Source organism: Bacillus sp. 3103sda1 (assembly GCF_024159135.1).
Lineage (GTDB): Bacteria > Bacillota > Bacilli > Bacillales > Bacillaceae_G > Bacillus_A > Bacillus_A rhizoplanae.
Genome location: NZ_JAMYWS010000001.1, coordinates 1,665,415 through 1,896,100, shown reverse-complemented (window position 1 = coordinate 1,896,100; position 230,686 = coordinate 1,665,415). Strand labels below are relative to the sequence as shown.

Annotated in this window: 213 protein-coding genes and 16 pseudogenes (2 of these 229 running past the window's edge); 80 read left to right on the top strand and 149 right to left on the bottom strand. The window is 35.6% G+C overall.

The genetic code is table 11. The features are described 5' to 3' along the window. On the bottom strand, nucleotides 1-476 hold the 5' portion of the coding sequence (locus NKR74_RS09535) for a glutathione peroxidase (protein ID WP_098310824.1). It extends 1 nt beyond the left edge of the window; only the first 476 of its 477 coding nucleotides appear in the window; its start codon is at nucleotides 474-476; the stop codon is cut by the window's left edge — 2 of its three bases fall inside, at nucleotides 1-2. A 208-nt stretch (nucleotides 477-684) separates the two neighbouring features. On the opposite strand from NKR74_RS09535, the gene NKR74_RS09530 reads away from it, so the two are divergent. The 4 genes from NKR74_RS09530 to NKR74_RS09515 all read left to right on the top strand — a co-directional run bounded on the left by NKR74_RS09530 (nucleotide 685) and on the right by NKR74_RS09515 (nucleotide 4,052). Further along, nucleotides 685-906: a DUF3925 family protein gene (locus NKR74_RS09530; protein ID WP_253629363.1), complete on the top strand. Its 222-nt coding sequence runs from the start codon at nucleotides 685-687 to the stop codon at nucleotides 904-906. An 88-nt stretch (nucleotides 907-994) separates the two neighbouring features. After that, nucleotides 995-1,966, top strand: a complete 972-nt coding sequence (locus NKR74_RS09525; protein WP_098310826.1) for an MBL fold metallo-hydrolase — start codon at nucleotides 995-997, stop codon at nucleotides 1,964-1,966. Nucleotides 1,967-2,406: 440 nt separating this feature from the next. Continuing rightward, a complete protein-coding gene (locus tag NKR74_RS09520) occupies nucleotides 2,407-3,393 on the top strand; it encodes a quinone oxidoreductase family protein (RefSeq protein ID WP_253629362.1) in 987 nt (328 codons plus the stop codon). Between the two features lie 23 nt (nucleotides 3,394-3,416). Then, complete coding sequence (locus NKR74_RS09515; RefSeq protein ID WP_253629361.1) at nucleotides 3,417-4,052, top strand: hydrolase; 636 nt, start codon at nucleotides 3,417-3,419, stop codon at nucleotides 4,050-4,052. 49 nt (nucleotides 4,053-4,101) lie between these two features. Here the strand turns inward: NKR74_RS09515 and NKR74_RS09510 are convergent, their stop codons facing one another. The 4 genes from NKR74_RS09510 to NKR74_RS09495 all read right to left on the bottom strand — a co-directional run bounded on the left by NKR74_RS09510 (nucleotide 4,102) and on the right by NKR74_RS09495 (nucleotide 8,359). Further along, nucleotides 4,102-5,271: a DEAD/DEAH box helicase gene (locus NKR74_RS09510; protein WP_098310829.1), complete on the bottom strand. Its 1,170-nt coding sequence runs from the start codon at nucleotides 5,269-5,271 to the stop codon at nucleotides 4,102-4,104. A gap of 13 nt (nucleotides 5,272-5,284) precedes the next feature. Further along, nucleotides 5,285-5,818: a hypothetical protein gene (locus NKR74_RS09505; protein ID WP_253629360.1), complete on the bottom strand. Its 534-nt coding sequence runs from the start codon at nucleotides 5,816-5,818 to the stop codon at nucleotides 5,285-5,287. Nucleotides 5,819-5,908: 90 nt separating this feature from the next. Continuing rightward, nucleotides 5,909-7,597 (bottom strand): formate--tetrahydrofolate ligase, encoded by a 1,689-nt coding sequence (locus tag NKR74_RS09500; RefSeq protein WP_301287791.1) that lies wholly within the window; start codon nucleotides 7,595-7,597, stop codon nucleotides 5,909-5,911. Between the two features lie 81 nt (nucleotides 7,598-7,678). Continuing rightward, the gene (locus NKR74_RS09495; protein ID WP_253629358.1) at nucleotides 7,679-8,359 is read right to left on the bottom strand and encodes a class I SAM-dependent methyltransferase; all 681 of its coding nucleotides are present in this window, start codon (nucleotides 8,357-8,359) and stop codon (nucleotides 7,679-7,681) included. A gap of 209 nt (nucleotides 8,360-8,568) precedes the next feature. Between NKR74_RS09495 and NKR74_RS09490 the strand changes: the two genes are divergently transcribed. Next, complete coding sequence (locus tag NKR74_RS09490; protein WP_098310832.1) at nucleotides 8,569-8,907, top strand: permease; 339 nt, start codon at nucleotides 8,569-8,571, stop codon at nucleotides 8,905-8,907. 218 nt (nucleotides 8,908-9,125) lie between these two features. Here the strand turns inward: NKR74_RS09490 and NKR74_RS09485 are convergent, their stop codons facing one another. From NKR74_RS09485 to ytfJ, 4 genes are all read right to left on the bottom strand, one after another. Further along, nucleotides 9,126-9,335: a hypothetical protein gene (locus tag NKR74_RS09485; protein WP_141525095.1), complete on the bottom strand. Its 210-nt coding sequence runs from the start codon at nucleotides 9,333-9,335 to the stop codon at nucleotides 9,126-9,128. 72 nt (nucleotides 9,336-9,407) lie between these two features. Further along, nucleotides 9,408-9,728, bottom strand: a complete 321-nt coding sequence (locus NKR74_RS09480) for a hypothetical protein (protein ID WP_253629357.1) — start codon at nucleotides 9,726-9,728, stop codon at nucleotides 9,408-9,410. A 52-nt stretch (nucleotides 9,729-9,780) separates the two neighbouring features. Then, nucleotides 9,781-10,557 carry an oxalate:formate antiporter gene (locus NKR74_RS09475; protein WP_253629356.1) on the bottom strand — a complete coding sequence of 259 codons (777 nt, stop codon included), beginning with the start codon at nucleotides 10,555-10,557 and terminating at the stop codon, nucleotides 9,781-9,783. Between the two features lie 161 nt (nucleotides 10,558-10,718). After that, entirely contained in the window at nucleotides 10,719-11,144 is a 426-nt protein-coding gene (gene ytfJ / locus NKR74_RS09470) for a GerW family sporulation protein (protein WP_098310836.1), read from the bottom strand. 135 nt (nucleotides 11,145-11,279) lie between these two features. Here ytfJ and NKR74_RS09465 point away from each other — a divergent pair, with 135 nt between their 5' ends. Beyond that, entirely contained in the window at nucleotides 11,280-12,065 is a 786-nt protein-coding gene (locus NKR74_RS09465; protein ID WP_098310837.1) for a GNAT family N-acetyltransferase, read from the top strand. 77 nt (nucleotides 12,066-12,142) lie between these two features. Here the strand turns inward: NKR74_RS09465 and NKR74_RS09460 are convergent, their stop codons facing one another. The 6 genes from NKR74_RS09460 to NKR74_RS09435 form a co-directional block, all read right to left on the bottom strand. Continuing rightward, nucleotides 12,143-12,433, bottom strand: coding sequence for an antibiotic biosynthesis monooxygenase family protein (locus NKR74_RS09460; RefSeq protein WP_253629355.1), 291 nt, complete (start codon nucleotides 12,431-12,433; stop codon nucleotides 12,143-12,145). Between the two features lie 43 nt (nucleotides 12,434-12,476). Next, nucleotides 12,477-12,920, bottom strand: a complete 444-nt coding sequence (locus tag NKR74_RS09455; protein ID WP_253629354.1) for a GNAT family N-acetyltransferase — start codon at nucleotides 12,918-12,920, stop codon at nucleotides 12,477-12,479. A 22-nt stretch (nucleotides 12,921-12,942) separates the two neighbouring features. Continuing rightward, the gene (locus NKR74_RS09450; RefSeq protein WP_253629353.1) at nucleotides 12,943-13,428 is read right to left on the bottom strand and encodes a GNAT family N-acetyltransferase; all 486 of its coding nucleotides are present in this window, start codon (nucleotides 13,426-13,428) and stop codon (nucleotides 12,943-12,945) included. Next, on the bottom strand, nucleotides 13,425-14,012 hold the full coding sequence (locus tag NKR74_RS09445; RefSeq protein ID WP_253629352.1) for a 2'-5' RNA ligase family protein: 588 nt from the start codon (nucleotides 14,010-14,012) through the stop codon (nucleotides 13,425-13,427). Before NKR74_RS09445 ends, NKR74_RS09450 begins: the two co-directional genes overlap by 4 nt. Next, nucleotides 13,982-14,548, bottom strand: a complete 567-nt coding sequence (locus NKR74_RS09440) for a GNAT family N-acetyltransferase (protein ID WP_253629351.1) — start codon at nucleotides 14,546-14,548, stop codon at nucleotides 13,982-13,984. Before NKR74_RS09440 ends, NKR74_RS09445 begins: the two co-directional genes overlap by 31 nt. A gap of 292 nt (nucleotides 14,549-14,840) precedes the next feature. Then, nucleotides 14,841-15,272 carry a GNAT family N-acetyltransferase gene (locus tag NKR74_RS09435; RefSeq protein WP_253629350.1) on the bottom strand — a complete coding sequence of 144 codons (432 nt, stop codon included), beginning with the start codon at nucleotides 15,270-15,272 and terminating at the stop codon, nucleotides 14,841-14,843. A 129-nt stretch (nucleotides 15,273-15,401) separates the two neighbouring features. On the opposite strand from NKR74_RS09435, the gene pdxR reads away from it, so the two are divergent. Further along, nucleotides 15,402-16,796, top strand: a complete 1,395-nt coding sequence (pdxR, locus tag NKR74_RS09430) for a MocR-like pyridoxine biosynthesis transcription factor PdxR (protein ID WP_253629349.1) — start codon at nucleotides 15,402-15,404, stop codon at nucleotides 16,794-16,796. A gap of 146 nt (nucleotides 16,797-16,942) precedes the next feature. Here the strand turns inward: pdxR and NKR74_RS09425 are convergent, their stop codons facing one another. From NKR74_RS09425 to NKR74_RS09415, 3 genes are all read right to left on the bottom strand, one after another. Continuing rightward, nucleotides 16,943-18,685, bottom strand: coding sequence for a SulP family inorganic anion transporter (locus NKR74_RS09425; protein WP_253629348.1), 1,743 nt, complete (start codon nucleotides 18,683-18,685; stop codon nucleotides 16,943-16,945). 107 nt (nucleotides 18,686-18,792) lie between these two features. After that, complete coding sequence (locus tag NKR74_RS09420) at nucleotides 18,793-19,233, bottom strand: DNA mismatch repair protein (protein WP_098310848.1); 441 nt, start codon at nucleotides 19,231-19,233, stop codon at nucleotides 18,793-18,795. Beyond that, the gene (locus NKR74_RS09415) at nucleotides 19,223-19,588 is read right to left on the bottom strand and encodes an ArsR/SmtB family transcription factor (RefSeq protein ID WP_253629347.1); all 366 of its coding nucleotides are present in this window, start codon (nucleotides 19,586-19,588) and stop codon (nucleotides 19,223-19,225) included. The genes NKR74_RS09420 and NKR74_RS09415 overlap by 11 nt, the downstream gene beginning before the upstream one ends. A gap of 293 nt (nucleotides 19,589-19,881) precedes the next feature. Here NKR74_RS09415 and NKR74_RS09410 point away from each other — a divergent pair, with 293 nt between their 5' ends. Genes NKR74_RS09410 through NKR74_RS09400 form a run of 3 tightly spaced genes read left to right on the top strand, consistent with a single transcriptional unit; the run spans nucleotide 19,882 to nucleotide 22,105 of the window. Beyond that, on the top strand, nucleotides 19,882-20,757 hold the full coding sequence (locus NKR74_RS09410) for a phosphotransferase (RefSeq protein WP_253631119.1): 876 nt from the start codon (nucleotides 19,882-19,884) through the stop codon (nucleotides 20,755-20,757). Between the two features lie 36 nt (nucleotides 20,758-20,793). After that, a complete protein-coding gene (locus NKR74_RS09405) occupies nucleotides 20,794-21,228 on the top strand; it encodes a GNAT family N-acetyltransferase (protein ID WP_098310851.1) in 435 nt (144 codons plus the stop codon). A gap of 4 nt (nucleotides 21,229-21,232) precedes the next feature. Beyond that, complete coding sequence (locus NKR74_RS09400) at nucleotides 21,233-22,105, top strand: GNAT family N-acetyltransferase (RefSeq protein WP_253629346.1); 873 nt, start codon at nucleotides 21,233-21,235, stop codon at nucleotides 22,103-22,105. 58 nt (nucleotides 22,106-22,163) lie between these two features. On the opposite strand, the gene alr is transcribed toward NKR74_RS09400, so the two are convergent. Further along, nucleotides 22,164-23,339 (bottom strand): alanine racemase, encoded by a 1,176-nt coding sequence (gene alr / locus NKR74_RS09395; protein WP_253629345.1) that lies wholly within the window; start codon nucleotides 23,337-23,339, stop codon nucleotides 22,164-22,166. Between the two features lie 166 nt (nucleotides 23,340-23,505). On the opposite strand from alr, the gene NKR74_RS09390 reads away from it, so the two are divergent. Then, a complete protein-coding gene (locus NKR74_RS09390) occupies nucleotides 23,506-23,967 on the top strand; it encodes a DinB family protein (RefSeq protein ID WP_098310854.1) in 462 nt (153 codons plus the stop codon). A gap of 232 nt (nucleotides 23,968-24,199) precedes the next feature. Here the strand turns inward: NKR74_RS09390 and spoIIP (NKR74_RS09385) are convergent, their stop codons facing one another. From spoIIP (NKR74_RS09385) to spoIIP (NKR74_RS09365), 5 genes are all read right to left on the bottom strand, one after another. Further along, nucleotides 24,200-25,345, bottom strand: coding sequence for a stage II sporulation protein P (gene spoIIP, locus NKR74_RS09385; protein WP_253629344.1), 1,146 nt, complete (start codon nucleotides 25,343-25,345; stop codon nucleotides 24,200-24,202). 220 nt (nucleotides 25,346-25,565) lie between these two features. After that, on the bottom strand, nucleotides 25,566-26,525 hold the full coding sequence (locus tag NKR74_RS09380) for an SPFH domain-containing protein (RefSeq protein WP_253629343.1): 960 nt from the start codon (nucleotides 26,523-26,525) through the stop codon (nucleotides 25,566-25,568). Beyond that, nucleotides 26,525-26,956 carry an NfeD family protein gene (locus tag NKR74_RS09375; protein WP_253629342.1) on the bottom strand — a complete coding sequence of 144 codons (432 nt, stop codon included), beginning with the start codon at nucleotides 26,954-26,956 and terminating at the stop codon, nucleotides 26,525-26,527. Before NKR74_RS09375 ends, NKR74_RS09380 begins: the two co-directional genes overlap by 1 nt. 804 nt (nucleotides 26,957-27,760) lie before the next feature. Further along, nucleotides 27,761-28,495, bottom strand: a complete 735-nt coding sequence (locus tag NKR74_RS09370) for a M15 family metallopeptidase (protein WP_098310858.1) — start codon at nucleotides 28,493-28,495, stop codon at nucleotides 27,761-27,763. 450 nt (nucleotides 28,496-28,945) lie between these two features. Beyond that, complete coding sequence (spoIIP, locus tag NKR74_RS09365) at nucleotides 28,946-30,100, bottom strand: stage II sporulation protein P (protein WP_253629341.1); 1,155 nt, start codon at nucleotides 30,098-30,100, stop codon at nucleotides 28,946-28,948. Nucleotides 30,101-30,189: 89 nt separating this feature from the next. Here spoIIP (NKR74_RS09365) and NKR74_RS09360 point away from each other — a divergent pair, with 89 nt between their 5' ends. After that, entirely contained in the window at nucleotides 30,190-30,480 is a 291-nt protein-coding gene (locus NKR74_RS09360) for a hypothetical protein (protein ID WP_098310860.1), read from the top strand. A gap of 392 nt (nucleotides 30,481-30,872) precedes the next feature. On the opposite strand, the gene csaA is transcribed toward NKR74_RS09360, so the two are convergent. From csaA to NKR74_RS09345, 3 genes are all read right to left on the bottom strand, one after another. Then, nucleotides 30,873-31,202, bottom strand: coding sequence for a chaperone CsaA (gene csaA, locus NKR74_RS09355; protein WP_253629340.1), 330 nt, complete (start codon nucleotides 31,200-31,202; stop codon nucleotides 30,873-30,875). Between the two features lie 312 nt (nucleotides 31,203-31,514). After that, entirely contained in the window at nucleotides 31,515-32,162 is a 648-nt protein-coding gene (gene cbpA, locus NKR74_RS09350) for a cyclic di-AMP binding protein CbpA (RefSeq protein WP_253629339.1), read from the bottom strand. 471 nt (nucleotides 32,163-32,633) lie between these two features. Continuing rightward, nucleotides 32,634-33,101 (bottom strand): hypothetical protein, encoded by a 468-nt coding sequence (locus tag NKR74_RS09345; RefSeq protein ID WP_253629338.1) that lies wholly within the window; start codon nucleotides 33,099-33,101, stop codon nucleotides 32,634-32,636. Between the two features lie 511 nt (nucleotides 33,102-33,612). Here NKR74_RS09345 and NKR74_RS09340 point away from each other — a divergent pair. Further along, nucleotides 33,613-34,926 (top strand): hemolysin family protein, encoded by a 1,314-nt coding sequence (locus NKR74_RS09340; RefSeq protein ID WP_098310488.1) that lies wholly within the window; start codon nucleotides 33,613-33,615, stop codon nucleotides 34,924-34,926. Next, the gene (locus NKR74_RS09335) at nucleotides 34,923-35,405 is read left to right on the top strand and encodes a DUF456 domain-containing protein (protein WP_098310487.1); all 483 of its coding nucleotides are present in this window, start codon (nucleotides 34,923-34,925) and stop codon (nucleotides 35,403-35,405) included. The genes NKR74_RS09340 and NKR74_RS09335 overlap by 4 nt, the downstream gene beginning before the upstream one ends. 26 nt (nucleotides 35,406-35,431) lie before the next feature. Here NKR74_RS09335 and NKR74_RS09330 read toward each other — a convergent pair whose 3' ends face one another. Together NKR74_RS09330 and NKR74_RS09325 are read right to left on the bottom strand one after the other, a co-directional pair. After that, complete coding sequence (locus tag NKR74_RS09330) at nucleotides 35,432-36,052, bottom strand: NAD(P)-dependent oxidoreductase (protein ID WP_098310486.1); 621 nt, start codon at nucleotides 36,050-36,052, stop codon at nucleotides 35,432-35,434. A 106-nt stretch (nucleotides 36,053-36,158) separates the two neighbouring features. After that, nucleotides 36,159-36,365: a hypothetical protein gene (locus tag NKR74_RS09325; RefSeq protein ID WP_098310485.1), complete on the bottom strand. Its 207-nt coding sequence runs from the start codon at nucleotides 36,363-36,365 to the stop codon at nucleotides 36,159-36,161. Between the two features lie 187 nt (nucleotides 36,366-36,552). Between NKR74_RS09325 and NKR74_RS09320 the strand changes: the two genes are divergently transcribed. Continuing rightward, nucleotides 36,553-37,338, top strand: a complete 786-nt coding sequence (locus NKR74_RS09320) for an SDR family oxidoreductase (protein WP_253629337.1) — start codon at nucleotides 36,553-36,555, stop codon at nucleotides 37,336-37,338. Between the two features lie 80 nt (nucleotides 37,339-37,418). On the opposite strand, the gene NKR74_RS09315 is transcribed toward NKR74_RS09320, so the two are convergent. Then, nucleotides 37,419-37,877 (bottom strand): spore coat protein, encoded by a 459-nt coding sequence (locus NKR74_RS09315; protein ID WP_098310483.1) that lies wholly within the window; start codon nucleotides 37,875-37,877, stop codon nucleotides 37,419-37,421. 32 nt (nucleotides 37,878-37,909) lie between these two features. Then, nucleotides 37,910-39,094 carry a cardiolipin synthase gene (gene cls / locus NKR74_RS09310; RefSeq protein ID WP_253629336.1) on the bottom strand — a complete coding sequence of 395 codons (1,185 nt, stop codon included), beginning with the start codon at nucleotides 39,092-39,094 and terminating at the stop codon, nucleotides 37,910-37,912. A 158-nt stretch (nucleotides 39,095-39,252) separates the two neighbouring features. On the opposite strand from cls, the gene NKR74_RS09305 reads away from it, so the two are divergent. Continuing rightward, on the top strand, nucleotides 39,253-39,342 hold the full coding sequence (locus NKR74_RS09305) for a YjcZ family sporulation protein (protein WP_098310481.1): 90 nt from the start codon (nucleotides 39,253-39,255) through the stop codon (nucleotides 39,340-39,342). 234 nt (nucleotides 39,343-39,576) lie between these two features. Here NKR74_RS09305 and NKR74_RS09300 read toward each other — a convergent pair whose 3' ends face one another. The 8 genes from NKR74_RS09300 to NKR74_RS09265 form a co-directional block, all read right to left on the bottom strand. Continuing rightward, complete coding sequence (locus NKR74_RS09300) at nucleotides 39,577-40,467, bottom strand: TIGR03943 family putative permease subunit (RefSeq protein WP_253629335.1); 891 nt, start codon at nucleotides 40,465-40,467, stop codon at nucleotides 39,577-39,579. Between the two features lie 3 nt (nucleotides 40,468-40,470). After that, nucleotides 40,471-41,367, bottom strand: coding sequence for a permease (locus tag NKR74_RS09295; protein ID WP_098310479.1), 897 nt, complete (start codon nucleotides 41,365-41,367; stop codon nucleotides 40,471-40,473). A gap of 211 nt (nucleotides 41,368-41,578) precedes the next feature. Beyond that, complete coding sequence (locus NKR74_RS09290; RefSeq protein ID WP_098310478.1) at nucleotides 41,579-42,520, bottom strand: magnesium transporter CorA family protein; 942 nt, start codon at nucleotides 42,518-42,520, stop codon at nucleotides 41,579-41,581. Nucleotides 42,521-42,707: 187 nt separating this feature from the next. Further along, nucleotides 42,708-44,087: a putative polysaccharide biosynthesis protein gene (locus tag NKR74_RS09285; RefSeq protein ID WP_253629334.1), complete on the bottom strand. Its 1,380-nt coding sequence runs from the start codon at nucleotides 44,085-44,087 to the stop codon at nucleotides 42,708-42,710. 141 nt (nucleotides 44,088-44,228) lie between these two features. Continuing rightward, nucleotides 44,229-45,680 carry an RNA-guided endonuclease InsQ/TnpB family protein gene (locus NKR74_RS09280; protein WP_253629333.1) on the bottom strand — a complete coding sequence of 484 codons (1,452 nt, stop codon included), beginning with the start codon at nucleotides 45,678-45,680 and terminating at the stop codon, nucleotides 44,229-44,231. 237 nt (nucleotides 45,681-45,917) lie between these two features. After that, on the bottom strand, nucleotides 45,918-46,520 hold the full coding sequence (uptA, locus tag NKR74_RS09275; RefSeq protein ID WP_253629332.1) for an undecaprenyl phosphate transporter UptA: 603 nt from the start codon (nucleotides 46,518-46,520) through the stop codon (nucleotides 45,918-45,920). A 252-nt stretch (nucleotides 46,521-46,772) separates the two neighbouring features. Then, the gene (locus NKR74_RS09270; RefSeq protein WP_253629331.1) at nucleotides 46,773-47,390 is read right to left on the bottom strand and encodes an NUDIX hydrolase; all 618 of its coding nucleotides are present in this window, start codon (nucleotides 47,388-47,390) and stop codon (nucleotides 46,773-46,775) included. 82 nt (nucleotides 47,391-47,472) lie between these two features. Then, a complete protein-coding gene (locus NKR74_RS09265; protein WP_253629330.1) occupies nucleotides 47,473-48,546 on the bottom strand; it encodes a CotH kinase family protein in 1,074 nt (357 codons plus the stop codon). Between the two features lie 570 nt (nucleotides 48,547-49,116). Here NKR74_RS09265 and NKR74_RS24100 point away from each other — a divergent pair. Next, nucleotides 49,117-49,884, top strand: coding sequence for a CotG/ExsB N-terminal domain-containing protein (locus NKR74_RS24100; protein WP_375337661.1), 768 nt, complete (start codon nucleotides 49,117-49,119; stop codon nucleotides 49,882-49,884). A 137-nt stretch (nucleotides 49,885-50,021) separates the two neighbouring features. Here NKR74_RS24100 and NKR74_RS24095 read toward each other — a convergent pair whose 3' ends face one another. The 5 genes and pseudogenes from NKR74_RS24095 to NKR74_RS09235 form a co-directional block, all read right to left on the bottom strand. Then, nucleotides 50,022-50,231: a histidine phosphatase family protein gene (locus NKR74_RS24095; protein ID WP_375337695.1), complete on the bottom strand. Its 210-nt coding sequence runs from the start codon at nucleotides 50,229-50,231 to the stop codon at nucleotides 50,022-50,024. Between the two features lie 177 nt (nucleotides 50,232-50,408). Continuing rightward, nucleotides 50,409-50,949: pseudogene (locus NKR74_RS09250) on the bottom strand (short-chain dehydrogenase). 22 nt (nucleotides 50,950-50,971) lie between these two features. Beyond that, entirely contained in the window at nucleotides 50,972-51,388 is a 417-nt protein-coding gene (gene fosB, locus NKR74_RS09245) for a FosB/FosD family fosfomycin resistance bacillithiol transferase (protein WP_253629328.1), read from the bottom strand. A 57-nt stretch (nucleotides 51,389-51,445) separates the two neighbouring features. Next, nucleotides 51,446-53,098, bottom strand: a complete 1,653-nt coding sequence (locus NKR74_RS09240) for a peptide ABC transporter substrate-binding protein (RefSeq protein ID WP_253629327.1) — start codon at nucleotides 53,096-53,098, stop codon at nucleotides 51,446-51,448. Nucleotides 53,099-53,349: 251 nt separating this feature from the next. Beyond that, on the bottom strand, nucleotides 53,350-53,802 hold the full coding sequence (locus tag NKR74_RS09235; RefSeq protein ID WP_253629326.1) for a methylated-DNA--[protein]-cysteine S-methyltransferase: 453 nt from the start codon (nucleotides 53,800-53,802) through the stop codon (nucleotides 53,350-53,352). A 351-nt stretch (nucleotides 53,803-54,153) separates the two neighbouring features. Between NKR74_RS09235 and namA the strand changes: the two genes are divergently transcribed. Continuing rightward, entirely contained in the window at nucleotides 54,154-55,182 is a 1,029-nt protein-coding gene (gene namA, locus NKR74_RS09230; protein ID WP_098310468.1) for an NADPH dehydrogenase NamA, read from the top strand. A gap of 169 nt (nucleotides 55,183-55,351) precedes the next feature. On the opposite strand, the gene NKR74_RS09225 is transcribed toward namA, so the two are convergent. Both NKR74_RS09225 and NKR74_RS09220 read right to left on the bottom strand, forming a co-directional pair. Next, the gene (locus tag NKR74_RS09225; RefSeq protein ID WP_253629325.1) at nucleotides 55,352-56,011 is read right to left on the bottom strand and encodes an oxidoreductase; all 660 of its coding nucleotides are present in this window, start codon (nucleotides 56,009-56,011) and stop codon (nucleotides 55,352-55,354) included. 77 nt (nucleotides 56,012-56,088) lie between these two features. After that, a complete protein-coding gene (locus NKR74_RS09220; RefSeq protein WP_253629324.1) occupies nucleotides 56,089-56,232 on the bottom strand; it encodes a hypothetical protein in 144 nt (47 codons plus the stop codon). A gap of 269 nt (nucleotides 56,233-56,501) precedes the next feature. Between NKR74_RS09220 and NKR74_RS09215 the strand changes: the two genes are divergently transcribed. Beyond that, nucleotides 56,502-57,440, top strand: coding sequence for a metal ABC transporter substrate-binding protein (locus NKR74_RS09215; protein WP_253629323.1), 939 nt, complete (start codon nucleotides 56,502-56,504; stop codon nucleotides 57,438-57,440). Between the two features lie 135 nt (nucleotides 57,441-57,575). Then, nucleotides 57,576-58,046 (top strand): annotated as a pseudogene (locus tag NKR74_RS09210) (GNAT family N-acetyltransferase). A gap of 32 nt (nucleotides 58,047-58,078) precedes the next feature. On the opposite strand, the gene NKR74_RS09205 reads toward NKR74_RS09210, so the two are convergent. After that, entirely contained in the window at nucleotides 58,079-59,029 is a 951-nt protein-coding gene (locus NKR74_RS09205; RefSeq protein WP_098310462.1) for a CobW family GTP-binding protein, read from the bottom strand. A 180-nt stretch (nucleotides 59,030-59,209) separates the two neighbouring features. On the opposite strand from NKR74_RS09205, the gene NKR74_RS09200 reads away from it, so the two are divergent. Continuing rightward, entirely contained in the window at nucleotides 59,210-60,112 is a 903-nt protein-coding gene (locus NKR74_RS09200; protein ID WP_253629322.1) for an aldo/keto reductase, read from the top strand. 39 nt (nucleotides 60,113-60,151) lie between these two features. Here the strand turns inward: NKR74_RS09200 and NKR74_RS09195 are convergent, their stop codons facing one another. Then, entirely contained in the window at nucleotides 60,152-61,624 is a 1,473-nt protein-coding gene (locus NKR74_RS09195) for a flavin monoamine oxidase family protein (protein ID WP_253631118.1), read from the bottom strand. Nucleotides 61,625-61,805: 181 nt separating this feature from the next. Between NKR74_RS09195 and NKR74_RS09190 the strand changes: the two genes are divergently transcribed. Then, nucleotides 61,806-61,997, top strand: coding sequence for a DUF3896 family protein (locus tag NKR74_RS09190; protein WP_098310459.1), 192 nt, complete (start codon nucleotides 61,806-61,808; stop codon nucleotides 61,995-61,997). A 145-nt stretch (nucleotides 61,998-62,142) separates the two neighbouring features. Here NKR74_RS09190 and NKR74_RS09185 read toward each other — a convergent pair whose 3' ends face one another. Beyond that, complete coding sequence (locus tag NKR74_RS09185) at nucleotides 62,143-63,183, bottom strand: FUSC family protein (protein WP_098310458.1); 1,041 nt, start codon at nucleotides 63,181-63,183, stop codon at nucleotides 62,143-62,145. A gap of 680 nt (nucleotides 63,184-63,863) precedes the next feature. Between NKR74_RS09185 and NKR74_RS09180 the strand changes: the two genes are divergently transcribed. From NKR74_RS09180 to NKR74_RS09170, 3 genes are all read left to right on the top strand, one after another. Further along, on the top strand, nucleotides 63,864-64,280 hold the full coding sequence (locus tag NKR74_RS09180; RefSeq protein ID WP_098310457.1) for a DUF1259 domain-containing protein: 417 nt from the start codon (nucleotides 63,864-63,866) through the stop codon (nucleotides 64,278-64,280). A gap of 267 nt (nucleotides 64,281-64,547) precedes the next feature. Next, nucleotides 64,548-65,549 (top strand): LLM class flavin-dependent oxidoreductase, encoded by a 1,002-nt coding sequence (locus NKR74_RS09175; protein WP_253629321.1) that lies wholly within the window; start codon nucleotides 64,548-64,550, stop codon nucleotides 65,547-65,549. 378 nt (nucleotides 65,550-65,927) lie between these two features. Continuing rightward, entirely contained in the window at nucleotides 65,928-66,551 is a 624-nt protein-coding gene (locus NKR74_RS09170; RefSeq protein ID WP_253629320.1) for a LysE family translocator, read from the top strand. A gap of 50 nt (nucleotides 66,552-66,601) precedes the next feature. On the opposite strand, the gene NKR74_RS09165 is transcribed toward NKR74_RS09170, so the two are convergent. Further along, a complete protein-coding gene (locus NKR74_RS09165) occupies nucleotides 66,602-66,853 on the bottom strand; it encodes an MFS transporter (RefSeq protein WP_309247650.1) in 252 nt (83 codons plus the stop codon). A 95-nt stretch (nucleotides 66,854-66,948) separates the two neighbouring features. Beyond that, nucleotides 66,949-67,407 (bottom strand): DUF3939 domain-containing protein, encoded by a 459-nt coding sequence (locus NKR74_RS09160; protein ID WP_253629319.1) that lies wholly within the window; start codon nucleotides 67,405-67,407, stop codon nucleotides 66,949-66,951. Nucleotides 67,408-67,761: 354 nt separating this feature from the next. Here NKR74_RS09160 and NKR74_RS09155 point away from each other — a divergent pair, with 354 nt between their 5' ends. Further along, nucleotides 67,762-68,802 (top strand): YkvI family membrane protein, encoded by a 1,041-nt coding sequence (locus NKR74_RS09155; RefSeq protein ID WP_253629318.1) that lies wholly within the window; start codon nucleotides 67,762-67,764, stop codon nucleotides 68,800-68,802. Nucleotides 68,803-68,829: 27 nt separating this feature from the next. On the opposite strand, the gene NKR74_RS09150 is transcribed toward NKR74_RS09155, so the two are convergent. Both NKR74_RS09150 and rsgA read right to left on the bottom strand, forming a co-directional pair. Next, entirely contained in the window at nucleotides 68,830-69,198 is a 369-nt protein-coding gene (locus NKR74_RS09150) for a DUF3979 family protein (protein ID WP_253629317.1), read from the bottom strand. A 321-nt stretch (nucleotides 69,199-69,519) separates the two neighbouring features. Further along, the gene (rsgA, locus tag NKR74_RS09145) at nucleotides 69,520-70,572 is read right to left on the bottom strand and encodes a ribosome small subunit-dependent GTPase A (protein ID WP_098310450.1); all 1,053 of its coding nucleotides are present in this window, start codon (nucleotides 70,570-70,572) and stop codon (nucleotides 69,520-69,522) included. A 312-nt stretch (nucleotides 70,573-70,884) separates the two neighbouring features. Here rsgA and NKR74_RS09140 point away from each other — a divergent pair, with 312 nt between their 5' ends. The 3 genes and pseudogenes from NKR74_RS09140 to NKR74_RS09130 all read left to right on the top strand — a co-directional run. Further along, nucleotides 70,885-71,232: a DUF4257 domain-containing protein gene (locus NKR74_RS09140; RefSeq protein WP_098310449.1), complete on the top strand. Its 348-nt coding sequence runs from the start codon at nucleotides 70,885-70,887 to the stop codon at nucleotides 71,230-71,232. An 84-nt stretch (nucleotides 71,233-71,316) separates the two neighbouring features. Further along, entirely contained in the window at nucleotides 71,317-71,541 is a 225-nt protein-coding gene (locus NKR74_RS09135) for a hypothetical protein (protein ID WP_253629316.1), read from the top strand. Nucleotides 71,542-71,702: 161 nt separating this feature from the next. Further along, nucleotides 71,703-71,885, top strand: a pseudogene (locus NKR74_RS09130) (ArsR/SmtB family transcription factor); the annotation flags it as partial. A 135-nt stretch (nucleotides 71,886-72,020) separates the two neighbouring features. Here the strand turns inward: NKR74_RS09130 and NKR74_RS09125 are convergent. Continuing rightward, the gene (locus tag NKR74_RS09125) at nucleotides 72,021-73,187 is read right to left on the bottom strand and encodes a transglutaminase domain-containing protein (protein ID WP_253629315.1); all 1,167 of its coding nucleotides are present in this window, start codon (nucleotides 73,185-73,187) and stop codon (nucleotides 72,021-72,023) included. 257 nt (nucleotides 73,188-73,444) lie between these two features. Next, a complete protein-coding gene (locus NKR74_RS09120; RefSeq protein WP_253629314.1) occupies nucleotides 73,445-74,218 on the bottom strand; it encodes a YwqG family protein in 774 nt (257 codons plus the stop codon). Between the two features lie 249 nt (nucleotides 74,219-74,467). On the opposite strand from NKR74_RS09120, the gene NKR74_RS09115 reads away from it, so the two are divergent. Beyond that, nucleotides 74,468-74,626 (top strand): YjcZ family sporulation protein, encoded by a 159-nt coding sequence (locus tag NKR74_RS09115; protein ID WP_253629313.1) that lies wholly within the window; start codon nucleotides 74,468-74,470, stop codon nucleotides 74,624-74,626. A gap of 254 nt (nucleotides 74,627-74,880) precedes the next feature. Then, the gene (locus NKR74_RS09110; RefSeq protein WP_253629312.1) at nucleotides 74,881-75,849 is read left to right on the top strand and encodes a patatin-like phospholipase family protein; all 969 of its coding nucleotides are present in this window, start codon (nucleotides 74,881-74,883) and stop codon (nucleotides 75,847-75,849) included. 14 nt (nucleotides 75,850-75,863) lie between these two features. Here NKR74_RS09110 and NKR74_RS09105 read toward each other — a convergent pair whose 3' ends face one another. The 3 genes from NKR74_RS09105 to NKR74_RS09095 all read right to left on the bottom strand — a co-directional run bounded on the left by NKR74_RS09105 (nucleotide 75,864) and on the right by NKR74_RS09095 (nucleotide 78,516). Next, nucleotides 75,864-76,589: a class I SAM-dependent methyltransferase gene (locus NKR74_RS09105; RefSeq protein WP_253629311.1), complete on the bottom strand. Its 726-nt coding sequence runs from the start codon at nucleotides 76,587-76,589 to the stop codon at nucleotides 75,864-75,866. A 272-nt stretch (nucleotides 76,590-76,861) separates the two neighbouring features. After that, nucleotides 76,862-77,029, bottom strand: coding sequence for a DUF3933 family protein (locus tag NKR74_RS09100; RefSeq protein ID WP_098310441.1), 168 nt, complete (start codon nucleotides 77,027-77,029; stop codon nucleotides 76,862-76,864). Nucleotides 77,030-77,064: 35 nt separating this feature from the next. Beyond that, complete coding sequence (locus NKR74_RS09095) at nucleotides 77,065-78,516, bottom strand: aminotransferase-like domain-containing protein (protein WP_253629310.1); 1,452 nt, start codon at nucleotides 78,514-78,516, stop codon at nucleotides 77,065-77,067. A gap of 297 nt (nucleotides 78,517-78,813) precedes the next feature. Between NKR74_RS09095 and NKR74_RS09090 the strand changes: the two genes are divergently transcribed. Both NKR74_RS09090 and NKR74_RS09085 read left to right on the top strand, forming a co-directional pair. Continuing rightward, nucleotides 78,814-79,428 (top strand): LysE/ArgO family amino acid transporter, encoded by a 615-nt coding sequence (locus tag NKR74_RS09090; protein WP_253629309.1) that lies wholly within the window; start codon nucleotides 78,814-78,816, stop codon nucleotides 79,426-79,428. An 80-nt stretch (nucleotides 79,429-79,508) separates the two neighbouring features. Continuing rightward, the gene (locus NKR74_RS09085; protein ID WP_253629308.1) at nucleotides 79,509-80,477 is read left to right on the top strand and encodes a DMT family transporter; all 969 of its coding nucleotides are present in this window, start codon (nucleotides 79,509-79,511) and stop codon (nucleotides 80,475-80,477) included. Between the two features lie 161 nt (nucleotides 80,478-80,638). Here the strand turns inward: NKR74_RS09085 and NKR74_RS09080 are convergent, their stop codons facing one another. Together NKR74_RS09080 and NKR74_RS24090 are read right to left on the bottom strand one after the other, a co-directional pair. After that, on the bottom strand, nucleotides 80,639-81,316 hold the full coding sequence (locus tag NKR74_RS09080; protein ID WP_253629307.1) for an MgtC/SapB family protein: 678 nt from the start codon (nucleotides 81,314-81,316) through the stop codon (nucleotides 80,639-80,641). 163 nt (nucleotides 81,317-81,479) lie between these two features. Beyond that, on the bottom strand, nucleotides 81,480-81,641 hold the full coding sequence (locus NKR74_RS24090) for a DUF1254 domain-containing protein (RefSeq protein WP_375337660.1): 162 nt from the start codon (nucleotides 81,639-81,641) through the stop codon (nucleotides 81,480-81,482). Nucleotides 81,642-81,740: 99 nt separating this feature from the next. Between NKR74_RS24090 and NKR74_RS09075 the strand changes: the two genes are divergently transcribed. The 3 genes from NKR74_RS09075 (at nucleotide 81,741) to NKR74_RS09065 (ending at nucleotide 85,130) form a co-directional block, all read left to right on the top strand. Continuing rightward, nucleotides 81,741-83,234 (top strand): NAD(P)/FAD-dependent oxidoreductase, encoded by a 1,494-nt coding sequence (locus NKR74_RS09075; protein ID WP_253631117.1) that lies wholly within the window; start codon nucleotides 81,741-81,743, stop codon nucleotides 83,232-83,234. Nucleotides 83,235-83,637: 403 nt separating this feature from the next. After that, on the top strand, nucleotides 83,638-84,231 hold the full coding sequence (locus NKR74_RS09070) for a TetR/AcrR family transcriptional regulator (RefSeq protein ID WP_253629306.1): 594 nt from the start codon (nucleotides 83,638-83,640) through the stop codon (nucleotides 84,229-84,231). A 56-nt stretch (nucleotides 84,232-84,287) separates the two neighbouring features. Further along, nucleotides 84,288-85,130 (top strand): oxidoreductase, encoded by an 843-nt coding sequence (locus NKR74_RS09065; protein WP_253629305.1) that lies wholly within the window; start codon nucleotides 84,288-84,290, stop codon nucleotides 85,128-85,130. 298 nt (nucleotides 85,131-85,428) lie between these two features. Here NKR74_RS09065 and NKR74_RS09060 read toward each other — a convergent pair whose 3' ends face one another. The 3 genes from NKR74_RS09060 to NKR74_RS09050 all read right to left on the bottom strand — a co-directional run bounded on the left by NKR74_RS09060 (nucleotide 85,429) and on the right by NKR74_RS09050 (nucleotide 88,649). Continuing rightward, nucleotides 85,429-86,436, bottom strand: a complete 1,008-nt coding sequence (locus tag NKR74_RS09060) for an LCP family protein (protein WP_253629304.1) — start codon at nucleotides 86,434-86,436, stop codon at nucleotides 85,429-85,431. Nucleotides 86,437-86,860: 424 nt separating this feature from the next. Further along, nucleotides 86,861-87,694, bottom strand: a complete 834-nt coding sequence (locus tag NKR74_RS09055; RefSeq protein WP_098310436.1) for a YitT family protein — start codon at nucleotides 87,692-87,694, stop codon at nucleotides 86,861-86,863. 58 nt (nucleotides 87,695-87,752) lie between these two features. Continuing rightward, the gene (locus NKR74_RS09050; protein WP_098310435.1) at nucleotides 87,753-88,649 is read right to left on the bottom strand and encodes a LysR family transcriptional regulator; all 897 of its coding nucleotides are present in this window, start codon (nucleotides 88,647-88,649) and stop codon (nucleotides 87,753-87,755) included. A 1,048-nt stretch (nucleotides 88,650-89,697) separates the two neighbouring features. On the opposite strand from NKR74_RS09050, the gene NKR74_RS09045 reads away from it, so the two are divergent. After that, a complete protein-coding gene (locus NKR74_RS09045) occupies nucleotides 89,698-90,462 on the top strand; it encodes an alpha/beta fold hydrolase (RefSeq protein ID WP_098310434.1) in 765 nt (254 codons plus the stop codon). Between the two features lie 210 nt (nucleotides 90,463-90,672). Here NKR74_RS09045 and NKR74_RS09040 read toward each other — a convergent pair whose 3' ends face one another. Further along, entirely contained in the window at nucleotides 90,673-92,127 is a 1,455-nt protein-coding gene (locus tag NKR74_RS09040; RefSeq protein ID WP_253629303.1) for a flavin monoamine oxidase family protein, read from the bottom strand. A gap of 392 nt (nucleotides 92,128-92,519) precedes the next feature. Between NKR74_RS09040 and NKR74_RS09035 the strand changes: the two genes are divergently transcribed. From NKR74_RS09035 to NKR74_RS09025, 3 genes are all read left to right on the top strand, one after another. Beyond that, on the top strand, nucleotides 92,520-93,368 hold the full coding sequence (locus tag NKR74_RS09035) for a VOC family protein (protein ID WP_253629302.1): 849 nt from the start codon (nucleotides 92,520-92,522) through the stop codon (nucleotides 93,366-93,368). A gap of 41 nt (nucleotides 93,369-93,409) precedes the next feature. Beyond that, nucleotides 93,410-94,075, top strand: a complete 666-nt coding sequence (locus tag NKR74_RS09030) for a nitroreductase family protein (protein WP_253629301.1) — start codon at nucleotides 93,410-93,412, stop codon at nucleotides 94,073-94,075. A 147-nt stretch (nucleotides 94,076-94,222) separates the two neighbouring features. Continuing rightward, the gene (locus NKR74_RS09025) at nucleotides 94,223-94,813 is read left to right on the top strand and encodes a LysR family transcriptional regulator substrate-binding protein (protein ID WP_253629300.1); all 591 of its coding nucleotides are present in this window, start codon (nucleotides 94,223-94,225) and stop codon (nucleotides 94,811-94,813) included. 47 nt (nucleotides 94,814-94,860) lie between these two features. Here NKR74_RS09025 and NKR74_RS23915 read toward each other — a convergent pair whose 3' ends face one another. The 20 genes and pseudogenes from NKR74_RS23915 to NKR74_RS08930 all read right to left on the bottom strand — a co-directional run bounded on the left by NKR74_RS23915 (nucleotide 94,861) and on the right by NKR74_RS08930 (nucleotide 117,669). Next, nucleotides 94,861-94,989: a hypothetical protein gene (locus NKR74_RS23915; RefSeq protein WP_301287678.1), complete on the bottom strand. Its 129-nt coding sequence runs from the start codon at nucleotides 94,987-94,989 to the stop codon at nucleotides 94,861-94,863. 193 nt (nucleotides 94,990-95,182) lie between these two features. Beyond that, a pseudogene (locus NKR74_RS09020) lies at nucleotides 95,183-96,808 on the bottom strand (type IA DNA topoisomerase); the annotation flags it as partial. 154 nt (nucleotides 96,809-96,962) lie between these two features. Continuing rightward, nucleotides 96,963-98,841: pseudogene (gene ltrA / locus NKR74_RS09015) on the bottom strand (group II intron reverse transcriptase/maturase). A 700-nt stretch (nucleotides 98,842-99,541) separates the two neighbouring features. Beyond that, nucleotides 99,542-100,081: pseudogene (gene topB, locus NKR74_RS09010) on the bottom strand (DNA topoisomerase III); the annotation flags it as partial. A gap of 299 nt (nucleotides 100,082-100,380) precedes the next feature. After that, nucleotides 100,381-101,856, bottom strand: coding sequence for a protein adenylyltransferase SelO (locus NKR74_RS09005; protein ID WP_253631116.1), 1,476 nt, complete (start codon nucleotides 101,854-101,856; stop codon nucleotides 100,381-100,383). 554 nt (nucleotides 101,857-102,410) lie between these two features. Further along, nucleotides 102,411-102,806, bottom strand: a complete 396-nt coding sequence (locus NKR74_RS09000) for a cytidine deaminase (RefSeq protein WP_253629299.1) — start codon at nucleotides 102,804-102,806, stop codon at nucleotides 102,411-102,413. Nucleotides 102,807-102,845: 39 nt separating this feature from the next. Further along, nucleotides 102,846-104,147, bottom strand: a complete 1,302-nt coding sequence (locus NKR74_RS08995; RefSeq protein WP_253629298.1) for a pyrimidine-nucleoside phosphorylase — start codon at nucleotides 104,145-104,147, stop codon at nucleotides 102,846-102,848. 54 nt (nucleotides 104,148-104,201) lie between these two features. Next, entirely contained in the window at nucleotides 104,202-105,383 is a 1,182-nt protein-coding gene (locus NKR74_RS08990; RefSeq protein ID WP_253629297.1) for a NupC/NupG family nucleoside CNT transporter, read from the bottom strand. Nucleotides 105,384-105,494: 111 nt separating this feature from the next. Further along, nucleotides 105,495-106,166 carry a deoxyribose-phosphate aldolase gene (gene deoC, locus NKR74_RS08985; RefSeq protein WP_253629296.1) on the bottom strand — a complete coding sequence of 224 codons (672 nt, stop codon included), beginning with the start codon at nucleotides 106,164-106,166 and terminating at the stop codon, nucleotides 105,495-105,497. A 140-nt stretch (nucleotides 106,167-106,306) separates the two neighbouring features. After that, nucleotides 106,307-107,254, bottom strand: a complete 948-nt coding sequence (locus tag NKR74_RS08980) for a DNA-binding transcriptional repressor DeoR (RefSeq protein WP_098309942.1) — start codon at nucleotides 107,252-107,254, stop codon at nucleotides 106,307-106,309. A 293-nt stretch (nucleotides 107,255-107,547) separates the two neighbouring features. Beyond that, nucleotides 107,548-108,267 carry a 3-ketoacyl-ACP reductase gene (locus tag NKR74_RS08975; RefSeq protein ID WP_253629295.1) on the bottom strand — a complete coding sequence of 240 codons (720 nt, stop codon included), beginning with the start codon at nucleotides 108,265-108,267 and terminating at the stop codon, nucleotides 107,548-107,550. Nucleotides 108,268-108,424: 157 nt separating this feature from the next. Continuing rightward, the gene (locus tag NKR74_RS08970) at nucleotides 108,425-109,426 is read right to left on the bottom strand and encodes a branched-chain amino acid ABC transporter permease (protein ID WP_301287677.1); all 1,002 of its coding nucleotides are present in this window, start codon (nucleotides 109,424-109,426) and stop codon (nucleotides 108,425-108,427) included. 7 nt (nucleotides 109,427-109,433) lie between these two features. After that, complete coding sequence (locus NKR74_RS08965) at nucleotides 109,434-110,294, bottom strand: branched-chain amino acid ABC transporter permease (protein WP_098309945.1); 861 nt, start codon at nucleotides 110,292-110,294, stop codon at nucleotides 109,434-109,436. A 25-nt stretch (nucleotides 110,295-110,319) separates the two neighbouring features. After that, nucleotides 110,320-111,024, bottom strand: coding sequence for a branched-chain amino acid ABC transporter ATP-binding protein (locus NKR74_RS08960; protein ID WP_098309946.1), 705 nt, complete (start codon nucleotides 111,022-111,024; stop codon nucleotides 110,320-110,322). Then, the gene (locus tag NKR74_RS08955) at nucleotides 111,002-111,775 is read right to left on the bottom strand and encodes an ABC transporter ATP-binding protein (protein ID WP_253629294.1); all 774 of its coding nucleotides are present in this window, start codon (nucleotides 111,773-111,775) and stop codon (nucleotides 111,002-111,004) included. Before NKR74_RS08955 ends, NKR74_RS08960 begins: the two co-directional genes overlap by 23 nt. 264 nt (nucleotides 111,776-112,039) lie before the next feature. Then, nucleotides 112,040-113,257 carry a substrate-binding domain-containing protein gene (locus NKR74_RS08950; protein WP_253629293.1) on the bottom strand — a complete coding sequence of 406 codons (1,218 nt, stop codon included), beginning with the start codon at nucleotides 113,255-113,257 and terminating at the stop codon, nucleotides 112,040-112,042. A gap of 280 nt (nucleotides 113,258-113,537) precedes the next feature. Then, entirely contained in the window at nucleotides 113,538-114,461 is a 924-nt protein-coding gene (locus tag NKR74_RS08945) for a CobW family GTP-binding protein (protein ID WP_253629292.1), read from the bottom strand. Between the two features lie 259 nt (nucleotides 114,462-114,720). Further along, complete coding sequence (copZ, locus tag NKR74_RS08940; protein WP_098309950.1) at nucleotides 114,721-114,924, bottom strand: copper chaperone CopZ; 204 nt, start codon at nucleotides 114,922-114,924, stop codon at nucleotides 114,721-114,723. A gap of 24 nt (nucleotides 114,925-114,948) precedes the next feature. Further along, complete coding sequence (locus tag NKR74_RS08935; RefSeq protein ID WP_253629291.1) at nucleotides 114,949-117,345, bottom strand: heavy metal translocating P-type ATPase; 2,397 nt, start codon at nucleotides 117,343-117,345, stop codon at nucleotides 114,949-114,951. 12 nt (nucleotides 117,346-117,357) lie between these two features. After that, entirely contained in the window at nucleotides 117,358-117,669 is a 312-nt protein-coding gene (locus NKR74_RS08930; RefSeq protein ID WP_253629290.1) for a metal-sensing transcriptional repressor, read from the bottom strand. A 262-nt stretch (nucleotides 117,670-117,931) separates the two neighbouring features. On the opposite strand from NKR74_RS08930, the gene NKR74_RS08925 reads away from it, so the two are divergent. Continuing rightward, nucleotides 117,932-118,474: a hypothetical protein gene (locus NKR74_RS08925; RefSeq protein ID WP_253629289.1), complete on the top strand. Its 543-nt coding sequence runs from the start codon at nucleotides 117,932-117,934 to the stop codon at nucleotides 118,472-118,474. A 168-nt stretch (nucleotides 118,475-118,642) separates the two neighbouring features. Here NKR74_RS08925 and NKR74_RS08920 read toward each other — a convergent pair whose 3' ends face one another. Next, the gene (locus NKR74_RS08920) at nucleotides 118,643-120,298 is read right to left on the bottom strand and encodes a multicopper oxidase family protein (protein ID WP_253629288.1); all 1,656 of its coding nucleotides are present in this window, start codon (nucleotides 120,296-120,298) and stop codon (nucleotides 118,643-118,645) included. A 163-nt stretch (nucleotides 120,299-120,461) separates the two neighbouring features. Here NKR74_RS08920 and NKR74_RS08915 point away from each other — a divergent pair, with 163 nt between their 5' ends. The 3 genes from NKR74_RS08915 to NKR74_RS08905 all read left to right on the top strand — a co-directional run bounded on the left by NKR74_RS08915 (nucleotide 120,462) and on the right by NKR74_RS08905 (nucleotide 123,122). Next, entirely contained in the window at nucleotides 120,462-121,145 is a 684-nt protein-coding gene (locus tag NKR74_RS08915; protein ID WP_253629287.1) for a response regulator transcription factor, read from the top strand. 31 nt (nucleotides 121,146-121,176) lie between these two features. Beyond that, on the top strand, nucleotides 121,177-122,544 hold the full coding sequence (locus NKR74_RS08910) for a sensor histidine kinase (protein ID WP_253629286.1): 1,368 nt from the start codon (nucleotides 121,177-121,179) through the stop codon (nucleotides 122,542-122,544). A gap of 323 nt (nucleotides 122,545-122,867) precedes the next feature. Then, nucleotides 122,868-123,122, top strand: a complete 255-nt coding sequence (locus tag NKR74_RS08905) for a DUF2933 domain-containing protein (RefSeq protein ID WP_301287675.1) — start codon at nucleotides 122,868-122,870, stop codon at nucleotides 123,120-123,122. Nucleotides 123,123-123,250: 128 nt separating this feature from the next. On the opposite strand, the gene phaZ is transcribed toward NKR74_RS08905, so the two are convergent. Then, entirely contained in the window at nucleotides 123,251-124,111 is an 861-nt protein-coding gene (gene phaZ, locus NKR74_RS08900) for an intracellular short-chain-length polyhydroxyalkanoate depolymerase (protein ID WP_253629284.1), read from the bottom strand. 281 nt (nucleotides 124,112-124,392) lie between these two features. Next, nucleotides 124,393-124,995: an undecaprenyl phosphate transporter UptA gene (gene uptA, locus NKR74_RS08895; protein WP_253631114.1), complete on the bottom strand. Its 603-nt coding sequence runs from the start codon at nucleotides 124,993-124,995 to the stop codon at nucleotides 124,393-124,395. Nucleotides 124,996-125,358: 363 nt separating this feature from the next. On the opposite strand from uptA (NKR74_RS08895), the gene NKR74_RS08890 reads away from it, so the two are divergent. After that, nucleotides 125,359-126,654: an Nramp family divalent metal transporter gene (locus NKR74_RS08890; RefSeq protein ID WP_098309964.1), complete on the top strand. Its 1,296-nt coding sequence runs from the start codon at nucleotides 125,359-125,361 to the stop codon at nucleotides 126,652-126,654. Nucleotides 126,655-126,863: 209 nt separating this feature from the next. Next, nucleotides 126,864-127,676 (top strand): undecaprenyl-diphosphate phosphatase, encoded by an 813-nt coding sequence (bacA, locus tag NKR74_RS08885; protein ID WP_253629283.1) that lies wholly within the window; start codon nucleotides 126,864-126,866, stop codon nucleotides 127,674-127,676. A gap of 77 nt (nucleotides 127,677-127,753) precedes the next feature. Here bacA and NKR74_RS08880 read toward each other — a convergent pair whose 3' ends face one another. The 7 genes from NKR74_RS08880 to NKR74_RS08850 form a co-directional block, all read right to left on the bottom strand. After that, the gene (locus NKR74_RS08880; RefSeq protein WP_253629282.1) at nucleotides 127,754-129,061 is read right to left on the bottom strand and encodes a bifunctional S-methyl-5'-thioadenosine deaminase/S-adenosylhomocysteine deaminase; all 1,308 of its coding nucleotides are present in this window, start codon (nucleotides 129,059-129,061) and stop codon (nucleotides 127,754-127,756) included. 100 nt (nucleotides 129,062-129,161) lie between these two features. Beyond that, entirely contained in the window at nucleotides 129,162-129,518 is a 357-nt protein-coding gene (locus NKR74_RS08875; RefSeq protein ID WP_098309967.1) for a YunG family protein, read from the bottom strand. 50 nt (nucleotides 129,519-129,568) lie between these two features. Further along, nucleotides 129,569-130,015, bottom strand: a complete 447-nt coding sequence (locus NKR74_RS08870) for a GNAT family N-acetyltransferase (RefSeq protein ID WP_253629281.1) — start codon at nucleotides 130,013-130,015, stop codon at nucleotides 129,569-129,571. Between the two features lie 279 nt (nucleotides 130,016-130,294). Next, the gene (locus NKR74_RS08865; protein WP_253629280.1) at nucleotides 130,295-131,437 is read right to left on the bottom strand and encodes an alpha/beta fold hydrolase; all 1,143 of its coding nucleotides are present in this window, start codon (nucleotides 131,435-131,437) and stop codon (nucleotides 130,295-130,297) included. 3 nt (nucleotides 131,438-131,440) lie between these two features. After that, entirely contained in the window at nucleotides 131,441-132,688 is a 1,248-nt protein-coding gene (gene iscB / locus NKR74_RS08860; protein WP_253629279.1) for an RNA-guided endonuclease IscB, read from the bottom strand. Between the two features lie 595 nt (nucleotides 132,689-133,283). Next, nucleotides 133,284-133,661, bottom strand: a complete 378-nt coding sequence (locus NKR74_RS08855) for a VOC family protein (RefSeq protein ID WP_098310580.1) — start codon at nucleotides 133,659-133,661, stop codon at nucleotides 133,284-133,286. Nucleotides 133,662-134,009: 348 nt separating this feature from the next. Next, nucleotides 134,010-134,933, bottom strand: a complete 924-nt coding sequence (locus NKR74_RS08850; RefSeq protein WP_253629278.1) for an alpha/beta fold hydrolase — start codon at nucleotides 134,931-134,933, stop codon at nucleotides 134,010-134,012. Nucleotides 134,934-135,156: 223 nt separating this feature from the next. Here NKR74_RS08850 and NKR74_RS08845 point away from each other — a divergent pair, with 223 nt between their 5' ends. After that, a complete protein-coding gene (locus tag NKR74_RS08845; protein ID WP_253629277.1) occupies nucleotides 135,157-135,918 on the top strand; it encodes a DODA-type extradiol aromatic ring-opening family dioxygenase in 762 nt (253 codons plus the stop codon). A 121-nt stretch (nucleotides 135,919-136,039) separates the two neighbouring features. Here NKR74_RS08845 and NKR74_RS08840 read toward each other — a convergent pair whose 3' ends face one another. Then, entirely contained in the window at nucleotides 136,040-136,945 is a 906-nt protein-coding gene (locus tag NKR74_RS08840) for a GNAT family N-acetyltransferase (RefSeq protein WP_253629276.1), read from the bottom strand. Nucleotides 136,946-137,006: 61 nt separating this feature from the next. Beyond that, the gene (locus NKR74_RS08835) at nucleotides 137,007-137,720 is read right to left on the bottom strand and encodes a DUF554 domain-containing protein (protein ID WP_098310576.1); all 714 of its coding nucleotides are present in this window, start codon (nucleotides 137,718-137,720) and stop codon (nucleotides 137,007-137,009) included. A 208-nt stretch (nucleotides 137,721-137,928) separates the two neighbouring features. Here NKR74_RS08835 and NKR74_RS08830 point away from each other — a divergent pair, with 208 nt between their 5' ends. Then, nucleotides 137,929-139,062: a CapA family protein gene (locus NKR74_RS08830; RefSeq protein ID WP_253629275.1), complete on the top strand. Its 1,134-nt coding sequence runs from the start codon at nucleotides 137,929-137,931 to the stop codon at nucleotides 139,060-139,062. A 111-nt stretch (nucleotides 139,063-139,173) separates the two neighbouring features. Then, nucleotides 139,174-139,710, top strand: a complete 537-nt coding sequence (gene msrA / locus NKR74_RS08825; RefSeq protein ID WP_253629274.1) for a peptide-methionine (S)-S-oxide reductase MsrA — start codon at nucleotides 139,174-139,176, stop codon at nucleotides 139,708-139,710. 75 nt (nucleotides 139,711-139,785) lie between these two features. On the opposite strand, the gene speB is transcribed toward msrA, so the two are convergent. The 3 genes from speB to NKR74_RS08810 all read right to left on the bottom strand — a co-directional run bounded on the left by speB (nucleotide 139,786) and on the right by NKR74_RS08810 (nucleotide 142,118). After that, entirely contained in the window at nucleotides 139,786-140,730 is a 945-nt protein-coding gene (gene speB / locus NKR74_RS08820) for an agmatinase (protein ID WP_253629273.1), read from the bottom strand. Nucleotides 140,731-141,072: 342 nt separating this feature from the next. Further along, the gene (locus NKR74_RS08815) at nucleotides 141,073-141,711 is read right to left on the bottom strand and encodes a FusB/FusC family EF-G-binding protein (RefSeq protein WP_098310572.1); all 639 of its coding nucleotides are present in this window, start codon (nucleotides 141,709-141,711) and stop codon (nucleotides 141,073-141,075) included. A gap of 140 nt (nucleotides 141,712-141,851) precedes the next feature. Continuing rightward, a complete protein-coding gene (locus tag NKR74_RS08810) occupies nucleotides 141,852-142,118 on the bottom strand; it encodes a CD3324 family protein (RefSeq protein ID WP_098310571.1) in 267 nt (88 codons plus the stop codon). A 496-nt stretch (nucleotides 142,119-142,614) separates the two neighbouring features. Between NKR74_RS08810 and NKR74_RS08805 the strand changes: the two genes are divergently transcribed. Then, entirely contained in the window at nucleotides 142,615-144,249 is a 1,635-nt protein-coding gene (locus tag NKR74_RS08805) for a putative polysaccharide biosynthesis protein (RefSeq protein ID WP_253629272.1), read from the top strand. Between the two features lie 370 nt (nucleotides 144,250-144,619). After that, the gene (locus NKR74_RS08800; RefSeq protein ID WP_253631113.1) at nucleotides 144,620-145,468 is read left to right on the top strand and encodes a pentapeptide repeat-containing protein; all 849 of its coding nucleotides are present in this window, start codon (nucleotides 144,620-144,622) and stop codon (nucleotides 145,466-145,468) included. An 83-nt stretch (nucleotides 145,469-145,551) separates the two neighbouring features. Here NKR74_RS08800 and NKR74_RS08795 read toward each other — a convergent pair whose 3' ends face one another. From NKR74_RS08795 to NKR74_RS08785, 3 genes are all read right to left on the bottom strand, one after another. Beyond that, nucleotides 145,552-147,027 (bottom strand): RNA-guided endonuclease InsQ/TnpB family protein, encoded by a 1,476-nt coding sequence (locus NKR74_RS08795; RefSeq protein ID WP_253629271.1) that lies wholly within the window; start codon nucleotides 147,025-147,027, stop codon nucleotides 145,552-145,554. Nucleotides 147,028-147,210: 183 nt separating this feature from the next. Beyond that, nucleotides 147,211-148,128: a cysteine synthase A gene (gene cysK, locus NKR74_RS08790; RefSeq protein WP_253629270.1), complete on the bottom strand. Its 918-nt coding sequence runs from the start codon at nucleotides 148,126-148,128 to the stop codon at nucleotides 147,211-147,213. 26 nt (nucleotides 148,129-148,154) lie between these two features. Beyond that, nucleotides 148,155-149,363 carry an MFS transporter gene (locus NKR74_RS08785; protein ID WP_253629269.1) on the bottom strand — a complete coding sequence of 403 codons (1,209 nt, stop codon included), beginning with the start codon at nucleotides 149,361-149,363 and terminating at the stop codon, nucleotides 148,155-148,157. Between the two features lie 269 nt (nucleotides 149,364-149,632). Here NKR74_RS08785 and NKR74_RS08780 point away from each other — a divergent pair, with 269 nt between their 5' ends. Further along, nucleotides 149,633-150,193, top strand: a complete 561-nt coding sequence (locus NKR74_RS08780) for a GNAT family N-acetyltransferase (RefSeq protein WP_253629268.1) — start codon at nucleotides 149,633-149,635, stop codon at nucleotides 150,191-150,193. Nucleotides 150,194-150,248: 55 nt separating this feature from the next. Here NKR74_RS08780 and hflX read toward each other — a convergent pair whose 3' ends face one another. Together hflX and NKR74_RS08770 are read right to left on the bottom strand one after the other, a co-directional pair. Next, the gene (gene hflX / locus NKR74_RS08775) at nucleotides 150,249-151,511 is read right to left on the bottom strand and encodes a GTPase HflX (protein ID WP_253629267.1); all 1,263 of its coding nucleotides are present in this window, start codon (nucleotides 151,509-151,511) and stop codon (nucleotides 150,249-150,251) included. Nucleotides 151,512-152,158: 647 nt separating this feature from the next. After that, complete coding sequence (locus NKR74_RS08770; protein ID WP_253629266.1) at nucleotides 152,159-152,953, bottom strand: polyphosphate kinase 2 family protein; 795 nt, start codon at nucleotides 152,951-152,953, stop codon at nucleotides 152,159-152,161. A 518-nt stretch (nucleotides 152,954-153,471) separates the two neighbouring features. Between NKR74_RS08770 and NKR74_RS08765 the strand changes: the two genes are divergently transcribed. After that, the gene (locus NKR74_RS08765; RefSeq protein WP_253629265.1) at nucleotides 153,472-155,295 is read left to right on the top strand and encodes an APC family permease; all 1,824 of its coding nucleotides are present in this window, start codon (nucleotides 153,472-153,474) and stop codon (nucleotides 155,293-155,295) included. Between the two features lie 719 nt (nucleotides 155,296-156,014). On the opposite strand, the gene NKR74_RS08760 is transcribed toward NKR74_RS08765, so the two are convergent. The 4 genes from NKR74_RS08760 to NKR74_RS08745 all read right to left on the bottom strand — a co-directional run bounded on the left by NKR74_RS08760 (nucleotide 156,015) and on the right by NKR74_RS08745 (nucleotide 159,667). After that, the gene (locus NKR74_RS08760) at nucleotides 156,015-156,701 is read right to left on the bottom strand and encodes an IS6 family transposase (protein ID WP_253629264.1); all 687 of its coding nucleotides are present in this window, start codon (nucleotides 156,699-156,701) and stop codon (nucleotides 156,015-156,017) included. Nucleotides 156,702-156,774: 73 nt separating this feature from the next. After that, nucleotides 156,775-157,497, bottom strand: coding sequence for a twin-arginine translocase subunit TatC (gene tatC, locus NKR74_RS08755; protein ID WP_253629263.1), 723 nt, complete (start codon nucleotides 157,495-157,497; stop codon nucleotides 156,775-156,777). Nucleotides 157,498-157,558: 61 nt separating this feature from the next. Then, nucleotides 157,559-157,795, bottom strand: coding sequence for a twin-arginine translocase TatA/TatE family subunit (gene tatA / locus NKR74_RS08750; RefSeq protein ID WP_098311325.1), 237 nt, complete (start codon nucleotides 157,793-157,795; stop codon nucleotides 157,559-157,561). 39 nt (nucleotides 157,796-157,834) lie between these two features. Then, nucleotides 157,835-159,667, bottom strand: coding sequence for a DUF4073 domain-containing protein (locus NKR74_RS08745; RefSeq protein WP_253629262.1), 1,833 nt, complete (start codon nucleotides 159,665-159,667; stop codon nucleotides 157,835-157,837). A gap of 856 nt (nucleotides 159,668-160,523) precedes the next feature. Between NKR74_RS08745 and NKR74_RS08740 the strand changes: the two genes are divergently transcribed. Together NKR74_RS08740 and NKR74_RS08735 are read left to right on the top strand one after the other, a co-directional pair. Next, the gene (locus NKR74_RS08740) at nucleotides 160,524-162,125 is read left to right on the top strand and encodes an alkaline phosphatase D family protein (RefSeq protein WP_253629261.1); all 1,602 of its coding nucleotides are present in this window, start codon (nucleotides 160,524-160,526) and stop codon (nucleotides 162,123-162,125) included. 178 nt (nucleotides 162,126-162,303) lie between these two features. Then, entirely contained in the window at nucleotides 162,304-162,504 is a 201-nt protein-coding gene (locus NKR74_RS08735) for a twin-arginine translocase TatA/TatE family subunit (protein ID WP_253629260.1), read from the top strand. Between the two features lie 137 nt (nucleotides 162,505-162,641). Here NKR74_RS08735 and NKR74_RS08730 read toward each other — a convergent pair. Further along, nucleotides 162,642-163,016, bottom strand: a pseudogene (locus NKR74_RS08730) (DDE-type integrase/transposase/recombinase); the annotation flags it as partial. A gap of 285 nt (nucleotides 163,017-163,301) precedes the next feature. After that, a complete protein-coding gene (locus NKR74_RS08725) occupies nucleotides 163,302-164,096 on the bottom strand; it encodes a DeoR/GlpR family DNA-binding transcription regulator (RefSeq protein ID WP_253629259.1) in 795 nt (264 codons plus the stop codon). A gap of 436 nt (nucleotides 164,097-164,532) precedes the next feature. On the opposite strand from NKR74_RS08725, the gene NKR74_RS08720 reads away from it, so the two are divergent. The 4 genes from NKR74_RS08720 (at nucleotide 164,533) to NKR74_RS08705 (ending at nucleotide 169,038) form a co-directional block, all read left to right on the top strand. Beyond that, nucleotides 164,533-165,747, top strand: a complete 1,215-nt coding sequence (locus NKR74_RS08720; protein ID WP_230576991.1) for a metallophosphoesterase family protein — start codon at nucleotides 164,533-164,535, stop codon at nucleotides 165,745-165,747. Between the two features lie 58 nt (nucleotides 165,748-165,805). After that, nucleotides 165,806-165,985, top strand: a complete 180-nt coding sequence (gene tatA, locus NKR74_RS08715; protein WP_230576992.1) for a twin-arginine translocase TatA/TatE family subunit — start codon at nucleotides 165,806-165,808, stop codon at nucleotides 165,983-165,985. Between the two features lie 65 nt (nucleotides 165,986-166,050). Continuing rightward, entirely contained in the window at nucleotides 166,051-166,779 is a 729-nt protein-coding gene (gene tatC, locus NKR74_RS08710; protein WP_253629258.1) for a twin-arginine translocase subunit TatC, read from the top strand. 51 nt (nucleotides 166,780-166,830) lie between these two features. After that, a complete protein-coding gene (locus NKR74_RS08705) occupies nucleotides 166,831-169,038 on the top strand; it encodes an outer membrane protein assembly factor BamB family protein (RefSeq protein ID WP_253629257.1) in 2,208 nt (735 codons plus the stop codon). 192 nt (nucleotides 169,039-169,230) lie between these two features. Here NKR74_RS08705 and NKR74_RS08700 read toward each other — a convergent pair whose 3' ends face one another. Then, nucleotides 169,231-169,584 (bottom strand): hypothetical protein, encoded by a 354-nt coding sequence (locus NKR74_RS08700; RefSeq protein WP_253629256.1) that lies wholly within the window; start codon nucleotides 169,582-169,584, stop codon nucleotides 169,231-169,233. Between the two features lie 94 nt (nucleotides 169,585-169,678). Between NKR74_RS08700 and NKR74_RS08695 the strand changes: the two are divergent. After that, nucleotides 169,679-169,789 (top strand): annotated as a pseudogene (locus NKR74_RS08695) (IS6 family transposase); the annotation flags it as partial. A gap of 101 nt (nucleotides 169,790-169,890) precedes the next feature. Here the strand turns inward: NKR74_RS08695 and NKR74_RS08690 are convergent. From NKR74_RS08690 to NKR74_RS08650, 9 genes are all read right to left on the bottom strand, one after another. Beyond that, nucleotides 169,891-171,153, bottom strand: coding sequence for an MFS transporter (locus NKR74_RS08690; RefSeq protein WP_253629255.1), 1,263 nt, complete (start codon nucleotides 171,151-171,153; stop codon nucleotides 169,891-169,893). Nucleotides 171,154-171,537: 384 nt separating this feature from the next. Then, the gene (locus tag NKR74_RS08685; protein ID WP_253631112.1) at nucleotides 171,538-172,065 is read right to left on the bottom strand and encodes a chromate transporter; all 528 of its coding nucleotides are present in this window, start codon (nucleotides 172,063-172,065) and stop codon (nucleotides 171,538-171,540) included. Next, complete coding sequence (locus NKR74_RS08680; RefSeq protein WP_253629254.1) at nucleotides 172,065-172,637, bottom strand: chromate transporter; 573 nt, start codon at nucleotides 172,635-172,637, stop codon at nucleotides 172,065-172,067. Before NKR74_RS08680 ends, NKR74_RS08685 begins: the two co-directional genes overlap by 1 nt. Before the next feature lie 22 nt (nucleotides 172,638-172,659). Beyond that, entirely contained in the window at nucleotides 172,660-174,276 is a 1,617-nt protein-coding gene (ggt, locus tag NKR74_RS08675) for a gamma-glutamyltransferase (RefSeq protein ID WP_253629253.1), read from the bottom strand. A 243-nt stretch (nucleotides 174,277-174,519) separates the two neighbouring features. Continuing rightward, nucleotides 174,520-174,969, bottom strand: coding sequence for an Lrp/AsnC family transcriptional regulator (locus NKR74_RS08670; RefSeq protein ID WP_098311363.1), 450 nt, complete (start codon nucleotides 174,967-174,969; stop codon nucleotides 174,520-174,522). Between the two features lie 379 nt (nucleotides 174,970-175,348). Further along, nucleotides 175,349-176,698, bottom strand: a complete 1,350-nt coding sequence (locus NKR74_RS08665; protein WP_253629252.1) for an MFS transporter — start codon at nucleotides 176,696-176,698, stop codon at nucleotides 175,349-175,351. A 40-nt stretch (nucleotides 176,699-176,738) separates the two neighbouring features. Beyond that, entirely contained in the window at nucleotides 176,739-177,431 is a 693-nt protein-coding gene (locus tag NKR74_RS08660; RefSeq protein WP_253629251.1) for a LutC/YkgG family protein, read from the bottom strand. Between the two features lies 1 nt (nucleotide 177,432). Beyond that, nucleotides 177,433-178,845, bottom strand: coding sequence for a LutB/LldF family L-lactate oxidation iron-sulfur protein (locus NKR74_RS08655; protein WP_253629250.1), 1,413 nt, complete (start codon nucleotides 178,843-178,845; stop codon nucleotides 177,433-177,435). Beyond that, nucleotides 178,842-179,570, bottom strand: coding sequence for a (Fe-S)-binding protein (locus tag NKR74_RS08650; protein ID WP_253629249.1), 729 nt, complete (start codon nucleotides 179,568-179,570; stop codon nucleotides 178,842-178,844). Before NKR74_RS08650 ends, NKR74_RS08655 begins: the two co-directional genes overlap by 4 nt. 184 nt (nucleotides 179,571-179,754) lie before the next feature. On the opposite strand from NKR74_RS08650, the gene NKR74_RS08645 reads away from it, so the two are divergent. Continuing rightward, nucleotides 179,755-180,627, top strand: a complete 873-nt coding sequence (locus NKR74_RS08645; protein ID WP_253629248.1) for a LysR family transcriptional regulator — start codon at nucleotides 179,755-179,757, stop codon at nucleotides 180,625-180,627. 201 nt (nucleotides 180,628-180,828) lie between these two features. Here the strand turns inward: NKR74_RS08645 and NKR74_RS08640 are convergent, their stop codons facing one another. Both NKR74_RS08640 and NKR74_RS08635 read right to left on the bottom strand, forming a co-directional pair. Continuing rightward, nucleotides 180,829-181,704: an IS3 family transposase gene (locus NKR74_RS08640; protein WP_253631111.1), complete on the bottom strand. Its 876-nt coding sequence runs from the start codon at nucleotides 181,702-181,704 to the stop codon at nucleotides 180,829-180,831. Then, complete coding sequence (locus tag NKR74_RS08635; RefSeq protein WP_253629247.1) at nucleotides 181,701-182,024, bottom strand: transposase; 324 nt, start codon at nucleotides 182,022-182,024, stop codon at nucleotides 181,701-181,703. Before NKR74_RS08635 ends, NKR74_RS08640 begins: the two co-directional genes overlap by 4 nt. A gap of 192 nt (nucleotides 182,025-182,216) precedes the next feature. Between NKR74_RS08635 and NKR74_RS08630 the strand changes: the two genes are divergently transcribed. After that, nucleotides 182,217-183,647, top strand: coding sequence for an IS4 family transposase (locus tag NKR74_RS08630; protein ID WP_253629246.1), 1,431 nt, complete (start codon nucleotides 182,217-182,219; stop codon nucleotides 183,645-183,647). Between the two features lie 566 nt (nucleotides 183,648-184,213). Here the strand turns inward: NKR74_RS08630 and NKR74_RS08625 are convergent. From NKR74_RS08625 to NKR74_RS08610, 4 genes and pseudogenes are all read right to left on the bottom strand, one after another. Then, nucleotides 184,214-185,167 (bottom strand): TRM11 family SAM-dependent methyltransferase, encoded by a 954-nt coding sequence (locus NKR74_RS08625; RefSeq protein WP_253629245.1) that lies wholly within the window; start codon nucleotides 185,165-185,167, stop codon nucleotides 184,214-184,216. A gap of 149 nt (nucleotides 185,168-185,316) precedes the next feature. Next, nucleotides 185,317-185,595, bottom strand: a pseudogene (locus NKR74_RS08620) (nucleotide excision repair endonuclease); the annotation flags it as partial. Between the two features lie 252 nt (nucleotides 185,596-185,847). Continuing rightward, a pseudogene (locus NKR74_RS08615) lies at nucleotides 185,848-186,183 on the bottom strand (MepB family protein); the annotation flags it as partial. A gap of 182 nt (nucleotides 186,184-186,365) precedes the next feature. Further along, nucleotides 186,366-186,998: a type 1 glutamine amidotransferase family protein gene (locus NKR74_RS08610; protein WP_253629244.1), complete on the bottom strand. Its 633-nt coding sequence runs from the start codon at nucleotides 186,996-186,998 to the stop codon at nucleotides 186,366-186,368. Between the two features lie 249 nt (nucleotides 186,999-187,247). Between NKR74_RS08610 and NKR74_RS08605 the strand changes: the two are divergent. The 3 genes and pseudogenes from NKR74_RS08605 to NKR74_RS08595 all read left to right on the top strand — a co-directional run. Further along, nucleotides 187,248-187,704, top strand: a pseudogene (locus tag NKR74_RS08605) (tyrosine-type recombinase/integrase); the annotation flags it as partial. A 167-nt stretch (nucleotides 187,705-187,871) separates the two neighbouring features. After that, nucleotides 187,872-188,165 carry a stage V sporulation protein S gene (locus tag NKR74_RS08600; protein ID WP_098311296.1) on the top strand — a complete coding sequence of 98 codons (294 nt, stop codon included), beginning with the start codon at nucleotides 187,872-187,874 and terminating at the stop codon, nucleotides 188,163-188,165. A gap of 152 nt (nucleotides 188,166-188,317) precedes the next feature. Beyond that, nucleotides 188,318-188,500 (top strand): annotated as a pseudogene (locus NKR74_RS08595) (IS6 family transposase); the annotation flags it as partial. 472 nt (nucleotides 188,501-188,972) lie between these two features. Here NKR74_RS08595 and NKR74_RS08590 read toward each other — a convergent pair. Further along, complete coding sequence (locus tag NKR74_RS08590; RefSeq protein WP_253629243.1) at nucleotides 188,973-189,431, bottom strand: hypothetical protein; 459 nt, start codon at nucleotides 189,429-189,431, stop codon at nucleotides 188,973-188,975. 569 nt (nucleotides 189,432-190,000) lie between these two features. Between NKR74_RS08590 and NKR74_RS08585 the strand changes: the two genes are divergently transcribed. After that, entirely contained in the window at nucleotides 190,001-190,474 is a 474-nt protein-coding gene (locus NKR74_RS08585; protein WP_253629242.1) for a hypothetical protein, read from the top strand. A gap of 509 nt (nucleotides 190,475-190,983) precedes the next feature. Here NKR74_RS08585 and NKR74_RS08580 read toward each other — a convergent pair. Genes NKR74_RS08580 through NKR74_RS08570 form a run of 3 tightly spaced genes read right to left on the bottom strand, consistent with a single transcriptional unit; the run spans nucleotide 190,984 to nucleotide 193,581 of the window. Next, entirely contained in the window at nucleotides 190,984-191,784 is an 801-nt protein-coding gene (locus NKR74_RS08580; RefSeq protein WP_309247629.1) for an ABC transporter permease, read from the bottom strand. 5 nt (nucleotides 191,785-191,789) lie between these two features. Next, nucleotides 191,790-192,578, bottom strand: a complete 789-nt coding sequence (locus NKR74_RS08575) for an ABC transporter permease (RefSeq protein ID WP_253629240.1) — start codon at nucleotides 192,576-192,578, stop codon at nucleotides 191,790-191,792. Then, nucleotides 192,553-193,581, bottom strand: coding sequence for an ABC transporter ATP-binding protein (locus tag NKR74_RS08570; RefSeq protein WP_253629239.1), 1,029 nt, complete (start codon nucleotides 193,579-193,581; stop codon nucleotides 192,553-192,555). The genes NKR74_RS08575 and NKR74_RS08570 overlap by 26 nt, the downstream gene beginning before the upstream one ends. A gap of 912 nt (nucleotides 193,582-194,493) precedes the next feature. On the opposite strand from NKR74_RS08570, the gene NKR74_RS08565 reads away from it, so the two are divergent. The 5 genes and pseudogenes from NKR74_RS08565 to NKR74_RS08545 all read left to right on the top strand — a co-directional run bounded on the left by NKR74_RS08565 (nucleotide 194,494) and on the right by NKR74_RS08545 (nucleotide 198,380). Then, entirely contained in the window at nucleotides 194,494-194,967 is a 474-nt protein-coding gene (locus tag NKR74_RS08565; RefSeq protein WP_253629238.1) for a hypothetical protein, read from the top strand. A gap of 84 nt (nucleotides 194,968-195,051) precedes the next feature. Next, nucleotides 195,052-195,339, top strand: coding sequence for a hypothetical protein (locus tag NKR74_RS08560; RefSeq protein WP_253629237.1), 288 nt, complete (start codon nucleotides 195,052-195,054; stop codon nucleotides 195,337-195,339). A gap of 92 nt (nucleotides 195,340-195,431) precedes the next feature. Continuing rightward, nucleotides 195,432-196,418, top strand: a pseudogene (locus NKR74_RS08555) (LLM class flavin-dependent oxidoreductase). 428 nt (nucleotides 196,419-196,846) lie between these two features. Beyond that, nucleotides 196,847-197,710, top strand: a complete 864-nt coding sequence (locus NKR74_RS08550) for a leucine-rich repeat domain-containing protein (protein ID WP_253629236.1) — start codon at nucleotides 196,847-196,849, stop codon at nucleotides 197,708-197,710. A 217-nt stretch (nucleotides 197,711-197,927) separates the two neighbouring features. Continuing rightward, nucleotides 197,928-198,380 carry an AraC family transcriptional regulator gene (locus tag NKR74_RS08545; protein ID WP_098310553.1) on the top strand — a complete coding sequence of 151 codons (453 nt, stop codon included), beginning with the start codon at nucleotides 197,928-197,930 and terminating at the stop codon, nucleotides 198,378-198,380. Nucleotides 198,381-198,694: 314 nt separating this feature from the next. Here NKR74_RS08545 and NKR74_RS08540 read toward each other — a convergent pair whose 3' ends face one another. From NKR74_RS08540 to NKR74_RS08520, 5 genes are all read right to left on the bottom strand, one after another. Then, the gene (locus tag NKR74_RS08540) at nucleotides 198,695-199,222 is read right to left on the bottom strand and encodes a permease (RefSeq protein WP_253629235.1); all 528 of its coding nucleotides are present in this window, start codon (nucleotides 199,220-199,222) and stop codon (nucleotides 198,695-198,697) included. After that, nucleotides 199,219-199,701: a hypothetical protein gene (locus tag NKR74_RS08535; protein ID WP_253629234.1), complete on the bottom strand. Its 483-nt coding sequence runs from the start codon at nucleotides 199,699-199,701 to the stop codon at nucleotides 199,219-199,221. The genes NKR74_RS08540 and NKR74_RS08535 overlap by 4 nt, the downstream gene beginning before the upstream one ends. After that, nucleotides 199,694-200,035, bottom strand: coding sequence for a PadR family transcriptional regulator (locus NKR74_RS08530; protein WP_253629233.1), 342 nt, complete (start codon nucleotides 200,033-200,035; stop codon nucleotides 199,694-199,696). The genes NKR74_RS08535 and NKR74_RS08530 overlap by 8 nt, the downstream gene beginning before the upstream one ends. A gap of 394 nt (nucleotides 200,036-200,429) precedes the next feature. After that, on the bottom strand, nucleotides 200,430-200,753 hold the full coding sequence (locus NKR74_RS08525; protein ID WP_253629232.1) for a hypothetical protein: 324 nt from the start codon (nucleotides 200,751-200,753) through the stop codon (nucleotides 200,430-200,432). 272 nt (nucleotides 200,754-201,025) lie between these two features. Next, on the bottom strand, nucleotides 201,026-204,388 hold the full coding sequence (locus NKR74_RS08520) for a carbohydrate-binding protein (protein WP_253629231.1): 3,363 nt from the start codon (nucleotides 204,386-204,388) through the stop codon (nucleotides 201,026-201,028). Nucleotides 204,389-205,067: 679 nt separating this feature from the next. Between NKR74_RS08520 and NKR74_RS08515 the strand changes: the two genes are divergently transcribed. Together NKR74_RS08515 and NKR74_RS08510 are read left to right on the top strand one after the other, a co-directional pair. Then, the gene (locus tag NKR74_RS08515) at nucleotides 205,068-206,162 is read left to right on the top strand and encodes a Rap family tetratricopeptide repeat protein (protein ID WP_253629230.1); all 1,095 of its coding nucleotides are present in this window, start codon (nucleotides 205,068-205,070) and stop codon (nucleotides 206,160-206,162) included. Continuing rightward, nucleotides 206,162-206,416 (top strand): Phr family secreted Rap phosphatase inhibitor, encoded by a 255-nt coding sequence (locus tag NKR74_RS08510; protein ID WP_253629229.1) that lies wholly within the window; start codon nucleotides 206,162-206,164, stop codon nucleotides 206,414-206,416. Before NKR74_RS08515 ends, NKR74_RS08510 begins: the two co-directional genes overlap by 1 nt. Before the next feature lie 335 nt (nucleotides 206,417-206,751). On the opposite strand, the pseudogene NKR74_RS24085 reads toward NKR74_RS08510, so the two are convergent. Together NKR74_RS24085 and NKR74_RS08500 are read right to left on the bottom strand one after the other, a co-directional pair. Next, nucleotides 206,752-207,966: pseudogene (locus NKR74_RS24085) on the bottom strand (GH25 family lysozyme); the annotation flags it as partial. Between the two features lie 132 nt (nucleotides 207,967-208,098). Continuing rightward, nucleotides 208,099-209,556: pseudogene (locus NKR74_RS08500) on the bottom strand (GW domain-containing glycosaminoglycan-binding protein); the annotation flags it as partial. A 1,097-nt stretch (nucleotides 209,557-210,653) separates the two neighbouring features. Between NKR74_RS08500 and NKR74_RS08495 the strand changes: the two are divergent. The 3 genes from NKR74_RS08495 (at nucleotide 210,654) to NKR74_RS08485 (ending at nucleotide 213,601) form a co-directional block, all read left to right on the top strand. After that, nucleotides 210,654-211,232 carry a DUF2087 domain-containing protein gene (locus NKR74_RS08495; RefSeq protein WP_230576131.1) on the top strand — a complete coding sequence of 193 codons (579 nt, stop codon included), beginning with the start codon at nucleotides 210,654-210,656 and terminating at the stop codon, nucleotides 211,230-211,232. Between the two features lie 85 nt (nucleotides 211,233-211,317). Continuing rightward, nucleotides 211,318-212,523, top strand: coding sequence for an MFS transporter (locus NKR74_RS08490; RefSeq protein WP_253629228.1), 1,206 nt, complete (start codon nucleotides 211,318-211,320; stop codon nucleotides 212,521-212,523). Between the two features lie 358 nt (nucleotides 212,524-212,881). After that, nucleotides 212,882-213,601, top strand: a complete 720-nt coding sequence (locus NKR74_RS08485) for an MIP/aquaporin family protein (RefSeq protein ID WP_253629227.1) — start codon at nucleotides 212,882-212,884, stop codon at nucleotides 213,599-213,601. Between the two features lie 69 nt (nucleotides 213,602-213,670). On the opposite strand, the gene NKR74_RS24080 is transcribed toward NKR74_RS08485, so the two are convergent. Both NKR74_RS24080 and NKR74_RS08480 read right to left on the bottom strand, forming a co-directional pair. Continuing rightward, nucleotides 213,671-213,742, bottom strand: coding sequence for an arsenic metallochaperone ArsD family protein (locus NKR74_RS24080; RefSeq protein WP_375337694.1), 72 nt, complete (start codon nucleotides 213,740-213,742; stop codon nucleotides 213,671-213,673). A gap of 74 nt (nucleotides 213,743-213,816) precedes the next feature. Further along, nucleotides 213,817-213,936 (bottom strand): annotated as a pseudogene (locus NKR74_RS08480) (arsenate reductase); the annotation flags it as partial. A gap of 327 nt (nucleotides 213,937-214,263) precedes the next feature. Here NKR74_RS08480 and NKR74_RS08475 point away from each other — a divergent pair. The 3 genes from NKR74_RS08475 to NKR74_RS08465 all read left to right on the top strand — a co-directional run bounded on the left by NKR74_RS08475 (nucleotide 214,264) and on the right by NKR74_RS08465 (nucleotide 217,706). After that, complete coding sequence (locus NKR74_RS08475) at nucleotides 214,264-214,623, top strand: ArsR/SmtB family transcription factor (RefSeq protein ID WP_253629226.1); 360 nt, start codon at nucleotides 214,264-214,266, stop codon at nucleotides 214,621-214,623. After that, nucleotides 214,613-217,060: a heavy metal translocating P-type ATPase gene (locus NKR74_RS08470; RefSeq protein ID WP_253629225.1), complete on the top strand. Its 2,448-nt coding sequence runs from the start codon at nucleotides 214,613-214,615 to the stop codon at nucleotides 217,058-217,060. The genes NKR74_RS08475 and NKR74_RS08470 overlap by 11 nt, the downstream gene beginning before the upstream one ends. 61 nt (nucleotides 217,061-217,121) lie before the next feature. After that, nucleotides 217,122-217,706 carry an SCO family protein gene (locus NKR74_RS08465; RefSeq protein WP_253629224.1) on the top strand — a complete coding sequence of 195 codons (585 nt, stop codon included), beginning with the start codon at nucleotides 217,122-217,124 and terminating at the stop codon, nucleotides 217,704-217,706. A 210-nt stretch (nucleotides 217,707-217,916) separates the two neighbouring features. On the opposite strand, the gene NKR74_RS08460 is transcribed toward NKR74_RS08465, so the two are convergent. From NKR74_RS08460 to NKR74_RS08440, 5 genes are all read right to left on the bottom strand, one after another. Next, a complete protein-coding gene (locus NKR74_RS08460) occupies nucleotides 217,917-220,187 on the bottom strand; it encodes a transglycosylase domain-containing protein (protein ID WP_253629223.1) in 2,271 nt (756 codons plus the stop codon). A gap of 94 nt (nucleotides 220,188-220,281) precedes the next feature. After that, entirely contained in the window at nucleotides 220,282-220,506 is a 225-nt protein-coding gene (locus NKR74_RS08455) for a hypothetical protein (protein ID WP_098310539.1), read from the bottom strand. A gap of 771 nt (nucleotides 220,507-221,277) precedes the next feature. Further along, the gene (locus tag NKR74_RS08450; RefSeq protein ID WP_253629222.1) at nucleotides 221,278-222,591 is read right to left on the bottom strand and encodes an ammonium transporter; all 1,314 of its coding nucleotides are present in this window, start codon (nucleotides 222,589-222,591) and stop codon (nucleotides 221,278-221,280) included. Between the two features lies 1 nt (nucleotide 222,592). Next, the gene (locus NKR74_RS08445; RefSeq protein ID WP_253629221.1) at nucleotides 222,593-222,955 is read right to left on the bottom strand and encodes a P-II family nitrogen regulator; all 363 of its coding nucleotides are present in this window, start codon (nucleotides 222,953-222,955) and stop codon (nucleotides 222,593-222,595) included. A 482-nt stretch (nucleotides 222,956-223,437) separates the two neighbouring features. Beyond that, complete coding sequence (locus NKR74_RS08440) at nucleotides 223,438-224,427, bottom strand: ketoacyl-ACP synthase III (protein WP_253629220.1); 990 nt, start codon at nucleotides 224,425-224,427, stop codon at nucleotides 223,438-223,440. A gap of 146 nt (nucleotides 224,428-224,573) precedes the next feature. On the opposite strand from NKR74_RS08440, the gene fabZ reads away from it, so the two are divergent. Next, a complete protein-coding gene (fabZ, locus tag NKR74_RS08435; RefSeq protein WP_253629219.1) occupies nucleotides 224,574-225,005 on the top strand; it encodes a 3-hydroxyacyl-ACP dehydratase FabZ in 432 nt (143 codons plus the stop codon). A gap of 228 nt (nucleotides 225,006-225,233) precedes the next feature. Here fabZ and NKR74_RS08430 read toward each other — a convergent pair whose 3' ends face one another. From NKR74_RS08430 to NKR74_RS08410, 5 genes are all read right to left on the bottom strand, one after another. After that, entirely contained in the window at nucleotides 225,234-226,628 is a 1,395-nt protein-coding gene (locus NKR74_RS08430; RefSeq protein WP_253629218.1) for a PepSY-associated TM helix domain-containing protein, read from the bottom strand. A 467-nt stretch (nucleotides 226,629-227,095) separates the two neighbouring features. Beyond that, nucleotides 227,096-227,386, bottom strand: a complete 291-nt coding sequence (locus NKR74_RS08425; RefSeq protein WP_098310535.1) for a GYD domain-containing protein — start codon at nucleotides 227,384-227,386, stop codon at nucleotides 227,096-227,098. Nucleotides 227,387-227,613: 227 nt separating this feature from the next. Beyond that, nucleotides 227,614-228,882, bottom strand: coding sequence for an MFS transporter (locus NKR74_RS08420; protein ID WP_253629217.1), 1,269 nt, complete (start codon nucleotides 228,880-228,882; stop codon nucleotides 227,614-227,616). A gap of 134 nt (nucleotides 228,883-229,016) precedes the next feature. Next, a complete protein-coding gene (locus NKR74_RS08415) occupies nucleotides 229,017-230,645 on the bottom strand; it encodes a YndJ family protein (protein ID WP_253629216.1) in 1,629 nt (542 codons plus the stop codon). Next, nucleotides 230,633-230,686, bottom strand: partial view of a DUF4166 domain-containing protein gene (locus NKR74_RS08410; RefSeq protein ID WP_253629215.1) — the 3' end only. 576 nt of this gene lie beyond the right edge of the window; the window shows 54 of its 630 coding nt (coding positions 577-630); the start codon falls outside the window, past its right edge; it ends in the stop codon at nucleotides 230,633-230,635. Before NKR74_RS08410 ends, NKR74_RS08415 begins: the two co-directional genes overlap by 13 nt.

Sequence of the window (230,686 nt, the reverse complement as noted above, 5' to 3'; positions counted from 1 at the left end):
TATATTTCCTTTTCGATCTCCATTTCTAGCTGTTCTGGTTTCGTCTTAGGTGCAAAACGCTTCACTACCTCGCCGTCACGCCCCACTAAAAATTTCGTAAAATTCCACTTTACCGCTTTCATCCCTAATAGCCCTGGCGCTTGCTCTGTTAAATAGTGAAATAACGGATGCGTGTTATTCCCTTTTACATCTATTTTTGCGAACATCGGAAACGTCACACCATAATTTAGTTCACAAAAACTCGTAATTTCATCTTCTGTTCCTGGCTCTTGACCTCCAAATTGATTGCATGGAAATCCGAGTATTTCAAAACCTTGTTCCTTATATTTTTCATACAAAGCTTGCAAGCCTTTATATTGTGGTGTAAAACCACATTTACTGGCAACATTCACAATTAATACTACTTTTCCTTCATAATCACGTAATGACTTTTCTTCTCCTGTTATTGTTTTTGCAGAAAAATCATAAATTGTCATGTCCTTTTCACTCCTATCATGTAACTCTTGCTTTCATCATAAGACGCTTTTTCTTTATTGTCTAATGTGAACGCTTTATTTTTGTTCAAAAATTTGTCACAACTAACTAGACATTTCGCTTGGAAAGTTTTACAATAAAAATGTGAACAAAATGTGACATTTTATCTTCTAAATTGTGACATTTTCAATTCCATTATTACAAGTAAGGATGGTGTTGATAATGAAAACTGCACAAGGTGAAAAGCTTTCTAATCGCGAATTTTATTTCGTACTATACATGATGATGTTATTTATCTTAGGATGGTTTATGGATGTTAACGGTATTTTCTTAAGCAAATACTTTACACTAGCAGGAATGATTACTGTTCCAGCAATTGGTGGTCTTGTCGGATACTTTATTATGTCTCTCAGTAAACAACAAAATAACTAAACATATTACATAAAGGCAGAAAACGATGTTTCGTTTTCTGCCTATTCTTTTATAATAAAAGAATAGTAGATTACAAGGAGTGATAAGTTTGAAAAAAGTAGAGAAAATATCTTCACAGTTATATATCATCGACGATCACGACTTACAACATGAACAACGTACAGGTACATATGTCTTACTTGGTGATGAAATTACTATAATTGAAACGTGCGCCGCACCTTCTCTTCCTTATCTTTTAGATGGATTAAAACAATTAAATATACAGCTTGTTGATATTAAAAATATTATTGTCACACATGTTCATCTTGACCATGCTGGTGCTGCTGGCTTAATGATGGAGAAATGCCCCAACGCAACGTTATTCGTTCATTCTCGAGGCGCTCGTCACATGGTTGATCCGACTAAACTCATTCAAGGTGCAAAAGCTGTTTACGGAGATTCATTTGATAAACTTTTTCACCCCATTTTGCCTATTCCAGAAGAACGAGTTCATATCGTACAAGATGGTGAAACACTGCAAATCGCAGAAAATCGAACGCTTACATTCTATGATACACCTGGCCATGCAAAGCATCATATTAGCATTCATGATTCCTTAACAAATGGTATATTTACAGGTGATACGATTGGTATTTATTACCGTCAATTGGCTGAACCTGGTGTTGAACTTTATTTACCAACAACATCTCCTACGCAGTTTCAACCTGAAGCTATGTTAGCTTCAAAAGATCTCATTCGAAATATGAATGTTGATTACATTTATTTCGGTCATTATGGCGCCTCTTCCCATGTTTCTGAAATCTGCACTCAGCTAGAACATTGGCTCCATATATTTGTTGAAGCCGGCAAGCAAATATTTGAAAAAGAACAAGACTTTGAAAAAGCAAGCCATCAACTGTCCAATCTCTTGCTGGAAAAAGTGTCATCGCACCTTACAAAAAAAGGCGTCCCAGCAACACATTCTATTTATGATTTGTTGAAACTTGATATGGAAATTAGTGCGATGGGAATTATTGATTATTTTACAAAGTTGGAACAAACAAAGAAAACTATAAAGTGAAACTTCCATCAGTGGGGGTTTTCTTTATCCCCCACTGATGGTTAGTTGAACCAATTGGGCTTTTACGGGCAGTTATTCCCCACCTACCTTCTTCGCTTTTCTCTCAATCTTGAGATGGGAGTCTTACTGCCCGTGAATAGCGGGATAAAGTAAACATCTCATCAATGTTTTTTATTCCCACTGACCTGATCGTTACAACCTGTTTGACTCTTTCAAATTTTACTACCTTGAAGGAACAGTCTTACTGCTCACAAGAAAATATTTGTCGCTATAACACAAAAGAGTCCGTTTCTTAACATGGACTCTTTTTCTATAGGAAATTTATTAATAGCACCTGTTTCATAATGCTTCCTTATAATTCTTGATAATTATTATATAATTTTCCAATTTATAATGGCCGTTTAAAATAAACTATAGAATCTATTGTAGGAGGACATATCATGAAAGCCATTGTTGTAACTGCATTTGGGAGTCCTGAAGTAATGGAGTATACAGACATACCTATACCGTCTATCAACGCCAAGCAAGTTTTAATTCGCGTTGTTGCAGCGAGTGTTAATTTTGCTGACATTAAATCTCGATATGGAAAAAAAGAGACAGGAAATCTTCCTTTTGTACCTGGTATAGATGCTGCTGGAATTGTGGAACAAGTTGGTTTTAACGTAACAAATATTAAAGTGGGACAGCGCGTTATTGCTTTTCCACTTAACGGGTCTTATGCTGAATATGTTGCAGCAGATGAAGAGCTTACTTTTGTATTACCAGATGAAATTGATTTTGAAACTGCTGCTGCCTATCCAATTGTTTCTTTTACAAGCTATAAACTTCTAGCAGATGTTGCAAGATTACAACAAGGCGAAACTGTTCTTATTCATGCAGCTGCAGGAGGAATTGGCACGACTGCCATTCAACTTGCTAAAATTTTTGGTGCTGGAAAAGTCATTGGAACAGTTGGAAATGAAGCGAAAAAGAAAATTGCCTTAGAAGCCGGGGCAGATCATGTTATTTGTTATAAGGAAAAAGATTTTGCACATAAAGTAAACGAACTCACAAATGGAGAAGGTACAGACGTTATATTGGATTCTATTTCTGGTACTGTATCAGAGAGAAGCTTACAATGTCTTGCGTTCTATGGGCGCCTTGTCCATTTTGGAAATGCAAGCGATGATATCGGAGCATTTCAAACAAAAGATTTACATACAAGCTGCCGATCTATTCTCGGATTTAGCTTTGGAACAACTCGAAAAAAACGTCCCCATTTACTTCAGCATACTGCCAAGCAAGTATTTCGCTATTTAAGTAACGGTAACTTACAAATAAAAGTAGGAAAACATTTTTCTCTTCAAGATGCAGGAAAAGCACATGAATGGGTTGAAAGTAGACAAAGTACAGGAAAGATTATATTAGATGTTCGGCTAACACCATAAAATCTTCGTTAGAGGTGTTTTATATGGGCTCAAGAATTATGCATGTAATTCTTGAGAATTGTATTGCAGAACAATTGGCTATTCAGGACAAAACTTCCTTCCTCCTCGGAGGAGTTGCTGCAGATGCAGTTCATTCAAAAAACGAAAAAGAAATATCACACTTTTATACAGGTACAGTAAAGAACTACACAAGAAGGATTGATTATGAAGCACTTCTTCATAAATATAAAGCTTATAAAAATTCCCCTTTCATATTAGGGTACTATACACATCTCATTGCTGATGAAATGTGGCTACAAGGATTTTATCTTCCATGGCTCAAAAATCGAATAGATTACGATCCAAATCTCCTTTCTCTGTATCATCGCGACTTTAAGCTTTTAAACGGAAAATTGCTACATTATTATGATAGAGATCAGAACTTATTTCATATTTTGAATAAGAAATCGAATTTGGTGGATATAGAAGAAGTACTAGAGGAAAACATCTATTCTTTTAAAGCATTAGTTTTTGACGATATGCTATATTCACAGCAAGACTTATATACAAACCTACAAGTATTTACACTGAATCAAATCATTGGATATATAGAAACTTCTATTCAGAAAGGTGTGTTCTCCTTAGAAAAGCTAACCACTAATCAGTCTACGCCTAAATGATAATAAAAAAGACGCGACTACGTAATATTCGTAGCCACGTCTTTTTTATTTATCTAGGCTTCTTCTTCCCATTAAATGCAGGTTTCTTTTTCTTTGGAGCTTTCGGTTTCGATTCAACAAACGATCCTTTAAACATTTCTTGTTTATTGAACTGAATACCTAACTTCTTCGCAAATTGAAGTAACTTCTTCTCTTCTTGCGGTGTTACAAGGGAAACGACTGTTCCTTCTTTACCCATACGTCCTGTACGTCCTGAACGATGAATATATTGATCAAGCGTATCTGGTAATTCTAAATGAATAACATGTGTTAAATCATCAATATCTAATCCTCGTGCTGCAATATCTGTCGCTAATAAAATTTCCACTTTTCCTTGACGGAATGCGCGCATCGTTGCTTCACGTTCTTGTTTATTTGCTTCTGCATGAAGAGCTGCTGCTTTCATCTTACGGAATTTCAATTTTTCAGCAATTTCATCTAACCGAAATGGATCATTTAAGAAGGCAACTGCTTTTACATCACCAGTATGCATAATTTTACGGATAAAATCATTTTTTTCACGACGTTCACAAACGATATACGTATGCTCAACAAGACTCTTCGTTTCCGTACGTTTTACGCGAATCAATTGCGGTTCAACTGCAAAATCACGTGCTACTTCTTCTGCATCTTTTGTCATTGTTGCAGAGAAGAATACGACTTGACGATCACGCATTGTCGATTTAATTACATCGGACACAGCATCTATCATCTTTTGTTTTACGATTTGATCAAACTCATCAAATACAATTGTTTTCACTTCATGCATTTTCAATTTCTTCATGCGGATTAGTTCTAAAATACGTCCAGGTGATCCAACGATCACTCGCGGATGTTTCTTTAATTTCTCTACTTGACGCTTAATATCCGCACCACCTATTAAAGAAGCACCTGAAATTTCAGTACCTGCGGTAAACTTTTGCACTTCTTCATGAATTTGCATTACAAGTTCACGCGTCGGTGCTAAAATTACTACTTGAGGTTGTTTCACTTCAGGATTAATTTTATGTAAAAGTGGCAATAAATACGCTAATGTTTTACCTGTCCCAGTTGGAGATTCAGCAATAACATCTTGTCCTTCTAGAATAGTTGGAACAGCTTGCTTTTGGATTTCAGTAAACTCTTTAAAACCAGCCTTCTCCCAAGCTTGTTGCAAAAATGGTTGCATATCTTTTATCATTTCTTTTTCTCCTTTATCTCTTTTTTTGAAGAAATTGTTGTATTATTCGCATCGTTTCTATCATATGAGAAATAACAGCTATTAAATCATCAACATGGTCTTCTGTAATCGCTTTTTGAAATAAAATTTCTACCTTATTATGATATGAAATCGCTTGCTTATTATATTCGTATGAAATTTTCTGCGTAATCATTCGTTCTTTTCCCCATATGGATTGTAGCAACGCTTCAATTTCTTGACAATCTTTTTCTGGATGCTTCAAAGAAAATGCAAAGAAAAGCTTCATTTCACAGCCAGGCACAAAATACGGTACCTCTAATATCTCACCTGATAAATTTTTTGCATCAACTGATAATAAAAATGTTGCTTCTACTAGTGACTCTATATATTCTTTCAGTTGAAACGAAATGGTATATGTACGACTAAACGATGCTAGATCCATTATATCTTTTCGGTCAGTTACAATGATGTCACCATGTAAATCAAAATCATATACAGCTCCTTCAACAATAACCTTTAAATTTTCAAAAGCAGTTGGATCAAACATATATTCCTCCAAAAAACAAGCGCCTTTCCATCGAAAGGCGCCACGTGATGTACGTATAGTTTACCGATAAAAGAGAAGAAATACAACCTTTTAGAATAAACCTACTGCTTTTCCATCTTCATTTACGTCCATTTGAAGAGCAGCTGGTTTCTTTGGAAGTCCTGGCATTGTTAGCATTGTTCCTGTTAACGCTACGATAAATCCAGCACCAATAGATGGTTTTAACTCACGAATTGTTACAACAAAGTCAGTTGGGCGCCCTAGTTTTGTCGCATCGTCAGAAAGAGAGTACTGTGTTTTTGCCATACAAATTGGCAAGTTTCCCCATCCTTCTCCCGCAAATTGCGTTAATTGCTTGCGAGCTTTTGGTGCAAATTCAATATCTTTTGCACCGTATACTTTTTGAGCGATTGTACGAATTTTTTCTTCTAATGGAAGTTCTAAATCATATAAAGGTGCGTATTTGTTTTCACCTTTTTCAATTACTTTTAATACCTTCTCTGCTAGGTCAACACCGCCTTGGCCACCTTTTTCCCATACTTCTGTTAATGATACTTCGTAACCGCGCTCACCGCACCAATTTTGTAAGTACTCTACTTCAGCAACTGTATCTGTAATAAATTTGTTGATTGCAATAACAAACGGAACACCAAATTCTTGAATGGTTTCAACGTGTTTTTGTAAGTTTTCCATACCTTTTGCTAACGCATCAACATTTTCTTCTTTTAACTCGTCTTTCGCTACGCCGCCATGCATTTTAAGGGCACGAATTGTCGCAACAATGACAACTGCTTCTGGTTTAATACCTGCTGCACGCGCTTTAATGTCTAAAAATTTTTCAGCACCTAAATCTGCACCAAAACCAGATTCCGTAATCACATAATCACCAAGTTTAGCTGCCATTGTCGTTGCGATTACACTGTTACAACCGTGTGCGATGTTGGCAAATGGTCCACCATGAATAATTGCTGGTGTATTTTCTAACGTTTGTACTAAGTTTGGCTTTAATGCATCTTTTAATAAAAGTGTTAATGCACCTTCTACACCTAAATCTTTTACTGTTACAGGCTCATTATCCATATTGTAGGCTACAACAATACGAGCTAAACGTACTTTTAAGTCTTGTACATCTGTCGCTAGACAGAATACAGCCATAATTTCAGATGCAACTGTAATATCAAAACCATCTTCACGCGGTACACCTTGTACTGGTCCACCTAGACCAATTACAACATTGCGAAGCGCACGGTCATTTAAATCTACACAGCGCTTCCATACAATTTTACGTGTATCGATGCGAAGGTCATTTCCTTGTTGAATATGATTATCGATAAATGCTGCAAGTGCATTATTTGCAGTTGTAATCGCATGAATATCCCCTGTAAAGTGAAGGTTAATGTCTTCCATTGGTACGACTTGCGAGTAACCACCGCCCGCTGCACCACCTTTTAATCCCATAGTTGGTCCAAGAGATGGTTCACGAAGCGCAATAACTGCTTTTTTACCAATTTTATTGAAAGCTTGCCCTAAACCAACTGTTACAGTTGATTTCCCTTCCCCTGCTGGAGTAGGGTTAATCGCTGTAACTAAAACAATTTTTCCATCTTCTTTTCCTTGTAAGCGCTTAAAAATATCAAGAGATAACTTCCCTTTATAATGACCGTACGGCTCTAATTCTTCTTCTAAAATGTTTAATTCTGATGCAATCTCTTGGATTCTCTTCATGCTTGCTTCTTGTGCAATTTCAATATCAGATTTTACTGTAGTAGTTGCTGTCATATTCCCTAGTCCCCCTTTAATTGTTTCTGAAAATATTGTATCAGTTTTTTGTATTTTCTGCACTTATAATCCTCCTATAAGTTACTTCTTTTGAAGCATAAATACCCACATAAATGTTAAAGCTTGCTGCAATTCAAGCGGAAGTTGTCCAATCATCTTTTCGTTTACACCACGCTTATATACGCCCATTCCATCTATCAAATTGAATCCTTGTTCCTGTGCAAGCTTTTGAAATTCCCACGGCATCATCGTATTACAAATGACATCTTTTCCATATAGACGTGGATAGCTATTTTCACGTGGTTTTGCTGTTGGTCCTAAAATGGCAATACATGCAAAACCTTCTGGCGCTAATACTCGCTTTATTTCTTGCAGGGCTTGAAGTGGCGCTTCCGTCCATTCTAATGAATTTACTGCTAAAACTGATGCAAACTCCTCATCTTGAAACGGTAATGAAGTAAGATCTCCTACTATAAACGATAAATTAGGACTCTCACCGCGCTCTTTTCCTTTTTCAATCATTTGCTCTGATAAATCAATACCACATGCTTTGTAACCTGCTTTATTTAATTTGTATGTTCCATATCCATCTCCGCACCCTACATCAAGAACAGTTGCCCCGTTTCGTATGTATTTTTGGAAAAATGGAATAATTGCACTACGGCTGCCACTATCCCACATTTCTTGACTATTTTGATTCCAAAAATCAGCATTATTATCCCATTTCTGCTGCGCTGCTTCATGCCAATTAAATTTTGTCATTATTGTCCCACCTTTACATTTTTCATCTATCTAAAAGTCATTCTACATCATTTTACATTATTCCTGTTTATTCTTAAGGAGAGATGGATAACATAGCAACGGGCAATCACTTTCTCCATTTTTATTTGTTTGGATATAAATAACAGACATGTTTTTTTTCTTTATAAAAAATACTAAACATACCCTAAATCGAAAGAGAGGGCTATTCATTGCCAAAAAAACGAACGCATCATTTAAAAAGCGGAGAAAAACAAGAAGAATATGCGGTAGAAATTACCCCTCAGCGTCTTCCAATTAGGCGTCGTCGTAAAGAAATCCATAAAGAAGAAGACAGAACAGACATTGGTACAATTGTTGGGTACATCGCATTATTTATCTCTTTATTTTCAATTGCTTTCTATCCTATTACATTTGGATCTCTTTCCATCTTAATTGGGCTTCTCGCTGTTCGTTATGAAGCAAAAACACTTGGATATACAGCTATTGGCTTTGGAGGATTTTCTCTGCTTTTCAGTTTATTATATCCTCTCTTCTTATCAGCCTTTTAAAAGGCGCTTTCTTATAAAGTGAAAATTCCATCAGTGGAAGACTTCATCCCCCACTGATGGTTAGTTAAACCAATCAGGCGCATACCAACAGTTATTGCCGACCTATCTTCTTCGTTTTGGGGTGAGGGGTCTTACTGCCCAAAAGTAGCGGAATAAAGAACTAAAATGCAAAATGCATCCATTCAACAATGGATGCATTTGTTGTATCCCTTTGCTTATTAACGAAATAACATCACATAACCGCAACCACTGCAATGATAAGCAGTAATTTCTTGAAACACAGGATAGTTCTCCTCATCTCGCTGTTCAATAAATACTTTTTCAAAGCGATACATATTCGGCGCATACGCCCAGTCTTGTTTTGTACGTGCATATAAGGTGGAAGAAAAAAATTCTTCTCCTCCGCAAACCATACAAGTCTTTTTCAAAATAATCTCCTCCCCAAGCCTGTCTTACCATAACTATATGAGAGAGAATATAAAAAAAAGACCTTCTAAACATTAGAAAGTCTTTTCAGAGGAAAAGAGGAACATCCCCAATATTCCAATGGCACTATACGTCTTCTTTTTTCCTGTTTCTGTTTGAAAGGTTTGTTCTATTTTCATAAAGAATACGCCGTTTCGAACATTACTACCAACAAACTCCAGTTTCTCTTCTTTATTATCTTTTTGCTGTGTACAACTAAAACTCACTTCATTACACACAATTGAATATTCATCTGCTAAATGTTTTTGAAAGTCCGCTTCCTTCGGACAAGTTAATAATAAAATTGCTACAAATATAATACTACTAATGCTTATTATTGTGAAAGTCTTCCCCATTTTATCTCCTTTCCAAAAAGAAAGAAAACTTGACTTCTATCGTCAAGTTCCCTTAGTCCATTATCCACTGCCACTCTTGTTCTTTCTTATCAAAGATAAGCCATCCTGTTTCAGAAGCTTCGCTTTTCAAATCTTCTAAACTGTCTAAAACTTCATTTGTACTTTCATACGAACCGATAACATAAACAGGAATCTCTAAGCCACGTCTTGATTCTAATTTTCCTGCTAAGTCCAAATATAAGCCATCTTCCATAAATGGCAGAAGTTTGAGAATGACCTCTTTTGAAATCGCTGGATAAATTTTTGATTTTTGAAAGAATGCGAATCGTTTTTTTCCAAATGAGCCAAGCTTATAAGGAATCACCTTACTAAGCATTCCGACAAAGTCCGGCATTCTTCGGTAATATACCTTATTGTACCAGCCATCATCATGAGAAAGATAAACGAATCTATTTTTCAAAAGTGGGAAAAAAGCCTTCCCGAGCGGTTCCTTTTTGTGTGCCAAATAGAGTAATTCTGCAATTTCTTTTGGCTCCAATTCATCCAAGTCATTCACATCATCAAAATCAACCCAGCAAAATTCTTCAAACTCATCCACATCTGCCGCAATTAATTTATGTATGTTCTCTTCTTCTGCATATTCAAATAAAGTATGATAATGAAGATCAGTCCATTCAAAACTATGCTTTAAAAGCAGGACTTGATGAAGCGGCGAAGGAATATTGCTTGCAAATTCCTCAAACGTAATTCCAGATGTGATAAAACAATGATTGCGACGATTACCATTAATATAAATCATATTCTTGATTTGGTCAGATCCTCCAGACAAAGCACCTAGCCACCTTCGTTTTATATGTTTCAATACTATAGGATATTTTATCACGAAAATTTTTAGAAACATAGAAAAAACTATAAAAACTATTTACATTTTTATGAGTTTTATTACATCACTATTACAAGAAAAAATGCCTGCTTATAAACAGGCATTTTTCATGCAATTTCATCTGGATTTTGTGGATAATGAGAGCTATCCTGTTTTTTATTATTTTGAAAGATCGACTGAATCTTATCAATTGTTTGCGGCGCAAGTTCGATTACCTTCTCTGCCAAGTGCGTTGCATTTTGCAAATGAAGAATATTTACACCATCCTTATTCACAACAAGAAAGGCCACCGGTGTAATAGAAACTCCCCCCGCACTACCACCACCAAATGCGGGATGACTTTGTGACTTTTGCACGTCATTTGTGGAAAAATCTGATCCACCTGCACCAAAACCAAATGCTACTTTTGAAACAGTTAAAACAACACCGCCATCTGCTGTTTGAACAGGTTCACCAACAATCGTATTCACGTCAACCATTTCTTTTAAATTTTCCATAGCTGCTTTCATCAGCCCTTGAATTGGATGATCCACCGTTCATAACCTCCTTTTTCATATCCTTCCTAGTTTTTCCTAAACATTGTGAACTAAACATAAAATTTTTTATTGATTTCCAAAATTATAAGTACTAATATTTAGAAAATACAAATAAAAGGAGTTTCAGCAAAAATGATTCGAAAACTAACCGAACAAGACCATGAACAAGTACTTTCTTTTTTAAAGAAAGAAGCTGCATTCAACCTATTCTTAATTGGTGATATTGAGGCATTTGGATATGATCAAGATTTTCAAGAACTATGGGGACAGTTTACGATAGAAAATGAATTACAAGCTGTTCTATTGAGATTCCATGATTCCTTTATTGCCTATGCTGAGGCTTCATTCCAGCCAGAAGCATTTATTGATCAATTTACTAACCATGACTACATTAAACTCTCTGGAAAATCAGAGGTCGTAGAACAGTTTGAAAATCTCGATAACCTAAACCTTGGTAAAAAACTGCAGACATACTTTTGTGAATGTACAACCGAGAAACAGTTAGTAAAAGATATAAACAAAGAAAATATAAAAATGGCAACGGTTAAAGATGTGGATCGTATTATACATTTACGAAAACAAATTACAGAATTTAAGATAGCAGACAGCGCAGGTAAACTCCTTCGCCAAGCAATTGAAACAAACACCGGACGGACATATTATATAGAAGAAAACGGAAAAATTATCGCGTGCGCGTCCACATCTGCAGAAAATTCATTATCTGCTATGGTTGTAGGTGTATGTACACACTCAAATCACCGCGGAAAAGGGTATGCTTCTCAAATCATAAGTAAAATGATTCAAGATTTTATCGCCGAAGGAAGAACACTTTGTTTATTTTACAGTAACCCTGCTGCTGGACGGATTTATAAACGATTAGGCTTTAAGGATATTGGAACTTGGACAATGTATCGCTAAAAAGAAGTTGCCATCAGCATAGGATATCTTCATTCCCTATTGATGGCAACTTCTTTTTATTGAGGTTAAACCCTATCTCATTCTATATACTGAAAATGCTCTACAATCGGAAAGGGTTCATAAAAATGATGCAATCTCTTTTTCCATTCTTCATACTCACTCGATTTTCGAAATCCTTCCGTATGATCTTCTAACGTCTCCCAGTTAACTAACAGAAGATATTTCCCTTCAGTTTCTATACATTTATGAAGCGTATGACCTTGATAGCCTTTCATTGAGGAAATAATGGTAGAAGCCTCTTGAAATGCATTTTCAAATTCATTTTCCAACCCGCACTTCACTTGGAGCATCGCTGCTTCTAATATCATTGTCTCATCTCCTAACTTTTTATTACACACTAGAATTCACAAATTACATACTCTCACGCTTCAAGCTCATAACAATTTGCCGCTCAACGAATCCCATCTCTTTATACAACTCTTTTGCAAAATTCCCTGCAAACACGTTCAAACGAATTTCCAAATAGCCTAGCTTATTTAGTTCATCAATTGCTGCTCTCATAAGTTGGCGTGAAAGACCTTTTCCACGATAAGAAGGCAACACATACAATTCATAAATGAAGCCTAGTTCTTCTCCAGAAAAATAGTCTTTATTACTCCCAATTAATATCCATCCATTCAAAATATCACCCTGTTTTACAACAAGATAGAATGCTCCTTTTTCTAAAAGGGGCGCTGTAATTTCTAGTACTTTCTCTTGGCTCAGCTTACTCGTTTTCATAGTCCCTTCATATAAAGACTCGGCAGCATGAGCTAAAATTTTTCCTGTATCGCTTTCAGTTGCTCTTTGTATCATAAGAACCTCTTTCTCCCCCCTACTAAACATGTAATACCATCCTTAATGTTTTGAGCATATAACCATCAAAATCTTCTTCGAACGCATCTACCACTGCAAACCCTTTTGCATTATAAAATGCTTTTCCCTTTTTATTCTCTGATTCTACGTTAATATATATCTTCTTGACACCTTCTAATATTGTAATTCCTTTACGTAATAACGCTGTTCCTATACCATTACCTTGGTATTCAGGCAATAGGTAAATTGCCCCTAACTCTGTTTCATTTTGATACTTTATCGGTGAGAAATTTGCAAATCCAACAATTTCCCCATCTACCTCTCCCACAAACAAGTGTGAATGTTGTAAACGATGCTTCATCATGTCATAAGAATAAGCATGCTGTAAAAACCTCTCTTGCACTGATATCGGAATAATACCTGTATATGTATCGTTCCAAGAAGTCTTGGCCACATGTTGTACAGATGGAATATCTTCTTCTTTCATTTCACGAATAACAAAGTTCATAGAGACTCCTCCAATCTATAATCTGCTAATGTGTTACACTTCACACACATTCCATCTCCATATACAACTTGGATTAACTTGATACGATTTATTACCGCTCGCATCACTTCAAAGCTCTCACATACATGTTGAAAAACTTGTCCTAACTGTATTTTCGTTAGTCTACTTGCTACTGTACAATGTGGAACCCATTTATCTGGTACATAATAGGAATCTGTATTATCTTGGAAACGACTAAAATATTTATGATAGTTTGTATGAAACTGTTTCAGATTTTCTGTTATCGTCGGAGCATAAAAGACTGTTCCATTTACCGGAAAACTCCCTATATGAGAAAATTCGATTTCAATAGTACTCATACACTTTGCAAACTGATGCAGCTCTCGCTTGAATATTTTGACATCTAAATATTTATAGTCTGCTAATGTAATATGTGGTTCCAGTCCCTCAATGTTGTTTATATAAGATGACAAATCACTTAATTCATCCCATTTCTTTTTTATATGTGCTGCAAATATTTCATCAAACGTTACAATAACTGCGTACAAACGGCTCATCCCCTCGCTGCTTTCATTTCTTCCCATTCCTCACGGATCATCCCCATCCGAATCGAATCATAATATTCTCCATTATAATAACGGCATTTTCTCATTCTTCCCTCTAATTGCATGCCAAGCTTCTCAGCAACCTTCATCATGCGCCTATTTCCCGACCATGTTGTCAAGCCTACACGCGCAATACGCAAATGTTGGAATAAGACGTCTACATATAAACGTAATGCGTCTGTTCCATATCCACCGCTCCAATACGCCGGATTATAAATTGTAATGCCTATTTCTAACCAGCGTGATGGCTCGTGTTCCCAATAATACGTTACAATCCCAATGATTTCGCCTTCTTTTTCGATGATAAGCTGTGAATATGGATCTTTCTCGAGCTTAGAGCGAATTCTTTCCTGAAATATTGGAAACTCTTGTCTTACAAAAGGAAAATACGGCGCGTCCCACTTTTTCCATTCTGGTTTTTCTTCTTTATATATTTCTTGCCAAAGTGGATATAGATCCTCGCCTTCTATCATTCTAATAGCTATTTTTTCCCCTTTTACATAAAGTTGTTTCATAAATTCCTCCTATATATGTCTCCTTATCTTCCAATTACCATGTAGCAATATACCGTGTAATCTGCACAGCAGAGATTGTATGAACCTTTCTTGTCTACTGCTAAACGAACTAGAAAGACACTATATTTTTTTATTAGTTTTATTTATTATAATGTTTTTTCTGAAAAATCAAAACAAACATAAGGAGCACACAATAAAAATAGCCTTTATCTTTGATTACTAAGTAATCGTAGACACAGGCTTTATTTTTCGGTAATTAACTGCCCTTATATATATTTTAAGACTATCTGCTTTATTTTATTTCTTTCCAAAACGAATAACTCACCTTTTCATACCCTTCGCGTTCATAAAAACGGTGCGCATCTATTCTTGGAAAGGCCGAAGTTAATACGACACAAGTACAATCATTTTCTTTGCCCCACCCCTCAATATACGACAGCAGTGTCTCTCCATATCCTTTTGAACGATGTGCCTCTGCTGTAACAAGATCATATACAAAGACATGTTTCTTATTATAAAAATTTGTACAAATTGCCGTTCCTGCTAAACTCACTACTTCTCCCTCACTATTATATAAAGCAAATAAACGATAATTTTCTTCTCTCATTCTTCCTAAAAGAGAAAATGCTTCTTCTTGAGAAAGTGTGAGCCTCAACTGCTGTAATACCGGTAACACCTTACAAAATTCTTGCTCTGTTTTTACCTCTTGCACACATGTATTCATATTCTTTCCCTCCAATTATTTATAAAAAATTCAAAATGTTTTATGATTGTTATTATAAAAAGCACATGCCCCTTTTGTAAGTGGCAGTTTTATTCTTTTTTATAGGGACAGTTTGAAAGGAAGATGACAATGGAACTTATCATCCCATTAAATTCAGAAAGTAAGATACCGCTTTACATACAAATTTATAACTATATAAAACAAGAAATCTTACAAGGAAGTATTGAGGTTGGTAGTCGTCTGCCATCTCACCGCAATTTATCTTTGCAGCTTGGTGTAAGCCGTAATACAGTTGAATATGCATATCAGCAATTAATAGCTGAAGGGTATGTAGAAAGTAAACAAAAAAGAGGTTTATTTGTTGCTGATGCAGATTACGATATGATCCAGACAACAAGCAATAAAAATATTGCATATAAAGAGAAACCTGTTCAGGAAAATTTACGTTATGATTTCAGTCATGGGAGCATTGATATAGACTCCTTCCCGTTGTCTACTTGGAAAAAAATAACGAGTAATTGTCTCCTAGAATATGAGAATGACTTATTTACAAAAGAAGACTCACAAGGTGAATGGCAGCTTCGCTCTGAAATCTCTCGCTATCTCTATCAAGCGCGTGGTGTTCACTCTACTCCAGAACAAATTATCATCGGAGCAGGTACACAGCCTCTTCTTTGGTTACTTTTGCAATTGCTTGGGAATGAGTATAGATATGCAATGGAAAATCCAGGGTTTCATCGCGTAAGAGCTGTCATGCAAAGTTGCGGCTTACATATACAGCCGGTATTTTTAGATGAAAAAGGGATTCATATTTCCTCTTTATATAAAAGTGATGCTAATGTCGTATATGTAACACCTTCTCATCAATTTCCATACGGGATGATTATGCCTCTTTCTCGCCGAATGGAGCTGCTAAAATGGGCAAGTGAAAATGATAGCTATATTATAGAAGATGATTATGACGGTGAATTTCGTTACACAGGAAAACCTATCCCTTCCTTACAAGGATTAGATACAAATGGACGTGTCATTTATATGGGAACATTTTCTAAGTCATTTTTGCCTTCACTCCGAATGAGTTATATGGTTCTTCCACAAACTTTGCTAAAAACTTATCAACATGATGGTATCATCTTCAAGCAAACCGTCTCAAAAATACAACAGCTCACATTTGCAACATTTATGAGAGAAGGTTATTGGAATCGACACTTGAATCGAATTCGCACTATATACAAAAAGAAACATCACTTACTAGTACATACAATTCAACAAGAAATGGGCCCGCTCGTCGATATCATAGGTTCCCAGTCTGGACTTCATATTGTATTACATGTTCATAACGGAATGAATGAACATGAGCTTATCGATAAGGCAGCTGAAAATGGTGTCAAAGTATATCCTCTTTCTCTATATGATGCAGAAGATGCCTTACAGAAGGAATCTTACGTATTGATGGGGTTCGGAGGGTTATCAGCAAACGACATTCTCTGTGCTATACAATTATTAAAGAAAGCTTGGTTTTAGGTAACATAAGCAACAAAAAAAGTGCTGTAAACGATATATTTTATCTGTTTACAGCACTTTTTCATTTCTTATTATCTTAAAATAAGGGCTTTATTGTCCTACAGGATAAAAGGGCCTTGTTTTCTTACATATCCTGACAGTTTTTTTTAATAATCTAATGCACTCACTGGTTGAGATTGATGAGAAAGTTGGGTACATTCATGAAAAGCAAAATGTTTACAACCTATACATTTTTGTGTATCCAAATGTTCTAAAGCATAAGTAATAGCTTCCCCTGTATGTTCAAAAAAGTTCTTTTCTCCAATTTCAGCATACAATCCGTTTTTATCTAAAGTTGCTTTTAACTCAGCTTGGATTCCTGAAACAAGAAGTACTCCACCTTGTTTTTTAAAGTGATGAACAATATTCCTAAAATAGGATTCTCCTGTTGTATCAATAAAAGGAACTTTTCCCATACGTAAAATTAAAACTTTTGGTTTATAATGAATAGTTGCTAAAATGTTTTGTTCAAACGTTTGAGCAGCTCCAAAGAATAACGGACCTTCTATTGTATAAATACTAATTTGCGGACAGTCATGCGTTTTATTCACCACATGTGGCAGCAATTTTTCGTTCTTTCTTGTATGATCAGGAAGCACTTTAGATATAACAAGCATGTTACTCATACGTTTTGTAAATAAAATAATAGCTAGAATAAGGCCGATTTCTACAGCTGTTGTCAAACTAGTAAATACAGTAAACAAAAATGTTACAAGTAATACAAGAGAATCTCCTGTTTTCATTTTAAGGATGTGAGCAAAATGTTTTTGTTCACTCATATTCCAAGCTACTACCATTAAAACGGGGGCCATACTAGCAAGGGGAATATGTGAAGCAGATGGAGCTAACAGTAGAAGCGTTAATAAGACAAGCACCCCATGAATAATACCTGACATCGGAGAAGTAGCTCCACTCCTAATATTAGTTGCTGTTCGGGCAATCGCTCCAGTTGCCGGAATTCCTCCGAATAAGGGTGTAACAATATTAGCAATTCCTTGACCGATAAGCTCTTTGTTACTGTTGTGCTTACTATTTGTCATACCATCTGCCACGACAGCCGATAAAAGAGATTCAATACTACCCAACATGGCAATAACAAATGCAGGACCAATTAACTGTTTTATACGCTCCAATGTGATTTCTGGAATATGGAACTGAGGAAGTGTATTCGGAATCGTACCATATGCTGTACCGATAGTAGGTACATGACCCGAGAAAAATACCGTTGCAATTACAGTTGAAATAACAATACCTACTAATGAACCAGGAACTTTTGGTAAAATTTTTGGTGTTATCAATATAACAAAAAGGCAAATCAAAGCAGTTATAATACTATAAAAATTGATGGTATCAATATGGATAAAGATTTCCTTCAAATTTGCTATAAATTCCTCATGCTTTTTTATACCTGTCAGCCCCAAAAAGCCAGCAATTTGTCCCGTAAAAATAGTAACAGCAATACCTGATGTAAAACCAACTGTTACAGGACGTGGAATAAACTTAATTAAAGATCCCAGTTTAAAAATCCCCATAAGGCATAAGAGAATTCCAGCTAATAAACCAGCCAGTAGTAAATTTTCATATCCATAAGTAATTACAATGCCTAAAAGAATCGGAACAAAAGCACCTGTCGGTCCTCCAATTTGATACTTCGAACCACCAAATAGCGAAGTGAGGATCCCAGCAATACACGTTGTATAAATCCCATACTCTGGTTTAACCCCAGAAGCGATAGCAAAAGACATGGCAAGTGGAATCGCAACAACTGCGACAATTGTTCCTGAAAGAAGATCCTTTTGAAACTGTCTCAATGAGTATCCTTCAAATCTTCCTGTAAATAATCCTTTCATATAAACCCTTCTTTTCTATTCTTAATAAATCTTGCTTTTTCTGAAAGAATAACTTTTTTAATAAATTCAAATTGCAAATTTTATCTTTTTCTAAAGAGAACGTGAACCTAATATTTACTATACGTTTTGTTCAAATGACGTTCTAATTTACCTATATCTCCACCTTCTTGTACGTAGGTTTTCAACCTTTCTGCTAGAAGTTCTCCACTGCGACTATCTAGCTTCTGCGTATCTATAAGTGATGTAATCGATACCTTCTTTGGCGTACTATCTCTACGAAACATCTGACCCGGAATTTCGCTCCAAAAACGATTCCATTCATCCCGTAATCCTATTTGATCAAATAAAAAACTTTGAATCCCACATAACCAAGCTGTACAGGCTGTATTCCTTTCTTGACATCCAACTCCATCTTGTAAATGTTGGCATGAAAAACAACAGGAATTCCCACTTTTAATACAAACATTGCATACGTGATGAGCTCCTATTGAGCGAAGTATTTCAATTCCATGTTGGATAATAGCTTCTTTCTTAATTTCAATACTCAATCTGTGCCTCCTTGGCTGCCGTTTCACCGTCTGTTTCGTCTAGTTCTTCTAACATTGAAATCGTATCAATCAAATGGTTATTAAAAATTTTCCGTGCAACTTCCAATAAATTCATAATCATAGGATCTCGAAGAGAATATAAAACTCGTTTTCCATCTTTGGTACCAACAACAATATTTTTTGCACGTAACACACTTAACTGTTGAGAAACCGCGGAGCCTTCCTTATTAAGAGTGCTTTGAATTTCATTTACACTTTTTTCCCCCTCTGACAGCAATTCGAGAATACGAATTCGCAAGGGATGTGATAAAGCTTTAAAGAAATCAGCCTTAAATTGTTGCATTTCCCCTCCCATTAAAACACCTCCATTACTTATTGTTGATTTTAAATAACCTAGAAGTATCATATACATCTTCAAATGTTTGAATATGTATATGATACTTCTAGAACTTTCAATTATCAATACAAATTTCAAAACGTTAACAAAAAATCAAAAAAGTGCTGTAAACGATGTATTGCATCTGTTTACAGCACTTTTTTTGATTCTGTTGCCGTCACTTATCCACCTAAAATGTCCCTATTTTACCTATAAATATTATATAATAATTTTGAGTGAATCTTCCGAAAAAGGAGTCCGTATACGATATGATGCTACAAACGATGTTTTCTTCCCCTATTTTACACATAGAAGAATTACATCCTGGCTACGAAGACCATGCAAGTAATGTATGGTTAGTAAAAACAAAAGATGAAGAAGTCATTGTTCGCTCTTCTAAATTAGAGGAAGAACCAAATAATGATTTTTGGTGGGGATGTAACCAACTATTAGGAATTGATCCACGATCTGTTCATAATCTAGAAATGGTCAATCATACACTCAGGCATTATACAACTCTCCCTATTCCTAAAGTGTTACGCAAGTATGTTCTAGATCGAGAGTACATTGTCGTTGAAAAACTAGAAGGAAAAATGCTGCAATCCTTCTTCAATCAGCCTGACTCTTTACTACATAACTTTGGAAAAGGATTAGCTGAAATTCATCAATACAAAACAAACTATGTCGGTAATCCATCTAGAACACATCAAATTCCATTACATAGCTTTCATCAACATGTGATACAAACTAGCACAGAACTTATAGAGCGATTTCACTCACATAATCAAAAAATTCGTAACAGGTTTAAAAAATTTATTTCTCAAACTGCATCTCTTCCTTCCCCAGAAGAAGCATCATTCGTTCTTATCGACATGGACCCAACACAATTTTTAACAGATGGTCAAAAAATTACCGGACTTGTAGATACAGAAGCTTACGCTATTGCACCGCGAGAATTCGATTTCATTGGATTAGAATATTTATTTACAGAAACTGAAGCTACAGCATTTCGAAAAGGCTATGAGACTATCTCCCCTCTTCCAAGCTTGACACAATGCAGAGAACCATATCGATATTTATATCGTTTACTGTCTGTTCAAGGAAGTGTGGACCTAGACGAGTGGATGAAACACCCATCTTTCTTTTAATTATCAAATAACACAATATAAGGGGGAGAATACACTATGCAAATTCAAAACGAATGGAGTCAAGAGGACAGCGATTATATTAGAAAACAATTAATCGCATTCAATCATTCGCAAGTTTCAGGTAGTGAGAAATCACTTGTTAAAGATATCTGTTTAACACTAAAAAATGATAATGAAGAAATAGTAGCTGGCTTAACAGGGGTCATATTTTGGCAATGCTTACACGTCAATATTTTATGGGTCAGTGATAGTCTGCACCATAAAGGCTATGGCAGTAAACTCCTATTAGAAGCCGAACGAATAGCGAAAGAAAACGATTGTAATCTTATTAAACTTGATACATTTAGCTTTCAGGCACCGGAATTTTATAAAAAACATGGCTATGAAGTATATGGTGTTATAGAAGATTTTCCGAAAGGACATACACACTATTACTTACAGAAAAGATTAATAGTATCAAATGGAGAGTGATTCTTTGACGATTAAAAAAAAGAATATATTAACCTCAGAAGACATACAACAAATCATCGATTTTACAACATACTGTGAACGTAATGATGGACTGGAGTATAAACCTTCTTTATATGTAGATGTACTCCAAACAAGAAATGAAGCTCAGGTGAATGATTTTCTTTATTACCAAGACGACAAATTAGTTGGTTTTGTAAGTATGTACGAATTTGAAAGACCTACTAAACTTGAATTAATAGGAATGGTTCATCCTTCATTTCGAAGGCAAAAAATATGTAGTAACCTTCTAGATGCAGCTTTTGACGAAATAAAAAATCGTAACATCAATGACCTATTATTCATCGTAAATGCTACTTCTACAAGTGGAAACGCCTTTGCTAAATCTTTTGGATTACAAATTTTGTTTAGTGAATACTCTATGCGATTTAAACGAGATTCAACATCTTTTATAAATATAAAAAATACAATTCACCTTGTACCAGCTACTACTGAGGAATTGCCGAATATCGCTAAAATTGCAAGTAAAGCATTTAACGATTCCTTACAAGATAATATAACATGGTTACATAAGACAATATCAGCACCTAACCGTCAGCTTTATATGGCTCTTTTCAATCAGGAAGTAGTAGGAACGATAACCGTTTCTCATGAAGAAGAGGTCACATCTATCTCTGGCTTTGCTGTAGATCCTTCTTATCAAGGAAGAGGAATTGGAACAAACATGTTACAAACTACTGTACAGCGATTATTAAAAGAAGGAAAAAGAAACATTACACTAGAGGTAGAGACAAAAAATGAGAATGCTTTGCAACTTTATAAGCACTGTGGTTTTGAAATTACTGCGAGCTATCATTACTATGATTTAATTAACAAATAGTCCGCAAGTAACCGTTTTCATTTACATAAAAAAGAAGAATGCATAACATTCTTCTTTTTTACTTTCTTCTTAATGGATTTACAATACCAACGATTTTACCATCTTCTTTATATACACGTGGAATTCTTCGATCTAACATGCACGTTACTTCATAGTTAATTGTCCCTAACGTATCAGCAATCTCTTCTACTGTAATCTCTTCATTACCTTGCTTACCATAGAAGACAACCTCATCTCCAACATGTACAGGCATCGCTTTTGTTACATCAAGCATAAGTTGATCCATACAAACACGACCGATAATAGGTACTCTCACGCCATTGATTAACGCATATCCTTTACTTGATAATTGACGGCTAAATCCATCTGCATACCCGATTGGAATCGTAGCAATCCACTCATCACCTGTTGCAACATACGTATTTCCGTAACTTACGCCTCTTCCTTTTTTCGCGTGTTTCACATGAGCTACTTTTGACTTTAACGTTAAAATTGATTGAAGTGAAACTGCTTTATGGTCCACTTCTTTTGAAGGATACATTCCATATACCCCTATCCCGACACGAACCATGTTTTGAAATTCGTTATCTAACTCCATTGTTCCTGCGCTATTGGAACTATGAATAAGAGGCAAATGAATCCCCATACTTTTTGCAGTATTTACAGCCTTCCCAAATAAATCTTTTTGCATCAACGTATATGTTTTATCTACTTCATCAGCAGTCGAGTAATGTGTAAACATTCCTTCTACTTTCACATGTTTCATTTCTTTCAATTTCTGTAGAAATGGTACCACTTCTTCTTCTTGTAAGCCAATTCTACTCATACCTGTATCAATTTTAATTTGAATACGTGCCTTCTTTTGAACACATTCCGCTATGCGGTCAATATTTATTAAATCTTCAGTCCGATATACCGTAATCATAATATCGTATTCAATTGCATCTGCTACAGCTTCTTCCGGCGTATAACCTAAAATTAAAATTGGTGCAGTAATTCCTGCTTCACGAAGCTCAATTCCTTCATCTATAAAAGCAACTGCAAAATGACTTACTCCAGCTTCAATCGCTGCTTTTGCAATTTCAATCGCACCATGACCGTATCCATTTGCCTTTACTGCTGCCATCATTGCAATATTTTCATCGTTTACACGTTTTTTAAATTCTCTTACATTATGTTTTACAGCATCTAAATTAATTTCAACAATTGTATTTCTTCCATATCTTGAAATCATTATTCTAACTCCTAACTCAATAATTCCATTCTATTTATCGTTCAGTAGGACCTTTAACAATATAATACTTTTCATTTTTTTCGTCAAACTACAAGAATCTTCAGAATTTTGAATATGATAAAATACTCTTAAGACACTATTATAAACGGATGTGAGGAGAAATACAATGTTTGTTCAAGCCACGCTACACCAATTAAAATTTGGGATTGATTCTACAATACAGATGTTAGAACAATTTACTTACGATGAATTACAACATCGCCCTATCAAAAACAAGCGATCCCTCTTTGAAATTTATACACATTTATCTCTTATTTGTTATGCCGATCTTCTTATTTTAAATGAAGCATCAAAAGAAGAACTAAATAAATTTTACTCACAACATACACCTCATACACTTGCAGAAGTTCAACAGACAATGAAAGAAGGTTTTCAACTTCTTGCTAAAACATTTCAAGCATACTCCATAGCAGAGCTTGAAGAAATCACACATTCCTACTGGGGCGTTTCTTATTCTCGTTTTGAATGGTTACTTGAAATTGTTGCTCATTTTTATCATCATCGCGGACAGCTACATACTTTATTGACAGAACATGTGAAAGACCCATTAATTCCTTTATTCGAATGAAAACAAACTGCATTTGCATTTCAACAAAAAACAGCAGCCAATCAGGTTCATACAAGTAGCTGCTGTTGATAAAGTGAAACTTCCATCAGTGTTTTTTTCATCCCCCACCTATCTTCTTCGCTTCTCTCTCAATCTTGAGCTCGTTAATGCGGGATAAAGTACAACTATCATTTGTCTTCAGGAAATAGAAAAGGAACGGTTTTCCGTCCCTTTCTATTGCTCTTATTTCTCATTAATAATTCACTTTCTCCGCATCCCAATAATACCTGCTAAACGCTTCTGCTAGTACATCAATAGAGTTATACAATTCTTCTAGCGTATTATCAACACCACCAACTTCTACAAGTAGAGCATTGGAAGATAAATCTTGATTATATGTACCATCTCCTTTACTTTTGTCCTTTTTGAAAATTCCTCGGCTGAGTCCATAATAATGTCTATCCAAATATGAATTAATTTCGTTTGCGATTTTCATATTTTCTTCTCGTCCTTCATTTTCCATCCCGATAATGAAATAAAGTCTTGCGTATGACTTTCCATTAATCACTTTTGTTGTAACATTCTTACGCTGATCATCTCGGTGAATATCAATCGGAAATACAATTTGCTTATTTTGAGCTAACGCTTCTTTTACATATCCATGTGATGCTTTATAAGCCTGATACCACTTCATCTTTTTCTGCGCTAATAAGTCTCCCATATTTGTCTTGTCATGTACAGCCGGAATTCCTTGTCCTTCTAATTGCTGTTTTAATCTCGTACCAAGGAGTGAAACATTTACATCTGGACTTGATGCTTCATCTGGAATTTTTGCTCCAGGTAATAACGGTAAAAACGATTCCCAACTATGCGTATGATAAATAAATACGGCATTTTTTCCCTCTATAGCATTTCCTTTCTTTTGAACAGGATTATTCTTTTCTGCTTCCTGAACTTTTTCTTTAGCCACTTCGCGCTCTTTCGTAATTTCTTCTATCGGTACACTTGATTCATTTGGTATATTTGTATAATCGGTTCCTTCTCCAGCTACAAGAATGTCAGAATAATAATTTGCCATTCCTGGGATTTCTTTTCCCATAAATGTTCGAATATCTTGCAAACGCATATCTGTTGTTAATGAAAATAATAACGCTCCTACTGATTCTCGTTTCTTTGTTTGAAAATATTCAAAAGAAAAGTAATGATTTTCCATTTCAACCATTTGCATAAATCCTTGTATGGAAATTTTTCCAAACCATTGACTCACATAATATGATTTCATTGTATGTAACATCGTTGTGACCAAAGATGCAGCAACTAAAATAAAAAATGCATAAGAACACAGCAAAATAATAATCTTCTTCCCATGCGACTGAGAATGTATAAAATACTTTTTCATGGTACCACCCTTTCTATACATGGGTATGTACAAGCTTTATACAATATACATTCTGATTACACTACTATGTCCTGCACGTTTTGAAGCTTGAATATATACACCTACTATTTAATTCGTATATATATTTTCAGCTTCATTTTATATATCTACTCCTCACATCTTCAACTTCAAATATATCTTCAAAAAAAAGAGAAATGGCAACCATTTCTCCTCCTCGTTTCTATTGTTCTTTTTTCGTATCTATAGAAGGCAGCTGTTTCTCTTTAAACAGCTCTCCAATTGCTCCTAAACTTCCTAATGTTTCAACGGCATTTGATGGAAGGAACACTTTGTTTGCTGGTCCTTTTGCAATCTCAGTTAATGATTCAAATGACTGGTATGCAAGAATACGCTCATCAAGTCCTGCTTGACGCAGCATTTGAATACGTTTTTGTTCTGCTTTCGCAATTTCTTCAATTGCTTTTGCTTCCCCTTGCGCTTCTAGTTCTTTCGCTTGTCGTAAACCTTCCGCCTCTCGAATACGCGCTTCTTTATCACCTTCAGCCATTAGGATTTTACTTTGTTTCTCCCCTTCCGCGCGAAGTACTTTATCCTGTTTTGCTGCTTCTGCTTCGAGAATAATTGCACGTTTATTTCGTTCTGCCTTCATTTGTTTTTCCATCGCTACTTGTATGTCTTTAGGTGGAATAATATCTACAACTTCAACACGTTCAATACGAACGCCCCATTTTTCTGTCGCCTCATCAAGTGCTAAACGAATTTCTGTTGAAATTTTTTCACGACCAGATAACGTTTCATCAAGCTCCATTTTCCCGATGATTTGCCGCATTGTTGCAGATGTAACATTACGAACCCCAAATTCATAATTTGAAATACCATATGTCGCCAGCTCTGGGTCAACAATTTGATAGAAAATAATCGTATCAATCTCAACTTGTACGTTATCTTTTGTAATTACTGTTTGTGGTGGTACATTTGTTTGTTGGATACGTAAATCATGATAAAGACGTACACGATCAATAACCGGGATAAGCATATTTAAACCCGGGTGCATCACACGCTGGAATTTACCTAAGCGCTCTATAACACCTACTTTTTGCTGCGGAATAATTTTAATTGTTAATACGATAAATACAATAACAATCAATGCTAAAATAATTGATAATATTAAACCAACCATTATAGTTCACACTCCCTTTTCACATGCACAACTGTGCTGCTCCTCTTTACAACAATAACGCTTTCTCCATCTAAAATTGGTTCATCTGAAACAGCAGTCCACATATCTCCATCTATTTTCACAATGCCATTCGCTTCATTTGTAATCGTTTGCACTATTATACCTTTTTTACCAACAAGTTGATCAACTGCATCTGTATACCCTTTTGCCTCCCGAAAATTCTTGGAAATACGTTTTGTAAAGATTGTCAAAACAAGACTGACAATAGATGCTATTACAACTTGAAGTAGCAAAGAATTTGATACAAATAGCGCAATTAGACCTCCGACCACTGCACCTATTCCAAGCCATAATAAGTAAAATGTAACAGTCAGCATCTCTGCAATAAATAAAAGTCCGGCAATGACAAACCAAATCACCCATCCTGCCATGTGCAACCCTCGCTTCCATTCTATTTTTTATATGTATATGAGAGAAAGAAAACTTTATCCCGCTATTCGCGGGCAGTAAGACCCCCACCTCAAGATTGAGGGAAGTGAAGAAGATAGGTGGGGGATAACCGCTCGTAAAAGCCCGATTGGTGAGAGCTTTCCATCAGTGGGGGGATGAAGCCCCTCCGCTGATGGAAGTTTCACTTTATCACGTTGTATCGAATAACCACTAAAAAGCTGAGGCGCCCATTCACAAATAATAGAATCTTACTATTACTAGAAAGTATGTAGTATCACATCTATTAGATGAAGAATATACTAAAACGATATATTAATATATTCTTTACTACACATGACAAATCCTCTCAAAAAATGACAAAAAATATTTTTTCACAAATGAGATCATGAATTGAACTACCCCCACCTACCGCTTCGCGCTTGAGGTGGGGGTCTTCTCGCCAGATATGATAAATAACTTAGATAAGAAACCATTACATTATCTAAGCAAACATTTCCTACGTATTTAGCTAATTTAGTCATATATACATCTCACTGTTGTTTACACTATGATGTTTACCACTTACGTATACGTAACAGTGAGAAAGCGATGTTTCTTAAATAGAAACATCGCTTTCTTGTTTACGCATATACTTTTTTCTTATATAACATCGTCATTCCACCATTCTCTCCTCCATCATCATTACTTTATTTTGCTACTTGTGAGCAGTAAAACTCCCACCTCAAGATTTTGAGAAAACAAAGAAGATAAGTGCACGATGGAGAAAAACCCCACTGATAGAAAGTTCACTTTATAACTTCTTCTAAAGTGAACTGATTTTCATATAAATACGTCGCGTATGGATTTCCAACATAACGCACATGCCACGGTTCATACGTATATCCTGTTATCGCTTCTTTTTCTTTTTCATAACGGATAATAAAACCAAATTTATGGGCATTTTCAGCAAGCCATTTTCCTTCCTTCGTGTCTCCAAATAAAGGTTCTAATTGAAAATTTGCAGATTGTGATGTAATGTCGATCGCTAACCCTGTTTGATGTTCACTTGTACCAGGTACTGCACTAGACATCGCTGTTTTTGCTTCCCCATCTTGTTTTTTATACATCGTATTCAATGCTTTTTGCCGTTCAAATGAACGAAATGCAGAAACAGCAAATAAAGAGATTTTTTCACTATTCGCTTGTTGAAACATGCGTTCTAATGCTGTAGCAGCTTCTTTACGCATTTTCTTTTTTTCATTATCGCCTTCATATAGAAAACGAACTTTTGGTATTACCAAATCTTGCGGTTCATACAAATCTGGCAAACGCCTTTTCTTATTCACAAGGACAAGAGTTGAATCTGGATTGTTAACAACCGCAAGCCCGCCTTCAATTTTTGCAATTGTTTCTTGTACCTTTGGAAAAACAACGTTTCCTTGCGCTTCTATCGATTGTTTTTCCTTATGCTCTATATATTGCAGCATTGCAATCACTCCAATGACAATCGCTACACTAAACAACATCCATTTTCTCTTCATATAACATCCTTTTATTCTAATAATTTTTCTATACAATACTCATCAACTTCCGTTACACTCAATAACAGTTAATTCTAAACATCACATACCATATATTTTTCCCCATTCTCTCATCCGTTTAAACCGTTCGCTCCAACTTATTTCAAAATTTCAGAGATACGTTTGCTTCTTATACTGCAATTTACCTACTCATTACGGTTACATTGTTTACATAATAAAATTATTTACAAGAGCCATTTTATAAAGTGAAACTTCCATCAGTGGGGGTTTTTTCATCCCCCACCTATCTTCTTTGCTTTTCTCTCAATCTTAAGGTGGGGGGCTTACTGCCCGTTAATGCGGGATAAATGAACATTCGCTACTATTTTTCTAAATCCCTTTTCCTTTTTCATAAGATAAAGAGACAAATTTCGATACAAAACAAAGAGCGTAAGCAACGTTTGCTTACGCTTAACCATTCACTTTCTCCGCTTTCCAATAGTACTCACTAAACGCTTCTGCAAGCGCATCAATACTACGATTGAGTTCTTCTTCCGAATTATCAACACCGCCTACTTCAATTAGAATCGCTTGACCGGATAAGTCTTGATTATATACCCCATTTCCTGAACTAAAACCTTTTTGAACTACTCCTCGGCTCAATCCAGGATACTTTTCGTTTAATGATTCATGCAGCGCTGTTGCCAATTGTAAGTTTTTTGCATAATTTTTATTTCCTTTCCCAATAACAAATGCCAACTTTGCATATGATTTATCACCAATCTGTTTCGTCGTTACACCTTTCCTTGCACTATCTCTATGCAAATCAAAAAAATATTGAAGCTGTCTATCGCTGGCCATAGCTTCTTGAACAATCTCACGAGACATTTTATAAGAGCTATTACTGTTTAACCCTTTACTAATTAGTTTTTTTCCCACGTCCGTTGTATCATTTACTGCTCCAATCCCATGACTTTCAAATTGCTCACGAAGTCTGTTTCCAAACAAAGAAATATTTGTTGTTGCACTGGTGGCTTTATTTGGATCCGGGTCATTCGTTAAATTTAATAATGGCAAATATGACTCCCAACTATGTGTATGATAAATAAATACTACTTGCCGATTTCCCGTCGTTTGTGCTGGCTTCGGTTTCTCTTTATTTGAATCTGTTTTTTGAAGATTTCCTTGTTCTCCTGTCCTCTCTTTTACAAGCTCTTCTAGAGGTACGCTCGATTCAATAGGCAAATTTGTATAGTTTGTTCCTTCTCCAGCAATCACAATTTCCGTGTCATATTTTGAAAAACCTGGAAGTTCTGTTCCAATTAAACTACGAACGTCATCAAAGCGAATATTTGTCATTGCAGATAAAAGAAAAGAAGAGATAGAAAAATCTGCATTTAAATGACGATATTCTTGTGTAAAGTAACGATTTTCTGAACCAAGCACATACATATATCCATTCATAGAAAGGTCATTTAACCATTTATATAAATACGTTGATTTTGTTTCTTTTAATGATGTTACGATCATACTAACAAACAAAAAAGCAGCCATTATTCCTATTAAAAATAGAAAAATAAATTTTGTAAGACTTGTCCGTTTCACATAAAAATAGCTTCGACTCATTAGATCACCCTCTCCCTATAAACATATGTACAAGCTATAGAGAATAGACCAAATGCAATTTGGCAATATTGGCATTGAGGTGAAAAGAATTGAAACTGATGATTGGATTATTTCCTATTATATTATCTTGTTTATTTGTTTTACTTGCGGTACATCCACGTATTCGCATTTGGTTAGATATATTTGCGTATGTTTGTTTATATGGATTTGGAACCATTATTGCATTTACTGTATACGATGTATTACTTCAGCAGACTGTTTTTATGACAACCATTCATCGTATATTATTAAACCCTTTATTTCTTCTTACTGGTGCGTATATCGGTATATATTTTTTATATCTAATACTGTATAAACTCATTTCAAGCATAAGAAATTAAAGGAAGGTGCTATGATGAAAAATTATATACGTTGCTATAAATGTAAAAAGTGCATTTATCGTAAGCGTGATCTCGTTACAGTTGCTTTGTTTTTTCAAATCCTCACTTATCATGGTTGCTGTTTTGAGCAAGAATTACACGAACTACGCTTTCCTTTGTCCAAATTCCTTCCCTTAAACACACTGTTTGGCAAATTTCTTTCTTCTTACACACTTTGTATTGGTTTCATTTTACTTCTGACAGACCCTTCTGTATTTTGGCTTAGTATGCTTTGCTTTCTTCCAATCTTTTACCGTTTCTTTTCTTATTGGTACATTGAACGTTACTTCTAAAGAAAATGATTGGACTGTCCTTTTGAGATACTTAAACATAGCCATTTTTTTCTCATGCTTTTAGCTAATCGCTGTTCCATTAGGAACCTCCATATCTGGTTCCAATAAAATAACATCGCCCTTTTCAGGAACGCCGCCAAGTACAAGTACTTCAGATTTAAATCCAGCCACTCGTTTTGGAGGAAAATTAACAACTGCAACAACTTGTTTTCCAATAAGTTCTTCCGGCGTATATCGTTTCGTGATTTGCGCGCTTGACTGTTTCATTCCAAGTTCCCCAAAATCAATCTCTAGCTTAATAGCGGGTACTCGAGCTTCAGGAAATACTTCTGCTCGATAAATCGTCCCAATACGAATATCTAATTTCATAAAATCTTCAAAAGTAGCCATTTTTATATTCCTCCTTGCCATTTATCCCGCATTAACGGGCAGTAAAACCCCCACCTCAAGATTCAGAGAGAAGCAAAGAAGATGGGTGGGGGATAACTGCCCGTAAAAGCCCGATTGGTGAGAGCTTTCCGTCAGTGGTGGATGAAGAACCCCCCACTGACGGAAGTTTCACTTTATATTCATATTAGACAGTTACTTTTATTTCCCTTCAAAAAAGAAAGGTGCCTATGCACCTTTCTTTTTTACTTCCTGCACTTCTTTCGAACTAGATAAGAAAAATCCATCTCCTATTTTCAGAGATGGATTTTCCTCTTACTCTACAATTTCCACTTCACGTGAATTTTTCATTTCTTCTACATGTATAACGCGGAATCCATGATCTTCTAAATCTTTTAAAAGCGGCTGTAGTTCTTCTACCGCAAATCCTTCTCCTAATGTAAACATAATTCTACGTACATATAGTGCGTTGTTATCAAATGTCATTAGACTTTGAATTCCACTATATTTTTTCAGTACAGTTGATAGTTTTTGAATAGCACCATTATAATCTTGTGTTCCAACCATAACTGAATACATACTAGAATGAAGTCCCCATGCATCTTCTAGTAACTCAAATACTTTTTTATGTGTTAAAATACCAAGAAAAAATCCATTGTCATTCACAACAGCAATATATGGTAACTCTTTAATTGTAAAGAACACTTTAAAGAATGAAGAATCTTCTTTTACATACCCATCTTTATTGCGCAATAACTCTTTCACATTATCATCTAAAGAACCTTTATATTCTAAAATATCTACTTTATAAATATTCCCTAAAAATGTTTCTTCTTTTTTATCTAGAACTGGAACACAGCGATATCCGGTTCTATTTAAATGATCTAGCGCTTCTTGCAACGTATATGTATCCTTACAAAACAACACTTCTTTTTTTGAAACATAGTTTCCTTTTACCCTCATAAAAATCCCCCTTGTGTTAAAATATTTTCTGTGTCATAAATATATAATATTTTCAGAAAAAAATAAATATTATATTTATTTTTTCTGATTTCATTCATCATCTGTCATCATTTCTTCATAAATCTTTCATTTTTTCAACAAATATGGAAGAAGATATCATATGAAAATTTCCTTTCCTATCGAAAACAGATTGTATCTTTCAAAAAGAAACGTTAAAATAATAGTAATAATTTTCAGAATTTTATAAAAGTAGGTGAAATATATAGTGTCTTCTATTATCACTTATGTGTATCGTTGTCTTTTGGGCTTTATAACTATTATTCTTATTAGTCCAATTCCTGCTGCTCTTCTAAACGACAAACAATCCTATTTTGAAGTACTATATACAATGATTAATCATTTTGTGCATTTTCGTTCTATCTCTATTCCGATGACAGATTGGATTCATGAATCATTCTTTTTTTCTTCTTATCAACCACACGACATATCAAAATCATTTAATTCACATGAAAATTCAATCCCATTGTTCCCATACATATGGAAATTATATTTTTTATCTATGATGCGATTCTTACTTTCACTTACTGTCGGTTTTCTCCTTAGTCTTAGAATTGGTCGATTTTTTATTAAGTTATCTCCTAAAAATAGAAAACGTTTTTCATTTTTACGCTGGATTCCATTTTCATTTGGCACTGTCCTACTACAATGTATCATCATCACTCTTTTTCTCTTCACAGCATCGTACATATCTTTTCCATACTTTTCTTCTCTTTTAATCATTTGTAGTACATCCATGATTCTTATCATCCAAGCCATCAAAACATGGATTCCTTTCTTATATACAGTACAAGAAACAACACATGCGCATGATTCAGCTTTTTTTAGTAATACACTATTCGCTTCGCTGCTTGCAAGCCATAAATCTATCGTTAGTTCCATATTAATTTCCTTTATATATATGGAGTGCATTTTTCATGTAAATGGGTTATTTCAATTTATTGTACAGTATTGTGTTAGTTCACCAACACTTGTTGCAATAGGCCTTTTATTACTGTACATCCCATACATGCTGATTTCTCTCTTACAAATATTATGGAAAAGAAATCGCCATATTGCGCGTATCCATACACTATCACGCACAACAATAAAGTGAAACTTCTATCAGTGGGGGTCCCCTACTGATGGAAAGCTCTCACCAATCGGGCGCATGCCAGAAGTTATCCACCACCTATCTTCTTTACTTTCTCTAAATCTTGAGGTGGGAATCTTACTGCCCAAAAGTAGCGGGATAAAAATTTCTACTAATCATATTCTTACGACCATTTTTTCATAAAATTTCACATTCCCCGCCTCCTTTCTTTGACTATCCCTTCCTTTTCCATATATTATTAAAGTAAAACTTTTATCAGGAGGTGACATCTTTATTCTAAATTTAGAATAAAGAATATCCTTGGACATACTTAAACTTTTTTTCATCGCTTTACTCATTCTTATTTCCGGCTTTTTCGTAGCATCAGAGTTTGCTGTTGTTAAAGTACGCAAAAGTCGAATTGACCAACTTGCCAATGAAGGAAATAGACAAGCAATCCTAGCAAGAAAAGTTGTTTCCAATTTAGATGTATACCTATCTGCTTGTCAGCTAGGTATTACCATTACTTCATTAGGACTCGGTTGGCTTGGTGAACCTACTGTGGAGCGCTTATTGGAGCCGCTTTTTGAAAAAATGAATATAACAGGTTCAATGGAACATACATTATCAGTTATTATAGCTTTTAGCGTCATTACATTCTTTCACGTGGTACTAGGTGAACTGGTTCCAAAATCCTTTGCCATTCAAAAAGCTGAACAAATTACTTTAATGTTTGCAAGACCTTTAATTATATTCGATAAAATAATGTATCCTTTTATCTGGTTATTAAATAGCACAGCTCTATTTTTCACGAAACTATTTGGATTACAACCGATAAAAGAGAATGAACTTTCTCACTCCGAAGAAGAGCTGCGCCTTATTTTAAGCGAGAGCTATAAGAGCGGGGAAATTAATCAATCTGAATATAAATATGTAAACAATATTTTTGAATTTGATGATCGAGTTGCAAAAGAGATTATGGTTCCACGTACTGAAATGATCTGTTTATCAACTGAAAATTCATTAGCGGAAAATATGGAAATTATCTCTAACGAAAAATATACGCGTTATCCTATTATCGGAAAAGATAAAGATGATGTTGTCGGTATGATTAATACAAAAGAAATCTTTCATGATCAAACAAAAGGGATCTGTAAGCCGCTAGAGTCATACATACATCCTGTTTTAACAGTATTCGAAACTGTACCAATTAAAAAGGCACTCATTCATCTACAAAAAAATCGTGTCCAGTTAGCAATTATTATGGATGAATATGGTGGAACTGCAGGTCTTCTTACAATGGAAGATATTATTGAAGAAATTATTGGGGAAATTCAAGATGAATTCGATATAGATGAAACACCAATGATTGAGAAACGCAATCCAACATTAACGTTACTTGACGGAAAAGTGCTTATTTCTGATGTAAATGATATGTTTGGCCTTCATATCGATGATAGTGATTTAGATACAATCGGAGGCTGGTTCTTGTCACAAACAATTGACGTAAATATTGAGCCAGGCCATACTATTCAATATGAAAATTATCAGTTCAAAGCATTAGAATTAGATGGCCATCAAATAAAAAAAATCGCCGTTAGTAAAATAGATACACAAAAAGGAGTTACGCTGTGAATACCTTTTTAACTATATGTATTATTGCTTGTTTCATTATATCGTTCATTGCGTTTATTTATCCGATTATTCCAGGTATACTCGCTTTATGGGCTGGGTTTTGTATTTATCAATTTGGCATTAACGACTTAGAATTAACAAAATCATTTTGGCTTATTCAAATTGTATTTACAATTATATTTTTCATTGCTGATTTTGTTACGAATAGCTATTTCTTAAAAAAGTACGGAAGTACAAAATGGAGCGAACGTATCGGTATGGTTTCTATTATTGTTGGATCGTTCTTTTTCCCGCCATTTGGGCTAATTATTATCCCGTTTCTTTCCGTTTTCGTAACAGAATTAATGCATAAAAAAGCACCACAAGAAGCCTTTATGGTTGGAGTTGCAACAGTTATCGGATTTTTAAGCAGCACAATAGCTAAAGCGATTTTACAAATCATTATGATTATTATATTTGTATGCTATATTATTTTTTAGCCATCCTTATGATAAGGATGGCTTTTTTAATAGGCAATGCCCACTCGTTTTTTATAATGAATATCATGATAAAGTAATTGATAAGCAAAATGGGCTGTATCTCCAACTGTGATCTTCATACCATCTAGCGGTAACACATCTTCTTCAGTTCGATAAATAGCTGTTTCTTCTCCATCTATTAAGTGTGTTGGACAGACAATCGTCCATTGTAATTTGCTATTCTCTAAAGCCAAATAAGCCGCTACATGGTCTTCCGCTGCTGCCGTTGTCTTTCGACGTGATTCACTGGATTGGAAGCGATATAATTGCGGATTCAAACGTGCCTGTAAAATCCCAGCCGTTCCAATTGTTATAATTCTCATAATCCCTTCCTCGTTCATAGCATGTATAATATTTGGTAGGCTTTTTGATAACGTTCTATTTCCATCGGTACCTAGTGCACTAATTACAACATCTGCTCCCTTTACACACGCTCTCACATCTTCTTCATTCCATACATTTCCTTCTATTATACGAAAATTTTCATGTTGTACTTGTAGCTTTTCTTTATTTCTCACAAGCGCTGTCACTATATGATTATCCTGTAATGCAAATTTTAAAATTTTGAGTCCAACTCGACCCGTTGCTCCAAATAAACATATATTCATACTAACTCACACCCTTTCACTCCTCTCTATTGTTTCTGAAAAAGCAAAAATATACAACAAAAAAGCCTTCTCATTGATCGAGAAAGCTTCTATCATCATATAACACTTATTTCTTTTCGCTAGAGCTAGAGGAACTATCTTTTGAATCTTTCGAATCGTTATCTTTTACTTCTCCACTCGTTTCTTTATCCTTGCTCGTATCTCCTTGTTGCGTCGTCTCTTCCTCTTTCTTTTCCTCATCTTTACTACAACCTACCACAAATAAAGAGCTAGCAAGTGCAACAGCAGTTAACGATTTAACCCATTTATTCATTTGCTTATCCCCCTTTTGATAGAATATGTACATTTTCATATTACTTTTCTTTTTTGAAGGAAATATTAGGAATTAGTAAAGAGATGGTAAATGATTGTAAATTTTTCGAATACTATGATTAATCTATTTTAATTTCTTTCTCATTTCGTTTATACTAAAAAAAATTCAGGAAGAAAGGCTGATTGAAATGGAACTTGGATTACAAGGAAAAACAGCGCTTGTTGTTGCATCGAGTCAAGGACTAGGAAAAGCAATTGCTACTCAACTTGTCACAGAAGGCACAAATGTAATGTTATTGAGCCGTAACGAAGAAAAACTACAAAAAATTCAAAAGGAACTCACTCAATTGAATAACGGAAACGTTGCTTATACTGTTTGTGACATAACAAATACTGAACATATTAAGCAAGCCGTGGAACGAACCACTCAAACATTCGGAACAATCGATATTTTAATAAACAATGCCGGAGGCCCAACGCCAGGTACATTTGAACAATTATCAGACGAATATTGGTATCATTCTTTTGAATTAAATTTATTAAGCTACGTTCGAATGATTCGAGAAGTACTTCCACACATGAAAAAGAACGGTGGAAAAATTATTAATATCGCTTCTTCTTCTATAAAAGAGCCGATTCCAGGTCTACTTCTATCTAACACATTCCGTGTAGGTATTACAGGCTTAACAAAAACACTCGCTTCTGAATTTGCACCGTATAACATTTTAATTAATACGATTGCACCAGGACGAATTGCTACTGAACGCGTTGCTTCTCTTGATACTTTGGCTGCTCAGAAACATGGTATTTCAGTAGAGGAAGTGCAAAAAGAATCCAAAGCAACCATTCCACTCGGAAGATACGGGCAACCTTCAGAGTTTGCGACATTTGCCACATTCCTTGTATCCGATGCAAACACCTATATGACGGGTCAATCCTTTTTAGTAGATGGTGGCATGGTAAAAGGATTATAAAGAATTTAAATATCAAAGATTTACTTCCTGTTACATATTGGATGGAAAATAACAAAAAGACAGCGGTATCGCTGTCTTTTTCATCCATATTTTTCTTCATCCATCATTGCTTGTATGCTATACTCTTTTTTCATAACATATTGCCACACGCTGTATGCGTTTCGATTCATTTTCAAAAAACAACTTTCTAAAAAAGAACGAAATTCTGGATTTGCCACTTGGATTGCCACCTGTGCATACCCAAGTGCCAACCGCTTCAAATGTGAAATATACGAAAAGGCAATTTCTATATCATCTTTTTGTCCACTATAGTTAGTATGCACTGTTTCAATTGATGATGAAACTGGATACTTGCCAATAACATGCTGTACATTTTCACCTTCTTGAAAATTAATCTGTTCATTATACGCTTGTAATAAGTAAGGTAAATGTTGCTGTAACAATTCTTTTAATTCATTATCACGTACTTCTCTCATATATTCACCAATTACACATATCACTTCATAGCTATAACTCATGAGCTCTTCAATATAATTCATCCAATATTTCCTCCTCTCTACTGATATGTATGCTATAAATAGAATGACAGAACCTTCGACACTCTTGCCAAAAACTTATCCCACATACTCATTTTTTCAAAGTCTTTCTCCGAAAATTGCTTTGCTTGCTGGAAATCCGTTTGCAAACGACGTTGTATTTCACCAATAATTTTTCCTTCATAAATAAAACAATTTGATTCTGCATTTATATAAAAACTGCGGTTATCAAAATTCGCGGTTCCGACGTCTGCAAACTTATCATCAATAAGAGTCACTTTCCCATGAAAGAAACCGTCTCGATATTGATATATTTCTGCTCCAGAACGCAGTAACTTTTCCAAATAAGGATAAGCTGCCTGCTTTAATAGCAAAGCATCACTTTTAAAAGGGACAAGAATTTGTAATCGTACTCCCCTCTGCAATGCATTTTGTAACCCCGTCATCATTTCTTTACTGGGCACAAAGTAAGGAGTGGCAATCACAATTGATGTTTTCGCACTTTGTATCATCTCTTTATAGTGTGCCCATAAACCTTTTCCATCTGTAAATACATATCGATACTTGTTATTCCCTTGTATAGGCGTTATCTCATGTGAGGATAACTCTTTCCCAGTATCCAATTCCCAGTCTTTTGCAAACTGTCTTTTCATATCCTGTGCACCTGAACCAGTAATACGAACATGGTAATCACGCCATTTTCCAAAACGAGGATCCTCCCCAAGGTATTCATGCCCTATATTAAATCCCCCTACATATGATATACTCCCATCTACTACCACAATGCGGCGATGATTGCGATTATGAAGTGTGTAAAAGAAATTTTTAAAACGAGGCTTTTTACTAAACGTAAACTGTACACCACTATTTTCTAATTCTTGTATCGTTTTCTTCTTTATTTTATATCCCCCAATGCGATCCACAGATAATTTCACTTCAACGCCTGAAGCTGCTTTTTGCTTTAATAATTGTAAAAATTTATTGCTTATCTTATCTTTACCTACAATATAAAAATGAAGATAAATATACTGTTTCGCCTGATTAATATCAGCAAAAAGATCTCGATAAAAATCATTTCCATCTACATAAAGCTTAAAATCACCATAACGAATCTGTGATATTGGATTTTCTTTTACTCTGTTTCTGCCTACTTTTACATCTACATGCATCCATATCACCATAATTCCTATACAAAAAAGGAGGAACAGAAGTTTTCTCATCGAGAATCCTTTCCTTTCAAATTATCATTTTTATATGTTTCCCCCTCACTATTTCCCTATACAATAAAAAACATCATTTACATGACATATATCCCTGTCAAATCATTCCGAAAGTGCATATTGTATTCTGTAACCTAAAACAAAAGGAGGAAAAAACAATGGGCTTTGGAGTTCACGGCGGTGGGTTTGCGTTAGTTGTTGTATTATTTATCCTCTTAATTATTGTTGGTGCTGCTTGTTTTTGCTAACTAGCTATCCACTTCATACAACTTTTATGTAGACAAAAAAACTATGAAAAAGAACATCTAATGATTAGATGTTCTTTTTCTGTTTATAATGATAATGTGACACTTTAATCAGTGGAGATTTTCTGTATCCTCCACCTAATCTTTGCTTCTAGCATAACTTTGAGGTGAGCTATTACTGCTCGTTAATGCGGGATTAATTTTATAAAGCTTTCATCTATAAAAAAGAAGCCGATTTTATGAATCGGCTCCTCGGTATACATATTGGTCTTTTGGAGGTTCTACTGTGTGCCAATTTGTAACTTCTAATACAGGTATATTTGCGTGAAACGGTTGATAAAACTCTGTTGAAATTTTCCCTTCAACTTCAACCCAATCATCATTCTTCCACTGAGCATCTTCTGGTTTCTTGACCAGCATCCCATACACACCTGAATCAGCAACACAGTGAATAATTCCAAAGCGGAATACAAAATACTGTTCTTTTTTAGAAGAATCATCACGGAATACAAACCCCTTAAAAGAAAGGGTCTTACCCGTGAATTCGCCAGGGTAGTTATATATTATTTCCATCCCTTTCAAAAAGTTTGTATCGTTTAAAACAATTTTATCTTTTGTTACGAAGTCCTTCTTTTCTTTTTCCATGAGTTCCCGATAACCTTCTTGTGCATAGTAAATGCTCGTATCAGGTTTTAAAAACTGTCGATTCATAAACGGGTCTGTATTTCCTGGCTCCGCAACGGGGAAATGAAACCCTTTTGCTTTTACGATATCAGAATCTAATGTTGCAATCGGAAGAAAGAGCCCCGTAATAATCGGAAAACAAAATACTGTATACGTAAGAAGACGTTTCCACCATGTATTTTCATCTTTTGAATGATCATGACCACAATGACTTTCATTGCAACCACATTCATGATCATGGTCATGTTCATGATTATGGTCATGTTTACCATGCTCTTTTTGAAATACGATAATCATTTGAATTACAGTTAAAAAACCTAAAATAATCGCTGCTGTTGTTGATAAATATGAATATTTCATATTTATATATTTCGTGATATTACCAGAAATATGAAGTTGTGCCAATAAAATTGTAAATCCAAGTAAAATATAAGCTCGAAACATTGATTATCCCCCCATCGCATAAATGAGTAGTGAGCTTGCGTAAACAACAACTGTAATTAAAGCAATCAAAACAATAACAAAACGTGTTTTAAAAGTTGCAAACATCATAATCATATTTTTAATATCCACCATTGGTCCGTATACAAGAAAGGCGACTAGAGCTGGTGTTGCAAATGTACTTTGGAATGAAGATGCAATAAACGCATCCGCTTCTGAACATAAGGATAAAATAAAAGCAAGCCCCATCATAACAGCAGATGAAGAAAACGGTCCTTGTCCAATCTCAAGCAGTGTAGAAGTCTTTACAAAAGTTTGTACGCTTGCCGCAATAAGTGCGCCGATAATTAAAAATTTCCCCATTGAGAAAAACTCTTCAACAGCATGTGTACATACGTCCCAAAATTTTTGACGAAATGGTCGATTATGATCTACCACTGGAAAATTAGTATTCCGTAGTTGATGACCTTTAAACGTAAACGATAATATAAGACTGACAATAACAGCTACAACAATAGCTACAATAGCACGATACCACACCATATGCATACTACTACCGAATGCTACATATGTCGCAAATAAAACGATAGGATTAATAATCGGTCCAGTCAGCATGAAGGCAATACCAGCATAAGGTGGTACTCCCTTTCCGATAAGGCGTCGAACGATTGGAACAATTCCACATTCACAACCCGGAAACAACATCCCTAGAAAAACAGCTAATAATATTGATAGAAAACGATTCTTCGGCATCCATTTTGCTATCATATCTTCTGTCACAAACATTTGAATGAATCCTGAAATGAATACACCAATTAATACAAATGGCAGTGCTTCAATTAAAATTGAAATAAAAATCGTATTCATTTGCAGGAACGCTTTTGGTAAATGAAACATTTCCATGATGCACATCCTCCATCTTTTCAGTAACAATAAGTAATTGTAACTGGAATCCGTAAATTGAACAAGTAATTATAAACATTAATCCAAATGGTATATTATACAATTTCCATTTCTTGGAGTAATGAATAACAGTGTTCAAAAGTGTTAGTTTCTCAATACCTTACAGCAAAAAAGCTGTTTTGGAGATGCTCCAAAACAGCTGAATTTCATGTTAAAAATAACGTTTCTTCCAAAAAACAAATGCCATTACGCAAGATAATATTGCAGATATAATCATAGCCATTAAAAAGCCATGAGGATTTCCACTTAAAGGAACCGGAACGTTCATTCCAAAAAAACTGGAAACCATTGTTGGCACTGATAATATGATTGTCATAGAAGTTAAAAACTTCATAACACTGTTTAAATTATTGGAAATGACAGAACTAAATGTATTCATCATACCACTTAAAATATGGCTATATATTTCGGCCATCTCAATTGCCTGCTTATTTTCAATTAATACATCTTCAAGTAAATCTTGATCATCTTCATACATTTTCAAAAATGTATTATTTCGCATCAATTTTTGAATCACAATCTTATTTGCCTTTAAAGATGTCGTAAAGTACACTAAGCTTTTTTCAAGTCCTAATAAAGTAAAAATCTCTTTATTTTTCATCGATTTATTGAGCTCATGCTCTAAATCCGTTGTTTTTCGATTAATCTGTTTTAAATAACGTAAATAATAAGTAGAAATCGTATATAAGAGCTGCAGTGCAAAACGCGTCTTTTTAAAAGTATAAAATTCTTTAATACGCTGATTAATAAAACGTTCAAAAATCGGATTTTCTTCCAAACAAATTGTAACAAAACATTCCGGCATGACAATCATACCAATCGGAATCGTATCATACATTGAATTTCCTTCTTCGTCATGTCTAACTGTTGGAATATCGACGATAATTAAAGCATTATCATCTTCTTTTTCAATACGTGAACGTTCTTCATCATCCAAAGGGTCTTTAATGAAGTCCAATTCTACGTTTAATGTTTGAACTAAAAATTGAATTTCTTCCTCTGTTGGATGAAGCACATTAATCCAACAGCCTTTTTGAATTTCCTCGATTTCTTGTAGTTTTCCGTTTCGGTCTGTTAAATAAATATTTAACATACTATCACCCCGATTCTTTTTACCTGTAGGAACCAACCTCACTTTGAAATAACAGTCTATTTTAAACCGCCATTTTCAGCATATGAAACAAACGAGAAGATTTCAATAGAAAATTCTTTTGAAAACGCTTTTCTTCATAAATTATTAAAATAGAAAAAGACAGAGCGCTCTCTGTCTTTTATAGACATTATGTTGCCTTTATAACATATTTGGAAAGTATCCACAAGTTAAATAAAACAGAAAAAGTATAACCAGCATACGTCGCAATAATAAAGCTAATATAGTCAAATTGCTGAAGCAATACAACATTTAACACAATTTTTATACCTACTCCTATAAGCAAACCAAACACCGTTTTTCGCTGTTGATTAATTCCTTGTAGCATGGCCGCTGTTACAGAAAAAAGTGAAAATAGTATACAGGCCGGGGCGTAATAGCGTAAAATCACACTTCCTATTGCGGGATCATTCCCCATTCCAAATAGTAATGTATATACTGGCTCAGCTAAAAACATCATTCCTAACGATGCTGGAATCGTAATGAATACCACAAGCAAATTTGTCCTTGTAAAATGTTTATATAATAACTGTTCATTTTTTGCTACATACGCCTTTGTCATTTCAGGGACGAGCGACATGCTAAAAGCTGTAGCAACAGAAACTGGAATTAACACAACCATTTGTACAAGCCCAATAATAGCATTCATTTTTTCTGCTTCCCGTTGTAAGTATCCCATCTGCATTAATAACTTATTAATTGTAAATGTATCAATTGTTTGGTACAAAGGAATTGCAAGACCTACAACAACAAATGGAATGGAGTATGTAAATAATTCTTTATAGAGTGTAAAAAATGATTTTTTTGTTTGCGGAACACTTACGCTTTCTTTTTTCTTTAAATACCGTCTTCTCTTTATGTAATATGCAATTAAGATTCCAAGCCCTGCTACTGCTCCTACAAAAGCACCAAGCGTAGCAACTCCAACTGCTAATGAAGTTGATCCTTTATATATATGAAGCACCGTAAAACTCCCGATTAAAATCGTTAACACTCGAAAAAATTGCTCCACAACAACACTTGAAGCAGATGGTCCCATCGATTGAAACCCTTGAAAAAAGCCGCGTAATAAGCTCATCGAAGGTACAATTAACAAAGCAAAGCTTACAATTTGAATATTATATGTAACGGTTGTCACACTATTGCCCGTTTGATCTCCGCTATCAACAACAATCTTTGCCAGCTGAGGAGCTAAACAATATAACAATAAAAACGATATAACTCCCATAAAAGCCATAAAAATAAGCCCGCTTTTTAATACTCGTTTTACCGTGTAATAATCGTCTAATTCATTATATTTAGACACCATTTTTGACACAGCTAAAGGAAGTCCCATTGTGGCGATACTAAGCATGATTGTATAAGGACGATAAGCATATGTATACAATACATATCCACCTGTTCCAACCATCGCTGTAAAAGGAATAACGTATATAAACCCAAGCATTTTCGAAATCATCGTTGCCATTGTTAAAAAGAATGTTCCGCGTAAAAACGGTGATCCTTTCATGAAATTCCTCCGCTATACTGTTTTACTACACCATATGGACAACTTTCTACTTTTAGAACTTATACGAAGTGAAACTTTGATGAAAACTCCCGCCACTTATCTCCTTCGGATCTTAAAGTGGGGGTTTCTCGTGTATCACCTTCAAGAGATGCTTAACACGAGTGGAGTTGACACAGCTGCCTGATGGCACAACCCCTCTATTCCATCGGCAAACGCCTTTGGAACTGCTTTTTTTAAGATGTTATAGGAACCATTCACATCGGCGTTCAGTAGTTTATTCTGTTTTGTATGGTACAAGCCACGTTTGATGCGTTTTCCACTGAATACAGGAATGTCCTCTTCACCATAAGTGGGGATTTCATCATTGTCTAGAAAGGAAGCCTTGCTTGTATACGATTCTTCCACTACTTGTACAGCAATACCTTGTCGATTCGCCTTATAGGTGATCATTTCAATGAGTTGATTGTGTGGGATATGACAGAAGGATTGATTCTGTTGTTTCCCCATATCACTCTTTTGTTTCCATAATGTATTTTTTCCGATTACAATCATAGAGATCTCATGTTGAACTGCGAAATGAATAATACGATAACTGATTTTGTGAAAGAAATCTTTTATTTTGAGAAATCGTTTCTCATGAAGTCTCTCTAAACGGTTTGATGTGTGTGGTCCTTCTTTAGGTTCTTTTCCATGACGAAGAATCCCCAGTAAATGAGCCTTTTGTTTGTTGTAGTATTGATTGATACTTTTGATCACATTGCCCTTTACCAACACAGGTTTGGTCCCTATATTCGTTATGATAGTTGCAATGTTATTGATTCCTAAATCAATACTCATATAGCGATTATTGTCGACATGCTCAGCTGCTGGCTCAGATTGTTCTGTCACAATTTCCACCCTAAACTTCCCGTAAGCAGGGGAAATGCGTACTTCTTTGAGATTTTCGATATACCCAAACAATTTACCAATATTTAATTTTATGCTTGTTTTAGGAAAACGAATATATTTCTCTTGGAGTTTACACACTTGATTCGTGAATACAATTTCTTTCATAGATGATTTAATATACTTTGGAATGCGAGGTCTGCCAGTAAAAGTAGGAGGATGTTTCTGATATGCTTTCATAGAAGCGAAGAATGATTTCCAGTTTTGATAGAGCTTTTTCATGACCGCTTGATTCGTTTGCGCTGGCAAGTTCATATAATCTTGTTGTTTCATTGTTTTAAACAAGCAATCTAAGAAATGATACGAAAGGAACGATTTCTCTTTTGTCGGTAATGTGAACAGATTACACTTCATTTCTTTCTGTTCTTTAACAGGTTTTTCTTTCTGTTTTTGTACACGTTTTTGATACGCATTAAGTTGATTTTCATTCATGGTTTCAATATGTGTTTGTAATGTATCAAGAACTTCTTGTTGAAGTGGCTGTAATGGTTGATTAGTACGTAAGGCCGTATATACTTGGCGAATATAGAAGTTTGTTGTATTGTAGAGGTTTTTGGCGTTTTGACACATTTCTAGGAAGTAAGAGTATAACTTATGACCTTTCTTGATCCAAATTTGATAGGTTGCATATTCTCTTTCTTTCGTCATCATTTTCACCTCCTTCTTTCCTTTATGATACTATAAAACACCAAAAAAGAACATATATTCGCATTGGTATGAAAATATTTTTACAAATGCGACGGCAATTCATCTCCACCTTAAACTGGACTATACCCTACACGTTTTGAAGATGGAGTTTTCTTGCCAATTTTTCGATAAAAAACATGCAACCAATCAGACTTTTATTGTTTAAATAAAGAAAAAGCCAATGAAAATTCATTGACTTTAACGACCTGTTTTTCTTTTTTTCAACATTTTCAAGCCTATGTATATAATAATAAAAAGAATGCCTGCTATTGCGAAATAATGCGTATAGTCAGCAGCATATTCTTTAATATGACGCCAATTTCCACCAAGTTTTTCACCAAAATAAATAAACAACATAGACCATGGAAGAACTGCTAAAACCGTATATAATGTAAATCGTTTTAATGACATTTTAGCTAACCCTGCTGGAATCGATATCGCATGACGTACAACCGGAATAAAGCGTGCAGAGAAAATAACGCCTACACCATATCGATTAAACCAATCTTCTGCCACATCTAAATGTTTCTTATTAATCAATAAATATTTACCATATTTTTCAACAACTGGACGCCCACCATAATACCCAAGCCAATAAAGGAAAATTTGTGCTAAGGTTCCACCAATCGTTCCGGCAATGACTGCCCCAGCGAAATTAAGTTCTCCCTTTGCAACTAAAAAACCCGCATAAGATAGGACAATTTCACTTGGAATGATTTCAATCATGAGTCCTAGCGCAATCCCAGAATACCCTAGGCTTATAAAAAATTGTAGTATCTGCTCAATAAAATTCGCTATCATTCTTCATTATCTCCTTTTATAATTCACATACTTTCCTATTATTTCACAAAACTATATTTTTGCCAATACACCGTTACCAATTCATATAAAATTATACAGTAATAAAGAGAACATCCTTAAGCGTTTCTATCTCGAAAGGAGAAATAACTCGATGGAATATAAATGACTAGAAACTATCCCAAAAGACAGGAAAATAATGAACGATTTATTAACTGTATAGAAAAATTTTTCCAATACTAACCTTACTATTTTTTAATCAATTAATATTTCCTTATTAGGATTTTTCATATAAGCAAACATTTGCTGGATTTGCCATTCTGTGTTTCTTCCTATCGATAGTTCTGGCAATTCTTCTTCGCCAAAAAAGCGAACATCTTCTGTTTCAATACCAATTTGTCTTTCACCGCCTACTATTTCACAGCTAATAAATATTTTGTATACATCAATTGCAGAAGGTGATGGCTGATGTTTCTGTTTATCAAAGATAGATAGTAACCGAAAATTTTCTACTTTGTAACCTGTTTCTTCTAACACTTCTTTTTGCGCAACTTCCGTCGGTGTATAACCAACATCAGCCCACCCACCTGGAAGTGCCCATTTCCCATCACTTTTTTCTTTTACGAAAAGCATCTTTCCTTCTTGAAATACGATCGCTCGTATATCCACTTTAGGAGTTTGATAGCCCGTTTCATTTGCAAATAAATGCTCAACCACTTCCCAATCCATTTTTGTATAATGCGACATCATTTCAATTGATAATTTCCGAAGCTCTTGAAAACGTTCTATATCATATACATCTTTTGAATATGCTAATCCTGCTTGCGCAATTGCCTGTACTTGTTTTACCCATTCGATCCATTTTATTTCCATTATTTCACCTTCCTCAATTTAAGTTACATTTATTGTATAATAAAAAAAGAGATTAATCTTTCAATCTCTTTTTTGTTCACCTTCATAATTCATCTAAATGTTCTATTATAAATCCACGACGTTTTTCAACATATTGAAAAATCAAATTTGGTTCATTATCAAATACATCTATTTTCTTTTTCATGTACGGATCTTGCAAAACATATGGCCGAATTTCTCCATGCATTCCTTCTACTTTCGATTTTATATAATCTACTGTAAATTGGTTTGAGAGAATATCCTCCAAAATTTTTCGATACTGCTTCCTAAATACATCAACATCAAGTAATCTAGCACTTAATGTATTAAATCCTTGAATGCGAGAGTAATCATGACTCATCTCTCGACCTCGCACATCTCGCCCCCACGTTGCATCATAATCCCATGGAATCATTTCAAACAACTTTGTTTCTTCATTACGATAGAGTGCATAATTGTGAACAAATCCATCGTAGTTTTGTGTGAATACAACACCCGCTAACCATCGTAAATATTTGTCAACATCTACATATTTTACAATCTCTTTCTCATACGCCGCTCGTGAAATTGTATTTAACTGATAGACAAATTCATTTATATATTCTTCGCTATGTGTATCTCTACATTTGAACTCATACCCGGCTGATAATTTCGTTTTTATACAATTATCTAGTTCACTCATTAAAGAGAAATTGGCATCATCATCGACTGCATAATAAATTGAGCCGCTTGGCAAATTACGACTGCGTAAAAAGTTTTCATCTACAGATTCTAACAGTAAATAAACGCCCTCAAATCGATTATTAATCTTTACAAGAACATGTTGCGACTTTGGAGATAACGTACCAATGTCAGAAAAAAAGTCCAGTGATAACTTATTTCTGATTAAAGACGGATCATTAAATTCGGAATTCAAATGCATTTCATGTACACCTTGGAAAAATTTCGGCTTGTAAAACATCACATGATATGATTTTTTCTCAAATTTCCGAATGTGAGAACCGCGATATACGATATCAATATCATACTTTCTTTTTTTATACGTTAACTTAGCTGAAACAGGATCATCAGACCAAACGTCTTTTCTCAGCCCTACAATATTCATTGGGTGAATATAAAATTCATAAGAAGGTAACATATTCTCCCTTCCCTTCTCTTTCATCTACAATCAATGTATGCTTTTCCCTTTCCTCTTGCCACATCTGCTATATGTTTTTTATTACATTTTAATGCTTTTTCAGACAAATAAAGAAATCCCTTCATATTGTATACGAACAAGAATTAATTTTTCGGTCTATAAAGATACAAAGAGGGAATTATGAACTGTGATATTCAAAAAGCTATAGAGAAAATAAGACTTATTGGAATAGAATAGCTTTCATATCTGGATCCTTGTTCCCACAATCATAAATCTGACAATGTTCCTCCTGCACAAAGGCTAAAAAATACATTTACGTTACGAAATGTGTCTGCTATTCAAAAAACACTACCGAACAAACCATTCCTGTAAATCAAAAAATTTAACTATTAATATTAGTTTTCACTAAACAGAGCAGGCTACCTACCGCAGTCCCCCCCTTTAGGATAAAACACTATTTTCCAAAAAAAAATAAACACAATCCATCCGCTTAACATACTTTATTAATAGAAAACACATTATACAAAAACAGATGGAAATCTTGTTTCTTTCTAAGGGGGATTTTGATAGATGTATACAAAAGATGATATCCAAAAAGCAGTAGAAGAAGTGAAGAGTGCTGGAATGGAAGATTTCTTGAACCAAGAGCCTGAGTCCTACTCTAAACGTTCTCGTTCCAAACGTTCTCGCTCTTGCTGTTCTCGTTCCAAACGTTCTCGCTCTTGCTGTTCTCGTTCCAAACGTTCTCGCTCTTGCTGTTCTCGTTCTGAACGTTCTCGCTCTTGCCGTTCCCGTTCTAAACGCTCTCGCTCCTGTCGTTCTCGTTCTCGCTCTTGCCGTTCCCGTTCTAAACGCTCTCGCTCCTGTCGTTCTCGTTCTCGCTCTTGTCGTTCTCGTTCTCGTTCTCGTTCCCGTTCTCGCTCTCGTTCTCGCTCTCGTTCTCGCTCTCGCTCTCGTTCTAAACGTTCTCGTTCTAAACGTTCTCGTTCTCGTTCTAAACGTTCTCGTTCTCGTTCTCGTTCCCGTTCTCGTTCCCGTTCTCGCTCTTGCCGTTCTCGTTCTCGTTCCCGTTCTCGTTCTCGTTCCCGTTCTCGTTCTCGTTCCCGTTCTCGTTCCCGTTCTCGTTCTCGTTCTAAACGTTCTCGCTCTTGTCGTTCCCGTTCCCGTTCTCGCTCTTGCCGTTCCCGTTCCCGTTCTCGCTCTTGTCGTTCCCGTTCTCGCTCTTGCCGTTCCCGTTCCCGTTCTCGCTCTTGTCGTTCCCGTTCCCGTTCTTGTCGTTCCCGTTCCCGTTCTCGCTCTTGTCGTTCCCGTTCTCGCTCTTGCCGCTCTCGCAGCTAATATCATTTATGCTCAAAACATGTACGACTTCATTCACTACTCTAACAAATTCAAAGTGGCCTTCACTTTTTTTAAAACACAAATAGACCGCTTTAAGCGGTCTATTTATCTATTAACCTTATAGAACTATAATCTCTTTATATCTCTTCAAAATGTGCAATATCAGCAAACATGTGAATTGTATCTTTTCCTTCTTTAACTTCAATCATACTTAAACTTGCACTATGCCTAAACGGACCATCCCACGGTTTTTCGAGGGAGCGTTGTTCAAATTGTCCTATTATAAGCAATAATGTAACAGCATGAGAAACAATTAAAACATTCTCTCCCTCATGCTTTTTAAGTATGTATTCAAGCCCCTTTAACGCACGTGCTTTCGCGGCATATTTTCCATACGCTTTCCTAATTGTCTCGCTAGCATTACTCCTGTTTCGATTAAATTAGCATTCTTTTTTCTACATTCCTCTCTGTTTCCCCGTGTCGCGTAACATATAATATTATTTTCATACTCATTTTCTCCTTTACTAATTCGGTCTAGCATCCCACGGTTCTAATGTTCCCACAATCCATTCCTGTTGTTTATTTTGTATTCCTGCTATAACACCACTTGCAATTTCACCATGTGTTAGCCATCTAGAACGTTTTTTTCTACCACAAAACCTAATATAATTCGATAATAACTACATAAAGAAGAGTATCTTACTTTTTTATCAGATTTATAAGCATTGCTTCCAAGTATATGAAATAACTCCCATTTTTCCGAAAACACTTCAATCTCCTCACTAATGATTTGCATGGCATCTACAGCCGTTGAATGAATCCAAGCAACAACAAGAGTAACTGGACCATTTTTTTTCATTGTATTTTTGACTTTAGCACGCAACTCATCACTATTATGATAATCAACTGCTAAACATGTAACTTTTTCAGGAGCATTACATGAGTTTTTTACCCTCTCTAGGCGATTTACATTTCGGCTGATTACAGAAGTATGGATTCCTTTTGCAACGAACCACTTTGAAACTTCTTGTAACATTCCAGTTCCCCAACAACAAGTACATGCATACTCTCTCTCCTCCCCCAATATTCAGTAAAATAACATATGCGGTTTTGCTTCTTTGTAATATCGTAATCTCTCTTGAAGTGTCCCTGTATGAAATTCAAATTTATGACCATCTGGGTCTGTAAAATAAATAGAATGGCAATCTCGCACATCACGCTCTCGCCCTTGTAAAATATGTACCTTATTAGATTCAAGACGATGTAACAAGGCTGTAAAATCTTCTTTTTCTATCGAAAACGCAATATGTGTATACGACTGACAAATTTCGTTTCTTGGAATATCCTTTTCTTCATTTAACGCAAACCACATTCCGCATACGTCAAAATAGGCAAGTTTTCTCCCTTTTACAAGCAGCTTTCCTTCTAACACATGCTTATAGAACTGTATTGATTTCTCTAAGTTCGAAACAGAGAAGCAAAGATGGTTCATTCCTTTTATCACTGTCGTTATCTCCTCTCAATAAAAAAAGATGCGCAATATTCGCGCACCTTTATCGTACTATTCTTTTGTAATATACGTCCATTTATAGCTAAAATCTCCGCCAAATGTATGCTTAGCAGTTCCTTTTACCTTAGATTTTTCAAGGAAAGCAATGCTTTGCTGGTAAACTGGAGAAATTGCTGCATCTTCAAACAGAATTTTCTCCGCTTCAGAAAGTGCCTTCCATCTCGCTTTCTCATCTGTTAACAACTCACCTTTTGATTTTGCAACTAGTTCATCATATTTCGAATTAGAATATGCCATTTCATTGAACGCACTATCTGAAGTAAACATGTCAATAAATGTCATTGGATCTGGATAATCCGGGCTCCATGCTGATAAAGAGAAATCATATTGTAACTTCTTCTCTAAATCTAACTTTTGTTTAAACGGCTGCTGTTTAATATTAACTTTTAAACCAGGTAAGTTTTTCTCCAGCTCTGATTTAATGTATTCTCCTACTTTTTTCAAATTATCTTTATCGTAGTTTAACATTTCAACTGTAATTGTATCTTGACCTAACTCTTTTTTCGCTTCTTCCCATAGTTTTTTCGCTTTCGCTGCATTATCTTTACCATCACGGAAGTTTTTATTTGTTTCGCGGAAGTCTTTTCCATCTGGTCCTGTTGTGAATTTTTGTGGTACTAAGTAATATGCAGGTAACGAGCCATCGTTTAAGATAACATTTGCAATTCCCTTTTTATCATATGCTAAGTCAATAGCCTCACGCACTTTTTTATTCGAAAAAATCGGATTCTTCTCATTAAAACGAATAAAGTACATACGTGGGTCTAATTCTGATTTAAACTCTTTGCTGTTTCTATACTTATCAACAAATTCCGAACTTAAAATTACTCGATCCACTTCGTTGCTATCATATAAATTTACAGCTGTTGATGTTTCCTTTACAACACTTACATTAATTTCCTCTAGTTTCACAGTATCTTTATCCCAATAGTTTGGATTTTTCTTTAATTTATAACTTTGTTCATGCTTCCATTCACTCATCACAAATGGTCCATTATACAATAATTTATCTGCTTCTAATGCGTATTTGTCCCCTTGTTCTTTCACATATTTTTCATTTAACGGGAAAAATGTTGGGAATGTCGTAAGCTCTAAGAAATATGGTGTAGGTTTCTCCAATTCAACAACTAATGTCTTATCATCTTTTGCTGTGACACCAAGCTGTTCAAGCGGTAATTCTCCTTTATTAATTTTCTCGGCATTTTTCACATCAAACAAAATAAAAGCGTATTCTGATGCAGTTGCTTTATCAACAGCACGACGCCATGCAAACACAAAATCTTCTGCTTTTACAGGCTCTCCGTTTGACCATTTTGCATCGCGCAAATGAAATGTATACGTTTTCTTATCTTCGCTAATTTTTACATCTTTAGCCATACCAGGCGTTGGCTTATTGTCTTTATCTAACCGATATAACCCTTCCATTGCATTAACAAATACACGAAACGATACAGTATCAGTTGATTTCGATGTATCCATAGAAGGAATTTCTGCTGTTTCTAGTAAATTTAGCACTTGTTTATCAGCAAGCGCTTCATTACCGCTCTTTTCTGTTGTTGATGTTTTTTCTCCATTTCCACACCCAGCAACTAACACACTCGTAGAGAGTGCAATTGCTGTAATAAGTGACACTTTCTTCTTCATAGACCCTTTCCCCTCTTTCTGTATATAACGATTAAAAATAAGACCAAGTACTCTTGAATAGTATTATACATAATCTTCTGATAATTTAAAATACTATCTATAAAAAAAAGAAAAAGTGACACATGTCACTTTTATCTCATAATTAACAGGAAGGACACTCCTATTAATGCCCGCTTTACTTTGTAAAATACCTTTATCATTAGCTTATCGGCCAATTTACACAAATAATTGCATTTTAAAGATTTGTTCTATTATCTTAAAAACCCTTCGTGCTTTAGTAACCATTCTTTCCGCCAAAGTCCACCTTCATAACCTACTAATTTCCCGTTCTTCCCAATAATTCGGTGACAAGGCACAATAATAGAAATCGGATTTCTACTGTTCGCTCCGCCAATAGCACGTACAGCTTTTGGGTTTTCAATTTTCTCTGCGATATCAAGATAAGAAGCACTTTTTCCATACGAAACACTGCAAAGCGCATTCCATACTTGTTTTTGAAACGAAGTTCCCGTTGCTTGTAACGGTACAGTAAATACTGTTCGTTTATTATGAAAATATTCATCTAGCTCCATTACACATTGCTCAACAATTGGATGAAGGACATCTTCTTGTTTTTGTTCTACAAATAATACTGAAGAAATGCCGTTTTCATCCCCTTTTACTTCAATCCATCCAATTTCACTTTCATAATATGCTTGATACATAAAACACCTCCTAGTTCCTCATATATTTGCTATTGTATCATGATGTAAACCTTTCATTCTAAAACATTAAAATTATAATGATTTACTAAACGCAGACTAATCATGACATAATATAGCTTTAAGCATTTCGTTATGGAAAAAAAGAACGAGATGCTACAATACCATCAAGACGATTCATTTAACCACTCTGGCTTTATAAAGTAAAACTTCCAGCAGTAAGGCCCCCCACCTCAAGCTTCAAAGAGAAGCGAGGAAGATAGATGGGGGATCTCTTACTGCCCGCGAATAGCAGGATAAGCAAATTACGATTAAATAATTCCCATTTAGACGAAATAAAGGAGGATCATTATTGTGAACAGCCAATTATTTTCACCGTATACAATAAAAGATGTTACACTAAAGAACCGAATTGTTATGTCACCTATGTGTATGTACTCCTCTGAAAACGAAGACGGAAAAGTAACAAATTTCCATCTTATTCACTACACATCGCGTGCAGCTGGTCAAGTAGGGCTTGTTATGCTAGAAGCTACAGCAGTAACACCAGAAGGGCGCATCTCCCACAAAGATTTAGGAATTTGGAATGATGAACACATAGATGGTCTACGTCAAGTTGTCGATATGATTCATGAATATGGAGCAAAAGCAGCTATTCAAATTGCACATGCAGGTAGAAAAGCGGTTCTCAATACAGATCCTATTGCTCCATCAGCTATTCCTTTTGATTCTTCAATGAAAATTCCTGTACAAATGAGTAAAGAACAAATACAAGAAACTATCACAGCCTTTCGAAATGGAGCAGAACGTGCAAAAGAAGCTGGATTTGATATCATTGAATTACACGGAGCACACGGTTATTTAATTAATGAATTCTTATCTCCGTTAACAAACCATCGTACAGATGAATATGGTGGATCCTGTGAAAATCGCTATCGTTTTTTACGAGAAATTATTGATGAAGTGAAAAAAATATGGAATGGTCCATTATTCATTCGTATTTCCGCTCATGATTATCATCCAGAAGGTTTAACTATAAAAGACTATGTAACATTTGCGAAGTGGATGAAAGAGCAAGGCGTTGACCTTATTGATTGTAGTTCTGGAGCTGTTGTACCAGCACATATTGATGTATATCCTGGTTATCAAGTATCCTATGCAAAACATATAAAAGAACATGTCTCTATCGCTACAGGTGCTGTTGGACTTATTACAAGTGGCATGCAAGCAGAAGAAATTTTACAACAAGATTCTGCTGACTTAATCTTTATCGGCCGAGAACTATTGCGAAACCCATATTTCCCAAGAACAGCAGCGAATGAACTTGGTTTTGAATTAGCTGAGCCGTTTCAGTATAGCCGGGCTCCAGGAAAAATAAAGTGAAACTTCCCTCAGCGGGGGTTTTCTTTATCCTCCGCTGAGGGTTAGTTGAACCAATCCCTCACTAACGGGCAGTAACCCCCACCTATTTCGTTTTCTCTTAATCTTGAGGTGGGGGCTTACTGCCCAAATACTACAAAATAAAAGAGAGAGAAGACATCTTCTCTCTCTTTTATTTCATCTTAGCAATCTCCGAAGATTCATGTACATGGACCCCAGACTCTTCACGCAGCGCTGTTACATACATTCCTCTTGCCACTTGCTCTGCTGAAATCGGTCTATATTTTGTAAAAGGCCCTTTAAATAAAAACGGCATAATGCCTGAAATTTTTTCTCCCATTCTTTCCCCAAAACGAAACTCTTCTCGTTCTCCAAGTAAAAGGGATGGTCTGAAAATATGAATGCCTTCTATGACTAGCTTTTTAATATCTTCCTCCATCTGTCCTTTTACTTGTGAATAAAAGAATAGTGACTTTGGATTTGCACCCATCGAAGAAATAACAAGAAAATTTTGTACGCCTTGTTCTTCTGCTAAACGAGCAGCACGTATTGTATAATCATAATCAACTTTTTTAAAGTTTTCTTTCGTCTTTGCCTTTTTAATTGTCGTACCAAGGCAATTAAACACATCGTCTACAGCAAAAAATTCTTTATATTGTTCTAAAATTGAAAAATCGATCTGCCTTTGCTGCAGTTTTTCATGTTCCCATTCCAGCGGCTTTCGTACGAAAATCGTAACTGAATCGTAATAGTCCGAATCAATCAGTAACTGTGTCACTTCTTGTCCAACTAAGCCACTAGCTCCAAGTACTAAGGCTGTTCTTGTTTTCATACGTTTCTATACCTCTTTATCTTCTAATATCTTTCTCTATCATAAGCACAGCGTAATACAATATGCAAGCGCTTTGTTTATTCTTTTTCTCTTTTTGGCATCTCAGTAATTGTACTTGGATCTCCTAAATTCCGAATAAGTACTTTTAAAAAAAGAAGTACACATGATAACGGACACACAACAGCCAATATCAATAAAATCGCTTCGATTCCATATTCCATTCGCTCATCCCCTTTTCTGCACCCTCTATCACACTATATGAAAGAAATGGAAAGATATATGCAAAAACATAAAAAATAAACCATAGCATTGTGACAAATTTAGAACAAATTATAAATCGTAATCATTATTATTTATTGCAACATTTTCAAAGATGTATTATACTAAATCGGTAAATCAAAACGAAATTATTCCGTTTTATTAAAAAGAAAGATATTCTTTTTTTTTGGAGAAAATGAATGCTAGAAAGTAAAGAAATGAGGAGCATAAAATGAAGAAAAAATCACTCATATTTTCATTCATACTAATATTTACCCTTATATTTGCTGGATGTTCGAAACAAAATAACACAGCAAATAAAAAAGATGGCAAACTTTCCGTCTATACAACTATTTTCCCTTTAGCTGACTTTGCTAAAAAAATCGGTGGTGATTATGTAGACGTAACAGCCATTTATCCACCAGGTGCAGACTCTCATACATATGAGCCAACTCAAAAACAAACTGTACAAGTTGCCAAAGCAGATTTATTTGTATATAACGGAGCTGGATTAGAACCATTTGCTGAAAAAATGGAAAAAACATTAAAAAATGAAAATGTCAAAATTGTGAATGCATCAAATGGTATAGAACTGCGATCTTCAACTGAAGAGGAACATGAAGAAGGTCATAAAGAAGAGCATCATCATGATAAAGACCCTCATGTTTGGTTAGACCCAACACTTGCCATGAAGCAAGCTGAAACAATTAAAAATGCTCTTGTAGAACTACAACCAGAACATAAAGAAGAATTCGAGAAAAATTTTGCAGCATTGCAAAAAAAATTCACAGATTTAGATAGTCAATTTAAAGAAGTTGCTGATCATGCAAAGACAAAAGAAATTTTAGTTTCTCATGCTGCATACGGATATTGGGAACAACGCTATGGTTTCAAACAAATTCCAATTGCAGGTATTTCTGCTTCTGATGAACCGTCTCAAAAAGAACTGGCCTCTATCGCATCAACCGCAAAAGAGCATGGATTAAAATATATTTTATTTGAAACATTCTCTACACCAAAAGTAGCAGAAGTCATTCAAAAAGAAACAGGAACAAAAATCTTACGCTTAAATCATCTTGCAACAATTTCCGATGACGATGCGAAAAAAAATAAGGATTACTTTACATTGATGGAAGAAAACATTAACACTTTAAAAGAAGCAACAAACTAAATGTGTTTTCCCTTTCAGACAGCTGAAATTTTTTCAGCTGTCTTTTTCATGGGCTACAGCTTGACTTAAATGAAACAACAAGTAAAATTATCCACATTAGCTTTAAAGATATGATTCAGAAAGTGAGTTGGAACTATGAATCTTCACATTTGTGAAGTAACAGCACATAATTGGCGTTCAGTCGCTGCACTAAACGTGGCAAAGGAGCAGCAACAATTTATTGAAAGCAATGTGTTTTCTTTAGCCTAATCACTATACGAAAAAAATGGAACGTCAGTATCTTTATATGATGGCGAAACCCTTGTGGGATACGCAATGTATGGATGGTATTCCAAAAAAGATAGAAGTGTATGGTTAGACCGTTTTATGATTGATTATAACTTCCAAGGAAACGGATATGCGAAACAATTTCTCCGCTTATTAATTACGTATTTACAACAAGAATACCAATGCAAAAAAATTTATTTAAGTCTTCATCCTGATAACAACCTAGCAATGAAACTATATGAATCATTTGGCTTTCACTTAACTGGTGATATTGACGTTGAAGGTCCTGTTGTTGGTGTTGTGATGGAGTTACTTATAGACAAAGTGAAACTTCCATAAAACAATAAAAATAAACCTGCTTTTATGCAGGCTTATTTTATACATTCTTTAAAATGCTCTTGAAACCACTCTTTATTTAAATCTTTACCAATGAAAACAATCTCACTTACACGTTCTTCTCCTTCTTGCCACTCCCTGTCATATGAAGCAGCGAATAACGTGTGTACACCTTGGAAAACAATGCGGCGATTTACTCCTTCAACAGATAATATTCCTTTATAACGATATAAATACTCTCCTAATTCTTGTACAACAGCTGACATCCATTCATTTATCTTTTGTAAATCAAGAGGACGCTCTTCCTTTAACACAAATGACTTTACACCTTCTAAATGATGCTGCTCTTTATGCGGATAAATTTCTAACTTATCACGCGTTTTAAATGTTTGTATATCTAGTAACGAAGGAATATCTACTTCACAGTTTGTTGTTGGGATTAATTTTGCAGTTGGATTGATCCCTTGTAATTCAATAAGCAAATTTTCTTTTTCTGCCTTCTCTATTAAATCCAATTTATTTACTAAAACCATATCAGCAAAAGCAATCTGCTCTTTTGCTTCTAAACCTTTTTCAAAGTGTTTATGTATATGATAGCTATCTACTACAGTTATTACACCATTAATTTGGTATGCGGACTGAATAATAGGGTCTAAAAAGAATGTTTGAATAATCGGGCCCGGATTTGCAAGTCCCGTTGTTTCAATCACTAAACCTTCAAAATCCATTTTACCTTCCGCTTTTACTTCTAATAAATGCTTTAGTGCGACAAGTAAATCTTCACGCACTGTACAACATAGACAGCCATTTGTCATTTCCATAATTTCTTCTTCTACATTCATAATCAATTGATTATCAATACCAATTTGTCCAATTTCATTTACAATAACAGCAAGCTTCTTTCCATGCTCTTCAGACAAAATACGGTTTAATAAAGTTGTTTTCCCTGAACCAAGAAACCCGGTTAATATCGTTACTGGAATCACTGTTCTACATCTCCTTGTTACATATATGATTACGTATTATATCATAGGTTGTCTTCTTATTTTCTGAATACGAAACATATTAGTTGTAAGCATGTCTACACAAATATATAATAATGGTAAATAAGAAGACCTTTTCATATTGATTAGGTTCATACATATCAGCAAGGAGGACCTTCATAAATGGAACGAATTCAAATGGCTCAAAACCTAGAATTTTCTCAAATCATTCAAGGGTTTTGGCGCTTAGCAGAATGGAATATGACCGATCAAGAATTACTTTCTTTTATTGAATCTTGTATGGAGATGGGGATTACAACGTTTGACCATGCTGATATTTACGGCGACTATACATGTGAAGCTTTATTCGGGAAAGCGCTGCAATTAAAACCAAGTTTACGTGACAATATGCAAATTGTTACAAAATGCGGAATCGCTCTCACATCACCTAAATTTCCAGAACGCTACGTCGTTCACTATAATACAAGTGCTGAGCATATTATAAAAAGTGCTGAACAATCACTACAAAACCTAAATACAGATTATATCGATGTATTACTCATTCATCGCCCAGATCCATTCATGGATCCCGCAGAAGTTGCAGAAGCTTTTTCTCGCTTAAAACAAGATGGAAAAGTACGACACTTTGGTGTATCAAACTTTCTGCCTTCCCAATTCAATATGTTAAGTTCATATTTAGATTTCCCGCTTATTACAAATCAAATCGAAGTATCTGTTCTGCAGCTTGAGCATTTTGAAAAAGGTACGATTGAACAGTGTCAAGAAAACCGAATTTCTCCTATGGTTTGGTCTCCTCTTGCTGGCGGTGAAATTTTTAAAGGAAACAATGAACGTACACTTCGCTTATGCCATACATTGGAGCAAATCGCCGCTGATGTTAACATTGCTAAAATTGATTCTATTATGTATGCATGGCTACTTGCTCATCCAGCTAATATGCTACCAATTGTTGGTTCTGGTAAACTAGAACGTGTCAAAACAGCTGTTGAAGCAACAAAATTAACATTAGACCGTCAGCAATGGTTTACAATCTTTGAAAGTTCAAATGGTCATCCCGTTCCATAAGTACACAAAAAGAACATGAGATTCATTCTCATGTTCTTTTTACATTTGTAATTGATTTATTTCTGCTGCACTCCGAATTCCTGATTCAATTGCCCCTTGTATCCAGCCATGATACAACGTAGTATGATCTCCTGCAAAATATATTCTTCCTTCTGGTTTCACAATATCATTCTGTAATTCTGATTGTTGATTTGCCTGAAAGATTGCAAATCCTCCTAATGCATATGGGTCTAATGTCCAACTTTTCGATATCCCAGAAATAAATTCGTCATACACTTGATTTCCAAGTATTCTCCCTAAATTTTGCAAAGTGTAATAAATACGATCACTTTCAGATAAGCCATCCCACAACAATGCATCATACGACCATGTGTAACTTCCAAGTACCATTCCAGGACCTTTTGTACCAATACCATGACTTGGATAATATGCATAACGAATAGGCAAATCGGTAATAATACGGCCACCAAGTTGACCTTGTTCTTCCCAAAATCGACTTTTAAACTGAATCCCTATTTTCGTAGCGGCCATGTAATGTAGTTCCCGAATGGCTCTCCATTTTCCATGAGAAACAGAATCATACGGATCGATTTCAACAAATCTCATTGTTGTAAACGGAATGGTAACAATAATAACATCTCCTGTAATACTGCTGTATTCAAACGTTTTTTCATTACGGCAATATGCTGTAATTCCTTTTTCGTGCTGTTCTAGTTTCATTAATTTTTGTTGAAAGACAATATCATCTTGTAATTGCGGTAAAAAAGCTCTGGGCAATGCGTCGTTGCCCCCTTCAATCTCATAAAATCCTGTAGATTGCTGTAAAATGAAAATAAAGCGCAATGTTTCTACAAAAGACCTTTCTAAAAATCCTTCTAAATCAAGAAGTACCCCTATCATTTCTACAGCAGCTGGTGAAAAAGATACTTTATATTGGTGAGGATAATCTTTTAAAAACTCTGCTGTAGAATACCTACCAAAATCTTTCTCTACAATACTCCAATTTTTTTCTGGGTCTCTTTTAATAAAGTCAAGAATTGGTTGTATTGCTAACATCAACAACTCTTCCGATGATTTTCCTTCTTCATTCGCTGCAACTGGATAACGTAAAATACTCGGATTTTTCTCATATTGTTTCAATGTTGTCTTGCGACCATTTGCATATATAATATCCGTATCATTTCGATTAATAAATGGATTTAACTTCAATCCAAACTTCTTATTATATGCAAGTGTTAGTTCATGTGTATAAGGAATCCGCATTGCTCCAACATCTAGATATAAGCCTGTTTCCGGCATTCTAACCGTATAAATACGCCCGCCAATTCGATCATTTGCCTCTAATATTTTCACACGATGACCAGCAGCCTTCAATAATGATCCAGCCACTAACCCCGCCATACCTGCTCCAATAATAATAATATTTTTCGGTACTGTCGTTTTCGGTAAACCATTTTCAATAATAGACAACATCTCGTTGGTTGTAAGACGGGATTGCATATTTATTTGCATCATCCCACACTCCTACTTATCAGTACAAAATCATATTTCAATGCATTGTATTCATGGAAGGAATGGCCTATTCTTTGTTTTCTGAATATTCACTAAAAGTTCGAAAGGATATGCACTTATTTCTTTTATTTAACCGTATACTAAAAATGTAGATAGGAAATGTAAGGAAGGGGATGGAAATATGAAACGCTCTTACAACTATCATGAAACTAAGAAACAATTAGAAAGTCAAAAATCTCAGCTATGTAAACGATTAACAGATGTAAAATTAACAGAAAGTGAGCGCAATGAAATCAAGAGAACGATTGATAATTACGAATATATTCTTAATTTAGTTGAAATGAATCATTTTGAAAGAGGAATTTCTCACTAAAAACAGGTATAAAAATCATCCAGATCTAAAGGTTAAAAATCTAATAAATAAAGGTAAGTATATATTAGTCGGGTTTAATATATACTTACCTCTTATTTTTGTTCAACGCACACGACACCATTGATTAGGGAGAGGCTAGTAGTTACTATTGTCCTTTTCTTAACTCCTGAATTAGTTTGAGCGTGTCATTATACAAACTTAATTGATATCTATAGGGCTCTAATTCCGGTGAGATATTGATTTGTACAGAAATCGAAGATAGGTCCAGTAAGTCTAAACTCTTAGAGTTTTGATGCTTCTCTGAACTTCCGTTGAGTTGCTTTTCTATGTATCTCCCCAACATTTGTAATTGAATAGCCCATTGTTGTTGATCAACTTTTGAAATAACATCTGTTTGGGACCAGTCACTGAATGTGTTTAGTATATTGGAAATATACATATATCCTGTCTTTAACTGCGAAATGAATTGTTCGTTTTGTTTTAATATTTGTTTTTTATTCTTAATAAATGGATTTAATTTCAAGCTTTTTTCTGCCAGCTTAAAATCTTCTTGTACCTGATGCAGTTCCTGAAGTAGATTTGTTATATTTTTTCTTAGATCTTGTCCTTTAACAGGGTCGCAGTTAGTATTTACCCAATGGGCTGTCTTTTCAAACAGCTGTACAAGATGGCATCCAAATTGATTTAACGTCCAACGAGCTTCTTTCACATAATTGGGTGGAAAAATCAGCATATGAATAATAATGGCGATAAGTGCTCCTACGATAGTATCTCTGATTCGATCTGAGACATAATAGCTCGTTTTATGCACAAAAACAAAGACTAATAAAATCGTTAAAGCCACTTGATGTATGATGGTTTTATGTACCCTTAGTATAACTGGAAGCAACATTCCTCCAAATAGTAATAATCCTATAGTCCATCCGTTCACTTCTAAATGGCTGATAATAAAAACGGTAATAGAAATTCCAAAAATAGTGCCGATAATTCTGTAAAAAGCATACATGGCAGAATGCTGGACAGTTTCTTGCATAGAAAGAATAACAGTTAATGGTGCCAAATAAGGGTGTTTTGACCCTAACATTTTTGCTAATTCCCATGATACACCAGAAGCTAAAGCTATTTTTGTTATGAGTATTAATCCTTTTAGTAGTCCTGTTTTTTGTTTACCCGTTTTTTTTTGCATAAAAACTCCCTTGTTCAAAGAATAATCTTACATACATTTTTGATGTGTTACAGTTCTTTCACTCCTATACTTACCATGAATTAGAGTGAATTAAGTTATTACAAATGAAACTGATTTATTTCATCGATGCAAGAATGAATTAATATTTCATAGAAAAGCTTGTTTTTAAAATAAAAATGGTTACAAAAACGGATATATCATGGATATAATTATTCCCCTGCCCTGTTCTATACTTTTTATACCCTCAATCCATATAGCTATATCTTTTCCAATAGTCGAACTTCCAATAACACTGATTATGTAAAAATGAATCCCCTTCAAATTTTCTGAAGTGGATCCTATATTGTTAGATTAAATACAAATATACCTAATAATTATCTTTTTCTTCGTTATTAATTCCAATTGATTTAAAATTCTTATTTTTTATTCTAAAATGGGCAATTTATCCATATAGTTATATAAATGTTATCTTTTTGGAATCTTGGTTAGGAGAGAAAGTGAAGGGATGAAACAGTAGCTGGTGTCTATAAAAATATCTGTATTTTTATGGAAGCCTTTAGATTATTTTCAGGTTACCTAAAGATTCTCGCAGCTCTATTTATAAATAGAATGTGGGATAAATCCTTTTTATATTAAAGCTCTAAATGCATCATTTTGTATAATAAAGGGGGATTAAATTTATGAATAACTTTAATTTTCTTTGTGAACAATTTGCTGCGATCCTCAAAGGGAAAAGTAAAATAGATCAAGGTGCTTGTTCAGTATCTTTCCACCGCAATTTTAAGGTACTTGTTCAAGGAAAACCAAGTATGTCTGTAATACCTGCTGGAGTAGGCTTTGAATCTTTGGATCAAAATGGTAATGCGTTGAATTTAGGGGAAATTGCTGTTTTGCAAGAAGAAATTCCTGCATTTATGCAATCCATTGTACAACAAGGAATTATTGTTAGTGCTCTACATAATCATTGGTTATATACGAATCCATTAATTATGTATATTCATGTCCAATCGGTAGAGCCACCATTAAATTTTGCAAAAAAAATGGCAAATTCTTTTTCGGTCTTAAGTAGCTATCCCGTTGCTGATAACATGAGTTAATGATAGGTGTATCGTATGTATTTTTTATATGAAGTTTAACCGATAGCTCCCCCCTACTCAGGCGAGGAACCTCTGGACGGGAAACTCATAAATCTATTGCTCTATCAATACAAAATATTTTTCTTAAAAAAAATTATCTCAATTGCATTCATAAAACGATTCTTCAATAGGAATTTGGCATCCAAATGGTGAAGTAAGCATTTTATTATACATTTTTAGTAAGTGAATATATAATACTTCGTAGATAACAAAAGAGAGGTATTATATATGATAAAATTAAGCGTTCTAGACCAATCTCCTATCGCAGAAGGAAGTACAGCAATAGAAGCGTTTTCAAATACAGTTCGACTTGCGCAAGAAGTTGAGCAACTTGGCTATACTCGTTTTTGGGTATCAGAACATCATGACTCTACTAGCTTAGCGGGTTCAAGTCCAGAAATCTTAATTTCTCACATAGCTGCTAAAACAAATCGTATTCGAGTAGGTTCTGGCGGTGTTATGCTCCCTCATTATAGTCCTTATAAAGTAGCTGAAAATTTCCGCGTGCTAGAAGCACTATACCCAAACCGTATTGACCTAGGAGTTGGACGAGCTCCAGGCGGAATGCCTATTGCAACACGGGCACTCCAAGAAGGGAAAATGATTTCACTCGATCAATACCCTGAACAAATTCAAGACTTATCCCTGTATTTACACGACCGCTTACCAGATAATCATCGCTTTGCACATTTACATGCTGCTCCAACTATTCCAACTGCACCAAATCTTTGGTTACTCGGTTCTAGCGGAGAAAGTGCGATGATTGCTGCTAAACAAGGTACAGCTTTCACATTTGCACAATTTATTAATAGTTATGGCGGTCCAGAAATCATAAAAAATTACCAAAATCAATTCCAGCCTTCTTTCTTAGGAGAAAAGCCGCAATCTATCGTAGCTATTTTTGTCATTTGTGCAGAAACAGAAGAAAAAGCACAAAAAATTGTATCTAGCTTAGATCTAGCCCTTTTATTAATTGAACAAGGCGTACGTTCAACCGGCACGCCATCTATCGAAAGAGCTCTCAATTATCCATATAGTGCATTTGATTTTTTACGTATAAAAGAAAATCGAAAACGAATGATTGTCGGTAATCCACATCAAGTAAAAGAACAAATCTCCGCTTTAAGCAAAGTTTATAACACAGAAGAATTTATGATCGTAACAATCACACATAATTTTGAAGATAAATTAAACTCCTACCGCTTACTAGCAGAAGCATTTCAATTGTGAAAAATCCCCTTGAATTAAGGCCATATGCAAACTAAATTTGCATATGGTTTTTCTATATATAACATGATATTTCCTATTCCAACTCAGTTTTCACTATATAACACTTTGTAAATAGGCATAAATTTTTTTATTATAGACTTCACTACTTCTATGAATATATTATAGAAATACATACTGAATAATGCGAAATCTTATAAAAAAAATGAACAACTCATTATCATATAAAGTGAAACTTCCATCAGTGGGAGGGTTCTTCATCCCCTACCTATCTTCTTTGCTTCTCTCTAAATCTTGATATGGGGTCTTACTGCACGCTAATAGCAGGATAAAATACCACCCTCTTCTGTTTATACTATTTTTAGAAAGGCAGGACACAAAATGCAACACTATTATCTTTTCGTTACGATGTCTATTTTTCTTATTCTTTTACCTGGTCCAGATACTGCCATAGCTACTCAAAATACTCTTACACTCGGAAGGTCCGGCGGTTTTAAAACGATGTTTGGAACTTGTTGTGCTCTTTTCATTCATACCGCTGCAGCAATATTAGGTCTTTCAACAATTATTGTTCAATCTGCGTTTTTATTTTCTATCATTAAATATGTTGGTGCCATTTATTTAGTATATTTAGGGATTAAAGCGCTATGGGCTCTAAAGACAAATACAGCAACTGTAGAAAGTAATATAAACACAGCATATAAAACAACATCTTGTTTCTTTCAAGGCTTCCTTACAAACCTTCTAAACCCTAAAGTTGCTATTTTCTTTTTAACATTTTTGCCACAATTCATAGATGCTAAGAGTAATATATTTATACAATTTCTTACGATGGGAATGACTTATACTGTACTAACTGCTATATGGTTTTTATTGTACATTTATTTCATTCATCGTGTTCGTACATTTATGAAAAAACCTGCCACACAGCGCATTATGCAAAGTATCACAGGCACTGCTCTTATAGGATTCGGCATTAAACTAGCGCTAGAACGAAAAATATAATCTATATATAAAATAACACGCTCTTACAAAAAGAGAGCGTGTTATTTTACTTATTCATTTATCGTCTTTTTCACCTGAATTTTTCGTCCTTGTAACAACTGGAACATCATGGAATATAAAAATGCACTCAAAAATGCAAGTACTGCAATGATATAGAATGTGTATTGATAACCTATCCATGCTGTTAAGGGAATCGCAATCGGTGCAATTGTTCGGCCGATAGACCATCGAAGTGTTGCTGCCGCAAAGTATTGTCCTCGCATATGTTGAGGCGCCAATTTAGAAACAAAACTATTTTGAATCCCATTTCCTCAGAATCATGAAGTCCCCTCTTCTCTATCTCTTCCCACATAATATTTACAAAAAAAAAAGACAACAATTCTCCATTGTTGTTTCTTTATTGTACAATACTTTTATTCATTTTATCAGGCTTGCTTGTCACTAAATAATGTTTCTCTGATACATATAAATCACGTCCTAGCGTCCTTTTTAAGTATGGCCCTAACTTTATCGAACATATAAGCCGATTCTCATTTCCTTCGACGATTGGAAAGGCTTCTTTCTCTGTCACATATTGATCAACAGCACGCTGTACATCATCAATTTCTTTGACAAGAGCAAGATTTTCTTGTGTATTCTCAAATACTTCAAGGGTTTCCTTCGTAATAATGAACACATTTGTAGGAAAAGCCGGTAAATACGGTTTTAATAAATCATAATTAACCGTGTAATCATCATTTACTAATACCGTATATACCACATTCGCATTCGTTTCAAGAAATTTTGCCATAGCAAGTTCTAGCTCATCTTGCGTAATTTCTCTTTCTTCCTTCCCTTTTTTAAAAAAGCGAAACATCTTCTCTGCCCCCTTTTTTGCTTCATTATACCACAAACTGTAAGACAAATATGAATAATACAAAAAATCCAACTTCATCGTATGTTTGTCCAAACTCATTCATATGTATGTAGTAAAGTGAAAGTTTCAGCGGTAAATAAGGGCTTTATCTCTCATTGCTCGTTAGTTGAACCAATTCTTGTAGACGGTAGTAAGACCCTTACCTCAAAATTCAGAAAAAAACAAAGAAGATGGGTAGAGAATAACTGCCCTAAAGAACCCAATTAGTCGAGTTTTCCATCAGTGGAGATATAGCAAAAGTTAGGGTGAGGCTGCAAAATAAATGAAGCTCATCATACAAGAAAGAGGGATTAAATGGATAATCAACAATGGAAAGTAGCAAAGAAAATTGCTGCTACTTATATAGGCACTGTTGTTGGAGCTGGATTTGCAACAGGAAGAGAAATCGTTGAATTCTTTACAATTCATGGTACATACGGAACAATTGGTATTTTAGTAAGCGGTATTTTCTTTATTTGGTTAGGTACAAAAATGATGCTTCTTTCTTCACAAATTGAAGCATTTTCTGCTCAAGAATTTAACAAATATTTATTTGGAGATATCTTTGGTAACGTTGTAAATATTTTATTACTTCTCGTATTATTTGGTGTAACAAGCGTCATGCTTTCCGGAGCTGGAGCGGTATTTGAAGAACAACTTCGCCTACCAAGACAGCTTGGTATCTTTATAACGATACTTGCTTGTATTGTAATTGGGAGCAGAGGATTACAAGGAGTCTTTGAAGTCAACTCGCTCGTCGTACCAATTATGATGATTTTTATTGTAGGGCTATCTATTACAACATTCTTTCATGATGCAACTTCTCTTTTCAACATAACACCTTCTGAAAATTGGAATGTCAAATGGATTACAAGTCCAGTCACATATGTTGCACTCAACCTTTCTCTCGCCCAAAGTGTACTTGTACCATTAGCAAGTGAAGTAAAAGATCAAAAAGCCATTAAATGGGGAGGGATATTGGGGGGAGCAGGTCTTTGTTTAATTTTGTTATGTAGTCACCTCGCTATTTTATCTGTTGAACAATTTTATCAATACAATATTCCAATGGCAGAAGTTGTACGCCGCTTCAATGCTACTTTTCATTTCTTTTTTGTGTTAATTATTTTTGGGGAAGTATTTACAACACTCGTTGGTAATGTATTTGGTATGACAAAACAGATGCAATCTATCACTGGGTGGAAGAGTAACATCATTATTTATTTTATCTTACTCATTAGTTATTGCTTTAGTTATATCGGTTATAGTGAATTACTTCATATGCTATATCCTGTAATTGGATGGATTAGCTTAATTCTGCTTCCAATTATTGCTTTCAAACAACAGCAAAAAACATAAAAAACATCCGTTAGTAACGGATGTTTTTTACTCACAATCTTCACATACTTCCCAGTACAATCCCATTTCAACTGCAAGAAATGGTTTTAACTGTAATCGAATCATACGGCTTGGCATACGATCTAATACAAATTGAAAGCTTTCCTCATCTTTAATAATATCCATCTTTTGGACAGCAATACGTTGAATCGTTGTAATCGGCTGACCATCTTTATATAAAACGAGACGAATCTCATCGTCTTCATTAAAAAATAGCTCTATACTTGTACCTGTTGATAATATTGTTTCTGTTATAGAATACGCGCCGTTTTCCTCTTGAATGTAATATTTCCATCCTTGACTTCCAACTTCTTGCGGAGGAACTTGAAAAAATGATGTAATCTCCTCATGTAGCATAAAATAACCCCTCTCTTGCCTCTTGCTCATTATACCCTACTTCTATATAGTAACATTTATTGTACCACAAATGACTATAACAGCTGTATTTTCCCGTCCGAAACTCTATAGCATCAATTTAAAAACCAAATTTCATCGTAACTAAAACGAAAAGTGCGTGGGTTACTTTTCCCACGCACTTTTTTATTACACTTTAAATCGGCTCAATTAACACTTGTAATTTTCAGCTATTTGTGATATTGTTCCAGCTGCTAAACCAAATTCCTCCATAGAGGCTAATTGTTCTTCAACCGATGCATCTACGCCTTTGGAGTTTTATTTTTATTTTTTCTGCCTCATTTGCTTCGTTGTCTTTTTCCATTTTTCGCGCTCTGTACGAGCCAAAAGAGCATCTTGTTTTCTCATCGCATAAGCAATTTCTTTTTGCAACTTTTTATAATTGAAAAGTCGCGCTTCTTCTAATGTTCCCTCATTAATAGCAATGCGAATTGCACAACCTGGTTCATTCTCATGTTGGCAATCACGAAAACGACATTTTTTCGCAGCTTCTTCAATGTCAGAAAAGGTTGCGTGCATCGCCCCGCTTCCTTCCCAAAGCTGCAATTCCCTCATTCCTGGTGTATCAATAACAAGTGCACCAGTTGGTAATTGGAACAATTCTCGGTGCGTTGTCGTATGTTTTCCTTTACTATCGCTCTCACGAATTCCACCTGTTTTCGCCACTTCATTTCCCATTAAAGCATTTAATAATGTGGACTTTCCTGCTCCGGAAGAACCAACAAGCGCAATTGTTTTTCCTGGTTGTAAAAACTGTTGTAACGTCTCTATTCCGGTTTGTTGCAGACTATCAACTGCAAAAATAGGTGCACCAATTGCAACGGCCTCTGTTTCCATCACCTTTTGCTGTATATCTGTACATAAATCACTCTTTGTCAAAATAACAACAGGTGTTGCTCCGCTCTCATACGCTAACAATAAATAACGTTCAATTCGTCTCGCATTAAAATCAGCATTTAAAGCATTAACTAAAAACAGATAATCCACATTCGCTGCTACAATTTGTTCCTCCGTTTTCTCTCCAGCTACCTTTCTAGAAAAAGAACTTTTTCTTGTAAGCACAGTATGAATAATCGCTTTCTTTTCTTCTGGCAATTTTGTTACACTTACCCAATCACCAACTGCAGGATAATCGCCTTTCTCACTTGCTTCATAGCGAAATTTCCCTGCTAACTCAGCTACGTATTCACCATCTTCACATATAATCCGATACATATGTTTATGCTCTAACAAAACACGTCCTACTTCACATTCTTCCAATAGTTGGTCTTCAAAATATAAGTCCCATCCAAATGTTACTAAATGATTACGATTCAAATTCGTATCCTCCCTAAAATGTATAATGCGGAAGGATATAGCGATTCTTTACAAAGCGCCGCCCATTCCTTCCTTATTTCCATTAGCTGTATAAAGCTTATAAACAATCGCCATAATACATCACTCCGTTCTCGTTAGATTTAATTTTATTATATGAAATTTCAATTTAAATATCTACCATTTATGACAGAATTTTCGGTATAATAAAAGTACCCACCCTAAACCAATTTTCTCAATATATGGTATATAAAGTCCTAAAAGGAGTTTCTGTAATATAAACAGAATTGTATTTAACTAAAAGGAGTGGATCTGATGGATATGTATTCGTGGCTAACAGCTCTTCTCGTTGGTGGAATTACCGGTTTTGTTGCCCATCTTATCAATCATCAAGGCAAATTGTTGCTTCCACGCCGATTAAAAACATTTTTCCATCTTGGTTTTTTTGCCGACATCATTACTGGTAGTCTTGCTGCACTATTGGGCCTTGTTTTATTTGATGCGACAACAACTAAAGAAATTATTAAAGTTGCAATCGTTACTGCAATTTCTGGTCAAACATTTTTACTCCACCAAGCACTTGGAGGAGAACAAGCAAAGAATATGCAAATAAATAAAGCAAATGAAAAAATACAAGAAATTGACAAATTATTAAACCGTTAATATGTACTATAGCTAAGGAATTGTTGATATAATGAAAAATAAAATTCTGAATTGAAGTGTCTGTCAGAAGAGAGGGTGTTTCGTATGACAAACAAAAAGATAGAAGATTTCTTAACAGACCCTGAAAAAGAGGAGCTGATAGAAAACTACAAATGTTTACGAGAAGCCCGCACAAAACAAGAAGCAAACTATTTTGGTGAAGCAGTAAACAATTTGTTAGATAAAGCAAAACAACGTATTATTAAAGAAGCTGGCATTAAAGATGAAAATGCTGCAACGATTCACTCAAAGCGAAAAGCACTGTTTTAGTTTATACATGAAAACAGTGCTTTAGTATTTCAGTTTACATAATATAATTATTTTTTATTTAACATATATACTATAAAGCTATTTTTTGCTTTGTTTCATAGTATATATTTCTTCTAATGCCACTTCGTTTAAATGTAAATAGAGAAAAGAAATACAGGCTGGCTGTAAAAATTCCGATTGCCAAATCCACACTATCGCGTCACTTTAAATTATTACAAGAATCTGGTGTTATGTATACAAGAATTGAAGGGACACAACGTTTCATCTCTATTAGGACAGACGATCTAAACAAAAGGTTCCCAGGATTATTAGACACTATTTTACAAGCGACAGAACCTTATTAATAACACCGTTGTCCCAGTTCTAACAGGCTCTGAATTCATATAATAATATAACTGCAGTAATCAATAACACTCAAATATGCAAAATACACTTGCACAAAAAAAGAGCATCTTCATTTAGATGCCCTTTCACACAATTTAATACGTAAATGTAATTGTTAACAATGAGGATCCAGCTTGCGCTTGATAAGGAGCTACCTGATACGATACTTGCTTTGCTCCTTTTGGCCAAGAAATCTCATTCAATACCTTTTTAACATCTTGCATCGTTTTATCTACTGTTTGATGGTAACAAAGTTCTATCTTTTCTTGTTTAGATGTGAATTTTTGTTGTAATTTTTGCTTTAACTGTTTGTAATCTTCAGCCCCAAATTCTGGTGCTAAATAAACAAGATTTGTATCTTTTAATATTTGTTGATAACTAGAGGATTTCTTATTGCCTGCTTTAATTTTAGTCGTTAACTCATTATAATAGTTTGTATTTGCAACTGGATATTTACTACGATCCCATTGATGATCTTTACTCATTTGCTCATCAGACATATTAAAATAAGAATACATAACACGTCCCTGTTTATCTGGAACTGGATCATCAAATGTCGTATCTAGGTGATACCATTTACCATCAATATTTACAAGATTCCATGCGTGAGACTGACCATTTCCAGTTCCCGTTACAATATGAGATTGAATTCCAGCCTCTTTTAATAGCTGATACGTTAATAGTGCATATCCTTGACAAACCGCCGAATGATTTGCTAACGCATCATATGCGGTATAAGACTGAAGCGATGTGTCATATGAAACATGTTTCACTACATAGTCATGAATGGCTTTTACTTTTTCATTCTCATCCATTCCAGTTGTAATTATTGAATTTACAATTGATTTCGCTTGTTTCATTACGTACTGTGATTGCTCTTTCGTTTCACGATATGAAATATTTAGTGTAAATGAGTAATTTCCTGGTAAACCCCGAATCGAAAACTTTGTGCTGCTTACATTGTATTTTAAGTATTCATCTTTTTCTAACGTTTGATTATAAGCCTGCACCAATGTATCCAAAACTTCTTGTACATTAGCATGTTTCGTCTTATATTTAATTGTAATATTTGTTTCACGATTATTTAGATGTTGTTGTAATTCTTGCTGAAATTCTGTAATTAATTTTGCATCATTTACAGAATTAGCCGTATCTCCTACTTGTTTTGTAGCAGCGTATGAGACTGAAGGCATATGAAGCGCTCCGGTTATAATAGATGAGCAAAGTACCATAGTAGATACATATTTTATAGACTTCTTCATTTCATCACATCCTCGTAGCATAAGATAATCTTAAAATAGCTTTCTTCCATACATCAACTATATACGAATTTTCACAAAAAAGAAAATCCGATTTTTTACATTTATAAATCGCATTAAAGTTGAAAAAATGACTTACACATGACGTAATTCAAACGACGATGAACTACCTTCTTATACAAATGAATAATGGCTGAACAACTCGATCCAATTATAAAAGCAGCTTCCGTTATATACACGTGAAACTGCCTTTTTTTACTTTATAAACTTTGCAAAATACAGCAAGCTTTATCAAAACGTCGCTGCTTTATATCTTCATTCGCAATACAGAAATATAACATTCCCATATCACCCCACATCATGTTCAAATGTTCCTCGTCAGAATCTACTTGAAATAATAATGTTATCTCGTTATGATGCAAACCTATATATTCCTGTGCTTCTTCCAACACTTCTGTTTGAACTGAAAACGGTGTACCGAAAACTTGATGATTGTCATAGCAATCAGGTATTAATTCCTCTAACAATTGTAAGAAACGATCTGAATCCTCTTCGTCCTCAATAAACAAATCTGGAAGTTTCTGTGCTATTTCAAATGTAACTCTACATTGAGAATATTGCCCCTTCACTTGATTCGTTTTTTGTACATCATCTATTTCTCCTTCATAATATAAAACACGCCAGCCTTCTTTTACGTTTGAATTTCCATATACCTCGCCAAAGGCTTCCTGCTCATCATCAGCAAAATAGAAAAAATACAACATACCACTTTGAGGCAAATCATTCTTCATACCTACAGCTTGAAGTTCAGCTAAATTAAACTGTGCAACAAAATGAAGAGGATGCCCTTTATATGTAGGATAGGCTAACGTTGCTGGTAGGTCGGGATATCCTCCCATTTTTGAACAACCTACTGGTAATACCGCTTCTTGTTTTGGTACTACTTTTATACATTCAAATACTGTAGCCAACAACTCATCTTTTATATGAGTCAATTGATATTTTTCGATTAATTCTTCAATATGTTTTGTCATAAAAACTCCTTATTCAACATGATTTCCTACATCATATCACAAAATTTGCTAGTGCTTCTTTCACATTTTTCTTTATTCATATCTATACCCATTATGAAAAAAAGGCTTGTTCGTCATAATCGAAACGCTTCCCTATTACATAATATACAGTGTTCCTACAAACATGCAATTTCATCATCCCTTGTAGTACATCCTCATAAATTTCACTTTGTTCACCCCTAAATTTTTCATATTAAGGAGGAAATGAATATGGGTTACGGATACGGATATGGCCCCGGCTGTGGAGGATTCGGATACGGCGGCGGTTTTGGAGGATGCGGATACGGCGGCGGTTTTGCTTTATTAATCGTTTTATTTATCCTTCTCATCATCATTGGAGCTAGCTGCTTTGGCGGTTTTATCTGCTAAGTAAACTTTAACAACTATTGTAAAAAAGCACGCACTTGCCGTGCTTTTTTGCTGTTTATTTCATATAAAAAAATAAAGTGAAACTTCCATCAGTGGGGGTTTTCTTCATCCCACACTGATGGTTAGTTGAACCAATCGGGCTTTTACGGGCAGTTATCCCCCACCTATCTTCTTCGCTCTTCTTTTAATCTTAAGGTGGGGGGCTTACTGCCCGTTAATGCGGGATAAATAATGAATCGAAAGGAATTGTTTTCATGAAAATAGATGGTGTCTTTGAAGGAGGCGGAGTTCGAGGAATTGCACATGTCGGAGCAATCTGTGCGTTAGAAAAGCACAATTATGAATGGGAGCGAGTCGCCGGTACATCAGCAGGTGCTATTATCGCAGCGCTTCTCGCCTGTGGCTATACAGGAAAAGAATTAAAAACAATTATTAATGGTGCTGACTATACAAATTTCATTACAAAAACATGCATAGATAAAATTCCTATTATCGGAAAAGGAATAAATGTATGGGTTAAAATGGGGATATATAAAAATGATTTTATAGAACAATGGTTAGAAGATTTATTATCTAAAAAAGGGGTGCATTGTTTTAGTGACTTACCTAACCCTGAAGGCTTAAAAATCATCGCTTCCGATATTAGTAATGGTAAAATGGTCGTTTTCCCTGATGACTTACTGCACTATGGATTCCCTACCCAAAAATTTTCTATTGCAAAAGCAGTGAGAATGAGTGCTACAATCCCTTTCTTTTTTCAGCCTGTTAAATGGAAAACTCCTAAATGGAAGCAACCTTGCTATATAGTCGACGGAGGTATTCTCAGCAATTATCCGATATGGATTTTTGACTCACCAAACATTCCCCGCTGGCCTACCTTTGGATTTCATTTTGTAAAAGACGAGATTCAAGCTGAACCCGTTCATTATGAAGAACCTATTTCGATGTTTAAAGGGCTATTTAAAACAATGATGCAAGCCCACGATTTACGCTATCTCAATACAGAAGCAAGAGCACGTACTATTAAAATACCTACCGGAAATATTACTAGTACCAACTTCAATTTAAGTGTTGAAGAGAAAGAATGGCTCTATCACTCTGGTTATCAAGCTGCTGAAAAATTTCTACACTCCTGGAACTTTACCCAATATATAAACCAATATCGAACTGGATCTCCATCTAGTACTACAAGTAGCCGAACCACTAATTTCGACAAACAATAAAGTGAAATTGCCAGTTAGTGTGGCAGAGCTTCATACATTTTCAATTTTTTTCTTACACAAAAAGTAATTGCATTTGTCCTTAATAACACGTGCTTCCCCTCCCTTGCAATCCTATACTCTAGAGGCTTTACTACTACGCATAATTCTTCCCATCCTGTATATATCTTACGCAACGTATAAAGCATTTCTTCTGTTGCCAGATTTACTTCAAATAAAGGATCCAACTTTACATTCGTGTTCATATCGATTTCTTCCACACTGGAATTCATCACAATATAATTAATCCCCTTATCTTTCGTTCCTGTTTTCATATTGTGTAATACATTCTGAAGTTCACTCTTGGAAGGAACATGTTCTAAACTAGATACTGCCACAATATAGTCATATTCATTTGCAGTAATTTGATAATGTTCAATATTACTCTCTACAGTTTGAATACGATCTGCAACACCAAAATCATAACTATACTGCTTCAATCGATGCAATGCCGACGACAGTAGATCTACACATACTACTTTCCCTGTTTTTATTCTTTGGGCAATTGGCATACTGTTTCTACCAACCCCACATCCTAAATCCAACACAGCAACATATTGTTGTTCTTGAAACAAACTCATCATTTCAATAACACCCCAAACTGGACTACGTAACCATGATCCTTCTTCAAATAACTTATGATTGGAATAAAAATGTTCGTGATACCTTTTTTCTTTCTGTCTTATATACTGTATTCGATTCATTTGTCGTTTCATCTCCTCTACCATGCAATACACATATACATTCTCACATTGGTATATAATTCCCTCTCTAAATCAAAATTCACTACAAGAAAAGAAACACCTGTATCTCAAATGAATCTTTCATCTCAATGGAAATTTTACGAGCAGTTATTGTCCACCTATCTTCTTTATTCTCTCCAAATTTTGAAGTAGTGGTCTTGCTGCCTGAGAAATAACTAGATAAGTCATTTCTCAAGTGTGAAAAGACGGTAGCCATTATGACTACCGTCTTTTTATGGATATTGTAATCCCTCTGCTTCTTCCACTGTAATAACGATATAGCGTTCTCCAGTCCTTAATCCTAACAGTTCTGCTTTTTCAATTGCTTCTTTCTTTGTTTCTGCATAAGCAGCTAAATATTTTGTTTCATTTATAATTTGGCAAATTACATATCGATTCATTTTAGTTCTCCTTCAACATAGAATTTCACATTTCTTTATTGTTTTATTTCTTGTATAATCATCGCTAATTTCTCAATTCCTCTTTCAATATCGTATAATGATGCATATGAGTATGAAATTCGTAAATATTGATCAGAATTTCGATCATACAAATTCCCTGGATTGAGCAGAATTCCTGCTTTTAAAGCTTTATGAAACAACTCCTGCATAGAAAATGCGGGGATTATATGCAGCCATATGTAAAAACCACCTTTTGGTACATCCCACATCGCAATATGTGAAAAATGCTTTTCCAACGCTTGTAATGCAACATCTCTACGTGTTTGCAATTCTCTTCGAATATAACTTAAATGTTCTTCATACAATCCACTTAAAAACCAATGGGCAGCAACTTGTTGTGACAAAGAACTAGATCCATAATCTGTCTGCATCTTTATATCTGCTAATCGTCCAATCACCGGCTCTGGTCCTACAATCCAGCCAATTCTCAGTCCAGGACTAACTGTTTTAGACATACTTCCTACATAAAGAACATTCCCATGTCGATCATATGCTTTTAATGGTTTCGAAGGTAAAGAGTCAATCCACAAATCTTGATACACACCATCTTCTATTATAGGCAACCCAATCTCATTACAAGTTTCCATAAGAACTTGTCTTCGCACTTGATCCATTAAAATACCAGTTGGATTATGAAAAGAAGGAATCGTATAAAGCAGTGAGCCATGGAATTGTTTTTTATACTTTGAAACAAACGTTGGTTGTACACCATTTTGATCCATCGGAACCCCAATTAACCGCATCCCTGCAGACTGAAAAATATTAAGCGAAAATAAATAAGAAGGCTTTTCAACTAGAATTGTTGCCCCTTTCTGTAATAGTCCCATAGAAATTAACTGCAAGGCCTGTATTCCACCTGATACAACTAAAATAGATGAAGAGGATGCCTGTATTCCTAACGTTTTTAAATACTTTGCTAGCTGTTCACGCAGTAAAATATCTCCTTTCGGTTCTTCATAGCCTAAAGGGATGCTCTGTTGCGAAAGCATACTCATAATACGTTGCATCTTCTCTTGCGGTAAAAGTTCTGGCGAGAGTTCACCTGTTCCTAATCGAATCATGTTAGAATCAAATTCTGCTCGGTTAATCTCTTGAATCGTTGGTAAATTAGGATAATGAAGCCCTGTCTCAACATACGCATTCCAATCAGGTAGCGCTGAAGAAACTAGCAAGTCCCATGTATTGCTGATAACTCTTGTTCCTCGTCTCCCGTTTCCTTCGATTAACCCTTGAGCAGCTAGCTCATCCAATGCTGTTACAATTGTACTTCGATTCACTCTAAATGCATCGGCCAACGCTCGTTGAGACGGTAATTTTGTTCCTATTGTCCACTCCCCATTGACAATTTTCGCTTTTAAATATTCTTCAATTTGTTTATACAAAGGAATAGGAGAAGATATATTTGGATTCCATTCAAACCATTCCATTAAATCACTCCAACTAGATTTTTATACTTGTAGTATATACTTTGGTTGGCTCATCATCCAACCATATGGATGGATACAATTGATATTTTCATTTATATAATAAAGTGAAACTTCCACCGGTTAGGAGTTTCTTCATTTCTACCGATAAAGTGAAACTTCCATCAGTGGGGGTTTTCTTCATCCCCACTGATGGTTAGTTGAACCAATCGGGCTTTTACGGGCAATGTTCTCTGCTTCCTTTAAATTTTCACATAGGAATGCGGGATACAATTATAATTCTATATAGGAGGAGATGAAATGAGTGAAGCAATACTTCACGGAATTGTTCTTGCATTTGGACTTATTATACCTTTAGGTGTACAAAATGTGTTTGTTTTTAATCAAGGGGCCAGTCAATCTACCTTATTGAAGGCTGCGCCAGTTGTTATAACGGCGGCAATCTGTGATACTATTTTAATCTTATTTGCTGTGCAGGGTGTATCTCTTATGCTATTAACATTTTCATGGTTAACAACTATACTCTATATAATAGGATTTTTCTTTCTTCTTTACATGGGCTGGGCGATATGGAAAAGTGAACCTACTGTTTCCAAAAATGAAGTACAAACGATGACAATCAAAAAGCAAATTATATTCGCAGCTTCTGTCTCTTTATTAAATCCACATGCTATTTTAGATACGATTGGAGTAATTGGAACAAATTCTATTCAATACATAGGTACTGAAAAATGGGCATTTACCTTTGCAACAATTTTTGTTTCTTGGATATGGTTTATAGGATTGGCCATCGCTGGACGAATGCTAGGAAAAGTGGACTCATCTGGATCAAAAATTAAGCTATTAAATAAAGTTTCTGGTGTCATTATTTGGGGAGTTGCGTTTTATATGTTAGCAAAGCTCTTTATAAAGTGAAACAGCCGTTTGTATTGTTGGAAAAAAATCTGTTAAATCTAGAAGAGTTACTGAATCAACGATGAATTGAGGTGAACGGATTGCGTCCCATTTTTTTAGGTATTTGTGCGGCATTCTTTTTTGCTTTTACGTTCGTTCTGAACAGAGCTATGGAATTATCTGGCGGAAGTTGGATTTGGAGTGCGTCACTTCGATATTTCTTTATGGTTCCGTTGCTTTTGCTTATTGTTATGAGTAGAAAAAATTTACGTCCTCTTCTCAAAGTCATGAAAGAACGGCCAAAAACATGGATTTTATGGAGCTTTGTAGGATTTGGATTATTTTATGCGCCTCTTTGCTTCGCCGCAGCATATGCACCAGGGTGGCTAATTGCTGGGACATGGCAAATTACGATTATTTCAGGTTCATTACTTGCACCATTATTTTCAGAAACGATCGAAACAGCAAATGGTCCAATAAAAGTTAGGGGTACTATACCATTTAAAGGTCTTGCGATGTCACTCATTATTCTTTTTGGTATCACTCTTATGCTAGTAGAACAAGCAAATCACCTTTCTTTAAAAAATGTATTATTAGGTGTCCTCCCTGTAATCATTGCTTCGTTTGCTTATCCACTTGGCAATCGTAAAATGATGGATGTATGTAAAGGGCGTTTAGATGCCTATCAACGTGTATTAGGTATGACATTAGCTAGTTTACCATTTTGGATTTTGCTATCAATCTATGGATTCATTACTGTTGGTATGCCCAGCAAAGAACAGACAATTCAATCTAGTTTGGTTGCCATTTGCTCTGGAGTAATCGCAACTGTACTCTTCTTCCATGCAACTGATATGGTAAGAGGCAATATGCAAAAATTAGCTGCTGTTGAAGCAACTCAGTCTATGGAAGTACTATTTACAGTAGCTGAAGAATTAGTTTTATTAGCATCTCCATTCCCTTCTGCTTTATCTTGGTGCAGCATGTTTCTTATCATGCTTGGTATGATTTTACACAGCTATATTTCACAAAAAAGAAAACCTGTTCATAATCGAGAAATTAGCGCTTAAAATTTACAATCTCTATGTAAAAAGCCATGGTAACATTACCTCATAGGATGTTGTCATGGCTTTATTTTTTCATTTTAAAAATGTTCCAAATTACCTATATACATCTGTTGTTTATACAGAATTTGATATCCAAATTCTTGAGATTTCATATTACTACTAACTTACCTACTTTCGACTTCCACTGAAACGCTTTGTTTCATCTCTTTTAGAGAGCTATATAAATCAGTTGTATATAGCTTTTCAGGAGCTGATATCATCATTTCTAATTGTTGATAACCGTTATCTATATCTTTAATTTTTACACGTTTCACTTGCAAATTTAGATGCTTAATTTGTTTAAAAATTTGATTTAGCTCTTGATGTTTATTAACGACTATTTTTATTGATAAATCCCTTTGCCTTAAAGAGTAAGGTCCTGCCAATTTAACAAGATATGGAAATACATTAATTGCCAAAATAATTAAGACCATTGCCACAACTGCTTCTAAATAAAAACCGGCGCCAATCGCAATTCCTAAACCTGATGCTGCCCAAACCATAGAAGCAGTTGTTAATCCAGAAATCACATCATTATTTCTCCGTAAAATAACACCTGCACCGAGGAAACCAACTCCACTAACAATTTGCGCTGCAAGACGCATAGGATCCATATTTGTATGCCCTGGTGATGAATATACATTTACTGATTCAATAGAAACGATCGTAATTAAACAACTTGCTACTGAAATTACCATACTCGTTTTCACACCAAGCGGTTTATTCTTCAGCTGTCTATCAATTCCAATTAATAGTCCAAGAAAGAGTGCCAGACCTAGTTTGAGTAAAAATTCAAATGTCATGTTCATTTCTCCTTATTCATTTAGTATTATATTTTACTGTTTTAAACTCTTTTTTATGGTGAAATAGTAAACTATAACTGTTTTATACTTTCAATACTAGTCCTTGATCTTCCTTTTTAAATTATTTTCTCAATTTTATTCGTAAACCTTGTTTCTTCTTACATTATTTGGAAATACCGTTTTTCTTTCCCAGCTTTCCTCTTCCTATATTCGCAAATGTGTTAGTCCAAGCATCTAATAACTGCACTGTATAATATCTATCCTGTGTATCAGGAACATGTATGGAATAAACCTTTTGATTTACTACTGATAATCCGCATAACATTTGGGAATTTTTTTATTTTTCTGTTCACATTTTACAAAACCGAACATATTTTAATGATGAATGAGTGATTCAATCATTCATCAACGGAGGGTGAAGATTATGACAGATACAAATTTCGTACTTACACAAGGAAAGACAGAACGAGCTCTTATCATTGGAGGAGGTATTGGCGGATTACTGACTGCAAGAGTGCTTTCTGATTATTATGGAGAGGTTCTCATCGTGGATAAAGATGATTTTCCTGAAAAACCTGAGAATCGTCCTGGCACTCCACAAGCTTTTCATCCACACCGTTCCACACTACGCGGTAAGTCGATTATGGAGCGCCTTTTTCCAGGTTATGAAGAGGATTTATTGGCACAGGGATCTCCCTCGTCACTGAATAAGACCATTCATCAAATGAATCAATATGGAACTATGGTATTTCAATACCCACGAAACGATATTAAGTTTAGTAGAGCAGTGCTTGAGTGGGTGCTTCGTCAACGTATGAAAGAGATTCCGAATGTTCGTTTTCTTCCAAAACATGATGTGATCCGGTTGTTAACGACTCCAGACCAGACAACCGTAACAGGGGTCCAAGTCCGAGAACGTGGACAAATCGGGCAGGAGAAAACACTGACAGCCGATATGGTATTTGATACAAGCGGGCGTTCTTCCAAACTGGCAAAATGGCTCGAGGATTTGGGGTATGATGTGCCAAATCCAGACCTTCTAAAAGTCACTCTTGGATATAGTACACGTCGTTATAAGATTCCTTCTCATCTAACACATCTAACAGAGAAATGGGATGCAATTAACATCACAGGTCAGTCTGCTAATGGGACTTTTACAGGAGTTTTTTCCTTTATTGAAAATCAAATAGCAGAAGTGTTGCTTTATCGTCCGGGTGGACACTATCCTCCTACGAATGCCAAAGAGTATGAACAGACGATCGCTCAGCTCCCAAGCCCGATAATCGCAGAAATATTACAAGAGCTTGAACCAATCACAGCACCCCGAGGTTATCGTGTGCCAGAATTGTTTCGTCATCACTATGAACAAATGCAGCGATGGCCATCTGGATTGTTAGTCTTAGGAGATGCCTACTGCATCTATGATCCAATTTTTGGTCAAGGAATGACCGTCGCTGCGATCGAAGTAGAAATGCTGGAATCCTGTTTGCATGAACAACGGAATGACCCCAAACCCTATTTTGAACAGAGAGTACTCCAAAAAATCCAAGATGTGATTGAACCTGCTTGGTGGTTGAATTGCGCTACTGATTTACAATGGGAAGGAGTCGAATATATAGGTTCTCAACCGTTAAAAGGGATTTCTTTTGGTCAGAAATACATGGATTTATTTCTCAAACATGCAACAATTCAACGTAATTTTGAGCTATATGGACTATATTGGGCAGTTAATACATTGTCACTCTCACCGCGTAATATTATTAATTCACAAATGGTAACGGCCGTTCTCACTGCATCTGATGAAGGCAAACAATTACTCTCTAAGCTTTCACAAAAATATGGTAAACCATTGGAGGAAATACTGGATGAGATTGTACCTTCCTTCTCTGGGGCACCCTTTGAGTCAATGAATCAATAACCATCCTTATAAGATTTGACTAGAAGTCTGTTCCCGAGAATCACTTATCTCTTAAAATACGAATCATCAACCATTCCAACAATTAAAAACGTAACAAACTTGAACAGTTTTGAATTTTTCAGAATAGCTACCTGAGAATTAAAATTGGTATTCTCACATACAATACTCGGAATATTACAGACTAGCAGTGAGATTTTCATAAGGTGAACAGGAAAAAAAGGACATCAGTATATTCTTGGATGTTTTATTGCGTATAGACTAATACCATCTTCGAAGATGATGATGCGCTCGCAATACTTAAAAGGTTTTTGAAGGAAACAAGCGGATCCGTAAATCTCTCAAACCAACTCAGGAGTGTCTCTTCTATCAGCAGAAAATAGAAATACAAAGGAGTGAAAGCACATTGTCACCTTTAAACGAAGAACAGTTACAGCAGATTCGTAATGAACGCAGAGAACAGATTATGAAAGCAGCCCTTAAGGTCTTCGCTCGGCGGGGCATCATCGGAACGAAAATGAGTATGATCGCTGCGGAAGCTGGCATCAGTCCAGGCCTTCTTTACCGCTACTTCAGGTCAAAGGACGACCTTTTCACTACACTTGTTCAGTGGGCAATGAAAGAATCAATTGATGGTATAAACTTCAATCATCTACCTGGATCACCAATCGAAAAAATAAGAGCTTTAACTCAACACATACTCGATGAAGAAAATCAACTTGGTTTCATGTTGATTCATCAAGCACGCACATCGGAAGAAGTACCAGAGAAGGCTAAACAGCTTATCAAACAGTATTCTATGAAGACCTATGTCGATCAATTAGAGCCCTTATTCATAGAGGGCCAGAAAGCAGGCGAGTTTGCGGCAGGCGATCCTCGGGAACTGATTTCTTGCTATTTTACGGTACTTTCTGGTCTTATGACGCTGAATATTCAAGGAGATGAAGGTTATCAGATGCCCGAAATCGACCTATTATTACGAATTGTATCGGGTTCTTAGCGGGATGAAAGTAAGTTGATAAATAATTTATAGCAAGAAAGGAATGAATATTTATTATGAGCAAAAATAAAATATGGTTTGTAACTGGAGCCTCAAAAGGTTTGGGACTTGCGTTAGTAAAACAATTATTAAAGAATGGTAATCAAGTTGCTGCGACTTCAAGGACAGTGGATAATTTAACAAGAGCAGTTACTGATGATACAAAACGATTCTTGCCATTAGCGGTTGACCTGACCAATGAAGCCAGCGTACAAAAAGCAATCGAACAAACTATTGGAGCTTTCGGCAAGATTGATGTGATTGTGAATAATGCTGGTTATGGCTTGGGAGGAAGCATTGAAGAACTAACAGACCACGAAATTCGTCAAAATTTCGATGTGAATGTATTTGGTACATTGAATGTAATTAGGAATGTGATGCCGTATTTAAGGAAACAAAAGTCAGGGCATATTTTTAATATAGCTTCTATTTCAGGATACATGGGCAATAGTGGGTTTGGTAGCTACTCTGCTACAAAATCTGCAGTGATCGGTTTATCTGAGGCTCTGGCAGATGAAGTAAAGCCATTTGGGATAAAAGTTACAATGGTAGCGCCTGGATTTTTTAGAACCAACTTCTTAAGTAGTAGTTCTGCTATGTATGGCAAAAACCAAATTGAGGATTATAAAGCTATACACGAAATGAAGGGTTTTCTTGAAAATGAGATAGATGGAAAGCAAGCAGGTAACCCTGAAAAAGCAGCTTTAGCAATGATAGGTATAGCCTCAGAAGCTAATCCTCCCGTTCATTTATTGTTGGGTCCGGATGCTTATCAATTAGTTTCGGAAAAACTAGTTACCTTACAAAGAGAGTTTGATGAATGGAAGGAAATTACCTACTCAACAAATTTTGAGAACTAATGATTAAAATATAATTGCGCTAATGGGAATAGATAGTAGAAAATATAATAAAAAGAAGAGTAGCCAACGAAAAATTTGGTTACCCTTTTTTTATCCCAATTGATCTTGTACAAATAGTGCTTATTGAAGATTGTTAGTATAGAAAAATTCATATCCTTAACGTTGTAAAACGCAAAACCTTAACAATGCTTTATTTTATAGTCTAAAATATTTTTTAAATGAAACAGTTTTACAAAACCATCTTCATAATAATGAATAGAAAAAGAAAAAAAGGTTGACAAAACACCAACCTTTTTCTCTATTTATTAGAAGCTGCTTTCTCTGTAATACCAAGATGTTCATTCAATTTCTTTGATATTTCCGTTACATTTTGTTCATTTGGTTGATAATAATAAATACCGTTAATCCGTTTATCTGCACCTTGTACTTGTAATTTTTCAATGTTCAAGTCTGTTCCTGCCATGTTTTTCGCGATTGCGAGCATGTCATCAAATGTTAAGTTTGTTTTTAAATTTTTATCAACTGCATCTAATAATGAGCTCAGCTTTGTGATCGATTTAACTGATAATGCTTTTTTTGCAATTGCTTCGATTACAAGTTGCTGTCTTTGACCACGCATTGCATCGCTATCGATTTTACGTGTTCTCGCTAACGCAAGCGCTTGTTCTCCATTTAAATGTTGATAACCTTTTTCAAGGTGAATTGCACCAGCCTGGTCTTTGCTGTCTTGTTCTGTAAAGGTAACTGGCACATCAATATCAATACCGCCAAGTGAATCTACTATTTTAATAAAAGATTCAAAATTAAATTTCACATAATAATCAACAGGTACATTTAAAAAGCGTTCAACCGTATCACGTGTACTTTCCACTCCACCAAATACGTGCGCATGTGTAATTTTATCTAATTTTTTTCGTGATGGAATATATACACGCGAATCGCGTGGGATGCTTACTAACTTTACTGATTTATCATCTTTGTTAATCGTTGCCAATAACAAAGCATCAGTGCGAACAGCTTCACCGTATTGGCTTTTTCTTTGTTCGCTTTCATCTACTCCCATAATTAAAATAGAAATATTATCTTTTAAAGGTGACACCTCTTTATCACGTTTACTAGACTTATTTATTTCTGCATAAGAATTACTTGCAACCGCTTTTGCTTTACTATATATAAATGAACTGTAACTTATCCCGCCAATAATAAGAAGTAAAAAGGGAATTGTCAGAAACCATAAAAAGCCTTTTTTTTTGGAGCGCATTTTTTTCTTTTCACTTCTACTCATTACTTCTATATCTTCTGTCATTTCGCCTCTCCTTTCGAAACATTTCCTCTTACTAGTTTAATTGAAATACAGCATTCTTTGTATCGAATTACATTTCATTCACCTTACATTTTTGTAAGGATTTTTAAGTATTAATAATAGCTACTACATAAAAAGTAACATCAATTTGTTACAACCTACTAAGAACTTAATCTAAAAATGAATATTTTTGGGGATTTTCAAATAATTTTTTCTTATTTGGCATTAGTTCCAACAATCTTTATAGAATTATTTTATTCTTAGAACTACGGTAATTTCTTAATACACAAACAGAAAAAACTGCACCATTTACATAACTATAAGCCTTCAAACTATCTCCACTTCCATATTGTCAAATTTAAATAAGAATCTCATTTAAATATTGAAATAAAAAAACTGGCCCTCAAACATTTGAAGGTCAGTTTTTTCAACTCGCTTTAAAGCCACCACCCAATACATCACGTACATCATGAATAACAACAAATGCATTTTCATCTTTTCTACTCACGACTTGTTTTAATTGAACGAGTTCTTGTTTATTGATAACAATATATAATACTTCCTTATTATTTCCTGTGTAACCGCCTCGTCCTTCTAATACTGTTACACCACGCGTCATGTGCTGCATAATGGACTCTCGAATAACATCTGGATAGTTTGAAATAATTGTCACAGCTGTTCTTGTATCCATTCCTTCTACAATAAAATCAATGACCTTCGCACCAATAAAGACCGCTACAAGTGTATACATCGCTTTCTCCTGTCCGATAATAAACACTGAGCCGGCAATAACAACGATATCAATAATTAATACACCTTTCCCGACGCTCCAGCCTAAATATTGATTTGCTAACCTAGCTATGATAGCCGAACCACCCGATGTGCCACCTGCTCGAAACATAAATCCTAAGCCAACCCCAACAAAACTCCCTGCAAAAAGAGCTGCTAATAATGTATCATTATTTACTGGAGTTGCAACGCCTTCTGTGATATATAAAAAGAAAGATGTAGATATAATACCAAGAATTGTATACACCATCGTTTTCTTATCAAAAAATTTATAACCGATTGCAAGTAAAATGACATTCATTATAAGGTTTACAAGACCAGGAGACCAGTCAAACAAATAGTAGGTAATAACAGTAAGACCAATAATCCCCCCTTCTGATAATCGATTTGGAATAGCAAAAAAGTTAATCCCAATCGCAAATAATAATGATCCAACTATAACCAGTAAAATCTCTTTCGTACGTTCATTCATTACATTTTCCTCCCATCTATGCCTTTACATGTATGTTATAATTCAACATCTTAGGAAACTAAGTTGTCGCTCTCCATTTCTCTGCATGTTTCTCTATCATTTCAATTAATTTTTTCATCGCCGGAGTCAACCATTTATTTTTATGGTATGCCAGTTCCGTTGTAACAAAATCCTCACTGTATACCCATGGAAGAGCGATTAACTTGCCACGCTCAATTTCCTCCTTAACCGTAATAAGCGGTAAATACGATAATCCTAATCCGCACATGACAGTTTGTTTAATTGCCTCAATACTCCAAAAGTGAATACGTGAGCAATTAACCCCTTCCTCTTTTATCCATTTTTCTAATAAGTCTCGATAACTTCCCGGCTCTGTAAGCAGTAGCATTTCTCCTTCTAAATCAGCAGGGGTAACGATTTTTTGTTTCGTTAGCTGATGCCCTGGTGGAGCAACAAGCACAACTGTTTCTCGAACAAGGGAATGAGTGACAATATCTACACCAAGCTTTTCCGGATTTGTAAATAAAGCAAAATCAAATTTACCTGACTTTAACTCATTATGTAACTCCTGGCTCTCTGATGGCTGTAAAATGATATGAACTTGCGGATATTTCTTTTTAAATTCATATAAAATCACAGGTAATCGATATATCATTAAAGACTCGTTTGCCCCAATACGTATCGTTCCTGATGGTTTACCGTTCATTTGAGATGACTCCAGCGCCTCATTAGATAATTCTAATATTTTTTGCGCATAAGAAAGCATATGCTCTCCTACTTCAGTTAAAATCACCTTTTTACCAAGACGATCAAACAAAGGGCTTCCAACTTCTTCTTCTAAAGATTGAATATGATTGGTGATTGTTGATTGTGTATATCCGAGCCATTCTCCAGCCCTTGTAAATCCACCGCTTTCCGCTACAATAATAAAAGTTTTCAAATGACGTAACTCCATAGTGCCACCTCCTGTTGTACAATCGTTATTTCATCTTCAATAGCATAAATTACGGTTTATATTATAAAGGTTACATATACTTTTCTAACATCAATTTATTGTTATACCTATATTGCCATAATAACGAAAATTGATGTTACAAGATATATAATGCCAAAGGTAAACATGTGTTATATTCATGTAATTTTTATAAATGACTTCTCTCGGTTATATATAAGATGCATACAGTAAAATTTGTCCTGAAACACCCATGAAGCTAACTATTTTCATAGAAATAGTTAGCTTCATGGACAACCTTATATACTTTTAACCATGTATACTCGAATCGAAAACGATTGATTTCAAACTTAAGCTGCCAGTTTATATAAATGTCCATTCTCAAATGATGTATACGGCATATAAAGAAACTATACAACATTTCCCTCTTCACACTCACCTAATCACTATTATATATTTAGAATAAGAATAAATAAAATGAATTATTTTAATAGAAATCATTTAAAAAAATGATGACTAGATCTAATAAAAAAACATTCTATTAAATCGGCATACTTCTCTTCATTATATATTTTTATACGATTTTCTAAAAAACACTGTCCAAATTATAAATTACACATCCCTTACAACTGCTGAGACCCTATCGGAGAGTTATCTTTACAAACCCTATAATTATCTAGTATTATTACCTAGTACTTAAAAATGATTAATAAAAGTAATAATACTCAATCTATTAAACATTCAAAATGAAAACAAATTAACTCACCAAAACTTAATTTAAATTCATATATAAATAGATTTTATTTTTCGTTATATTAAAAATCGTTCTCACATGTATCCTCAGCACAGAGGAGTAGTTCTTATATCGTATTTTCTATCATTATGAATAGCAAAGTAGTGCCTGTATACTGTTATATACACTATATTGCTATACTCGATATTATAAGAATGATAATTAACACCACATCAATTACCTCAGTTCATTGATAATGACAACATTCTATTAGAACGTATTTTCTTTTTCTAACACAGACTTGAAAGGGGCATACTTTTGCAAACACAACAGGAGCTTAGTAAAAAAACTATCATATTTATCCATGGGTTAGTTGGGAATCGTCGTGCATTTAAAAAAGAGTGTAAGCTATTTTCCTCATCTTACAACATCATAACGTATGATTTACTCGGTCACGGTGACGATAAAGGACAAGCAATTGATTTTTCTTTAGATCAATTAGTACAGCAGTTAACAGATCTTTATGAAAAAGAGGGAATCCAGCAAGCACATATTTGTGCTCTAAGCTATGGATGTTATATTGCCACTATATTTGCTCATATGTATCCTGAAAAAGTATTGAGCCTTTGTCATATCGGAGGTCATTATAATAACCCCTCTGTTTTGTTTAATGTCTTCCAAAAGTTTTGGGAGACAAGAAATAATGAATATTCCACTTGGCTTTACCAGTATGCAAATACCATCTTCCCAAGTGGTATACTGAAAGCAAATCCATTTGCAATTGTTTCCAAAAATATTTACTATCGATTTGGATTACAATTGCACTCATCTATTATTAGAGAGTCACTGCGACATCGTTTAGAATTCGATTTAAAATCTCGGTTACGAGAACTTACGCAACCGATTCTATGGGTAATGGGAGAATATGATCATCTTTATAAATCTTGTTTATTTGATTTAAAAACTATTCTTCCAAATGTTTCATATAAAGAAATCCCATTGGCTGGTCATGCTGCAAATATATTTCGACCAAATTATTTTTACGATCTGTATTCTCAGTTTTTACTAGACGCATCATCGTAAAACCAATTATTTTTATTAGATAAAGAGAATCGTGTACCATCTTTTTTAATTAAATTGTAAACATAAGATTTAAAATGAATTTATCAACTTAAACTATGTATCAAAAAGGATCTAATTCAATAGAATTAGATCCTTTTCAATATACTTTCCAAAGCCCCTCCTAATCCAATTCATTATAAATTTCCCCCTATCTATTCGAATTTCATATTTTTATTTTGGTAAATCATTGACCTCATATGCAACTCGAATTCCAGATTCAATTGCTCCCTGCATCCAACCATGTGTAACTGTCGTATGCTCCCCAGCAAAATGCACCCTTCCCTCAGGTATTTTTATATAAGGGTATAGTTCCAATTCTTGTCCTGGCTCAAAAGCTGTGAAAGCTCCGCAAGAATAAGGGCTTTGACTCCAGCTAAAGGATGCTCCTGAAACGAATTCGGAATAAACTTGATTACCGTATAACTCTGCCAAATTCTTTAAAGCATATTGAATACGCTCTTCATTAGATAGGCTGTCCCACGTTAACGCTTCATCCGCCCATGTATAACTGGCTAAAACCACCGCTGCTCCTGTTGTTTGTATACCATAGCTCGGATAGTACGTAAATCGAATTGGCAAATCAGTGATAGATTTACCACCATATTGACCAATTCTTTCCCAAAAACGGCTTTTAAATTCAATCGCGATTTTAGTTGCAGCTATATAGTTAAGCTCACGAATAGCTCTTCTTTTGTAATAAGAAAAAGAATCAAACGGTTCAATTTTCACAAAGCGTAATGCAGAAAAAGGAATAGTTATAATAGCACGATCACCTGTTACCATAAATTGTTCTGAGGTTTTCTCATAAATAGAACGAATCGTAACACTCTCATTTTGCTGAATAATATCTGTCACTTTTTGATGAAATAGTATATTTTCTTTTAGCTGTGGTAAAAAGGATTGTGGTAATACATCCATGCCACCCGTAATCTCATAAAATTCATTTGTTGATGTAAAAAATATCATCTCTCGCAATACTTCAACCACGGACATCCCCATATACGCTTCCATGTCAAGAAGAATGCCAATCATGTCAATTGCACCGTCTGAAAGATAAGAATTTAAAACGAAACCTAATGAATATTTTCTATATTGTTTTTCTATAACAAACCAGTTTTTCACTGGATCTTGTTTTATAAAATTTATAATCGGTTGTAAAACTGAAAGCATTAGCTCTTCAGCTGTTTTTCCTCTTTCGTTTGGCATAACTGGGTATTTTAGAACACTTGGATTTTGTTCAAATATATTGAGACGCGTTTTTATGCCATTTGCATAAATGATATCCAAAGGAGTTCGGTTAATAAAACGATTCGTAGACAATCCAAACTTTTGAATATATGCCGAGGTTAAAGTGTGTACATCTGGAATGCGCATAGACCCTGCATTAAAATATAATCCATTGTTAAACGGAGATCGTACAGTGTACACTCTCCCTCCTATTCTATTATCTGCCTCCAAAATCGTAACTTTATGCCCAGCTTCCTTTAATAAAGATGCTCCAACTAATCCTGCTAATCCTGCACCAACAATAATGACATGTTTAGGAACTTGTGATTTATGAAGGCCATTTCTAATGATATGAATCATTTGCTCCGTTAATAATTGATTATTTATATTTTGAGGCATCCTTATTTACTCCTCTTCAAAAGGATTTCATTGCATTATATTCAATGAAAAGGACACCTATGTGTAGTTCTTTTCGTTTAAGATTTCGAAAAAAGGATTAATTCCATTGATAATTTGCTAAATATAAGGTCCCTTTACTACAAATGCTAATACCAGAGCCAAATAACATATTTCCCCACAAATTCCCCACCCTATTTCGTAACAAATAAGCATTTAATACATTTCATAAATACGATTTTTTAGTAATATACTTGACATAACTTAAACACAATTCTATACTTACTTACATAAAGTAATTAGATAATATTTAATGTTTTTTTAATACCTTTCGATTGTTCATTCAAACTAATTTACATCACTAAAACTTTATTACGAACAAAGGAGGAACAAAGATGAAATTTCAACATCATCCTTATACTTTTGTAAGTCATGTTCACATATTAATTGGAAATTTAGGACGCTCCCTTTCTTTTTATCGAGAAAAATTAGGATTCCAAATACTCGAACAATCAGAAACGAAAGCTGTACTAACAGCAGATGGAAAGACTCCACTTTTAACAATCGAACAACTAGAAAATATATTACCAAAACAACCACGCACAACTGGTTTATATCATTTTGCAATTTTATTACCTCATCGCTCTGATTTAGCAAAGGCATTATATCATCTCATCCAAACGGATTATCCTTTACAAGGAGCCTCTGATCATCTTGTGAGTGAAGCCGTTTATTTAGCAGATCCTGATGGAAATGGAATTGAAATTTATGTAGACCGTCCTTTTGAAACATGGGAGTGGAATGACGGGCAAGTAACAATGACAACTGAGCCTATAGCAAGTGACATTTTATCGGCCGCTAAAGACGAAACCTGGACTGGTCTTCCGAGTGACACAGTAATGGGACATATTCATTTACATGTTGCTGATTTAGGAAAAGCAGAGGAGTTTTATTGTACTGGTCTTGGGTTTGATGCTGTAAGTAGATACGGTCATCAAGCATTGTTTATCTCATCGGGAAAATATCATCATCATATCGGTTTAAATACATGGAATGGTATTGGGGCACCTTCTCCGGCAGCAAACAGCGTGGGATTAAAGCATTTTTCACTTTTATTCCCAGATGAAGAAACACGAACTCAAGCTGTGAAACGTCTCCAAGACATTGGGGCATCAGTAACAGTAACAGATGGGGTTATTGTTACAAAAGATCCTTCAGGTAACCATATTCAATTATGTATTTGAAGAAAGTAATAACTAAAAAATAAAATTTGGTGGTGTATAAAATGAGTTTTTTAAATAAATTATTTGGAAATTCAACTAGGCAAGAAGAAGTAAATCATGCAGAACATACAACAAAAGATTTTTATTCTGCTGTAGCAGATAGACGTTCTATTTATGCAATTAGTAAAGAGGCTGTCATTTCAGACGAACGTATTCAAGAAATTGTAAATCACGCTGTGAAACATACACCTTCTTCTTTCAATTCACAAAGTGCACGAGTAGTCGTATTGTTAGGAGAACAACATGATAAATTGTGGAATATTACAAGAAACACATTAAAAGAAATTGTTCCTGCTGATCAATTTAGTTCAACAGAAGAAAAAATGACCGTATTTGGAAACGGTTATGGTACAGTATTATTCTTTGAGGACAATAGCGTAATTGAATACTTACAAGAGAATTTTGCCCTATATAAAGATAATTTCCCTGTATGGTCACAACAATCATCTGGTATGCTTCAATTTGTTATCTGGACATCTTTAGAACTTGAAGGATTTGGTGCGACACTGCAACACTACAATCCTCTTATTGACGATGAAGTGAAAAAAGAATGGAATATTCCAAGTAGCTGGAAGTTAATTGCCCAAATGCCATTTGGTAAACCTGTTGCTCCGGCGAATAACAAAGAATTTAAACCAACAGAAGAACGTATTAAATTCTTTAAATAATACCTAACAAATAAAAATAGTCTAAGTCACATTACATATTTTGACTTAGACTATTTTTATATTTTTCATAAACTACAATTTAAACCTGTACCATTTATTTCGCTCTACTGATTTCTTATTATTAGAATAAACTGTAACCCAATTGCAATGACTAATATACCACCTGTAAAATATGGAAAAGTTACAAGTGCTGCAGCCCAAGTATTACCGACAATGCTATCAAATCTTAAAAAAAGCTACCCAGAAGTCAAAGTAATATTGTTCGAAGGTACGTATGTAGAAATTGTGGAGTGGGTTAATAATGGCACCGTAGATATAGGATTCGTTATAGAAGAAACGACAAAAAAACACTTTCAATCGGTATCTATTGCAAAAGATGAAATTGTCTTAGGTTTACCGAAAAATCATCCGCTAGTTAATGAAAAAACAATTGATATAAAAGCAATTACTAATATGGACTTTATTATGCCAAAAGCTCCTTATCAATCATTAGTCTTAGAAAATTTATCTGCTCATGATGTATTCCCAAACATTATATTAGAAGTACTGAATTGCGAAACGATTGTTAATATGGTTTCACAAAATCTCGGGATTAGCATGGGCCCTGAACTATTTTTTAAGTCTCATACAAACATTGAAATAAAAAAACTAAAGCAAAAAAAATATCGTCAAATTAGCCTTGCATTTACAGAAAAAACTCCTATCATAAATGCTTTTTTAGTATGTAATCAGTTATAACAGTATACATGAAGCCACAAACGTATTGTTTGTGGCTTCATGTATACTCACTTTTGTTTCATTTGTTTCACTAATAATTGTTTTACTTCGTTATATGTTAAACCAGACTTCTTATTAAGCTTCTTCACTTCTTCAATATCAGTGCCAACAACTGTATATTTTTTCTCTTTGTTCATTCTGCACGTCCTTTTTTAAATATTAAATATACAATACGTTTTTATAAAGTACTATTGATTTTTTTAACTAGTTTTAACTCAAGCATTTTGTTTTTGTATTTATTCCCTAAAATTAAATTCATTACTCATTTACTCCCTTTCCAACTTCGTTCTTAATTGAAAAAGGTGTTACGACATAGCGTAACACCTTCCATCACTTCTCAAACACAAAATTAATCTTCCCATCTTTCCACTCTAACTTCGCATCAAACATTTTATCGTTCTTCTTGAAACCTTTCATTAGTTCCGTCTGTTCACCTTTTAATAGCTTTTTCATATTCTTTTGCGAAATCGTTTTTCCTAATATCTTTTTAGAGATTGTGAAATCACATTTCGTTGTATTATAGTTCGAACATCCATAAAAAGTAGATTTATCGATCACATCTCCATCACACTTTTTACATTGTCCGACTTTTTTACCAACTGTAAATTTAGAATTAGATCGTTCAATAGATTCTACATGTAACCCCGTGAAATCCCATTTCTCAGACATTTCAATTGCATCTTCAATAATTTTTGCTGAGAGCTTTTTCGTTTGTTCCATAAATGTTGCTGGTGAAGCTGTACCTTCTCCAATTTCGGCAAGGCGCTGCTCCCACTTTGCTGTCATTTCTGGTGAAGCTAAAATTTTATCACCAATTGCAGTTATGAGTACTTTTCCTTTATCAGTCGCGTAAACCTGATTTTTCTTTACTTCAATATACTTTCGATCCTTCAGCATAGTAATAATACCAGCTCGCGTTGCTTCCGTCCCTAAACCTTCTGTCTTTTTTAATACTTTTTCCAGTTCTTCGTTCTCTAAATACTTCCCGGCTGTTTTCATTAGCGTAATGAGCTGACCTTCTGTATATCGTTTTGGTGGTTGCGTTTTTCCTTCTTTCACTTTCACCTTTGCAACTTTTCCTTGTTCTCCTTCTTGTACAATTGGAAGAATTGTTTCTTCATCTTTATCATCTTGGAAAATGACTTTACGCCAACCTTCTTGAATTTGCTGTTTTCCTTTTGAAATGAATTCAGCACGTCCATCAACGAGCGTTGTAATTGTAGTATAGTCAAAAATCGCAGCTTCATAGTGTGCCGCAATTAATCTTCTCACAATCATATCGTAAATTTTTCTTTCATCACCCGATAATTTACTTGGATTTGTTACTTGTTCTGTTGGAATAATTGCGTAGTGATCTGTTACCTTCTTTTCATTCACATATCGCTTATTATTCATAATAGAAGGAATTGGCGCTGGCAATACACCTTTATATTCTTCAAACTGACTTAATTTCTGCAAAATATCAGGAAACGTTGCAGCTTCCCCTTCTGTTACATAGTTAGAATCTGAACGCGGATAAGAAACAATCCCTTTTTGATATAACGCTTGTGTTATATCAAGTGTTTTCTTCGGTGAAAATTTAAATGCTTTATTCGCCGTTGCTTGTAACGATGATAAGTTAAATAAAAATGGTGGCTGAAACTCTTTCCGCTCTGTTTTCATTTCTTTCACTTCAGCCGGCTTATTTTGACAAAATGCAGCGATTTTATTTGCCATATTCGGATCTTTTAAGCGAGATTCATTGTCCTGTTCCCACTTACCTTCATATTTCTTTTCTTCTATATTAAAGGTTGCCAACACTTCCCAAAATGGCTCTGATTTAAAGTTTTCTATTTCTTTCTCACGTTTCACAATTAATGCAAGTGTCGGTGTTTGCACACGTCCCGCTGAAAAAACATCATTCATTCCTTTTTTCTTTAGTAAAATACTAAAAACACGGGAAGCATATAGCGATAGGTAAGTTTTTGATGCTATCTCCAACTTTTCCCCCGCTCCACACCGTACGTGCGATTTTCACCGCATACGGCGTTCCATCAATTTAGACATATCTTTGTTTTCCCTAATCTGATAATATTAGTTCTTTTTAATGCGATTATATTATTCAATATTGCTATATAGCTTTGTTTCCAACTTTCTTTCTAAATTTGTTAAGTTTTTCAAGTTGGATCTCGTTGAGATCAAATAAGGTTAAGAGCTTGCTTATATTTTTAGGGTCATTTGTATGGATAAGTAAATGTATATCATGATGGATAACCACTAAATTTACATATCTATCATCTTTTGATTCATGATGAGGAATAATGTGATGACAGTGGATTTCATTGAAAGCCAGTTCCCTGCCTGTGATAGCACATTTTCCATGTTGAGCGACAAGCTTTGATATACGATTATCATTGTACTCAACTGTAGCACGTTCATTTATAATAGGATTCTCTCTTAACCATTGAAGCATATATTCAGACACTAGACTCTGGTTTTTATGAATTTCTACACGCCCTTGCGGGGTGTACTTATTAGTCGAACTTTTCTTGCCTAATGGTTTTCGTTGCTTAACATAGCCAATAGGGATAATCGGCATGTCAAGCAAATACCTCATATTTTTCGACTTCATGTATTTCATAATACCTTTGTCTTTTGTCTTATAATTGCTTGTTTTACTCAATCCACGTAGCCGATTTTTAAGGCTTATCATTACAGAGTAATGGATGCCATTAAAATCAGTCGCTACATGCGAAGCTATATTATAGTAATTATGAATACCTAATACCAAAGCGTTATATCTACTAATTTCAGCTACTGTTTCTTTTGAGTTTGGGCTTTTCTGGATGGCTCGTATTTGAGTTTTAAGCTGATACCTTATACTTTTTATTGCTTTTTGCGATACATAAGTGTGCATAACATATCTATCAGCTTTTCTTTCAGCTTTCAACTCAAATCCCAAAAATGTACTTCTTTCATTCCACAAATCAGTTATTTGGGATTTTTCTTCTGAAATTGGTAGACGTAACCTATCTTCAAGCCACTGTTTACTTGCATGGTAAATGCGTTCAGCAGTTTTCTTGTCCTTGCAAAATATTTTAAAGTCATCAGCATACCGGACATAGTAGAACTCCTTGAGTGTTGTACTTGACCTTAATTTGCGATAATGATTTGATTTAACTTCACCTTTACCTTTGGCGTACTGGTTTATAATTTCTTTACAGCGACGTCCTTGCCATTGCTTTGATATCCACCAGTCAAACTCATTTAGATTAATGTTTGCTAGCAGAGGGGAAAGAACTGCACCTTGCGGTGTTCCTTTTGTTGGAATTATCACTATGCCGTTAGGCATGACAATAGGTGATTTCAGCATTTTCCCAATGATTGCTAATAGTTGTTTGTCTCTGATACCAATAGTCCAAAGTTGTTTCATGAGTTTGCTGTGGCATACTTCATCGAAGAAGCCTTTGATATCCACATCAACCACATAACGACATTGATTAAAGTTAATTCTATGACCGCAATCAACGATTGCTTGTTCCACTGACCTATTAGGTCTAAATCCGTAGCTATGAGTATTGAATTTTTGCTTCGCAGATAGGTTCTATCACTTGAAGAATGCTTTGCTGTGTCAGCCTATCCCAAATAGATGCAATTCCTAGTGGTCTTGTCTTTCCGTTTGGTTTAGGAATATCTACCCTTTTGACACGCCTCGGTTGATACCAAGAAAATCTTTTCTTCATTATGGATAGGTATTCATTTGTACTAAGTTTTTCAATATCTTTGATTGTCAATTTATCAATACCTGCTGTGTAACTTCCTTTATTACGTTTAATATTTCTGTACGCTAGTAGCAAGTTATCATCAGATACGATATATTGCATTAGGTTTTTGAATATCGCATTCTCGGAACTTTCCTTGAACAGCAAATCAAACGTTGGTGTCATACCGTAGTACTCAGCATGTCGCAACTTGCTATCTTTTAGTTCCTTTTGAACTACATCACTCATAGTTAATCACTTCCTATCGGACGTGTTGCTAGTTGTCTTACACGAACCTATGAAAATGATTAGGGTTTCCGATTTGTTTCTAAAATTGACTTGTGGCTATTCCTCTGTTCTCATTACAAGAACTTCAACGGTCATGCCACTACTCTCACTGGGATAAAACAAGGTTATTCGCTATTTACGCATTTCCTTATAACGCTTCATTGAGTGTGTCCTCTCTACGTTCCCAGCTTTCCACGTTGCCTTATTTCTATCAAAATTACATTAGGTTAGGTGCTGACTATACCCCACCATTCTATCCAACGCCTGTAACGTTGCATGGTTTTTCATAGAATGAATTCTTACTCAACCACAGAATGATAAACTCAGATTTCTCTAAGCCAGATCGTAGGAGCGTACATTCGCCAGTTCGTCAGTGTTTTACCACATTCTCACCATACTAAGTTTTTAACGACTTCCGAGCTATCATATACGGACAGTACCGCTACTGCCTTTTCGGTTGTTCACTGAACACTACGGTATATTTCACTCGACTTCACCGAGCTTCACACCATTTCCATATACACATAGGAAATCGCATGTCGGAGTATTAAAGGGAGCGTTTCAGAACGTTACTTCATCATTCCACTCCTCGAAATAAGACTTTATCCCTTATTTGTTTTATTTCATAACACGTAGGGATAAGATAGCTTTTCACTATCTAACGTGTCGCACTCATTCCAACAACCCAGTCCGCACATGATCGTGTATATGCTTCATAGTATGTATTAATCGTATCTGCTTCATCAAGTAAGTTTTTAAATCCTTGATAGATTGCTTGCTTCGTTAAAGAAGAAATCCACAGACGCTTCATCGGTTTTTGGACATTACAAAGATTAACGATATTCCGTACAATTAATTCCCCTTCACGCCCAGCATCTCCCGCATGAATAATTTCTGTTACTTGCGGATTATGTAACAACTGTTTCACAACATTAAATTGCTTATACTTTGACTTTGTTACTTCAAATTGAAAACGCTCTGGAATCATTGGCAACGTATCTAATGACCATTTTTTCCACTCAGTATGATAATGTTCTGGATTACATAATTGCGTCAAATGACCAATGGCCCACGTACAATAAGCACCATTCGGAAACAATTCATTTGCTTCCACTTCCAAATAACCGTCTTTTCGTCGATATTTAAATTGAGAAACAAGCGCTAAACCTTGATCTGGTTTCTCGGCAATAATTAATTTCATTTCATAACTCCCTATCTAAATGCCAGTGTTACTATCATTGTATCTATTTTTTTAAGTGATGAAAAATATCTATCGCTCACAATTCGCTTTATATGTTTTAGACCTATCATATTATACGCTTAATCCTAGCAACTTCACAATAGAGCAGATTGGTATGTTAATACTAAAAAGAAAAAAATGACAAACTAAAATAATGCTACTTCAAATAAAGAAGTAGCATTATCTTATACAAACCTTAAATTATAATAACGTGTCAACATGATTGCAGAAAAACGAAAAGAACCATCCCTTTTTCTATATCATGTGCCACAGAAAGTTCGGTAAGGACAGGATGATGGCGCAGGTAGCGTCGCATATTCATCTTGTTCTGGGGAGTGCGCGTAAGGATTTGAAAGGACATTAAGAAGACGTTCCATCACGCTGTAATCTCCATGTTTCACAGCAGCTTCCAAAGCTTCTTCTACTCTGTGATTCCGTGGGATTACCGCAGGATTGTTTTTCCGCATCAATAAATGTGAAGAATCTTTTGATTCTTCCTGCCTACCTAGTCTTTCCTGCCACTGCTCATGCCACTGATTGAATTCTGGAGTTTCAAACAAGGCCATATCCTCCAGCTTATCAAAAGTTAACGCACGGAAAGTATTCGTATAGTCCGCACGATACTTCTCCATGATAGTAAGGAGGTCTTCAATAAGTGCTTTATCCTGTACTTCTTCGTTAAATATCCCTAATTTAGCTCTCATTCCAGCGAGCCAGTTCGAATGATATAACTCATTATAATTTAAAATTGCATCTTGAGCCATTTCCATCGATTTTGCATAATCACTATGCAATAGTGGTAATAAAGTTTCAGCAAGCCTTGCAAGATTCCATCCACCAATATACGGCTGATTGCCATAAGCATAGCGACCTTGAAGATCAATGGAACTGAATACCGTTTCCGGATCATAAGTATCCATGAAGGCACAAGGACCATAATCAATGGTTTCCCCACTAATGGTCATATTGTCGGTGTTCATCACCCCATGAATAAAACCAACAAGTTGCCATTTTGCAATCAACTGAGCTTGACGCTTAATCACTTCCTCAAGCAGGGAAAGATAGCGATTTTCAGCAGCGTCAACGTCTAGATAATGTCGCTGTATTGTATAATCAGCTAGGGCTTGAAGATCTTCAACAGTGCCCCATTTGGAAACGTACTGAAAGGTGCCAACGCGCAAATGACTTGCAGCCACACGGGTAAGAATTGCACCAGGCTGCTCGGTTTCGCGAAAGATTGATTCACCGGTTGTTACCACCGCTAAACTACGGGTAGTAGCAATACCAAGCGCATGCATTGCTTCGCTGATGATATATTCGCGTAGCATCGGTCCAAGTGCCGCTCGACCATCCCCCCGGCGAGAGTATGGTGTTCTACCAGAACCTTTCAGGTGAATATCCACCCTCTCACCTAAGGGAGTGATTTGCTCGCTAAGCAGCAGAGCTCGGCCGTCTCCGAGCCGGTTAAAATGTCCGAATTGATGCCCCGCGTAAGCTTGAGCAAGAGGAAACGCACCTTCGGGAATCCGATTTCCTGCAAGCACCGCTACTCCATCGTCACTTTCTAGTTCCTCGATGTTCAATCCTAGGGATGTTGCCAACGAATCATTGAGAATAACCAACTTCGGTGAGCGAACAGGTGTTGGATTGAGGCTGGTGAAAAATAATTCCGGTAGACGGGCATAGCTATTATCTAAGTTCCATCCTGTTTCTATTCTTTCTTTTTTATTTGTCATTGTATCACCGTTTCTTCTTTTATCTTTTTTACATAAAGTGAAACTTCCATCCGTGGGGGTTTTCTTCATCCCCCACGGATGGTTAGTTGAACCAATCGGGCTTTTACGGGCAGTTATCTCCCACCTTTCTTCTTCGCTTTTCTCTAAATCTTGAGGTGGGGGACTTACTGCCCGTTAATGCGGGATAAAACAAAAACTCTAATAATTAAATGGTATTTTAGTTATGTATTTCTACATCAATACAAAGCAACCTTTTTTAGTGTCTACTTCGGTTAATTTATTATACTATTTCCGACAAATTATGAATTTTGTACTGCATCGATTCGAAAACTATTGAATTAAATATTAAGTAATAGTAAACACCCTTCTAATTATAATACATTAATATAAAAAAATTGGCAGAATATGTGGTATATCTATTTGCTAGCAGATATGTGTTATCTATATTATTGCAATTTGAACGAATTATTTATAAAAAAGAAGCTATCCCTTTATTTAATATTGGGAATAGCCTCTTTATTTTATCATTTACAAATTACATAATATATCTTTCATTACATTAAATCATTAATTGAAAATCCACCTGGCAGTAAACTTTCAACTGTTACTTCTTTTTCATCGCCTTTTTGATTTGTCAATAATACTGGCATTTGCGGATCACAAAATTCTGCGATTACTTGTCGGCACGCTCCGCATGGTGAAATAGGACCATCCGTATTACCGGTTATTACTAAATAACTGAAATCGCGCTCTCCTTCTGACACTGCTTTAAATATTGCTGTTCTTTCGGCACAATTACATAAACCATAAGACGCATTTTCTATGTTACAGCCTGTATAAATTTTACCATCTTTCGTAACGAGTGCCGCTCCAACAGGGAACTTTGAATATGGAATATAAGCTTTTGACAACATCTTTGTAGCTTCTTCAATATATTTTTGTTTATCCATATCATTTCCTCCTCAAAGTAAATGTAATTCTGTTAAGCATTAATCAGTTATCACAGTGTAAATTAATTTAGGAGTTTCAGCCTTTTCTGATACAGAAATGTTTTCATAAATTTTAGCTTTTACATCTTCAACATCTTCGCGATTTGCATAAATCGTAACTAATGGCTCTCCTTCTTTTACAACTTCGCCAACTTTTTTGCGTAGCATTAAGCCAACCGCTAAATCAATTTCATCCTCTTTCGTTGCACGACCTGCTCCTAGAAGCATCGCAGCAATACCGATTTCATCTGCAACAATGTTAGACACAACACCTGAAGTTTTAGCTGGTACATCAATTACATATTTCGCTTGTGGTAATTTTTCTGGATGATCTACAATTGAGCTATCTCCGCCCTGATTACGTAAGAACTCTTTGAATTTCTCAATCGCTTTTCCATTTTTCATAACTTCTTTCAACATTTCACGTGCTTCTTCTAATGTATTTGCTTTTTTACCAAGTACAACCATTTGGCTTCCTAATACAAGCACTAATTCTGTTAAGTCTTCTGGACCTTCTCCTTTTAGCGTATCAATTGCTTCCTTCACCTCAAGAGCATTACCAATCGCAAAGCCAAGTGGTTGTGACATATCTGAAATAACAGCCATTGTTTGACGGCCAACATTATTTCCGATTCGAACCATTGCATGTGCTAATTTTTTCGCATCCTCTTCTGTTTTCATAAATGCTCCTGCTCCTGTCTTAACATCAAGAACAATTGCATCAGCTCCAGCTGCAATTTTTTTACTCATAATTGAACTTGCGATTAATGGAATCGAATTCACAGTTCCGGTAACATCACGTAGTGCATATATCTTTTTATCGGCAGGTGTTAAATTACCTGTTTGTCCAATAACTGCAACCTTATCACGATTCACTAAATCAATAAATTGCTCTTTCGTAATCTCAACATGGAATCCTTCAACTGCTTCTAATTTATCAATCGTACCACCTGTATGCCCTAGACCACGTCCAGACATTTTTGCAACTGGTACATCTAAAGCAGCTACTAATGGTCCTAAAACCAATGTTGTTGTATCACCAACACCGCCAGTTGAATGTTTATCTACTTTAACCCCTTCAATCTCTGATAAATCAATTGTCTCTCCAGAATTCACCATAGCCATTGTTAAATCAGCACGTTCACGATCAGACATATCTTGGAAAAAGATAGCCATTGCTAGTGCACTTACTTGATAATCAGGGATTGATCCATCTGTATATCCTTTAATAAAAAATTGAATTTCCTCTGTTGTTAGTTCTTTACCATCACGTTTTTTTGCAATAATATCTACCATTCTCATCCTAATCACCAATCCTTCTTATTTTATTTTGTAAAGGGTAAACTTATTAAACTCTTAATATATTAATCCAACTATTGTTGCGGATAAAAAGCTTACTAAAGTTGCTCCGAAAAGCAGTTTCAAACCAAATCTTGCTACCACATTTCCTTGTTTTTCATGTAAACTTTTAACAGCTCCAGCGATAATTCCGATTGAAGAGAAGTTTGCGAATGAAACTAGGAACACCGATATGATAGCAGTCGTTCTTCCTGAAAAATTAAAGTTTCCTTGTGCTAAATTTGTCATAGCTACAAACTCATTTGATACAAGTTTCGTCGCCATAATATTACCGGCATTAACAGCTTCATTCCAAGGAACCCCCATAATAAATGCAAATGGTGCAAATACATAACCAAGAATCTCTTGGAATGAGATACCAATTACTCCTTTAAAAATGGCATTAATAAAAGCAATTAAAGCAACAAATCCAATTAGCATAGCAGCTACTGTAATAGCAACTTTAAAGCCATCTACTATATATTCCCCTAATACTTCAAAAAAGGTCTTTTTCTCTTCCTCTTGTACTTCTAAAATATCTTCTTCTTCCGTAACCTCATAAGGATTAATAATAGAAGCAATGATAAACCCACCAAACAAGTTCAGCACTAAAGCGGTTACAACATACTGTGGTTTTAATAACACCATATAGGATCCCACTATAGACATGGACACCGTTGACATTGCAGAAGCACACAGTGTATATAATCTTTTTTCACTTAATAAACCTAATTGTTTCTTAACAGAGATGAATACCTCTGACTGCCCTAAAATTGCTGAAGCTACAGCATTATATGATTCAAGTTTTCCCATTCCATTCACTTTACTTAAAGCTAAACCAATATATTTCACAATGAACGGCAATACCTTAAAGTGCTGCAAAATACCAATTAAAGCTGATATAAACACAATTGGCATTAATACTCCTAAAAAGAATGAAAATTCTTTTTGATTTAACAAACCACCAAATACAAAGTTAACACCATCAGCAGCATACTTTAACAATTGTCCAAAACCATCTGCAATTCCAGCAATTAGTACGTTCCCGATACTTGTATTTAATAGTAAGAAACCTAAAATAAACTGAAGTATAATCATCGTTATAATAGGGCGATATTTCACTTTTCTTCTATTATTACTTGCAAGCCATGCGATACCTAACACAATTATCAAGCCTATGATACCGATTACATATTTCATAAAAATCCCCTCCTTTTTCGTATCCGCTTACATATTTTTTGATTGTTAAAGCAATAGATACACTATGCTTCTCAGCAATTCGTGTATCTATTGCTTACAACTTTTTATGAATTAATAGTTATCTGAAACGCCGTTTGTATCATTTAATACAATTGCAACACTAGCACTTGCTCCGATTCTAGAAGCGCCAGCTTCAATCATTTTCTCTGCATCTTCTCGCGTACGAACGCCACCAGATGCTTTTACACCAACGTTTTCTCCAACAGTTTTGCGCATTAATGTGATATCTTCCGCAGTTGCACCGCCAGTTGAGAATCCAGTTGAAGTTTTTACAAAATCAGCACCAGCTTTTACAGATAATTCACAAGCACGTACTTTTTCTTCATCTGTTAATAAACAAGTTTCAATGATAACTTTTACAAGTGCTTTTCCTTTTGCAGCTTGTACAACTTCACGAATATCGTTTTCTACGAATTCATTATCTCCATCTTTTAAAGCACCAACATTGATTACCATGTCTACTTCTGTTGCACCTTTTGCAATTACATCTTTTGTTTCAAATACTTTTGTCTCAGTTGTATTTGCACCTAAAGGGAATCCGATTACTGTACAAACATCCACATTATGCCCTGCTAATTCTTCAGCAGCTAATTTTACCCATGTAGGATTAATACAAACAGAAGCGAAATTATATTTCTTTGCTTCTTCTAAGACTTTCATAACATCTTCTTTCGTAGTATTCGGTTTCAAAACTGTATGATCAATTAACTTTGCAATGTTCATTTTTTTCACTCCTCATATCTTTTAACAACTTCATTCTAACTCCCATTTGAACAAATGTAAACACGCTTTTGAAATTTTGTTCAAATGTTTTTGTAAAAAAGGTTCTCTCAAAATCATACTTTTGGGAGAACCTTCTATTTCTAGCCCTTTTGATAATGTAGCAACTCTTTTGCTGTATGCTGATCGATAATCAACACATTCGCATATCCGCCTCTTAATGCACCATCAATTGCCTTTACTTTTCTAGAGCCTCCTGCAACAAGAACAGAGCGCTTCTTTAAGCGCAACTCTTCTAAATCAATACCAATTGTGCGCTGGTTAATTTCCTCACTGCAAATATTACCATTTCCATCGAAGAAACGTGAGCAAATGTCCCCAACAGCTTGTTCTTTCAATAAGTTCATTTCTTGTTCATTCAAATAACCTAGTCGAAATAATAATGCCTCATCTCTAACAGTTCCCACTGTGAAAATAGCAATATTAGCTTGTTTTCCCATCTCAACAATATGGTGAATATGCCGATCCTGCTCTACTAATTCTTTTGTAACTGCATTATCAAATATAACTGGAAGCGGTAGGTTTCGCGGTGTTGTTTGAAAGGCGTCCGCAAACAAGGCAATTGTTTCATTCGCATATGTATTTACACTTGAATGACTAATACCTCCTTTTAATTGGACAACTTCTACCCCTTTCACATGCTGCGGGACAATTTTTCTAGCGACTTCATACATCGTCGTTCCCCAACTTACACCAACAACATCACCATTTGTAACAGTCTTTTCCATATACTCTGCAGCATACTTACTAATATACTCTGTAATGGCCGTATATTCTGGTACTGGAGAAAATACGACATGCGCCTCTAATAAGTTATATTTTTCTTTAAGTAGGTTTCCTACATTATCTAAATCAGCAAATGGATCAGTTATTTTAATTTGAACAAATCCTTTTTCTTTTGCATATTTTAACAATCTCGAGATAGTCGGCCTTGAGATATTTAATTTATTTGCAATCTCTTGTTGACTATAATCAGATTGGTAGTATAACCTTGCAACTTCAACGCTTAATTGTTGTTTTTCTTTGTCCATATTCGTTATTTCTATACCCCTTCCAAACTTATTCTACCTTAATGGCATCATAACATTTCATGTTAGAAAATTCGACTATACGAATTGGAAATAAACGTATTTCACAAAAACATTTTTTCTTAGTTACCTCATTATGTTTGTCTGTTGATGAAGTGACATATTGAAATGAGATTCAATAAGATGAATATTCTATCGTCAAATGATTAAGAAACTATGTGCTAAGGTTACGCTAAAAAAAGATAGCTGTTCTAGAAAAGAACAGCTATCTTTTTTTAATTCAATCATTCATTCTCTTACGGATTTGTAGACCATAATCCGGCAGATTTAATAAATGTACGTTTATTTAATTTTAGCTGCACTACAATAAATTCGGCAATATCTTCAGCCTGCATAACTCTATCTGGGTTACCATCTGTCAAACCTAATTCTACTGCCATATCTGTTGCAACTGTACTTGGTGTTAATGCTGTCACGCGAATATTATGTTTACGTACTTCCATCGCTAACGATTCTGTTAAACCAAGAACACCAAATTTAGAAGCACTGTACGCGCTTGTTACTGGCGCTCCTTTTTGTCCAGCTGTTGATGAAATATTAATAATGTCACCAGACTGCTGCTCAATCATTCCTGGTAACGCAGCACGAGTCACATAATATACGCCCATTAAGTTCACTTGAATGATTTTTTCCCATTCCGCAACATCTAGTTCTAAAAATTTACCAAATTTAGAAATTCCAGCGTTATTAATTAAAATATCAATAGAACCTAAGCCATTTTTTAATGTTTCAATTGCTTCACTTACTTCTTCATATGAAGATACATCTGCAGTAGCAGTTACAGCTTTCACGCCTTCTGCCTCAACTTCTTTTGCAACAGCCTTTAAATTTTCTTCTGAACGTGCTAAAAGTCCTACATTCACGCCTTCTTTTGCTAAAGCGATTGCTACAGCACGGCCAATCCCTCTGCCAGCCCCTGTAATTAATGCATTTTTTCCTTGTATTAATTCTGCCAAATATAACACTCCCTAATCTTTCTAAAATACTATTTTTTCCATAGAATGAATTTTATCTATATATCGTTAAAAATACAATCATGCACTTTAATGTGCGTAGGTTACCTATAAGTAACCTTTAAATTCGTTTTCAGTTAAGAGGCCATTCTCTAATGTATTAAGCACTATGCTCAATTTGCTCCTTCTTCCCTTTTTTCTTATGTCGTTTCCAGCTCACCAACTTCCTAGCTGTTCCTAACATACCTGTTGGAAGACCTAATAAAACGATGATATACAATAAACCAAGAAAAATTGTCCATCGTTCAAAAATTGGGTACTGCGCAGCAAGCTCTGACAAATAGTATTTCAAAGATTCAATCATTCCTGCCCCTATTATCGCTCCTACTAATGTCCCAATGCCACCGATTGTCGTCATTAATAAAGCATTTAGCGTCATGTCAATTGAAAAAACGGTCGTATTTACAAAACGAAGTGTGATAACAAATAAACCGCCGCTCACAGATGCTACAACTCCAGCTACAACACTCGCAATTACTTTATAGTGAAGAATTTTATAACCAAGTGCTTCCACACGTTGTTCATTTTGCGAAATCGCTTTTAATACGTTACCAATTGAAGATTTCGTAAACAGTTGTAGTAATAAAAAAATGATTACTAGACTTATTAATGTAATATAGTAAAATGTAAAACGATCTCGAAATATATCAGGTACACGGAACGTAAAACCATCCCCCCCATGCGTGACGGTTCGCCATTTTTCAGCTAGCACAAAGAATAATTGAGAAATGGCTAGTGTTAGCATCGCATAAAAATGACTTTTTAACCGTAAGGAAAGCATACCAACTATATAACTAATGACCGCTGATAAAGTGACTGCTAATATAATCCCAATAAAAAAACTCGATATTGTTGCCTCTTGTCGATCTAATAGGAGTGCGACACAATAAGCACCAATTCCAAAGAACATACAATGTCCAAACGACACAATTCCCGTATAGCCTAATAGAATATCAAAACTCATTGCGAATATTGCGAAAATGAAAATTTGTGTAAACAAGATTAACATGCTCCTTGAATCGTTTATAAAAGGAAATATCATGAAACAGAAAAGAATTGCACACCAAAAATATAAGCTAGCCCGATTAGATGATGTGGTCATAACAATCTCACCCCTTTTCACCAACAAGTCCTGTTGGCTTAACTAATAAGACGAATAACAGCATCAACATGTTTATCGCAAGCGATAAATCTGGAAGATAATAAGCTGTAAAAGCTCCTGCCAAGCCAACAATTAAGGATGCAATTACAGAACCTTGTACACTACCTAATCCACCAATGATCACAACGATAAAAGCTAAAATAGCATACTGCATCCCCATTTCGGCAAAAATAATACCCGAATAAGGCGCGAGAAGAAAGCCACCTAACGCCGCCATTCCAGCTCCTAATAAAAATACGAAAGAAAAAATAGCTTTCACATTAATTCCAAGCGCTTGAACCATCTCTTTATCTATTACACCAGCACGAATCATAAGCCCGATTTTCGTTTTTCGAAGTAACAATACAAATCCAATGTAAACGAATAAACCGATTAAAATAACAAATAAGCGATACTTAATTAATATGATTCCGTCAAATGTAAAACTTCCTTGTAACCACTTCGGTAACTTAGCTCCTATCGGATTCGGCCCCCAAAATACTTTTATACATTCACTAAGCACGAGCATACCACCAAGTGTAACCAGAAGTTGACGAACATGATTTCCATAAACAGGACGTATAAGGAATCTTTCTAATATCAAGCCAAGAAACATGCCCATCACAATAGCACCAAATAATGCAAACATATAACTACCTGTTACATTAAACAACCACACCCCAGTAAAAGCGCCCCATGCAAATAGCCCGCCATGAGCAAAATTAAGAACACTCATTAAACCGAAAATAAGTGTTAAGCCAGATGCTAATAAGAAAATAAGCACGCCTGTCGAAACACCATTTACAAATAAATTAACAAACACATCCACGTTTTTCACCTCACCCATATCAAGGTTAAGAAATCCCTAAATATATATGACATGTTTCCTTATCTTCTTTCAGTTCACTCATCGGACCATTATGTACAATTTTCCCATTGTCCATAATGTAAAAATAATCGCCAATTTGACTGGCCATCATAAAGTTTTGTTCGACAAGTAAAACAGTTGTTTTTTCCTTCATTTTTAAAATTGAGATCATCAACTTCTCAATCATGATTGGTGACAAGCCTTTACTAGGCTCATCAATAAGAAGTAGGCCTTCACTATTAATGTAAGCCCTTGCGATAGCGAGCATTTGTTTTTGGCCTCCACTTAACAATCCACTCTTTTTATGCCAAAATTGTTTTAAATCTGGAAAGAGATTCAACATCCATTCCACTTTTTCATCTGTTTCTTCATTTTTTTTCGTTTGAGCGAGAGCAAACGTTTCTTCAACCGTTAAGTCGTAAAATATTCCTTGATTTTCTGGCACATACCCTATACCTTTTCGAGAAATCATATGTGTTGATAGCCCATTTACTTTCTCGTCGCCAAAATAAACCGCTCCGTTAGAAATGGTATGAAACCCCATAATAGAACGTAGCGTTGTCGTTTTCCCTGCTCCGTTTCTTCCAAATAAGACTGTAATGGTTCCTTCCTCCACTCCAAAAGAAACACCTTGCAAAATATGAAACTGATCTAAATACGTTTCTATATTATCCACTTTTAATAGTGTCACTGTATAATCCTCCTAAATATGCAGTTTGCACACGCTCATCCTTCATAATCTCTTCTGGTAATCCTTCAGCTAATAACTCCCCTTGAAATAACACAATAAGATGATCAGATAAATGAAGAACCATATCCATTTTGTGCTCTATTAACACAATCGTATTTTCACGATTATTTTTTATATTTTCAATGACTTGGAGAATAGCAGGAACTTCTTCAATGGAAATACCCGCTGTCGGTTCATCTAACAACAACATATCTGTTTTAAGTGCTAAAAGCATTGCAAGTTCCAATTTTCGCTTTTCTCCATGAGCTAAATCTTTTGCAAGTACTTCTTCCTTTTCATTCAGCAACACAACTTCGAGTAAATGGCGTGCTTCTTCTTGTTGCTGCTTATACCGAGACGGGCGCGGGAAGAAACTATAATAATCTTTCGCATAAGACTGTACACCAAGCCGAACATTTTCAAGAACCGTTAATTCTGGAAAAATGTTTGTAAGCTGAAAGGAACGTCCCATACCAAGACGTGTTCGATCTGGAATCGATAACTTTGTAATGTCACGTTCCTTAAAATAAATCTCCCCTTTGGTCGGAGAAAGTTGACCGCTTAACAAATTAAAAAGGGTGGTTTTCCCTGCTCCATTTGGCCCGATAATGGAAATAAACTTTCCTTTTGGTATTATCAAATTTACATCTTTAATAACATGATGTTCCCCAAACGAGACACAAAGATCGTGAGTCTTTAACAAATTCTCCACATTATGTCCTCCTCACAAAGGATTCCTTTATAAAGTGAAACTTTTAGCAACGAGAGCTTTCTTCATTACCACCTATCTTCTTCGTTTTCTCTGAATCTTAATGCGGAAATCTTATCGCCCGTTCATACGAGATAAAAAGTTTTCCATCCCTTTATGATAGGAACGGAAAACTTTCACCCAATAGTCTTTAAAGACAGTTTAATAATCTAAAGGATACCTTCACTGTCCGTCACAATAAGAAGTTTAATTTTTACATTATTCAGACTATTTATTGCGAATTGGCGGTTCTGTTTCTGTCATTTTTAATTCCCGCTCTAAAACCGGAACAGGATAATCAATTCCATCTTGTTTTTTCAATGTAATCGAATAAAGCGTTTGTAAAGCTTGATGATCTTTCGCACGGAATTTCATTGTTCCTTTTGGTGTTTCAAATTCCATTCCTTCCATCTTTTTAATGAGTGTATCAGCATCAGTATCACCTTTCGTTTTCTTTAAAGCTTCAACGATTGAAATAGCAGCTGACATCCCACCAGCTGTAAACAAGTCTGGAACAGCACCGTTAAATCGTTTTTTATGTTCTTCTACTAACCAATCATTCACTTTATTTTTCGGAAGCGTATGATAATACACTGAAAAGCCTTGCATGCCAACTAACGCATCCATCGTTTTTAACGCTGGAATATCAGGTGCACCCGTTGAAATTTTAATACCTTGCTGCTCCACATTCATATCTTTTAATTGCTTCCACGGTGAATTTGCACCTGCCCAGACAATAAATAAATAATCTGGTTTTGAGCTTATAATATTTTGTATATTTGCCGTAAAATCAGTAGAATTCGCATCAGCATATTGCTCATTTACAATGTTTGCGCCTAACTTCTTTGCTGCATCTTTAAATGCCGCAATCCCTTCTCTTCCGAATGCATTGTCTGGAGCTAGTGTAGCAATCTTCACATCTTTCTTAGCAATTGATGCTGCACCGGCAATTGCATCTTGAGATGAATTTCGTCCTGTTCTAAAAATATATTTATTCCAGTTCTTCCCTGTTATACTATCTGCTACAGCTGGCTCAACAACCATTATTTTTTCATATTCTTCAGCCAATGGTAAAACTGCTAACGTATCACTTGAACTAGATGAACCAACTAAAAAGTCTACTTTATCTTCTTCTAATAGTCTCGTAGCCTTCTTAACAGCTACATCTGCTTTTGTTTCCGTATCTTCTACAACAAACTTAATCTTTTTCCCTTCTACTTTTCCTGTTCCACCTGTTGCATAATCAAGACCGAGCTCAAATCCATTTACTGTTTGTTTTCCATACGATTCAAGTGGTCCAGTTAACGAAGCAAGAACACCTACCTTAACTGTTTCCTCATTACTTGTACTCGCTTTTTTTCCAGAGCATCCAGCTGATACAAACAGTGAACCAAGTATACAACCTGTAAACACCATCTTTAGCCACTTACGTTTTTTCACTGACATCATAATTCCTCCCCTATCATTTACCTTCTTAGAGAATTGAATATACTGAGGTGAACTACCCGTAATAATGACATTTCTCAATATCAACCGCTACTATAAAATAAAATTTCTTGAAGTACCTCTAATTTCTCTAATTTTTCCCAAATCCCTTCCAGTTCATTTATAAATATTTACTAAGAACATGTTCGTTTCTTAACTAAAAAAGGGAATGACTAAAAAACTAGTCCTTCCCTCTCCATTAAAATTAATATATTCATCTGAAAACAACCGCACAAAAAACTTACAACTCAACTTGTTCCAAACTCTCTAGCTCCTTCTTCAGTTTCGCTTTATCTAAATTCTCTCCAATAATTACAAGGTTTGTAGGGAAACCAAAATCCTGCTCCATTAAAGATGGCACACCAAATGAGTATTGCAGCAACGTTGGGTATTTTTCACCATGAAATTTCACAAATCCTTTTACACGATAAATTCCCTCAGGTAAATTAGAAAGCCACTCGTACAATTCGCCTTGATCAATTGATTTTTCAAATGAATAGGTCATAGTTTGAATATGTAAATGCTGTTTCACATGTAATTTTTCATGATTTTGATTACTTGCTAGCTTTACCTCTTCGAAATCCTCTAAAGATATATTACAATACTGTGTTTTGTATAGTTTTGCATGTCTATTTATTAACGCTACTTCCTCAACAACCTGTTTCTTTTCTTCGTCTCTAAGCAAATCTGATTTATTGATAAGAATATGACTTCCATACTTCATTTGTTCGTTTAAAAGTTGTTGCACGCTTTTACTTAATGTTTCTCGATTTAACCACCTGATTGCATCTAATACAACAATAATGGACTTCACTTCAATATAAGGAGCTAAAATAGGTGAGAGACAAGCGTCTAATACTTCAATCGGATGCGCAACTCCCGTTGTTTCTATATAAACTACATCAGGTCTCTCCTCCTGATATAAGGAATGTAGCTGAATTTCTAATTCATCTTTCATCGTACAGCAAATACAGCCTTTTAAAAGTTCTCTTAAAATATTTTCTCGTCCTACAATATCTGTATCTACGGAGTATTCGCCTATTTCATTCATTAGTACTGCAACTTTTCGATTTTTCTTCTTTTCCGCTAATAATAATTTTTGAAGTAGCGTTGATTTTCCGCTCCCTAAAAAACCACCTAAAATATGAATTTCTACTTTGTTCATATTATCAACCATCCATTTCTTTGTTTCTGACTACACTTGTAGCTACTTTTACAACGCCGCCACAAAACGTAATTATTACGATTCATATTCATTATTCTAGTAAATTCAATTTTATTTGTAAACAAAACACGATTATTTGGGTAACAGATTGTGCCTATTCGAAGCCTATCATATGTAACGATACAACTTATTTATCATTAAATAAAAGGCCGCTTTTAACAAAACGGCCTTTTTACTAAAATTTATTGAATTTCCCTATTTATTGCACGTCATATCCTTGATCTTCAATAGCTTCTTTCATTTTTTCTACATCTACTTTTGCTTCATCATATTTTACATTTACAGTTCCCTCTTGCAGGTTAACTTCTACATTTTGTACTCCCGCTAACTCTGTAAGCGCATTTGTTACTGCCATTTTGCAATGATTACATGTCATTCCTTGTACGTTTAATGTGATAGTCATCATATATTCCTCCATTTAATTCATTTATATTTTAACGCGTTTCAAACGAAGCGCGTTCGTCACAACAGATACAGAACTAAATGCCATCGCCGCTCCGGCTACCCAAGGCTCCAATAATCCAAATGCCGCCACAGGAATACCGATTGCGTTATAGAATAAAGCCCAAAACAAGTTTTGACGAATATTTTTCATCGTCTTACGACTTAACTCAATCGCTTTTGGTATATGTGATAAGTCACCGCCAACTAACGTAACATCTGCAGTTTCAATTGCTACATCTGCACCTGTTCCAATTGCCATACCAATATCAGATTTTGCAAGAGCCGGTGCATCATTAATACCATCACCTACCATTGCTACTCTCTTTCCTTGTTTTTGTAAACCCTCTACAATCTTAGCCTTATCCTCTGGCAATACTTCTGCAAATACATGGTCAATATGAACTTGTTTTGCAATCGCTTCAGCTGTACGTTTATTATCACCTGTTACCATGTATATTTCAATTCCCATTTGCTTCAGTGTTTGAATTGCATCCTTCGAACTTTCCTTTACAGTATCAGCAACAGCGATTATTCCAGCAAGCTTCTCATCAATTGCGACAAGCATCGCTGTTTTACCTTGATACTCTAGTTCTTTCATGACCCCTTCATGCTGTGAAGTTTCTACAGATTGTTCATTCATCAATTTACGTGTTCCAACAAGAACCTTTTTGTTTTCAATATCCGCTTCAAGCCCCTGGCCTGGAATTGCTACAAAGTGCTGTAACTCTTTCAAATTTATCTCATGTTGTTTTCCATATTCAACAATCGCATGGGCTAACGGATGCTCAGAAGCACTTTCAGCTGAAATAGCATAATCAATCATGCCTTCTTGAAATTCTAATACATCGGTAACTTCTGGTTTTCCTTTTGTTACTGTTCCTGTTTTATCCAGCAACACTGCATTGATTTTATGCGTCCCTTCTAGATATTCACCTCCTTTAAAGAGAATACCCTTTTCTGCTCCTTTTCCTGTTCCAACCATAATCGAAGTTGGTGTAGCCAAACCTAGTGCACACGGACATGCAATGACAAGAATCGCAATTCCTACTTCCAATGCTTTTGGTAAATCTCCTGGTGTTATAAAGAAATGCCATACAATAAAGGCAACTAAAGCAATCGCTACAACAATAGGAACAAAAATACCCGAAATGATATCTGCTAATCTCTGAATAGGTGCTTTAGATCCTTGCGCTTCTTCAACAATTTTAATAATGCCCGCTAACGCTGTGTCTTTTCCAACTTTTTCAGCTTGAATGGTCAGCATCCCATTTGCATTAATCGTCGCTCCAATAACAGAATCTCCTTCTTTTTTATCCACCGGAATAGATTCTCCAGTAATCATAGATTCATCAACAGAAGACGCCCCTGAAATCACGATACCATCCACCGGTATTTTTTCACCGGGTTTTACAATCATGATATCTCCAATCACAACTTCTTCTAACGGCACTCGCACCTCTTGACCATTACGAACAACAAGCGCATCTTTCGCCTGTAAACTTAACAATTTTGAAATTGCTTCTGTTGTACGCCCTTTTGCCATTATTTCAAAGTACTTTCCGACCAAAATTAACGTAATTAAAACCGCGCTTGTTTCAAAATATAAATCAGGAGTGTATGCAGGATTTCCTAACGTTTTCAAAGTTTCATATAAACTATAAAAATAAGCTGCTGATGTTCCTAATACAACTAAAACGTCCATATTCGCACTTTTATTTCGAAGAGCCCGATAAGCACCTACATAGAAGTGTCCTCCAATATAAAACTGAACTGGTGTTGCTAATAAAAGTTGAAGCCAAGGATTCATAAGAATATGCGGTATTGGTACTCCTGTATCAAATGGCATATGTCCAAGCATTGTATAGAGTAAAGGTAAGGACAAAATAATAGAAATCATAAGTTGACGCTTTTTCTCCTTAATAACTTCCTCTTTTCTTTCTGAACGATCTACCTCTTCGTTACGGATTTGTCCCTTATATCCTAGTTTCTTTATCTTTTCAAGAATGTTTTCTGTAGATACTAACCCTTCGTTATACTCTACAACAGCACTATTTGTAGCTAAATTAACCGTTGCATTCGAAATACCTTCCATTTTATTTAGCACTTTTTCAATTCGATTCGCACAGGCTGCGCATGTCATCCCTTCGATATCTAAAGTAACTTTTTCTGCTGATACGCCATATCCTAACTTCTCAATTTTCTCTTTTATATTCGAAATTTCTTGCTGAGAAGAATCATATTTGATACTTGCTTTTTCCATTGCTAAGTTTACGTTAGCTTCTACCCCATCCATTTTATTTAACACTTTTTCAATCCGATTGGCACAAGCTGCACATGTCATTCCTGTTACTCCAAGCGTAACATGTTTTTGTTTATCCATCCTATACCCCTCCTATTTTGAAAACTGCTTAATAACGCTCATTAATTCTTGAATCGATTCATCCCCGTTTCCCTCATGAACCGCCTTTGCTACACAATGTTTTGTATGGCGCTCCAATAAAGAAAAACCTACTTTATTTAATGCCGCATTAATCGCTGAAATTTGAATTAAAATATCAACACAGTACCGGTTATCTTCCACCATTTTTTGAACACCGCGTACTTGACCTTCAATACGCTTTAAACGTTTTATAACACTTTGAATTTCCTCTTCTGTTCGAGGAACCATTTTTTGATTCATTTCATTATCTTTACAATGATCCATCAATATCACCTCGGTTATTGTAATTGTTAATCTTTATATACATTATACGGGTATGGGGTATATATTGCAACTGTTTAAATACCTATTTTTTGAAATTTTTTCAAAGAAAATACATACAAGCACACTTATATGTATTTTTATCAGAACAACTATTTTCATTCTCTCCCTTAAATTATGCAGATATTTTGCAGACATATATAGGCATAAGTACTCTACATTTGCACATATGATGAAATGAACAAAAGGACAGGGAGGTATCACTATGTCCAACTATACGTTAACTGCCCTAACGCTTTGTTTTATCTCAGTTATTGTTACATCATTTATCACTAAATCTAAAGGTACCCTAATGGAGTATATGGTATTTATTATGTCTTTTAGTATGAGCACCGGATTAAGCATAGGATTCTATCTTGGCATTATTTTGAAAGGAGACTTGTTGTATTCTACTTTACTTTCTATGTTGATTAGTGGCATAGTTGGACTTTTAGTTGGGCTATCCTTTCATCTGTACTCTGCTTTAGAAGGTATGTTTTCTGGATTGATGGCAGGTATGATGGGAGCTATGGTGACGGAAATGTTGAATGCTCAGCAAGCACACAGTATACTTCTTATTAGTATTTTGCTCACAATTGCCATTACTACGTCATGTATCATTCAATTCTTGTCAAAAATTTTCTCTTCTTACATTCACCGCTGGTTTCTATTTTTGCTTTCAGTTAGCATTATAATTCTTCTCACCGTTTTTATAACATTTCCAGATCATAATTCACCTTCCTCTCAACACAATCAACACATACATTAACTGAATCAAGATTTCAAAAAATAGTATAAAGTGAAACTTCCATCAGTGGAGGGCTTACTGCCCGTTAATGCGGGATCGATTAAACGCTTCATACAACATATCAATAAAGCAGCTCTCCAATTGGATAGCTGCTTTATATTATCCATAATAAATTACACAAATTTAACATCACTCTGGCATATTAGGAATATTAGGGTTTGGAACATAATCAGATTTATAATCTTTATATTTCACTTCTGTTACCATCCCTGCAGATGCATGATGCAAATCATGACAATGGAACATCCATTCACCTGGATTATTTGCTACAAATGCTACCTCATATTCTTCTCCTGGTTTCAAGTTTAATGTATCCTTTACAATCGGAGAACCTTCTATTGGTTTTCCATTCTTGCTTAATACTTGGAAGAAATGACCATGTAAATGCATCGGGTGATCATCCATTTTAGAATGATTTACTAATTTTACTTTTACTAAATCGCCTTTTTTCACTTGAATTGGATCAATATTAGGGAATGTTTTTCCGTTAATTGTATATATCATCCCATTGCCATTCATTTCTGTGTTCAAATCCATTGTATATGTGGCATTATATTGCTGATCTAATGTGAAGCTTCCTAATTTCTTAGAACCATATTTCGTCATATCTAATTTTGGAAGTTTTTCTTTTTCATTCGCTTTATCTTTCATATCTTTGCTGCCATCATACTCAATAACAGCTTTCATTCCTTTTACACCTTTTCCTTCCCCATGGTCCTCAACATACCATTTTCCAGGATTATTCGCTGTAAACTCAACATCATAACGTTCACCTGGTGCAATCGAAATCACTTCATCTTTTACAACCTTTGGATCATTGATTGGCTGGCCATCAGTTGCGATTACTTTTATATCATGACCATGAACATGGATGTTGTGTGATAAGTAACCAGCATTGATAAATCGAAGTCGAACTTTATCTCCTTTTTTTACTTTCAACGGCTCTACTAAATCCCCGCTTTTACCATTGATTGTGAATAGATCATACATACTCATATTATGACCTTCCATATTCATATTTCCATGATCCATGCCTTTCATATTACCGGAGTCTTTTTTATCGCCTCCCATGTCCATACCAGAATGATCCATACCGTTCATATCATCATGCTTTTCCATATTTCCATGATCCATACTAGACTTATTACCATCTGCTTTTTCTGTTTTCCCTTTTGTCATTTCCTTAATTTGTTTATCAATTTCTTTTTTATCAGTTACCCATTCATCTAACATTAATGTGTAATCTTTATCATACTTTTCATTTGTATCTTCTACAACAAGAGCACCATACAGTCCTCGATCTAGTTGATTAACGGAGTCTTGATGTGAATGATACCAATACGTTCCTGGTACGTTTGCTTCAAATTCATACGTAAAACTTTTCCCTGGCTCAATCGCGTCTTGCGTAACTCCTGGAATTCCATCCATATTGTTTGGAACAGGATATCCGTGCCAGTGGATTGATACCGGTGCAGATAGTTCATTTTTTAAAGTGACCTTAACCTTTTCACCTTTTTTTACACGAATTTCTGGTCCAGGAGAAGAACCATTAAATGTCCATACTGGAACAACAACACCGTTACTTAGCTTTTGCTTCTCTTCTTTCGCCACTAGCGTAACTTCAGGTCCTTTTATCACTTGTAACGGTTTTGTTGCTGTTTCAGTCTGTGTGGTCTTTTTTTCATTCATATTTTTATGATCACTTGCTGTATTTGTAGTTGCAGAACATGCAGCAATTAAAGAAATTGCTACGACTGAAATCCCCGTTAATACCGTTCTCTTCATAAAAAATCCCTCCCCAATTTGTTCGTAATTATTATATAGAACAATTATCAAGAAATTATGCAGAGACAAAAACAAGAAAACACATAGCGCCCTGCACAATTTCTTCAATATCTTTTAGTAAAATATCTTATATTTAGGTATCATTTAATTAAGGAGGGCCTATATGATTAACATTCTATTAGTAGATGATGAACCGCGTATGCTAGATTTACTTTCATTATATTTAGCCCCTAGGGGGTATCACTGTACAAAAGCAACTTCTGGCAAAGAAGCTATTTCTTTATTAGAAGAAAAAGAATTTCGATTAATTTTACTAGACATTATGATGCCCGAAATGGATGGTTGGGAAACTTGCTCGAGAATTCGTGAGTTCAATAACTTACCTATCATCATGCTAACTGCTCGTGATGATACACAAGATGTTGTACAAGGATTAAAAAAAGGAGCTGACGATTATATCACGAAACCGTTTCATGAAGAAGAATTATTAGCTCGTATAGAAGCCGTGCTACGCAGAACAAAGCAGCATCATAAAATAGAATATAAAGGATTGGTGTGGGATGAGGCAAAACATACTGCTTCTGTGCATGGAAATGAACTGTTATTAACCCCAATTGAATTTTCGCTACTCGGTTTATTTTTAAATAATGTAAATTACGTATTTAGTCGTGAACAACTTATTGAACGTATTTGGGGACATACATCAGAAACGGAGGATCGAACTGTAGATTCTCATATTCGTAACTTACGTGAAAAATTACGAAAAGCTTCTTTTCCAATTCATGATCACCTTAAGACTATATATGGAATTGGATATCGCTGGGCAAATGAAGAGAAAGATATATGATATTACTAAACAACAAGGATCGTGAAGGTTTATGAAACGTATCTCAGTAAAATTTGGATTTTATTTTTTTATTTGTACTTTTCTAATTGAAAGTATATTGTTTCTTCTACTGTATTACAGCTTGGTCAATACGAGAGTTCAGGAAGAAGTAAAATCTCTCCTTACTAGAGGAAATAATCATCGTGATGTACTGGAGAAATACTTCGATGATCAAACTATATCTCACGTGGCTCTCATGGAATCGGAAGCAGAAACTAAGGTTGTCATTACTTCGAAAAATGGAGAAATTCTTGCAAAATCAAGTAATGTAGATCATTCCATGGAAAAACATTTACATACAAAAATGCCTCCTGTTAATAAAAATGGCACAGTTGTGGAAGATCATTGGAAAACATCTAACTATATTTGTACAATTAGTCCCATTCAAGTTGGTAGCGATACGAAAGGATATGTATACATGTTTTTAGGTACTGACTCTATTAAGCAAATGATTCAGCGCTTAACATACCAATTTATAGTTGTCGGTGCCATTACCTTTATCCTTACTATTATAACCATGTTCTTATTATCAAAACTTCTCACTAACCCTTTAATTAAAATGAAAAAAGCAACAGAAAAAATGAGTAAAGGGGATTTATCCGTATCTTTAAATATTAATAGAAATGATGAAGTAGGAGAACTAGCGCAGTCTATCCAAAAACTTGCAGATGATTTAAATTATTTGAAAAAAGAACGAGGTGAATTTCTAGCTAGTGTTGCACACGAACTTCGAACACCGTTAACATATGTTAGAGGATACGCTGATATCCTTATTAAAAATCAGATTCCTGCACAAGATCAAAATCATTATTTATCTATTATTAAAGAAGAAGCTGATCATGTAACACGGCTTGTTCAAGATTTATTTGAATTAGCTAAAATGGAAAAACACAATTTTGTTATTCATACAAAGCAGACTAATCTATATGATTTATTAAAAAACATCTTAACAAAAATCCAACCAGCTTATACCGATAAAAATATTCGTATTATTTCCTCGTGCCCAGAAGACGTTGTTCTTCTACTCGACGAACAACGTTTTGAACAAGTTATTCTCAATCTGTTAAACAATGCATATTCTCACTCTGACATAAATTCTAAAGTATTTGTTACAGTTACAGAGAACAAGGAAATCGTTAAGATTAGAGTAAAAGATGAAGGAGAAGGTATCCCTGAACAAGATCTATCTCATATTTTCGAGCGGTTTTATAGAGTCGATAAATCCCGAACTCGCGCAACAGGCGGAAGCGGTTTAGGTCTTGCGATTGTAAAAGAAATTGTTGAATTACATGGAGGAAAGATTTCTGTAGAGAGTGAATTAGGTCGTGGGACTACCTTTACTATTCTTTTACAAAAATAAGATATATCCTTAATCAAGGACTCGTTAATTGTGGCGAGTCTTTGATTATAGAGTTCAATAATCATTTATTATGGATGAACTGAGGTGAATAAAGTGCAATGGTTAAGTCTTTTCATCCTTATTTTATTCCCCATTTTTATATTTATCATTATAAGAATAACAAATAAAAATGGGTGCTGCACTACTAAAAAAATATGCAAAAACAAAATTAAGAAATGGAATACCAATAAAGACGAATCATAATTCATTATTTTCCATGCTTTTTCTGCATAAGTTCTTTAAACTTCCTTTTTATACTATAACCACAGGGAACTTATCCTGTAATGAACTCAGCATACACACTTTTTATTAAATGGAGGTTGAACAATATGCAATGGTTAAATTTTCTTCTTGTCTTACTCTGTCCTCTCATGATGCTCTTTTGTATGAAAGGTATGCATAAAAAAAATCATTGTTCAAAAGATGGAAAGCACACTTCTCACACAGATTCAGATCAAAAATTAATACATGAAAATAAAAAGCTTCGCGATGAAATACAACAGCTAAAGCAATCGATAAATCATAATGACATCGCGTAAATTATTTCCTGATACTCTACACAAATCATAAAAAACCACACATCAAAAAAGATGTGTGGTTTTTCTCTAGAAATTTCTATTACAATTAATCCTTTTGTTTCTCTTTCATAGTCTTATATAGAAGTGTATTAATTTAGTAAAAAGTCATCTATATCTAACACTACCCTCTGTATGTCATCTACTAAGGGAGAATGGCCAGTATTCAGTAATTTATAAGTCAAATCAATATCATGTTCCTTCATGTCATTAATAATTTCTAATGTCATCGATTCTGATGTCATTAGATCATTTTTCCCCCATAATACAAGTACTGGGGCAATAATATGATTTAATTCTCCCGTGCCTTCAATAATCCCATTTGAAACCGAACTAATATTAAATCTATTGGCTGCATCAGCTACATCAATTATATTTTGCTGACGTAGTGCCCCCTCAAGATATTTCTCAAATCTTGCTTTTTCTGGTTTATTAACAGGATATACTAATTGATTCATAGCTCCTTTAAAGAATGCTTTTTCCCCATTAATTTGTGCATTTAGTATTCTATTAATAATAGGATCAGAAGCAATTTCTGCTCTAGAATGAAGTCTTTCACCATTAGAATTATAAGCCGGATACCCACGTGTTGACATAGAAGCCAGTAAAATTAATTTTTTTACTCGGGAAGGGAAATTAGCTGCAAATTGCATTGCCACTCCACCGCCATTTGACCAACCTATTAAATGAAAGGTTTTTAAATTTAATTTGTCACAGAACAACTTTATATCCATGGCAAAATCATTAAAAGTTTTTATAGGTTTATTGTAAGTAGATTTTCCGTAACCACGTAAATCAGGTGCATATATTGTATAATTAAGAGGTAAGTGCTCCATTAGTAAATCCCACTGATCTGAAGATGCTAAATTTCCATGAAGTAAAAGAAGAATATTTTCTCCGCCATCTCTTTTTCTATAAAAAAGTGTCTCTCCATTACTCAATGTAATCTCCATATTATTCACTCCCCTATTTTCCCTTTAATATATTCTACTTTTTCTACAACTAACCTGCTTCGATGGTTCAATAAGAGAACTGAATATTAGATAATTCCTGTTTATCTTTTTTATAACGGTTAGACTTTTTCAAACTGTTCATCTATGTTTTAAATCAATAGTTTGTGTGGTTACTTACAACTATAGTGAGTGAGCGATTTTTTGGTATACCTATAAAAAGGGCTGCCCATAAGTCAGTTACACTGACTTATGGGCAGCCCTTTTATATCATAAAAGTACAATTATGCTTTTGACACGTTCTTCTTTGTAACCTTTCTAATTATATAGACGGCTAGTATGACAAGCGCGCCGATCATAATATACTTCACATACGGACCAGACACTTGATTAGCTTGTTCCCATCTGCTTCCTAATACATTGCCTAAGTAAATAAAAAGCATACTCCAAGGAACAATTGCAACCACTGTGTAAATCGTAAACTTTGTTGCAGACATTTTTGCGATTCCCGCTGGAATAGAAATAGCATGTCTTACTACTGGAACAAATCTTGCAGAAAAAATCACACCTGGACCATATTTGTGGAACCATCGTTCAGCCATTTCTAAATGCTTAGGACGAATTAACAAATATTTTCCGTATTTTAATAAAAAAGGTCGGCCAGCATAATATCCTAACCAGTATAGGAATAATTGAGCAATTGTGCCTCCAATCGTTCCCGCAAGAACAGCCCCCCAAAATGTCATCTGTCCTTGTGATACAAGAAATCCGGCGTACGATAAAACAACTTCACTCGGAATCACCTCAATCATAAGTCCTAGCATGACACCAGCATAACCGAGCTTAGCTAAAAACAAAGAAATTGCATGAATTACTGCGTGCATTATTAAAACCTCCAAAAAATTACTGCCTTTGGACATTCTAACAATGAAAACTGAATACAAGATGAAAACAAGATTAAAATCACATTAGAAATGGGAAATGTTTTACATTTTCAAAATATACACTTGATTTATTATCTAACTCTTCTTGTTAGAATTGTCATTTTAAACATCCTATTTATTCAATGCTCCATGAATACTTAACTTACAAATGCATTAATACACTAGCACAATTTTTTGCTAATGTAATATAATTTGCACAAAGGAAAAATTTATGTTCAAATAAAAGAAATATGATTTAACGAAAGAAATAACTAACTTAAATAAAACAAATTGCATCAAGATAACAAACAAAAGGGGAAACAAAACATGACAGAAAACACTAAAGAACGAGAACACCTTCCACCAAATAATAGGACGATGCAATCAGCGCAGTTAGCTTTAAGCGGTGAAACAAAAGGACTGAAACGATTATTACCATTTTTGGGACCTGCTTTTATTGCATCTGTAGCTTATATTGATCCAGGTAATTTCGCCACGAATATTGCAGCCGGATCTCAGTACGGTTATTTACTACTTTGGGTCATCCTTGTTTCAAATTTAATGGCTGTGTTAATCCAATCCTTGTCAGCTAAATTAGGAATTGCAACCGGAAAAAACCTTCCGGAAGTTGCTCGGGAGCATTTTCCAAAACCTGTTTCTATCGGTTTATGGATACAAGGTGAATTAGTAATTATGGCGACTGATCTCGCTGAATTTATCGGCGCTGCCTTAGGGTTATATTTACTATTTGGTATTCCACTGTTGCCGGCTGCATTAATTACAGCTGTTGGCTCATTTATTATTCTAGAGTTTCAACGCAGGGGGTTCCGCCCATTAGAAGCGGTTATAACTGGTATGGTCTTTATAGTCGTTATTGCTTTTGGTGTACAAGTATTTTATGCAAAGCCAGAACTAAGTCCTCTTCTCTCAGGACTTTTCGTTCCTAAATTTCAAGGTGTAAACAGTATTTTACTTGCCGCAGGAATTTTAGGGGCAACAGTTATGCCACACGCGATTTATTTACATTCTGCTTTAACACAGCGCCGCGTAGTAGGAACGACAGATGAACAACGAAAAAAGATTTTCCGCTTTGAATTTATTGATATTGTAATTGCAATGGTCATTGCCGGAGCAATTAATGCAAGTATGTTAATTGTAGCAGCTGCTCTATTCTTCAAAAACGGACTACCTGTCGAAGATTTAGATGTCGCTTTTCACGGATTTGAACACTTAGTCGGACCTGCATCAGCAACTCTTTTCGGGATTGGTTTACTAACCGCCGGCTTATCTAGTTCTTCCGTGGGTACGATGTCCGGGGATATTATTATGCAAGGATTCATCCGTAGGCATATTCCTTTATACTTGCGACGATTTATTACAATGATTCCGCCGCTTGTTATTATTGCATTAGGTGTGAATCCAACTCACGCCCTCGTAATGAGTCAAGTCGTTTTATCATTTGGAATTGCATTTGCATTAATTCCGCTCATTGTTTTCACAAGTAAAAAGAGCATTATGGGTGGTTTAGTGAATCACCGGCTTACAACAGCTATTGCATGGTTGATTGCCGTATTAATTATCGCCTTAAATATATTCTTGTTATATCAAACATTTATTGGTTAATAAGAGAGAGAATGTCTTTTACAAATCTGAATGCATTGGATTTGTAAGACATTCTCTTTTTATTTTGTTCCAGCATGTACAAGACAAACACATTTATTAAATCCATTTTGTATATCAGATTTAATCTAAAAATAAAGTTACATAATATTCAGATACCAACTATACTGGGATAGTATGGAAATTTCTTATTCTCAGGGGGATATGAATATATGAATGATATTACTATAGCCATTATATTAGGTATTGTAGAAGGTCTAACTGAATTTGCTCCCGTTTCGTCCACAGGACATTTAATTTTAGTAGGGCATTTACTTGGATTTGAAGGTACGACTCGTGCTACGACATTTGAAGTTGTGATTCAGCTCGGATCTATTCTTGCAGTAGTCGTTGTCTTTTGGAAACGTCTGCTCAATATCGTAGGAATAGGTAATTCTATTAAATCGACAGGTGCTGCAAAATCGCATCTCAATATGCTACATGTGTTGATTGGGATTCTTCCTTTTATAATTGGCGGACTTCTATTTCATGACTTTATCAAAAATGTTTTATTTTCACCCAAAACTGTCGTAATCGGCCTAGTAGCTGGCGGGATTTTAATGATCATTGCTGATTCACTACATAAAAATCGTTCTGCAGCTTCAAATCTTGATTCAGTTACTTATAAACAAGCTTTATACATGGGATTATTTCAATGTTTTGCTCTTATCCCAGGCTTCTCTAGAATGGGAGCAACTTTATCGGGCGGTTTGTTAGTTGGGATGAATCATAAAACGGCCTCTGAACTTAGCTTCATTATGGCTGTACCCATCATGTTTGCAGCATCAGGCAAAGACTTATTCGATAGTTGGAGTTATCTTACTGTCAGTGATTTCCCTTTGTTTATTACGGGATTTTTAACAGCTTTTATCGTGGCATTAATTGCAATTAAATTTTTCCTGTCACTTATTTCTAAAATAAAATTAATCCCTTTTGCAATTTATCGTTTCTTGTTAGCGATAATGTTTTGGGTTTTTATTTTGTAAAATAGATAAAACAAAGAACCTTTGCTTTAGCGCAAAGGTTCTTCGACATTTAATCAATTTAGAGATGATACTTCTTATTACATAACTAGTCCTCGTTTATAACGGCTCGCTTCAAAAATAATACGCTCTTCATCTAACGTTTTACATTCACCGTTCCAGACAATATGTTTCCCATTAATCACAACATCTGAAACATCTTTCCCACTCGCTGCATATACAAGATGTGACAACACTTCTTCTGCTGGCTGTAAATGCGGTTTATTAGATGGATCAATTGTAATAAAGTCAGCACATTTGCCTACTTCTAGTGAACCTGTTTGTTTCATCCCAATTACGGCTGCTGCACCTTTTGTTACTAATGAGAGAACTGTTTCCACTGGTAATGTTGTTGCATCTTTATGAATACCCTTTTGCAATAAAGCTGCAATGCGCATTTCTTCAAACATGTCTAAATTGTTATTAGAAGCAACACTATCCGTTGCAATTCCAACTTTTATTCCGCTCTCTAACATCGCTCGAACATCTGCTATACCCGATCCTAATTTTAAATTACTAATCGGATTATGAGCAACGCGAACATCGTTTTCCGCTAAGAAAGTGCGCTCATTTTCATTCAGTACAACACCATGTGCAATTACTGTTGGTCTCTGGAACAAACCGCAATCTGCTACATACTCTACTGGACGTTTTCCGTATTGTGCTTCAATATCCTGAACTTCACGCTCTGTTTCGGAAAGATGAATATGCACCATCGTCTTATTTTCCACTGCAATTCGTGCACACTCTTCTAGCATTTCTGTAGAACATGCATATGGACTATGAGGAGCGACCATCGTCGTTAACATACTATCTTTATTGTAATAACGTTTTACATACTTCTCCGCTTCATGAATTGCCTTCTTTTCATCTTCTTTCGTTCCGAAGCTAAATAATGTTCGAGAAACAGCAGCGCGCATTCCACTTTTACGAACAGCTTCCATAATAGAATCTTGATCTACTCCAATTGGATTAAACATATCAGAAAACGCTGTTGTTCCGCTTTTCACCATCTCTAACAAACCAAGCTCTGTGCTAGCAACAGCAAGCTCTGGTGTAAATTGACTTTCAAGTGGCCAAATTCTCGTTTCAAGCCATGGCTTTAGGAGCATATCGTCACCTATTCCACGTAAAATACTCATCAAGACATGCGTATGCGTATTCACCAGACCAGGTAAGACCCATTTTCCATGAAGATCAATAACTTGATCCACTTGTTTCTCACTAGATAATTCTCCTGATTGCACTTCTATAATTTGACCATCTTCTACAATGATATATCCATTTTTCAATACTTCATTCTTTTCATTTAAAGTCACGATTGTAGTGCTTACATAAGCTGTTTTCAAAAATATTTCCCCTCTCGACTCTATTTGATATAAACATCCCCACTAACAAGTTACTACCATCATAGTAACTTATTAAACACCAAGAGTCAAAAGATAATTATCACGAAATAAATCCCTTTATATGGATACGAACTTTTTGTTTTAAAGCATCATATTGTATTTCATTTGTATCTGCAAATGCTTCTTTTCTATTAGAAGGAATGTCCATATATGTTATCTCTTCTAAAAATTGCGATGCTGTAAAATCATATTTTTTACCGTTGATCCTGTTATAAAAATGCCAGCCTTCCGGAACTTTCGTCTTCATGATCTCTCCTCCAAAGAAATCATTGATTACTAATGCAGTTACACCACATTGTCCTCTAGCTGGATGATCTGGTGTCCATTTTGAACTCGTTTCTATTGACCAAGATTGCAATAAAACATCACTCATCTTCTCTATTTCGCTATACTTCATATTAAGCATCTCCTAATTAAATTTAAAATATCCGATTAGAATGAATAAGTTTACATATCATACTGCAAAAGCGGAAGTAGACGATCTTTAAACACAGTAGAAGGTGTTTCTCCTATTAGTTTCGCCCCCATTTTTATGTAATACCCTTTCGCATTCGGATCGCTATCAATCGTAAAACTCTTAATGTTTAATTGGACTGCTTTTTGAATAACACTTTCCCAAAGAATTCTTCCATAACCTTTCCCTTTATACTTAGGATCTAAATATAGAAAATCAAGACTGTCTGCTTCTTTTCTTTGGAATGAAAAAAATCCGATTATTTCTTGTTTTTCTTCTAAAATATAAACATAATTATTCTTAATATATTGTTCCGTAATTGTTAAGTCTTCCTTACATGCCAATATAAATTCTTCACTATAATTCCAAGTTGCTTTTGAGGATAATGCGAGGTTACTTAGCTCATTTGCTTCTTTTAATAACACTTCTCTAACAATCATTCCTTTCTCTCCCTTTCCCCTTTATATTGTGGTTTTGAAAAAAAGTTTAATTAAAAATAGCTCACAAACATGTATTTATGGTAAATAAAGAAGAATCCATTTTGAAAAAAAATTAATCAAAATAGATTCTTATCTAGCAGTTTTAAGCTTTGGTTTTATAAAAAAGTTTAATCATTTTCGACTTGTGATGCTCCTCGATTGCGCCCTTTAATGGAACAAAGCACAATAATATCTGTAAAATTTAATTAAGCACGATGTTTAATATATTTCATAATCAATTTATATTTCATCAGCCATTTTCAAAATAGCTTTTATTATTACATCAGGTTGGTCATACATTACTGAGTGACTACTATTAGGAACTAAAATGAATTCACTATTAGTGGATAAATTGGTCAATTTTTTTTGAGAATCCATCCATATCTTTTCAAAGCTATCCGCTTCTTGTTCTGAGAATCCTAATTCTGTTGCCTGCAATTCTACGTCACTCGGTGTGATAATTGTTAAAGGCTTATCTCCTAAAGAGCGAGTACCTTCCAGTAATTTCTCATTGCTTTTTATTTGCTTGATTTCTTCATTTAATACTTTGAAAAATGAAGTGTCCCAATGAACATTTACATACTTTTTTGCAGAAAGGTAATTTGGCATTGAATCTGAAAACATATTTTCCCCAAATAGCCGTACTATTCCAATTTGAGATAATATACGATTCATCGATTGGTCTTGTGTCTCGAAAAACTTGTCATTAAATGATTTTGCTTGTTCTGAAAAATATTCATTTCTAGAATCAACAAGCACTAATCCCGAAACCTTTTCTGGGTACTTTTCTGTAAAGAGACGAGAATAGATCCCTCCAACAGAATGACCCACTAATATTACAGGGGTGTCAATTTTAGAAGATTCGAGAATCTTACTTAAATCATTAATCGTCGTATCGATAGAAAATCCATTAGGAGGTGGATCACTCCATCCATACCCTGCTCGGTCATAAGTGATTACTTGGGTATGTTTTGATAGTTCTTTCTGAATGTTCGACCAATCATAAGACCAATTACCAGTCCCTGTTTCAATAACAACAGGTGGCAAACTCGTTTTGGTTCCTTTAATATTCATATGTATTTCTCTGTCTCCGACATCAATCATTTGTCCATCTGGAGGGTAGTTACTTTTAACATTTTTGTAACTGGTATATTCATAAAGGAACCCTGAGACCAATGTTAGTAAAATGATTGTAATCAAGGTCATTCCAAGTAATTTCAACCTTTTAAATGGTTTAATAACATTCGAATATTTAACCTCCAAATCACCATATCCCTTCACTAACTCTTTTATTTTAAAGTATTTCCGAAAGAAGTCCCCATCTTCAAGCGCGTGACGGGCAAAAGCCCAGCGGTAAGGTGGGGATGAATTTCGGTTAGGCATAGCCTAACTGATTTGTAAGAAATGCCAGTTGTTCGTATGGTGTATACGTTCCATATCTGACATCTTCACTTGCTTATAGGATTTAGAAGGGTTTTGTATATATTGTCCATGTATATCTTGTACGTATACCATTTTTCCTGTAAATCCTGTCACAAACCCTACTTGTCCAAATACCTTTACTTTATCACCTAAATAGATTCCATCTATATGTGGTGTATTTTTCTTGTTCCGTTTTGCACTTGTATTCTTTGTTTTCCTTCCTTTTCTTGCGGTTGCTTCATGCAGGGAGCGTTTTTTCTTTCTAAATTGCTTAATTCGAAACTCACCGCTTTGATCATATTCTTGTAGTTGTGTTGAATGGGTAATCGCAATCGCGTCATTTACATGTGTTTTTGATAAACCTAATTCTTTTCGCTTCGGTGTGGTGTAACTGCCGTACGTAATGTCACAATCTAAACGATTCATGATTTGTAAACGTAATATATTCATAAAGGCAGTCTCTTTATATTGTTTTGGTTTTTTGAAACTGTGTTTGATTTTCCCTTGATGGAATTTTTGATGACATTCTTCATGTACAGTTACAAGGTTATCTGCCATATCAGAGCCGCCGTTGCATCGTTCGATGATATGATGTGTATGCAAAATACCACCTTTCTTCTTACAAATTTGGCAGGTGTAATTGTCTCTTGCAAATACATAATATCTCGTATTCCAAAAGCCAAAGGTATCCCCTTGTTTGTATTCTGTTCCTTGTATATCGGGATTTTTTAGCTTTTGTACATCAAATTTCCCTACTTCGACAATCACTTTTGGAGATGGTAATAACGAGCGAAATATTTCAATCCAATGAATTTGGTTATCCACTCTGCTTTGAATCGATGGTGGCAACCATCCTTCTTTCTTTTTCCGATTGAGAAAACGTGCTTTTCGATATCTTGTTTTTCGTTGTCTTCTACCTCTGCGTAATGTAGCTCTCAGTGTAAGGTTTTCTTTGACGTCCTGACGTAACTCAATGGTTCCTTTTGCGAGCACTTTGTCTTCAGTGGTAATCGCAATGCCGATATGCTTTGCCCCACTGTCAACACCGATTGTGACGGGTTGCATTGTTTCACCTGTGGCATATAGAAGTTGAATGGTAAACGGAGTATATCCAATAATCGTTGCTTTTCCTTGTTTGAGAAGAAGCCGTGCCTTACGAGGACTGCAAGGCATGAGCGGTTCTCCTCGTAAATTCTTGACAAATACACGCATGTTTTGTCCCTCCTAAGAGTTTGTTTCCCTTCGCCAATGTTTGTAGGTGTTGGCAACTTCTCGTGCAAGAAGGCATGTGGTTGACCGTTCCTCCCCAATCAGAACTGTTACAGAGCCACCATAGAGCCAAGAACTAGGGAATCATTCTTGGGTATGCAACCTACGAACGGAGTCCACGAAAGACCGAGGCTAGACAACCAGGGCTTTTTTCAAGCCCCCACTTCAAAACGTGTTAGCGTTTAAGTGGTGGGTAGTTGACCAACCAATCACTATCCTTTCAAATTTCGAACTTTTTCTGAACCGCTATTCCGTTAAATGGCCCCTTTAGTTTAAAGCATTTCTTCACACTCATACCCGATTTTAACATAAATATCCATTTTTGTTCAGAAGTCTTATTTGTTGCTTTAGAATAATGTTTGATCAAATTGATACTAATAACCTTGATAAACGAAAAAACAGAAAAAGCGTGTTTTGAGAAAAAGATCAACCAAAACACACTCTTAATATATTCTATTGAATCATTCTTTTATGCAAAAGTTTGATTATTTCTGTGCCCCTTATTCCATTAAAGCTCTCATAAGTGACATATGTGAATTTATTGACAAGCACCTAAAGGATTTCCATCAGGATCAAAAAACGTAAAGAATCTGGTAGCCCCTTCTCCACTAATAGGATTTACTTTGACACCACGTTCAATTAACAGTCGATAAATCTCATTAATATCTTTAGAGATAAAATTATAGTATTTTCCTACCCCAAAGTTATTCTCAGGAAACTTCATTGGTTGTTGATTAACAGTTCTTACAAGGCATATTACTGTTTGTGACTCTTCTGCAATCTTCATAACAGCAGCTTCTCTCTCAATATAAATAAGTTTAAATCCTAATTTTTCTTCATACCATTCAGCTGATATTTTCGGGTCTTTGACTGGTATAAATACACCTTCCATACCATTCAATAATGGTTGTGACATTCTATATCCCCCTTAGAAATTTTTCTTTTTTCTCTTCGCTACTATTCAGCCATAACCCTTCCTTCTCTTACCCAAGAATCTGAACTGATTGTGGAACAAGAAAAAATCCTACATTATCATAATAGGATTTTCGATAAAAATTTTATTAATGATCATTCTTTATCCAAAATCTACATATAAACAGTTCATCTTTTTTTATAAACAGTGCAACTTTATTCCAAATCAATATATACAACGAAGAAACGTACATGTAATTTATCACAACGAAAATTCTTTCATTTCTGAATATTAATTGTACAATATTCTAAAAAATAAACCCCACCTATAGAAAAAGGTGAGGTTTTCCTCTTACACAATATGCTCGTTTAACCAAAAAATCACATCTTGAAATACTTCCTGTCTGTTCACTTCGTGGAACATTTCATGCCTTCCATCTTCATATAAACGAAGCGTTACATCTTTGACACCACATTTTTTATACATATCATATACTTCTTGTACACCTTTTCCCATGTTTCCAACCGGATCACGGTCTCCCGAAAAAATATAAATAGGAAGCTCTTTTGGTGTTTTCTTATATTCTTCAAGTTTATTGACCATCAGCACACCGTTAAATAATTCACGGTAAAAGCTCGTTGTACAAATAAATCCACATTGTGAATCTTCTATGTATCTATCAACTTGATTCGTATCCGAAGACAGCCAATCAAACTTCGTACGGTTTGGCTTAAAGTGTGAGTTAAAATTACCAAATGATAAGAAGTTCAGCATTGGACTTTTCGTTTTTGCTCCGCGAAGCTTCATTTCAATCGTTGCCATTTTATGACCAATAACTCCTAAAAGCCCCGGATTCCCTCCTGTTCCAGAAATAAGGAATCCATTATATAACTCACCGCGAAGCTGCACAGCACGTCTTGCTAAGAAAGATCCCATACTATGTCCTAATAAGAAAAGTGGACAGATGTGTTCCTTACGAATAAGCTCTGAAACGAAGATTACGTCAGAAACAGCTTGATTCCAGCCTATATTCGGCTCGAAATGACCATAATCTTCTTCCTGCTTTACTGTTTTTCCATGCCCGCGATGATCATGAGCATATACCCCGTATCCAGCTTCCAATAACGCTTCAATACATTCTATATAGGAACCAGCATGTTCCGCCATACCATGCGCAATTTGAACAATCCCACGAGGCTCACTTTCTGGTAACCATTGACGTAAATAAATTTCCGATCCATCCAATGTCATAACGAAGCTTTCCTGTATGTTCATTTTGACAGCCCCCAATTCTATAATCTACTTCACAACAATACGAATCTATATCTTTATAAGATGAACCACTATTCATTTTTTTCTTACTATAAATTATATGTAAAAGCTTTCCTTATTACAAATTATGATATTTTAATTTCTACCACTTCATTCTTGACGAAACGAAACTAAAGATGTATAGTTACTTACATAAAGTAATTAAATTATTGGAGGTAAACTAATTATGATGCCATCATTATTTTTAGCACATGGTTCTCCTATGCTAGCCATTCAAGATACCGGCTATACAAAATTTTTACAAACACTTGGTAAAACATATAAACCAAAAGCAATTGTCATTTTTACAGCTCATTGGGAAAGTGAAATTTTAACTATTTCTTCTTCAGACAATGCCTATGAAACGATTTATGATTTTGGCGGCTTTCCTCCTGAATTATATGAAATAAAATACGCTGCAAAAGGTTCGTCCGTCCTTGCAGCAATGCTAGAAGAAAAATTTAAAAACCGAGGGATTGCGGTTCAAAAAGATACAACGCGCGGATTAGATCATGGCTCTTGGACACTTCTACACCGTATGTACCCAAAAGCTGATATACCTGTCGTTCAAATTTCAGTAAATCCCTTCCTTCCTGCAAAAGAACAATACGAAATTGGAAAAGCCATTCAAGAACTTGGAAAAGAAGATATTTTAGTCATCGGCAGCGGTGTTACGGTGCACAATTTACGAATGTTAAAATGGGAACAAACTACGCCTGAACCATGGGCTGTTGAATTTGACGAATGGCTCATTGATCAAATTCAAAACAACAATACAGACGCCCTATTCAACTGGGAAGTTGAAGCTCCTCATGCACGTTTAGCTGTTCCAAGAGCAGAACACTTTGTTCCTCTTTTCATTGCAATGGGAAGCGGCAAGGCAGAACCAAAAGTAATTCATCGTAGCTATGAATTTGGAACATTAAGCTATCTTTGTTTACAATTTTAATTCTCGATATTATAGAGATATTAATATGGAGAAAGTCCAGTAATTCAATACTGGACTTTTCTTTATTCCTCTTTATCAAAACAAACTTACTCTATACTTTCATTGAAGCTATTTTAACATCTTATCGCTCGTTAAGACGTGATAAATGTTGAACCATAAACACTTGCTCATTTCCAACTATGAATCCCGCTTCTTTTAAAATACGAACAATTACTTCATTAGAAGAAGGCAAATTCATTGTCATTCTTTTTATTTGATCTTGTAAAGGAGAAAATATTTCACTTAATCCAAAGCGAACAATATCTTCCTGATCTAGACGTTTTGTATCTACATAACATTGATACAATACAGTTGCTTGTTGTTTTCCTGTCTGATCAAGTACTTTTTTATAAAGAAAATACGCTAATTCCTCATTTGTATCATCATACACAGTTAATAATTCTCCATCTTTTCTTACACTCATCCATTCCGTCTGCCAAGGTTTTATTTCTTCATTTGATATTTGAATAGTGTGTATATCCTGCGCTGTACCTCTTTTTACATGGTATGTATTACTTTGTAGCAACTGAAAAGCATCTTCTTCTAATATTCCTGTATGCTGTAGCATCAAAAGTTGATCAACTACTTCATACCCCATCTTTTTATAAAGATGAATAGCCGCATCATTTTTACTAATTGCCTCCAGCGTCGCGATATCTACTCCTTCTTTTTTATACAGCTCTAGGGACGCTCTTACTAATTCTCCCCCTACCCCTCGATAACGAAATTGAGAAACAACACCTGTTCCACCATTCCATGCAATTTTTTTACCATGCATCATTCTAATTCCATTTAAGATAATACCAACTGGCTGACCGTTATAAAACGCTACAAGTGAAAAAGATGGTGACAATTCCTCCAGTGTCATTCTTGCTAAAAAAGCATCCATTGTCATTTTAATTTCGATAAAATACCCTTCGAATCCAGCATTCCACAAATTTGTAGCTTCTTCGAATGATAATGTGCCTAACGATTTTATTTCATACATCTCATCCCAACTCCCTTCCCTAAATAACTATTATCACACTAAAGCATCTTCCTGCTGTTTATTAAAAATAATGTGTATACCCATACATAATAGAAACAAGAACTGCAGTTACAAGTATACCAGGCAATAAATTTGCTACCTTAATTTTGATAATTTCAAGTAAGTTTAATCCAATGGCAAAAATCATAATCCCGCCAGTCGCTGTCATTTCCACAATAAAATTATTCATTAATGTTTCCGGTACAAAACGATCAATTTGCGTTGCAAAAATTGCAATCAGCCCTTCATATAAAGTAACAGGAACAGCCGAAAATAATACGCCCATTCCTAATGTTGTCGTTAAAATAAGTGAAATAAAACCGTCTATAATCGCTTTCGTATATAAAACATTATGATTTCCACGAATACCACTATCTAAAGCACCAATAATCCCCATTGCTCCCATTACAAATATTAATGTTGCAGTTACAAATCCGAGTGATATGCTCCCTTTTCCACCTGAACCTATCTTTTTCTCTAGCCAATCTCCTAAATTTTTTAATTTTTCTTCTAACATAAGCAATTCCCCGATTACTGCTCCAATGACAAGACTTAAAATGACGATTAAAAAATTTTCACTTTTCAACCCCATTTGCAAACCAAGTACCGTTACTGCTAAACCAATTGCATGCATAACAGTCGATTTCACATTTTCTGAAATGCCACTAAAAATTCTACCTAATAATGTCCCTGCAATAATACATAGTCCATTTACTAAAGCCCCAAGTAAAACCATTCTCTCCCACCTATTCTTTCTATATATAAAATTATAAGTAGAATTATAGACTATTTTTCAAAAATTTAATATTTTCAATTTACACGTTGTCCTAATCAAGCTACTCATGTTACCCTATTATTAAAAATCATTATAAATATATATCAGAATATAATTCCAAATTAACATTTAATCTATTTATTTTATTAACTCATAAGGAAGGGTTTTTATGAAAATTCGAAAAAGAACATTACTAAAACGCACCATACTGTTAGCCATACTTTTTACCCCTATAATCTTATTGATCAACTATGCGCTAAATTCAGAAACGAAAAATGAACAAAACACAAAAGTAAAAAATAAGCAAACAGAAAAGGCAAAAGGAAAAGAACCAACAGAAAAGCCGAAAGAAGATCCTGAAATTACCCTTACATTCTCGGGTGATACAATGTTCGATTGGCAATTACGCCCTGTTATTCAAAGTAAAGGTGCTGATTATCCATTTCAGCATGTAAAGCCGGAAATAGAAAAAGCGGACTACTCATTTGTAAATCTAGAATCTGCGTTTACAACTCGCGAGAAAAAATATCCTGGCCAACTATTTTGGATTAAAAGTGATCCCTCCACATTACAAGCTATTAAAAATACAGGCTATGATATTGTTAATATCGGAAATAACCATACACTCGATTATTACCAAGACGGCTTATTAGATACAATTTCCCATGTAGAAAAAATAGGCCTTCCCTATATCGGCGCAGGCAAAAATGCATCAGATGCGTATACAGCGAGAGAAGTTACAATTAAAGGTAAAAAATTTAAGTTTATCTCGTTTGTCCGTTTTATGCCTGATTCTGCATGGGTAGCTACAAATGATAAACCCGGCGTTGCAAATGGCTACGATTTAAACTTAGTTACGAAAACGATTAAAGAACAAAAGAAAGATGCCGATTATATGATCGTATATATGCATTGGGGTGTCGAAAAAACAAATCGTCCAGCTGACTATCAAAAAGAATATGTACAAAAAATGGTAGAAGCAGGAGCAAATGCAATTGTCGGAAGCCATCCGCACTGGTTACAAGGCTTTGAATATTACAACAAAGTTCCCGTTGCATACTCACTTGGAAACTTCCTCTTCCCTGATTATGTAACAGGACATAGTGCAGAAACTGGTGTATTAACACTTAAGTTTAAAGGAAAAGACGTACAAATGTCATTTAATCCTTATATGATTCGTAATAACCAAGTTACACCGCTTCAAGATACAGAAAAACAAAACATGCTGCAATACTTACAGTCTATTTCCAATGATGTACAAATTGATAAAAATGGAAACATTATTAATAAACGGACACAATAGATTTATACAAATCAATTAATTTTTCATTTTTCTTCCAGACTTTTCTCTTGCTATGATAAACAACATATACGATACTATATAAAACATATCAATTTAGGGGGATTACACACGATGGAAGAAAAACAATATGAACTTGCAACTTTTGCTGGTGGTTGCTTCTGGTGTATGGTAAAGCCATTCGACGAACTGCCTGGTATACATAAAGTCATTTCAGGTTATTCAGGAGGGCATGTTGAAAATCCAACATATGAGAATGTAAAATCTGGAGAATCCGGACATTTAGAAGTTGTTCAAATTACATTTGATTCTACTATATTTCCTTATCAAAAGTTACTAGATTTATATTGGCCGCAAATCGATCCAACAGATGACGGCGGACAATTTTTCGACCGTGGTCCATCTTATCGTACAGCAATTTTTTATCACAACGAAACACAAAAAGAGCTTGCTGAAAAATCAAAACAAGCATTAGCAGAAAGCCGTATGTTTAAAGACCCAATCGTAACAGAAATTCGCCCAGCTGCTCCATTTTACGAAGCAGAAGAATATCATCAACATTTTTATAAAAAGAATCCAGAGAAATATGCACAAGAACGGAAAGAGTCCGGTCGTGAAGACTTCATAAAGGAAAATTGGCAGAAAAAATAATAAATGGACGTTTTTTAAGACTGATGAAAAGTTGTTTCATCAGTCTTTTTATATTTCAATGTAATAATTGTTTTCTTACTTATGCACTTCATTTTTCATCTGTAAAGCAATTAAGCTAGCAAAATCATGCACTAGTGTTGCTGCTAAAAGAGCAGTAATTTGAGCTTGATCATATGGCGGCAATACTTCTACTAAGTCGAAACCGATATAATTAAACCCACTTAATGAACGCACCATGTTTAGTGTCTCGCGACTATTAAATCCACCCACTTCTAACGTACCTGTACCAGGTGCACAAGATGGATCTACAAAATCAATATCAAACGTTAAGAAACATGGTGTATCGCCAATCGTTGCTCGCATTTGCTTAAGAACGCTTTCAAAACCACGATCACATAATTCAGCTGTTGTAATGACGTTATACCCTAAATCATTACTAGCTTCTATATCACCAGGATGATTTAATGTTCCCCGGATACCAATTTGGAATACTTTTTCAGGTTGTAGTAACCCTTCTTCATGTGCACGAATAAATGGGGAACCGTGCCAATATTTCTCTTCATAATATGTATCCCATGTGTCTGTGTGGGAGTCGAAGTGAATCATTGCGACAGGTCCATGTACTTTCGCTGCTGCACGAAGGCTTGCTAATGTAACTGAATGATCCCCTCCAAGACCTATCGGAATAATTCCTTGTTGCATTAATCCCAAAACAGTTTCTTCAATTACATCATAGCTACGATGAATATTGTGCGGGATCACAGACACATCACCAATATCAATTGCATTTGTATCATCAAACGGATAAACATGGTGAATCGGATGATATGGGAACAAAGTCATAGATGCTTGACGAATTGCTTGCGGAGCAAAACGCGCACCAACGCGAAAAGAAGCAGCCGTATCAAACGGCATCCCTAGAATTGCAATCTTTGCTTGCTCATTACTTGACGGTAATCTCATAAATGAACCTGTCGTACAAAACTCTGGTTTTACATCTGGCGTTAGTGGATATTTCATACGTCATTTCCCCTTCATCAACATAATTTTCACATTCAAAAAACTTTCTTGAATCTTTTTTATTAAAATGCAAAAATCATGCCATGCAAAAAATGAGCCTTTCCCAACTGTTCATCTTTTTTCATCTATGCAAAATTGAATAATCCATGCCTTACAGCATAAAGTGAAACTTTAATCAGTGGGTATTAGTTGAACCAATCGGGCTTTTACGGACAGTTTATCTCCCACCTTACTTCTTTGCTTTCGCCGAATTTTGAGGTGGGAGTATTACTGTCCGCGAATAGCGGGATAAAAAGGATGATAAAAGATCACCCTTTTCTATACTTATTTTTTTACTAAAAGTTATTTTCTCAATCTCTCAATAAAATCATATAACTTATCCAGTGAAGTCATATTCTGATTACACGCTATACTATCTTGGCAAATATAGTTTCCTTTTTTAACAAAAGTACCTGGTACATCCCCTTTTATTTCAACTAGAAACATACCTACTTCTTCATGACCATGACACAATGCACAAATGCCCTTTTTGTTTATACTTTGGAATGTGCCTTGTAAACCAACAAACTTATTTTTATTCTTTGCTATAATAAACTTTCTACTTGTGCCTTTATCAATCCAACCTAGATAAGACATCTCTTTCATATTTATTCCTTCCATTTCAGGAAGCTTCAATTTTTTAGCTTTAGGAAATAATTTTTTTAACGTTTGCGGCGTAACTTCCTGAAACGGAATGACATACGGATTTAACTTGAATAAAAACGCTTCTGCGTCTTCTCTATTTTCAACCGTCAAAATCGTATCTATTAATTCTTTTTGTTCATCAGTAAGATTTTCAAAAACATCTAATACCTTTTCTATCGCAAGAGACTTTAGAGCAGCAATAACACCTCTATCGTTTGCTGTTGCATGTCCATTTACTAGAATATGAGCTTGTGATTTTATAAAATTGTATTGATCGCTTCTAATAAAAGCTTCCATTCTTATCACTCCATACCAAATTGTTGATCTCTTCTCATTGTATACAATATATTTATTTTATAAAATGTCGAAAACAATTACTAAACAAAATATACACAAAAAGCACTGATTATTTCTTATCGAATAATCAGTGCTTTGCATTATGATTTTGAATACACGATTTTTTTTATCGTTTCTGTAGAAAGAAAGTATTCCTCTGCTAATTGATAAATCGAAGTTCCATTTTTAAAAGCATGTTTAATATCTCTATTCCGCGCGTCAAGTTGCTTTCTTCCTCCAGATTGTGTACCCCATTTATAATGTGTATTTTCCTGTTTTGGAATATAAATTGTTTCTCCTTGCACATACTTTTGAATTTCTATAATTAAATTTTCCGGTAAAACGGCCGCTGCTTTTACGTATTTCATTTTTGCTCGCCCCTTATTTTTTATGGTTCATCTAAATAAGGTGCAAAGCCAACTATAGGAAAAATAATACAATTCCATTTAGGCGATTGTATGTTAGATTATTTGTCTACCTCATGCAAAGTATCGCCTTTTCCATACTTGGCTTTGCATGAGACGCTGCAGTATCTGGCAATTTCATTGTAATCGCCATATCAACACCTCCCAATATCTCTTTGGAATCAACCTTATTATATGATAAATTTTTCCTAATTGCATCTTCATGCCTTTTTAAAAATTGTATTATTAAGAAGTGTTAAAGCTACACTTGAAAAGGCTGACCCCCAAAAAATCCATCCTACTTTTTACAAATTTGAAACTTACTACTAAAATTTCGCAAACAAACTCACTTTGTAAAAATACTGTAATAATAAATTTAGTATTTTACTTTATAAAATACGAAGACAAGTTTATAGTAGAAAAAGATGATTCTTAAGCAACATGAGTAGGAGGAAGTATTTTGTCTACTTCAAAAGTATTAAAAGGCACTGCCTTACTAAGCGGAGCCACAATAATTTCACGTATTTTAGGTTTTATTTATTTCTTCCCATTTCAAGCGTTAGTTGGGAGTGATGGAGTTGCTTTATATTCTTATGCATACTCCTGGTATGGGATTTTATTAAGCTTTTCAACAGCAGGTATCCCTATCGCCGTTTCAAAATTTGTTGCCAAATATAATGCTTTAGGAGATTACGGCACAAGTAAAAGATTATATAATTCAAGCTTAAAAGTAATGATGTTTATGGGATTCCTTGGTTTCTTAATTTTATTTTTCGGGGCACCTTATGTATCCGAATTAATAGTTCGCTCTAAAACACCAGATCCTGGATTCGTTGCGGATGTAACACTAACAATGCGTGCACTAAGTTTTGCACTTATTATCGTGCCAGCGATGAGTGTTACACGCGGTTATTTCCAAGGTTTTCAACATATGAAACCAAGTGCGGTTTCACAAGTTGTGGAACAAATTGCTCGCGTTATCTTTATTTTAGTTGGAAGCTTTATTGTTTCTAAAATATTAGGCGGATCGGTTGCATCTTCTGTAGCAGTCGCAACATTTGGCGCTGTTATTGGAGCAATTGCCAGTGTTTCCATGCTCGTTATGTATTGGAAGAAGTACAATGGACTACGCCCACCAGAAGGTGAACGAAAAGTGCGCTCTTCTTCCGTTCCCTTAACAAAAATGTATATGGAACTGCTTCGCTATGCGATTCCAATTGTTTTTGTCGGCATTGCCATTCCACTTTATACGTTAGTGGATCAATATACGGTTGCCGATGCACTGCAAGCAGTGGGCACACCTCTTGATAAAGCAAATGCTGTTTTTGCTTACATTACGAACTATGCTCAAAAACTTATTATGATACCGGCATCACTTGCAACAGGATTTTCTCTCACAATCATCCCGGCAATTACACAGTCATTTACGGGTGGTAAATTAGATCAGTTGCAAAATCAAATTGAAAAGATCTTTACAGTATTATTATTTTTCACAATCCCAGCATCATTTGGGCTTGCTAGCATCGCTTACGATGCATTTCGCATGGTATATTTCGATCACAATACTGCATTAGAAGGGTCACAATATTTAATCTCATTTGCACCATCTGCTGTAATGAGCGCGATTTTCACCGTATCAGCAGCTATCTTACAAGGTATTGATTATCAGCGTAAAACGATGATTGCTTTTACTGCAGGTATCATTGTAAAAGTTCTTGTCAATACACCGCTTCTATATGCGCTAGGTGGACATGGTGCTGTATTAGGAACGATACTTGGTTACCTCGTTTCTGATGTAATCATGTTATATTGCATTGTAAAATATACGAAGTTTAACATCGCAAAGACTGGTAAAACCGTATTACTTATTACAATTTACTCTGCAGCAATGTCTGCTGTAGTAATTGGGGCAAAAACGTTATTAAAATGGTTAATTCCAGGACAAACGTATATGGAGTCTTTATTAATTGTAGTCGTATGCGGTGCCCTTGGTGCACTTGTTTACTTCGCTTTTGTATTTACAAGCGGGCTTGCTTCTGACATTCTTGGTGATCGTATCAATCGTTTGCCATTGTTGAAAAAATTAAAACGATAAGCATGGAAAAGGTGTAACTTACATTTCAGGTTACACCTTTTTTTATTCAAATAAAGTAACTACCATTTTAGAAGGTGATATAATATGTATGGTATTTATAAAAAAGATGAACCCCAATATATTATCTTAATAAATACAGGATTTGTCTTTTTTCATATTGTATTAACGTGGTTGGTTAGTTGTAGTAAATACTTATCTAAAAGACAGCTTTCCTAAGACTTCCTGCAATAGTATTTAAATTGGAAGGCGCTTTTTAGCATAAATGAAATAACAACCAAACTATTATTCTTGTATATTAAATTATAAAAGTACCACGGAAATAAAGGAGGTCCACATATTGTTCGAGAACCATGATGATCCAAACCGCGACATGAGTCGTAATAATCTTCGTGCCGACTGTGAAAACTGTTTCGGCTTGTGTTGCGTTGCACTACCCTTCGCAGCTTCGACAGATTTTGCAATCAATAAAGATACTGGCAAGCCCTGCCCTAATCTGCAATCGGACTTTCGTTGCAGTATTCATAAAGACCTTAGACAGAAGGGGTTTAAAGGATGTACCGTTTTTGAATGCTTCGGCGCAGGACAAAAGGTTTCCCAAGTCACTTTCGAAGGAGTAGACTGGCTTGAAGGTCCAGAAAGGGCGCAGAAAATGTACAATGTGTTTCCAATTATGCAACAACTCCATGAAATGCTCTGGTATTTAACTGAAGCTTTAACGTTGAAAGCAACTCGTCCGATTCATAGTGAGCTTAACCACATGCTTGATGAGACAGAACGACTTTCTCAACTTAGTCCCGATTCACTCTTGGAATTAGACGTTCCATTACACCGAGCAAATGTAAATGCTCTGCTTTTAAAGACAAGCGAACTAGTATGGACGGAGGCACGTCGTCAACATAAGAATTCAAAAAAAGGCAAGAGAATAAACCATCGAGGAGCAAATCTTATGGGTGCAAAACTTAAAGGAGCAGATCTCAGAGGAGCAAATTTGAGAGGAGCATACCTTATTGCTGCCGACCTCCGAGGCGCAGATTTGAGAGCGGCCGATCTTATCGGTGCTGATTTACGAGACGCCGACCTTAGCGGAGCAGATTTCACAGAAAGTATCTTTCTCACCCAAGTTCAGATTAACTCAGCGAAAGGTGATGCACGCACAAAATTACCTCACTTGCTTTCTCGTCCAACACACTGGACTACTTTGAGCAAAAAAACAAATTAAAAGAATCCAAGATGCTACATATGTAACAAATGAATACTCCCCCACTTAGCGGAGCTGGAAGTGGGGGTTTCTAACGTTTCGCCCTAACGGAGGATTAACGTTAGTGGAGTTAACACACTGGCGAGCTGTTTCACACCTAACCCCTCTATCCCGTTTGTCCATGCATTCGGGAATGCTTTTCGTAAAATATTAGCCGCAGCGTTTACGTCTGCATTAATGAAGATTTCCTTCGCAGAACGATACATACCACGCTTGATTCGTTTTCCTGAAAAGGTTGCATGCTTGTCATTTGTTCCATAGGTTGGAATGAAGTCATGATCCAAAAAACTTGCTTTGGATGTATACGATTCTTCGATTACAATCACTTCGATACCTACTTTTTTTGCTTTATATGTAATCATTTGAATCAATACACTGTGTGGGATATGACAAAACGTTTGGTTCTGTTTCTTTCCCATATCCGTTTCCTGTTTCCAATTTTTGTTCTGACCAACTACGATTTTGCAAATTCTCTCTTCCTGCGCTCGTTTTACAATCTCATGACTTGCCTTATGAAAAAGATCTTTGATTTTCAGATAACGTTTTTGATAAAGTTTTTCTAATCTTTTTGAAGTATAAGGTCCTTCGTTTGTTTGTTTCCCTTGTCGAAGAATACTTGTAAAATCACTCTTTAATTTATTGTAGAATTGATTGATGCTTTTGATCTGCTTGCCCTTCACAAGAACAGGTTTCATACCTGTGTTTGTGACAATAGTTGCAAGGTTATCAATACCTAAATCAATTCCCATATAACGTTCATTCTCTTCAACGGATGGTATTTTGGAAGAAGCATCTACCACCAATTCCACTACATATGCATGATATTTAGGAATCACACGAACTTGTTTCAGTTTGCCTTTGGCACAACCTAATTTCCCAATATTTAATTGGCATTTTGTCTTTGGAAATTTTAAAAAGGTATGATGTTTAATGACACAGTCTTGGTTTGTATACAGCACCTCTTTTTCCACAGAACGAATATATTTGGGAATTCTCGGTTTTCCTGTATATTTGTTTGGATTTTGTTGATAATCTCGTAAGCTTGCAAAAAAGGAATGCCAGTTTTGAAATACAGTTTTCATGATGGATTGGCTGGATTGTGCAGGTAAAGAACGATAATCTTTTTGAAGCATAGCTTTAAACAAAGCATCTAGAAAATAATAATCTACATGAGGATTTTCTTTCGTAGGTTTGGAAAACAAATTGCATTTGATTTCTTTCTGTTTTTCTTTCGGTTTCATCTTCTCTTTTGTTAATTTCTTTCGATGGACAAGAAGCTGCGTATCATTCATCTTTTCGATATATTGATCTATAATATCCAACACTTCTTTTTGTAGGGGCTGTAACTCTTTTTCTTGTGTCAACCCTGTATACACCTGACGTATATAAAAGTTGGTCGTATTGTACATATTCTTGGCATTCTGACAAGATTCTTGAAAGTAAGCATACATACGATGTCCTTTTTTAATCCAAATTTGAAATGTTTGATAGTTGGATTGTTGTTCCTGATTCTTTTGCATCTTTTCACCTCCTTCTTAAGAAGATTATACCAAGAAGGAACATACGTTTCTATAATTTTCTGAAAATAAGATACACTTTTTCGATTCACCTCGCCACCTTCACGTACGTTTAGAGGTGGGAGTCCTCTCGAAAGGTATGATAGAAAAAGAGGATGTATATCTCATATACATCCTCCATAGCAATTATTCAAATAACCCCATGCTCAAATACCGTTCCCCTGTATCCGGTGCAATACATAACACTTTTTTCCCAACACCTAGTCTTTTCGCTAGCGTAATCGCAGCAAACACAGAAGCTCCTGATGATGGTCCGACTAAAATCCCCTCTTCTTTCGCAAGCTTCCTCATTGTCTCAATTGCATCTTCATCAGCAATTTGAATGATTTCATTATAAATCTCTGTATTCAAGTTTTTTGGGATAAACCCTGGACTTGTTCCCACTAATTTATGCGGACCCGGAGCACCACCTGATAAAACAGGAGATCCTTTCGGTTCCACGACTGCAATATATAAACCAGGAAGTTTTTCTCGTAATGTTTCTCCTGTCCCTGTAATAGTTCCACCTGTTCCAGCGGTTGCGACAAATGCATCTAATTCACCGTTCATTTGTTCATAAATTTCAACAGCTGTTGTAGTGCGATGAATTTCAGGATTTGCTTTATTCTCAAACTGCTGTGGAATAAAGCTACCTGGAATTTGCTGCTGCAATTCCAGTGCTTTTGCAATTGCCCCCGGCATCCGTTCAGCAGCTGGTGTCAGTACTACTTCGGCTCCGTATGCCTTCAGCAAGTTAATACGCTCTTTGGACATGTTATCAGGCATAATAAGAATTGCTTTATACCCTTTCGCAGCTGCATTCATCGCCAATCCTATTCCAGTATTACCACTTGTCGGTTCAATAATTGTGTCACCAGGTCGTATGAATCCATTTTCTTCTGCCATATGAATTAAATTATAAGCTGCACGATCCTTTACGCTACGTGACGGGTTAAACATCTCTAACTTTACATATATATCAGCCGCATCTTCCGGAACAATGCGAGATAAACGCACAACAGGTGTATTTCCAATTAATTCTGTAACGTTATGATATATTTTCATATTCAGGGCTCCTATTCCATCCATTTCTACATCGTTTTACGATCATTTGGCAGTAACCATGATGATAAACCAATTAACGGCAACATACTGCATAGCAGCATAATGAAGTTAAGACTATATATATCTGCCAATTTCCCAAGTACAACCGCTCCTAATGCTCCCAGTCCAAATGCGAGTCCGACAATTAAGCCAGATACCATACCGACTTTTCCAGGAACAAGCTCCTGTGCATACACAACAATAACACTAAAACTACTAGAACTAATAAATCCAATACAGAGAAATAACGGGACAACCCAAATAAGCGAAACGTGCGGCAATAACAGTGCTAGAGGTGCTGAACCGAGCATGGAAAAGACAATAATATTTCGCTTTCCAAACCGATCTGCTAACGGTCCTCCAAAAAACGTTCCAAGCACGCCGGCAATCATGAAAGCAAACACATAAAACTGTGCATTTTTAATAGATAGTCCATAATGTTCAATTAAATAAAATTGATAAAAGTTCCCAATCCCTGCTCCGTACCATGAACGAACAAACGTCAAAAATACAAGTAAAACAATAACAAACTTAACCCGGCTGCTTATTACTAGACTTTCCGCTTCTAGTGCAGCTCGTTTCTTCCTTCTTACAGCCCCGCTTTCTAACTCCCCTTTATACCATGTAGAAACAAAGTATAATAAGACAATTCCGACCACCGCAAAGCCTGTAAACCAAATAGTACCGATTTGACCAAGCGGAACAAATACGAGTGCCGTAAAAATTGGCGCAAGCGAATTCCCGGTATTTCCTCCTACTTGATAAATTGATTGCGCTAAACCTCTCTTTGCTCCTGCTGCCATATAAGCAACACGTGCTCCTTCTGGATGAAAGACAGCGGATCCAAGTCCAATAAATAGAACAGATAAAATAACAATAAAAAAGTTCGGTGCAAACGCAAGTCCAATCATCCCAAGCATGCTTGAGAACATTCCAAGTGGCAGTAAATACGGGGAAGGCTTCTTATCTGAATACATCCCAAACATCGGCTGCATAATGGATGATGTCATATTCAAAGCAAAGGCAATCCACCCCACCTGCATATAAGATAAATTCATCGACTTTTCCAAAATTGGAAATAGCGCTGGCACAACTGCCTGCATCGAGTCATTAAGAAAATGACCGAAGCTAATCGCAAATAAAATACGGTAAATCGTTGGTGTAGTCATCGCATTCGGCTTTTGTGCTACCTGCATGTTACACGCTCCTCTCCTCCTGTGCTGAAAATAGCCTGTGTATATATTTCATACACCTGCTTATTTTTCTGACTTTTTAAACATTTACTATTCTATACCTCTTTTTCACCTTTTTCCACTTCTCTGCTTACTGTCTAGCAAAAAGCAGGTAACGGCTAAATTCTAGTAAAATATACTCTTTTATTAGTTGTTAAAATTCAGAAAAATCTTTACCATATAAAACCATTCAAGTACCATAATATAAAAAGAATAAGTAAGGAGCGTTTCACATGAATCCATTATTATTAAATTTCCCTTCTGAATTTTATACTGAAAGGCTTCTCATACGGATGCCTAGACCTGGAGACGGAAAAGAAGTATATGAAGCGATCAATGAGTCTATTGAAGAATTAAAACCTTGGATGCCTTTTGCTCAAAAAGAACAAACAGAACAAGAAGTAGAAGCAAACATTAGAGATTCTCACGTAAAATTCTTGGCACGCGAAGATTTACGTTTACTCGTTTTCCTGAAAGAAACAGGTGAATTTGTTGCCTCTTCAGGATTACATCGTATTAACTGGGATATTCCGAAATTTGAGATTGGTTATTGGATTCATTCCCGTTTTAGCGGGCAAGGATACATGACAGAAGCCGTTACAGGAATTGTAGATTTTGCCTTTAACGAATTAAGTGCTAATCGAGTAGAAATTCGGTGTGACTCAAAAAATGTAAAAAGCCGTGCTATACCCGAAAAACTAGGCTTTAAATTAGAGGGCATTTTAGAGAATAACAGTGTATCTGTAGATGGTGCTGAATTACGAGATACATGTGTATATGCAAAGAAAAAATAACGAAAAAAAGAGTTGCTATACAGCAGCTCTTCTCTTCATATTTCAATCGAACTCTTTAGCATATTACATACTTTTTATATTTTTCAAAATCACTCGTTTTACATTCCACGGTAATCTTCGTACCTTCATTTTCGTAGTCCGTCGATAAGACATTAGCATGTTCGTTAAAATAAGAAATTAATTGTCCTTGATCATAAGGAATTAACATTTCACATTTTGTATAATCTTGATAAATTTGCGTACGAATCATTTGTACAAGTTCATCCATACCTACTTTTTGTTTAGCCGACAAATACACACGATTATCTTGTACCTTTGGAATTTCAATATCCATAACATCCGCTTTATTATATGCATAAATCGTTGGGATATTTTCAACACCGATTTGTTTTAACGTTTGATTTGTAATGTCAATGAGATGCTCATAATTTGGATTTGCATAATCAACAACATGAATAAGTAAATCTGCCTCCGCTACTTCTTCTAACGTCGAACGGAACGCTTTCACAAGATGATGCGGCAATTTACTAACGAACCCAACTGTATCTGTTAATAAAAATGATTTGTTATCTGGTAATTGAATATTTCGCACAGCTGTTTCGAGCGTCGCAAATAACATATCTTTCTCAAATACTTGTTTCTCTGCAGATCCGTTAAACATTTCAAGCATCGCATTCATCGTTGTTGATTTACCTGCGTTCGTATATCCTACTAACGACACAACAGGTACTTCATTTTTCTTACGCTGTTTACGCTGCGTTTGACGATGCAAAGTAAGTGCTTCTAATTCTTTATTTAACGCTGCAATTTGCTCTTCAATCTTACGGCGATCAAGCTCTAATTTCTTTTCCCCGACACCTTTGTTTCTCGTACCAACACCGCCGCTTTGTCTTCCAAGAGATTCACGAAGTCCAATTAAACGAGGCATCATATATTGCAAATGCGCGACTTCAACCTGTAATTGTGCTTCTTTTGTCTTTGCACGCTGCGCAAAAATATCTAAAATTAAAATTGTACGATCAATCACTTTACAATCTATATCCGCTTCCAAGTTTCGGATTTGTGAAGGAGATAACTCATCGTTGAAAATCACCATATTTGCATCGGCTTCTTTCACGAACGCTGACACTTCTTCAATTTTCCCTGTTCCAATATAATGAGATGGGTTCACACGATGTAAATTTTGTGTAACTTGCCCTATCACTTCTACATCGCACGCTTCCGCTAAATTCGCTAACTCCTCCATCGAATATTCAAAATCACTTTGATTATTTAAATTCACTCCAACTAATATTGCTTTTTGTACTAATTCTTCCATATATTTATTCCTCCATTTCGATTACGCGCAAAATAAAAAACACAAGCTACTGCCTGTGTTTTTCATAAACGGATGAGAGCACGACAAATAAACATAAAAAGCATCGCTGCCGGCTTGTTCAATGGTCGTCAAATCCAGCATGATACACCAATTCTAAGAAATGTTTGTATACATGCATCATATCATTCTGTTTTTAAAGGCAAAACAAAAAGAGGGCGTATTCGTCCCTCCCTCTTTTCACATATAAGTTTAATAGGGTTCCTTTAAAGAGACAGACCAATCCCGTTCACTCTGTACACAGACAGAGCCTTTGAGCGCTATTCAATTATCGGCACAAAGTATTGAGACGTAATCTGATTAAGATCAAAGGAGACCCCTCCGTTCATTAAAAGTTACATAAATTTTAGCACAGTTATATAGCTGACACAAGAATAAACTCCATTTATTAGCATAAAGAAAATCGTTATTTTTCTATTTTATTCATCATTTTTTGCGCATACGTCTTATTATAAATACTCCTATAACAAACGAAAGAGAACGACTTGGGTGCGATGAGCACTTGGTCCCACTTATATATATCAATACATAAAAGTAATACCATAATAAATTAACAGGATTCATCCTATACAAATTTAACGACTTATATCTTACACTTGTTCGGTTTCCTCTTGCTTTGCTTCTTTCATTTCATGATAGTATGATGGCAGTTCTATGCCATGTTCTAAGAAATAGTCCTCAATTAATGAAATTATCACTTTCAAGGTTTTTACACGCGCATACATTTTATCATTTCCAGGTATAATATTCCATCTTGCATTTGGTTTATCTGTTTTTTCAAACATATCTTCCATTGCCTCGACATATTCATCCCACTTTTCGCGATTGCGCCAATCTTCATCTGTAATTTTCCATTTCTTAAGAGGATTTTGCTCTCGCTCTTTAAATCGTGCTAACTGTTCATCTTTACTAATATGATAGAAAAATTTCGCTACTATGTAATGATCATCTGTTAATAGTTTTTCAAAATCATTGATTTCATCGTATGCTCTAGTCCACTCTTCTTTTGTAGCGAAACCCTCTACACGTTCAACCAATACACGACCGTACCAAGAGCGATCGAAAATCGTGATTTGACCATATTGCGGGATTTTCCGCCAAAATCGTTGCAGATAATGATAACGTTTTTCATGAGGGGCAGGCGCACCAATTGGATTTACTTGCAGTCCACGCGGATCAATGTGCTCGGTAATTCGTTTAATTGCTCCACCCTTTCCAGCAGCATCCCATCCTTCCATAGCCAAAATAACGGCTATTTTTTCTTCTCGTAAAATCTGCTGCAATGCTAGTAAACGCATTTGATATTTTTCCAGCTTCTTATTATATTTTTGTTTCGATTCAATTTTTTTGGTTAAATCTACTTTTGCAAGACGATCTTTTTTCATAATAGAATCCCCCTTTTCAAACAATTAACATTATTTTAACATAATTTTCAGTATTTTGTGCATACATATCTCATTAAAGAATACCAACACGTATCACAAGCTATACCATTTACTTTAGATAATATATCTTGGATACTTTGCTTATTTATAGCTCCTAACGAGTAATCATAAAGAACTTCATTGGAGTTATCTGTGTTAAGAGAATTTTGCTTCTTAAAAATACAATGCAAACATTAAGTTGCATTACCGAATAAATGATAGAAAAAGAGTTTTTTTGAACTTTATTTTTAATTACTAAACAATCATTCATCAGCTTCCCAATACAAAGAAAAATGACTTAACCCCTTCCCTTCTCTCTTGTCTATATCCATTCTTTTTATGTAGTAAAAAAGTGATTCTGTCACTGTTTTGTCAATTTATTATTAAAGGATAAAGAATTCATAATAAAAATATCTATTCACTCGCTATCAATTGTGATATTCTGTTCATTGGAAAATTTATATATTGGTGGTGCATCCATGTTTTCATCGTTCAAAAGGTTTTTAATTGGTAGACCCCTTAAATCAAACGCCTTAGGCGAACAAAAATTAAATAAGCTAAAGGCATTGGCTATTCTTTCATCTGATGCTCTTTCTTCTGTTGCGTATGGAACGGAACAGATTTTAATTGTTCTTGCAGCACTTGGATCGATTGCCTTTTGGTACTCTATTCCAATTGCAATCGGGGTTCTTATTTTATTAACCGCACTTATTTTATCGTACAGACAGATTATTTTTGCCTATCCGCATGGAGGAGGAGCTTACGTTGTTTCTAAGACAAATTTAGGTATAAATGCCGGACTCGTTGCTGGCGGCTCCTTATTGGTAGATTATATCCTTACCGTAGCTGTAAGTGTATCAGCGGGAACAGATGCGATTACATCTGCGTTTCCGGCTTTACATCAGTATACCGTTCCAATCGCGGTCATACTTGTTATTTTCATTACAATCCTGAATCTTAGAGGAGTAACAGAATCCGCTTCTATTCTAGCTTATCCTGTCTATCTCTTCGTATTAGCACTCATTTTATTAATTACTGTTGGAGTGTTTAAAATCGTAACTGGACAAGCGCCAGCAACCCTACATACACCTATTGGTACTGCTGTACCGGGAGTTACATTATTCTTTTTATTAAAAGCATTCTCATCTGGATGTTCTGCATTAACAGGTGTAGAGGCTATTTCAAATGCTATTCCTAATTTTAAAGAACCCGCTGCTAAAAATGCGGCCAAAACATTAGTTATGATGGGAACAATTCTAGCAGTCTTATTTACCGGAATCACTATTTTGGCATTTTGGTACGGTATTGCTCCGAAGCCTACTGAAACTGTTGTATCTCAAATTGCATCAGATGTATTCGGAAGAAATTATGTTTACTACTTTATACAAGGAACAACAGCACTTATTTTAGTATTAGCTGCTAATACAGGATTCTCAGCATTCCCATTATTAGCTTTCAACCTAGCATCAGATAAATACATGCCTCGCATGTTTTTAATGCGCGGTGATCGCTTAGGATATTCAAATGGAATTTTGACACTAGGAATCGCTTCTATTATTTTAATAATTGCGTTTCAAGGAAAAACAGAGCAACTAATCCCGCTATATGCAGTTGGTGTATTCCTTCCTTTCACCTTGTCGCAAACAGGAATGATTGTAAAATGGTTACGCGAAAAGCAAAAAGGATGGTTACCTAAATTACTAACAAATCTAGTAGGGGCGCTTATTTCACTATCTGTATTACTGATTTTCTTTATCACAAAGTTTACACAAGTATGGTCTGTCGTTATATTCCTGCCAATTATTGTGTACACCTGTCATCGTATTTATAAACATTACGATTCCGTTGGAGAACAACTACGTATCGATCCAAATGCAGTTTCTCACAAATTTGAAGGAAACATTGTCATCGTACCCGTTGCAGGAATCACAAAAGTAGTCGAACAATCGATTAATTATGCCGAGGCTATTGGTGATACTGTCATCGCCGTATATGTAGCCTTCGACAAAGAAAGTGAAATAAAAATGCAACAAAAATGGAAAGAATGGAAACCAGATGTTCGTCTTATTACAGTGGTTTCTTCTTACAGAAGCTTAATGAGACCTCTTACAAAATTAGTAGCTATGATTCAAGATAAAGCACAGGAAAATCATCAGTCAGTTACTGTGCTCATTCCGCAATTTATAACCAAAAAAAGTTGGCATAACATCTTACACAACCAATCAAGTGTTTTATTAAGGGTATACCTTTTATATAAAAAGAATGTTATTGTTTCAACTGTTCCGTTTCGATTTAAGAAATAGCTAGTAAAATATTAAATTTTTTATATCCTTTTATAAAAACGAGAGCCCTAACTACAAATAAGTTAGGGCTCTCGCTTTTATAATTAGCTTTTAATACTTCTTCCGCTAGCGTCAAATGAATCAAGCACAAATACTTTCACTTTGTAACGACTGCCACTAAAGTTGAAAATTTGGGAAGTACTATAGCTATCTCCTTTAATTTTCACTGAGTTGATCATGATCGGTGTATCGCCGTCAAGCTTTTCGCTTCAACCATTCCGGAAACTTCGTCGCCTTCTACTAATGAACTTGCATTACGCATCCCCTCATAGGAATGGCTCAATTTGTAGGGTAACCACGAAGACAAAATAAAAAGATTTCACTTCTCGAGCCTTTCCGGCCATATGGTTGGCAATCTTTTCATGTTTTGGGTTATGACTTATTGCAAACGTTGAATAAACCAATAAAATGCTAAAACAAAAATAAGGCAAGACGTTGAGATCATCATTTTACGATACCATGGGAACCTTCGCAGCCATAGCAAGAAGGGAAGTAATAGGCATAGGAACATGAGCTGGCCCGCTTCCACCGGATACCTGGAATTTGACCCATGTCACCGTCTTGTCAGGGAAAGTTACAGAATAAGCGCTCCCGTCATTCGGGATTCCTGAAACCGTCAAAGTGGGTTCTGCTGCAAAGTTTTTTAACAGATAGAAAGTTAGGGTGAGTACAGCTGAATCTTATGCAATTGCGAGTAATTGCTGTAATTCATTGTACGTTGAAAAAACGAAGTTTGGCTGCAAACTTCGTTTTCGTTTATATATGGCATGAATCGTTTCGATTCCTTTCAAGGTGCGCGAAGCATGGCGAAGACTTTGAAATCCTGCAGATTTGGCAAAGCGGCGTTTTACATGTCTATGGTCCTGTTCTATGAGATTATTTAAATGCTTGATTATACAATAAGTTGTATGTTTATAAAATTCTTGTTCCTTTAATTTTTTGAATGCACAAAGTAATGCCGGCGCTTTGTCTGTTGTTAGAACCGTTGGTTCTCCAAACGTTTTCACTAACCTTTTCATAAAGGCATATGCAGACTGATGATCCCGTTTTTTACGAAGTTGAATATCTAATGTGTACCCTTCTTTATCAATTGCACGATACAGATAACGCCATTCCCCTTTGACTTTTATATAGGTCTCATCCAATTTCCAGGATAGTTGTACTCTTTTATTTTTCTTCTTCCAAATTTGATAGATCAGGTGGCCATATTCATGAACCCAACGCATGATAGTTGTTGGATGAACTGAAACACCACGTTCTTTCAAAATTTCAGAGACATCACGATAGCTTAAAGAAAAACGACAATAGTAGCCAACGGCTACCAAAATAATATCTTGTTTAAATTGCTTTCCTTTAAAATATCTCATTTATGATTCTCCTCACTCTGTTTTGCAAAAGTTTAGCTTAGTTTTAAAAACTTTGCAACAGAACCTTTATTTATCACATTGACATTTCACTTATAAGCTTTTTCTTATAAACAATCTTAGAAATGGTGACACTCACTTCATAAAGAAGAAGCAAAGGAACAATAACCAAGATATCCGATATAGGATCAGGTGGCGTAATTAAGATCGATACGACAGCAAGAGAAAAATAGGACAGTTTCCTTGCCTTAGCCAATCTCATTGGATTAAGAATTCCTAATCTCGTTAAAAACATCACGACCAAGGGCATCTCAAATAGAAAGCCAAATGGCAGACTCAAGCTAATCATGAACCGGAAATATTTATCTGCCGTAAACACGGTTTCAAACTGCCCTGCAGACAACTTCATTAAGAACCCTAACACGTTCGGAAACAGGACAAAATAACCAAAAGAGATTCCCATCATAAACAAAAGAAATAACCCCGGAATAAAACTTAAAGTCACCTTACGCTCTTCCTTGGTCAGCGCCGGCGTCACAAATCGCCATGTCTGATAGGCGGCTACAGGAATCGTAGCCGCTATGGCAAATACACCTGATAAGATCATATACACCCATAAAATATCACTTGGGCCCAAGATGGCCAACTTTCCGTCAAGATCCCTAACTAACCAATCATAAATATCCTTTACAAAAATAAAAGTGGCAATGAGAAAAACAATGAATGCAAGTAAGGTTTTAATGATTCGTTGACGAAGTTCCTCTAAATGTTCAACAAGATGTAAATCTTTTTTTTCCATAATGCATACCTCCTGCTTTTATATATAAAAGAAATAGACGAGTTACCTCGTCTACATATGATTATGAAACTTCTGGTTTCTCCTGCTTCTTTTCAACAGCCGTTAATTCAGGCTTTTTTTCTTCCTTTTTCTCTTCCTCTTTATCTTCATCAGATACTAACCCCTTGGCTGCACTCTTGAATTCAGTTAACGTGCGTCCAAAAGCCCGGCCTACTTCCGGCAGCTTGGAAGGTCCAAAAATAATCAACGCAATCACAAGTATTAAAATCAAACCAGGAATCCCTATGTTTTGTAACATTCTAATTGACCTCCTATTTATATAACATTTTTCAAACTGTTATTTATCGATTTGCACAATGTACTCCTGCATCCAACTATTGGTTCTAAAATTCCGGCCTTTGATGACAACTTCATCCTCAAATACATGTACTTGCAAGCCTTGATTAAAAGCGCCGCCTTCTGGGTGTATCATTTCTCCGGGTTCCGGATTCGTCGGCATCCATCCGGTTTGAATGGCACCGGCGTTAACGACTGTAATGCCTTTCTTATGACCGCCCGGTACTTTAACATTTACCGCCCAATCTGGCAATTCCAAAGACCAGTGTGAATGGCCCGTAAACACGAATACATTCGGGTAATACCCGATAATATCCATAAACTCTGCTTGCCGCAGATAGTCTCCCAAATACGTTTTGTACGAGCCCGAGACGGTGTCGCGAAGGACATGGTGGGTCGCGATAAAAACCGGTTTGACCTCTTTCGAATACTTTTCCAATCGATCGCGCAACCAATTCAATTGATCATCGCTAAAATATACTTGGTCTGTGCTGAAATTTGCATGGTTTTCGTTACCCAACACTAAAAATGGAATACCTCGAACTTTGCGCTCATAGTATGGCTTGTCCACTCCAGCAAAATCATAAAAACGCTGAAACCTGACCTCTACGCTATCCTGTCTTCTGTACAAATCATGATTTCCCATGGCAGGAATGATATTGAAAGGAACTGCATTGTTATGTATTATATTGCGTACCGCGTCAAATTCTTTGGGATCGCCGTAGTTTGTAATATCACCGTTAATAACCAGCGCTTTGGAATAAGGGTTGATGATATTCATTTGCTTCAATGCGGTATCAAAATCCACGGTATCCCCTTGAGTATCGCTAATGACGTTGAAAGTCATGATGGATTTTCTCGTGATGGAAATGTCCACTTTCAATTCCGAAATAACAGTTTCCCGACCATTAGCATCCGCTACAACAAGGTCTTTAATCGTGATGCTGCCAGTTTTACCTACTTTACCTTTCGCTTGTACGTTTAGTTTCGCAAGATTGACCGTCTTTCGTTGTTTTAAAGGATTTCCAGTTGTGAAGTTGACTACGATTTTATTTTTGGAGACTTCCGTCATCTGTGCTTGCAATCCCTCTTGCATTCCTGTCACATCGGTAACCTTGAGAATGGATGTATCAAAATGAATGTTCATGCTTTTCGGTACAAAATCGCTGTATACTTCATTCAATCGAATCATGACAGGAGTATGGGTACCCTCCTCAATAAATCCAGCATGCTGAACATCGGCTTGGACTAAGTCGATGAAAGAAATATCCGCAGGAATGTTCACTTCAATTTGACTTAAGCTGACAAACGCATTGCTTGCCGCTGCGTTCTTCTCCCCGGTAACAGTTACTTTTACTTTATGTTCCCCCGCTTCAAGTTCAGGGCTTTCATAATAAACACCTGTTTGTCTACTAGGTGCATACAAGTCTGCTTTTTGTTCCGGTCCCCCGTCAATAGAGATAGCAGCAATCCCGTCTCCGGCATCTAATTCTCCCAGTAGACGGAATTGATCTCCTATAAATTCAAATTCAAAGTAGACGCCTGTCTTATTGTTAACAGAGTGCGAGGACCAATGTTCCCATCCTGTACCTTGGAAGTTAACTTTGAACAAGCCTGTCCCTTGTTCAAGATTCGTTATCGTGATGACATTACTATTGGCTGCAGCAAGGGCTGTTTGCCCTCCATTCAATTGAAGACCACTAAACGGAACAAGCGAGATGCCGAGCGCAAGTCCAGCTGTTTTCGTTGTCCCCTGTAAAAAATCTCGTCGACTCATTTCTTTTTCAAAAACAACACTATTTTTAATTTTTTTCTGTGATTGGTCGTTTTTCATAATGTTGATCCTCTTTTCACCATAAATTATTAACCATTTCAACTGCAGGAAGATACATCAGATTCATTTCGACGATGTTCAGAAAATACTTTTAAGTTAAAACTTGATAGTTATAACAATTATTTATCCTCCTAATTTAATGAGACTTTATTAGTACATACCTAATTGTAAATGGGAAATGTTACTAAAATATAAATCATAAGTAAATTCCACATTAAAAAAAAGTAAATAAAACAAAAAAATATTACTTAAAATAGGTGCAAAATAACTCCTAAAGTGACAGGCACAGTAATAAAATATGGGTATCATCAAGTGTCATAACCTAGATTCAAAAGTAAAGCCGGAATATGTATTTGATATTATTTTCAATCTACATAGAAAGTTAGAATCCATTTTTTGAACTATTGAGAATCAATGGGCATCATTATATTGCACAATTCACATGTTATAATATATTTATATAATCGTTTAAAACGGCCGGCTTGATTCCCGTAAAGCTGAAGCCGGTACTTAAGATAATCGCAAATAAGGTGGAAGCAATCGCCAGCATCAATACCGGTGCCTAGTATAGTAATAGATTCAAGACATTAAAAAACGGCCTAAAAAGTTAATGTGGTTTCACCTCAGGTTGAGATGTAAGTCAATAAATGTTCAGGAAAAGATTTTTGTTCCTTCTGCTATTTAATAGATTGGGATCAATACACTGTAAATAAGTCTGTATTTATCGGAACCAAAGAAGTAATTGGGAATCAGGACTAATTAACCATTTTTTTTATATTTACAAATAATTTACGAAAAGTGTAAATTTTCTAAACAATACCTATATACACTTAATAGCGACAAAGGAGGTTAAAATATGAAAAAATTTGACAAAAATCGCAGAAGTTTTTTAAAAACCACGGGAAAGGGAGTAGGCATTGCTCTTGGAGCTGCCATCGTGAATACTTTGCCCGTAAATCTTGCATCCGCAGCAGAAACAGACAAGTCGAACAAGCTACAGTATCCTTTTACGTTAGGGATTGCCTCAGGCGATCCGCTTTCAGATGGAGTCGTTTTATGGACAAGACTTGCTCCGGATCCATTAAACGGCGGCGGCATGGACAACCATCCATTCCCTGTCCAATGGGAGGTTGCACTAGATTCTAATTTTCATAATGTCGTTAAAAGAGGTACAGAGCTTTCCAAACCCCAGCTTGGCCATTCTGTCCACGTAGAAGTAGATAGACTGGAACCTTCCACATGGTATTATTACCGCTTTAAGGCAGGTTCTGAAATCAGTCCAACAGGCAGAACCAAGACTGCACCTGCCTTTAATAGTCAGGTAGAACATTTAAACTTCGCTTTCGTTTCCTGCCAAAACTGGCCTGTCGGCTATTATACAGCTTATCAGCACTTGGCCAAGGATGACTTAGATTTAGTGATCCATCTTGGAGATTATATTTATGAAGGAAAAGTGGAGTCAAAGATTCGTCCATTGAATTATACTGCTCCAGAAATATACACAATTGATGATTATCGCAACCGTTATGCCCTGTATAAAATGGATAGTGATTTACAGGCTGCCCATGCAAATTTCCCATGGATTGTCACGTTTGATGACCATGAAGTGGACAATAACTATGCAGGAGATGTTCCTCAAGATCCTGATAAGCAACCTACTGAAGAATTTTTAAAACGAAGAGCGATCGCCTACCAAGCTTATTATGAACATATGCCGCTTCGCCGAACTTCTTTGCCAAATGGAAGTAACATCCAAATATTCCGTCGCATTTCTTTTGGAAATCTTGTCGAATTCAACGTACTCGACACGCGCCAATACCGGGATGATCAAGCAAATGGTGACAAAATAAGTAATCCAAGCCCGGGATCAGAGGATCCAAATCGGAGCATTTTAGGAGAAGAACAGGAGCGTTGGTTATTAGATGGATTAGCTGCCTCACAGGCAAAATGGAAAGTGTTGGCCCAGCAGGTCTTTTTTGCCCAACGTGATTTTGGATTTAATCCAGATGAAGAATTATACAGTATGGATGCCTGGGACGGATATCCTGCCACACGCCAGCATATTGTGGACTTTTTAGCGGAAAAGAATATTAAGAATACCGTTATCATTACCGGGGACGTTCACAGCAGCTGGGCAAATGAAGTGAAAACTAGTGTGAAAGATCCGAACGGAAAGAATGTTGCTGTTGAGTTTGTTGGAACGTCTATCTCTTCCGGCGGCGATGGTTCTGATGTTAATAAAGACACAGCACAAATTTTACACGAAAACCCACATATTAAATTTTTCAATAATCGACGTGGCTATGTACGTTGTAAGATCACTCAACAAACATGGCAAGCTGATTATCAGATCGTCCCATATGTGACTAGACCTGGTGCCCCAGTTAGCACAGCTGCTTCGTTTATGGTGGAAGACGAGAAATCTAGTTTGAAGCAATTGACGGCTACTCCGTTATAAAGTAGTAATCTCGATTTGTATCTATTTATCTTAATATCTTACATTCAAAAGTGAGTAATCGAATTAAATGACTTTGACTCCATTTTTTATGATTCTACCAATCCTTTGTTATATAGCATTATTCCCAACGGATGGTAAAATCTATGGTGTCCTTCATCAATTTGGGAGGTTATTGTTTATGCTGCAAAATATAGGAATTCCCGGCTTAATCCTCATCCTTGTGATTGCATTAATTATTTTCGGACCTTCAAAATTGCCGGAATTAGGTCGTGCGGTTGGTTCAACACTGAAGGAATTTAAAAAATCCACCCGGGATTTAGTTTCTGATGACGAGCCGGCCAAAGGTCAGGCGGAGAACAAAAAGGAAAAAGCCATTTAATCCAAAACATACAGGGGATGTAAGCAGGGAGTGCTTGCATCTTCTTTTCATAAGGGGAGGCTGCAATGAATAATCAGGTTCTGGTGCAAAAATGTTAGTTAGAAACATAGAGTAGCAATTTTCGCTTCATATCTATCTTATGAAGCTAAGCCAAACAATTTATGAATAAATTCTTTCTGGTTTTGGACAGACTTGTCCAGTAAAACAAGTTGCCCCTTTTTCATCATATGCATGGCTTCAACACCACTCAATATAAAGATTGCTGTTTTAAATGACTTGAATCCCAACATAGAACGCACACGTTTCTTAATAAAACGATGATCTTGTTCCACTATATTATTGAGATATCTACCTTGTCTTAGTTGTATGCCTTCAGACATATGTTTCTCTCCCTTCAACTCTTGAATCGCTACAGGATAGGCAGGGTTCTTATCTACTGTTATCACGCGAGGTTTAGAAACATACGAAAAAGCCAAGGCTTTCTTGAAAAAGCGCTTGGCTGCTTGTTTATCATTTTTTTAGAGTCATACTATCAGTATGTCCAAGATTAGGAGATTACTCGCAAGAGTCTTAGAATTTCGCACCAGAACCGAATTTTTTATAGAAGAGTTTCAATATAAAACCAATTTTGGATTGATATCGTTACTCCACAATCTGGCCCCGATACATAAAAAGAGCGCAATCCTGCTCTGGAAATGCGCCCTTTAATTGTTCACTTTTGAAACTGCACATAATAGGTTTTTTCTAACTATCTAAATGAATAAGGAGCCTCTTTAAGATAACATGATAATCAATGTTTAATTCATGTCACCTGCTTTAATCCATTTTAGGTTTCTAACGATAGCATCTTTAGACCAATCAACGGGCATTTCTTGATCTGAAATAACACAATCAATTGATGAGAATGACCCTATATGAAAAAGAGCCTTCTGATTAATCTTGGAAGAATCAGTTACAACATAAACACTTCTTGATCTTTTCATCATAATAGTAGATGCAGTTGCTACATCTATATTGAAATCACATATTCCATCTTTGCTAATTCCTCCACATGAAATAAACGCTTTATCAAAATAAAAGTGTTCTAATAACAGATTGGTTAATGGTCCACTGATTGAACGTTGCAGTGGATTAGTTATCCCTCCAAGTACGATTACTTTGCCATCAAATAGTTGGCTTTCTAATCGATTATTTAAGATTTCGGCTGCTGCTAATGAGTTGGTCACAATCGTGATATTTTTTACATTTTCAATGGAACTCGCAATATGTAAGGTTGTTGATCCTACATCTAGAGCAACTGTTTCTCCATCCATAATAAAAGTTGCCGCAACTTCCCCTATCATTTTTTTTTGATTATGAGAGATGCCGATTTTTTTATTAAAATGAGGTTCTTTAATCAAACAAAAATATCGAATAGCCCCACCGTGAATTCTACGTAATTTCTTTTTCTCTTCAAGCGCGCTTAAATCTTTTCGAATCGTTTCTGGTGTTACGTTTAATTTTATTGCTAAATCCACTACATTAACTTTATTTTTTATCTCAAGTTCTTTAATTATTACTCTATACCTTTCTGTCATTAAATGTTTATTCATACAATACTTCCAATGCCTCCATCCTCTAGATTTGTTTTGTTTTAATCAATTATAAGAACTGAATATAAAAAAAAGCCTAAGAGAATGTTAAGTTTTGTAAATTTATCAAAAATGGAGAAGAAAACAAAACCTAAAAGCATCTTTTTCATCTATCTTTTCTACCATAAATAATCTGAATATTTTTCTTGTTAAGGCTATTTTGTCGTTTTCTTTGGCTATTTTGTTTTGTTTTGTTTTTTTTACTTATATTTCTAGCATAATTAATATTCTATCAATATTTTTATTCTACGATGGAAATGTAGATTACGGGGATAATGGCGGCAGTTCTTAAATAATGATTGCTTGTACTTGAAACTGTATAAACCTTTTTCCCTTATTTTCTCTCTTTTCGATTGCTAGGCTCTAAAAATTTTTAAAAAATTTGGAGGTAATTTTCATGAGTAATCAGGATCAAAGCAAAGGGTTAGACAGAAGGAGTTTTATAAAAATAGGAGGAGTGAGTACGCTTGCGTTAACAGTTGCTTCTACTGGTTTGCCGGTTGATTTGTTGACTAATAAAGCACATGCTGAACAATCAGAAAATGCTAAGCTTCAATTTAACTCAGATGGCAAGTTTAAAGTTGTACAATTTAACGATACTCAAGATGATGAACGAATTGATCGCAGAACAATTGAACTTATGGAAAAAGTTCTTGACTCAGAGAAACCGGATTTTGTTGTTCTTAACGGTGACAATATTGAATCAGGCATTGATACGGAATTAGAGATGAAACAAGCCCTAAATAATGTAACTCAGCCAATGGAAAAAAGAGGAATTAAATGGGCGGTTACATTTGGAAATCATGATGAAGATTGTTCAGCCAAGACCGGAATGTATGAAAATGACATGCTGAAATTCTATAGTAATTACAAATATAATATGAATGAACCTGGAGAAAAGGGCCTTTCTGGAACAGGAAACATGAACCTCTTAATAAGAAATTCAAAAGGCGATAAAGCCGTATTCAACCTCTGGCTTCTTGATAGCGGAAGATATGCACCAGCACAAATAGCCGGACAAGATTTTAAAGGATACCCAACTTGGGACTGGCTCCGTTTCAATCAGGTGAATTGGTACTATGAGCAATCTAAAAAACTTGAGAAGCAATACGGTTATAAAGTTCCTTCACTCGTATTCATTCATATCCCTTTATGGGAGCATCGTTTTATGTGGCATGGAGGCGTAGACGTAAGAACACAAGCAAGCCATGAGCTTGCAATGGCAAGACATAAAATAGTAGGAGAAAGAAATGAAGATGAATGTCCAGGACCGGTTAACAGCGGCTTGTTTTCAGCCATGTTAGATAGAGGAGACGTTAAAGGAGTTTTCTGCGGACATGATCATATAAACACCTATTGTGGCAACTATTATGGAATTTTGCTTGGGTATGCTGGTAACACAGGTTTTGGAACGTACGGTCTTGGTGGTGCTGATAACAACAGACTACGTGGAGCAAGAGTATTCAATTTAGATGAAAATAAAGAAGGTGTTCTTGTTGAAACCCATATGGTTTTCGCTAAGGACTATGGAATTGATTTAACAAACAACGATCAAAGTATGGATCCTTTACCATTAAATGACAGAGTGAAGGAAAAAGCGGTGAAAGGATAAATGTAGTTCATCTTATTCGTCTCAATCGTTTAAAAATATTTTTAATGGAGGCAACAGCATGTTACAAAACATAGGAGTACCAGGTCTAATATTAATTTTAATTATTGCACTCATCATATTTGGGCCATCTAAGTTACCTGAAATTGGGCGTGCATTTGGTAATACGTTAAAAGAATTTAAAAATTCGACGAAGGATTTAGTATCTTCGGACTCTAAAAAGGAAGATGAAAAAATTTAAATTTTGGATTGAGAAAAGGGATATATTTCTTATCTCTCTTCTTTTTTATTATTGAGGTGAAAAACATGAAGGATAAGGAAGTTGAATTAACGGTACATCTAGAAGAATTGAGAAAAAGGCTTATCTATATCCTTGGAAGCTTTTTAGTTTTTTTTGCTTTATCGTTTGCTTTTGTAGAACAAATTTATAAATGGCTAGTTAAAGACTTAGAAAGTATGCTCGCCTTACTCGGACCAGGCGATATTTTATGGATTTATTTCAAAATATCGGCCGTCTGTTCACTTGCTCTTACTATACCATTAGCTGCATATCATGTTTGGCGTTTTGTTTTGCCTGCCCTTCAAGAGCATGAAAGAAAAGCAACCTTTATGCTAATTCCCGCACTATTTTTGCTATTTATTCTGGGAATTTCCTTTGGCTATTTTCTTGTTTTTCCTATTGTTCTATCCTTCCTGGAAAAATTAGCAGGAGAAGGATTTCAGCAATTTTATACTTCGGAAAAGTACTTTAGTTTTCTAATTAGTTTGACCGTTCCTTTTGGAATATTGTTTGAACTGCCTGTTGTCATTCTATTTTTAACAGCTATAGGAATAATAAATCCTCAGATGTTAAAGAAATCCAGAAAAATTGCTTATTTTGTGATTCTCATAACGTCTGTGCTAATTACTCCTCCAGATTTTATATCAGACATACTCGTATTAGTTCCGCTGATATTAATCTATGAAATTAGCATTACTTTATCCGCCTTTATCTATCGTAAGAAATTGCAGAAGACGGAAATTTTTTCTTCATGAACAGAGAAAATCTATTTATAAACCATATTTGATAAGAAGGATGAGATAAAAATGAACGTATCACCAATGAATCGAAAGAAATTTTTAAAAATGTCAGGTGGCATAGCTGGCTTATTCTTCCTAAGTCAATTTCCGATAAAAGTCGACGCGTCTTCTTGGGAAAATGAAGATTTCTCATTTGCAGTGATTGCGGATACTCATATTGAACCTTACTCACCACACAGAAGTGAGTATATTAAAAAGATTTTTTCTAGCTTTCAATCCAAAGATATTCCTTCCTTCGTTCTTCATTTAGGCGATTTAATAGAGGCTGGTCTCCCAGAAGAATATCAAGAATTTCATCGTTTAATTCCTGAGAATTATCGAAATCGATTATATGCTATTAAGGGAAATCATGAAGTAAGATGGGACGAATGGGCTGGAGAACTTTTTCATGACGTGGTCGGTAAATCACAATATTCCTTTGATTTCGGTGAAATTCATTTTATTGCTTTAGACCCTACCCAGCTTCTTCAGGAACCAGGATTTTTTACGAAAGACCAGCTAAATTGGCTTGAGAAAGACCTAAAGTCTATCGGACGAAAAACCCCAGTCGTACTGTACTTGCATTATCCAATTGGAGATAACAATTATTTTATATCCAATGAAGAAGCTCTTTTTGAAATGATTGAGTCCTATAACGTTCGGTTGATTTTAAGCGGCCATGTTCACAAAGAACAAATGTGGATGCAAAATGGCTGTCATATTTTCAGTCTTCCTGCTGCAAAGGATGCACCTGTGTTTTTCTGGATAGAAAAAAAGACCATTGATAAACAGCCTTTATTATCAGTTCACCATGCAGGTATTAATGAAGAGGGTATTCAAAGTCGAACGGTTCTGACCGAGATTCCTCTTACAGGAGCAAGACCTGCAGAACATGAAAAGCCAAAGGCTATATTATTTCAACAAAAGTATAAATCTTCAGAAGGTGAATTAAAGGTTATATTGGATCCTCGTACAAAAGCAAAAGAGGTTCTTTATCAATTCTGGCCTGACCATAAATATGCCGGAAAGGATGATGGTAACTGGGAAATCCTAAATCAAGTAAGCAATTCCTCACTTCGCTTTGAAAAAATCATAGACTTGCATTCAATGCCGATAGGAATATACCGATTACAGATCAGAGTTAAAAATGAACGGGCCGAATGGTGGGATTCTTCGAAGACTATACAAATAGAAGACCCTCACGGTACATCGAGATTAGAATGGCAAGAAGATCTGCTAGCACCCATCCAAGCTGATTTAACAAGTATATCTTCTTCAAATCTAGTTATTGCAACAACAACAGCCGGAAGCGTTACAGCTATCTATCAGAATAATGGGAAAGAAAAATGGTCGAGAAAACTAAAGGAACCGATTTATTCACAGCCAGCATTAAATAATGAGGAAACCGATATCTACGTTGGTACATCAGATCACATGGTTTATTGTATTCGTACCAGTAATGGTGAAACAGTATGGAAAAGTAAAACGCCAAGTCCCGTTCTAGGCAACATTTATTATGATAATGGGGAACTAATTATTCCATCGGGGCATCATATCGTTTTAATGGATGCACAAACTGGAAAAATAAAATGGTCAACAGAAGTTAGCGGTTTTACTGCTGGGATGCCAACCGCTGATGATAAAGCCATTTATTTGGGAGCAGGAGACGGCAAGGCCTATGCATTGGATAGAATCAATGGACAAGTAATATGGGAATCTACTATTCTGATAAGAGAAACACCATATAAAACGTTAATATATAGTCCATGGGCAACAAAAGCAACAATCGTTCCATCCAAGGAAGGGACAAAAGATCTTGTTTATGTTTCGAATGTTTCGAACACATATGCTCTTAATTGTCATACTGGAAATATCGAGTGGAAATTTAAGGGTGGTTTTCTCTATTCCGCGCCACTCATCTTAATAGAAAACACTATGGCTGTTTTAGCAGATGAATGGGGAAAAGTTAGTGCTATTGATCCTTATTCGGGTAAACTGCTTTGGCAAACAACAACAAAACAACGCGTATTTAATGCTTCACCAGTTAAAGCTGAAGGAGAAAAAGTCTATATTTCTGGTGTAAATGGCTTACTTACGGGGCTAGATTTGAAGAATGGAAGTATCATTGATGAGTATCATTTTTCTACGGACTATGTTTACTCTACACCAATTGTTCAAAACGGACAAATCATCCAAGCTGGACAAGATGGGATTGTGCAAGCAATAAGGATATAAGTTACGTAATTTCCTTAATTGGTAAAGATGGATAAAAGAAGCAGTAGGCTGTTCTGTTATTTATGTAAATTGATAAAAAATCTCACAATCTTTTGAAATTATCTGAAACAATATGTGGATATCTTATTTGGTTTTGGTGCAAAAAAAGAATAAAAGAGAATAAAGCGCATATATTCCTAACGGAATCGTATCTTATGCCGCAAGTCCAAACAATTGATGGATGAATTCTTTCTGATTTTGGACAGACTGGTCCCGTAAATCAATCTGTTCTTTTTTTATCATATGCATGGCTTCTACTCCAGAAAGAATGGATGTAGCTGTGTCAAAACATTTGAACCCTAGCATAGAACGGATTCGTTTGTCCAATTCAGGACCATACTGATGAACCCAACGCATAATCGTTGTATGAGAAATGGATAAACCCCGTTCTTCTAGTATTTCCACCAAATCACGAAAACTGAGGTTGTACCGTAGGTACCATCTTACCGTTAACAAAATAATATCTGGCTGATAATGCTTCCATTTGAATACATTTTCCTTTTCCATACCAATCACGTACCCTTTCTAAAGTAATAGTAACAGTATGTCCAAGATTTATAGATTCATTGCAATTGTCCTTAAGTTTTTGCAACAGAACCCTATTAAAGGTATAGAAACTGTTCATGCTATATACAAACAAAAACGAAGTCCTCAATCAAACTTCGTTTTTTCGACGTATAACACATTACATGAATTATTAATAGTTTCATAAAACTGGTCCACAATATTTCCCATCTCTTTATGTCTTCGGAAACTTTGCAACAGAACCATATTGGAAGAGGTCGTTGGTTAGTTGCCCTATTTATTAAATCCCTATAAATTTACAACTTTTGATGGTAATTTTTTGTCTTTAGCTTGGTTATCAGGTTTTGTAAAAATACAGAAAATAAGACTAGCAAGTAATAATAGCGTAGCACTCAATAAAACAGAGTAATTAAATCCGATCCTAATGTTATCGCCTGCAGATTGGACAACAAAACCAATTACAGCTGGTCCAATAATCCCTGACAAGTTTGCAAGCCCTAGCAATACACCTGACATTAATCCTCTTCGTTCAGGAAGTAAGTGATTCACAATCTGGGGTGCAAGTGGAAACATGCCATTTACAAACGCCATTCCCAAAAATAAGGCAATAATGGCTCCATATACACTTTGGACAACTGTTGTTGAATAAAAACATACAGCAGCTAATATTAGAGATGGTCCAGCAACAAGCACACGGGATTTTCGAAGATTGTTTGTTTTTTTAAGTACTCGATCTGAGATAAATGAGATAAGTACACCACCAAGAGCAGAACCAAGGCCGATGAACATAACAGCATAGCCCATCTGTGCTTGTGTTAACTGCACAATTTTAACAAGATAGGTCGGCATCCATACAAACGACCATGTAAGAATCCAGTAAGCCATGAATAGAGCAAGAAGAGTAAAGATAAAAGTTGGAGATAGAAAAAGTGGATAGATCTCTGACCAGTTTACTTTATTGGAAACTAGGGTAGATTCACTTTTCACTATATTCCCCTCAGTTTTTCCTTTAAAAGTCACCAGCCACAGAACTGCCCAAACCAGGCTTAATACGCCTAAAATAGCCAATGTCATTCGCCAACCATAAATTCCAATCAGGGAAATAAGAACAGGAACCATCAATTTAGCAATCATGCTACCTGTATTCATAATGGAAATCGCAAGGCCGCGCTGTTCAGGAACGAAATGTTTGCTTATATGGCTAATCGCAGTTGCATGAAATGGTCCTTCAATAGCACCCAAAAGGACACGGCACAAAATTAGCATTGGCAAGCCATAAATTGCTAATGCTCCAAACTGTACTATTGTCAAACCAATAGCCATAAAAGCGAGCATTCTGCCTGTTCCAATTCGATCTGACAATGCGGCTCCAACTATAGACATAATTGAAAACAACCAAAAGAAGCTGCTTCCAACTATACCCCATTGGCTATAGTTAAGTTTCAAATCTTCCATAATAGGAATAGCTGCGTATCCTATAATCGCCTTATCTGTAAAGTTAATCAGGTAAAGAACGGCCAAAAAAGCTATAACAATCCATTTCATTTTCATAATCGAAAACACATCCTTTTTTTATAATAAGATGATGTACGTACACTACATGAATCAGCTTAGAAAAGGAAGCAGACATGGACTTTACTAATTTTAGTTAAGATCAATATGGCTGGAATTTTTATTGTAAATCCAATAAAGAAAGCGCTTTAAATTTTAAAAATCCAAAAATATACGCCGTGATATTCAGCTATGAATTGCACATCATGCGTTCAAATAGCACAGGCGCAAAATGCGAATCAGCGACGTACCTTCTTTTCCCTCCTTTCATTTTTACCATCCGTTGAAAGCGTTTCTGGAGATGGTATGAGCTACTGCTAGTTTATGAGCACCGATTGCGGAATCTGTAGAGTCTCTAAATAGAGACTCTACCTAGTGTTTACACTACAAATTGATTGCACCGTATATGAGTGAAGCGAGTACTACTAATCCAGGATGTACTTTCATTTTTTCCATTAATAAATAACTGCCGATTCCTAAGAATAGAATGTGTCCTATTCCTATCTGAAAGTAAGACTCATAGAATGATTGAACAGCCATCACACCAAGAAGGACCGCAATCGTCGGTTTGACGTAAAGCGTCATGCGTTTGACTTGCGAGGACTTTCTGAATTTATACAGAAGACCCATTAAAGCAAGCATGAGTATAAGAGATGGCGCAACTGTGGCAAGTACCGCTAAAAATGATCCGAGGTATCCACCCTCTTGAAAACCGATGTAGCCTGCCATCTTTGTTGCAATCGGACCAGGCAGCGCGTTCCCCATCGCTAAAGCTTCATTAAATTCTTGCGTCGTCATCCATTCATAGCGCTCTACTACTTCCTTTTGAATGAGAGGGATGGTGGCTGGTCCTCCGCCGTATCCTAAAATATTGGTGATAAAAAAGACCCAAAAGATATGCAAATACATCATCATGCTGATATTCCCTTCTCTTTTTTCTTTTGACGAGAGATATCGGTAGGCATTACGACAGCAATTACTAAAAGAGTCCCTATAATAAGGCTGGGATGAATACCAAAGTATTCGATAAGCACTAATGCGACAATGATGTGCAATGTGGTAAAAAACCACTTGAGCCCTTTAATGGAACTCTGGACAAATTCCCAAGTCAAGACTCCAAGCATTACCGCTACTACCGGTACAACTGCCTTTGTCATGCCTTGAACCCACTTCAAATCTTTGAACACAACTAATGTACTGAGCAATATAATCATTAAAATGATAGTAGGTAAAATAGTGGCAAAGATGGCGTTGATCATTCCCAGTACGCCGCCGGTACGAAAGCCGATGTAGCCTGCCATCTTTGTTGCGATCGGGCCGGGCAATGTGTTTGCAATCGCTAATACATCACCAAATTCTTCATTGTTCATCCATTTAAATCGTTCTACTACCTCTTTTTGAACAAGAGGTATCGTCGTAGGTCCCCCGCCATATCCAAGCATGCTGCTGCGAAAAAATGCGATAAAAATGTCTAGTTGTTTCATAGAATCAATCCTTTACTGTGGATTACCAACTGGAAATTGCCCCATCTGTCCTTGATTCTGTGCCGCCCATCAGTACACCCGTTTCAGGATTTCGCCATATGATTTGACCGCGGCCGAACGAACCTGAGTCTACCGCCACTTTGATATCATGCCCTTTTCGTACTAATTCTTCTGCAATATGAGATGGGAATGTTTTTTCTACTTCTACAGTTTTTTCGCTCTTCCACTGCCATCTTGGCGCATCTAAAGCTGCTTGCGGATGCAAGTGAAAATCTATTGTATTCATAATGACTTGGACATGCCCTTGCGGCTGCATATATCCTCCCATGACACCAAATGGTCCAACAGGTTGATTATCCTTCGTTAAAAATCCCGGAATAATCGTATGATACGTTTTCTTACCGCCCTTCAGGCAGTTGTAATGAGTAGGGTCGAGGCTGAAATCATGTCCGCGGTTTTGTAAGGCAATTCCTGTTCCCGGCACTACAACCGCAGAACCAAAGCCCATGTAATTACTTTGGATAAACGAGACCATGTTACCCTCTCCGTCCGCTGTCGCAAGGTACACTGTTCCTCCGCGCGGCGGTACACCTGGAGCCGGCGTGCATGCTTCCCTTCCGATCAGCGCTTGCCGCTGCTGGCCATACGAAGTGCTTAACAGCTCTTCTGTGGTCATGCCCATATGCTCAGGGTCTGTAATGTAGTGCTTGCCGCAAGTATAAGCAAGCTTCATGGCTTCGATTTGTTTGTGGTATGTGTCTGTCGTTTCTTTTGCTGTAAAATCAAATCCTTTTAAGATATTTAGAGCCATAAGAGCTACGATACCTTGCCCGTTTGGCGGGATTTCCCAAACATCATAACCGCGATAGTTTACTTTAATAGGATCAACCCACTCCGGTTTAAAGGCCGCTAAATCATCTTTTGTTAAATAGCCCCCGTAAGTCGCAGAAGCTGCGGCAATTTTGTCTGCAAGTGCCCCTTTGTAAAAGCTTTCTCCGTTTGTTCTGGAGATTTCTTCCAGCGTATCAGCGTGGTCTAGAGACGACCAGATTTCTCCGACTTCAGGTGCTCGTTCCTTCGGAGCAAAGGTCTCAAACCAAGCTTCAAATTCTGCTCCTGTACATTCTTGTTTGTATTGTTCATGTGCCTTTTTCCAAAAGCGGCCTAGCGTAGGCGAAACAGGAAAGCCGTTTGTGGCATATTCAATTGCCGGCTTCATAACCTCCAGCAACGGCAGGCGGCCAAAGCGTTTCGATAATTCCACCCAAGCTGCCGGAGCGCCCGGTACCGTGACAGGCAACCATCCATGCTTTGGCATCCGTTCATATCCAGCTTCTTTTACCTTTTCAATCGAAATATTCATCGGTGCCGGACCGCTTGCATTGAGTCCGTGTAACTTTCCTTTCGTCCAAACAAGCGCAAATGCGTCTCCGCCAATACCGTTTGAGGTAGGTTCTACTACCGTTAGACAAGCAGCAGTTGCAATGGCCGCATCAATCGCGTTTCCACCTTTTTTCAAAATATCCAATCCTGCTTGTGCAGCTAAAGGCTGAGACGTAGCGACCATTCCATTCTTGGCATACACTACATTTCGTTGTGATGTATAAGGTGAATAGTGTGGGTCTAATTGTAAAGCCATGATAAAACCTCTCCCTTCACATGTAATATGTACTCATTCCTAAGCAGTATAATAACCAAACGAATGAAAAATTACCTATTTTCTAACGATTGTTATTTAAAACTGGTTTATTAAATAACAATCGCACGATTTAAAAATGATTATATACCATTTTTTTTAAAAGTACAGTATATTTTTAAAAAAATTAAAAATTTTCAAAAAATATAACCAAAAAAAATAAACTCCCTAGTTAAAAGGAGTTTATTATAACTTTAGTCCTGATCTGCTTTTGAAACGGCGTAGTAAAATATGGCTTTCCACTCGCGAAATACCTTCTATCCCGTATAATTCATTATTGATGAACGATTCCAAGGATGCAAAGTCCTCAACTAGCACGTGCATATGCAATGTACTAGGCCCTGTCATTTGATAACAACTGGCAACGCTTGGATTATTAGCTAATTTTTCTGCTACTTTCACTAAGTATGCAGGTTCACAATCCACTTCAAAAAAGGCTGAGACGTTTTTGCCTACAGCTTCAGAGTTGATTACAACGCTGAACTTTTCAATCACACCTTTTTCCATGAGCTGCTGCACACGATCACGTACCACATTACGTGATAGGTTTAGTTCTTTTCCTATATCTGCATACGAAGTTCGACCATTTTGCATTAATATCTCTAATATTTTTTTGTCTGTATCGTTAATTTTCATCTGTTTCACACCTTGCCTTATGATCAGGATTCCTATGAGAAAAACTATAACTGTAAGAGTTAAGCTTTTACTAGGTGTTATCTTAATAATAAACCTTCTATCCGATGCTGAAAAGTTTAATATGCATAGGAATCCATTGCCATCACTCTAACAGGTAAGCGGATTGAAAAAACTTTATTTCCTCAAAATATAGCTTATTTCTGAAGTTCAGACAAAATGTCAGCTACCCGTTCTTTCTTGAAAACAAATTTAAAAGTCTGACTATCCCTAAGAGTGATTTGAATCGCTCCGTTTTTTTACTTATAGAAAACATCCGGTTTAAGTAAATAAAAAACGAGTTCGCATACAACTCGTTTTTCGCAACACTTATTCTAATTATTTAAATGTTAGCACGAGACTCCTCCAATCTCTCCTTACTCTTCCAATTAAACAAACTTTCAGCCCTAGTTTGCTGCCCTGGTTTCACAAAAACCATCGCTCCCATTGCAATAGCAGCCAATACGGCAGCTACGATAAACATAGAAGGGTACCCATAGCTTACAACTAAGTATCCAGTTAAGGTCGGGGCTAAGATTGTCGCAATATTAGCGATGAAATGCATAATTCCACTATAGGTCCCTGATTGAGCAGGCACCGTATCTACAATAATTGCCCAAAATAATGAACTTGGTAAGAAAGCAAATGCATTTCCAAGTGACATGAGTGCTAATACAGCTACATAATTATCCACCGCTGGAATGAAACTAAAGCAAACCGCTGTAAGGAATAAAGCAATAATCGGCAATCCTGTTCGAGCTAAACGAAGGTTTCCTGTTTTACGTAAAATACGATCAGATAACTTCGCCCCTAACGGTAATGTAATACAAGCTCCAAGCCAAGGAATCATACCAAGATACCAAAGAGAAGATAATTGAAAATGGAATACATCTTGCAGATACTTTGGTGTCCAAGTTAATATTAAGAAATTGATATATTGAAAGCAAAAATACGCCAGTGTAACCATAACGAATGTTGGAACTTTAAAAAATGAATACCACGGCTCTTTTTTGATTCCTTTCTCTACTTTTAACGATTGAAGTACACCTTCATTACTTCGTATTTCAACTAATTCTTCTTTCGTTACTCGCGGATGATCTTCAGGCATACTCGTAAAAGTAAAATACCAAATAATCCCCCATATAATACCAATTGCACCAAGGATAAAAAACATCATTTTCCAGCTTGTAAAGGATAGTAGCATAACCGCTACAGGTGCAGTTAATACCGCACCTAACGGAACACCTACAAAACCAAGGGATGTTAGAAAAGCCCTTTCTTTTGGTGCAGCCCAGTTCGCTGCCGTCTTATTCGAAACGGCGAAAGATGGCCCCTCTGTTAACCCAAACAAAACTCGAAACAGAGCAAATCCCGCTAAAGCAGAGCCACCAAAAACAGCCATTCCAATTTCCCCCGCAAAAGCAGTCGCAATTTCAAAAATAGACCAGGTAGTTGCTGCTACGATCCATACAAATTTTGGCCCTTTTTTATCTGAAAAAATGCCTCCTAATAAAGAACCAATCATGTAACCGTAACCAAAATAACCTAATATAGCTCCCCATTCTTTCGGGTCAAATCCATATTCTTTAATAATGAAAGACTGTGCATAGGCGATGGCTCCGCGATCAATATAATTCACCATCGTAATCAACGTGAGCATCGCAAAAATATAATAGCGAAATTTATTCCTCATCAAAATTCCCATTCCCCCTCATATACTTTTGTTTTTCTCTCTAATCCTTTAATAGAATGACATGAACCTTGCCAGGGCCATGAACTCCAAAAGCTAATTCCATTTCAATATCACCTGTTCGGCTTGGGCCAGTAATAAAATTAATACAAGCAGGTAACCCATTAGGAACATGTTCATGGACTCTCGTTACCCCTTCTGTTAAACGTCTATAAATTGTATGTTCAGAGAGAATCGCTACATAAACTGGCGGCAAAACACTAACTAAACGCCCACGTCCACCACCATTCCATAAAACAATTGTTCCAGTCTCAGCCAGCCCCATTTCGGCATATGTAATTCCCATATCCACTTGAGCCACATAATCTCGTAGTTTTCTTTCCTCTTCTTTACTCTGCCACATTCGATGAGAAACGAAATTTCTTGTTAAATGCTTTTCTATTTCAAGCTGTTGTAATCTGTCATCGTCCCAATACACCGCCGATTGAACATTAAATTTTTGCACAACGTACTGAAGTGCATTCTCTATTTCTGAGCGATATATATGACTTACTTCTGTATGTAGTGCATTCAAGTTTGTAATAAATTGCTCCACTAAATATTCGCGATCCATCTCTTTAGGAATGTGTCTTAATGGATCTTTATTCCACTTGGGAGGGGTTACCCCGGAGCGACGGTATCGCCCTAGTTTACATGCGATATTGTTTAAAAAAGATTCTTGTATATCCGTATTCATGTTATGAATCCCTCTTTTCTTTTTTCCACCACTCCCGGAATGATTGTTTCGTAGGTTTTGGAAAATCTCTATTTTCTGTCCACCCTTTTAATGGACCAGGACCGTTCGAAATATAACCATCTTTTGCAAATATCGATAAACCGGTGCGAGCCATTTTAACGGCTTTCTCGTAAACAAAAGGATGACTCGCCATAAACGCGAAACCTTTAAAAGCCAGTTGCTCAGATTTTGTTATAAATCCTTGTTCCACCTCATCTTTACGATGCTCAATGAGAAGATCATGTAATGGAATTTTCACCGGGCAAACATCTGTACATGCGCCGCACAAACTTGATGCAAAAGGCAATTCTTTTAATTCCTCATACCCTTCTAATAAAGGAGCTAGTACTGCCCCAATTGGTCCGCTATAAACACTTCCATAAGCATGTCCACCAATATTACGATATACAGGACAAACATTCACACACGCCCCGCACCTTATACACTTCAGTACTTCTTGGTAAGCGGTTCCTAAAATATCAGAACGACCATTATCTAAAATAATTAAATGGAATTCTTCGGGTCCATCCACATCTTCAGGTAAGCGAGGCCCATTAATTCCAGTTACATAGGATGTAATTTTTTGACCCGTAGCACTTCTTGTTAACATGGAAACGACTATATCAAGGTCTTCCCATGTTGGGACAAGACGTTCCATCCCCATAATAGCGATATGAACTTTTGGCAATGTAGTCGTAAGACGAGCATTTCCTTCATTACTTACGAGAACGACAGATCCAGATTCTGCAACAGCAAAGTTACAACCGGAAATACCAATATCAGCTTCTAAAAATTCTTTACGCAATTGCTTCCTAGCGAATTGTAGTAGTTGTTCTGTATCAACTGGTATCTTTCTACCAGCTTCCTTAGAAAAAAGATCCGCTACTTGTTCTTTCGTCTTATGAATGGCTGGAGCAATTAAATGTGATGGAGCTTCTCCAGCCAATTGAATGATATATTCTCCAAGGTCGGACTCTACCACTTTTAATCCCATCGCTTCTAAATTTTTATTGAGATGTATTTCTTCCGAAACCATAGATTTCGATTTAATAACCGATTTTGCCCCTCTTTTTCTTGCAATTTCAGAAACATACGATACGGCATCTTCTGCCTTGAAAGCAAAATGAACATGTCCCCCATTTTTCCGAACATTTGTCGCTAACTGGTCTAAATAACTATCTAAATTTTCAATTGTATGCACCCGAATTTCAGATGCCGCCTCACGCCATTCCTCAATATTTCCTAATTCAGATGTAGCTTGCTCTCGTCCTATCCGCAGCCTATCTTGTGTAAATGGAATGGCACTTCTCATCTGCGAATCGTGCAACGCTTGATCTACCCTTTCCAAAAATTCGCGTTCTCCCACTACACTCATTTGTTCAACTCCTTCGCCAATACTTCTGCTATATGTAACACTTGAATGTCTTTATTTTTTCTGCGTAGCCGCCCTCCAATATTCATAAGACATCCCATATCCGCTCCAATTAAGAGATTGGCTTCTACCGCCTCAATATGTTTTACTTTCTCATTAACCATCGTTTCAGAAATCGAACTCATTTTCACTGCAAAAGTACCACCAAACCCGCAGCAATCTTGGCAATATGGTAATTCTTTTACGTCTAGGCCTTCTACTTGTAATAATAACTTAAGTGGTTCATCTTTTATCCCCAGTCCGCGACTCATATGACACGATTGATGAAAAACGGCTGTCTCAGCTAGCTTAGATTTTAAATTACTTATTCCGAGTACATTCATTAAAAAATCCGTCAGCTCATACGTCCTATCCGCTAAACGAACTGCTTTTTCATACCATTCACAATCATCTCTAAACATTTCTTTATAATAATGATGAATCATGCTAGCACAAGATCCTGAAGGGGTCACAATATATTCACTATGCTCAAATGCTTTTATCATTTGTTTCGCTGCCGCTTTAGCTTCTTTTTGATATCCACTATTGTAGGCAGGTTGCCCGCAGCAAGTTTGTCCTTCAGGAAAATCCACTTCTACTCCACATTGCTCCATAATTTCCACAACACTCTTACCTACTTGAGGAAAAAACACATCGGATAAACACGTAATGAATAACGAAACTTTCATAAACATTTCCTCCTTAGGACGATACAATCTACTTTCAGGTTATTAATCTACCTAAAAACATTTTTAATTTTTAGAATTTTCTATATTTAAATTGTTTTATTTATGATATCATGTGACGTATTATATAAAAACTATTTATAAGGTTGTTTTTGTATATAAAAAAGGTATAGAAAGAGGATTGGAAATGGATATAAGACAACTTCGTTACTTTATTGTAATCGCCGAAGAAAGACAGCTTACCCGTGCTGCTCATCGACTTCATATGGCACAGCCACCTCTAAGTAGACAACTATCGTTACTAGAACAAGAATTATCAGTAAGCCTCTTTGAAAGAAACGGTCGAAATATGCATTTAACTGAAGAAGGTAAAATATTATATAGGAAAGCAAAAAGTATTATCCAACAATTAGAGGAAACAATTATAGAGATTAAAGATACCGGTGAAGGATTACGAGGAAATCTATCTATTGGCGCATTTCATTCGTGCATTCCTTTTCTATCTGAAAAAATCCGCTATTTTCAAGAGAACTATCCAAATGTAAACTTAAAAATATGGGAAGGTGGTCCTTTATACTTAATAGAGCAATTAGAAAATCGGAATATCGAACTCACTGTCTTACGTACCCCTTTTAATAAGAATGCTTTTTCTAGTATTTGTTTATCAAAGGAGCCATTCGTATTAGTCATGCCTGCAAAATGGGAGCTTCATCATTCAAATCTTCCAATCTCCATAACTGAACTAGATCATATCCCCCTCTTACTTTTACATAAAGATAAAGAAGACAGTTACCATCAGCTCGTCATTGATGAATGCAATCGCCATGGTATAAAATTAAATATAGCATGTGAATGCCCTGACTCTGCATTTGTACTTATGCTCATCATGGCTGGGATCGGAGCATCTATTCTACCTAAAAGTGCTGTATCTTATATCCCGCAAGAATTTATCAGAATAGTAGATTTAATAGATTTTCCATTCCAATCTGAATCATCGATAATATGGTTGAAAGATCGGAAACTCTCTAACAGTGCTAGACGATTTATAGAATGCACATAAGAATGATTTCGGAGGTGTAATCATGGCCCTCTTCGCTTCTCGGTTCTGGTGCAAATATTTGAAGAAGGACACGAATAATAGTAGATTCCTAACGGAATCGTATTTTATGCTATAAGTCCAAACACTTGGTGAATGAACTCTTTTTGATTTTGGACAGACCGATTGGACTTATCCCCGTCAAGTAGACAACTGTAAAAAAGACTATGCAGCCATCGAAATTCGATATTCGATCGGAGCTCGATGATTGAGTCGTTTTTGGAATCGTTTGTAGTTATAATGATAGATGTATGTTTCAATTGCTTGAATTAGTTCTCCCTTTGTTTGATAGTCATTAAGATAAAACATTTCAGATTTAAAATGAGAGAAGAATGATTCAATGCAAGCATTGTCATAGCAGTTTCCTTTGCGAGAATGGCTGCCGATGGCGCCTAGCTGTTGAAGCATACGATAATAAGCAGGAGATGTATATTGGAATCCTTGATCTGAGTGGATGATGGTTCCATACACATCTCTTTTTTGTGTTGCTAAATCTAATGTTTTTAGAACAAGTTGTAAATCATTGTGATGTGAGAGTTTCCAAGCAACGATTTCATTATTGTAAAGTTCTTGAACGACCGATAAATAGAGAAATTTATCTTTGAATGGCAAATAAGTGATATCTGTGACAAGTACCTCATTTTGTTTGCGGTTTTGGAATTGCCGTTCTACTACATTGGGGAAAATCTTTGAGGATTTCCCTTTGAAAAAGCGTCGCTTTTTACGGATGATCGATTGAATGTGAAGCTCTCGCATAAGTCTATATACTTTTTTGTGGTTCACGAAAAATCCGGCCTCTCGTAAGGCGATTGTCATGCGAGGATAACCGTATTCCTTGTGTTTTATGTGAATTGCTTGAATCTGTTCACGCAATGTATTATCCTTTGAAAGGCATAATTGCCTTTGATTACATGTTGAATGCCACTTATAGTAGCTAGAGCGATTTAACTGCGCAATGACGACAAGCCAGGTTACTTTGTACCGAGAACGTAGTTCTTCAATAATCTCGTACTTAGCCGTTTGAGCAAGAACACCTCCTATAGATTTGGATACTGCTTTTTTAAGTAAGCCACTTGTGCCTTGTAGTATTCCAATTCTTCTTCTATACTATCGAACTTCGTACGAGAACGACCTTTCAAGAGGTTTTTTAAGCCGTTATGACCACCATTTTTCCCCCGCAAGTCTGAAATATCGCCTGTTTCTTGATATTTCCGGACCCAATTCATTAACTGTGTTCTACTTCTAAGCTTATATTTCTTCGCTATAGCTGATTGGCTACCTTCACCATTTAAATAACTTTTTACAACTTGTATCTTTAATTCATCTGAATAAGTTTGAAATTTATCCCCTTTTTTAACCATAATAAAATCCCCTCCAAGTAAAAGTGTAATATCCATGTGTATTCATGGTCTTTTTACACTGTCTACCTTAAGGGGATAATATCAATATGGGGTAGCACCACACATCCATCAACTTAAGGATTTAGACTATTTTTGAAGCTAAAAGCACGTTACTATTCTCTTATGTTAATGAGAAAGGGTGACGTGCTTTTTATGAATATGCACCAAAAACAAGAGTTATCTTTATTTGCCGAAGAGTTATATCGATATATGTCTCCCGCTACACTTAATCAATTAGCTATAGAAGCAGGCGGAATGAAACGAAAACGTAAGTGCCACGGGCACCATTTCTTATCTTTGTGTGTATGGTTAAATCAACAAATCGCTACTACCTCTCTTACTCAACTTTGTAGTCAATTAGAAACTTCAACAGGAATCTTATTAAGTCCGGAGGGACTTAATCGACGATTTAACTCGGCTTCTGTAGCCTTTTTTCGAACTGTATTTACTACACTTCTACAAGCTAAAATTGGAGGAGTATCTAAGATTTCTCATTCTCTTTCTTCTTATTTTGAGCGGATTCTCGTCCTTGATTCTACAACCTTCCAAGTTCCAGATCGATTCGCAACTACTTATCCTGGTGCCGGAGGATGTAGTCATACAGCTGGTGTGAAAATTCAACTAGAGTATGACTTGTTGAGTGGAAAATTTTCTGATGTGGAAATTGAACCAGGAAAACGAAGTGATCAGGCATATAGTACGACTCGAACAGGCATGGCACAAAAGAATGAATTATATATTCGTGACTTAGGATATTTTCGTCTACAAGACTTTAAGTCTATTCAAGATAAGCAGGGATATTATTTATCACGTCTTAAGTTACCAACTAAAATATATAGAAAAGAATTTGAAACAGTGGTATTTAAAACAAAACCTGCTCAATTGAAACCGGTATATACACAAATTCATTTGGAAGACATCATGAAACAATTGCAGCCTGGCCAAGTGTATGAATTACATGATGTATATGTAGGGAGTAAAGACAAACTGCCTACTCGTATTGTAGTTTATAGATGTACCGAGGAGCAAAAAAAGAAACGCCTACGTGATCGAGCTATTCGCGAAAAGAAAAAAGGAATTACATATACAGAGCGTACGAAACTTTTACAAGGTATTACGGTATATATGACAAACATTCCTACGGAATGGGTACCAAAAGAGAAAATTTATGATTTATATTCACTACGTTGGCAAATTGAGCTGTTATTTAAAATATGGAAATCTTGGTTTCAAATTCATCGTTGTAAATCTATTAAACAAGAACGATTAGAATGTCACCTTTATGGGCAACTCATTAGTATTCTATTATGTTCTTCTACTATGTTTAAAGTGCGAGAACTCCTGTTACGTAAGAAACAGAAAGAGCTAAGTGAATATAAAGCGATGTACATAATTAAGGATTATTTTTTACTTTTTTACCAAGCATTACACAAAAACACCCAAGAATTATCAAAGGTTCTCCTTCGTCTGTTTAACCTCCTACAGCACAACGGACGAAAATCTCATCGATATGAGAAAAAGACAGTCTTTGATATTTTGGGTGTTGTTTATGAGTATACCACTTCTACTCATCAGGTAGCATAGTAAAAAAATTGAAACCCGTCAGGGTTTATTTGATATGCCCACTTTTATAAAATCTATAAAAGATAATAAAAAACTATATGGAAAGACCGCATTTTGTATAAAAATATACCTTAAGTTGATGGATGTGGGGTAGCACCACATGCCCATCAAGCTAAGGATTTAGGACTACCCCAAAACGATAATTCTGTACAAATTGACACTGTATCTAAACTGATCGTTTTTGTTACTGTAAAATCATTGTTTTTTCCTAAGAATTAAGTCGGGCTAACCACTAAAACACTGTGTTCTCAATAGATACTTTGCCCCTGGTTACAGAAACGCTGGAACTAGGCCTAATTCAACGGTGAGGGCGTTTCTAATTTTCAAATATACAACGTAACAAAAATGAACGTTTATGTTACAAATATCACCGAAAAACAACGTTTGGTAAAAAATGTATTACTATGACCTAATTTTACACGTATCTCGGCTGTATCCCTACCTTACCCTCAAAGTGAAATTGTACCATTAAAAATGAAAAGTAAACAAAAAAAGACCAATGCACCCATTGGTCTTCCCTTACTTCCCTATTCACAAACAAGAATTTGCCGAGAAAAGTTTCCTTTTCTTGTTACGCAGCGGTCTGTAATTTCAAATCCAATTTCTTCGATCATGTGATCCATTGTTTCGCTTGTTACAACTACTACTTTTTTTGCAATACGGCGCGCATGTTTTAAAATCGAGAATTGATCTTCTGGTGTTGCGCACGTAAATAGATTGTACGGCATATCGATAATTGCTACATCGTAGTTTGTCTGAATGTCTTCGATAGGTCCTACCGTTACGTCTCCTTCAAAACCAAAATGCGCGATGTTTTCTCTTGATCCGATTACGACAAGCGGGTTAATATCACGGCCAACGATGTTAATGCCCATAGAGAGTGCTTCTACCACTACCGTTCCAATACCACAGCATGGATCGATCGCTTTGACTCCATCAGGATTTGGCACAGCGATATTCGCAACAGCTCTCGCTACACGTGTGCTTAGTGACGTAGAATAGCTGCGTGGTTTTTTCACGTGATGGAACCAAACAGCCTCGCTTTCCATATATGTTCCGAAGTACCAACGTCCGCCAATGATTACAATGCCAAATACACGCTCTGGATGATGCACATCGGCTTCACCTTCAATATGCATGCCGATATCTCGCTCAATAAGGCGGCGTTCTCCGTATTCTATTTTTTTCGATTTATCAAGATCATTAATTTTAACGAAGATGACTTTGAACGTGGATCCAGACAAATCAATCTGTTCGACCTGCTTCAAAATATCTGGCAGTTCATCTCCTTCATACATTACGTCAATCCGTTCTTTAATAAACGGGCTTCGGCTCGGATCAATTTTGATTGTGCTTTTCAATATATTAGAGTGCGATTCCGTTCCAAAAAGTGAGCGCATCTCCATATAACATAAAGAACGTTCCTCTTCGCGAAATGCATACGTATATATATACGCCGGTGTTTGGCTATGATTATCCAATCTATTCCCATCCTTTATCGTATCAAATTGTTCTTTCTCTCAAGTGATATCCGTATCATTGTGCAACGTAACGTTGCAAGCGGTAAAAAAGGACTAATAAGCCGAGGCAAAGTTGTCTCATTTTATTAGTCCTTTTTATGAGCTTTTACTTATTTAAAGAACACTTTGTCTACATTATATTTTGACTTTTGTTTATTAGCGATATATGTTTCATAAATTTCTCTTTCCATCGCGTTTTCTACAAGACAAACATCAATTTTGATTACTTCATCTCTATGGTCTTTGATTACTGATACAGTATCTTCAAAATGTTTTTTTATTCTTGGTCTTAACTTTCTTGCCTTACCAACAAACATTAGTTCATTCTTGTTGTTATAAAACATAAAGATTCCACCTTTATCTCTAGGAATTAGGTGAAAATCAGTAAACTGTAGCTTTGCAATAAAGTTTGATTAAAAAATGTGTTTTAATCCTTATTTAAAAGCAAATATAAAAACTTCATTTTGAAAAAAGATTGATCAAAATGGAGTTTCTCTTTTTAACTAAGTATGAAATTTTTATAAAAAAGTTTGATTATTTTAATACTCCTTATTCCACTAACGCACCTGTTTACGGAAATGGAATATTTTGTTTTAAATTATCGAACTTTATTTTAAAACCACATTTAGGGCTATCCAATTTTAGTTAGAGTATAGCTTTAATAGTTCTTGTATTGGTAAACTATTTGTATTGTTCATCCCAACAAAATATTCTAATTGCCACTTCTGTGTTTCGATAGCTTGTTTGCTAGTGGGATTTTCCCAACTAGGGTAAACTCTAATTGCCATTTTTCCTTTTGTAGTGGCTGTTTTAAGGATATTTTGTTTTACAAGTACTTCTTTTGGAAAAACGAATTATCCAAAATTATTATTTCTAGTAAAAGTATTGATAACCAATAAATCAGTAGCTTTTTCATATGAAAAGGCTTGGTTTTTATTATCCCCATCTTTTTCCCAAAAAGCAACAAACTGTCCTATTGTTAAGTGATAATAAAGTTATTTAATTTTCTTATAAAAATATAAGAGCCTTGCTACATTTTATTGTAGTAATGCTCTTTAAAGTTGTTTAATTTTTATCCATTTAAATATGTTTGCACTCAAAACTTAATAATAAAATTGTTTAATTCTTGTTAAACTAACTGCAAAGTTGTTTTTCTAGCTCATTTATTTATTGAATTCATTAACTGGAAGAAGTATTCAGGTTTGTTAGTCTTATTTAGGTTATACCACGAATGTAATGTATCTGGTAAAAATACATCTATTTTTTTCAATACTTCCATCGCAAATTCTAGAGGAGCTACTCCTGATGCAGTAACCAAATTCTTACTAGCTACCACAGGTCCCATCTCATAAAATTTTTCTCCTTTATAATTAGGGCAGACCATTTTAATATACTCTAAGTTATTGCTTGTATGCTTTCTAGAATCTAAGTATCCATTATTCGCTAGCCCGACGGTTGCACCACAAATTGCAGCAACTATAGTACCAAGCTTTAAAGCTTCATCAATTTTTTTTAAGATAGGTTGATGAATATCTTCTCCCCAAGTATTCCCTCCAGGTAACACTACAAGATCTTTACCCTCAAAGGTACATTCATCAAGAGAAATATCTGGTTTTATACTCAGTCCACCCATCGTAGTGATAATTTCTTTATTCGCTCCTACTGTAATCACTTTTAAAGGTGCTAAATCCTTTTTGAAATATCTTCCTGAGTTTAGTTCAGCAATTAAATATCCATATTCCCAGTCTGACATTGTATTAAATACATAAAGATAAACTCTTTTTATTTTCATCCACTAACACTCCAATCACAATTTTCATAGTTTATTCTTTTTCGCATCAAAAGCTACTACATTAAAACAAAGAACATACGTTCCTGTAAATGAAATTATATACCACAATTAACCAATAGTCTATTTCTTATTGAGCTATCTGTCTGTTAGTCCAATAAGTATTAAACAACTTTATTATTTATTAAAGGGCTTTATTATAAATTAAATAACTTTATTATCACTTAACAAAACCGTCCATTAGGACGTGAACGTAATTATATCCTGTTTGTAATAGGAATTAACACAGGGTTACGTATTAGTGATATCTTGAAACTGAAAGTTGGTGACTTGAAAGGTAGTCACATCTTAATGCATGAAATGAAAACAGGTAAGCAGAAACGTATTCAAATTACTGCAAGAGTTGAAGTGGTTCATTGAAGAGAGAGAAGATCATGAGTACTTAATTAAAAGCAGACAAGGTAGTAACAAACCGATTGGTCGTAGTATGGCATACAAAATACTTAGAAGTACAGCAGCAGAGTTTGGTTTAGATGAGATAGGAACACATACATTACGTAAGACGTTTGGATATCACATGTACATGCAGACAAAGAACAGAGCGTTGCTTATGGAGATATTTAATCATTCATCAGAAAGAGTAATACTTAGATATATAGGGGTAAACCAAGATGCAATGGATAGAGCGATGACTAAGTTTAAGATTTAGTAATTCGCTTTTTATTTATGTAGATGGGCAGGTACAACATAAAAAGTATCGAATAAATACATTCAATAGTATTGTTTGCTTTGGATATGAATATTAGTTAAAGGTACGTTAATTATATTCCAGTCAGTAACCAAAAAGGCGATTAAATAACAGAGGGAGCAACTTACATGGAAAATATATTAAAAGTATCATCAAAATCAAATCCCAATTCAGTTGCAGGCGCAATTGCAGGCGTATTAAGAGAAAGCGGTAATGCAGAAATTCAAGTGATTGGAGCTGGCGCTATAAATCAAGCAATTAAAGCCATTGCTATTGCAAGAGGATTCGTAGCTCCTAGTGGTATTGACTTGGTTCTTATTCCAGCGTTTCAAGAGATTTCAATCAATAATCAAGAAAGAACAGCAATCAAATTAATTGTAGGTCCTAGAAAATCTAGGTCTAAGAAGAGACCAACAATATAAGAATATTTGAAAAGACCGATAGAAGCCGGTCTTTTTCTTTTTTACTTATAGTTAACCATTTTTATTGTGTTGTGTAACTCAAAAAACGGTTCTGTTGCAAAGATTTTCAAACGTCGTTAAACTTTAGAAAAAAGTAATGAGGAGAATACAGCATGGGACATTTTAAAGGAAAACAATTCAAACAAGAGATTATTTTGATAGCCGTTGGCTATTACTGTCGTTTTTCTTTAAGTTATCGTGATGTATCTGAAATAATGAAAGAACGTGGAATTTCGGTTCACCCTACAACAATCATGCGTTGGGTCCATGAATATGGCAATTTGATTTATCAAATCTGAGAGCTCATTTTCTTTGAAAGTCAATTTTTTCAGATTTAAATGTTCGTTTTGTTACGTTTTATATTTGCCCAGATGCTAATGTTGTTTCTTTTTTTTCATATATTTTTATTAAAAAAGTACAGTATGTGAAATTTTAATAATTTATTTGAAATAGCAAAAAAAGGAGCGAACACTATTCATTTTCATTCCCTCCAATTTCTTTATGGGGTACTGACGCATTCCCATCAAGCTAAGAAAAGCAAATACCCCAAAACGAAAAAATGAGCTTTTTTGCTACAAGTTAGTACAAAATTCCGTTCTGGGGGTACTATAAAATTTTAGCTTGATGGGCATGGGGTACTGACGGCAAAACGTAAATTTTAATACGCTAAGACAGTTTCTAAAAGTGAAATCTCATCTTTGTTACTGTAAAAAACAACTAGCCCCCGCAAGAGGAGCTAGTTGACGTAAAATTCGAAAGCGGAAGTTCTTACTCATTGAGTAAACGTTCCAGTGTTTCTATAATTTCTTTTTCTAATTGTTCAATAGTTCCGTTATAAAATGTTCCTACACCACTATTTTTGAAATATCCTTGACAATAGTACCAAAGATGGATAGTACAGACCTCCCATGTTTTTGGTCCATCATAATCAAATCCAATTTCTGATCTATATTCATAATCTAAACATTCATTAGAAGTAATGGATTCTAAGCAATCACCATCTATATCTCTTGTAATCCACAACCTTAAGTTTTCTTTTCCGTTTTTTTTAAAGGCTTCTTTGTACATTTCTTGATATTTATTACAAAACTCTTCACTAATCCTTTCCAATTCCATAATCCTTTGTTTTAGGTCTTCGTTTATTTCACTCTTTGGTATTTCTATGTATTGATTAAACTCGTTTGCAGTCTCACCATTTCTTTTTTTCTTCCAAAACCATTTAAACAAAATATTCTCCTCCTCTCATATCATCTTATTTCATCGTAGCTTTTATAAGACCCTATCTAAAAGTGGTGAATATCATATTCATTTAAGGTTAACATAACGCATCATTATCAGCAGTAACTAAATCCCAGAAAGCCATTCAAACCAAGAGTTTGCCAGCCTTCCATTCCCTCCGCTGTATGCAAGATTTCATACATCCCTGTCACAATAGCATTTGGCAGTTCAAACCGTTCTCGTAGCCTGCATGAAATCCTGCATATCCTTAGCGTATAAAATCCACGTTTTGTTGGCGAGACCTCAAAAAGAAGCGCGAAACGCACTTCTTTTCTTTGTAATCACTACACATTACATTGCTAATATGATTACGGACAAGCCTTCTTGTTATTAAATAATTCAGCTCCTCCCTACTAAATAAAAGAAAACATTACGGATTACTCACCTTTCAAATAATCGTTGTTATCGAAAGCTGTTATCAATTCCCACATATTTTGTTACTAATTCCTCAGTACATATTACCTTGTATTTAAGAAAATGATAAATACGATGAAATCTTGTACTTTGGAGGTTATAGTATGCGAAAAATAACAGTTGTTCTTTTTTGTATGATGTGTTTTATATTTAATAACAATATATTAGCGAAAGCTTCTTCGTTTAGTAAACTTCCTATATCAAAGTCCTCTGAACGTTGGTATTTAAAAATTAATAAATCTGACGATGAGCCCAGGCTTTCAAAACCAAAACTGGGCCTAGTTAATACATATAGTCTAGATGTGAAAAATATGGGGGAAAATGCTTATAATTTAGATGTAGATATATACAGTAACTTTAACGATTCCAAAACTTTGCGGGCAAACATGGACGCACCGGAAACTGAAAGAACAGTTCCAAATAATGAATGCCATTTTTCTAATTTTCCTGTGTCAGTAAAAGCAAAGAGTATTACTGTTATCATTACATGGGAGGAAGAGCTACCTAAGATATTCTCTGATAGTAAAACGATAAAAGCGAGAAAATATAAAGAAATATTTGTGTTCAATCAAAAGTAAATGATAAAAAGCTCTCCTTAAAACTAGAGAGCTTTTTATCATCTATTTAGGTATGAATATCATATATACAAAGTTGATATAACGCATGTTATTGAAAGTAAAAAGCGAATCATTTCTTATCCATCCAATGACAAAAAGAGGTGCAATTTGTACTGAACTCCAAAAGTTAGACTTTTTCAAAGTGATTCCTTACTCCAATTTTTCTTTTAGTTATCATCCAGTTTCGATACAATTTCAAGTATGATTTTTGAAAATCTGCTAAATCATAGTTCTATCCAGTAACGCTGAATAATTTCGCCAGTATCAGAGGAAATTACTTCATTTTCTAAATTTGATAAAACACATCGCACTTCAAAAAGATGATTTTATTTACTTTCATTTTTTGGAGGTTTTAAGATTTTGAAGAGTTTCAGAATGGACAAAAAAATAAACACTCAAAATTTCCTGTTAGTCATCCATGCTGCGAGGCGCGACACGAATGACTAACAGGAATCAATAGCTCATTAAAATCAACTTCCTGTACTAGTAAATACACTTAATCCATATTTCCAGAAACGATAAGCAATGAAACATAGTGTTATGGCAACGAATGGTGTGCACAAAGAAATCCATTTATACCCCTTATCAAAGAAAAATGCAGCTGGGTAAAATGATGTAAAACTGTATGGAATAATAAATGTTAGGATAAATGCTATAATTTTATTATAGATAGTAATCGGGTAACGCGAAAAATCACTTAAATTGAATACGGCTGATACAACTGGAAGACTATCTGTCATCCAAAAAGAAAAAGTAATAAAAAATAGATTTAATGCAACAAAGATGAGACCACTTGATATAATCATTATGATCAGTATCATTACATTTCCAAATGTAATAGCAATATTTAGATTACTAATGGAATAATAGAGAACAATTCCCCCTATTATAAGTTGCCCAAACCCATCCTGTTGAACGCGCTCCGCTACAATTTGAAACAGTGGGTTAATAGGACGGATAAGCAAACGGTCTAAATTTCCTGTCCGAATGTATTGCCATCCGATTGTCCATAAATTATCAAAGAAAATATGATGGATTGCCCTTCCTGCAAAAGCAATACCGTAGATTAAGAGAATTTGATAAAAGTTCCATCCCTTCAAAGTTTCAATATGATCAAATACCACTTTTATAAAAAAGATAGAGGCAAATTGTTGAATGAAGACCGAAGAAATCCCTATTATAAAATCTACCTTATACTCCATCATAACTTTTAAGTGCCGCTTAAAGTAGACGAGGTATAAGAATGAGTATCGTTTAAGAGTATGCAACAATTCACTCACCCTCCAAATATCGTGATTTTTCGAATCGCTAACGTCCATAGGAATCGGACAAGAATTGTAATGAGAATTAACCATATAAATTGTGTGGCGATCGCCATATAAGCCTGGGAACCTGATATAGAACCCGTATAAATAGAAACAGGTACATAGACCATAGACTGAAAGGGTAGAAACATACTAATTTCTTGAAACCATTGTGGATAAAGTGATAATGGGACAAGCGCACCAGAACAAAATTGAATAACGGACTCTCGCAGCAGTCGAAGTCCCCATATATTAACAGTCCAAAAGGCTAATATACCAATAATAAGATCTAATTGAGTTCCAATTAAAATACCCAAAACTACACTTATCATAAATAATACAAAGGAATCTAATGATTGTGGTAGTTGAATCCCTACAAACCAAACGGCAAACAGGAGCATAGGAAACGTTGTACGTAAAGAATTAGAAATTTTTTGTCCTATGTCCATAGCTATAAGTTTATCTAACACATGGTATGGCTTCATAAGTTCTATTGCTATATCGCCTTGTTTAATCATTCTCGCTAAATTGTTTCCTACTCCTGATACGTATTGTTCCAATAATAAAGCAATAACCATATAAGTTAACATATTAGATAATGAAAGGACTCCGACAGTCTCCTTATTCTCGTAAACAGCAGTCCAAAAATAATACAACGTACATAATTTAACAATAATCGCAAATGTACCTGCCCAATACCATGCTGCATAAGAAGTATCTAGCTTTATCTGCACTTTAAGCATTTCCCAATATTTCCTCAAAGGATTCCTCACCTCCATGCTGATAAAGATCTTTAATAATCGTCTCTAATTTAGGATTTGAAATAGTCAAGTCTGATATTTTATTGTGCCTTGCGAGTTCTGAAAGCACAAATTCAGATGAAACAGTCTTTGTGTGAAAACTTAGCTCTACGTGAGATAAATTTTCTGCTTCACTCTTATGTATCACAATGTCATTTTGTAATGATACAGGAATTTCAAATATTGTGTGCTCTTCTAATTCTAAAGATAGGATGCGGTTATAAGAAAAACGATTTTTAAGATCCTGTAAGTCCCCATCATAAATAATAGACCCTTTATCAATAATAATAATCCGCTGGCACAGCTCTTCTATATCCTGCATATCATGTGTAGTTAATATAACTGTTGCGTCCAGTTTCTTATTCATTTCCTTAATAAAACTACGTATTTTCACCTTTACATCAATATCTAAACCAATTGTAGGTTCATCTAGGAACACAACAGAAGGTTGATGAAGAAAGGCAGCAGCCAACTCACAACGCATTTTTTGTCCAAGTGATAGTTGACGAACAGGTAATAACATTAAAGCCCCGAGATCCAGTACATCTTCAAATAAATGCAACATTTCCTGATATTTTGTTTCTGGTATCTCATAAACATGTTTTAATAGTTCAAAAGATTCCCGTACCGGTATATCCCAAGCAAGTTGTGTACGTTGGCCAAAAACAGCTCCGATATTTTTAGCATTTTCCTGTCGGTTTTTGTATGGAATAATTCCATTCACCTTAATTTCGCCAGTATCTGGAGTTAAGATTCCACACAACATCTTAATAGTGGTTGACTTTCCAGCACCATTGAATCCGATATATCCGACCATTTCCCCTTTTTCAACAGAAAAAGAAATTGGTTTTACCGCTTGCTTATCATAATATTTACGTTTTATTAAAGCTTTTATTGCACCCATTACCCCTGGCTTTCGCTCTAAAATCTTATAACTCTTGGTAACACTCTTTACTTCAATCATTTACAATTCCCCTACTTCCCCTTTTACAAATATTAGCCGATATACAGTTAGAGTATTGTAGCAATCAGATAAATTTCTTCATCCCATTACACCTGCCTCCTATAAAATAAGGATTGATTGTAGATTATAAGCTAACATCCTCTTCCGCGAAAACGTTTGCATAAATATAAACTAGTATAATTTTACAGGAGCATTTAAATATTATCAACCAATTTAAGCAAGGCATTCATTACCCAACGAGCTAATGATGATGAAGTTAGCAGGGCAACTTGGGAATGTGCTAGGGATAAAATAGAATTTGAAGAAGATCTAGAAACAGTACTTGTGTGAGAAATTAAAGAGGATTTGGGGTTAAAATTTTCAATTGAAAAGATTTTATATGCAACCATTTGCAAAACTAGCCCAACGAGACAAGTAATTATTCTTACATACTTATGTAGAAACAAAATGAAAAGTATAGTTCTCTAAAAGGAACATACCGATTACCAATAGTCAACAAAAGATCAATTACGATTACTACTGACTCCAGAAATCATCAATGATTTTGAGAGAAATAATGTAGCATATAGTTTTGATCCACACCTAAAAAGCCCTCCAAGTTAGTCAGGAGGCTATTAGTCTTGCAATCTTATAAAATACACTTCTAAAGTTTGTAGGAATACTTCTTCAATTTTTAGTGTTCCATTTGTTTCATTTCCAAGTTTAAATGGAGAGGCTTTCTCAGTCATGGTTTATCACCTCATCTCTACTATATACAAAAAACATTACGGACTACTCTCCTTTCACATAATCAGTGTTATCGGAAGTAGATATCAATTCTCCCATATTTTGTCGCCAATCATTTAGTACATATCACCTTTTATTTCAGGAAATAGTAAATGAGAGAAAATTCTGTACTTTGGAGGTTGAAGTATGCGAAAGATAACAGTTATTCTTTTTTGTATGGTGTGTTTTATATTCAGTAGCAATATATTAGCGAAAGCTTCCTCGTTTAGTAATCTTCCTATATCAAAGTCCTCTGAACGCTGGTATTTGAAAATTGATAAAGCTGACGATGACCCAAGGCTTTCAAAACCAAAACTAGGCGTAGTTAATACATATAGTCTCGATGTGAAGAATCTAGGAAAAGATGTATATAATTTAGATGTAGATATATATAGTAACTTTAACGATTCCAAGACTTTGCGGGCAAACATGGACGCACCAGAAACTGAGAGAACAGTTCCCAATAATGAGTGCCATTTTTCTAACTTTCCTGTGTCAGTAAAGGCAAAGGGTATTACGGTTATCATTACATGGCAAGAGGATCTACCTAAGACATCCTCGAATGGTGAAACGATAAAAGCGAGAAAATATAAAGAAATATTTGTGTTCGATCAAAAATAAATGACAATATGCACAACGTTGCTATAATGGTACATCGGTATATAAATAACAAATTATAATTTTGAGCAAAAAGGATGTGTAATTATGAAACAGCATAACGAACAAGCAAGTGGAAAAAATCAAAAAATTAAAGTTGAACGTGTACAAACTGGCATGAGAATGGAAAAAAGAATGGTAAAAGTTTTAAAAGCAATGGCAGAGTATCACGATATTTCACTAGGCGTTCTTCTTGAAAGAATGGTTCTTCATGCTTTTGAAAACAAACCTATCTTTAGCCAAGAGAGCCTTAAAAAGGTTAAAGCTATAAAAGAAGTTTACGATCTGGATTATGGTTTAGAAATGAGTCGTCAGTGGAATGATTCGGAAAACTAGAATGATTATTTTTAAGTACAGTATCATCTTGAGTTTTTGTAATCTATCCGTGAAGTAAAGAAGTTAAATAAAATTCCCTGGAGTGAAATTAAATGAAATTTAGTACATTAACGATATTTGACCATTACCCAAATCAATCATCCCGAACACCCAGACAATTCTACAACGAGGTATTGGACCAAGCCGTTCGAGCTGAAGAAATGAATTTTGATGGGGTATGGTTTACAGAGCATCATTTCTCAGATTTTGGCATCAACCCCTCTCCAGCAGTTATACTCGCTGCGGTATCTCAAAGAACGAATAGAATCCGTCTTGGCGTGGGTGTTTCGGTACTTCCATTACATAATCCTTTACGAATTGCTGAAGATTATGCGGTTGTCGATCTTTTATCAAACGGAAGATTAGATTTGGGATTAGGTAGTGGATATAATCAGAAAGAATTTGATGGTTATAATATTTCATTAGAGGATAAAGCCCAGCAATTTAACGAGTCTCTAGAAGTGTTACAGAAAGCATGATCAGGTAAGCCTTTTTCTCATCAAGGGGACTTTTTTCAATATAAAGAAATCAAGCTTAGTGTCCAGCCAATTCAGGCTCCGTTTCCCCCTCACTGGATTGCAACCTCTAGTGAAAATGGTGCTACTCATGTCGCCAGTATGGGAAGCAATTTCATGGGGCTTGGATTTAGCAAATCACGAGATGAATTAGCAAAGCTTATTGATACATACAAAAATGTGTATCAAAAATCAGGACATGGTAATCCAGATCAATTAGAAATCCCCGTTGCCTTCCATGTTCATGTTGGTGAAACATCTGCAGAAGCTGAATCAAACGCAAAAGGTCCTTATCAATTATTTATGAATACCCCGCATGGGAAAAATATCTCATATGAGGTTCTTAAAGAGAATTTTAATCCAGTAATCGGGAGTCCTGATGAAGTTATTAAACAAATTCAGTCTTACCATGAAATAGGTGTTACAAACTTTATGGCAGTAATGAATTTTGGTGGATTAGAACATCCTAAAGTGCTTTCATCCTTAGACTTATTTGGTAAGTATGTAATTCCTGCTTGTAAGTGAAAACTTGATAAAGCACGTCGCACTTCAAAAGAAATGGTTTTATTTACTACCATTTTTTCTGAAGAGTTTAAGAATGGACAAAAAATAAACTCTTAAAATTTCCCGTTAGTCATCCATGCTTCCAGGTGTGACATGAATGACTAACGGGAATCAATAGTTCAATAAATGAAAAAGCCAATCCTTCCTTTTCGTACAGGAAATTGGCTTTTTCTATATAAAAAATCGCTTAGCGTACAAAATTCGCGTTTTGTCGACTGTACCCTTTCAATAGTTTTAGCCCTCTTTTTATATTAAATCCCCTTTTCTTTGCAATCACTACACATCACATTACAGATTTCTTATTAAGAATGTATTAAAGAAAATCTGTTGAAATTCAACTTCTTTGATAAAATGTATTTAAATGAATCACATACAAAGGTTGGTTAAAAATGAAGAAAAATAATTTTTTAGTGATCGATGGTACTGTTCAAATTCACGGGAACAGAATCAATGAATACGTTGATTTCATTAATACACATAACTTCAAAAGCGTTTATATTAACAGCCTTAGATATGAACCGACACACATTAATTTTCTCAAGGACTGTCCTCAAATAGAGAAATTATCCATTGGAAGCTCATATATTACGGATTTTTCAGGACTATACAGATTAAAAAACTTAAAATCTTTATCACTAGATGAACTAGCAGTACCTATTAATTTAGCGGAACTGGAGAGTTTTACAAATTTAGAAACCCTCTATATCCAATGGAACAAAAATATTACAGGATTCGAATGCTGTCCTAATCTAAGAGAGCTTTTAATTTGGAAATACAAACCAAAACAAAAAAATCTTGAAGAGCTGGCCTCACTAACGAACCTTGAAGAATTAACGATAACGCAAGGAAATATTGATTCACTAAAAGGATGCGGTGCATTTCCTAAACTAACTAAGTTAGAAATCAATTATTTAAGGAATATAGAGTATATTGATGAAATTGAAAAAAATTCATCAACCTTGAAGTGGCTTGAGTTTGGCAATTGCAGCAAGATAAAAAATCACAGCTATGTTTCTTGTTTAAAAGAGTTAGAAACTCTTATCTTCGCTAGTTGCGGAGACATACAAAATTTGCAATTTGTTAAAGAACTTCTAAAATTAAAGCACTTGAGTTTCGTTGACTCAAATATTGTAGATGGAAATATAGAACCTTGTAACGGTATTCATTTTGTGGGTTTCAATGACAAAAGACACTATAGTCATAAGTTTGAAGAACTAAATCCAGAATTCGCCAATAATCTTCCCTCTTTATAAATTAACACAAGAAAAATCCCTACTTTTAATGAAAAAGTAGGGATTTTTAAATTTTAATGGACTTAGAGATTTGAGTAATTAATAGGTCCTTTTTAAGAAAAACTCTCGTTTATTGAGTACGAAAATTATCAATTTTAAAAAAATAATTGATTATATTTTTATATCATAATAGTATTCGAAATGTAGTCAATATTATTGGAGAAAGGAAACAGATACTATGAATATTAAAGTTGAAACTCTTCCAAAATATCGCATTGCATATGTACGACAAGTTGGTCCATATGGTCCTGCTAACATTCAAGCAATGGAAAAGTTAAAGAAATGGGCTGAGGAGAAAAATCTTGTTAAATCGGCAATAATACTTGGAATTCCACAAGATAACCCTGAAACAACACTTCCTGAAAACTGTAGATATGATGCTTGTATTGTGATTTCAAAGGATTATCAAATTGATAATTCAATTTGCGAAAGTGAACTTTCTGGTGGAAAGTATGTTATTTTCAAAGTCAAACATACAGCGGAAGATATTCAAAAAGCATGGGCTGAAATTTTTCCAGCTTTACACAACAGTGGATATCAAATTGACAACAAACCGATTTTAGAAAGATACACGAGTGATATGATTAACAACGATTATTGCGAAATATGTGTACCTGTAAAATCGTTATAGTTTGATTAGTACATTTTCACTTATTTGAGACTTTATTGTAGCTTTGAAACAAAGTCGTACCTTTTTTAAGAAAGTTATACCGTTTGCAAAAAAGATGTATCGTTTTATCCCATTGACCAATACATTCATACAGGTTTATTTTTTATAAAATCTAAACTTAAAACTACTGAAAAAGAATCCATTTTGATTAATCTTTTTTCAAAGTGGATTCTTTTTACTTATCTTAAAATGCTGAGTTTGATCAAACGTTATTTAAAATCTACAGCTACAACAGAATCTGAGATTGAGGTGCTTCAAGACTTATTGATCTAAATCTAAACTTCTTTCGTTATATCATACTTTAACAATTGTCGTTGGTCATAAAACTTCTCATAAATAATACCCATTAGATAGAAAAATAATAGACCAAAACAAATGTGAATGAGTGTAAATTTAGCTCCAAATGAAGCAAATTCATACACCATAACCGGTAATTTTGCAGTTGTCCAAACTCCTAGAAAAAATACAATGTATCGTATGCTCGCTCCTTTTTTTAATAAAAGTGCTGCGATTGGAAAGGCTACGTAGAGGGGACCTGCTGCAATTCCTCCTAATAATAGGGAGAACAAGATGCCATAGATACCAGATTTTTTCCCCATATATTTAATTAATGTTTCTTTCTTCACCCACTGGTCAAGCAACCCTACGAATATTAAGACAGGAGGGAGTAAGAATAGCATATCTAAAATACTTTTTCCTGTTAATTGAAATGCGTTCCATCCCAACGATTGGTTTATAAAAGTCAATATAATGAGTCCCAATAGTAAAATGAAAAAGAAACGATATCTTCTTAATTCATTCATACCATCACCACCCAAATAATATACGAGAATATGAGAGACATTAACAATGCAGATGCATTACGAGAATAAGCAAAACTTCGCCCAAATATCTTTTGTTCCATCGGTAAAGTTGTGATTCCTACTGACATTAATGTAGACATTAATGCCGCAACTTGAGGGAGGCCCGCACCATTTTGGACTAATGTATGTCCAAGAGGAAACACAATAAAGCTTGGAATAAGTGCAACAGAGCCAATTATTGCTGAATAAACAATACCGATGAATCCAGATTTTTCCCCAATGATGGAAGAAATGAAGGAAGGCGTTAATATAGATAGTGATAGTCCAACGAAAAGCATAATTGATAGCATGGAAGGTATAAGATTACGAAACATTTTCCATGACTTTAATAGAGCGTCTTTTGTTTTATTTCGATCCTTTATAAAAGAAATAGTGGTAAGAATAATGGCTATAGCGTAAAGGATAGCGCCATTAATCATGTTTAGACTCCTCCCATTTTTTATATTTGTTTAAGAAAAATGATAAATTCTTAATTTTTTCTTCAATATCTATTTGAAAATCTTCTAATTGTTTTTTTCCAACTGTAGTAATTTTGTACATTTTTATCGGCTTATCTTGATCAGATGTGTCCAAGTAAGACTCAACAGCACCTTCTTTCTCTAATTTTTTTAGTGTGCGATATATGATAGCACTATCAATTGGATTGATGGGAAGCTCTTCTTCACATTTCTGCAGAAGTTTCCCTCCATAGCTATCTCCCTCTGTTAAAAACAGCAAAAGAAATGCACCTGTATGTCTCCCTGTATGTTTCATGAAATATACAACCTCCTAATTTAAGTGTAAAAAAGTTTTTTTCGTTAACATAACATCAAAATTATTACTGTTAACAACATTATACTGTCAGTAACAGTAATATGTTACTGACAGTATAAAATTAATCTAATGTCATGTCAATTCTAAAATATTCAACATGTTTTTTTATCTTTGTGATAACATGAATTCGATTGCAAATATTATCGAAGAATTGACAAAGTCAACAAAAATCGCGATTAAACATATGACCAAAACAATTGTTTCATACGTAAAAACAAAAACCTAAGCGGGCTAACCAAAAGGTAGGCGTATGAAGAAATGATCTATTCATAGAAACATAAGATAAGAGGCAAATTTAAAAAGGTGCCATCACTATGGCACCTTTCTATCTTTCTTATATAATCTGTAATGGACCTGTAAGTGTAGAAAAATTCGTATCGGAATGTTGTTCTAGAAGATCATATGCTTCACGCAACAATGTATCTTTCTTGCTGTATAGACTTGGACATATAGACATATTTCTTTTATCACAACAAGGGCACCACAACCCCTCAAATGATACATTGCTGGCTTTGATCGTATGTTCATTCGGATTTATTTCACAGAAAAGAAGTACAGTTCCTCCCTTTTCTATATCTAAATAGAGAATCACCCTATTTTTTTCAAATCGGATTTCACCGTTTTGATCCTTATTGAATGTAACATTCTTAATCTTCACTATTACTCACTCCTAGACATTTATAAAGTATATGATATACTTTACATTTTTAATCACATGTCTATTATATAATCAATCTATTACGTTATAAAATAAATGAACTTCCTATACTGTAGATTATATGAACTAAAGAGTGTCTCTACCTCATTTCCGTCTGCTAAATCGATCCACAATAATAAGAATTAAGCTATACAGCAATTTATTTTATCATCTACCCCCAATAGACAAACAGACGACCATAGAATTGGTCGTCTGTTTTGTTTATAAATGCGCTATTGTTGTGACAACACATATTGAGCGTCTCGCAGCAAATAAGTTGCAGCTTCACTTGAAATGTGTTTCCCATTTTGCGCCTTCACTTCATTCACAAAGCTGTTCAAATCATTGTTTGTCAATTTGGCCTGCAAGCTGTTGGCAATTCCGGCATTGTCGATCCATTTCGTATCAGCAAAGTGTGTCACCAACTCCTTTAAGGAATTAATGCTTGCCACTGTCTGAAAGTGAACGGTTTTGCTTTCCTGATTACCGGCTAGGTCACTTGAAGATATAACAAGGGTATGCTGACCAAGCGGCAAGGTATACAGCGGAATCGCCGTTCCGATTTTGTAAGAATGCGTATCGAGCGTCACCGTCGTCTTGCTGTTGTCGACACCCGAAAAGTTATCGGTCAATGTAAACTGAGGCGTCAAATCCCCGGAGTTTTCATAAATACTTCCATCCTCCGGTACAGATACCGCGATTGCTGGCGCCGTCTTATCGATGCCAATAGCAAGATGTTTCACTGCTTCCACATTGCCGGCGTTATCTATAGCACGATACTCGACGCTGTGCATACCTTCAGCAGTCAGCGTCAATTCGGTCTTGTTTGTCCAATCGCCGCCGTCTACTCTTGTCTCGATACGATTTACACCAGTTCCAGTTGGATTATCATCTGCAGTGAACTTCACATTCACATCCTTTGCATTCCAAGCGTCCTCACCTGTAACTCCATCCGTCGTTGCCGTTGTAACAGGCGGCTGAACATCGGTGTCCCGTCCATAGACTTCAAATTCATAAATATTTGCAGTTCCCGTTTCAGCATAATTTTGCGGCGTAGTAATATAAAGCCTTACATATCTTACGTTGGATTTCGTTATATACCTGTCAGTGACGTTTGAAACGTTTCCTGTTACAGAATCCAGATCAGTCCAAGTAGTTCCATCCAGACTTCCTTGAAGCTTATAATTTTTAGTATTCAGAGATAAACTATCTCCACCTTCTCCTGCATGCTTTACTACCCATCTAGATATGTCATAATTTTGTCCAAGATCAACCATTAGCCATTTGTCTCCGTTAATATTTGAAGACCACTTACTGCCACTTGAAGCTGATCCATCTACTACCTTAGACGCTTCGTAACCTGCCACACTTCCATTGGATGTAACCGTCTTGTTCAAAGTTAAATTTACCGGAGCAGGATCGTAGCCTAAAGTGGTAACTTTTAATGGGCTGCTAAACTCTGAAACATTTCCTGCCTCATCCTTAGCTTTTACAGTAAATTGATATGTCGTATTGGGAGCCAATCCTGTTACTTTAAAGTTCGTACGCCCTGTTGTTGATCCAATCAAAGTATCTCCATTATAAATATCATAGCCTGTAACACCTACATTACCCTTAAAATTATCTGTAGCTGCATCCCATGACAGCAGTGCCGTCTTGTCTGTTAATACTTTCGTTGTGACATTAGCTGGTGCGGTAGGCGCTTGTTTATCTGCTGTAAGTGCATCGGCTGTATAATTATTGATGGTCCAGGTAGCTATCGTACTCTTTGTCGCAAAGTCTCTTCCATTTATCACCACTCTATCGGCGTAAATATCAAAAATCAATCCTTGAGCACCTGGCTCTTTTGTATAAGAAGGATTATATTTAATCGCTCCATCTCTTATCATTGTAAAATACTGTTTGTTATACAAGGTACCCGGCAGCCTTATATCATCATGTACATGTCCCGTTACTAAAACGCTTTGAGGGTATTCCCCCACAATATCCTTAAACTTTTGATCCTGTACCTCATCGCTTTGATAAGAATCCTCAGGCTTTGTCATTGAAACTGTATTCCCTAATGGCTGGTGGACGAATAAAAAGATTGGTTTGTCTTTCCTTGCACCCTCCGCTAATTTCGCTTCTAACCACTTAAGCTGGGTATCCGAAAGATAGGCACTGTCCTTATCATCCGCCTCTGTTCCCAAATAGATAAAATGGTATCCATCTATCCATTTATCAAAATATACGCCTGGCATTCCTGTATGAGAGAGAAATCTATCTTCAGCAGTTTCAAATCCTCCCATCCATCTTACATCGTGATTCCCAAGTGCATAGTTGCGGTCAAGCTGAGGATATTTATTCATTGTTGTCATAAATGTATTATATTGTGCATCTGTTCCATAATCAGTAAGATCTCCAACAACGCTAACGGATTTCACATTATTACTAACTGCGTCCTGCAATGCATTATTTAGGATAACATCGTTGATATCTCCTTTTGCATTTGCATGAGTATCAGAAATGGCCATAAAGCTGAATTTATAGCTAGTATCCTTCTCAGGTGTTGTTGAAGCAAGAACCGTAACATTGATGCTTGTTGACAATGCTAGATTATTCGGATTTGCAACCTCTGCAGGTGGATCTACTGTTCCCGTTACCGTGAAATTCTGCTCGGTCTTTACAGCCGGATTGTAACCTGAATCAGCTATATTCCATGTCACAGGTGCGTCGACATTTCCGCCATCGGTCACAAGTGCTACTTTACTAGGCAGTCCAAGGGCCGCCGCTGTAGGCGCTGTTCCGTTTACCACATCTTTAATCGCTGCAGGTGCTGTGATACTTGTTAGATTCTTTGGCTTTATTTCTACTGTATAAGTTGCTGTCTTACCGCGTACTTTGACGGTCAGTGTCTGGTTGGCCGCTGCAGTTGAACTGTTGAACCCGCTTACATCGGAAGGTCTGACTTCCTCCACCCTTGACGAACCATCTATGTATGTGCCGGTGACTACCATACCCGTGAGATCAAGACTCTCTCCGATACGGTAAACAGTCTTTGCTGGTGGTTTTGTAATGTCAATGCTGTTCAACGTTTTTGAAAACTGAAACCAGTTAAGGTTGGCTACATATGTTTTTCCCGCCGCTACCTTAAATACAAGGTATACATCATGAGTTCCGGTAACATTGGCAATATCGGTAGATTGAGTCTGGTAGACATTCCAGTTGTCTGGTGCTGTAGCAGCGACAGTAAGAGTTCCCGCTAAAGGACCTGTCGGACTGTCAAGCCTGATCTCAATATTACCGCCTGCATTTGATCCCTTTACTGAAAGTCTTGCACTAAATTTCGTAGCACCATTAGTACCGCTACCAAAATCAATATTTTTATATACTAAATACTGATTGTCATTAGTACCTCCTATACTTTGTCCACCATCTGGACAAGATTCAACTTTAAGGTAGGCACCCGACTTGGAACTAAAGTTTTCTGCTTCTGTCAGACTATATGCATCGCTTGCGGCATGCACCGGCGTATAGCCAACAATACTGCTGAGTAGGAATGCAGCTATCATGATAAGTGAAAAGAATGACTTGTTAAACTTCCTTAAGGTAACCATAAACATCTCCTTTAATTTTTTATTCCTATCGATGGCACTTCTATCGTATCAACGGATTGTAAAATTCAAATCCGCGAACTGTAAACGTTTCGTAAAATATGGATTGCTTCCTTTTATCTGCATTTGGGACTCTTTTCATCACTTCTGTCATGTCGGCTGGTTTTCGGTAAAGTGTTACACACTGACCGACCTGCTTCCTGTCAGTTTGAAGAAAATCAATAAAGATATAATGGTTGTAACAGTAAGTATGCTTGATTTCGCTGCCGATGTTCCTTAAACCAGCTTAGAATCTGATCATGATAGCGATCTAACTATTTCAGGTTGCAAAAAGGAAAAATGTTTTCCGCTTTTGTTTTAATGTCGTATGGATTAAAATTTGATGAAAGCACGTTTTAAACGAAGTAATCTCTTCATTTTTTAATAATAAAAAAACAGACCAAAATATTGCTATTTGGTCTGTCATTCAACTTTTTAATTATCACTTTTTTCTTCCAAATGAGAACCCGTTAGGTGCAATTCACACCTCTTTTCTTTGCAAATCCTACACATTACAGGTTTTAAAATAATCAGAATATAAAGAATATTCTGATTGTTTTTTATCAATTTTCCTAGAAATTAACTCTCCCCTCTAACAGTTAGAAACATGGTAATATTTAGTTAAAAAGGAGGCGTATCTACTATGAGTACAGAAGTCATAACAAAAGAACAACTTACACGTTTACTCAATAATTGGTATCAATCGATATTGAAACAACAATTTGTTGAATCGAAACAATTAAAAGAAGATATTGATTATAAAATCAACAATGTAGAACAAGATCATGAATTATTATTATATTATTCTTTGCTAAATTTTAGATACAAAGTTTTAACAGACTGGATAGAAATTAAAGAAGACAGTTTTGATCAGGTAGAGTCTTTTCAAATTCCAAGTGAAGGATTTCTGGCATATTATTATCATTTTTTCAAAGCGTTTCATTTTACACTCATTACAAAATATAAAGAAGCAAAAGAACAATACGAAAAAGCTGAAAAACTTTTAAAATATGTTCAGAGTCCATTTGAACAAGCTGAGTTTAATTATCGATTAGGTTATTTCTATTATCAATCGTATCAACCAATACTAGGAATTGATTACATAAAAAAAGCAAAAGAAGAATTTGCAAAACATGAGGATTATCAAATTAATGCAGCTCTATGTGAAAATATGTTTGCTTTATGTTGTATCGACTTAAAGCAATTTGAACAAGCAGAAGAAAACTTCAATACTGCTTTAGATGTTTTCAAAAAATTAAATAGTGAAAAAGCTGTTTTAATGGTTCGAAGTAACTTAGGATGGCTATACGGAAGTCAAAATCTTTCAGAATTAGCAATTCGTCATATTTCTGAAGTTGTTGAAAAATCACCTAGACATTATAAAGCTATTTTTACTATAGCTGAAGAAAATTACAAATTAGGTAGAATTGAGCTTGCAAATGAATTTATTAAATCTGGATTAAATCTCTGCAATGAACTAAAAAACAAAGAATTTCAACATCGTTTTATAATTTTACAAGAATTAAATAGACATTCTCACACTACAGAATTAGAAAATGTAGTGTTGGAAGGTATTTCGTATTTTGAAAGCGAAGGTTTATGGGAGTGTGTAAAAGAATATACTGAAAAATTAGCATTGAAATTCTATGAAGAAGAAAATAATTCAAAAGCAAGTCAGTATTTTTACATGAGTATCATGGCGAGCAAAAAATACCGTGAAAAAGGAGCATTAAAATAATGAAAAAAATTGGTTTATTAATAACGGGACTAGCAATTACGAGTGCTTTAACTATGAGTTTAAATACTTTTACCGAATCCAATAGCCAAGCTTTGAATCGTGGAGATGGTGGCGGTGCACCTGCATTTTCTCTGGGGGATTATGGTGATATAATTAAACAAGATGGCCATGCTAATTTACCTGTGCCTGAATTAAATAGAGGTGACGGCGGTGGTATAATCATTTCTGAATCAGAACATGGGGTTGAATGGTAATCAAAAAAGATTTCCTTTCTATTTGATGACAAATAATGAATTCCACACTATTAATACAAAGGATACATTAAACAGGATGATATTCAAAATTTACTAAAAAAGAATTTTGATATCATCCTATTTTCATTCATATTAATTTTTAATTGAATCATAAGCATTCATTCTATCTAGCCATTATTAAAAGTAACAAATTCTTGATTTGTAATCCCTTAAAATAATACAATTTCTTATCTTTTTAATGAAAGAAAGCAGACCCTTTTCTAAAAAGGTCTGCTTTTTTCATTAAGTTTCGTATTTTCTTCTCCCTGAATATACAGGTAAGAAATCCGTTATTGCTTAAGTCCATCTAAAGAAGTTGTAACAGACATATCAACCGTTCCTACTCCATTTACATTTCCACTGTCTGTATATTGCCAAGAATTCCAGCCTTTCCAATCACTTAATGTAGTTGGAAGGGTAGAGCCATACTTTGCAACCCAAATAGGTACATCGCCGAGTCCAGTTATATTAAAACCATTTACATACCAGCGGCCCGTATAGATCATAACGCGTTTTCCTGTTGTCTGCTGTACGTAATTAATAAAGGTACGTGCCCAGTTTGACACATAAGATCCTGTTATCGTATTTGTCGGACTAGATGGTGATTCAAGATCAAGTACAGGCATTAAATCGGTATGATATTGATTCAATACATCAACAAAATGTTTCGCTTCCACTATCGGGTCATTTTGTTCTGGATGAGCGAAGTGATATGCTCCAACTAAAAGGCCTGCTGCAGATGCATTTTGCACGTATTGTGCATAGGTTGGATCTGTATATGAAGTACCTTCGGTTGCTTTCATATAAGAGGCACTAATACCAGACTGCTTCACTTGATTCCAGTCTATACTTCCTTCCCAGTGTGAAACGTCAATAAATGTATAGGCAGGTTTCAGTGTTGTCGTTACTTTACTAAAGCCAGTACCTTGCATATACTCCACTTCAATCCAGTGAACATCACTTAATCCATTTGTTGCATTTTGGTTATCATGAATATCAATTTTTAACGCTTGTTCATTGTAAGTATTATACCCCCATGTATCTGCAACTTTTTGCCCATCTACATATACACGAACTCCATCATCTGCTCCCGTGTATAAAAGATACTGACCAGCTTTCAAGTGCTTAGCTGTGACATAGCGTGCTGAGAAATGAGTTCCTGGTACACCTGTAACTGGGGAGCCTTCAAGACCATTATCATCTTGTAAGCCGCCATTTGCTGCTTGTGAAAGAGTCTTAGCACCAACAGGATATCCAGAAAGTGTTTCATTCGGATAGTAATATGCAAGCCAGCTACCAAATGGTACTACATCTGAAAATACAGCTGCTTGTCCACCATCTTGATAATATTGCGTATGAATGCTATGGGAGCCTGCTGCTACATTTGGTAATATAGCGCGATTCGTTTCACCAGCAGCTAATGTCCAGCGATCGATGACTAGATTATTATCAATCGAAACCTTTATACCGTCATCTGCAAACGACTGAACAAAGTAATCTCCTCCAGACAATTGCTTATTTTGAACAAAATCAGCTTGAAACTGTTGAGAAGGAAAACCAGCAGGAGCTCCTGATCCCCAGTTATAATGAACTTCTCCATTTGGATCCAACTGAGTATATGCAGTTTGCGAAGATAATACATTCGCATCAACCCAACCTAAAATACGATCGCCTTGCTTAATTTTGTTCCAAGTAGTAGAACCTTTTGTAGCACTTTGTATCACTTGCACCATTTGATATTTATAATTATTTGTAAATTCTACGAATTTCGAGCCATATTCCCCATATGGTAAAGTCCATATGCCATCACCGTTCGTAGATGGTTTTATAACTGCTGTTCGATTCTCATCTTTTATATTCGTTAAATCCGTAAGTGCCTTCCCGGCATCGAGCCAGCCTAACAGCTTACCGTCTTTTTCCACCTGATACCAAGTAACATTTCCTATTGTTGCAGTCTTCACAACTTGAAGCGTTTGATATGTATAATCATTGGTACTTTGTACATATTGTGCACCAGCAATACCATACGGTACGGTCCATATGCCGTTACCATTCGTACTTCCAATTGTAACAGAAAAGTTTGCCGGCTTTGCTATCCCTGCATTGTCTAACGCATAACTGCTAATCCAGCCAATAACTTGACCATCTATACTAAACTTATACCATTGTACACCTTGGTATGTAGCGCTCTCCAGTAACTGCAGATCTCGAAAAGCATATCGATCGGTCGATCCTAAATAATTTGCACCTGGAAGGCCATATGGCATGCTCCATATACCATTGACATTTGTCGCACCCATCACAGCCGTTTGATTTATGGTTTGCAAATTCGTCAAACCACTTAACGCACGACTATCGAGCCAGCCAATGACTTGATTATTTACGCTAAATTGATACCATACAACATTTCCTATCGTTAATTTCTGAATCAGCTTTATGTCTTTTCCTACATAATTATTAGTGGAACCGATATAACTTGCGCCATTTAGACCATATGGAATAGACCAAACTCCATTCCCTGTTGTAAGGACGACCAGCTGATTCTGATTGACATTCGTTGCAGCATTTAGAACTTTACTATCAAGCCAACCTCCATCTTTCCCATTTATCTGTACATGATACCAAAGCACATTCCCAATCTGTGCACTACCAATAACATGAACCATCATACCACTATATTTGGTAACGTCTCCAAGGTAACTAGCCCCTTGCAAGCCATATGGTACTGTCCATATACCGTTACCTTTCATGTTATCCTTAATCAAGCCATCGAAATTTACCGCTTGTTCATTTGTGACGGTACTAGCTGCCAAAGTGGAGCTTGTAGTGTCCGCATTTGCAACAGGTACTGTCTGAAAACCGCAAACCGTAATAGCGGTACATACAGATAGCCAAATCTTTTTCACTTCTGCACACCCTCTCCTTAAATTGTAGTAATCTCGTAGCTGGAAGAGGTCTATTTTTATGTAATCTTTTAATATACGTTCTAATAAATCAGATCCCCAACATTTATGTCCCTCTCTACTACCTTTACATATTACTATTTTTATAAAAATTTTAATATAGTATTTTTGACAAGTATTTCGAAATATTTTTAACATACAAACTCTTCAATAACCTTTATACAGAAGTGTTTATTCACATTTTATACAAACAAACGATACATTCTAATACATGTCATTTTACTATTTTGGTATAATTTTGAAAGTAGGTTATTTTCCTATTTATATATCATGTACTCGTACTATCTTTAGCGAATATTACTGGGATTTGTCCCGCTATTTATGAGTCGTAAGTCCCCTACTTCAAGGTTTAAGAGAAATTGGCCAAGGCTAATGCGAGGGTGTAAATGCCCGTAAAGCAAAAACCGAAGTGCGCTAATTCAAAGGTATGGTGACGAACAAATAATCTATTCATAGAAACATAAAATAAGAGGCACATTTAAAGATGACAAAAAACATTATATCCGTTATACCTTCTGGCATGTCTCCATTAAGCTAACATTTCCAACTGGATGCTTTACTTCTTCTAGAAGCGAAGCAAGAAGGTAAATTACAAAGAATAAAAGATAAAACCATAAAACTTTTAGGAGATGACTACTAAATATCTCTTGAATCATTAATAAATCTGCTAATGGAGAAATTGATTGTATAGAATGTTTAAATATCTTTATATTCGATAATAAAATAAATTATAATGTTTTATACTTTAGCTTAAATAGATTCAGGATGAGTATTATATATCAAGTATTACAACGACTCTCTTCTTCCCTTATATAAGATTCGGACCAACTAATCATTTTATGGGGGTAGTTTTTGAAATTCATTCAATGAAATCGGAAAAACTTCGAAATATATGATTTTGCGAGGATATCTATACAATAAAAAACTTAATTTCTGCAGGAATTAGTGTCACTTTATCACCAGAGATTACACTTTACGAAAACCTTTAAAAGAATACCGTAAAAATACAAATGAGAACTCCCCCTCTAAAAAGCAATTTTATAATTTCTTCCCTCTTCCCACTGCTTAAGATACAGTAAATCCTGTTACAGCAATATTTTTTGCACTTACGTTAAGCATCGTGAAAAAATACACCTGCCTACCGTTATAAACACCTTCATCATTTAATTACTTGAATGATAAAAGTAATTCGATTATAATCTAATTAGATAAACATTAAATTAGGAGGGTTCTGAGTGCAATTAAACAAAATTGTTGAGTTTCATAAAGCGTTAGGCGATCTTACACGGGTTCGTATTATCGCCTTGCTCCAACAAGGTCCTTTGAGCGGACAAGAAATTGCTGGGAAGTTAGGGCTTAAGCCACCAACAATTACACACCATATTACGAAGCTGCGAGATGTTGGACTTATAAAAGAACGCCGTGATAAAAATACGATCTATTTTTCTCTTAATACAAAAATATTAGAAATGAGTGCTAAGGCTATTTTTACTGTAGGAACAGGAGGTGATTCAAACATGGAAATGTCGGTTACTGAAAAGGAACGTTCAGCTATTATCAATAATTTCTTCACAAAAGATGGAAAGCTGAAAAACTATCCTGCACAACGAAAGAAAAAGCTTGTCGTACTTTCGCATATGATCAAAGGGTTAGAATTTGGGAAAGTTTATCAAGAAAAAGAAATCAATGAATATTTAAAGCAGTTTCATGAGGATTATGCAACATTAAGACGTGAGCTTATTATGTGCCAATATATGTACCGAGAAAATAATCAATATGAGTTAAACCCCGTTGAGCTATGGTGGTTGAAGTAAAGGGTGTCACCCGACGCCCTTATTTTTTTACCAAACCAATTAGATGATCATAAAATTAGATAAGTATAAAACAAGGAGGATAGATATGAATATTTCATTTATAAATGAAGAAAAACAATATCGGAAGTTATTTCTAGCCGGCATTGTGAATGGAATTGGGGATCGTTTTAGTTCTGTAGCTGTGTTAGCGATGCTGCTACATTTAACAGGTTCTAGCTTGGCTGTGGGAATGACTTTAGCAATCCGATTGATACCCTCTTTGTTTTTCGGGCCAATCGGGGGCATTTTGGCTGATCGATTTTCGAGAAAAACAATATTAGTTGGAACAGACCTTATAAGGATCTTGTTTGCCTTATCCTTCATATTGGTTCAGAGTAAAGAGGATATCTGGATTGTTTATGTTAGTTCATTTATTTTAGCTGCTGGTGAAGCTATATATGGACCAGCAAGAAAATCAGCAATACCTCGGCTTGTTAATAAAAAACATCTTGTAAAAGTGAATAGTTTAGAACAAGTAATGATAGGATTTGTTTTAATTATTGGGGCACTTTCAGGTGGAATAGTTTCGTCTATCTTTGGACCTGATGTAACATATTGGTTAAATGCAGTATCATTTTTAGGAGCTGCAGCCATTAACTATACAATTAAATTTCCTGAGAGTGAAAATGTTAAAAAAGTAGAGAAGCCAAAGAATCTAATCTCCACCTTCAAAAAGGTAATCTTGATGTCCGCCTCAGTTCAAATTCTTTTTTTCTGTGAGATATTAATAGCTTCTATGAACGGAATTGATAATGTTTTAATCAGCGTGTATGCGATTAACGAGTACCATCTTGGAGATGTAGGTGTAGGTCTTTTTTATGGTGCATTAGGGATTGGTTTAATGTTAAGCTTTTCTGTTGCAAATCAATTACGAAAAAATTTCCTTGTTACAGGTTTAGTATGTCTATTGCTTGAAGGGATATTTCAACTGTTATTAAGTCAAACACATTTCGTGTTTTTTGCTTTTCTTATGTTTGGCGGAGCTGCATTTATGTCTGGGATTTGTAATGCATGCTTTGATACCATTCTTATGAAGGAAATCCCTGAGCAGCACCAAGGAACTATTTTCGGAATATTAGCAACAACCCTAAATACCGTATTAGGAATATCTATGTTAATTTCTGGATCCGCGCTTCAATACCTTACTCCACGTTCCTTAGGTTTGATTGGAGGTATCGCCTATATTCTTATTTCCGTTTCCTTAATTTTAATCATTTCAACGAAAGCATATCGGAAAAGAGGTACCATTTGAGAGGTACCTTTTTTTATAGAAACCTTCCCCTATTTCTTCAATTAAGCAAAAATGATTTACATGTTATGACCTAATTTAAAGTCATTCCTTATTCAACTATCCTGGTAAATACAATATTAATGTTACTTTAAAATTGCAAAATTAATTTGCCGCTTACCAAGTTCTACTGTAAATAAAACAGGACGTATCACTGAAAATATTATGATTAACTTGAAATCATTTTAATTTTTCAAATACATTTTTGCGAGTATCATGACCATACATATAATCAAAAAATACCTATTTATTGCAATAACCTTCTACGTTTTTAAGCAAACTACATTTAATATTAAATTCGCGTATCTAGAAAGGAGAAAATATGACAGCATACATCGCAGAAGTATTTGCCACCGCTTTACTTGTCATATTAGGAAACGGTGTTGTTGCAAATGTTCATCTAAAAGGAGCAAAAGGACACAAAACAGGGTGGATGGTGATAGCTACCGGTTGGGGGTTCGCAGTTGGAATCCCCGCCGTTATCTTCGGCGGTATTAGCGGAAATCATATTAATCCTGCCTTTACCATTGGTTTGGCGCTTAACGGCAAATTTCCATGGGAAAAAGTTGTTCCCTACATCACGGCACAACTTACCGGTGCATTTATTGGCGCTGTCATTGTTTGGGTGATCTATAAACCTTTTATGGACGATACAGAAGATGCTATAGAAGTGCTAGGTTGTTTCGGTTCTGTCCCTTCATACAAAAAAACATATCTTAACGCATTCTTAACGGAATTCATCGGTACGTTTATACTTATTTTTTGTGCATTAGGAATCGTAAATTCTCCTCTTATGGGAAGGGAACATCTAACCGCTCATGTAGTCATTGGCTTTTTAGTATGGGGACTCGTTCTTTCAGTAGGAGGTCCAACTGGCCCTGCTCTGAATCCCGCCCGTGACATTATGCCCCGTTTGGCTCATACACTTTTACCAATTAAAGGGAAAGGGAGCTCACATTGGAATTATGCATGGGTACCTATTGTTGCTCCAATTTTTGCCTCTATTATAGCCGTATACACCTATTTTCATCTGTTTAAATAATAGATAAAAATTAATAATACACAAAATGAAAAAAACTGCAAAAATATAAAAACAGCCTAAATTCATTTCTCATGAAATAATTTTTTGGTCTATACTTACTCCGCAAACTCCTGCTAAACAACACATTGCCGGTTCATAAATTTAAATTTTTCTCATCTTCCCCTCCCCTTTCTATACACAAGAAGCCGAGAACAAGTTCTCGGCTATGTTTTTGATTACTCACCTGTTTCCGCAAATTTCTTAATACTTGTACCAATTTCATCACGCACACGTTGAAACGCTGACCAATCTTGTCCTACTAAATCATCAAATCCCCAATGTTCATGTTTAACATTATGAATAAGCCTTTTTCATTTAAAATCCCATCTATGTCTAGCCATTTGTAGTCAAGAACGAAACTTGTTGACCGTATAATATTTTTTACATTTCTCTTACTCTGCTGTAATTGTCAAAAGTTACTTCTCTTCCATGCGTTTGTATTACTCCTAGCTGGATTTCTACTTTCCCCTCGCGAATTAAGCGTTTCAATTCAAATCCAAAAATAGGTTTAACGAAAGTTTTCAGACTTTTTTAAAAATATTTTGACACACATATTAGCCAATGCTAATATGAATGAAGAATAAACATATTAGTAATGACTAATACGAGTGGAGTGAATACAATTGTGCAATACAAATGATTTAGATATAAAAGCCAAATTTATTCGTGGCTTTGCTGATAAAACAAGGCTTCAGATTCTTCAGTGTATGATGGATGGTGAAAAAACGGTATCTGAAATTGTAGAAATTATCAAAGGAAATCAGTCCAATATATCCCAACACCTGAACTGTTTAAAAGGATGTGGCATTATCCTTGGAAGACAAGAAGGAAAGTACGTCTACTATTCTTTACGAAATGCGCAAATCGAACAGTTACTCACGATGTTTGATGTTGTATTTCATGAAGTACAGAACGAGGTAGCATCATGTGATAAAAACGATGCTTGTTTATCTCAAAAGGGAGAGAATTGTCATGACAGATAAGAAAGAGAAACAGGCGAGTTGTTGTCAAACTTCTTCGTGCAGTGACTCTTCACCAACTCCTGTTAAAGAAGAAGTAGTAAAGGAAACATCATCATGTTGTTCTTCTAAAAAAGAGATTCCAATTGTTCCCGTTACTAAAAAAACTTCATGCTGCAGTAGTAACACTGATACTACAAAAACAGAAAATGACTCTTCTGATTCTTGTTGTGAGTCTAAATCGAAAAACGTATCTTCATGCTGCTCTTCTACCTCCACCACACCAAAAGAAGAAGTAACACCAAAAACCTCTTCTTGTTGTAGTAATAGTTCATGTGAAGACAACTCACTTCGTGACACTCCGAAAGTAACAGGAGATGGTGTAGAAACGTACCTGGTCGGAGGCATGGATTGCGGCGCTTGTGCCTTAACAATCGAAAAACATCTACAAAACGTGGCAGGTGTGAAAGAAGTTCGCGTAAACTTCGCTACCGGAAAGATGCATATTCGTCACGACCGAAATGCAGAGGACATTATAAAAGAAGTGTCAAACGCAGGATTTGAAGCCTCCTTGGCAGGAAAGCGTAGAGGAGCAACACCATCTTCAAAATCTAAAGATACAACTTTGATTCTCTCAGGATTATTTTTAGCTTTTGGATTTTTTGGTGGATTTGCAAATACACCGCCCCTGCTTATTACAATTTTCTACGCAGCCAGTATCCTAATTGGAGGATATAAACCTGCAAAAAGTGCTTTTTACGCCTTAAGAAGTAAATCACTGGATATGAATGTTCTCATGACATCTGCTGCATTTGGTGCTGCGCTAATTGGACAGTGGTTAGAAGGAGCAACGGTTGTTTGGTTATTTGCATTAGGGGCAACATTACAAAACAAATCTATTGAACATACGCGTGAATCAATTCGTGGGCTTATTGATTTAGCACCTTCAGAAGCATGGGTGAAAGTTGGAACAGAACTTACAAAAAAATTTGTAGACGATATTACAATAGGTACAACAATTGTCGTAAAACCAGGTGAGAAAATCCCATTGGATGGCACAGTTATTGAAGGTACTTCTACCGTGAACCAATCACCCATTACAGGTGAGTCTATTCCAATCGATAAACAAACTGGCGATTCTGTCTATGCAGGAACAATTAACGAAGAAGGTTCCCTATATATCGTGGTAACCAAACTCGTCGAGGATACCACTCTTTCACGGATTATACACCTTGTTGAGGAAGCGCAAGAAAAGAAAGCACCGACCGAAGCGTTTGTCGATCGTTTTGCAAAAATCTATACACCAATTGTCTTTCTATTAGCACTTGTCGTAATGGTAATCCCTCCTCTCCTTGGGATGGGAGCATGGATGGAGTGGATTTATAAAGGATTAGAACTCCTCGTTATCGCATGTCCTTGTGCTTTGGTCATCTCTACCCCTGTCGCAATTGTATCTGCTATTGGAAATGCTGCGAGAAACGGTGTACTCATCAAAGGCGGGACAGCTTTAGAAGTAGCAGGTTCGTTAAATGCTATCGCATTTGATAAAACAGGAACATTGACCGAAGGAAAACCAAAGGTAATGCACGCGAGAAGTCTAGATTGTTCTGAAATTGAGTTACTGTCTATTGCGACAACAATCGAAGAATACTCCAACCATCCAATCGCAAGAGCAATCACAACATATGCAAAAGAACAGCAAATTCCCGCTCAAGAAGGAACGGACTTCCGTACAATTATAGGAAAAGGTGCACAAGTAAACATCAAAGGGGAAACCTACTATGCTGGAAACGCTACCCTATTCTATGATTTAGGTGTCTCACTTCAAGTGTGGAAAGAACCAATTCAAGAAATGCAACAAATTGGTCAAACGGTGATACTTATTGGAACAAACCGCTCTATTCTAGGGATGATTTCCGTAGCAGATTCCATTCGTTCGAACACTTATCAAACCATTAAGGAGTTAAAACAAGCAGGCATTCAAGAAACTGTTATGTTAACAGGAGACAATAAAGGAACAGCTAAGCATATTGCACAGAAAGCGGAAGTAGATCGTTATTTCGCTAATTTACTACCAGAAGATAAAGTTCATTCAGTGAAACAACTTCAATCCGAAGGTAAAACGGTAGCAATGATTGGAGATGGTATTAATGATGCCCCTGCCCTTGCCACAGCAAATCTTGGTATTGCTATGGGCGGTGCAGGAACCGATACTGCAATGGAAACAGCAGATATTGTATTGATGGCAGACAATCTTGAAAAACTTCCTTATACAATGAAGTTAAGCCGTAAAGCATTGCACATTATTAAACAAAACATCTGGTTCTCATTAATTATTAAATTTATCGCTCTTGCCTTTATCTTTCCAGGCTGGCTCACACTTTGGATTGCTGTACTTAGTGATACAGGTGCTGCACTCCTTGTCATTTTAAATAGTATGCGTTTACTACGAAACAAGTAATCTGTTAAGAGGCTATCATATAGCCTCTTTATACATAATGAAGAAATGAAAGGGGATACATATGAAAAAAGTTCGTAACATCACATTACTGATGATTGTCAGCATAATCGTATTTTTAAGTGCATGTGGAGACAAACAATTAGAAAACTCATTGAATTGGAAAGTAGAGAAGTTTTCGTATACCGATCAAAACGGAAAACCTTTTGGTCTTTCGGACTTAAAAGGAAAAGTATGGATAGCAGACTTTATTTTCACAAGTTGTGAAACGGTTTGCCCACCTATGACAGCCAATATGACAAAACTTAAAAACATGTTGAAAGAAGAAGGAATCAAAGATGTAGAATTTGTTTCATTCAGTGTAGACCCTACTGTGGACAAGCCAGAAAAAATGAAAGAGTTTATGGAACGCTATGATACCGATATGTCTAATTGGCACTTTCTAACAAACTATACACAAGAAGAAATCACTACGTTTGCCAAGAATAGCTTTCAAGCATTTGTAGATAAACCAGCAAGTACAACACAAGTCATTCACGGAACAAAACTCTATCTTGTAGATAAAAACGGAACTGTTGTAAAGAGCTACTCAGCTCTTACCGATACACCGTATGAAGAGATTATTCAAGATATTAAAACGATTCGTTAATCGATAATGAAAAATAACTGAAGGAACGGAATATTATATATAGCATATCAAAAAAGGAATCATAACATTGATTCCTTTTTTGATAGTTCTATTGACATTGATGTGTACGATATACTATAAAGTTATATCCCCATTTGATGTAGTATTTATTATTACAAGTTTAGAAATCTATACACTTCATGACTAAGCTATCCTTTTTCTGCATTTGCCTTAGTCATGCTTATGTTTATCTTTTTTATCTTTATCTTTACCTTTGCCTTTTTTCTCTTTATCTCCACCATGACCTGAGTTTTCATTATCATTTCCTTCATTATCACCCTGTTCCGGATTTTGAGCTTCCGGTGAAACAACTGCGGATGGCGCCACGGATGGTGCCGCTACTGGTGGTGCCGCTACTGGTGGCGCCGCTGCTGGTGGTGCCGCTACTGGTGGCGCCGCTGCTGGTGGCGCCGCTGCTGGTGGAACAGCGTCAGGACTAACCCCATTAATGTACAGCTCATTATTCTTTTGATATACGCTGCTCGGCTGCTGAAATCTGGATGTGTCTGTTCCTAATGCTTGAATCATTGCTTTAAAAATAAGGTGTGAGATTTTTGTTGTATCTCCAAGCATATAATTCCCTGGGCCATTCTTCGCATAGCCAGTCCAAACAGCCATCGTGTATTGTGGTGTATAACCGGCAAACCAACTATCATTTGTTGCTTTAGATGGATAGCCGAACTGACTGAGTGTCTTGTCGTCAAAGTTTGTTGTTCCCGTTTTCCCTGCAATATCAAGACCCGGTACATTAGCTGCTGTACCTGTTCCGTTAGAGGCATTCACTACACCACGAAGCATATCGGTAATCATATAAGCCGTATAGTCATGCATAACGCGTTTGCCTTTCGGCTTAAAACTTATTTCTTTACCGTCTGAGAAAACAACTTTTGTAACGAAATGCGGTTTTGTATACACACCATCGTTTGCAAATGCACCATATGCTCCTGCCATTTCAAGAGGAGACACAAGGTTACTTCCAATTGCGTAAGACTCATAAACCTGATTACCAGAAAACGTAATTCCAAGTGATTGTGCAAACTCTTTTGCTTTATTCAAACCAACTTTCTGTAATGTCTTCAAAGCTGGAATATTCCGTGACTCTACTAAAGCGTTCCGCATAGACATAGGACCTTTATAATCCGTATAAGCGTTTCGAATGGGTTTTCCATTTGAGTAATGATACTGTTCGTCCACAAGTTGGTGGTACGTTGACCATTTTAAATTTTCAATCGCCGGACCATAATCAAAGATTGGTTTAAACGTCGAACCTGGTTGACGGTTTATATCAATAGCGAAATTATTTCCTCGAAATGTTGCTTTATATTCATTGCGGCCACTTCCAATGGCACGCACTTCACCCGTTTTCGAATCCATAAACGTAAAAGCTGCCTGGAAACGGTCGTTCGGATAACTCACAATATCTTGCGTATTTATGATTTTATCGGCATACTGCTGTGCTTTCGGGTCGAGTGTCGTATAAATTTGAAGACCATCCGTACCGATATTGACGTCTTTCACCTTGTCTTCAACTTCTTTTGTTGCAGCATCCAAAAACGCTTCATACGGCATACCTTCTTGATTGGTTTTCGGAACAATACCTTTCGTTACCGGAACCTTCATTGCATCCTGCATTTGTTGCTCTGTGATATATCCTTGTCTATGCATAGATTTTAAGACAAGGTTACGGCGCTTTGTCGCTGCTTCTTCGTTTTCCGGTTTAGACGGATCGTAGTTATTCGGACTTTGCGGTAGTCCTGCCAACATAGCAGCCTGCGGAAGGGTCAATTTTTTCAAATCATTCGCTTCAATACCGTAGTAATTTTTGGCTGCGGCAGCAACGCCGTAAGAGCGGTTTCCAAGATTAATTTTGTTCAAGTACATTGTTAAAATATCATGCTTGGAATATTTTTGCTCCAACTTATACGCCAAGTACCATTCCTGTACTTTTCGTTTTAACGTTTTTTCAGGAGACAAAAATGAGTTTTTAATAACTTGCTGTGTAATGGTACTTCCGCCCTGAGATCCGAAGTCCCCAGTCAAGTTTTCGAAAATTGCTTTACTCGTTCGTTTTATGTCTATACCATGGTGTTCATAAAAATGAGAATCTTCTGTAGCAATGAATGCCTGTTCCAACACTTTTGGAACTTGATCATACGTGATTTTTGTTCGTTTTTCCTTTCCATATTCATAGATAAATTTTCCGTCTTTATCATAAAACTTCGTCGATAGTGGGTCCACCAATTTTGAAGCCTCTATTTCGGGAGCATCCTTAATCATATAAAAGAAAATAACGACTCCTGCTCCTACTAAACTGATGCCAATCAGCAAACAGACAAGTAAGATCTTTTTCAAAAATGATCCTTTTTTAGAGGTCTTTCCACTTCCTTGTTGTTTTTTCTTTGTTTGTTTTCGTTCCTCACGAGAACGATACGTTTCTGACATTATTCTTCTCTCCTACGCTTCGTTTACTTATGAAAGTTGTAGACCATATTAAGTAAGCCCTTTTGTTAGCTTACTATCTACTAAATTATGAGTATTATATTTGACCTAACACTTTCTCATCTATAACGCGTACATAACGTACTAAATAAGAATTTATTATATAAGCCCCTTCGTCACTTTTCGCAACAAAAAACTTGTCGTGTTCTATCTTTTCTAAAACTTCTTGTATAACCTCTTCCTTTTTAACATCTAATCCTTTTATTATTTTTTCTCTTTTAATATCATTATCCAAAGTATAGCAAACAGTAAATTCCTTCAAGTTGAATCTCCCTTTCTAATACGGTTTCCAGTATTTTTAGTAGAAATGAATTTCTATTTATACAGGCCCGTATATGCGTAAAATTTATATACTACATACGCACGTAGTTGTCGCTCAATTTTGTTTTTCATAGACTTCACAAATAAAATAAGCTTCCACCTATAATTATTTCGTAAGGAACCTTATTTTTAAGGGGGTCAAAAAAGTTTTTTCAAAAAAACTTTTATAAGGTGAAACTTCCATCAGTGGTTTTTTTCTCCCACACTGATGGTTAGTTGAACCAATCGGGCTTTTACGGCCAGTTATCCCCCACCTATCTCCTTCGCTTTTCTCTAAACCTTGAGGTGGGGGGCTTACTGTCCGTTAATGCGGGATAAATTTCCTAGTTAAGTCAGGAGTTCTTATTATAAAAGAATTCGCACAATTAGGGGAATTGCATTACTAAAAAGCGAAGAAAATGGTGGGAATCGTTGTCACTTTATTATCCGAGATTACACTTTATGAAAATCTCAAAGAATACCGGCAAAATACAAATTCTTAATCCAGAAGTAAATGGGACAGTCAAATTAATTTCTCCTCAAAATCGAGAACTCCCCCCTTCCGAAAGACTATTTTATGATTTTGTAAGACGTTATTTCTCATTACTTTCAAAGCATCAGTTTTCAGATTTTATATAAGCCTAATCTGCAAAAGAACCTGTGTGTACATACTCTTTTTGTACACACAGGCTCTTTACATTCTTTATTTCAAACTTTCAATAACCAAAAGCTACTAAACAATTTTACCTGCAACTTCCTTACTATCAATTGGAGCGACGCTAATTCCGGTCGTTTCTTCAAAATCATATAAACTCGTAGGCAAATCAACAAAGCGTTCCAATTCATTATAGGCTGGTATACCATGATATGACATATCAAGCCCCTCTTCCTCTTCACGTTCACTCACTCGGAAGCCAACAGTTTTTTCGGACAACTTCGCAATAAAGATACCACCTAAAATCCCCCAAACACTAACTACTATCGCTCCTAATAATTGTACAGCTAGAAGCGAAAAATGACCTGTTGTGAGAAGACCGTCCGACATATCAAATAAACCAACAGCAATCGTTCCAAACGCACCATTGAACCCGTGTACAGCAACTGCTCCAACCGGGTCATCGATTTTCCAATTATCAATTAGCAGCGTAGCATACATAACAATCAATCCACTTATAATACCAATAATTACAGCACTCCACTGCGAAACAAATGCGCCTCCGGCCGTAATTGCCACTAAACCGGATAATACACCATTAATCGTCATACTCGGATCAGCTTTACCGTACTTTTTCAACGTCATTAATAAAGCAACTGTGCCACCGCTCGCTCCCGCTAACATAGTATTAATAGCTATCGGCGCAAGCATTGAACTAGAAGCATCAAGAGTGCTTCCTGCATTAAAACCGAACCAACCAAACCATAAAATAAACGCTCCAGACGAAGCTAACGGGATATTACTAGGTGCAAAAACATTGGCACTACCGTCCGAATTAAACCGTCCCTTTCTCGGTCCCAATAGCTTCGCCATCGCTAATGCAGTAAATCCACCTAACGCATGGATAGCAGCTGATCCAGCAAAATCTTTCATTCCTAATTTAGCCAACCAACCATCACTGTTCCAAATCCAATGACCTGAAATCGGATAAATTAACAACGTTACTATAGCGACTGTCAAAATATACGCCTTAAAATTCATCCGTTCAGCTACCGCTCCTGAAATAATGGATACACAAGCAATCGCAAAACCCATTTGAAATAATACAAAAGCAGCACTAGGCAACTCTATTCCTAGAGATATTTTTTCAGGACTACCAAACAAATTCATACCAATCATTCCGAAAGCATCTTTTCCAAACATAAGACCAAAACCAAGCATCCAAAAAACTAGGGCCCCTACTGTTAGATCCACAAAAATCTTCATCGTTACATTCACAGCATTTTTCGTTCGAACCAAACCCGCTTCCAGCAAACTAAATCCGCCTTCCATAAACAAAACCATTGCCGCAGCTATTACAACCCATACAGTATTTAAATACATCAACTTCATTTCATTCCCCTCCTCTCTCAGCTAAATCATCTATACTCAAGTCCATCTTCCCTGTCCGTATGTTATAAGCTTCCAAAATAGGATAAACATAAATCTTACCATCACCATCTTCACCCGTTTGGGCAGAAGTAATAATAGCCTTTATCGTCCTTTCCACCATATAGTCTGAGAGAACGATTTCAAGTTTTATTTTCGGATGAAGAGTAACTTTATAATTTCTTCCACGATACACCCCTTGTGCATCCCTTTGTTTCCCTCTTCCTACAACCTGAGATACAGTAAATCCTGTAATCCCAATGTTTTTCAACTCTTTAATCGTATCCGTTAACCTTTCGGGCCTTATAATAGCTTCAATCTTTTTCATCCAGCACCCTCCCATGTAAGGTTTTCTAACATTAGTTGAAATAAATTATAACAACAAAAGAAAAGATGTCAATCAATTGTTAGAATATTTTTTCAATATCCTTATTGAGCGGAGAGAAAAAATAAGTCCACTGAAATATGTAGGCGGATTATTTGTAATCCTAATAAAGTGAAACTTCCGTCAGTGGGGGTTTTCTTCATCCCCCACCTATCTCCTTTGCTTCTCTCTGAATTTTGAGACGGGAGTCTTACTGCCCGTTAATGCGGGATAAACATGTACTTCATTTCATTCGTTCCCCGATAAAGCAGACACATAAAGGAACACCACCCGCTCTAACAGATGGTGTTCCTTTATGCAACAGTTTACAGCTCATGCAATCTTCAAGTCTACCTCAACCAAACCTCTTCTTAGTAACCCGTACGAATAATAAGGATTTTTAATGCAATAAAATACGTTTATATTACTACTGGATACATCATCTCCTATTCCTTTGCTAAATGCCACTTAATAATATGCCCAGCATGCGTAAGACCTCCCCCAAATCCATACAGTAAAAGAGTGTCTCCATTTTTCAGCTTTCCTTCGTCCATACCGATGTCCAATGCTAATGGAATGGAGACAGAAGAAGTATTTCCCATGTATTCTACACTAGTTAAAGTTTTGTCCAGTGGGAAACCTGATCTTTCACATATAGATTCAATCATTCGTAAATTAGCACTATGTGGAACAAACCAATCCACTTCATCCAGTTGTAACTCCGCTTGATATAATAATTCTTTAATCCCAATTGGTAGCGTCCGTGCCGCCCACTTATATACTTCTCTTCCGTTTTGAACCATCTTTCCATGTGTTCTCAATGGATTTCCAAACATGGTGGTAGATAAATTCGTCCGATATACATGCATGCCCCCTTCCCCATTTGTCCCAATATGGGTAGCTATAAAACTAGACAATTCTTCATCCTTCTCTACTAAGACAGCCGCAGCTGCATCTCCAAATAAGATACATGTAGTTCGATCGGTATAATCTGTTACTTTAGATAAGGTTTCTGTCGTTATAACTAAAATCTTGCGATGAAGACCAGATGTAATCAAACCATTCGCCAGATGTAATCCATATGTAAAACCAGCACAAGTTGCATTGAGATCAACAGCGCCTGTATGTTGAATATTAAAATACTCTTGTATTTGGCAAGCTACACTTGGAAAAGCGTAGTCAGGTGTAGTTGTTGAAACTAGAATACAATCCACGTCAACAAGATTTTTATGATAACGTTCCACTAAATTTTCAATGGCTTTAAAAGCTAATGTAGAGGCATATTCGTTATCACCAGCAATTCTTCTTTCCTTCATTCCAGTTCTTTGTATAATCCATGCATCATTTGTATCTACTATTTTTTCTAAATCATCATTGGTTAGCTTTTTTTCGGGTACATAGGTACCAATAGCTGTAATTCTTGCTTTTGATTGCATACATTTATCCCCCTTTACTATTTTTACACTTAGTTTTATAATTAGATAATAGTACTAGGTACTAATTATTGTCAATATTCAAACATGTAATTTTAGGAAATTAACATAACTAAAATATCTAGCTACGGTATAAAGGAGAGACATTCATGTTCAATACTCAACAAATTAAAGAAATTATTCCACATCGTTTCCCCCTTTTATTAATTGATCGCATTATTGAAATAGAAGAAGGAAAACGCGCAGTTGGAATCAAAAATGTTACGACTAATGAAGGATTTTTTGCTGGTCACTTTCCTGACTATTCAGTTATGCCCGGTGTCCTGATTGTGGAAGCTTTAGCACAAGTAAGTGCAGTTATTATGCTTATGAAAGAAGAGAACCATGGAAAGCTCGGTCTTTTTGCCGGTATTGACAATTGTCACTTCAAAAAACAAGTTCGTCCCGGTGATCAGCTACGTTTAGAAGTGGAGATGACGCGTGTTCGTGGTTCAATTGCAAAAGCTCATGCTATTGCTACAGTAGATGGAGAAATCGCTTGTAAGGCAGAAGTTACATTTGCTCTTTACGATAATAAATAAGAAAACCCTCTTGCAAACGCAAGTGGGCTTTCTTATTTTCCTTAAAATGATTCGCTATTTTCTATACTCTACTTGTTGATATGACAAGGCGTAGATGTAGCTTTTGTTTCATTCGTTTTATTATGATCTATATACAAACATATACACATTATCAATAAAATACTTACTACTGCATATGAAAAGATTTTCTTTTTCATACTATTCTCCCTACGCTATAAATAATCCATATTAGCCAAACCATTTTTTCAAAACCGGAACTCTCTTTATTACTAACCAATCAAGCGCCAAAGCTACAAACAGTGAAATGCCCACTAAAGGGAACAAAATCCCTAGTATGATAATAAGCACTACTGCACCTTTCATTAATTTGAAATTCTTCGGCAAAAAAGGCGCACCTAATGTACCAGACGGCTTGCGTTTCCACCACATCATACAGCCTGTTACAGCAATTCCGATTAATACAAGACAGATTACAAGATCCAACAACTGATTTGCTAGGCCAAAATAATGCCCTTCATGCAGCGCAATCCCGATAGAAATCGCTTTAGCCAATATTCCATAATCCGCAAAACGTAAATCTGCCAATATTTTGCCGCTGTACTGATCGATGTGCAAAGTTGCTTCCACTTCCGGTTTATCAGGCTTAACGGAAACTGTATACACACCTTTTTCTCCCTTAGGAAATGTGATTGAATATCCATCCTCTAAATGATTTTTTTCTGCTATTTTCATAATGTCTGCCACTGTAAGAGAGGCTGCTTTATTTCCCTTAGACTCCGGAACTGGTAATTTTTCTGCTGCCCAAGGTACATCCGCCACCGCTTTAGACGGAACAGTCGACTGCGGCAAATTACCGTCCCATAGTCCTGTTGGGTATCCCGTTTCTGTAGTCGTTGCGATTTTATTAATATAATCTCCCCATAACCCGGACCAAGGAAGTCCCGTCAGTATGAATATAGAAATGAACAGTGAGAACCAGAAAGCCGGAATGGAGTGTAAGTCACGTAACATCGTCCGTTTTCCTTTAGTGAATCTTGGAATCAATGTACCAAAGATTGATTTTTTATTGCGCGGCCACCATAAATATAAGCCAGTAATCAACAAAATCATAGCCCAGCAAGCAGCCATCTCTACAATACGATCTCCCGTCGTTCCAATCATAAGCTCGCCATGCATCCGTTCCACTTCGCTCATGAATTTCTCTCCGTTCTTTAATCCCCCTAAACTCTTACCATCATGTGGATTTACGAATATCGTCATCAGGACTCCCTTATCTATAATTCCTACTTCTGCTGAACGATCTGATGTAAAGGATGGCTTGTACTTTGTAATAGAAGCATCCGGATACGCTTTTTTGACTACTTCTATTTGTTCTTCAGCAGTCAATTTTTCTTTTTCCGCCTGTACATAGTAATAATCTTTGTATATGATGTTTTCAATTTGTGGTTTAAATAAATAGATGATACCTGTAATTGTCAATAAGATTACAAAAGGTGCAAAGATGATACCGGCATAAAAATGCCAACGCCATACAGCTCGATACAAAGATTGCGCTTTTGAAACTTCCAACTGAGTTGCATACTTTTCTGCAGAATGATTTACCGTTTGTCGTTTTGCAAACATATTCTATTTTCCCCCTAAATGATACTTGCTCTTCCCTTTTCGTATAAACATGTAAGATTATAATTCTGATTTTTAATATATCGAACATATGTGAACATTTTGTGAGAATTTTTCAAACTTATTTGTAATTCTTCTTAAAACTTTGACTAGAACGGGTTACAGGTACTCATCCCCCACCTATCTTCTTTGTTTTCTCTTAATCTTGAGATAAGGCGCTTACTCCTAGTTAATTCTGGATAAATTTACATACTGTTCAAAGCAAAAAATAAGACACCTCTCACTATGCAGAGAGGCGCCTCTATAATAAATCCATACATGTTACTTACTTAGTTAATCTTTTAAAATTTCTTCATAAGGAACATTGGCTTCACTCAGCATAAAAACTCATAATCCTAACAATACAAGAAGCCAATATAGAAAATGTAAACCAACTTAGTCGTTCTTGAAAAAACATCATATCTAACAAGTTAGATTTCTGTTACTAGTTGCTGAAATTCGCCCATATCCAATAGTGGAAAAATCTTCGTTTCCACCATCCCTGGTAATTTGCCCGCTAAATCAATTTTCTTTACTGCTAATATGTCAGGTGCTTCAAAAGTGATAACCATATCGTATTCACCTACAATGGCATAAGCAGTTAAAATACGTCCACCGAATCGTTCATAGTTCTTATGTAAATTAGAAAAACGTTCACTAATATTTTTTATATTTACATTTCCTTCACGATTAAACTTTGCTAGAAGTATATATTTTTGCATAAAAACCTCCTCTTATTTAATAGGAATAAAAACAGCTAAGACTATATTCATTACTCAACAAAAATATTAAATTATCATTCTCCTCAGGTGAATTCCTTCTACTTTACATACTTCCCATTAAAGGCACTACATGATGATGCACTTCTTCTTTATTAATGAAAGGACATATAAAGTGAAACTTCCATCAGTGAGGGTTTTACTGCCCGTTAATGCGTGATAAACAAACATCAATCAAACTGACGAATACTCGGAACAGATAAAGCAGACAGGACCACTACAATAGCCGCAATCGCTAAAATGATGATAGTCAAAATACCACCAATTATATTAGCCAACCATCCAACTATCAAATACCCTATCGGTAATAGTGCAAAGGATCCAAGCATATCGAGACTAACAACTCTACCAAACGCTTCTTCCGGCACAAGTTCTTGCAAACTCGTTTCCCAAATTAAACCGAAAATCATAATGCCAAACCCTTCAAGAGCCATTAATCCAATTAATGCTGGTGCCCATGAGACAAAAGGCATTATTAAAAGCGCCAATCCACTAATTAAAACACCACCATAAGCCAATAAACCACGTTTATGCCACTCCTGTTTCCCTCCAAAAATAAGAGCAGCAACAACTGCACCCCCGCCAGAAAATGCCATTCCGAGGCCGTAAACAAAAGGTTCAAAGTGATGATGAATATTAAATAACCAAGGAATTAAGACGACTACAATACCTGCGTGACAAATATTAATAAACGAAAATGCTAAAATTGTAATCCATAACCACGGATGGCTTTTTAATACTACAATTCCTTCAATGAAATCTTTTTTTAGGTTCACTTTATTATCTGCCCTGTCTTGCGCTTTTTTTGCTGTCAAATCCCTCAAAAATAGTAAACACATAAAAGAAAGCAAATAAGTCAATGCATCTAAACCAAAACCGATACCCGCTGATGCGATGGAGACAATGAGGCCCCCAAGTGCCGGACCAATTAAACGTACGCCTTGGCTGCTCATCTGGGTTAATGCGTTAGCCGCATTCCGAATTTCTGGCACAAACACTCTTGCTCGAACTGCTGAATAGGCTGGTTGAAATAACCCTTCCATAAGACCATACATCGCTACTAATACATATAAAATATGGATCGTTAAAGTATCAGTAAACATGAGTATTGCTAGCGTTGTCATTAATATCCCTCGAACAATATCGGTAAATAACATCAATTTAATACGGTTAAGGCGATCTACAATTAATCCTGAAAATGGTAAAATAAGTACATTTGGAAGCATATACATCGCCATTGTCATCCCCATAACGACTGTCGAGCCTGTTAATGTATATACAACCACCGGAAGAATAACCATTGTAATAGAACTTCCAAGAACTGAAAAGAGCTGCCCGATCCATAAAAAAGTAAAATGACGTGATTTTGTAATAGGTAATAATAAATTACTTATATAATTTGAATTTTTTTGTTCTTGTATCTCTATCTCTCCTTGCATATGTCCCCTCCTTACCTAAAATAAAACAATACTGCATTCCATTATAACATTTAAATGTGATAATTTTCTAAAAATTCAATTTTTATTTTTTTTTGTATTTTATATCGTATTATCTAGCAATAAAAAAACGATTGCTATTTTCGAGCAATCGTTTTTTCTATTTCATAATCAATCTCAAGAAACTTCACACCAAACATCCACATTTGATGATGTGCTGTTAACGTGATTTTATCCTTGTCTCTTATCACAAACGTTTCAGCTAACGGTAAGCGAATCGTAAAAAAGCGGCTATGTAAATAAATCCCCTCATCCCCTTTTGTACTGTTCCGTAACCGACTCGTAATGATAAGATTTTTCTTATCATTACGCAGTTTTAACATTCCAGTCATATTCGCATATGGTAATGGCAGCGCAATATTCATGTATGTTTCTCCAGTATGTTCATGCTGAGAGTAGAGCGCCACAAAGATTGTTTCTTTCTGTTCGTTTTTCCGAATCCATGCTCTGACATCATTTCTACCGTCTTTTTCATCTTTTATAGAGACAATCTCTCCATGCATAACCTCTAACCGATTTCCCATTCCTAAATGAATTTGCTGCACACGTCGACTTATTTTTTCATAAAGAAAGGCAAATGTTTGAAACCAACGTGACCAATAAATAGTTGCTTTTAATTCATAGTTTTTCGTGTTCTCATAAAAATCAATAATGAGCGGTGATACACTTTTTGGATTAAACTGTTTACTATGAAAATCTATCATTTTATTTATAAGACCTGTATATTCGTTCTTCTCTATTAGCTTATTTTCCAATAAAACATTCTCTCCAATTTTCATCTTTCCTTTAATACGACTCATTGTTTTTCCATAATGAATGTATTTCGGATCATTCTTTTCGATCATCCACCCCATACAAGCAGGTAATGCCACGCCAATTCCGTTTACAACCCCATGAATCCAAACCATTTGTACAATCGAAATAGTCATCATTCCTCTGAAATTCCCGTATGAGTATAAAAGAGAGAAAAGAATAGTCACCATAAGTGTACTAGACGAAATGATAAGAAAAACTTTCGCACTTATAGATGTAAATTTTGTTTTCCATACAAAAATGCCGTAAACATAGAGCGAAATAAGATAGAGTAGCACCGCAAAAAACTCGAATATTCTCGAATAGGTAATGCCAATGGCAACTGTCATCGGAGAGATGATGATAATAAACATAACAATCGTATATAATTTACTTTTCTTTTGTTGCTTTCTCCCTAGCAAACCCGCAGATAAAGGAAGTAGAAAAGCAGAGTAATGAAAATGAGCTGCTGTGAGTAAGACGATATCTGAACTAAACTGCATAATTGGTATGTTTGCTACAGAAACAAAGAACCAAAAGCCGCCTAAAAATAAATACATAAATCCACTATCAATCGCTGTTTCTTCTAGCGGTTTCCATCCTCTTTCTAATAATCTACATACACCAAATAATGCTACAATACCCGTATATATGAACCAAATTATCGCAAATAGAAAATGGTTTGTTACAAAAGCAAGCATCGCACTTATCGCTGCAATTGGATAAATAAATACCGCAAGTTTGTAACAGAATAATTCATCTCCATCTCTTTTTCTCTTATCTACAATAGAAAACGCCATCGGGATAAATAGAAGAATTGACAATAATATAATCGATTCAACAGGATGTAACTTTGGCCACTCTAAAATGAGAAAAATGACATAACAGAGGAGACCGATTATTATATTTCGCATATATTTACATCCCTTTCTCTAAACGTCCCCTTATAAGAGAA

Coding starts and splice junctions, on each gene's coding strand:
- NKR74_RS09405 (WP_098310851.1), top strand. CDS start 20,794: ATGCAAATTCAAAACGAATGGAGTCAAGAGGACAGCGATTATATTAGA.
- NKR74_RS08870 (WP_253629281.1), bottom strand. CDS start 130,015: ATGATTGTTAGAGAAGTGTTATTAAAAGAAGCAAATGAGCTAAGTAAC.
- NKR74_RS09390 (WP_098310854.1), top strand. CDS start 23,506: ATGTTTGTTCAAGCCACGCTACACCAATTAAAATTTGGGATTGATTCT.
- spoIIP (WP_253629341.1), bottom strand. CDS start 30,100: ATGAGTCGAAGCTATTTTTATGTGAAACGGACAAGTCTTACAAAATTT.
- spoIIP (WP_253629344.1), bottom strand. CDS start 25,345: ATGAAAAAGTATTTTATACATTCTCAGTCGCATGGGAAGAAGATTATT.
- cbpA (WP_253629339.1), bottom strand. CDS start 32,162: ATGAGGGTAAAAGGAAACTATGTTTCAAAAAAAGAAGTGTTGTTTTGT.
- NKR74_RS09025 (WP_253629300.1), top strand. CDS start 94,223: ATGACTAATATACCACCTGTAAAATATGGAAAAGTTACAAGTGCTGCA.
- NKR74_RS09055 (WP_098310436.1), bottom strand. CDS start 87,694: ATGAATGAACGTACGAAAGAGATTTTACTGGTTATAGTTGGATCATTA.
- NKR74_RS08560 (WP_253629237.1), top strand. CDS start 195,052: ATGAAACAGCATAACGAACAAGCAAGTGGAAAAAATCAAAAAATTAAA.
- deoC (WP_253629296.1), bottom strand. CDS start 106,166: ATGAACATTGCAAAGTTAATTGATCATACAGTTTTGAAACCGAATACT.
- NKR74_RS08705 (WP_253629257.1), top strand. CDS start 166,831: ATGAACGTATCACCAATGAATCGAAAGAAATTTTTAAAAATGTCAGGT.
- NKR74_RS08510 (WP_253629229.1), top strand. CDS start 206,162: ATGAAAAAAATTGGTTTATTAATAACGGGACTAGCAATTACGAGTGCT.
- NKR74_RS08645 (WP_253629248.1), top strand. CDS start 179,755: ATGGATATAAGACAACTTCGTTACTTTATTGTAATCGCCGAAGAAAGA.
- NKR74_RS23915 (WP_301287678.1), bottom strand. CDS start 94,989: ATGAACAAAGAGAAAAAATATACAGTTGTTGGCACTGATATTGAAGAA.
- NKR74_RS08670 (WP_098311363.1), bottom strand. CDS start 174,969: ATGAAAATTAACGATACAGACAAAAAAATATTAGAGATATTAATGCAA.
- NKR74_RS08550 (WP_253629236.1), top strand. CDS start 196,847: ATGAAGAAAAATAATTTTTTAGTGATCGATGGTACTGTTCAAATTCAC.
- NKR74_RS09520 (WP_253629362.1), top strand. CDS start 2,407: ATGAAAGCCATTGTTGTAACTGCATTTGGGAGTCCTGAAGTAATGGAG.
- NKR74_RS08585 (WP_253629242.1), top strand. CDS start 190,001: ATGCGAAAAATAACAGTTGTTCTTTTTTGTATGATGTGTTTTATATTT.
- NKR74_RS08725 (WP_253629259.1), bottom strand. CDS start 164,096: ATGAATAAACATTTAATGACAGAAAGGTATAGAGTAATAATTAAAGAA.
- NKR74_RS09195 (WP_253631118.1), bottom strand. CDS start 61,624: ATGCAAATAAATATGCAATCCCGTCTTACAACCAACGAGATGTTGTCT.
- NKR74_RS09095 (WP_253629310.1), bottom strand. CDS start 78,516: ATGGAATGGTTTGAATGGAATCCAAATATATCTTCTCCTATTCCTTTG.
- NKR74_RS09140 (WP_098310449.1), top strand. CDS start 70,885: ATGGATATGTATTCGTGGCTAACAGCTCTTCTCGTTGGTGGAATTACC.
- NKR74_RS09060 (WP_253629304.1), bottom strand. CDS start 86,436: ATGACAGAAGATATAGAAGTAATGAGTAGAAGTGAAAAGAAAAAAATG.
- NKR74_RS09090 (WP_253629309.1), top strand. CDS start 78,814: ATGAGTGAAGCAATACTTCACGGAATTGTTCTTGCATTTGGACTTATT.
- NKR74_RS09445 (WP_253629352.1), bottom strand. CDS start 14,012: ATGGGAAGAAATGAAAGCAGCGAGGGGATGAGCCGTTTGTACGCAGTT.
- NKR74_RS08430 (WP_253629218.1), bottom strand. CDS start 226,628: ATGTTTGCAAAACGACAAACGGTAAATCATTCTGCAGAAAAGTATGCA.
- NKR74_RS08655 (WP_253629250.1), bottom strand. CDS start 178,845: ATGAGTGTAGTGGGAGAACGCGAATTTTTGGAAAGGGTAGATCAAGCG.
- NKR74_RS09285 (WP_253629334.1), bottom strand. CDS start 44,087: ATGAAAGGATCACCGTTTTTACGCGGAACATTCTTTTTAACAATGGCA.
- tatC (WP_253629263.1), bottom strand. CDS start 157,497: ATGGAAAAAAAAGATTTACATCTTGTTGAACATTTAGAGGAACTTCGT.
- NKR74_RS09370 (WP_098310858.1), bottom strand. CDS start 28,495: ATGAAGAGAAAATGGATGTTGTTTAGTGTAGCGATTGTCATTGGAGTG.
- NKR74_RS09135 (WP_253629316.1), top strand. CDS start 71,317: ATGACAAACAAAAAGATAGAAGATTTCTTAACAGACCCTGAAAAAGAG.
- NKR74_RS09080 (WP_253629307.1), bottom strand. CDS start 81,316: ATGACATTTGAATTTTTACTCAAACTAGGTCTGGCACTCTTTCTTGGA.
- iscB (WP_253629279.1), bottom strand. CDS start 132,688: ATGCGTGTATTTGTCAAGAATTTACGAGGAGAACCGCTCATGCCTTGC.
- NKR74_RS08995 (WP_253629298.1), bottom strand. CDS start 104,147: ATGAGAATGGTAGATATTATTGCAAAAAAACGTGATGGTAAAGAACTA.
- NKR74_RS08690 (WP_253629255.1), bottom strand. CDS start 171,153: ATGAAAATGAAATGGATTGTTATAGCTTTTTTGGCCGTTCTTTACCTG.
- NKR74_RS09125 (WP_253629315.1), bottom strand. CDS start 73,187: ATGAAGAAGTCTATAAAATATGTATCTACTATGGTACTTTGCTCATCT.
- NKR74_RS09305 (WP_098310481.1), top strand. CDS start 39,253: ATGGGCTTTGGAGTTCACGGCGGTGGGTTTGCGTTAGTTGTTGTATTA.
- NKR74_RS08520 (WP_253629231.1), bottom strand. CDS start 204,388: ATGGTTACCTTAAGGAAGTTTAACAAGTCATTCTTTTCACTTATCATG.
- NKR74_RS09325 (WP_098310485.1), bottom strand. CDS start 36,365: ATGAATAAATGGGTTAAATCGTTAACTGCTGTTGCACTTGCTAGCTCT.
- NKR74_RS08760 (WP_253629264.1), bottom strand. CDS start 156,701: ATGAGATATTTTAAAGGAAAGCAATTTAAACAAGATATTATTTTGGTA.
- NKR74_RS09190 (WP_098310459.1), top strand. CDS start 61,806: ATGAAACGCTCTTACAACTATCATGAAACTAAGAAACAATTAGAAAGT.
- NKR74_RS08450 (WP_253629222.1), bottom strand. CDS start 222,591: ATGAAGTTGATGTATTTAAATACTGTATGGGTTGTAATAGCTGCGGCA.
- NKR74_RS09120 (WP_253629314.1), bottom strand. CDS start 74,218: ATGACAAAACATATTGAAGAATTAATCGAAAAATATCAATTGACTCAT.
- fabZ (WP_253629219.1), top strand. CDS start 224,574: ATGTTCAATACTCAACAAATTAAAGAAATTATTCCACATCGTTTCCCC.
- NKR74_RS09295 (WP_098310479.1), bottom strand. CDS start 41,367: ATGGAAATGTTTCATTTACCAAAAGCGTTCCTGCAAATGAATACGATT.
- NKR74_RS08565 (WP_253629238.1), top strand. CDS start 194,494: ATGCGAAAGATAACAGTTATTCTTTTTTGTATGGTGTGTTTTATATTC.
- NKR74_RS08720 (WP_230576991.1), top strand. CDS start 164,533: ATGAGTAATCAGGATCAAAGCAAAGGGTTAGACAGAAGGAGTTTTATA.
- NKR74_RS08915 (WP_253629287.1), top strand. CDS start 120,462: ATGATTAACATTCTATTAGTAGATGATGAACCGCGTATGCTAGATTTA.
- NKR74_RS24090 (WP_375337660.1), bottom strand. CDS start 81,641: ATGTTATGCGGATTATCAGTAGTAAATCAAAAGGTTTATTCCATACAT.
- NKR74_RS09265 (WP_253629330.1), bottom strand. CDS start 48,546: ATGTTACCTTCTTATGAATTTTATATTCACCCAATGAATATTGTAGGG.
- NKR74_RS09375 (WP_253629342.1), bottom strand. CDS start 26,956: ATGGCAGGATGGGTGATTTGGTTTGTCATTGCCGGACTTTTATTTATT.
- NKR74_RS09425 (WP_253629348.1), bottom strand. CDS start 18,685: ATGAAAGGATTATTTACAGGAAGATTTGAAGGATACTCATTGAGACAG.
- NKR74_RS09110 (WP_253629312.1), top strand. CDS start 74,881: ATGAAAATAGATGGTGTCTTTGAAGGAGGCGGAGTTCGAGGAATTGCA.
- NKR74_RS08945 (WP_253629292.1), bottom strand. CDS start 114,461: ATGAACAAAGTAGAAATTCATATTTTAGGTGGTTTTTTAGGGAGCGGA.
- NKR74_RS08780 (WP_253629268.1), top strand. CDS start 149,633: ATGAATCCATTATTATTAAATTTCCCTTCTGAATTTTATACTGAAAGG.
- NKR74_RS08445 (WP_253629221.1), bottom strand. CDS start 222,955: ATGAAAAAGATTGAAGCTATTATAAGGCCCGAAAGGTTAACGGATACG.
- NKR74_RS09050 (WP_098310435.1), bottom strand. CDS start 88,649: ATGGAGTTACGTCATTTGAAAACTTTTATTATTGTAGCGGAAAGCGGT.
- NKR74_RS08910 (WP_253629286.1), top strand. CDS start 121,177: ATGAAACGTATCTCAGTAAAATTTGGATTTTATTTTTTTATTTGTACT.
- NKR74_RS09465 (WP_098310837.1), top strand. CDS start 11,280: ATGATTCGAAAACTAACCGAACAAGACCATGAACAAGTACTTTCTTTT.
- NKR74_RS08485 (WP_253629227.1), top strand. CDS start 212,882: ATGACAGCATACATCGCAGAAGTATTTGCCACCGCTTTACTTGTCATA.
- NKR74_RS08610 (WP_253629244.1), bottom strand. CDS start 186,998: ATGAAAATAAAAAGAGTTTATCTTTATGTATTTAATACAATGTCAGAC.
- bacA (WP_253629283.1), top strand. CDS start 126,864: ATGAATGATATTACTATAGCCATTATATTAGGTATTGTAGAAGGTCTA.
- ggt (WP_253629253.1), bottom strand. CDS start 174,276: ATGGCTTTACAATTAGACCCACACTATTCACCTTATACATCACAACGA.
- NKR74_RS09100 (WP_098310441.1), bottom strand. CDS start 77,029: ATGAATCGATATGTAATTTGCCAAATTATAAATGAAACAAAATATTTA.
- NKR74_RS09415 (WP_253629347.1), bottom strand. CDS start 19,588: ATGGGAGGGGAAATGCAACAATTTAAGGCTGATTTCTTTAAAGCTTTA.
- NKR74_RS08765 (WP_253629265.1), top strand. CDS start 153,472: ATGTTTTCATCGTTCAAAAGGTTTTTAATTGGTAGACCCCTTAAATCA.
- uptA (WP_253629332.1), bottom strand. CDS start 46,520: ATGATAGCGAATTTTATTGAGCAGATACTACAATTTTTTATAAGCCTA.
- NKR74_RS08415 (WP_253629216.1), bottom strand. CDS start 230,645: ATGCGAAATATAATAATCGGTCTCCTCTGTTATGTCATTTTTCTCATT.
- NKR74_RS09315 (WP_098310483.1), bottom strand. CDS start 37,877: ATGAATTATATTGAAGAGCTCATGAGTTATAGCTATGAAGTGATATGT.
- NKR74_RS08465 (WP_253629224.1), top strand. CDS start 217,122: ATGAAAAAAGTTCGTAACATCACATTACTGATGATTGTCAGCATAATC.
- NKR74_RS09175 (WP_253629321.1), top strand. CDS start 64,548: ATGATAAAATTAAGCGTTCTAGACCAATCTCCTATCGCAGAAGGAAGT.
- NKR74_RS08490 (WP_253629228.1), top strand. CDS start 211,318: ATGAATATTTCATTTATAAATGAAGAAAAACAATATCGGAAGTTATTT.
- NKR74_RS08850 (WP_253629278.1), bottom strand. CDS start 134,933: ATGAACATACAGGAAAGCTTCGTTATGACATTGGATGGATCGGAAATT.
- NKR74_RS09005 (WP_253631116.1), bottom strand. CDS start 101,856: ATGACAAATAAAAAAGAAAGAATAGAAACAGGATGGAACTTAGATAAT.
- NKR74_RS08570 (WP_253629239.1), bottom strand. CDS start 193,581: ATGATTGAAGTAAAGAGTGTTACCAAGAGTTATAAGATTTTAGAGCGA.
- NKR74_RS09215 (WP_253629323.1), top strand. CDS start 56,502: ATGAAGAAAAAATCACTCATATTTTCATTCATACTAATATTTACCCTT.
- NKR74_RS08460 (WP_253629223.1), bottom strand. CDS start 220,187: ATGTCAGAAACGTATCGTTCTCGTGAGGAACGAAAACAAACAAAGAAA.
- NKR74_RS09290 (WP_098310478.1), bottom strand. CDS start 42,520: ATGTTAAATATTTATTTAACAGACCGAAACGGAAAACTACAAGAAATC.
- cls (WP_253629336.1), bottom strand. CDS start 39,094: ATGAGAAAACTTCTGTTCCTCCTTTTTTGTATAGGAATTATGGTGATA.
- NKR74_RS08800 (WP_253631113.1), top strand. CDS start 144,620: ATGAGTCGTAATAATCTTCGTGCCGACTGTGAAAACTGTTTCGGCTTG.
- NKR74_RS08425 (WP_098310535.1), bottom strand. CDS start 227,386: ATGCAAAAATATATACTTCTAGCAAAGTTTAATCGTGAAGGAAATGTA.
- copZ (WP_098309950.1), bottom strand. CDS start 114,924: ATGACTATCACATTAAACGTACAAGGAATGACATGTAATCATTGCAAA.
- NKR74_RS09440 (WP_253629351.1), bottom strand. CDS start 14,548: ATGAAACAACTTTATGTAAAAGGGGAAAAAATAGCTATTAGAATGATA.
- NKR74_RS09150 (WP_253629317.1), bottom strand. CDS start 69,198: ATGCTACATGAGGAGATTACATCATTTTTTCAAGTTCCTCCGCAAGAA.
- NKR74_RS08735 (WP_253629260.1), top strand. CDS start 162,304: ATGCTGCAAAATATAGGAATTCCCGGCTTAATCCTCATCCTTGTGATT.
- NKR74_RS08630 (WP_253629246.1), top strand. CDS start 182,217: ATGAATATGCACCAAAAACAAGAGTTATCTTTATTTGCCGAAGAGTTA.
- NKR74_RS08535 (WP_253629234.1), bottom strand. CDS start 199,701: ATGATTAATGGCGCTATCCTTTACGCTATAGCCATTATTCTTACCACT.
- NKR74_RS09450 (WP_253629353.1), bottom strand. CDS start 13,428: ATGAACTTTGTTATTCGTGAAATGAAAGAAGAAGATATTCCATCTGTA.
- NKR74_RS08785 (WP_253629269.1), bottom strand. CDS start 149,363: ATGCAGGTAGCACAAAAGCCGAATGCGATGACTACACCAACGATTTAC.
- NKR74_RS09455 (WP_253629354.1), bottom strand. CDS start 12,920: ATGATACAAAGAGCAACTGAAAGCGATACAGGAAAAATTTTAGCTCAT.
- NKR74_RS08530 (WP_253629233.1), bottom strand. CDS start 200,035: ATGAAACATACAGGGAGACATACAGGTGCATTTCTTTTGCTGTTTTTA.
- NKR74_RS08700 (WP_253629256.1), bottom strand. CDS start 169,584: ATGGAAAAGGAAAATGTATTCAAATGGAAGCATTATCAGCCAGATATT.
- NKR74_RS09495 (WP_253629358.1), bottom strand. CDS start 8,359: ATGACAAAATTTAATTGGCATGAAGCAGCGCAGCAGAAATGGGATAAT.
- NKR74_RS09500 (WP_301287791.1), bottom strand. CDS start 7,597: ATGACAGCAACTACTACAGTAAAATCTGATATTGAAATTGCACAAGAA.
- alr (WP_253629345.1), bottom strand. CDS start 23,339: ATGATTTCAAGATATGGAAGAAATACAATTGTTGAAATTAATTTAGAT.
- NKR74_RS08930 (WP_253629290.1), bottom strand. CDS start 117,669: ATGGATCATTGTAAAGATAATGAAATGAATCAAAAAATGGTTCCTCGA.
- NKR74_RS08740 (WP_253629261.1), top strand. CDS start 160,524: ATGAAAAAATTTGACAAAAATCGCAGAAGTTTTTTAAAAACCACGGGA.
- NKR74_RS09380 (WP_253629343.1), bottom strand. CDS start 26,525: ATGGTTGGTTTAATATTATCAATTATTTTAGCATTGATTGTTATTGTA.
- pdxR (WP_253629349.1), top strand. CDS start 15,402: ATGGAACTTATCATCCCATTAAATTCAGAAAGTAAGATACCGCTTTAC.
- NKR74_RS08815 (WP_098310572.1), bottom strand. CDS start 141,711: ATGGAAGCTTTTATTAGAAGCGATCAATACAATTTTATAAAATCACAA.
- cysK (WP_253629270.1), bottom strand. CDS start 148,128: ATGAAAATATATCATAACGTTACAGAATTAATTGGAAATACACCTGTT.
- tatC (WP_253629258.1), top strand. CDS start 166,051: ATGAAGGATAAGGAAGTTGAATTAACGGTACATCTAGAAGAATTGAGA.
- NKR74_RS08635 (WP_253629247.1), bottom strand. CDS start 182,024: ATGGTTAAAAAAGGGGATAAATTTCAAACTTATTCAGATGAATTAAAG.
- msrA (WP_253629274.1), top strand. CDS start 139,174: ATGGAAGAAAAACAATATGAACTTGCAACTTTTGCTGGTGGTTGCTTC.
- NKR74_RS09225 (WP_253629325.1), bottom strand. CDS start 56,011: ATGAAAACAAGAACAGCCTTAGTACTTGGAGCTAGTGGCTTAGTTGGA.
- NKR74_RS24100 (WP_375337661.1), top strand. CDS start 49,117: ATGTATACAAAAGATGATATCCAAAAAGCAGTAGAAGAAGTGAAGAGT.
- NKR74_RS09330 (WP_098310486.1), bottom strand. CDS start 36,052: ATGAATATATGTTTATTTGGAGCAACGGGTCGAGTTGGACTCAAAATT.
- NKR74_RS09155 (WP_253629318.1), top strand. CDS start 67,762: ATGGATAATCAACAATGGAAAGTAGCAAAGAAAATTGCTGCTACTTAT.
- NKR74_RS09235 (WP_253629326.1), bottom strand. CDS start 53,802: ATGTATCAAGCATATTATGAAAGTGAAATTGGATGGATTGAAGTAAAA.
- phaZ (WP_253629284.1), bottom strand. CDS start 124,111: ATGGAGATTACATTGAGTAATGGAGAGACACTTTTTTATAGAAAAAGA.
- NKR74_RS09460 (WP_253629355.1), bottom strand. CDS start 12,433: ATGATATTAGAAGCAGCGATGCTCCAAGTGAAGTGCGGGTTGGAAAAT.
- NKR74_RS09105 (WP_253629311.1), bottom strand. CDS start 76,589: ATGAATCGAATACAGTATATAAGACAGAAAGAAAAAAGGTATCACGAA.
- NKR74_RS09220 (WP_253629324.1), bottom strand. CDS start 56,232: ATGGAATATGGAATCGAAGCGATTTTATTGATATTGGCTGTTGTGTGT.
- NKR74_RS09075 (WP_253631117.1), top strand. CDS start 81,741: ATGACAGATACAAATTTCGTACTTACACAAGGAAAGACAGAACGAGCT.
- hflX (WP_253629267.1), bottom strand. CDS start 151,511: ATGGAAGAATTAGTACAAAAAGCAATATTAGTTGGAGTGAATTTAAAT.
- tatA (WP_098311325.1), bottom strand. CDS start 157,795: ATGTTACAAAACATAGGGATTCCTGGTTTGATTTTAATACTTGTGATT.
- NKR74_RS08745 (WP_253629262.1), bottom strand. CDS start 159,667: ATGAAAAACGACCAATCACAGAAAAAAATTAAAAATAGTGTTGTTTTT.
- NKR74_RS08515 (WP_253629230.1), top strand. CDS start 205,068: ATGAGTACAGAAGTCATAACAAAAGAACAACTTACACGTTTACTCAAT.
- NKR74_RS09160 (WP_253629319.1), bottom strand. CDS start 67,407: ATGTTTCGCTTTTTTAAAAAAGGGAAGGAAGAAAGAGAAATTACGCAA.
- speB (WP_253629273.1), bottom strand. CDS start 140,730: ATGAAATATCCACTAACGCCAGATGTAAAACCAGAGTTTTGTACGACA.
- NKR74_RS08835 (WP_098310576.1), bottom strand. CDS start 137,720: ATGGTTTTACTTGGGGCTTTAGTAAATGGACTATGTATTATTGCAGGG.
- NKR74_RS08980 (WP_098309942.1), bottom strand. CDS start 107,254: ATGGACAAAGAAAAACAACAATTAAGCGTTGAAGTTGCAAGGTTATAC.
- NKR74_RS09115 (WP_253629313.1), top strand. CDS start 74,468: ATGGGTTACGGATACGGATATGGCCCCGGCTGTGGAGGATTCGGATAC.
- NKR74_RS09030 (WP_253629301.1), top strand. CDS start 93,410: ATGAGTTTTTTAAATAAATTATTTGGAAATTCAACTAGGCAAGAAGAA.
- NKR74_RS08600 (WP_098311296.1), top strand. CDS start 187,872: ATGGAAAATATATTAAAAGTATCATCAAAATCAAATCCCAATTCAGTT.
- NKR74_RS09200 (WP_253629322.1), top strand. CDS start 59,210: ATGGAACGAATTCAAATGGCTCAAAACCTAGAATTTTCTCAAATCATT.
- NKR74_RS08440 (WP_253629220.1), bottom strand. CDS start 224,427: ATGCAATCAAAAGCAAGAATTACAGCTATTGGTACCTATGTACCCGAA.
- NKR74_RS09170 (WP_253629320.1), top strand. CDS start 65,928: ATGCAACACTATTATCTTTTCGTTACGATGTCTATTTTTCTTATTCTT.
- NKR74_RS08660 (WP_253629251.1), bottom strand. CDS start 177,431: ATGAATACGGATATACAAGAATCTTTTTTAAACAATATCGCATGTAAA.
- NKR74_RS09345 (WP_253629338.1), bottom strand. CDS start 33,101: ATGGAACTAACGATAGATTTATGGCTTGCAAGCAGCGAAGCGAATAGT.
- NKR74_RS09240 (WP_253629327.1), bottom strand. CDS start 53,098: ATGAAGAAGAAAGTGTCACTTATTACAGCAATTGCACTCTCTACGAGT.
- NKR74_RS08830 (WP_253629275.1), top strand. CDS start 137,929: ATGAAAATTCGAAAAAGAACATTACTAAAACGCACCATACTGTTAGCC.
- csaA (WP_253629340.1), bottom strand. CDS start 31,202: ATGGCTACTTTTGAAGATTTTATGAAATTAGATATTCGTATTGGGACG.
- NKR74_RS08845 (WP_253629277.1), top strand. CDS start 135,157: ATGATGCCATCATTATTTTTAGCACATGGTTCTCCTATGCTAGCCATT.
- NKR74_RS08770 (WP_253629266.1), bottom strand. CDS start 152,953: ATGAAAAAAGATCGTCTTGCAAAAGTAGATTTAACCAAAAAAATTGAA.
- NKR74_RS08680 (WP_253629254.1), bottom strand. CDS start 172,637: ATGAAACAACTAGACATTTTTATCGCATTTTTTCGCAGCAGCATGCTT.
- NKR74_RS08935 (WP_253629291.1), bottom strand. CDS start 117,345: ATGGATAAACAAAAACATGTTACGCTTGGAGTAACAGGAATGACATGT.
- NKR74_RS08665 (WP_253629252.1), bottom strand. CDS start 176,698: ATGAGGAATAAATTTCGCTATTATATTTTTGCGATGCTCACGTTGATT.
- NKR74_RS08650 (WP_253629249.1), bottom strand. CDS start 179,570: ATGAAAGTTTCGTTATTCATTACGTGTTTATCCGATGTGTTTTTTCCT.
- NKR74_RS08905 (WP_301287675.1), top strand. CDS start 122,868: ATGAACTCAGCATACACACTTTTTATTAAATGGAGGTTGAACAATATG.
- NKR74_RS09270 (WP_253629331.1), bottom strand. CDS start 47,390: ATGGAAATAAAATGGATCGAATGGGTAAAACAAGTACAGGCAATTGCG.
- NKR74_RS08925 (WP_253629289.1), top strand. CDS start 117,932: ATGTCCAACTATACGTTAACTGCCCTAACGCTTTGTTTTATCTCAGTT.
- NKR74_RS09185 (WP_098310458.1), bottom strand. CDS start 63,183: ATGCAAAAAAAAACGGGTAAACAAAAAACAGGACTACTAAAAGGATTA.
- NKR74_RS09300 (WP_253629335.1), bottom strand. CDS start 40,467: ATGTTTCGAGCTTATATTTTACTTGGATTTACAATTTTATTGGCACAA.
- NKR74_RS09280 (WP_253629333.1), bottom strand. CDS start 45,680: ATGACGAAAGAAAGAGAATATGCAACCTATCAAATTTGGATCAAGAAA.
- NKR74_RS08470 (WP_253629225.1), top strand. CDS start 214,613: ATGACAGATAAGAAAGAGAAACAGGCGAGTTGTTGTCAAACTTCTTCG.
- NKR74_RS09530 (WP_253629363.1), top strand. CDS start 685: ATGGTGTTGATAATGAAAACTGCACAAGGTGAAAAGCTTTCTAATCGC.
- NKR74_RS08545 (WP_098310553.1), top strand. CDS start 197,928: ATGAATATTAAAGTTGAAACTCTTCCAAAATATCGCATTGCATATGTA.
- NKR74_RS08840 (WP_253629276.1), bottom strand. CDS start 136,945: ATGTATGAAATAAAATCGTTAGGCACATTATCATTCGAAGAAGCTACA.
- NKR74_RS09410 (WP_253631119.1), top strand. CDS start 19,882: ATGCTACAAACGATGTTTTCTTCCCCTATTTTACACATAGAAGAATTA.
- NKR74_RS08875 (WP_098309967.1), bottom strand. CDS start 129,518: ATGAAGTATAGCGAAATAGAGAAGATGAGTGATGTTTTATTGCAATCT.
- NKR74_RS08950 (WP_253629293.1), bottom strand. CDS start 113,257: ATGTCAGTGAAAAAACGTAAGTGGCTAAAGATGGTGTTTACAGGTTGT.
- NKR74_RS08970 (WP_301287677.1), bottom strand. CDS start 109,426: ATGACCACATCATCTAATCGGGCTAGCTTATATTTTTGGTGTGCAATT.
- NKR74_RS09480 (WP_253629357.1), bottom strand. CDS start 9,728: ATGGGGAAGACTTTCACAATAATAAGCATTAGTAGTATTATATTTGTA.
- NKR74_RS09180 (WP_098310457.1), top strand. CDS start 63,864: ATGAATAACTTTAATTTTCTTTGTGAACAATTTGCTGCGATCCTCAAA.
- NKR74_RS09435 (WP_253629350.1), bottom strand. CDS start 15,272: ATGAATACATGTGTGCAAGAGGTAAAAACAGAGCAAGAATTTTGTAAG.
- NKR74_RS08855 (WP_098310580.1), bottom strand. CDS start 133,661: ATGTCACAACCATTATTGAATGGTATGGAAGGTGTATTTATACCAGTC.
- NKR74_RS08920 (WP_253629288.1), bottom strand. CDS start 120,298: ATGAAGAGAACGGTATTAACGGGGATTTCAGTCGTAGCAATTTCTTTA.
- NKR74_RS09515 (WP_253629361.1), top strand. CDS start 3,417: ATGGGCTCAAGAATTATGCATGTAATTCTTGAGAATTGTATTGCAGAA.
- NKR74_RS08990 (WP_253629297.1), bottom strand. CDS start 105,383: ATGAAATATGTAATCGGTATCATAGGCTTGATAATTGTGTTAGGTATC.
- NKR74_RS09510 (WP_098310829.1), bottom strand. CDS start 5,271: ATGATAAAAGATATGCAACCATTTTTGCAACAAGCTTGGGAGAAGGCT.
- NKR74_RS09320 (WP_253629337.1), top strand. CDS start 36,553: ATGGAACTTGGATTACAAGGAAAAACAGCGCTTGTTGTTGCATCGAGT.
- NKR74_RS09000 (WP_253629299.1), bottom strand. CDS start 102,806: ATGGATAAACAAAAATATATTGAAGAAGCTACAAAGATGTTGTCAAAA.
- NKR74_RS08540 (WP_253629235.1), bottom strand. CDS start 199,222: ATGAATGAATTAAGAAGATATCGTTTCTTTTTCATTTTACTATTGGGA.
- NKR74_RS09035 (WP_253629302.1), top strand. CDS start 92,520: ATGAAATTTCAACATCATCCTTATACTTTTGTAAGTCATGTTCACATA.
- tatA (WP_230576992.1), top strand. CDS start 165,806: ATGTTACAAAACATAGGAGTACCAGGTCTAATATTAATTTTAATTATT.
- NKR74_RS08865 (WP_253629280.1), bottom strand. CDS start 131,437: ATGCCTAACCGAAATTCATCCCCACCTTACCGCTGGGCTTTTGCCCGT.
- NKR74_RS09505 (WP_253629360.1), bottom strand. CDS start 5,818: ATGTTTGATCCAACTGCTTTTGAAAATTTAAAGGTTATTGTTGAAGGA.
- NKR74_RS08810 (WP_098310571.1), bottom strand. CDS start 142,118: ATGAAATACGTAAAAGCAGCGGCCGTTTTACCGGAAAATTTAATTATA.
- NKR74_RS08420 (WP_253629217.1), bottom strand. CDS start 228,882: ATGCAAGGAGAGATAGAGATACAAGAACAAAAAAATTCAAATTATATA.
- NKR74_RS08890 (WP_098309964.1), top strand. CDS start 125,359: ATGACAGAAAACACTAAAGAACGAGAACACCTTCCACCAAATAATAGG.
- NKR74_RS09065 (WP_253629305.1), top strand. CDS start 84,288: ATGAGCAAAAATAAAATATGGTTTGTAACTGGAGCCTCAAAAGGTTTG.
- NKR74_RS09040 (WP_253629303.1), bottom strand. CDS start 92,127: ATGCCTCAAAATATAAATAATCAATTATTAACGGAGCAAATGATTCAT.
- NKR74_RS08795 (WP_253629271.1), bottom strand. CDS start 147,027: ATGCAAAAGAATCAGGAACAACAATCCAACTATCAAACATTTCAAATT.
- NKR74_RS08685 (WP_253631112.1), bottom strand. CDS start 172,065: ATGATGTATTTGCATATCTTTTGGGTCTTTTTTATCACCAATATTTTA.